This window comes from Actinoplanes derwentensis (assembly GCF_900104725.1).
Classification (GTDB): domain Bacteria; phylum Actinomycetota; class Actinomycetes; order Mycobacteriales; family Micromonosporaceae; genus Actinoplanes; species Actinoplanes derwentensis.
Window position 1 is genome coordinate 4577189 of the sequence record NZ_LT629758.1, and the last position, 230686, is coordinate 4807874.

210 protein-coding genes, 12 tRNA genes and 2 pseudogenes (1 of these 224 only partly in view) are annotated in these 230686 nt (G+C 69.6%); 118 read left to right on the forward strand and 106 right to left on the reverse strand.

Annotated elements, in window-relative coordinates:
• Window positions 1-67 precede the first annotated feature (67 nt).
• Window positions 68-424, forward strand: coding sequence for a nuclear transport factor 2 family protein (locus BLU81_RS20280; protein ID WP_157751696.1), 357 nt, complete (start codon window positions 68-70; stop codon window positions 422-424).
• On the opposite strand, the gene BLU81_RS20285 is transcribed toward BLU81_RS20280, so the two are convergent.
• Genes BLU81_RS20285 through BLU81_RS20295 form a run of 3 tightly spaced genes read right to left on the reverse strand, consistent with a single transcriptional unit; the run spans window position 417 to window position 4457 of the window.
• Window positions 417-2114: a glycerol-3-phosphate dehydrogenase/oxidase gene (locus BLU81_RS20285; RefSeq protein ID WP_092546124.1), complete on the reverse strand. Its 1698-nt coding sequence runs from the start codon at window positions 2112-2114 to the stop codon at window positions 417-419. The two genes, BLU81_RS20280 and BLU81_RS20285, sit on opposite strands and share 8 nt — an antisense overlap.
• Window positions 2115-2116: 2 nt before the next feature.
• Window positions 2117-3622 (reverse strand): glycerol kinase GlpK, encoded by a 1506-nt coding sequence (gene glpK, locus BLU81_RS20290; protein WP_092546125.1) that lies wholly within the window; start codon window positions 3620-3622, stop codon window positions 2117-2119.
• Complete coding sequence (locus tag BLU81_RS20295; protein WP_092546126.1) at window positions 3615-4457, reverse strand: MIP/aquaporin family protein; 843 nt, start codon at window positions 4455-4457, stop codon at window positions 3615-3617. Before BLU81_RS20295 ends, glpK (BLU81_RS20290) begins: the two co-directional genes overlap by 8 nt.
• A gap of 124 nt (window positions 4458-4581) precedes the next feature.
• On the opposite strand from BLU81_RS20295, the gene BLU81_RS20300 reads away from it, so the two are divergent.
• The 3 genes from BLU81_RS20300 to BLU81_RS20310 all read left to right on the forward strand — a co-directional run bounded on the left by BLU81_RS20300 (window position 4582) and on the right by BLU81_RS20310 (window position 9038).
• On the forward strand, window positions 4582-5334 hold the full coding sequence (locus BLU81_RS20300; RefSeq protein ID WP_092546127.1) for an IclR family transcriptional regulator: 753 nt from the start codon (window positions 4582-4584) through the stop codon (window positions 5332-5334).
• The gene (gene glpK / locus BLU81_RS20305) at window positions 5331-6827 is read left to right on the forward strand and encodes a glycerol kinase GlpK (protein ID WP_092546128.1); all 1497 of its coding nucleotides are present in this window, start codon (window positions 5331-5333) and stop codon (window positions 6825-6827) included. Before BLU81_RS20300 ends, glpK (BLU81_RS20305) begins: the two co-directional genes overlap by 4 nt.
• Window positions 6828-7058: 231 nt before the next feature.
• Entirely contained in the window at window positions 7059-9038 is a 1980-nt protein-coding gene (locus BLU81_RS20310; protein ID WP_172890584.1) for an NACHT domain-containing protein, read from the forward strand.
• Between the two features lie 4 nt (window positions 9039-9042).
• On the opposite strand, the gene BLU81_RS20315 is transcribed toward BLU81_RS20310, so the two are convergent.
• From BLU81_RS20315 to BLU81_RS20325, 3 genes are all read right to left on the reverse strand, one after another.
• Window positions 9043-9270 carry a zinc-ribbon domain-containing protein gene (locus tag BLU81_RS20315; RefSeq protein ID WP_092546130.1) on the reverse strand — a complete coding sequence of 76 codons (228 nt, stop codon included), beginning with the start codon at window positions 9268-9270 and terminating at the stop codon, window positions 9043-9045.
• 78 nt (window positions 9271-9348) lie between these two features.
• Window positions 9349-9684 (reverse strand): helix-turn-helix domain-containing protein, encoded by a 336-nt coding sequence (locus BLU81_RS20320; protein ID WP_092546131.1) that lies wholly within the window; start codon window positions 9682-9684, stop codon window positions 9349-9351.
• 1 nt (window position 9685) lies between these two features.
• Window positions 9686-10048: a type II toxin-antitoxin system RelE/ParE family toxin gene (locus tag BLU81_RS20325; RefSeq protein ID WP_231954667.1), complete on the reverse strand. Its 363-nt coding sequence runs from the start codon at window positions 10046-10048 to the stop codon at window positions 9686-9688.
• Window positions 10049-10229: 181 nt separating this feature from the next.
• On the opposite strand from BLU81_RS20325, the gene BLU81_RS20330 reads away from it, so the two are divergent.
• Window positions 10230-10637, forward strand: coding sequence for an NADPH-dependent F420 reductase (locus tag BLU81_RS20330; protein ID WP_197686313.1), 408 nt, complete (start codon window positions 10230-10232; stop codon window positions 10635-10637).
• On the opposite strand, the gene BLU81_RS20335 is transcribed toward BLU81_RS20330, so the two are convergent.
• Window positions 10634-11572 (reverse strand): hypothetical protein, encoded by a 939-nt coding sequence (locus BLU81_RS20335; RefSeq protein ID WP_157751697.1) that lies wholly within the window; start codon window positions 11570-11572, stop codon window positions 10634-10636. The genes BLU81_RS20330 and BLU81_RS20335 overlap by 4 nt on opposite strands.
• A gap of 111 nt (window positions 11573-11683) precedes the next feature.
• Here BLU81_RS20335 and BLU81_RS20340 point away from each other — a divergent pair, with 111 nt between their 5' ends.
• Complete coding sequence (locus BLU81_RS20340; protein ID WP_157751698.1) at window positions 11684-12031, forward strand: STAS domain-containing protein; 348 nt, start codon at window positions 11684-11686, stop codon at window positions 12029-12031.
• A 12-nt stretch (window positions 12032-12043) separates the two neighbouring features.
• Here the strand turns inward: BLU81_RS20340 and BLU81_RS20345 are convergent, their stop codons facing one another.
• Window positions 12044-12793: an ATP-binding protein gene (locus BLU81_RS20345; protein ID WP_092546134.1), complete on the reverse strand. Its 750-nt coding sequence runs from the start codon at window positions 12791-12793 to the stop codon at window positions 12044-12046.
• Between the two features lie 338 nt (window positions 12794-13131).
• On the opposite strand from BLU81_RS20345, the gene BLU81_RS20350 reads away from it, so the two are divergent.
• From BLU81_RS20350 to BLU81_RS20395, 10 genes are read left to right on the forward strand one after another with little or no spacing between them, the layout of a single operon-like run.
• Window positions 13132-13896 carry a polysaccharide deacetylase family protein gene (locus BLU81_RS20350; RefSeq protein ID WP_092557364.1) on the forward strand — a complete coding sequence of 255 codons (765 nt, stop codon included), beginning with the start codon at window positions 13132-13134 and terminating at the stop codon, window positions 13894-13896.
• Window positions 13889-15004, forward strand: a complete 1116-nt coding sequence (locus tag BLU81_RS20355) for an aminotransferase class I/II-fold pyridoxal phosphate-dependent enzyme (RefSeq protein ID WP_092546135.1) — start codon at window positions 13889-13891, stop codon at window positions 15002-15004. The genes BLU81_RS20350 and BLU81_RS20355 overlap by 8 nt, the downstream gene beginning before the upstream one ends.
• A 1-nt stretch (window position 15005) precedes the next feature.
• A complete protein-coding gene (locus BLU81_RS20360; protein WP_092546136.1) occupies window positions 15006-16235 on the forward strand; it encodes a glycosyltransferase family 4 protein in 1230 nt (409 codons plus the stop codon).
• A 13-nt stretch (window positions 16236-16248) separates the two neighbouring features.
• The gene (locus tag BLU81_RS20365; RefSeq protein WP_092546137.1) at window positions 16249-17808 is read left to right on the forward strand and encodes a polysaccharide biosynthesis tyrosine autokinase; all 1560 of its coding nucleotides are present in this window, start codon (window positions 16249-16251) and stop codon (window positions 17806-17808) included.
• Entirely contained in the window at window positions 17801-19090 is a 1290-nt protein-coding gene (locus tag BLU81_RS20370) for a lipopolysaccharide biosynthesis protein (protein WP_231954668.1), read from the forward strand. Before BLU81_RS20365 ends, BLU81_RS20370 begins: the two co-directional genes overlap by 8 nt.
• Complete coding sequence (locus tag BLU81_RS20375) at window positions 19087-20274, forward strand: O-antigen ligase family protein (protein ID WP_092546138.1); 1188 nt, start codon at window positions 19087-19089, stop codon at window positions 20272-20274. The genes BLU81_RS20370 and BLU81_RS20375 overlap by 4 nt, the downstream gene beginning before the upstream one ends.
• Entirely contained in the window at window positions 20271-21398 is a 1128-nt protein-coding gene (locus BLU81_RS20380) for a hypothetical protein (RefSeq protein WP_092546139.1), read from the forward strand. Before BLU81_RS20375 ends, BLU81_RS20380 begins: the two co-directional genes overlap by 4 nt.
• A gap of 26 nt (window positions 21399-21424) precedes the next feature.
• Entirely contained in the window at window positions 21425-22435 is a 1011-nt protein-coding gene (locus tag BLU81_RS20385; protein WP_092546140.1) for a GNAT family N-acetyltransferase, read from the forward strand.
• A gap of 9 nt (window positions 22436-22444) precedes the next feature.
• A complete protein-coding gene (locus BLU81_RS20390; RefSeq protein ID WP_092546141.1) occupies window positions 22445-23674 on the forward strand; it encodes an FAD-dependent monooxygenase in 1230 nt (409 codons plus the stop codon).
• Window positions 23675-23689: 15 nt separating this feature from the next.
• Window positions 23690-24703, forward strand: a complete 1014-nt coding sequence (locus BLU81_RS20395) for a GNAT family protein (RefSeq protein ID WP_092546142.1) — start codon at window positions 23690-23692, stop codon at window positions 24701-24703.
• On the opposite strand, the gene BLU81_RS20400 is transcribed toward BLU81_RS20395, so the two are convergent.
• Complete coding sequence (locus tag BLU81_RS20400) at window positions 24694-25044, reverse strand: MerR family transcriptional regulator (protein WP_092546143.1); 351 nt, start codon at window positions 25042-25044, stop codon at window positions 24694-24696. The two genes, BLU81_RS20395 and BLU81_RS20400, sit on opposite strands and share 10 nt — an antisense overlap.
• Window positions 25045-25105: 61 nt before the next feature.
• Here BLU81_RS20400 and BLU81_RS20405 point away from each other — a divergent pair, with 61 nt between their 5' ends.
• The 16 genes from BLU81_RS20405 (at window position 25106) to BLU81_RS20480 (ending at window position 47430) form a co-directional block, all read left to right on the forward strand.
• Complete coding sequence (locus BLU81_RS20405; RefSeq protein ID WP_092546144.1) at window positions 25106-26125, forward strand: oxidoreductase; 1020 nt, start codon at window positions 25106-25108, stop codon at window positions 26123-26125.
• Between the two features lie 18 nt (window positions 26126-26143).
• Window positions 26144-27757 carry a serine/threonine-protein kinase gene (locus BLU81_RS20410; RefSeq protein WP_092546145.1) on the forward strand — a complete coding sequence of 538 codons (1614 nt, stop codon included), beginning with the start codon at window positions 26144-26146 and terminating at the stop codon, window positions 27755-27757.
• A gap of 39 nt (window positions 27758-27796) precedes the next feature.
• A complete protein-coding gene (locus BLU81_RS49910) occupies window positions 27797-29419 on the forward strand; it encodes a serine/threonine-protein kinase (protein WP_092546146.1) in 1623 nt (540 codons plus the stop codon).
• A gap of 308 nt (window positions 29420-29727) precedes the next feature.
• Window positions 29728-30504 carry a nucleotidyl cyclase domain-containing protein gene (locus BLU81_RS20420; protein WP_092546147.1) on the forward strand — a complete coding sequence of 259 codons (777 nt, stop codon included), beginning with the start codon at window positions 29728-29730 and terminating at the stop codon, window positions 30502-30504.
• A complete protein-coding gene (locus BLU81_RS20425) occupies window positions 30501-32816 on the forward strand; it encodes a hypothetical protein (RefSeq protein ID WP_092546148.1) in 2316 nt (771 codons plus the stop codon). The genes BLU81_RS20420 and BLU81_RS20425 overlap by 4 nt, the downstream gene beginning before the upstream one ends.
• Window positions 32813-34810, forward strand: a complete 1998-nt coding sequence (locus tag BLU81_RS20430) for a vWA domain-containing protein (protein WP_092546149.1) — start codon at window positions 32813-32815, stop codon at window positions 34808-34810. Before BLU81_RS20425 ends, BLU81_RS20430 begins: the two co-directional genes overlap by 4 nt.
• Before the next feature lie 40 nt (window positions 34811-34850).
• Window positions 34851-36662: a hypothetical protein gene (locus BLU81_RS20435; protein ID WP_157751699.1), complete on the forward strand. Its 1812-nt coding sequence runs from the start codon at window positions 34851-34853 to the stop codon at window positions 36660-36662.
• Window positions 36659-37789, forward strand: a complete 1131-nt coding sequence (locus tag BLU81_RS20440; protein WP_157751700.1) for a hypothetical protein — start codon at window positions 36659-36661, stop codon at window positions 37787-37789. Before BLU81_RS20435 ends, BLU81_RS20440 begins: the two co-directional genes overlap by 4 nt.
• Window positions 37786-40242 (forward strand): hypothetical protein, encoded by a 2457-nt coding sequence (locus BLU81_RS20445; protein WP_092546152.1) that lies wholly within the window; start codon window positions 37786-37788, stop codon window positions 40240-40242. Before BLU81_RS20440 ends, BLU81_RS20445 begins: the two co-directional genes overlap by 4 nt.
• Window positions 40239-41966, forward strand: coding sequence for a vWA domain-containing protein (locus BLU81_RS20450; protein WP_092546153.1), 1728 nt, complete (start codon window positions 40239-40241; stop codon window positions 41964-41966). Before BLU81_RS20445 ends, BLU81_RS20450 begins: the two co-directional genes overlap by 4 nt.
• Before the next feature lie 50 nt (window positions 41967-42016).
• A complete protein-coding gene (locus BLU81_RS20455; RefSeq protein WP_092546154.1) occupies window positions 42017-42691 on the forward strand; it encodes a vWA domain-containing protein in 675 nt (224 codons plus the stop codon).
• Window positions 42692-42729: 38 nt separating this feature from the next.
• Window positions 42730-43644 carry a protein phosphatase 2C domain-containing protein gene (locus BLU81_RS20460; RefSeq protein WP_092546155.1) on the forward strand — a complete coding sequence of 305 codons (915 nt, stop codon included), beginning with the start codon at window positions 42730-42732 and terminating at the stop codon, window positions 43642-43644.
• A 1-nt stretch (window position 43645) separates the two neighbouring features.
• Window positions 43646-44623: a hypothetical protein gene (locus BLU81_RS20465; protein ID WP_092546156.1), complete on the forward strand. Its 978-nt coding sequence runs from the start codon at window positions 43646-43648 to the stop codon at window positions 44621-44623.
• On the forward strand, window positions 44623-45699 hold the full coding sequence (locus BLU81_RS20470; protein WP_092546157.1) for a trypsin-like peptidase domain-containing protein: 1077 nt from the start codon (window positions 44623-44625) through the stop codon (window positions 45697-45699). The genes BLU81_RS20465 and BLU81_RS20470 overlap by 1 nt, the downstream gene beginning before the upstream one ends.
• Entirely contained in the window at window positions 45692-46708 is a 1017-nt protein-coding gene (locus BLU81_RS20475; protein WP_157751701.1) for an effector-associated domain EAD1-containing protein, read from the forward strand. The genes BLU81_RS20470 and BLU81_RS20475 overlap by 8 nt, the downstream gene beginning before the upstream one ends.
• Window positions 46705-47430: a hypothetical protein gene (locus BLU81_RS20480; protein ID WP_157751702.1), complete on the forward strand. Its 726-nt coding sequence runs from the start codon at window positions 46705-46707 to the stop codon at window positions 47428-47430. Before BLU81_RS20475 ends, BLU81_RS20480 begins: the two co-directional genes overlap by 4 nt.
• A gap of 16 nt (window positions 47431-47446) precedes the next feature.
• On the opposite strand, the gene BLU81_RS51585 is transcribed toward BLU81_RS20480, so the two are convergent.
• Window positions 47447-52312, reverse strand: a complete 4866-nt coding sequence (locus BLU81_RS51585) for a S1 family peptidase (protein ID WP_092546160.1) — start codon at window positions 52310-52312, stop codon at window positions 47447-47449.
• Entirely contained in the window at window positions 52309-53481 is a 1173-nt protein-coding gene (locus BLU81_RS20490; RefSeq protein ID WP_092546161.1) for a trypsin-like serine peptidase, read from the reverse strand. The genes BLU81_RS51585 and BLU81_RS20490 overlap by 4 nt, the downstream gene beginning before the upstream one ends.
• Before the next feature lie 159 nt (window positions 53482-53640).
• On the opposite strand from BLU81_RS20490, the gene BLU81_RS20495 reads away from it, so the two are divergent.
• Together BLU81_RS20495 and BLU81_RS20500 are read left to right on the forward strand one after the other, a co-directional pair.
• On the forward strand, window positions 53641-54324 hold the full coding sequence (locus BLU81_RS20495) for a Crp/Fnr family transcriptional regulator (RefSeq protein ID WP_092546162.1): 684 nt from the start codon (window positions 53641-53643) through the stop codon (window positions 54322-54324).
• 250 nt (window positions 54325-54574) lie between these two features.
• Window positions 54575-55372, forward strand: coding sequence for a dioxygenase family protein (locus BLU81_RS20500; protein ID WP_092546163.1), 798 nt, complete (start codon window positions 54575-54577; stop codon window positions 55370-55372).
• A 46-nt stretch (window positions 55373-55418) separates the two neighbouring features.
• Here the strand turns inward: BLU81_RS20500 and BLU81_RS20505 are convergent, their stop codons facing one another.
• The gene (locus BLU81_RS20505) at window positions 55419-55571 is read right to left on the reverse strand and encodes a hypothetical protein (protein WP_197686315.1); all 153 of its coding nucleotides are present in this window, start codon (window positions 55569-55571) and stop codon (window positions 55419-55421) included.
• Between the two features lie 791 nt (window positions 55572-56362).
• On the opposite strand from BLU81_RS20505, the gene BLU81_RS48430 reads away from it, so the two are divergent.
• Complete coding sequence (locus BLU81_RS48430) at window positions 56363-56533, forward strand: hypothetical protein (RefSeq protein ID WP_157751703.1); 171 nt, start codon at window positions 56363-56365, stop codon at window positions 56531-56533.
• A 255-nt stretch (window positions 56534-56788) separates the two neighbouring features.
• On the opposite strand, the gene BLU81_RS20515 is transcribed toward BLU81_RS48430, so the two are convergent.
• The 7 genes from BLU81_RS20515 to BLU81_RS20545 form a co-directional block, all read right to left on the reverse strand.
• Window positions 56789-56974 (reverse strand): hypothetical protein, encoded by a 186-nt coding sequence (locus BLU81_RS20515; RefSeq protein ID WP_092546165.1) that lies wholly within the window; start codon window positions 56972-56974, stop codon window positions 56789-56791.
• A gap of 14 nt (window positions 56975-56988) precedes the next feature.
• Window positions 56989-59040 (reverse strand): RHS repeat-associated core domain-containing protein, encoded by a 2052-nt coding sequence (locus BLU81_RS50805; RefSeq protein ID WP_092546166.1) that lies wholly within the window; start codon window positions 59038-59040, stop codon window positions 56989-56991.
• Window positions 59041-59831: 791 nt separating this feature from the next.
• The gene (locus tag BLU81_RS20525) at window positions 59832-61070 is read right to left on the reverse strand and encodes a hypothetical protein (protein WP_092546167.1); all 1239 of its coding nucleotides are present in this window, start codon (window positions 61068-61070) and stop codon (window positions 59832-59834) included.
• A 63-nt stretch (window positions 61071-61133) separates the two neighbouring features.
• Entirely contained in the window at window positions 61134-62183 is a 1050-nt protein-coding gene (locus BLU81_RS20530; RefSeq protein WP_092546168.1) for a hypothetical protein, read from the reverse strand.
• Window positions 62173-62817, reverse strand: a complete 645-nt coding sequence (locus BLU81_RS20535) for a sugar transferase (protein WP_231954669.1) — start codon at window positions 62815-62817, stop codon at window positions 62173-62175. Before BLU81_RS20535 ends, BLU81_RS20530 begins: the two co-directional genes overlap by 11 nt.
• A 12-nt stretch (window positions 62818-62829) precedes the next feature.
• On the reverse strand, window positions 62830-64086 hold the full coding sequence (locus BLU81_RS20540; RefSeq protein ID WP_092546169.1) for a nucleotide sugar dehydrogenase: 1257 nt from the start codon (window positions 64084-64086) through the stop codon (window positions 62830-62832).
• Window positions 64087-64136: 50 nt separating this feature from the next.
• Window positions 64137-66089 (reverse strand): nucleoside-diphosphate sugar epimerase/dehydratase, encoded by a 1953-nt coding sequence (locus BLU81_RS20545; protein ID WP_092546170.1) that lies wholly within the window; start codon window positions 66087-66089, stop codon window positions 64137-64139.
• Window positions 66090-66482: 393 nt separating this feature from the next.
• Here BLU81_RS20545 and BLU81_RS20550 point away from each other — a divergent pair, with 393 nt between their 5' ends.
• Window positions 66483-67631 carry a glycosyltransferase gene (locus tag BLU81_RS20550; protein WP_092546171.1) on the forward strand — a complete coding sequence of 383 codons (1149 nt, stop codon included), beginning with the start codon at window positions 66483-66485 and terminating at the stop codon, window positions 67629-67631.
• Here the strand turns inward: BLU81_RS20550 and BLU81_RS20555 are convergent.
• Window positions 67546-68127 carry a VanZ family protein gene (locus BLU81_RS20555; protein ID WP_092546172.1) on the reverse strand — a complete coding sequence of 194 codons (582 nt, stop codon included), beginning with the start codon at window positions 68125-68127 and terminating at the stop codon, window positions 67546-67548. The genes BLU81_RS20550 and BLU81_RS20555 overlap by 86 nt on opposite strands.
• A 39-nt stretch (window positions 68128-68166) precedes the next feature.
• On the reverse strand, window positions 68167-68772 hold the full coding sequence (locus BLU81_RS20560; protein ID WP_092546173.1) for a response regulator transcription factor: 606 nt from the start codon (window positions 68770-68772) through the stop codon (window positions 68167-68169).
• A gap of 654 nt (window positions 68773-69426) precedes the next feature.
• On the opposite strand from BLU81_RS20560, the gene BLU81_RS20565 reads away from it, so the two are divergent.
• From BLU81_RS20565 to BLU81_RS20575, 3 genes are all read left to right on the forward strand, one after another.
• A complete protein-coding gene (locus BLU81_RS20565) occupies window positions 69427-70938 on the forward strand; it encodes a hypothetical protein (RefSeq protein ID WP_092557370.1) in 1512 nt (503 codons plus the stop codon).
• A 93-nt stretch (window positions 70939-71031) separates the two neighbouring features.
• Entirely contained in the window at window positions 71032-72222 is a 1191-nt protein-coding gene (locus BLU81_RS20570) for an AAA family ATPase (RefSeq protein ID WP_092557372.1), read from the forward strand.
• A complete protein-coding gene (locus BLU81_RS20575) occupies window positions 72219-73517 on the forward strand; it encodes a vWA domain-containing protein (RefSeq protein WP_092546174.1) in 1299 nt (432 codons plus the stop codon). Before BLU81_RS20570 ends, BLU81_RS20575 begins: the two co-directional genes overlap by 4 nt.
• A 629-nt stretch (window positions 73518-74146) precedes the next feature.
• On the opposite strand, the gene BLU81_RS20580 is transcribed toward BLU81_RS20575, so the two are convergent.
• The 4 genes from BLU81_RS20580 to BLU81_RS20605 all read right to left on the reverse strand — a co-directional run bounded on the left by BLU81_RS20580 (window position 74147) and on the right by BLU81_RS20605 (window position 79063).
• Window positions 74147-74644: a hypothetical protein gene (locus tag BLU81_RS20580; RefSeq protein ID WP_092546175.1), complete on the reverse strand. Its 498-nt coding sequence runs from the start codon at window positions 74642-74644 to the stop codon at window positions 74147-74149.
• Window positions 74645-75865: 1221 nt separating this feature from the next.
• Window positions 75866-76678 (reverse strand): phosphotransferase, encoded by an 813-nt coding sequence (locus BLU81_RS20595; protein ID WP_092546177.1) that lies wholly within the window; start codon window positions 76676-76678, stop codon window positions 75866-75868.
• A gap of 152 nt (window positions 76679-76830) precedes the next feature.
• A complete protein-coding gene (locus BLU81_RS20600; protein ID WP_092546178.1) occupies window positions 76831-78402 on the reverse strand; it encodes a DHA2 family efflux MFS transporter permease subunit in 1572 nt (523 codons plus the stop codon).
• Between the two features lie 64 nt (window positions 78403-78466).
• Window positions 78467-79063 (reverse strand): CPBP family intramembrane glutamic endopeptidase, encoded by a 597-nt coding sequence (locus BLU81_RS20605; RefSeq protein WP_157751704.1) that lies wholly within the window; start codon window positions 79061-79063, stop codon window positions 78467-78469.
• A 238-nt stretch (window positions 79064-79301) separates the two neighbouring features.
• On the opposite strand from BLU81_RS20605, the gene BLU81_RS20615 reads away from it, so the two are divergent.
• A complete protein-coding gene (locus BLU81_RS20615; RefSeq protein ID WP_092546181.1) occupies window positions 79302-81143 on the forward strand; it encodes an elongation factor G in 1842 nt (613 codons plus the stop codon).
• Window positions 81144-81164: 21 nt separating this feature from the next.
• Here BLU81_RS20615 and BLU81_RS20620 read toward each other — a convergent pair whose 3' ends face one another.
• Complete coding sequence (locus BLU81_RS20620; protein WP_092557374.1) at window positions 81165-81992, reverse strand: GNAT family N-acetyltransferase; 828 nt, start codon at window positions 81990-81992, stop codon at window positions 81165-81167.
• Window positions 81993-82041: 49 nt separating this feature from the next.
• Here BLU81_RS20620 and BLU81_RS20625 point away from each other — a divergent pair, with 49 nt between their 5' ends.
• On the forward strand, window positions 82042-82605 hold the full coding sequence (locus BLU81_RS20625) for an NUDIX hydrolase (RefSeq protein ID WP_092546182.1): 564 nt from the start codon (window positions 82042-82044) through the stop codon (window positions 82603-82605).
• Here the strand turns inward: BLU81_RS20625 and BLU81_RS20630 are convergent.
• The 16 genes from BLU81_RS20630 to BLU81_RS20700 all read right to left on the reverse strand — a co-directional run bounded on the left by BLU81_RS20630 (window position 82587) and on the right by BLU81_RS20700 (window position 85834).
• A complete protein-coding gene (locus BLU81_RS20630; RefSeq protein WP_092546183.1) occupies window positions 82587-83174 on the reverse strand; it encodes a dihydrofolate reductase family protein in 588 nt (195 codons plus the stop codon). The genes BLU81_RS20625 and BLU81_RS20630 overlap by 19 nt on opposite strands.
• 132 nt (window positions 83175-83306) lie before the next feature.
• Complete coding sequence (locus BLU81_RS20635) at window positions 83307-83825, reverse strand: hypothetical protein (RefSeq protein ID WP_157751705.1); 519 nt, start codon at window positions 83823-83825, stop codon at window positions 83307-83309.
• Between the two features lie 185 nt (window positions 83826-84010).
• Window positions 84011-84487 carry a GNAT family N-acetyltransferase gene (locus tag BLU81_RS20640; protein WP_092546185.1) on the reverse strand — a complete coding sequence of 159 codons (477 nt, stop codon included), beginning with the start codon at window positions 84485-84487 and terminating at the stop codon, window positions 84011-84013.
• Between the two features lie 34 nt (window positions 84488-84521).
• Window positions 84522-84609: transfer RNA gene (locus BLU81_RS48445), tRNA-OTHER, on the reverse strand.
• Window positions 84610-84612: 3 nt separating this feature from the next.
• Window positions 84613-84691: transfer RNA gene (locus BLU81_RS20645), tRNA-Met, on the reverse strand.
• A 2-nt stretch (window positions 84692-84693) separates the two neighbouring features.
• Window positions 84694-84766, reverse strand: a tRNA-Lys gene (locus BLU81_RS20650).
• Window positions 84767-84777: 11 nt separating this feature from the next.
• Window positions 84778-84852 (reverse strand) — tRNA-Pro (locus BLU81_RS20655).
• An 11-nt stretch (window positions 84853-84863) separates the two neighbouring features.
• Window positions 84864-84936: transfer RNA gene (locus BLU81_RS20660), tRNA-Met, on the reverse strand.
• Window positions 84937-84941: 5 nt separating this feature from the next.
• A tRNA-Ser gene (locus BLU81_RS20665) sits at window positions 84942-85030 on the reverse strand.
• Between the two features lie 11 nt (window positions 85031-85041).
• Window positions 85042-85114: transfer RNA gene (locus BLU81_RS20670), tRNA-Ala, on the reverse strand.
• 5 nt (window positions 85115-85119) lie between these two features.
• A tRNA-Leu gene (locus tag BLU81_RS20675) sits at window positions 85120-85193 on the reverse strand.
• 16 nt (window positions 85194-85209) lie between these two features.
• Window positions 85210-85282, reverse strand: a tRNA-Leu gene (locus BLU81_RS20680).
• 9 nt (window positions 85283-85291) lie between these two features.
• A tRNA-Arg gene (locus BLU81_RS20685) sits at window positions 85292-85364 on the reverse strand.
• A gap of 4 nt (window positions 85365-85368) precedes the next feature.
• Window positions 85369-85441 (reverse strand) — tRNA-Ala (locus BLU81_RS20690).
• 68 nt (window positions 85442-85509) lie between these two features.
• A tRNA-Trp gene (locus BLU81_RS20695) sits at window positions 85510-85582 on the reverse strand.
• Window positions 85583-85639: 57 nt separating this feature from the next.
• Window positions 85640-85834, reverse strand: coding sequence for a hypothetical protein (locus BLU81_RS20700; RefSeq protein ID WP_092546186.1), 195 nt, complete (start codon window positions 85832-85834; stop codon window positions 85640-85642).
• 69 nt (window positions 85835-85903) lie between these two features.
• On the opposite strand from BLU81_RS20700, the gene BLU81_RS20705 reads away from it, so the two are divergent.
• Window positions 85904-86290 (forward strand): DUF2784 domain-containing protein, encoded by a 387-nt coding sequence (locus BLU81_RS20705; RefSeq protein WP_092546187.1) that lies wholly within the window; start codon window positions 85904-85906, stop codon window positions 86288-86290.
• 18 nt (window positions 86291-86308) lie between these two features.
• Here BLU81_RS20705 and BLU81_RS20710 read toward each other — a convergent pair whose 3' ends face one another.
• Complete coding sequence (locus BLU81_RS20710) at window positions 86309-86875, reverse strand: TetR/AcrR family transcriptional regulator (protein WP_092546188.1); 567 nt, start codon at window positions 86873-86875, stop codon at window positions 86309-86311.
• Between the two features lie 46 nt (window positions 86876-86921).
• Here BLU81_RS20710 and BLU81_RS20715 point away from each other — a divergent pair, with 46 nt between their 5' ends.
• Window positions 86922-87761 (forward strand): class I SAM-dependent methyltransferase, encoded by an 840-nt coding sequence (locus BLU81_RS20715; RefSeq protein ID WP_092546189.1) that lies wholly within the window; start codon window positions 86922-86924, stop codon window positions 87759-87761.
• A 19-nt stretch (window positions 87762-87780) separates the two neighbouring features.
• Here the strand turns inward: BLU81_RS20715 and BLU81_RS20720 are convergent, their stop codons facing one another.
• The 3 genes from BLU81_RS20720 to BLU81_RS20730 are packed head-to-tail and all read right to left on the reverse strand — an operon-like array spanning window position 87781 to window position 91438.
• Window positions 87781-89187 (reverse strand): glucose-6-phosphate dehydrogenase, encoded by a 1407-nt coding sequence (locus tag BLU81_RS20720; RefSeq protein ID WP_092546190.1) that lies wholly within the window; start codon window positions 89185-89187, stop codon window positions 87781-87783.
• Window positions 89184-89885 (reverse strand): response regulator, encoded by a 702-nt coding sequence (locus tag BLU81_RS20725; protein WP_092546191.1) that lies wholly within the window; start codon window positions 89883-89885, stop codon window positions 89184-89186. The genes BLU81_RS20720 and BLU81_RS20725 overlap by 4 nt, the downstream gene beginning before the upstream one ends.
• Window positions 89882-91438 carry a sensor histidine kinase gene (locus BLU81_RS20730; protein ID WP_231954671.1) on the reverse strand — a complete coding sequence of 519 codons (1557 nt, stop codon included), beginning with the start codon at window positions 91436-91438 and terminating at the stop codon, window positions 89882-89884. Before BLU81_RS20730 ends, BLU81_RS20725 begins: the two co-directional genes overlap by 4 nt.
• A 76-nt stretch (window positions 91439-91514) precedes the next feature.
• On the opposite strand from BLU81_RS20730, the gene BLU81_RS20735 reads away from it, so the two are divergent.
• From BLU81_RS20735 to BLU81_RS20745, 3 genes are all read left to right on the forward strand, one after another.
• A complete protein-coding gene (locus tag BLU81_RS20735) occupies window positions 91515-92882 on the forward strand; it encodes a cation:dicarboxylate symporter family transporter (RefSeq protein ID WP_092546192.1) in 1368 nt (455 codons plus the stop codon).
• Window positions 92883-93085: 203 nt separating this feature from the next.
• Window positions 93086-94060 carry an ATP-binding cassette domain-containing protein gene (locus BLU81_RS20740; protein ID WP_092546193.1) on the forward strand — a complete coding sequence of 325 codons (975 nt, stop codon included), beginning with the start codon at window positions 93086-93088 and terminating at the stop codon, window positions 94058-94060.
• On the forward strand, window positions 94057-94824 hold the full coding sequence (locus BLU81_RS20745; RefSeq protein ID WP_092546194.1) for an ABC transporter permease: 768 nt from the start codon (window positions 94057-94059) through the stop codon (window positions 94822-94824). The genes BLU81_RS20740 and BLU81_RS20745 overlap by 4 nt, the downstream gene beginning before the upstream one ends.
• Window positions 94825-94867: 43 nt before the next feature.
• Here the strand turns inward: BLU81_RS20745 and BLU81_RS20750 are convergent, their stop codons facing one another.
• The 5 genes from BLU81_RS20750 to BLU81_RS20770 all read right to left on the reverse strand — a co-directional run bounded on the left by BLU81_RS20750 (window position 94868) and on the right by BLU81_RS20770 (window position 102532).
• Complete coding sequence (locus BLU81_RS20750) at window positions 94868-98212, reverse strand: AfsR/SARP family transcriptional regulator (RefSeq protein ID WP_231954672.1); 3345 nt, start codon at window positions 98210-98212, stop codon at window positions 94868-94870.
• 86 nt (window positions 98213-98298) lie between these two features.
• Window positions 98299-98979 carry a potassium channel family protein gene (locus tag BLU81_RS20755; protein ID WP_092546196.1) on the reverse strand — a complete coding sequence of 227 codons (681 nt, stop codon included), beginning with the start codon at window positions 98977-98979 and terminating at the stop codon, window positions 98299-98301.
• A complete protein-coding gene (locus BLU81_RS20760) occupies window positions 98972-100306 on the reverse strand; it encodes a TrkH family potassium uptake protein (protein ID WP_092546197.1) in 1335 nt (444 codons plus the stop codon). The genes BLU81_RS20755 and BLU81_RS20760 overlap by 8 nt, the downstream gene beginning before the upstream one ends.
• Before the next feature lie 109 nt (window positions 100307-100415).
• Window positions 100416-101453 carry an LLM class F420-dependent oxidoreductase gene (locus BLU81_RS20765; protein ID WP_092546198.1) on the reverse strand — a complete coding sequence of 346 codons (1038 nt, stop codon included), beginning with the start codon at window positions 101451-101453 and terminating at the stop codon, window positions 100416-100418.
• Complete coding sequence (locus tag BLU81_RS20770; protein WP_092546199.1) at window positions 101453-102532, reverse strand: Zn-dependent alcohol dehydrogenase; 1080 nt, start codon at window positions 102530-102532, stop codon at window positions 101453-101455. The genes BLU81_RS20765 and BLU81_RS20770 overlap by 1 nt, the downstream gene beginning before the upstream one ends.
• A gap of 90 nt (window positions 102533-102622) precedes the next feature.
• On the opposite strand from BLU81_RS20770, the gene BLU81_RS20775 reads away from it, so the two are divergent.
• The 5 genes from BLU81_RS20775 to BLU81_RS20795 all read left to right on the forward strand — a co-directional run bounded on the left by BLU81_RS20775 (window position 102623) and on the right by BLU81_RS20795 (window position 106178).
• Window positions 102623-103231: a TetR/AcrR family transcriptional regulator gene (locus tag BLU81_RS20775; protein WP_092546200.1), complete on the forward strand. Its 609-nt coding sequence runs from the start codon at window positions 102623-102625 to the stop codon at window positions 103229-103231.
• A gap of 46 nt (window positions 103232-103277) precedes the next feature.
• Window positions 103278-104039, forward strand: coding sequence for a glucose 1-dehydrogenase (locus BLU81_RS20780; RefSeq protein ID WP_092546201.1), 762 nt, complete (start codon window positions 103278-103280; stop codon window positions 104037-104039).
• A gap of 1 nt (window position 104040) precedes the next feature.
• Window positions 104041-104967 (forward strand): SDR family NAD(P)-dependent oxidoreductase, encoded by a 927-nt coding sequence (locus BLU81_RS20785; protein WP_092546202.1) that lies wholly within the window; start codon window positions 104041-104043, stop codon window positions 104965-104967.
• Between the two features lie 23 nt (window positions 104968-104990).
• Entirely contained in the window at window positions 104991-105443 is a 453-nt protein-coding gene (locus BLU81_RS20790) for a pyridoxamine 5'-phosphate oxidase family protein (protein WP_373873335.1), read from the forward strand.
• Window positions 105444-105551: 108 nt separating this feature from the next.
• Window positions 105552-106178 carry a TetR/AcrR family transcriptional regulator gene (locus tag BLU81_RS20795; protein WP_231954673.1) on the forward strand — a complete coding sequence of 209 codons (627 nt, stop codon included), beginning with the start codon at window positions 105552-105554 and terminating at the stop codon, window positions 106176-106178.
• Here the strand turns inward: BLU81_RS20795 and BLU81_RS20800 are convergent.
• From BLU81_RS20800 to BLU81_RS20810, 3 genes are read right to left on the reverse strand one after another with little or no spacing between them, the layout of a single operon-like run.
• A complete protein-coding gene (locus tag BLU81_RS20800) occupies window positions 106167-107192 on the reverse strand; it encodes an MBL fold metallo-hydrolase (protein WP_172890585.1) in 1026 nt (341 codons plus the stop codon). The genes BLU81_RS20795 and BLU81_RS20800 overlap by 12 nt on opposite strands.
• Window positions 107193-107242: 50 nt before the next feature.
• Entirely contained in the window at window positions 107243-108751 is a 1509-nt protein-coding gene (locus BLU81_RS20805; protein ID WP_092546204.1) for an aldehyde dehydrogenase family protein, read from the reverse strand.
• A 36-nt stretch (window positions 108752-108787) separates the two neighbouring features.
• Window positions 108788-109552: an SDR family oxidoreductase gene (locus BLU81_RS20810; RefSeq protein ID WP_092546205.1), complete on the reverse strand. Its 765-nt coding sequence runs from the start codon at window positions 109550-109552 to the stop codon at window positions 108788-108790.
• A gap of 49 nt (window positions 109553-109601) precedes the next feature.
• Here BLU81_RS20810 and BLU81_RS20815 point away from each other — a divergent pair, with 49 nt between their 5' ends.
• Genes BLU81_RS20815 through BLU81_RS20830 form a run of 4 tightly spaced genes read left to right on the forward strand, consistent with a single transcriptional unit; the run spans window position 109602 to window position 112898 of the window.
• Window positions 109602-110339: an enoyl-CoA hydratase family protein gene (locus BLU81_RS20815; RefSeq protein ID WP_092546206.1), complete on the forward strand. Its 738-nt coding sequence runs from the start codon at window positions 109602-109604 to the stop codon at window positions 110337-110339.
• The gene (locus tag BLU81_RS20820) at window positions 110321-111163 is read left to right on the forward strand and encodes a CoA transferase subunit A (protein WP_373873336.1); all 843 of its coding nucleotides are present in this window, start codon (window positions 110321-110323) and stop codon (window positions 111161-111163) included. Before BLU81_RS20815 ends, BLU81_RS20820 begins: the two co-directional genes overlap by 19 nt.
• On the forward strand, window positions 111160-111852 hold the full coding sequence (locus BLU81_RS20825; RefSeq protein ID WP_092546207.1) for a CoA-transferase subunit beta: 693 nt from the start codon (window positions 111160-111162) through the stop codon (window positions 111850-111852). Before BLU81_RS20820 ends, BLU81_RS20825 begins: the two co-directional genes overlap by 4 nt.
• 53 nt (window positions 111853-111905) lie before the next feature.
• Window positions 111906-112898, forward strand: a complete 993-nt coding sequence (locus BLU81_RS20830; RefSeq protein WP_231954799.1) for an NAD(P)H-dependent flavin oxidoreductase — start codon at window positions 111906-111908, stop codon at window positions 112896-112898.
• Here BLU81_RS20830 and BLU81_RS20835 read toward each other — a convergent pair.
• Complete coding sequence (locus BLU81_RS20835) at window positions 112882-114003, reverse strand: acetyl-CoA C-acetyltransferase (protein ID WP_092546209.1); 1122 nt, start codon at window positions 114001-114003, stop codon at window positions 112882-112884. The genes BLU81_RS20830 and BLU81_RS20835 overlap by 17 nt on opposite strands.
• 64 nt (window positions 114004-114067) lie before the next feature.
• On the opposite strand from BLU81_RS20835, the gene BLU81_RS20840 reads away from it, so the two are divergent.
• The 6 genes from BLU81_RS20840 to BLU81_RS20865 all read left to right on the forward strand — a co-directional run bounded on the left by BLU81_RS20840 (window position 114068) and on the right by BLU81_RS20865 (window position 119912).
• Window positions 114068-115165: an acyl-CoA dehydrogenase family protein gene (locus tag BLU81_RS20840; RefSeq protein ID WP_092546210.1), complete on the forward strand. Its 1098-nt coding sequence runs from the start codon at window positions 114068-114070 to the stop codon at window positions 115163-115165.
• Window positions 115165-116019: an acyl-CoA dehydrogenase family protein gene (locus tag BLU81_RS20845; RefSeq protein ID WP_092546211.1), complete on the forward strand. Its 855-nt coding sequence runs from the start codon at window positions 115165-115167 to the stop codon at window positions 116017-116019. The genes BLU81_RS20840 and BLU81_RS20845 overlap by 1 nt, the downstream gene beginning before the upstream one ends.
• Complete coding sequence (locus BLU81_RS20850) at window positions 116016-116885, forward strand: TIGR03619 family F420-dependent LLM class oxidoreductase (protein ID WP_092546212.1); 870 nt, start codon at window positions 116016-116018, stop codon at window positions 116883-116885. Before BLU81_RS20845 ends, BLU81_RS20850 begins: the two co-directional genes overlap by 4 nt.
• Window positions 116886-117103: 218 nt before the next feature.
• Window positions 117104-117565, forward strand: coding sequence for a hypothetical protein (locus BLU81_RS20855; protein ID WP_092546213.1), 462 nt, complete (start codon window positions 117104-117106; stop codon window positions 117563-117565).
• Between the two features lie 123 nt (window positions 117566-117688).
• Entirely contained in the window at window positions 117689-118633 is a 945-nt protein-coding gene (locus BLU81_RS20860) for a 2-phosphosulfolactate phosphatase (protein WP_231954674.1), read from the forward strand.
• 247 nt (window positions 118634-118880) lie between these two features.
• A complete protein-coding gene (locus tag BLU81_RS20865) occupies window positions 118881-119912 on the forward strand; it encodes a hypothetical protein (protein WP_092546214.1) in 1032 nt (343 codons plus the stop codon).
• A gap of 2 nt (window positions 119913-119914) precedes the next feature.
• Here the strand turns inward: BLU81_RS20865 and BLU81_RS20870 are convergent, their stop codons facing one another.
• Window positions 119915-120892 (reverse strand): alcohol dehydrogenase catalytic domain-containing protein, encoded by a 978-nt coding sequence (locus BLU81_RS20870; protein ID WP_231954675.1) that lies wholly within the window; start codon window positions 120890-120892, stop codon window positions 119915-119917.
• Window positions 120893-120973: 81 nt separating this feature from the next.
• Between BLU81_RS20870 and BLU81_RS20875 the strand changes: the two genes are divergently transcribed.
• The 5 genes from BLU81_RS20875 (at window position 120974) to BLU81_RS20895 (ending at window position 127394) form a co-directional block, all read left to right on the forward strand.
• Entirely contained in the window at window positions 120974-122104 is a 1131-nt protein-coding gene (locus BLU81_RS20875) for a hypothetical protein (protein WP_092546215.1), read from the forward strand.
• 3 nt (window positions 122105-122107) lie between these two features.
• Window positions 122108-122875, forward strand: coding sequence for an SDR family oxidoreductase (locus BLU81_RS20880; RefSeq protein ID WP_092557388.1), 768 nt, complete (start codon window positions 122108-122110; stop codon window positions 122873-122875).
• Window positions 122872-123996 carry a sulfotransferase family protein gene (locus tag BLU81_RS20885; RefSeq protein ID WP_092546216.1) on the forward strand — a complete coding sequence of 375 codons (1125 nt, stop codon included), beginning with the start codon at window positions 122872-122874 and terminating at the stop codon, window positions 123994-123996. Before BLU81_RS20880 ends, BLU81_RS20885 begins: the two co-directional genes overlap by 4 nt.
• 385 nt (window positions 123997-124381) lie before the next feature.
• Window positions 124382-125365, forward strand: coding sequence for a polysaccharide deacetylase family protein (locus BLU81_RS20890; RefSeq protein ID WP_092546217.1), 984 nt, complete (start codon window positions 124382-124384; stop codon window positions 125363-125365).
• A 151-nt stretch (window positions 125366-125516) separates the two neighbouring features.
• Complete coding sequence (locus BLU81_RS20895; protein WP_092546218.1) at window positions 125517-127394, forward strand: ABC transporter ATP-binding protein; 1878 nt, start codon at window positions 125517-125519, stop codon at window positions 127392-127394.
• A gap of 140 nt (window positions 127395-127534) precedes the next feature.
• Here BLU81_RS20895 and BLU81_RS20900 read toward each other — a convergent pair whose 3' ends face one another.
• Together BLU81_RS20900 and BLU81_RS48450 are read right to left on the reverse strand one after the other, a co-directional pair.
• A complete protein-coding gene (locus BLU81_RS20900; protein ID WP_157751706.1) occupies window positions 127535-128065 on the reverse strand; it encodes a hypothetical protein in 531 nt (176 codons plus the stop codon).
• Between the two features lie 92 nt (window positions 128066-128157).
• A complete protein-coding gene (locus tag BLU81_RS48450; RefSeq protein ID WP_157751707.1) occupies window positions 128158-128298 on the reverse strand; it encodes a hypothetical protein in 141 nt (46 codons plus the stop codon).
• Window positions 128299-128362: 64 nt separating this feature from the next.
• Between BLU81_RS48450 and BLU81_RS48455 the strand changes: the two genes are divergently transcribed.
• The 7 genes from BLU81_RS48455 to BLU81_RS20935 all read left to right on the forward strand — a co-directional run bounded on the left by BLU81_RS48455 (window position 128363) and on the right by BLU81_RS20935 (window position 133481).
• Entirely contained in the window at window positions 128363-128632 is a 270-nt protein-coding gene (locus BLU81_RS48455) for a hypothetical protein (protein ID WP_157751708.1), read from the forward strand.
• A gap of 405 nt (window positions 128633-129037) precedes the next feature.
• Entirely contained in the window at window positions 129038-129241 is a 204-nt protein-coding gene (locus BLU81_RS20910; RefSeq protein ID WP_092557390.1) for a cold-shock protein, read from the forward strand.
• Window positions 129242-129981: 740 nt separating this feature from the next.
• Window positions 129982-130572: a TIGR03086 family metal-binding protein gene (locus tag BLU81_RS20915; protein WP_092546221.1), complete on the forward strand. Its 591-nt coding sequence runs from the start codon at window positions 129982-129984 to the stop codon at window positions 130570-130572.
• Between the two features lie 51 nt (window positions 130573-130623).
• Window positions 130624-131217, forward strand: coding sequence for a cadmium resistance transporter (locus tag BLU81_RS20920; protein WP_231954676.1), 594 nt, complete (start codon window positions 130624-130626; stop codon window positions 131215-131217).
• Between the two features lie 26 nt (window positions 131218-131243).
• Window positions 131244-131702 (forward strand): hypothetical protein, encoded by a 459-nt coding sequence (locus BLU81_RS20925; RefSeq protein ID WP_092546222.1) that lies wholly within the window; start codon window positions 131244-131246, stop codon window positions 131700-131702.
• A 32-nt stretch (window positions 131703-131734) separates the two neighbouring features.
• Window positions 131735-132700 carry a DUF4034 domain-containing protein gene (locus BLU81_RS20930; RefSeq protein WP_092546223.1) on the forward strand — a complete coding sequence of 322 codons (966 nt, stop codon included), beginning with the start codon at window positions 131735-131737 and terminating at the stop codon, window positions 132698-132700.
• Window positions 132701-132794: 94 nt separating this feature from the next.
• Entirely contained in the window at window positions 132795-133481 is a 687-nt protein-coding gene (locus tag BLU81_RS20935; protein WP_092546224.1) for a M23 family metallopeptidase, read from the forward strand.
• 139 nt (window positions 133482-133620) lie between these two features.
• Here BLU81_RS20935 and BLU81_RS20940 read toward each other — a convergent pair whose 3' ends face one another.
• Window positions 133621-134400: a crotonase/enoyl-CoA hydratase family protein gene (locus BLU81_RS20940; RefSeq protein ID WP_092557394.1), complete on the reverse strand. Its 780-nt coding sequence runs from the start codon at window positions 134398-134400 to the stop codon at window positions 133621-133623.
• Between the two features lie 72 nt (window positions 134401-134472).
• Here BLU81_RS20940 and BLU81_RS20945 point away from each other — a divergent pair, with 72 nt between their 5' ends.
• Together BLU81_RS20945 and BLU81_RS20950 are read left to right on the forward strand one after the other, a co-directional pair.
• Window positions 134473-136041 (forward strand): acyl-CoA synthetase, encoded by a 1569-nt coding sequence (locus BLU81_RS20945; RefSeq protein WP_092546225.1) that lies wholly within the window; start codon window positions 134473-134475, stop codon window positions 136039-136041.
• On the forward strand, window positions 136031-137116 hold the full coding sequence (locus BLU81_RS20950) for an NAD(P)H-dependent flavin oxidoreductase (RefSeq protein WP_092546226.1): 1086 nt from the start codon (window positions 136031-136033) through the stop codon (window positions 137114-137116). The genes BLU81_RS20945 and BLU81_RS20950 overlap by 11 nt, the downstream gene beginning before the upstream one ends.
• Before the next feature lie 144 nt (window positions 137117-137260).
• Here the strand turns inward: BLU81_RS20950 and BLU81_RS20955 are convergent, their stop codons facing one another.
• The 3 genes from BLU81_RS20955 to BLU81_RS20965 form a co-directional block, all read right to left on the reverse strand.
• Window positions 137261-138991, reverse strand: a complete 1731-nt coding sequence (locus BLU81_RS20955) for a DUF1996 domain-containing protein (protein WP_092546227.1) — start codon at window positions 138989-138991, stop codon at window positions 137261-137263.
• A gap of 252 nt (window positions 138992-139243) precedes the next feature.
• Window positions 139244-140425: an acyltransferase family protein gene (locus BLU81_RS20960; protein ID WP_092546228.1), complete on the reverse strand. Its 1182-nt coding sequence runs from the start codon at window positions 140423-140425 to the stop codon at window positions 139244-139246.
• Between the two features lie 47 nt (window positions 140426-140472).
• Window positions 140473-142002, reverse strand: a complete 1530-nt coding sequence (locus BLU81_RS20965; RefSeq protein ID WP_092546229.1) for an acyl-CoA synthetase — start codon at window positions 142000-142002, stop codon at window positions 140473-140475.
• 90 nt (window positions 142003-142092) lie between these two features.
• On the opposite strand from BLU81_RS20965, the gene BLU81_RS20970 reads away from it, so the two are divergent.
• The 6 genes from BLU81_RS20970 to BLU81_RS20995 all read left to right on the forward strand — a co-directional run bounded on the left by BLU81_RS20970 (window position 142093) and on the right by BLU81_RS20995 (window position 149240).
• Window positions 142093-143031 carry a Zn-ribbon domain-containing OB-fold protein gene (locus BLU81_RS20970; RefSeq protein WP_092546230.1) on the forward strand — a complete coding sequence of 313 codons (939 nt, stop codon included), beginning with the start codon at window positions 142093-142095 and terminating at the stop codon, window positions 143029-143031.
• On the forward strand, window positions 143028-143981 hold the full coding sequence (locus BLU81_RS20975; protein ID WP_092546231.1) for a lipid-transfer protein: 954 nt from the start codon (window positions 143028-143030) through the stop codon (window positions 143979-143981). The genes BLU81_RS20970 and BLU81_RS20975 overlap by 4 nt, the downstream gene beginning before the upstream one ends.
• Window positions 143978-145123 carry a thiolase domain-containing protein gene (locus BLU81_RS20980; RefSeq protein ID WP_092546232.1) on the forward strand — a complete coding sequence of 382 codons (1146 nt, stop codon included), beginning with the start codon at window positions 143978-143980 and terminating at the stop codon, window positions 145121-145123. The genes BLU81_RS20975 and BLU81_RS20980 overlap by 4 nt, the downstream gene beginning before the upstream one ends.
• Entirely contained in the window at window positions 145120-146700 is a 1581-nt protein-coding gene (locus BLU81_RS20985) for an FAD-dependent oxidoreductase (protein ID WP_092546233.1), read from the forward strand. The genes BLU81_RS20980 and BLU81_RS20985 overlap by 4 nt, the downstream gene beginning before the upstream one ends.
• A 177-nt stretch (window positions 146701-146877) precedes the next feature.
• On the forward strand, window positions 146878-148656 hold the full coding sequence (locus BLU81_RS20990; RefSeq protein WP_172890586.1) for a cellulose-binding protein: 1779 nt from the start codon (window positions 146878-146880) through the stop codon (window positions 148654-148656).
• A 95-nt stretch (window positions 148657-148751) separates the two neighbouring features.
• Window positions 148752-149240 (forward strand): phosphoribosyltransferase, encoded by a 489-nt coding sequence (locus BLU81_RS20995; protein WP_092546234.1) that lies wholly within the window; start codon window positions 148752-148754, stop codon window positions 149238-149240.
• A gap of 89 nt (window positions 149241-149329) precedes the next feature.
• Here BLU81_RS20995 and BLU81_RS21000 read toward each other — a convergent pair whose 3' ends face one another.
• Window positions 149330-150202, reverse strand: coding sequence for an endonuclease/exonuclease/phosphatase family protein (locus BLU81_RS21000; RefSeq protein WP_092546235.1), 873 nt, complete (start codon window positions 150200-150202; stop codon window positions 149330-149332).
• 133 nt (window positions 150203-150335) lie between these two features.
• Here BLU81_RS21000 and BLU81_RS21005 point away from each other — a divergent pair, with 133 nt between their 5' ends.
• The 5 genes from BLU81_RS21005 to BLU81_RS21025 all read left to right on the forward strand — a co-directional run bounded on the left by BLU81_RS21005 (window position 150336) and on the right by BLU81_RS21025 (window position 155436).
• Window positions 150336-150851 carry a MarR family winged helix-turn-helix transcriptional regulator gene (locus BLU81_RS21005; RefSeq protein ID WP_231954677.1) on the forward strand — a complete coding sequence of 172 codons (516 nt, stop codon included), beginning with the start codon at window positions 150336-150338 and terminating at the stop codon, window positions 150849-150851.
• A complete protein-coding gene (locus BLU81_RS21010) occupies window positions 150827-152059 on the forward strand; it encodes an MFS transporter (protein ID WP_197686317.1) in 1233 nt (410 codons plus the stop codon). The genes BLU81_RS21005 and BLU81_RS21010 overlap by 25 nt, the downstream gene beginning before the upstream one ends.
• A 63-nt stretch (window positions 152060-152122) precedes the next feature.
• The gene (locus BLU81_RS21015; protein ID WP_092546237.1) at window positions 152123-152707 is read left to right on the forward strand and encodes an HD domain-containing protein; all 585 of its coding nucleotides are present in this window, start codon (window positions 152123-152125) and stop codon (window positions 152705-152707) included.
• A gap of 244 nt (window positions 152708-152951) precedes the next feature.
• Window positions 152952-154424: a vWA domain-containing protein gene (locus tag BLU81_RS21020; RefSeq protein ID WP_092546238.1), complete on the forward strand. Its 1473-nt coding sequence runs from the start codon at window positions 152952-152954 to the stop codon at window positions 154422-154424.
• 100 nt (window positions 154425-154524) lie between these two features.
• Window positions 154525-155436 (forward strand): alpha/beta hydrolase family protein, encoded by a 912-nt coding sequence (locus BLU81_RS21025; protein WP_092546239.1) that lies wholly within the window; start codon window positions 154525-154527, stop codon window positions 155434-155436.
• Window positions 155437-155571: 135 nt separating this feature from the next.
• On the opposite strand, the gene BLU81_RS49245 is transcribed toward BLU81_RS21025, so the two are convergent.
• Both BLU81_RS49245 and BLU81_RS21030 read right to left on the reverse strand, forming a co-directional pair.
• Window positions 155572-155739 carry a hypothetical protein gene (locus tag BLU81_RS49245; RefSeq protein ID WP_172890587.1) on the reverse strand — a complete coding sequence of 56 codons (168 nt, stop codon included), beginning with the start codon at window positions 155737-155739 and terminating at the stop codon, window positions 155572-155574.
• Between the two features lie 11 nt (window positions 155740-155750).
• Window positions 155751-156854 (reverse strand): steroid 3-ketoacyl-CoA thiolase, encoded by a 1104-nt coding sequence (locus BLU81_RS21030; protein WP_092557400.1) that lies wholly within the window; start codon window positions 156852-156854, stop codon window positions 155751-155753.
• Window positions 156855-156949: 95 nt separating this feature from the next.
• On the opposite strand from BLU81_RS21030, the gene BLU81_RS21035 reads away from it, so the two are divergent.
• Window positions 156950-158170: a cytochrome P450 gene (locus BLU81_RS21035; protein ID WP_231954678.1), complete on the forward strand. Its 1221-nt coding sequence runs from the start codon at window positions 156950-156952 to the stop codon at window positions 158168-158170.
• Between the two features lie 284 nt (window positions 158171-158454).
• Here BLU81_RS21035 and BLU81_RS21040 read toward each other — a convergent pair whose 3' ends face one another.
• From BLU81_RS21040 to BLU81_RS21050, 3 genes are all read right to left on the reverse strand, one after another.
• Entirely contained in the window at window positions 158455-159474 is a 1020-nt protein-coding gene (locus BLU81_RS21040) for a DUF3068 domain-containing protein (protein WP_092546241.1), read from the reverse strand.
• Window positions 159475-159540: 66 nt separating this feature from the next.
• Window positions 159541-160311: an SDR family oxidoreductase gene (locus BLU81_RS21045; protein ID WP_092546242.1), complete on the reverse strand. Its 771-nt coding sequence runs from the start codon at window positions 160309-160311 to the stop codon at window positions 159541-159543.
• On the reverse strand, window positions 160308-161438 hold the full coding sequence (locus BLU81_RS21050) for an acyl-CoA dehydrogenase family protein (RefSeq protein ID WP_092557402.1): 1131 nt from the start codon (window positions 161436-161438) through the stop codon (window positions 160308-160310). The genes BLU81_RS21045 and BLU81_RS21050 overlap by 4 nt, the downstream gene beginning before the upstream one ends.
• An 84-nt stretch (window positions 161439-161522) precedes the next feature.
• Here BLU81_RS21050 and BLU81_RS21055 point away from each other — a divergent pair, with 84 nt between their 5' ends.
• Genes BLU81_RS21055 through BLU81_RS49915 form a run of 6 tightly spaced genes read left to right on the forward strand, consistent with a single transcriptional unit; the run spans window position 161523 to window position 168726 of the window.
• On the forward strand, window positions 161523-162992 hold the full coding sequence (locus tag BLU81_RS21055) for a FadD3 family acyl-CoA ligase (RefSeq protein WP_172890588.1): 1470 nt from the start codon (window positions 161523-161525) through the stop codon (window positions 162990-162992).
• The gene (locus BLU81_RS21060) at window positions 162989-163825 is read left to right on the forward strand and encodes an enoyl-CoA hydratase (RefSeq protein WP_092546244.1); all 837 of its coding nucleotides are present in this window, start codon (window positions 162989-162991) and stop codon (window positions 163823-163825) included. The genes BLU81_RS21055 and BLU81_RS21060 overlap by 4 nt, the downstream gene beginning before the upstream one ends.
• Window positions 163822-164898 (forward strand): acyl-CoA dehydrogenase family protein, encoded by a 1077-nt coding sequence (locus BLU81_RS21065; protein ID WP_092546245.1) that lies wholly within the window; start codon window positions 163822-163824, stop codon window positions 164896-164898. Before BLU81_RS21060 ends, BLU81_RS21065 begins: the two co-directional genes overlap by 4 nt.
• Window positions 164895-165821 (forward strand): acyl-CoA dehydrogenase family protein, encoded by a 927-nt coding sequence (locus tag BLU81_RS21070; RefSeq protein WP_092546246.1) that lies wholly within the window; start codon window positions 164895-164897, stop codon window positions 165819-165821. Before BLU81_RS21065 ends, BLU81_RS21070 begins: the two co-directional genes overlap by 4 nt.
• Window positions 165818-166753 carry an acyl-CoA dehydrogenase family protein gene (locus BLU81_RS21075; protein ID WP_092546247.1) on the forward strand — a complete coding sequence of 312 codons (936 nt, stop codon included), beginning with the start codon at window positions 165818-165820 and terminating at the stop codon, window positions 166751-166753. The genes BLU81_RS21070 and BLU81_RS21075 overlap by 4 nt, the downstream gene beginning before the upstream one ends.
• Before the next feature lie 38 nt (window positions 166754-166791).
• The gene (locus BLU81_RS49915) at window positions 166792-168726 is read left to right on the forward strand and encodes a serine/threonine-protein kinase (RefSeq protein ID WP_197686319.1); all 1935 of its coding nucleotides are present in this window, start codon (window positions 166792-166794) and stop codon (window positions 168724-168726) included.
• Between the two features lie 16 nt (window positions 168727-168742).
• Here the strand turns inward: BLU81_RS49915 and BLU81_RS21085 are convergent, their stop codons facing one another.
• The 5 genes from BLU81_RS21085 to hsaA all read right to left on the reverse strand — a co-directional run bounded on the left by BLU81_RS21085 (window position 168743) and on the right by hsaA (window position 173004).
• Window positions 168743-169324 carry a Uma2 family endonuclease gene (locus tag BLU81_RS21085; protein ID WP_092557404.1) on the reverse strand — a complete coding sequence of 194 codons (582 nt, stop codon included), beginning with the start codon at window positions 169322-169324 and terminating at the stop codon, window positions 168743-168745.
• A gap of 169 nt (window positions 169325-169493) precedes the next feature.
• Window positions 169494-170075, reverse strand: a complete 582-nt coding sequence (hsaB, locus tag BLU81_RS21090) for a 3-hydroxy-9,10-secoandrosta-1,3,5(10)-triene-9,17-dione monooxygenase reductase subunit (RefSeq protein ID WP_407923903.1) — start codon at window positions 170073-170075, stop codon at window positions 169494-169496.
• A complete protein-coding gene (gene hsaC / locus BLU81_RS21095) occupies window positions 170075-170980 on the reverse strand; it encodes an iron-dependent extradiol dioxygenase HsaC (protein ID WP_092546249.1) in 906 nt (301 codons plus the stop codon). The genes hsaB and hsaC overlap by 1 nt, the downstream gene beginning before the upstream one ends.
• 52 nt (window positions 170981-171032) lie before the next feature.
• Window positions 171033-171836: a 4,5:9,10-diseco-3-hydroxy-5,9,17-trioxoandrosta-1(10),2-diene-4-oate hydrolase gene (hsaD, locus tag BLU81_RS21100; RefSeq protein ID WP_172890589.1), complete on the reverse strand. Its 804-nt coding sequence runs from the start codon at window positions 171834-171836 to the stop codon at window positions 171033-171035.
• Window position 171837: 1 nt separating this feature from the next.
• On the reverse strand, window positions 171838-173004 hold the full coding sequence (gene hsaA / locus BLU81_RS21105) for a 3-hydroxy-9,10-secoandrosta-1,3,5(10)-triene-9,17-dione monooxygenase oxygenase subunit (protein WP_092546251.1): 1167 nt from the start codon (window positions 173002-173004) through the stop codon (window positions 171838-171840).
• Between the two features lie 81 nt (window positions 173005-173085).
• Between hsaA and BLU81_RS21110 the strand changes: the two genes are divergently transcribed.
• Genes BLU81_RS21110 through BLU81_RS21120 form a run of 3 tightly spaced genes read left to right on the forward strand, consistent with a single transcriptional unit; the run spans window position 173086 to window position 175375 of the window.
• Window positions 173086-174213, forward strand: a complete 1128-nt coding sequence (locus BLU81_RS21110) for a Rieske 2Fe-2S domain-containing protein (protein ID WP_092546252.1) — start codon at window positions 173086-173088, stop codon at window positions 174211-174213.
• Window positions 174210-174452, forward strand: coding sequence for a hypothetical protein (locus BLU81_RS21115; RefSeq protein WP_092546253.1), 243 nt, complete (start codon window positions 174210-174212; stop codon window positions 174450-174452). Before BLU81_RS21110 ends, BLU81_RS21115 begins: the two co-directional genes overlap by 4 nt.
• Complete coding sequence (locus BLU81_RS21120; RefSeq protein WP_092546254.1) at window positions 174452-175375, forward strand: ferredoxin--NADP reductase; 924 nt, start codon at window positions 174452-174454, stop codon at window positions 175373-175375. The genes BLU81_RS21115 and BLU81_RS21120 overlap by 1 nt, the downstream gene beginning before the upstream one ends.
• 101 nt (window positions 175376-175476) lie before the next feature.
• On the opposite strand, the gene dmpG is transcribed toward BLU81_RS21120, so the two are convergent.
• Genes dmpG through BLU81_RS21140 form a run of 4 tightly spaced genes read right to left on the reverse strand, consistent with a single transcriptional unit; the run spans window position 175477 to window position 180016 of the window.
• Window positions 175477-176475 carry a 4-hydroxy-2-oxovalerate aldolase gene (gene dmpG / locus BLU81_RS21125; RefSeq protein ID WP_197686321.1) on the reverse strand — a complete coding sequence of 333 codons (999 nt, stop codon included), beginning with the start codon at window positions 176473-176475 and terminating at the stop codon, window positions 175477-175479.
• Window positions 176453-177280: an acetaldehyde dehydrogenase (acetylating) gene (locus tag BLU81_RS21130; protein WP_444978670.1), complete on the reverse strand. Its 828-nt coding sequence runs from the start codon at window positions 177278-177280 to the stop codon at window positions 176453-176455. The genes dmpG and BLU81_RS21130 overlap by 23 nt, the downstream gene beginning before the upstream one ends.
• A gap of 47 nt (window positions 177281-177327) precedes the next feature.
• On the reverse strand, window positions 177328-178281 hold the full coding sequence (locus BLU81_RS21135; RefSeq protein WP_231954679.1) for a 2-keto-4-pentenoate hydratase: 954 nt from the start codon (window positions 178279-178281) through the stop codon (window positions 177328-177330).
• Window positions 178274-180016: an FAD-binding protein gene (locus tag BLU81_RS21140; RefSeq protein ID WP_092546258.1), complete on the reverse strand. Its 1743-nt coding sequence runs from the start codon at window positions 180014-180016 to the stop codon at window positions 178274-178276. The genes BLU81_RS21135 and BLU81_RS21140 overlap by 8 nt, the downstream gene beginning before the upstream one ends.
• 46 nt (window positions 180017-180062) lie before the next feature.
• On the opposite strand from BLU81_RS21140, the gene BLU81_RS21145 reads away from it, so the two are divergent.
• The 5 genes from BLU81_RS21145 (at window position 180063) to BLU81_RS21165 (ending at window position 186235) form a co-directional block, all read left to right on the forward strand.
• On the forward strand, window positions 180063-181733 hold the full coding sequence (locus BLU81_RS21145; RefSeq protein WP_269461074.1) for an FAD-dependent oxidoreductase: 1671 nt from the start codon (window positions 180063-180065) through the stop codon (window positions 181731-181733).
• A 114-nt stretch (window positions 181734-181847) separates the two neighbouring features.
• Window positions 181848-183098: a hypothetical protein gene (locus BLU81_RS21150; RefSeq protein WP_157751710.1), complete on the forward strand. Its 1251-nt coding sequence runs from the start codon at window positions 181848-181850 to the stop codon at window positions 183096-183098.
• The gene (locus tag BLU81_RS21155) at window positions 183095-184069 is read left to right on the forward strand and encodes a glutamate ABC transporter substrate-binding protein (protein WP_092546260.1); all 975 of its coding nucleotides are present in this window, start codon (window positions 183095-183097) and stop codon (window positions 184067-184069) included. The genes BLU81_RS21150 and BLU81_RS21155 overlap by 4 nt, the downstream gene beginning before the upstream one ends.
• 76 nt (window positions 184070-184145) lie before the next feature.
• The gene (locus BLU81_RS21160; RefSeq protein WP_092546261.1) at window positions 184146-184664 is read left to right on the forward strand and encodes a hypothetical protein; all 519 of its coding nucleotides are present in this window, start codon (window positions 184146-184148) and stop codon (window positions 184662-184664) included.
• A gap of 59 nt (window positions 184665-184723) precedes the next feature.
• Window positions 184724-186235, forward strand: coding sequence for a flotillin family protein (locus BLU81_RS21165; RefSeq protein WP_092546262.1), 1512 nt, complete (start codon window positions 184724-184726; stop codon window positions 186233-186235).
• Here the strand turns inward: BLU81_RS21165 and BLU81_RS21170 are convergent.
• The 7 genes and pseudogenes from BLU81_RS21170 to BLU81_RS21195 form a co-directional block, all read right to left on the reverse strand.
• Window positions 186232-187014, reverse strand: coding sequence for an SMI1/KNR4 family protein (locus BLU81_RS21170; RefSeq protein ID WP_092546263.1), 783 nt, complete (start codon window positions 187012-187014; stop codon window positions 186232-186234). The genes BLU81_RS21165 and BLU81_RS21170 overlap by 4 nt on opposite strands.
• On the reverse strand, window positions 187011-187625 hold the full coding sequence (locus BLU81_RS21175; RefSeq protein WP_157751711.1) for a hypothetical protein: 615 nt from the start codon (window positions 187623-187625) through the stop codon (window positions 187011-187013). Before BLU81_RS21175 ends, BLU81_RS21170 begins: the two co-directional genes overlap by 4 nt.
• Before the next feature lie 29 nt (window positions 187626-187654).
• Window positions 187655-188812 (reverse strand): lipid-transfer protein, encoded by a 1158-nt coding sequence (locus BLU81_RS21180; protein WP_092546265.1) that lies wholly within the window; start codon window positions 188810-188812, stop codon window positions 187655-187657.
• Window positions 188809-189162 carry a hotdog family protein gene (locus BLU81_RS50810; RefSeq protein ID WP_231954803.1) on the reverse strand — a complete coding sequence of 118 codons (354 nt, stop codon included), beginning with the start codon at window positions 189160-189162 and terminating at the stop codon, window positions 188809-188811. The genes BLU81_RS21180 and BLU81_RS50810 overlap by 4 nt, the downstream gene beginning before the upstream one ends.
• Before the next feature lie 6 nt (window positions 189163-189168).
• Window positions 189169-190080 (reverse strand): annotated as a pseudogene (locus tag BLU81_RS21185) (bifunctional MaoC family dehydratase N-terminal/OB-fold nucleic acid binding domain-containing protein); the annotation flags it as partial.
• Between the two features lie 5 nt (window positions 190081-190085).
• Complete coding sequence (locus tag BLU81_RS21190; RefSeq protein WP_373873348.1) at window positions 190086-191288, reverse strand: acyl-CoA dehydrogenase family protein; 1203 nt, start codon at window positions 191286-191288, stop codon at window positions 190086-190088.
• The gene (locus tag BLU81_RS21195) at window positions 191285-192262 is read right to left on the reverse strand and encodes an acyl-CoA dehydrogenase family protein (RefSeq protein WP_092546267.1); all 978 of its coding nucleotides are present in this window, start codon (window positions 192260-192262) and stop codon (window positions 191285-191287) included. Before BLU81_RS21195 ends, BLU81_RS21190 begins: the two co-directional genes overlap by 4 nt.
• A 102-nt stretch (window positions 192263-192364) precedes the next feature.
• On the opposite strand from BLU81_RS21195, the gene kstR reads away from it, so the two are divergent.
• Window positions 192365-193009 (forward strand): cholesterol catabolism transcriptional regulator KstR, encoded by a 645-nt coding sequence (gene kstR, locus BLU81_RS21200; RefSeq protein ID WP_092546268.1) that lies wholly within the window; start codon window positions 192365-192367, stop codon window positions 193007-193009.
• Window positions 193010-193126: 117 nt separating this feature from the next.
• On the opposite strand, the gene BLU81_RS21205 is transcribed toward kstR, so the two are convergent.
• Window positions 193127-193558, reverse strand: a complete 432-nt coding sequence (locus BLU81_RS21205; protein ID WP_092546269.1) for a type II toxin-antitoxin system Rv0910 family toxin — start codon at window positions 193556-193558, stop codon at window positions 193127-193129.
• Between the two features lie 78 nt (window positions 193559-193636).
• Window positions 193637-195280, reverse strand: a complete 1644-nt coding sequence (kstD, locus tag BLU81_RS21210; RefSeq protein ID WP_092546270.1) for a 3-oxosteroid 1-dehydrogenase — start codon at window positions 195278-195280, stop codon at window positions 193637-193639.
• A gap of 110 nt (window positions 195281-195390) precedes the next feature.
• On the opposite strand from kstD, the gene BLU81_RS21215 reads away from it, so the two are divergent.
• The gene (locus BLU81_RS21215) at window positions 195391-196041 is read left to right on the forward strand and encodes a hotdog domain-containing protein (RefSeq protein ID WP_172890590.1); all 651 of its coding nucleotides are present in this window, start codon (window positions 195391-195393) and stop codon (window positions 196039-196041) included.
• Between the two features lie 59 nt (window positions 196042-196100).
• Here BLU81_RS21215 and BLU81_RS21220 read toward each other — a convergent pair whose 3' ends face one another.
• On the reverse strand, window positions 196101-197261 hold the full coding sequence (locus tag BLU81_RS21220) for a hypothetical protein (RefSeq protein ID WP_157751712.1): 1161 nt from the start codon (window positions 197259-197261) through the stop codon (window positions 196101-196103).
• A gap of 80 nt (window positions 197262-197341) precedes the next feature.
• Window positions 197342-198394: a pectinesterase family protein gene (locus BLU81_RS21225; protein WP_231954680.1), complete on the reverse strand. Its 1053-nt coding sequence runs from the start codon at window positions 198392-198394 to the stop codon at window positions 197342-197344.
• Window positions 198395-198597: 203 nt separating this feature from the next.
• Here BLU81_RS21225 and BLU81_RS21230 point away from each other — a divergent pair, with 203 nt between their 5' ends.
• The gene (locus BLU81_RS21230) at window positions 198598-200040 is read left to right on the forward strand and encodes a serine hydrolase domain-containing protein (RefSeq protein WP_092557412.1); all 1443 of its coding nucleotides are present in this window, start codon (window positions 198598-198600) and stop codon (window positions 200038-200040) included.
• Window positions 200041-200058: 18 nt separating this feature from the next.
• Here the strand turns inward: BLU81_RS21230 and BLU81_RS21235 are convergent, their stop codons facing one another.
• Window positions 200059-200355: a hypothetical protein gene (locus BLU81_RS21235; protein WP_092557414.1), complete on the reverse strand. Its 297-nt coding sequence runs from the start codon at window positions 200353-200355 to the stop codon at window positions 200059-200061.
• A gap of 1001 nt (window positions 200356-201356) precedes the next feature.
• Between BLU81_RS21235 and BLU81_RS49250 the strand changes: the two genes are divergently transcribed.
• Entirely contained in the window at window positions 201357-201974 is a 618-nt protein-coding gene (locus BLU81_RS49250; RefSeq protein WP_172890470.1) for a hypothetical protein, read from the forward strand.
• On the opposite strand, the gene BLU81_RS21245 is transcribed toward BLU81_RS49250, so the two are convergent.
• Entirely contained in the window at window positions 201964-203160 is a 1197-nt protein-coding gene (locus tag BLU81_RS21245; RefSeq protein WP_092541649.1) for an ISAs1 family transposase, read from the reverse strand. The two genes, BLU81_RS49250 and BLU81_RS21245, sit on opposite strands and share 11 nt — an antisense overlap.
• 1182 nt (window positions 203161-204342) lie before the next feature.
• Between BLU81_RS21245 and BLU81_RS21250 the strand changes: the two genes are divergently transcribed.
• The gene (locus tag BLU81_RS21250) at window positions 204343-205704 is read left to right on the forward strand and encodes a cellulase family glycosylhydrolase (RefSeq protein ID WP_092546272.1); all 1362 of its coding nucleotides are present in this window, start codon (window positions 204343-204345) and stop codon (window positions 205702-205704) included.
• On the opposite strand, the gene BLU81_RS21255 is transcribed toward BLU81_RS21250, so the two are convergent.
• The gene (locus BLU81_RS21255) at window positions 205705-207138 is read right to left on the reverse strand and encodes a family 43 glycosylhydrolase (protein WP_092557416.1); all 1434 of its coding nucleotides are present in this window, start codon (window positions 207136-207138) and stop codon (window positions 205705-205707) included. It lies immediately after the preceding gene.
• A 156-nt stretch (window positions 207139-207294) separates the two neighbouring features.
• Between BLU81_RS21255 and BLU81_RS21260 the strand changes: the two genes are divergently transcribed.
• Window positions 207295-208782 carry a GGDEF domain-containing protein gene (locus tag BLU81_RS21260; protein WP_231954681.1) on the forward strand — a complete coding sequence of 496 codons (1488 nt, stop codon included), beginning with the start codon at window positions 207295-207297 and terminating at the stop codon, window positions 208780-208782.
• A 200-nt stretch (window positions 208783-208982) separates the two neighbouring features.
• Here the strand turns inward: BLU81_RS21260 and BLU81_RS21265 are convergent, their stop codons facing one another.
• Window positions 208983-210416, reverse strand: a complete 1434-nt coding sequence (locus tag BLU81_RS21265) for an MFS transporter (RefSeq protein ID WP_092546274.1) — start codon at window positions 210414-210416, stop codon at window positions 208983-208985.
• Window positions 210417-210483: 67 nt separating this feature from the next.
• On the opposite strand from BLU81_RS21265, the gene BLU81_RS21270 reads away from it, so the two are divergent.
• Window positions 210484-211062, forward strand: coding sequence for a helix-turn-helix domain-containing protein (locus tag BLU81_RS21270; protein WP_092546275.1), 579 nt, complete (start codon window positions 210484-210486; stop codon window positions 211060-211062).
• A 66-nt stretch (window positions 211063-211128) separates the two neighbouring features.
• Here BLU81_RS21270 and BLU81_RS21275 read toward each other — a convergent pair whose 3' ends face one another.
• Window positions 211129-211635 (reverse strand): hypothetical protein, encoded by a 507-nt coding sequence (locus BLU81_RS21275; RefSeq protein ID WP_092546276.1) that lies wholly within the window; start codon window positions 211633-211635, stop codon window positions 211129-211131.
• Window positions 211636-211760: 125 nt separating this feature from the next.
• Here BLU81_RS21275 and lexA point away from each other — a divergent pair, with 125 nt between their 5' ends.
• On the forward strand, window positions 211761-212537 hold the full coding sequence (gene lexA / locus BLU81_RS21280) for a transcriptional repressor LexA (RefSeq protein ID WP_092546277.1): 777 nt from the start codon (window positions 211761-211763) through the stop codon (window positions 212535-212537).
• 49 nt (window positions 212538-212586) lie between these two features.
• Here the strand turns inward: lexA and BLU81_RS21285 are convergent, their stop codons facing one another.
• From BLU81_RS21285 to BLU81_RS21305, 6 genes are all read right to left on the reverse strand, one after another.
• Window positions 212587-213804, reverse strand: a complete 1218-nt coding sequence (locus BLU81_RS21285) for an MFS transporter (protein WP_092546278.1) — start codon at window positions 213802-213804, stop codon at window positions 212587-212589.
• Entirely contained in the window at window positions 213801-214343 is a 543-nt protein-coding gene (locus BLU81_RS21290) for an ArsR/SmtB family transcription factor (RefSeq protein WP_092546279.1), read from the reverse strand. Before BLU81_RS21290 ends, BLU81_RS21285 begins: the two co-directional genes overlap by 4 nt.
• A gap of 55 nt (window positions 214344-214398) precedes the next feature.
• On the reverse strand, window positions 214399-214569 hold the full coding sequence (locus tag BLU81_RS50815; protein WP_231954682.1) for a hypothetical protein: 171 nt from the start codon (window positions 214567-214569) through the stop codon (window positions 214399-214401).
• Between the two features lie 62 nt (window positions 214570-214631).
• The gene (locus BLU81_RS21295; protein ID WP_231954683.1) at window positions 214632-215525 is read right to left on the reverse strand and encodes a hypothetical protein; all 894 of its coding nucleotides are present in this window, start codon (window positions 215523-215525) and stop codon (window positions 214632-214634) included.
• Between the two features lie 147 nt (window positions 215526-215672).
• Window positions 215673-216560 (reverse strand): hypothetical protein, encoded by an 888-nt coding sequence (locus BLU81_RS21300; RefSeq protein ID WP_231954684.1) that lies wholly within the window; start codon window positions 216558-216560, stop codon window positions 215673-215675.
• 95 nt (window positions 216561-216655) lie between these two features.
• The gene (locus BLU81_RS21305) at window positions 216656-217696 is read right to left on the reverse strand and encodes a hypothetical protein (protein WP_231954685.1); all 1041 of its coding nucleotides are present in this window, start codon (window positions 217694-217696) and stop codon (window positions 216656-216658) included.
• Between the two features lie 153 nt (window positions 217697-217849).
• On the opposite strand from BLU81_RS21305, the gene BLU81_RS21310 reads away from it, so the two are divergent.
• The 9 genes and pseudogenes from BLU81_RS21310 to BLU81_RS51800 form a co-directional block, all read left to right on the forward strand.
• The gene (locus BLU81_RS21310; protein ID WP_092546281.1) at window positions 217850-218674 is read left to right on the forward strand and encodes a rhamnogalacturonan acetylesterase; all 825 of its coding nucleotides are present in this window, start codon (window positions 217850-217852) and stop codon (window positions 218672-218674) included.
• Complete coding sequence (locus BLU81_RS21315) at window positions 218671-219552, forward strand: alpha/beta fold hydrolase (RefSeq protein ID WP_092546282.1); 882 nt, start codon at window positions 218671-218673, stop codon at window positions 219550-219552. The genes BLU81_RS21310 and BLU81_RS21315 overlap by 4 nt, the downstream gene beginning before the upstream one ends.
• A 116-nt stretch (window positions 219553-219668) precedes the next feature.
• A complete protein-coding gene (locus BLU81_RS21320; protein ID WP_092546283.1) occupies window positions 219669-220436 on the forward strand; it encodes a class I SAM-dependent methyltransferase in 768 nt (255 codons plus the stop codon).
• Between the two features lie 92 nt (window positions 220437-220528).
• The gene (locus BLU81_RS21325; protein ID WP_092546284.1) at window positions 220529-220963 is read left to right on the forward strand and encodes a PPOX class F420-dependent oxidoreductase; all 435 of its coding nucleotides are present in this window, start codon (window positions 220529-220531) and stop codon (window positions 220961-220963) included.
• 192 nt (window positions 220964-221155) lie between these two features.
• Entirely contained in the window at window positions 221156-221953 is a 798-nt protein-coding gene (locus BLU81_RS21330; protein ID WP_092546285.1) for a slipin family protein, read from the forward strand.
• 79 nt (window positions 221954-222032) lie between these two features.
• Window positions 222033-222158, forward strand: a complete 126-nt coding sequence (locus BLU81_RS51590; RefSeq protein WP_269461127.1) for a hypothetical protein — start codon at window positions 222033-222035, stop codon at window positions 222156-222158.
• An 11-nt stretch (window positions 222159-222169) separates the two neighbouring features.
• Window positions 222170-222607, forward strand: coding sequence for a UDP-N-acetylglucosamine 2-epimerase (locus tag BLU81_RS21335; protein ID WP_231954804.1), 438 nt, complete (start codon window positions 222170-222172; stop codon window positions 222605-222607).
• A gap of 38 nt (window positions 222608-222645) precedes the next feature.
• The gene (locus BLU81_RS21340) at window positions 222646-223344 is read left to right on the forward strand and encodes an HAD family hydrolase (RefSeq protein ID WP_092546287.1); all 699 of its coding nucleotides are present in this window, start codon (window positions 222646-222648) and stop codon (window positions 223342-223344) included.
• 256 nt (window positions 223345-223600) lie between these two features.
• Window positions 223601-223648, forward strand: a pseudogene (locus BLU81_RS51800) (hypothetical protein); the annotation flags it as partial.
• Window positions 223649-223772: 124 nt separating this feature from the next.
• Here the strand turns inward: BLU81_RS51800 and BLU81_RS21350 are convergent.
• The 7 genes from BLU81_RS21350 to BLU81_RS21380 form a co-directional block, all read right to left on the reverse strand.
• Window positions 223773-224156, reverse strand: a complete 384-nt coding sequence (locus BLU81_RS21350; RefSeq protein ID WP_092546288.1) for a VOC family protein — start codon at window positions 224154-224156, stop codon at window positions 223773-223775.
• Between the two features lie 77 nt (window positions 224157-224233).
• The gene (locus tag BLU81_RS21355) at window positions 224234-224959 is read right to left on the reverse strand and encodes a pectate lyase (RefSeq protein WP_231954686.1); all 726 of its coding nucleotides are present in this window, start codon (window positions 224957-224959) and stop codon (window positions 224234-224236) included.
• A 215-nt stretch (window positions 224960-225174) separates the two neighbouring features.
• Complete coding sequence (locus BLU81_RS21360) at window positions 225175-225747, reverse strand: hypothetical protein (RefSeq protein WP_092546290.1); 573 nt, start codon at window positions 225745-225747, stop codon at window positions 225175-225177.
• A 52-nt stretch (window positions 225748-225799) separates the two neighbouring features.
• Entirely contained in the window at window positions 225800-228484 is a 2685-nt protein-coding gene (locus tag BLU81_RS21365; RefSeq protein ID WP_231954687.1) for a transglutaminase domain-containing protein, read from the reverse strand.
• 67 nt (window positions 228485-228551) lie between these two features.
• Window positions 228552-229661, reverse strand: coding sequence for a DUF58 domain-containing protein (locus BLU81_RS21370; RefSeq protein ID WP_231954688.1), 1110 nt, complete (start codon window positions 229659-229661; stop codon window positions 228552-228554).
• Between the two features lie 34 nt (window positions 229662-229695).
• A complete protein-coding gene (locus tag BLU81_RS21375) occupies window positions 229696-230667 on the reverse strand; it encodes an AAA family ATPase (RefSeq protein ID WP_092546291.1) in 972 nt (323 codons plus the stop codon).
• Window positions 230661-230686, reverse strand: the 3' portion of a protein-coding gene (locus tag BLU81_RS21380) for a fibronectin type III domain-containing protein (RefSeq protein WP_092546292.1). 2509 nt of this gene lie beyond the right edge of the window; 26 of the gene's 2535 nt are visible here — the last part of the coding sequence; its start codon lies off the right edge, out of view — the gene reads right to left on this strand; its stop codon occupies window positions 230661-230663. The genes BLU81_RS21375 and BLU81_RS21380 overlap by 7 nt, the downstream gene beginning before the upstream one ends.

A 230686-nucleotide genomic window follows, 5' to 3' on the forward strand; every position in this document is an offset into this window, starting at 1 on the left:
GCACGAGACGATTCGATCAATGCTACGAACCCTCGACACGGCAGCCCGCCGATGGAACGGTGGGAACATGACTGACATCGATACCGCGGAAGAGAACAAGAGACGTTTTCTGGACGCGTTCAGCCGCTTCGCCGCCGGTGACGTCGAGGTGCTGCGCGAGATCCTCCGGGCGGACTTCCTCTCGCACACCCCGGGCGCGCCGGCCGGGCGGGACGCCTGGATCGAGTTCATCGTGAACTCCCCGATCGCCGGCGCCCAGCTCGACCTGCAGCACGTCATCGCGGACGCCGAATTCGTGGTCGCCCACTACGGCCTGATCCCGATCGACACCCCACCCGAGGACGTCGTCGACATCTGGCGCTTCGAAGACGGCCTGATCGTCGAGCACTGGGACGTGAGCCGCCCGTCCGTGCCGGTCAGCTGACCCTTATCGGGACGACGCCGGGGGCGCCGAGGCGGGCGGCGTCGGCCGTCTCGTCGTCCTGCTGCTCCTGGGAGGCCCGCTCGGCCTCCACCCGCAGCCGGTAATGCTCCACCTCACGATCGCGTTGTTCGGCGGACCAGCCGAGGACCCGGCCCATCAGGTCGGCGGCGTGCGGGGCGGCGACGACCCCGCGGTCGAAGGTCTCGATCGAGATCCGGGTCCGCCGGGTCAGCACGTCCACCAGGTGCCGGGCCCCCTCGGCCGCGGCCGCGTAGACGAACTCGGCCCGCAGGTAGTCGTCGGCGCCCTCGATCGGCCGGCCCAGGCCGGGGTCCTCGCGGATCAGCGCGAGCAGGTCGTGGACCAGCGAACCGTACCGGCCGAGCAGGTGTTCGATCCGGGCCACGTGCAGGCCCGACTCGGCGGCGAGCAGGCCACGCCGGTTCCACAGCGCCGGATAGCCGTCGGCGCCCAGCAGCGGGATCCGGTCGGTGACCGAACGGGGCACCCGCCGGCCGAGGCTGTGCACGCAGGCGTCGACGGCGTCCTTGGCCATCACCCGGTACGTCGTGTACTTGCCACCGGCCACCACCACCAGCCCCGGAACCGGGCTGCTCACCGAATGCTCCCTCGACAGCTGGGAGGTGGACTCGGACTCCCCGGTCAGCAGCGGGCGCAGACCGGCGTAGACGCCCTGCACGTCGGCGCGTTCCAGCGGGGTGGCGAGCACCTTGTTGACCTCGGTCAGCAGATAGTCGATGTCCTTCGCTGAGGCGGCCGGATGCTCCTTGTCCAGAGCCCAGTCGGTGTCGGTGGTGCCGATGATCCAGTGCCGGCCCCAGGGGATGACGAACAGCACGCTGCGCGCGGTCCGCAGGATCACCCCGGTCGACGACCGGATCCGGTCCCGGGGCACGACCAGGTGGATACCCTTGGAGGCGCGGACGTGGAACTGGCCCCGCTCCCCCACCAGCGACTGGGTGTCGTCGGTCCACACCCCGGTCGCGTTGATCACCTGCCGGGCCCGGATCTCGAACGTGCGGTCGTGTTCCAGATCGGTCACCCGGACCCCGGTGACTCTCTCGCCCTCCCGCAGGAAACCGGTGACCGCGACCCGCGAGGCCACGTGGGCCCCGTGGGACGCCGCGGTCCGGGCCAGGAACATCGTGTGCCGGGCGTCGTCGACCTGCGCGTCGTAGTACTGCAACGCCCCGACCAGCGAGTCCTTGCGCAGAGCCGGGGCGGCCCGCAGAGCGCCACGGCGGGTCAGGTGGCGATGACGCGGCAGCGCTCCGGAGAACGCCATCGTGTCGTAGAGGGTGACACCCGCACCGGCGTAGAGGCGCTCCCAGGCGCGGTGCTTGAGCGGGTAGAGGAACCGGACCGGCCGGGCCAGGTGCGGGGCGAGCCGGCGCAGGATCAGGTCCCGCTCCCGCAGCGCCTCGCGGACCAGCCCGAAGTCCAGCATCTCCAGGTATCGCAGGCCGCCGTGCAGGAGTTTGCTGGACCGGCTGGAAGTGCCGGAGGCGAGGTCACGCGCCTCGACGAGGCCCACGGTCAGTCCCCGTGTGACCGCGTCGAGCGCGCAACCCGCCCCGACCACTCCCCCACCGATCACCAGGACGTCGAGTTCCCGGGCCGCGAGTGCCGTCAGAGCCGAGTCCCGGTACGAAGGAGAAAGGTCCGTCATGGTCAGTCCACATCCACCCAGTCGAGGGTCCGCTGCACCGCCTTCTTCCACTTCCCGAAGCCGGTGTCCCGCTGTTCGGCCGACCACTGTGGCTGCCAGCGCTGCGACTCGTTCCAGTTCTCCCGCAGCTCGTCGGTGTTCTTCCAGAACCCCACGGCCAGACCGGCGGCGTACGCGGCACCCAGCGCTGTGGTCTCCGCGACCACCGGACGGCTGACCGGCACGCCGAGCACGTCCGCCTGGATCTGCATGCACAGGTTGTTGACGGTGATGCCGCCGTCGACCTTCAGCACGTCCAGGGTCACCCCGGAGTCCTGCGCCATCGCGTCGACCACGTCCCGGGTCTGGTAGCAGATCGCCTCCAGGGTGGCCCGGGCGATGTGCGCGTCGGTGTTGAACCGTGACAGGCCGACGATCGCGCCCCGGGCGTCGGAGCGCCAGTAGGGGGCGAACAGGCCGGAGAACGCCGGGACGAAGTAGACGCCGCCGTTGTCCTCGACCCGTGCGGCCAGGGTTTCGCTCTCCGCCGCCGAGTTGATGATGTGGAGCTGGTCGCGCAACCACTGCACGGCCGAGCCGGTCACCGCGATCGCCCCCTCCAGGGCGTAGACCGGCGCGGCGTCACCGAATTTGTAGCAGACGGTGGTGAGCAGGCCGTGCTCCGACCGTACGAGATCGGTCCCGGTGTTGAGCAGCATGAAGTTGCCCGTGCCGTAGGTGTTCTTCGCTTCGCCGGGGCTGAAGCAGACCTGCCCGACGGTGGCGGCCTGCTGGTCGCCGAGGTCGCCGGTCAGTGGGACGTCGCCGCCGAGCGGGCCTTCGATGTGCGCCTGACCGTAGCCGTTCGGGTCCGACGACGGCCGGATCTCCGGGAGCATCGCACGCGGAATGTTGAAGAACGACAGCAGTTCGTCGTCCCAGTCGAGCGTTTCCAGGTTCATCAACATGGTGCGGCTGGCGTTCGTCACGTCGGTGACGTGGTTGCCGCGGGTGATGTTCCACAGCAGCCAGCTGTCGGTGTTGCCGAACAAGGCGTCACCACGCTCGGCGGCCTCCCGCACGCCGTCGACGTTCTCCAGGATCCACTGGATCTTGCCGCCGGAGAAGTACGTGGCCGGCGGCAGCCCGGCCTTGCGCCGGATCACGTCGCCACGGCCATCACGATCAAGAGCGGAGGCGATCCGGTCGGTACGGGTGTCCTGCCACACGATCGCGTTGTAGTAGGGCCGCCCGGTCCGCCGGTCCCACACCACCGTGGTCTCGCGCTGGTTGGTGATCCCGACCGCGGCCAGGTCCCGCGCCGCCAGGTTCGCCTTCTGCATCGCGGTCCGGACCACGGTGACGGTGCGGTCCCAGATCTCCAGCGGGTTGTGCTCCACCCAGCCGGCCTGCGGCAGGATCTGCTCGTGCTCCAGCTGGTGCCGGGCCACCTCGTTACCGCCATGATCGAAAATCATGAAACGGGTGCTGGTGGTGCCCTGATCCACTGCCCCCACGAAGTCAGCCACGGTTAGCCTCCACGCTCGTCTCTTCTCTCGGTGCCGGGACGCGACCCGGCTCCGGCGGCTCCGCCGACGGCAGGAACCGCCCGATCAGAGTCTGATACAAACCGGCGCCCACGATGCCACCGATGATCGGCCCGACTATCGGGATCCAGAAGTAGAGGTACCCGTTCTGATCCCGGAACGCCCCCTCGTAGCCGGTCAGGAAGCTGGCGAGTCGCGGGCCGAAGTCACGGGCCGGGTTGATCGCGTACCCCGCGTTGGTGCCCCAGGCCATCCCGATCGCGACCACCAGCAGGCCGATCACCACCGGGCCGAGGTTGGCGGCGGGCGCCGTGTTGTCCAGGTCGGTCAGGGCGAGGATGACGAAGAGCAGGATGGCCGTACCGATGATCTGGTCCCGGAAAGCGCCCCACTCGCCGACCGGGAGCGTCCCGTTGCCCGGCAGCGTCGAGAAGACGCCCTGGGTCTTGATCGTCAGTTCAGGATCCGCGGCCCGCAGCACCTCGGCGTAGTTCCAGCGCACCAGCAGCGCGGCGACGAACGCGCCGAGCGTCTGGGCGAGTGCGTAGGGGGCCACCTTGCGCCAGGAGAAGCCCTTGAAGACGGCGAGCGCGATCGTCACCGCCGGGTTGAGGTGCGCGCCGCTGACCCGGGCCGCGACGTAGACGCCCAGCGTGACACCCAGGCCCCAGGCCCAGGCGATGCTGTCGTGGTCACCGATGCCGGCGGCGGCCACCTGCGCCACCACGCCCACACCGAAGAGAATCAGGATCATCGTGCCGGCGAACTCGGCGGCCAGTTCACCGGCGAGTCCTGGAACTTTGAGTCGTGGAGCCATGCTCCCTCCCTCTGTCGATGCCTGGGACGTTAGGGAGGTGGCCGGTACGGGGCAATGAACACCGGTCGGCATTGTCGAACATCAATCACTGCGCGCTGTCACACCGTGGCATAGAGTCCGAAACATGCCCGGAACGGTGCAGTCGATCGAACGAGCGGCCGCGATCCTGCGGACGCTCGCCGGTGGGCCGGGCCGGCTCGGCCTCAGTGAGATCGCCCGCACCCTGGACCTGGCCAAGGGCACCACCCACGGCATCCTGCGGACGCTGCAACTGGTCGGGTTCGTGGAACAGGACCGGGTGTCCGGGCAGTACCAGCTCGGCGGTGCCCTGCTCCACCTCGGCACCAGTTTCCTGGACATCAACGAACTCCGGTCCCGATCGATCGTCTGGGCCGACCCGCTCGCCGCCCGCAGCGGCCAGGCCGTCCGGATCGGCACCGTACTGGAAGGCCGGGTCCTCGTCGTCCACCACGTCTTCCGGCCCGATGACACGTTCCAGACCCTGGACGTCGGGGCGCTACTGCCGTTGCACGCGACCGCCCTCGGCAAAGTGCTGCTCGCGTATCGGGCCGGGAGCCCCGTACCGGACCTGGAAGGCTTCACCCGGTCCACCCTCACCGACCCGCGGGCGCTCGCCGCCGCGCTGGAGGGGGTCCGCGAGGCCGGATGGGCGTACGAGATCGAGGAGTTCCTGCTCGGTCAGGCCGCCGTGGCCGCGCCGATCCGGGGCTACGGCGGCCTGGTCGTCGGGGCGATCGGGGTGTCCGGGCCGGTCGACCGGCTCTGCGACAGCCACTATCAACCCCTTTCCGGCCTCGTCGGGTACGTCCGGGACGCGGCTCGCGCGATATCCCGGGATCTGGGGGCGACCCGATGACCGAGTCTTACGTCGTGGCGATCGACCAGGGCACCACCTCGACCCGGTGCATCGTCTTCGACCGGCGGGGGCAGGTGGTGTCGCTCGCCCAGCAGGAGCACAAGCAGCACTTCCCCAAGCCCGGGTGGGTCGAACACGACGCGATGGAGATCTGGCGCAATGTGGAACGCCTCGCGCCTCGGGTGTTGCAGCGGGCCGGGATCTCGCTGTCGCAGGTGGCGGCGCTGGGTATCGCCAATCAACGGGAGACCACAGTCATCTGGGATCGTCTGACCGGGGTTCCGATCGGGCGGGCGATCGTCTGGCAGGACACCAGGACCGATGCCCTGGTGCACTCGCTCACCGACTCCTATCGCTCTTCGGACATTTCTGATATTTCGGGCCTGCCGTTCGCGACGTATTTCTCCGGGCCACGGCTGCGGTGGATGCTCGACCACACACCCGGACTGCTCGCCCGCGCCCGACGAGGCGAAGTGCTGTGCGGAACCATGGAGACCTGGCTGATCTGGAACCTCACCGGCCGGGCCCAGCACGTCACCGACGTCACCAACGCCAGCCGCACCATGCTGCTCGACGTCCACACCCTCGACTGGTCCCCGCAGTGCCTGGACTTCTTCGGGATCCCGCGCGCGATGCTGCCCGAGGTCCGGCCGTCGATCGGCGCCTTCGGCACCGCCACCGAGGCGTTTCCGGGCGTACGGATCGGCGCGGCCCTGGGCGACCAGCAGGCGGCACTGTTCGGGCAGACGTGCTTCAACCCGGGCGAGGCCAAGTGCACGTACGGCACCGGCAGTTTTCTGCTGCTGAACACCGGCACCGAACTGGTCCGCTCCGAACACGGCCTGCTCACCACGGTCGCCTACCAGATCAAAGGCGAACCGGCGGCGTACGCCCTGGAAGGCTCGATCGCGATCACCGGCTCGCTGGTCCAATGGTTCCGCGACCAACTGGAACTGATCTCCAGCGCCCCCGAGATCGAAACCCTGGCCCGCACGGTCGCCGACAACGGCGGCTGCTACATCGTGCCGGCGTTCTCCGGCTTGTACGCCCCTCACTGGCGCAGCGAGGCCCGGGGTGTGATCGTGGGCCTGACCTCGTACATCACCAAAGGTCATCTGGCTCGTGCCGTCCTGGAGGCGACCGCCTGGCAGACCCGCGAGGTGGTCGACGCGATGAACACCGACTCCGGCCTGACCCTGACCACGCTGCGCACCGACGGCGGCATGACCGCCGACAACCTGCTGATGCAGATGATCGCCGACGTCCTGGACGTGCCGGTGGTCCGCCCCCTGGCGGTGGAGACGGTGTCCTTGGGCGCCGCGTACGCCGCCGGCTTGGCCGTCGGCTACTGGCCCGACCTGGACGACCTCCGCCGCAACTGGCACATAGCCGGCCAGTGGCTCCCCGCCATGAACCCGTCGACCCGAGACGCGGAATACACCAACTGGCGCCGAGCCGTAGAACGAACCTTCGACTGGATCCAGCCCGATTGACATGCCATTCATGAGATATTTTTCAAGATTCGGACCCCGACGACGGAGATCGATTGACGGCTGCATCATGAGCGAATGCAGAAATCCGCCGGGCAGTGGCGATCTCTACCGGTCATAGCTGGTGGAGCCACACTTGTCGTCTTCGGAATCTTCACCTATCTGTATTTCACCGACCACTCTACGAATTCACTGGAAAGAGCCGATCAACGAGCGAGCATTGGCGCCCTGGTGATGACCACCGTCGGATTACTGGTCACGGCGGTGACCATTCGGCAGAGCAGTCACCCACCGGCGTCCCAACACCGCCGGCTCCTCGGCGAGGCCACCAAGAAACTCGCCGAACTCATCTCCGAGCAGTGGAATCATGAAGCCCGGATCCGGGGCCTCGCCGAGCCGTCCCCGCTACGAGTGCGCTGGACCTCGACCGGGCGGGAAGTGGCCGCGTCTGCCGCCGACGTTCTCGGCCCCACCTGGACGACAGGCCGCGCCACCAGGCTCAAGCTGCACGGTGACGTCAATCAGGTGGCTGCCACCCTGAGCGAACTGCCGGCCAGCCGACTGGTGGTGATCGGCGCACCCGGCTCCGGCAAGACCTCCCTCGCGGTCCTTCTGGTCCGGGAGCTGCTCAGCACGCACAAGCGGGCCGACCCCATACCCGTACTGCTCAGCCTGTCCATGTGGCATCCCGAGGAACACAGTCTGCAGGAATGGCTGGTAAAGCAGATCACCAGCGCATATCCGGCGCTACTCGCGGAGGATCAATTCGGCCCGGACGTGGTGGCGGGACTACTCGACGCCAACCTCATAATTCCGGTGCTGGACGGCCTGGACGAGGTCGCCCAAGATCAGATCCGACTGGCCGTGACCAGACTCAACAACTACCTCACCGGCAACCGCCCTGTGGTGGTCACCTGCCGTGCCATGGAATATCAGGAGATCATCGGACAGGTCGGCGCGGTACTGTCCCGCGCCGCCGTCGTCGAACTGGAACCCGTCACCCACACCGAAGCAGCCTGCTATCTACCGGCCGGGCAGGGCGAACAGGGCTACCGGCGATGGGAACCCGTCACCCGTCACCTGACCGGGCACCCGGCCGGACCACTGGCCCAGGTCTTCTCCACACCGCTGATGGTCCACCTGGCCCGGGTCGTCTACCGGGAACCGGACACCGCACCGTCGGACCTGCTGCGTTTCACCGATCCGGACGAATTGGAGCACCACCTGCTCCGCAGTTACGTGCCCGCCCTTTACGCCCCTGGCGACGAACCTCGCGGGCGTCGGCCCTGCTCGCCGGAGAACGCCCAACGATGGCTCGCCTTCCTCGCCGGTCACCTGAGCCGCAGCCGAACCCGCGAGTTCACCTGGTGGCAGCTGACCGACGCGGTCCCGGGCGGCATGGGACGACGGGTCCTCACCGGTATCACGCTGGTGGCCGCCCTCGGCCACCTCGCCTTCGGGGTCCTCTCGGAACTGCCGATCGTGACTCTCCTGCTCGCCCTGGCACTGGGACCGATCGTCGGCGTCGTCATGGGCCTGTCCGACGGCCAGCCATCCCGGGTCCGGCTCCGGCCTTCATCGTTCCTCCGAGGTTTCGCCGTCGGAAGCGCATTCGCACTCCTGGCCGCCCCCCTGATCCTGATCATCAACCTGGTCAGCGCTCCGCCCGCCGGGACCGGTCTCCTCGACACCCTTCTCGGACTCGTCGCCGATACCATCGGCGCCCAGACCGGCCTCTGCCTGATCGGCGGGATTCTGGCCGGGACCGTGGCCTTCCTCATCGAAGGCATCGGCACGGCTGCCGGACCCGGCCATCCGGCCGGATCACGGGCATCCCTGCGGGCGGACCGCACGGCTTTCCTGACAACCACGGCGATCGCCACCCTCACCGTCGGATCGACCTGGTTCGGGGTGCTGACAATGCTGAATCAGGCCACCGAGCCCCTACCCATGAGCCCACTCAGGGTCAGCGTGCAGTGCGCCCTCCTGTTGGGCCCGATCATCGGGCTGACCAGCGGTGCCGGGTCGGCCTGGCTGCGGTTCACCTGGGCCAGGCTGTGGCTGACCGCCCGGGGCCGGGCGCCCTGGCGCGTCCTGGACTTCCTCGACGACGCCCACGACCGTGGTGTCCTGCGCCGGATCGGCCCCGCCTACCAGTTCCGGCACGCCCGCCTGCAGAGCACGATGGCACTCCACGACGCGACCTCGCCGTAGCTGGTCAGACGGCGCTGAGCAGCTGCGGGTCGGCGCGGCGGAAGCCCTGGCAGTGACCGCAGACCATGTAGTAGGAACTCGGCTTCATCGGGAACAGCGGGATGAAGAAGAGCGTGAACTTCGTGGTGCGCTTGAGGATCTGCTGCGGGGCCTGCCAGCCACAGACCTCACAGTTCATCAGCCGCGTACCGGCCAGGTGGTCCTTGCTCCGAACCCCGAACAACAGAAACATCGCTGTGCCTCCCTCTTCCCTGTCCAGGGTCCCATCCCCACACCAGCCTCCGGCGAATCAGCTGATCTCAGCGAGCTTCTACGTAAGCCGGTATTCCTGGTCGCCGAAGTCAGCCACGACCCGTAGCTTGCCGCCGAGCGCTTGAACGTAGGCGCGCAAGGTCGAAAGCGTGACGGTGTCCAGCTCGCCGCGTTCGATCGCCGACACCCTCGGTTGAGTGACGCCCATAGCCTGCGCGACATCGTCCTGCGTGCGGTCCTGTTCAGTGCGGACCATCGCAAGATGCCAGGCACGAACATGGTCGTCGGTGGCCCCCTGCGCACGGATCATGTCTTCACCGGTGAGTTCGAGTTCGGTGAGCAACTCACCCACGACGGAGTACGCGTGCCATCCGGGAGCGGTCTTCTTGGTCATCTCAATCACTCTCATCACTCAACGCAGCCAGATGCTCGGCATAGCGGGCTTCAGCGAGCGGGATCGCCGTGTCGTACCAGCGCTGCCAGTTGCCGGACTTGTCACCGGCGACCAACAACACCATCTGACGCACGGGGTCGAAGAGGAACAGGATCCGCACTTCGGTTCCACCCGTGCTGGCCGGCCGAAGTTCTTTGAGGTTGTGTAAGCGACTGCCCTTGATCCGATCGACGAGCGGGCGGCCCTCGTCGGGGCCCCGGCCATTGACAACGTGCTGGATCGCTTGACCTATGAGTGCGGCAGTCTCCCGGTCAGCCTTACGGATCGTGGGTAACCACTCACGCACCTCGGGGTGAACGATCAACAGCCAGTCCGCCGCTGCCCGAACATAACAAATACGTTATGTTCGGGCAAGTTTCAGGCTCCGGACCCGGAGGGATGCGGGAGGTGCCGACGCCGAACGGGATTCCCGGCGGCCGGTGATCGTGCGGAGGTTCACCGTTGGCGGGGCTGCGGAATCCGGGTGGAGAGCTCGGGGTTCGCCGTTGTATGACGACTATCGGGTTCATCGGCAGGATCGGGACGGGACGATCGCTGAGCTGGAGGACGGCTCCGTGACCACCGGGGAACTGGTGCAGCGGCACTTCGCGGGGGCTTCGGTGGTGAAGGCGTTCAACAACATCTGGTTCGGGCATCTCGGGTCGCTGGGCCGGCCGTCGGGTGCCGCGGACCGGTCGGCGCTGCCGATCGCGGGTGATGACGCCACGGCCCGCAAGACGGTGACCGACTTCCTGGACACGATCGGGTACGACACCGTGGATCTCGGGCCGCTGGTGGAGAACCGGCGCACCCAGCGGGACACCCCGGTCTACGTGACGCCGTACGGCGTGTACGGCGAAACCGGAACCCCGGTGGACGCCGCATCGATCCGGAAGTTCACGGCTGCCGTCTAAGCCCGCACCGCCCAGGCCTGCCAGGCGGTACGCCAGGCCGGGAGCTGCCACGCCTGCTGAGCGAAGGCGCTGGGGACATCGGGAGCCAGCCCGGTACCGAACAGAAGGATCTCGCTGACGGCGCGCCGGCGGAGGTCGTCGTCGGTGCGGAACCAGGCGAATTCGTGGAACAGGTCGGCCAGCTGGGAGGTCATGTCGCGGACCGCTTCGGCTGCCCGGGGCTCCGGCTGGTCGCTCAGGTCCATCTGACGCCGGACCGCGGCCTGCCAGAGCGCGGACCAGTGGGCGGGCAGTTCGGGTACCGGGCCGCCGTCGGCCTGCCACGCGGCCTGCGCGGCGGTGTTGCGTAACACGGCGTCGGCCAGGGCCCGGTGCGGTTCCCCGTCCGAGTCGGCCGAGAGCGCGGTGACGGGGCGGGACGAACGCGGCGGAGGATCAGGCCGGGTACGGCCGAGAGCCGCCGTCGGATCGGGCAGTACCTCGACGGCGAGGGTGTCCGGATGCCAGTCCCGGCCCACGACGGTGATCTCGATGCCGTCCCGTTCGCCCCACACCGCCCACCATCGGTCGCCGGCCCGCAGCCGCCGGGCGTCCACGGAGTAGCCGTCGATCAGCAGCGTCGCCGGGCTCTCGGTCCAGGTCAGCTCGGAGAACCGGTCGCCGCCGAGACGGACCTGATGTTCCAGGGCGGTACGCAGTGATGCGGGCCCGATCCGGAGCCCGGTCCAGCGGGCGGTCTCCACATCCGCCCAGGGGCCGTCCGATGTGGGCGCCTCGTACACCAGATGCACGACGGTGACCGTTGCGTCGAAGGTCTCCATTCCACCGAAGCGTCCCTCCGCGGGCGGGGACGCGGTGGCGAGGGTGTAGACGGGCATGTCGCGTAGTTCGGCACGCAGGCCTTCGACACGTCGATCAGCTCCACTGGATTCCACGTCGAACCTCCTCGTAGCCGGCGTCTCACCGTACGACCGCCACGGCACCGCACGACGGGTGCCGCCGGACGACAGCCGGTACCGTCACAGAAAGCGACGAGAGGGTTGACCGTGGGCGAATGTCAGGAAGACCTCATCGTCACCACGATCCGGAACGCGCCCGGTGTGATCACCGTGCGGGTGATCGGCGAGCTGGACATCCGTACCGCGCCGGTGTTGGTGAAGGCCGTGACGGACGCCGCCGGTGAGCGACGGGACCACCTGGTGCGACTGGATCTCGCCGGGGTGTCGTTCTGTGACCACGCGGCGTTGCGCGCGCTGCACGCGGCAGGGGTCGCGGCCGGCCCGGAACGGGTGCGGATCGTCGCCACCCACCACGCCGTCGACATGTTGCTGCGGCTGTGCGGGATCAGCACGTTCCTGGGTCACCCGGCAGGCGCGACGTTCTGCCCCAATTAGCAGATCAGCCGATCAAAAGATCAAGGCCCAGACCATTTTTCCGGTACGGGTGGGCAGCGCGCCCCACGTCTGCACCGCCGCGTCGACGATGCGCAGGCCGTAGCCGCGTTCGCCGAACACCGTGGTCGCCTCGGGTCGCATCTCGGGGAGTCCGGCCGAGCCGTCGAGGACCGCCAGGTGCAGCCGGTCGCCTCGGCTGCGGCGGGAGATGAGCACGTCGATCGGGGTGCCGGCGTGTTCGGCGGCGTTGAGGACCAGTTCCGAGATGACGAGTCGGGCGCGGGCCACCAGCGGGTCCAGTCCCCATTGTTCGCAGGCCACGGTGACGACGTGCCGGGCTCCGGCGGCGGCTGTGCTCTCCGGGGGCAGGCGCAGGCGTACCTGGTCCGGGAAATGCCGTTGACCGGCGAGGTGGGTGCGGGCCGCCGGCAGGGTGCGGAAGATGGGCAGGACCCGCCGGGCGGCGACTCCGTCGAGCCGGTCGGCCAGTCCGGTGCCGGGTGGCAGGCAGGCGGCGACCCGGACGGGTGGTTCCATCCGGTCGCCGGTGGTGGCGGCGGTGAGCCAGAGCTGCGCGCTGATCACGCCGGGATCGTCGAGGCCGCGCAGGTCGAGCAACAGGCCCGCCGGGTGCTGGGCGAGGCATTGGTTGAGCAGGTGGTAGGCGGTCTGCCAGAGCGTGCGCTCCCAGGTGCCGTGCACGGTGAACTCGACGACCCAGGTCTCGTCGTCCGCTACCGCTGTGACCGATGAGCCGGGCATGGTGGGCGCCTCGCGACTTTTCCGGATCGTTTCCAGAAAACTATCCGGGTGCGCCGCTCTTGCCAACCGAGGGCCGACCGAGGGCCGACCGGCGGGCCCGAGGTGACGGATCAACGACCGAACTGTTCCACCGAATAGGTGACTACCGGATTCTGTTCGGCCAATACGTCCCATAATTGGTGGCGCGAATTCACTATTTTAATTGAAGTGAATATTACTCGCATTCCTTATGACAATTGCTACTGACGCACCCGGCACGCATTTGCGAGGGTTGGTGAAGGCGCGGGGCGACTGACCGTGCCACCCCAGTGTTTCTCGAGCGGGAGGGTGCCGGTCGCATGCAAACGGCGATCAAACGACGCCTGAACGAGCTCGGCCTGCGCAGCCGCCTGCGGGCCCGGCCCCGATTGCAAGGCCGCATCCTGGCGCCGGCAGGGCTGCGCAAGCGGCTGCCCAGCGCGCCGGGTCTCTATTTTCCCTTCTACCACGACGTTCCCGCCGAGTACGCCGACGATCTGCGCCGGCATCTGCGGGCACTACTGCGGATCGGCCCGATGGTCACCTGGGACGAGTCGCTGCGCTTCCTGTCCGGGGAGAAGACGCTCACCGGGCCGGTCTTCTGTCTCTCCTTCGACGACGCCCACGTGACCTGGCGGGACGTCGCCGCGCCGGTGCTGCTGGAGATGCGGGTTCCGGCGATGTTCTTCCTGACCTCGGGCCTGGTCGGGCAGCCGGGGAATCTGAGCTGGCAGGACTGCCGGGAATTGGTGTCGGCCGGGTTCGACTTCGGTTCGCACACCATCTCCCACCATCGGCTCGCCGATCAGGACGACGACGCCGCGGCCCGGGAGATCACCGGCTCGAAACACGAGATCGAGGATGAGCTGGGAGTGGAGATCAAGGACTTCGCCGCACCGTACGGGCATCCCGCCGTCGATTTCCGGGAGCGTGACGTGCGGGTCGCCACCGAGGCGGGCTACCGCAGTTTCTCCACCACCCTGCGGGCCGCGATGCACGCGGGTGACTCCCCGATGTGGATCCGCCGGCAGGGACTGCACCCGGCCTGGCCGATCATGGCCGTGAGGACGCGGGTACATGACTGACACACGCATCTGGCTCTCCCCACCCGACGTCAGCGACCTGGAACGCAAACTGCTGCTGAAGGCGTTCGACTCGAACTGGGTGGCCCCGGTCGGCCCGGATCTGGACGCTTTCGAGTCGCAGGTGGCCGAGCTGGTCGGGGTCCGGCACGCGGTGGCGCTGAGCAGTGGGACCGCCGCCCTGCACCTGGCTCTGATCGCGGCCGGGGTGCGGCGCGGCGACACCGTGCTGGTGCCGTCGTTCACCTTCGCCGCGACCGCGAACGCCGTGGTCTACCTGGGTGCCCGGCCGGTCTTCGTGGACAGCGCCCCGGAATCCTGGAACATCGACCCGGAGTTGGTGGCCGAGGAACTGCGGCTGCGGGCCGAACAGGGCCGGCTGCCCCGGGCGGTGATCGCCGTCGACATGTACGGGCAGTGCGCCGACTACGACCGGCTGCTGGACGCCTGCGACCGGTACGGGGTGCCGCTGATCGAGGACGCCGCGGAGGCTCTCGGCGCGACGTACCGCGATCGGCCGGCTGGATCGTTCGGCCTGGCCGGGGTGCTGTCCTTCAACGGCAACAAGATCATCACCACCGGAGGCGGCGGGATGCTCGTCACCGACGACAGCCGGGTCGCCAAACACGCCCGGCACCTGGCCACCCAGGCCCGCGAGCCGGTGCCCCACTACGAGCACCGGATGGTCGGCTACAACTACCGGCTGAGCAACCTGCTCGCCGCGGTCGGCCGGGGCCAGGTGCAGCGCCTGCCGCAGATGATCGAGGCCCGGACCGCGACGTTCGAGTACTACCGGGCCGCCCTGGCGGGTATGGAGTTCATGCCGGTCGCCGGGTACGGCACCCCCAACCACTGGCTGACCTGTGTGCTGGCCACCGACGAGCGGCAGCGCGACCGGATCCTCGGAGTGCTGAACGGCCGCGACATCGAGGCCCGGCCGGCGTGGAAACCGATGCACCTGCAGCCGGTCTTCCAGGACTGTGTGATGCGCGGTGGCCCGGTCGCCGCCGACATCTTCCGCCGGGGTGTCTGCCTGCCGAGCGGGTCCGCCCTCAGTGCACACGACCGGTCCCGGGTCGTGGCCGCGGTCCGTGCCGCGCTGGAGGCCTGAGATGCGGATCGTCTACATCCACCAGTACTACTGCAACCCCGGGATGGCCGGCGGGATCCGCTCGTACGAGCAGGCCCGGCGCCTGGTGGCACGCGGTCACACGGTCGACGTGATCACCACCGACATCACCGGAGGCACCCGGGAGCTGGGCTGGCGCACGACCGTCGACGACGGGATCACCGTGCACTGGTTCCGGGTTCCGTACAACAACAACATGTCCTTCGCCCGCCGGATCCGGGCCTTCGCCGAGTTCATGGTCCTCGCCGCGGTGAAGGCGGCCCGGCTCAAGGCCGACCTGGTGTTCGCCACCAGCACCCCGCTGACCGTGGCGGTGCCCGGAGTGATCGCCGCGAAGCTGCGCCGGGTGCCGTTCGTCTTCGAGGTCCGCGACCTGTGGCCCGAGGTGCCGATCGAGATGGGCGCGCTGCGCAACCCGGTGCTGCGCAAGGTCGCCGGCGGGCTGGCGGACTTCGCCTACCGCAACGCGACCGAGGTGATCGCCCTGTCCCAGGGCATGGCCGACGGTGTCGTCGCCCGTCGGCCGGGCACCCCGACCACGGTCATCCCGAACGCCGCCGACCTGGACCTGTTCGCCGTCGACCCGGAACGGGTGCGCGCCTTCCGGGCGCAGCACGACTGGCTCGGCGACCGCCCGCTGCTCGTCTACACCGGCGCGCTGGGGGTGGTCAACGGGGTGGAATACCTGGTCCGGGCGATGCACACGGCCAGCCGGGTGGATCCGGACCTGCGATTCCTGATCGTCGGTCACGGCAAACAGTGGGAGCCCACCAAGGCGCTCGCCGCCGAGCTGGGTCTTCTCCACAAGGTGGTGCACATGTGGGAGAAGGTGCCCAAGTCGGAGCTGCCGGTGATCCTCGGCGCGGCCACCATGTCCAGCAGCACGGTCCGGCCGATCCCCGGACTCTGGAACAACTCGGCGAACAAGTTCTTCGACGCACTGGCCGCGTCCCGGCCGATCGCCATCAACCACGGCGGCTGGCAGGCCGACCTGCTCCGCGAGACCGGCGCCGGTCTGGTGCTGGACCCGGCGGACACCGAGAAGGCCGGCGCCGAGCTGGCCGTTCACCTGCGCGACGAGGTGTGGCTGAGACAGGCCCGCGACGCCGCGCACCGGCTGGCCGTGGAGCAGTTCTCCCGCGACCTGCTCTTCGAGAAGTTCGAGGCCGTCCTGACCAGGGCGAAGCCCGAAGTCCAGCACGCTCATCGCTAAGGGGACAGTCACCGTGGAACTCCGTGCCTACGTGCGGGCCTGCCGGCGTCGATGGCTCTGGCTCGTGGCGCCCGTCCTGGTGGCGGTCGCTGTCGCGGCCGGCTTCACCATGGCCGGTGCGCCGGGGCACAAGTCGTCGATGGTGCTGTTCGTCAGCTCCGGAAACAGTGATCCGGATGCCGGAGCGCGACGGCTCAACTCGTACATCGCCCTGCTCACCGGTCCGCGGGTGGCGCAGGCGGTGGTCGACCGGATGGGCCCGGAGATCACCCCGGACCAGGTGCAGCAGAGTCTGTCCGCGCAGATCCGGGAGGGCACCGACCTGCTGGAGATCGCCGCCACCGACCCGTCCGCCGAGCGCAGCAGACAGATCGTCACCACCGCCGCGTCGGTGCTGGTCGGCCTGGCCCGGCAGATCGGTGCCCCGGTCGGCCCGAACGACGGCCCGGCGCCGCAGATCTCGATCGTGCAGGACGCCGTGACCACCCGGGAGCCGGACAATCTGGCCCGCAACGCCGGTTTCGCGGCGGTGCTGGGCCTGCTCCTCGGGGCGGTCGCGGTCGCGGGCCGGGAGGTCGGCGCGCGCACCGTCGCCGAGGAGGACGACCTGCGCCGGCTGGGCCTGGAGACGGTCGGCACCATCTCGATCGGTGGCCGGTCCCGCTCCGGCAACCCGGATCAGGCGCTCGCCGAGGCGTTCCGGCGCCTGCGCAGCCTGCTGCCGGTCCTCGCCGATCCGGTCGAGGTGCAGAGCACCCCGGCCCGTCGCGGCCGGTCGCTGCTACTCACCGGGGCCAGCCGCAAGGAGGGCACCACCGCTGTCACCTGTGGTCTGGCGATAGCGATGGCCGAGACCGGAGCCCGGGTGGCGCTGATCGACGCGAACATGCGCACCCCGGGGATCGGCCGGTACCTGTCGCTGGACAGCGCGCCCGGTCTGGCCGAGGTGCTGGCCGGGACGGCCCGGGTGCCGGACGTGCTGCAGGACTCGCTCGGTGGCCGGGTGACCGTGCTGCCGGCCGGGGAGAACGCGCCCGATCCCGGTGAGCTGCTGGCGTCGCCCCGGCTGTCGGCGACCGTGCGGACCCTGACCGAACGCTACGACATCGTGCTGGTGGACGCGCCCGCCCTGCACGGGGCGGCCGACGCGGCCGTGCTCAGCCAGGTGACCGACGGAGCGCTGCTCGTGGTGCGGGCCGGGCGTACCCGTACCGCCGATGTGGAGAAATCTCTCGACCTGCTGAAACGGGTCGGCGCCAAGCTGGCCGGGGCGGTGCTGAACGCGCTGCCGCGCAAACTGCCGGCCGACGGCTCCTGGCAGGGGCAGGCCGAGGTCACCGGGGCGGACAGCCCGGACCTGGTGTTCGGACTGGACCCGGCCCAGTCGCCGCGGCTGGACGACACGTTCGTCTCGCTGCCGCCGGTCGGGATCGCCCGTGGCCGGGCCCGGGTGGCCGATCCGGAGATCGAGGCCTCGGAGCCGGACCCCGGCGAGGGCAAACCGGAGGAGAAGGTTCCCGCACAGCGCAGCGGCGACGACAACGCGGACGAGGAGCGGCAGCGCAGTGAGTGAACTGCGGGTCGAGAGCCCCACGACTTCGGAGGACGGCCCACGACGGGGCGATCCGGTCGCCCTGTTCGGCAAAGTGATCCGGGAGCCGTCGGTCCAGCTGCTGGCCTCGCAGATCCTCACCGGTGGCGTGGCGATGGCCGCGAACATCCTGATGGTCCGGTCGCTCACCCCGAGTGACCGTGGTGAGGTCGCGCTGATGCTGCAGGTGGTGTACCTGGCCACCCAGTTGCTGCTGTTGGGGACCGAGCGCAGTTTCGTGGCGAGCTATCACAACGTGTCGCCGGCTCCGGCGGTCCGTGCCTACGTGCGGCTGCTGGCCGTACCCACGCTGGTCTTCCTGGGGGGTGCGGTGATCTGGCAGGTCGTGGCGCCGCACCGCCTCACGCCGGGTCCGCTGATCGTCGCGATGCTCGCCTGGTTCGCGCTGATCGAGGCGGCCAGCCTGGCCACCCGGTCGATCGCGATCGCGGTGGGCCGGGTCCGGGACTTCCTGGCGGCCCGGGTGATCGAGGCGTTGTTGCTGCTCGCCATGTTGGTCGGGCTGTACGTCACCGAGGCGCACCACCCGGAGATGTGGTTCCTCGGCTACGTGATCGCGGGTGCCACCCCGACGGTGATCTACCTGTGGATCTGGTTGCGGCTGCCGGTCCTGGAGGGGTCCACGCCGGTCACCGCGGACGAGAACCGGCGGGTCCGTAAGGAGGGGCTGTCGCTGTTCCCGGCGGCGTTGTCGAACATGGCGATGCTGCGGGTGGACCGGCTCGTCATCCCGGCGCTGGCGTCGACGGCGGCGCTCGGCCACTACACGGCGGTGGCGACGATGACCGAGCTGCTGGCCTGGCCGATCCGGGCGTACGCCGACTCCCGGCTCGGCAAGTGGCGGGCCGCGCATCAGGACGGCGGTCTGCGGGCCGGCCCGATCGTGCTGATGGCCGCCCTGTACGTGCTGGTCGTGGTCCCGATGGTGGCGGGCGGCCTGTACCTGATGATCGAGCCGCTGTTCGGGCACGAGTACGCGGACGCCAAAGTCGTGGTGCTGCCGCTGGTGGTGGCGGCCGGGTTGTACGCGGTGTCGAGGGTCAGCCTGGGCCTGCTGATCGCGAAGGGCCACGGCGGCCTGGTGTCGGCCGCTGAGATCGCCGGTTTCGTGGTCAGTTTCGCCGCCTACCTGCTGCTCATCCCGAAACACGGGATCCTCGGGGCGGCCTGGGGCTCGCTCGCCGGTTACGGCGCCTGCCTGGTGTTCGCCATCGCGGCCAGCCGGATCGTGGGCCGGCGGTGAAGACTCCGGGACTGCTGCTGATCCTGGTCGCGATCGGTGGCCGGTACACCCTGGACCGGGCCGGGCTGCTCGAACTGGCCTGGGTGGACCTGCGGGTGATCGGCCTGATCGTCGCCCTGGTATTCCTCTCCCTGTCGATGACCGGCCGCCGGGTCGCGGGATTCCATAAACGCGAGGGCTGGCTCCTGGCCGCCCTGCTCTTCTTCGTGTACCAGATCTCGTCGGCGCTGTGGGCCCCGCCGGCCGCCCGGGTCGGCCCGCAGGTCCTCGACCTGGTGCTGCTGATCGTGCTGCTGCTGGCGTTCTACGTGTACGCGATGAACGACCCGGAGAACGTCGTCCGGTTCACCTTCCAGTTGCTGTTCGTCACCGCGATCGTCTACGCACTGGCCGCGATCTTCATCAGCGGGCCGGGCGAGCAGGGCCGGTACTCGGCGTTCGGTGGCGGCCCCAACGTGTTCGCCCGGATCGAGGTGCTCGGGGTGATCTCCGCGGTCGGCCTGTTCATGCTGACCGGGCGGAAACTGCCGCTGCTGGTGATTCCGCTGTTCCTGCTGGCCACGGTGCTGTCCGGGTCTCGGGGCACGCTGGTCGCCGGTGGCGCGGTGGCCGGAGTCGCCCTGTTGAAGCTGCGCCGGAAGGTGAGCGCCACCGCGGTCGCGGCGACCGGGGCGGTGGCGGTGCTCACGGTCGGGGTGATCTGGGCGCTGGCCCCGCCCGAGTTCACCAGTCTCTTCCAGGAACGATTCGTTGAGCAGACCGTGCAGGAACAATATCTCTCCGGGCGCACCGACATCTGGCTCGCCGCCCTTCGCATGTTCGCCGACTACCCGATCGAAGGTTCCGGCCTGGACGGGTTCTACGGGCTGATCGGGGTCAACCAGGCCGTCGAGTACCCGCACAACTATCTGCTCGCCGTCGCCGCCGAGGGCGGGCTGGCCGGGCTGGGCCTGATGACCGCGTCGATCCTGCTGTGGACCCGGGTCGTCCGGGGTGGCGGGTTCCGGCCGCAGCTCACCGGCCTGGCCGTGGCGGCGACGGTGTTCGTGGCGCTGAGCAGCCTGTTCTCCGGTGACTACTACGATTCGCGGCTGGCCTGGATGTTCGCGGCGATGGCGGCGGCGGCCGCGCTGGTCCCGGTTTCCGCTGCCGGGACGCCGAAACCGCTGGAGATGGCCCGATGAAGCGCCGGGTGATCCTGGCCGCCGGGCTCGGCGGGGTGACGGTCGCCGGGGCGTACGGGCTGCACGCGGTCCGGGCCCGCGACGACGAACCCGAGTGGCTCGAACCGATCCCGGCCGCTCCGCCCGCCGAGCAGGACACCCGGAAGGTCAAGCCGGTGACGTACTGGACCGGGGTCTTCATGAAGAGCTGGGACTACGCCTACGGCAACGCGACACCGCTGAGCCGGTCCAAGGACAGCCGCGACCACTACGACCTGGCCTACGACGTGGACGCGTGCACGGCGATGTTCCGGGCCACCGGCCAGAACCGTTTCCTGGACCGGGCGCTGCTCTGGATGGAGAACACGGTCGCCGCGGCGCAGCCGTGCACCGCGCTGAAGAACAGTTCGTTCAAGGACCGCTATCAGGGCTGGGCGTCCAGCCAGGCCGGTGGCGGTGGTGACGAGGTGCCGCTCTACGAGAGCTACCTCTGGCGGTACGGCACCAGCCTGCTCGTGGCCATGAAGGACCTGACCGACCCCGGTTACCAGGCCCGCTACCGGCGGCTGCTCGCGTTCGCCGAGACGAACCTCTTCGACAAGTGGTACGCCCGCAACCCGGAGAGCAGCATGTACCGCGAGCGCACCCACATGTCGTCGCACTGGGCGCTGATCGCGATGAACCTGGCTCTGCTCACCGCCGACCAAGGCCGCCGGTCCCGCTGCAACGAGGTCGTCGACAAGATCAGCAGCCAGTTGCGGCGGCAGTTGCGGCGCAATCCGGTCGAGCCGACGGCCTGGTTCTGGAGTGACGTCTGGGGTTCGGCGAAACGCCCCGGGCAGGACGTCGGCCACGGCAACGCGGTCATCACGTACGTCGCCGAGGCCCGTGATCGTGATCAGGGCTGGTCGGCGGCGGACGTGGCGGCCTTCGGCACCCTGCTCACCAAGGTCATCTGGCCCGGCGGGAACACCTATCACGCCTATGTGGACGGGACCGGCACCGACAACGGCTGGTGGTCCGACGGTTTCGTGAAACTGGGCCGCTACGACCCGGCCGTGCAACTTCGGCTGGAGAGACACCAGGTGGTGAACGATCAGTTCGCCGCGAACATGGCGCTCAACGCTCGGCTGCTACTCACCTGAGCACGACGCCGGAGGGAGACATCGACATGACGGCAACGCTGCTGGAACCGGCGGCACGCGAGTGGAAGGAGACGCTCCAGCACGTCGGGCACGACATGTACCACGTGCCGGATTACGTCGTCCTCGACGCCCGGCTCTACGGCGGCACACCTGCCGCGTTCCATTACGAGCGGGAGGGGCGGCGGTTGCTGGTCCCGCTCATCCTGCGGGACATCCCGGATTCGGACTTCAAGGACGCGATCTCGCCGTACGGCTACCCGGGTCCCGTCTGTTCCACGTCCTCTCTCCCGTTCTGGGAGGAAGCCTGCAGCGCCTTCGTGGACTCCCTTCGCGATTTGCGAATTGTGTCCGCTTTCATCCGCCTACATCCGCTTCTTGCTACCCCGGCTCTCTCGTCGCACGGGAAACTGGTCCACCACGGTGAGACCGTCTCGATGGACCTGACCGTCTCCGAGGACGAGATGTGGAAACAGACCCGCGCCGACCACCGCAACCACATCAACCGGGCCAAACGTGCCGGCACCGAGATCGTCTTCGATGACTGGAGCCGGCTCGGCGAGTGGGTGGAGGTATACCACGACAACATGCGGCGGGTCGGCGCCACCTCGTACTACTTCTTCACCCGCGAGCACCTGGAAGCCCTGCACGACGCGGTCGGCGACCGGATGCACCTGGTCGTGGCGTGTGAGGACGGGGAGGTGGTCGGTGGCAACACCTTCTTCTCGTACGACGGGATCGCCACCGGCTACGTGTCCTCGACCCGCCGGGCCCCGAAACGGTACGCCGACGAACTGCTCTACGACTCGGTCCGGCGCTGGTGCAAGCAGCGCGGTGACCGGGTGTTCCACCTGGGCGGCGGCAAGGGCGGGGCGAACGACTCGCTCTTCTCGTACAAGGCCGGGTTCTCGCCCAGCCGCAACCCGTTCCACACCTGGCGGGTGATCACCGACCCGGCCGTCTATGACCGGCTGGTGCGCGAGCGCCGCCCGGAGGCCGATCCGGCCGACCTGACCACCACCTTCCCGGCCTACCGTTAGGAGCCCGCCATGCGGATCACCTGCGTCGGCGGCGGTCCCGCCGGCCTCTACTTCGCGACCCTGGCCAAACTCGCCAACCCCGAGCACGAGGTCACCGTGCTGGAACGCAACCCGTCCGGGGTCACCTGGGGCTGGGGTGTGGTGTTCTGGGACGACCTGCTCGACGACCTGTTCACCTACGACCCGGTCAGCGCGCAGCGGATCTGGGACGCCGCGTACAAGTGGGACGAGTACGAGGTCCGCGCCACCGGCAAACCCGACACCCACCTGGCCGGGTACGGCTTCAGCATGGGCCGGCACCGGCTGCTGGAGATCCTCGGCGAACGGGCCGCCGAAGTGGGCGTGCGCGTCAGCTACTCCGACGAGCTGACCGACCCCGCCGACCTGCCGCCGGCCGACCTGATCGTGGCCTGCGACGGGGCGCGCAGCCGGATCCGCGAACAGCACGCCGAACACTTCGGCGCCGAGGTGGAGATCGCCAGGAACAAGTACATCTGGCTGGGCACCCCGAAGGTGTTCGACACGTTCACCTTCGGGTTCGAGAAGACCGAGGCCGGCTGGGTGTGGTTCCACGCCTACCCGTTCAACGGCACCACCAGCACGTTCATCGTCGAATGCACGCCCGCCACCTGGGCGGCCCTGGAGTTCGGTTCGCTCAGCGCCGAAGCCGGCTGCGCCCGCCTGCAGAGCATCTTCGCCGCCCACCTCGACGGCTCCCCGCTCGTCGACCACCGGGCCGAGGTCGGCGGCACCGGCTGGCTCAACTTCCGGCGGGTCACCGCCCAGCGCTGGGACCACGGCAACGTCGTGCTGATGGGGGACTCGGCGCACACCACCCACTTCGCGATCGGGTCCGGCACCAAACTGGCCCTGCAGGACGCGATGGCCCTGGCCGACGCGATCGCCGCCGGGGACGATCTGCCGGTGGCCCTGGAACGGTACGAGCACCGCCGCAAGGCCGCGCTCGCCCCGCTGCAGCGCGCGGCCCGGGCCAGCAGCGCCTGGTTCGAACGGATGCCCGAGTACGCCGAACTGCCGGCCCGGCGGTTCTCCTACGCGCTGTCGAACCGGCGCGGCGAATACCCGACGTGGCGCTACCTGCTGCACCTGTCGACGCAGAGCACCATTCCCCGCGCGCTGCTGCGGTGGACACTGAGCGCGCGCCGGTCCAGCCGGGCCCGGCGCCGAGAGACGACCGATTCCGTGGCGGCGGCGCGGGCGATACCCCATACGGCATGAACGAAGGGATGACCGATGGCCGAAGGCGCCCTGTTGGAACCCGGCGACCCGGCGTGGGCGGACGCGTTACGGCGCGTCCACCACGATGTCTACCACCTGCCGTCGTACGTGACACTCGACGCGCGCCTCTCCGGAGGCACGCCGGTGGCGTTCCGTTACGACGAGATGGGCCAGGTGTTCCTGCTGCCACTGGTGTTACGGCCGGTGCCGGGAACCGGGCTGCGGGACGCCGTCTCCCCGTACGGCTATCCCGGTCCGGTCAGTGACGTGCCCCCGTCCGACGTGGGGTTCTGGAGCCGGGCCGTCCGGCACATGGCCGCCCTGCTGCGCACCCACGACGTGATCACCGTCTTCACCAGGCTGCATCCGTTGCTGCCGGTCCCGCTCCCGGCCCTCGCCGAGACCGGGACCGTGGTCCAGCACGGGCAGACGGTGTCGGTGGACCTCACCCTCACCCCCGACCAGATCTGGCTGGACACCCATCGCACCCACCGCAACCAGATCAACAAGTCGAAACGCGCCGGGGTGCGGATCGTCTTCGACGACTGGGACCTGCTCGAACCGTGGGTCGAGACCTACCACTCCACCATGCGCCGGGTGAACGCCACCGGCTTCTACTTCTTCGACCTGGACCACTTCCAGCGGCTGCGGACGGCACTCGGCGACCACGTCCACCTGGCGGCGGCCGTGCACGAGGGTGAGGTGCTGGGCGGGAACCTGTTCTTCGCCTACCGCCGGATCATGCAGACCCACCTGCAGTCCACCCGCGACGGTCAGATCTGGTGGGCGGACAAACTGCTCTACCACGAGGTCCGGCAGTGGGGACAGGCCGCGGGCAACCTGGTCCACCACATCGGCGGTGGGCTCGGCGGGGCCGACGACTCGCTGTTCCGGTACAAGGCGGCGTTCGCGGCGGGCCGGCAGGACTTCCACACCTGGCGGGCGGTCACCGATCCGATCGCGGTCGAGAAGCTGTCCGGAACACCGACGCCGGAGATGATGAGCGGCCGGTTCCCGCCTTACCGCTGATCCACCCGGTAGTCACGGACCAGGCCGGCCAGGATGTCCCGGGTGCGGCGCAGATCCTCCATCTGCGTCTCCACCCGGGACAGTTCCTCGGCGAGCCGGCCGGCCAGCCACGGAGTGCGGGCGCTCTCGTCGGCCACACACGGCAGCACGTCCTTGATCGTGGCACTGGACAGGCCGGCCGCGAGCAGCGACTTGATCAGTGCGACCCGTTCGATCGCCGCGTCGGGGTAGTGCCGTTGCCCACCCGTACCCCGCTCGCTGGTCAGAAGCCCTTGATCCTCGTAGTAACGCAGTGACCGCGCGCTGGCTCCGGTGGCCGCGCTGAGGTCCCCGATCCGCATCGATGTCTCCCCGCTCACAACGCTTGACCCTCACATCGGTGTCAAGTTTTAGCGTAACGCCATGCCCACTCTTCTGGACTCCCCCGCCGTGGTCGCCGGACTCGAACTGCCCAACCGTCTCGTGATGGCGCCGATGACCCGGTTCCGATCACCCGGCGGGGTGCCGACCGGTGAGGTCGCCGACTACTACCGTCGGCGCGCCGAGAACGGGATCGGTCTGATCATCACCGAAGGCACCCTGGTCGGGCACCCCACCGCGAGTCACGAGACCACCGTCCCGCGGATGACCGCGGGCGCCGCCGAGACCGGCTGGCGGCAGGTCACCGACGCGGTGCACGCGGCCGGCGGGCACATCGCCGCCCAGCTCTGGCACCTGGGCAGCGAGCGCCGCCCGGTGGACGGTGTCGAGGCGTGGACTCCGTCCGGTGCCGGCGGGCACGCCATGACCACCGCCGAGATCGACGTGATCGTCGAGGCGTTCGCCGAAGCCGCCCGGGTCGCGGCCCGCGCCGGTTTCGACGCCGTGGAGATCCACGCGGCCCACGGTTACCTGCTGGACGAGTTCCTGTGGCCGGAGACGAACCACCGCACCGACGCCTTCGGCGGTTCCCCGGCCCGCCGGGCGGCGTTCCCGGCCGAGGTGATCCGGGCGGTCCGCGGCGAACTCCCGGTGATCGTCCGGTTCTCCCAGTTCAAGGAACGCGACCACGGTGCGCGGATCGCGTCCTCCGCCGGCGAGCTGGAGCAGATCCTCACGGTGCTGGCCGACGCCGGAGCCGACGTCTTCCACGCCTCCCAGCGCCGATTCTGGGAGCCGGCCTTCCCCGGTTCCCCGCGCAACCTGGCCGGCTGGGCCCACGAACTGACCGGCCGTCCCACGATCACCGTCGGCTCGGTGGCTCTGACCCGCGACGTGACTCAGATGTCCCGGCTGCTCGCCGGCCTGGCCCACGGCGAGTTCGACCTGGTGGCGCTGGGGCGCATCCTGCTCGGCAACCCGGACTGGGCCCGCCTGCTGACCGAGAACCGGCTCGCCGAGGTCCGCGACTTCGAGAAGTCTCACGAGGACACTTACCACTGAGGGCACTAGAGTTCGCGCGTGACTTCTCGCCTGCGCCCCGAGGACCCTCGACACCTGGGCCGGTACGAGCTGATCAGCCGCCTCGGCGAAGGCGGCATGGGAGCGGTCTTCCTGGGGCGTGATCCGCAGGGGACGCTGGTCGCCGTCAAGGTGATCAAAGCCGAGTACGCCCGTGACGAGAGTTTCCGGGCCCGGTTCCGCAGCGAGGTCAACCGGGCCCGCGAGGTGCCCGCGTTCTGCACCGCCGAAGTCCTGGACGCCGACCCCGACCACGAGACGCCCTACCTGGTCGTCGAATACGTGGACGGGCCCAGCCTGGCCGAGGTGATCCGCGATCAGGGGCCGCTGCGGGGTGGCAGCCTGCACAGTGTCGCGGTCGGGGTGGCGTCCGCGCTGGTGGCGATCCACAGCGCGGGCATCGTGCACCGCGACCTGAAACCCGCGAACGTGCTGTTCGCCCTCGGCGCGCCGAAGGTGATCGACTTCGGGATCGCCAAGGCCGTCGAGGCGACCAGCCATCACACCCGCGCGCAGGAGATGGTCGGCACCCTGTCGTACATGTCGCCGGAGAGGTTCGACGCGGGCGCCGATCAGAATCTGACACCGGCCGCCGACATCTTCGCCTGGGGGGCCGTCGTCGCCTACGCCGCCACCGGCCACAACCCGTTCGCCGCGGACAGCCCGATGGCCACCGCTGGCCGCATCCTCACCCAGCCGCCGAACCTGACCGGTCTGCCGCCGGCCCTGGCAACCATCGTGGCCCGGGCCCTGGCCAAGGACCCCGCCCACCGGCCGACCGCCCGCGAACTGCTCCTGGAACTGACCGCCGGACCGGACAACGGCCCGACGGTCCCGATCGAGATGCGCGCGGACACCCACACCGAACGGGCCGGTCACCCGCGGCCTCGTGTCATCGCCGCCGCCGCGGTCGCGGTGCTGCTCACGCTCGGTGGCGCCTGGGCGGGCACCCGGCTCGGCCAGAGCGGCCACCCCAGCGGGTCGGCGCCGCCCTCCTCGGCCGCGCTCAGTCCCGCGCCCACACCCGCCGCCACGGCCGTGCTGTCCGCGAAGGGACTGTTCGACCCGCTGACCACGGCGGGACTGTGGAACACATTCGCGGGCGGTGACGGCAGCACCTGCCGGTTCGACGGTGGCCTGGTCGTGCGGACCGATTCCGAGGTGACCTGCGACTCCGGACCGGACCGGGCCTTCAAAGGCGACATACACGTCGAGGTTCAGGCGGAGCTCAGCTCCGAGGCCTGCGCGGTCATCGAGTTCCGTTACAGCGCCGCCGGCTATGACGGCTACTCGGCACTGGTCTGCGCCACCCACGTCTCCATCCAGTTCCAGAACGACGGCAAGGTCGATCACGCGGACATCCGCAACTCCGACGACGGCAACCTCCCCGAACTCGACATCGAGGACAATGGCCCGCACTCGATCAAACTCGACGTGGCCGGGGACAACGCCAAGATCTCAGTGGACGGCAAACGGGTGCTGACCAGCGACCTGTCGCTCGCCGGTTCCTCCGGGGCGCGGCACACCAGCGGCAGAGTCACCTTCGGCGCCATCGTCTTCGGCGGCCCCGAGATCAAGGTCACCTTCCGTGATGCCCGCATCGCGGTCGGCTGACGTGTGTCCAGGAGAGAGCGTGGGCTTTACAGTGCCCGGGTGACTTCACCGCTGCGCCCCGAGGATCCTCGATACCTGGGCCGGTACGAGCTGATCAGCCGCCTCGGCGAAGGCGGCATGGGAGCGGTCTTCCTCGGTCGCGGCCCGGCCGGGACGCTGGTCGCCGTCAAGGTGATCAAAGCCGAGCACGCCCGTGACGAGAACTTCCGGGCCCGGTTCCGCAGCGAGGTCAACCGGGCCCGCGAGGTGCCCGCGTTCTGCACCGCCGAAGTCCTGGACGCCGACCCCGACCACGAAACGCCCTACCTGGTCGTCGAATACGTGGACGGGCCCAGCCTCGCCGACGTGCTGCGCGACCACGGGCCCCTGCGCGGCGGCCGGCTGCACAGTTTCGCCGTCGGAGTGGCGTCCGCATTGGTGGCCATTCACAGCGCCGGCATCATCCACCGCGACCTGAAACCCGCGAACGTGCTGTTCGCCCTCGGTTCCCCGAAGGTGATCGACTTCGGGATCGCCAAGGCCGTCGAGGCGACCAGCCATCACACCCGCGCGCAGGAGGTGGTCGGCACTCTCTCGTACATGGCCCCGGAGAGACTCGCCCCGGCCACCGGCCAGGAGCTGACTCCGGCTGCCGACATCTTCGCCTGGGGGGCCGTCGTCGCCTACGCCGCCACCGGCCACAACCCGTTCGCCGCGGACAATCCGATGGCCACCGCCGCCCGCATCCTCACCCGGTCACCTGACCTGAGCGGCCTGCCGCCCGCCCTGGCCGCGATCGTGGCCCGCGCCCTGGCCAAGGATCCCGCCCACCGGCCGACCGCCCGCGAACTGCTCCTGGAACTGACCGGCGGCTCCGCCGACAGCCCGACCGACCCGATCGAGATGTGGACAGACACCCCTACCGTCCGGGGCGGCCGACCCGGGCCGAAGAGCCGTGACCGGCGGCGCGTCGCCGCCGCGGCAGCCGCGGTCGTGCTGCTCGTCGCCGGCGGATCCTGGGCCGGCACGCGACTGGGCGACAGCCACCGCAGTTCGGCGGCCACCGGTGCCGCTCCCGGCGGCTCCTCGGCCCCGGCGCCCGCGGTGCGGCTGTCCGCGAAGGAGCTCTTCGACCCGCTGACCGCGCCGGCGCTGTGGCGGCCGTTCACCGACGAGAACGGCGCCACCTGCGATTTCGACTCCGGGCTGGTCATCAAGACCACGTTCATGGCCCAGTGTGACAGCGGTCCCGGTCAGGTCTTCGAGGGCGACACCCACATCGAGGTCCGTACGGAGATGACGGTCGACAGCGAGACGATCATCTGGTTCCGTCTGAGCCCCACGGGCAGCGACGGTTACCTGGCGGGCGTCAGCGCCGAGAACGTCTCCCTGTCCCATGTGAACGACGGCGTGCTGGACTACTCGGAGCAGCTCAACTCGAACCTGGGAACACTGACCAGACTCGACATCGAGGACAACGGCGAGCACCTGATCAGCGTGGACGTGGTCGGGCGCACCGCTGAGGTCGCGGTGGACGGCAAGACGATCCTGACCAACGACCTCTCCCTCGGCCGCGCCGCCGGCCCGCGCCACACCAGCGGCCGGGTCACCTTCGGCGCTTCCGGAGGCACCGGCGACGCCGTCACGGTCACCCTCAGAGACGCCCACGTCACGGTCCCCTGACGCCGAGCCCGTATTCCGCCGGCGACAGAAGAACCGGCGACAGTAACGCCACTGCAGTGGGAATCTCTCATCCTTTTGGGCGACTTAACCCATTGTCGACCGAACGTACCATCATTGCTTGCGAACGTACTGCGGCTCAGCGTCCGCACAGGGCATCGGAAGCCACCATCGGTCACTGTCTTCCGTGGACCTCGCTCGACAGAATTCCAGGCAGGGCGCAAGCCGTGCGGCAATACGCCAGATGTCCTTCTCGATGTCGGCCGCGGACGGTAAACCCTTCCTCCTGAGGCCAAACATGTGAGGACCCGATGGCGCAACGCCCGTTCAGTTCGTTGATCGTCTTTTTGGATATCGCGGAGTTCGGAAAGCGCCCGGATTCCGTGGCGGCGGAACTCCGCGAGTCGTTGTACAAGATGGTCGGTACCGCGATCAGCGAGTCCGGCTTGACCGCCGACGAACCGGCGATCGAGGACCGCGGCGACGGCATGCTGATCCTGCTGCCCCGTACCGGCCCGATCGAGGTCCTCGGCCGTTTCCTTCACGAATTGGAGACCGAGGTGGGACATCGGGCGAAGTCCCGCACGCCCGAGTACCGGATGCGTCTGCGGATCGCCGTCAACTCCGGCTTCGTCTGGCACGACGGCAACGGCTGGATCGGCGCCGCGATCAACCACGCGGCGAGGCTGGTGGACTCCACCGCGGTCCGTGCCGTCCTCGGCGACCACCCGGCCGCGCACATCGCGGTGATCGTCTCGGACGATCTCCATCACGGGGTGATCGCCCAGGGACACGCCGCGCTCGACGCCGGCGCCTATCGCGAGTGCCGCGTGATCGACAAGGAGGTCGACGCGCGGGCCTGGATCCGGATCCCCACCGCGCCGGCGGGCAGCCCACCACCGGCGCCGGACACCGGGGGCCCTGACGACCGGGCCGGCCACCGCGAGCCCGAGGCCCCGGCGAGCGGCATCGGGTCGGTGCGGGCCCAGAACATCGGCAACGTCTTCGGCGGGCCGGTCCGGGCCCGGGACATCATCGGCACCCAGAACCGGACAGCCGCACCCCGGCCCGAGCGGACCGACCGATGACGGCGCCGGCAGACCCCGAGACCACAGCCCGCCCCGCCCCGCCCGACGGGGCCCCACCACTGCGCCCCACGGGATCGGCCACGCCCAACGGGGCGACCGCACCCACCGCTCCGCCGTCACCGGCCGGAGACGGTGGCGCCGCCGGCCCGGCCGATCCGTCGCTCGCCGCCAACCGCGGGACCGTCCGCAAAGCCGTCGGAGACGCGGGGAACATCTCCGACCGGCACAAGCTCACCGAATCGGCGATCGAGGCGCTGTCCATCGGAAACGCGTTCGCCGGTGAGGCGAGCGCGGCCCGGGACATCGTGGGCTACCAACTCAAGGCGTACTTCGGAACCGGCACCGACATTCGGCCCGGTGAACTGCCACGCCACCTGGTCGAGGCCGCGGAGAAGGCCTACGCCGGCCGGAAAGAGCTGCTGGCAGTGATCGAGCGGTACACCGACCGCCGCGCCGTGATCATCTGTGCCGACCCGGGACACGGGAAGGTCGCCGCCGCGATCCGGCTGTTGCGACACCGCGGCGTCCAGAAAATCCTGCTGCTCAACTCGGACGAGAACCTGGAGCGGCTGGAACAGCTCGAGGACGACGCGGGATACATCCTGAGCGACCCGAGCGAGGCGACCGCATTGAGCGCGTACGCCCTCAGCGCTGTGACGTCCCGGCTGGAGGCCCACCGGGCCCATCTGGTCGTCACCGTGTCCGGCGAGGCGCTACTAGGCGAGGAGGATCTACTCGACCTGACGGTGCGCCTGCCACCCCCGCCCGCCCGGGTGGAGGCCCTGTTCAGACACCTCGAATGGCGGCTGCCGGGACACGGCGAACAGTTGCGTGGCGCCGCCGAACTGGCGTCGTTCGTGGCGACGGTCGTGCGCGACGACACTCCGCTGCGCGAGGTCGGCGAACTCGCCCGGGTGATCTCGGACGTGCAGCGGACCCGCGGGGTGATCGACCTCGACGAGGTCCGCAGGCAGATCGACCGGCGCTCCGAGCTGGCCTTCTCGATCTGGTTCGACCAACTCGACGCCGAGACCCGGCTGCATTCGGTCGCGCTGGCCGTGCTCAACGGCCTGCCCAGCGAGTTCGTCATGGACGCGGTGCGCCTGCTGCGCCGCAAGATGGAACCGTCCGTTCCCGGCCTGGTGACCGGCACCGGCAGCGGAGCCGGCACGCCGCTGACCCTGCGGTCCACGATGGACCATTTCAAGACCTCGCGCAGCGAACGACTGCACGCGTTGCGGGCCACCATCGAGCGGAGCTCGGTCCGCGGCAAGCACGGCGCCACCCGCGCCGACATCATGCGGTACCACGACAAGACGTACGCGGCGCAGGTCCTCCGCCGGGCCTGGGCGGAGTTCACCGCACAACGGGTCGTGCTGGACTGGCTCGGGGATCTGGTCATCAGCAAGACCGAGCCGGTCCGGGTCTGGGCCGCCACCGCGCTGGGCGTGCTGGCCACCGAGTCCTTCGAGTACGTGAGCAGCGTGGTGCTGGAACGCTGGGCGCGCAGCGACTCGCCGTGGCGGCGGTCCGCGGCGGCGCACGCCCTGCACGTGCCGGCGGCCGATCCCGAACTCCGGCCGGTGATCCGGCGGATGGTGCGCAGCTGGCTGAACATGCCCGGCGACGGAGACGACGGCGACTTCGGCATCGACGATCAGGACCCCGATCCGCGGGCCCAGGCGACAGCGGCTCTGGCGTACGGGTTCAGCCTCGGCCGGAGCGAACCGGACGAGTCCCTGGCCGCGCTGCACCGGCTGGCGCTGGTCGACGACATCCGCGTCGGCGTGGCCGTCGGCGAGAGCCTCTCCGAGCTGATCCTGCACGACAGCGACCTGCTCGCCGAGCCGATCCTCGCGCTCATCCTGAGTTGGCTGGGCGACTCCGATCGCGAGGCGACCGCGCACCTGACGTTTCTGATCATGGCGACGAACCTGCTGGTCGACGTGCCGCCGGAGACGCCCGGCGGCCCGGTCACCGGATGGCCGCTGTTGCTGCGGCTCGCCGCGGTCCACCCCGAGCTGCGCTACGGACTGGCGAGGATCTGGCAGCACCTGCTGGCGGAGAGCGTCTACCTGCCGCAGCAGGGTGACGAGGTGCTGTTCGAGTGGGCCCGATACGTCGACGCCGACCCCGCCGGCTGCCGGATTCTCGCCGAGATCCTGCGCATGGCCTGTGAGGACGACCCGTTGCTCCGTAACCACCTCCTGGTGGAGACCGCCAACTGGGCCGAGAGCGAGACCGGGAGACCGACACCGAACGCGGCTCAGGCCGCGCAGACCGAGATCAGCCGTGGAGGGCAGGGTCTATGAACAATCAGCCGACGGCGTTGATCGGCAACCCGCAGCCCGTGCCGCGAACGGCACTGGCGAAGCAGGTTCTTCAGCCCAACATCGTGGTCGTCTACGTGACCGCCGACGGTCACCTGGAGCGCGTCGACGGCGGGCGGACACTCAACCTCGCCGAGGGGTTGTGGTCCCGGTACCGCCACCGGATCGACGTCGACACCAGTGACCACGAGATCGAACTGACCATCAACCGGCGGCAGCTCCCGTCGGCCGACCCGGCGTTCCACTTCGAGGCGACGCTGGAGCTCGGCTACCGGGTACACGACCCGGTCGAGGTGGTGAAACGCCGGGTCGGCGGGGACGGGCTGGCCGTCGTGCGAACCCGGCTGCTCGAGATCATCCGCCCGATCTGCCGCTCGTTCGAGATCGGCGGGGTCGGGCAGGCGGAGGCGACGGTCAACTCGCGTTTCCTGCAACCGGTGGTGCTCAGCGAGGGCATCGAGGTGTACCGCTGCCATGCTCAGCTCGAACTCGACGCCGACGCGGCCCGGCACGCGGCTCAGATGCGGACCGCGTCGCAACAGGGTGTGCTGCAGCACATCGAGCGGCGGGAGCAGATCGCCGGCGTCCAACTCGAGGGCGACCTCTCCGCCATGCGCGCGCGGTTCGAAACCGATCAGCTCCGTCACCGGGTCGAAGCGATCGAGGCGCTCAACATCGACGAGCACCGGCTGCTGGAGCTGTTCATCGCGCAGAACCCGAACAACGCCGCCGAGGCCATCAATCTGCTCAACCAGAAGGATCAGGCCCGTCTCCAGCGCGAGGACCTGCAGAACGAGGCGATGCTCAAGAGGTTCGAGTTCCTGATCGCCAACAACCTGCTCAACGGAGCGCAACGGACCTGGATCATCGGCATACTCACGAACCAGGTCGCACCGGGCGGGACCCCGGCGATCACCGTTGGCGGGCCTCATTCGGGCGCCGGCCGGGCGGCTCTGCCCGCGGGCAACGGCGGCGCACCGTCGGCGTCTCCGGTCGTGACCGGCCCGGCGATCCGGCAACAGCCCGCCGCCTCCGCTCCGGCCTCCGATCGCGAACGCGGCGTCATCCGGCTCGGCCCGCCCGCCGTGCCCACCCAAGCCGCTCCGCCGCCGCAGTCCGCCCCGCCCGCCCCGCAGCCCGCGCCCACCCCACAGCCGGCCCACTCGCCGCAACCGGCTCGGCGGCCGGCGACCCGGCCCGCGGCGCGACCGTCCACGGAGACCCCGTCCACGCGGATGCGGCTGCCCCGGTCACCGGAACCGCTGAGCCCAGAGCCGGCTCCGGCTCCGGCAATGCCCGAGGCCGGCACCGGCGGTTCGGTTCACCCGATCTACCTGGTCCTCGACCGGTCGGCCGCGGCCGCGCCCTGGGCTGCCCAGTCGGACGCGGGCCTCGCCGGGCTCGTCCAGCAGCTCGGCGCACAGCACCGGGGCTCCGCCGGGGTCCACCTGTCGGTCATCGGTTTCGGCGACACCGCCCGAATTCTCTCCCCGCTCGGTCCGGTCACACCCGGAACCACCCTGCCGGACCCGGGCTACGGCGGCACAGCGGACTTCGCAGCGGTCTTCGACAGCCTCCTACAGCGCGTCCCCCTCGACGTGAGCGGGCTCAAGCAGGCGGGATACCGGGTGAACCGGCCGATCGTGTTCTTCCTCAGCGCCTCCCCGCCGGGCAGCGACCCGGCCTGGACGTCGGTTCGCGACCGGCTCGCCGACCGGAATGTGCTGCCGGCCGCGCCGACGATGGTGGCCTGCGGGGTGGCGGGGGTCAGCCCCGACGCGATCCGCACCGTGGCCACGCGCCCCGAGTTCGGTTTCGTCGCCGACGCGCAGATCGACCCCGCCACCGCGGTCACCGCGTTCTGGCAGTCGGTCACGACCAGCCTGGTGTCGTTCGCCACGGCCCTCGCCCGCGGGGAGTCGGCGCTGGCCGTCGCTCCACCGGAGGGTTTCCGGATCGTGGGCGACGAGGTCTGAGGAGCGAGAACGTGTCTTCCTTCGTCGAGGTGAGCCCCCCGTGACGCGCTGTCCGGTCTGCTGCTGGGCGGTGGACCCACCGGGCCGGCCGTGTCAGGTCTGTGACTGGTCCGGTCCCGAGGACGCGGCCCGGCTGGCCGAGGCGCGCTGCCGGTGGGACCTGCGCGCGGCGCATCTGGCCGCGGCCGGTGACGAGTCGGTAGTGGACAAACTCTGCGATGTGGTCCGCGGCGGCCGACCGGATTTCCGCGTGGTGGTGACGGCCGGTGAGAAGCTGCGCGCCGAACCCGCTCCGGATCCGGACCGGGCGGCGTCGGTGGTGGCCGACCTGCTGGCCGCGCTCGTCATCGACGACCTGCACGCCGTGGCGTTCCTGTGCGTCCGCCCGGACGGGCTGGAGGTGCACACCGCGGACGTCAACGGTTTCCGGATCACCCGGCTGAAGATCCTCGACTGGCACTGGTCCTGGCAGGACCTCGACCAGGATCTCCCGGTCGACCCGGCGCTGCGGCACTTCGCCCTGGCGGGCGGCATCGGCCGGGGTGACGTGCTCGCCGACGGCGACGTCAAGGACGCGGGCTTCGTCCCGGCCCGGATCGTCGACGCGATCTCCCGGGCGCTGCCCGAGATCGCGCTGCCCCGGCGCACCGCGCTGGTGCTGATCAACGGCGCACCGGGATGGACGGTCCTGGACCGGGTCGTCGAACTGCTGGCCCGGCACTACTGGCCGGCGACGACGCTGGCGCATGCGATGGCCGAGAACGCGCACACCCTCCTGCAGGGTCTGGTCCGGCAGGCGCCGGTCGGGCTCAGCCACGACGTGGTGCTGCTCGATCCGCACCCGGACGGTGTCGTCCGCCTGAGCCCGTGGCCGGTGTTCCGGATGGGCGAACGGACCTCGACACCCGGTGAGGTGGAGCTGTACGCCCCGGTCGGTGCGGACGGGCCGGTCTCGTTCGCCCTGGTGGTCCGCGACGACAGCCGGCCCTCCCGGTGGAGGCCGGTGAACATCGTCGCGGTGAACCTGCCGCGCGGGCGCCCGACCCGCATCGGCATCACCTTCGACGACCAGGCCGATCCGGTCTTCACCGGCGCCGAGATCAGCCCGGCGCCGTGGTCCTGGCCGGATCTGTTGCAGGCTGTGCCCCGGCGGCTGGCCGATCACCGGATCGACGTCGTCTTCGCTGTCGAGGCCGTCACCGGTGCGCACCACGACGAACGGCTCGCCCTGGTCCGGGACACCATCACCGCCCTGGACTGCGAGGTCCGCGACGGCGGTTGGGTCCGGGCCGGGCTGATCGTTTACGGGCAGCACTCCTCGTCCGGTCCCGCCGACGGGCTCCTGAGCACCGTCGACCTGACCGACCCGCACACGGTCCGGCAGGCGGCCGCCGTGGTCCACCCGCGGCCGAACACCTACGACCTGGCCGCGGCGCTCGAGGACGCCCTGGCCCGCGTGGTCGCCCAGTCGTGGCGCCCGGACGCGGTCCGGGTCCTGGTGACGGTCGGTAGCCGGCCGCCCTACCAGGACGAACAGCGGATGGACCACGCGCTGCCCTGCCCGGCCCACCATGACTGGCGGGTGCTGACGGATCGGCTCACCGCCGAGGGTGTGCACCGGATAGCGGTGTGGTCCGATCCCGGGTTCGGCACGCTCCCGCACGTTTACCACCCCACCCTGAACCACGCCGCCGCGGCCTGGCGGACGCTCGGCGGCACGGCACGGCTGAACGCCGGGACGGCCTCCGTACCGGAGTTGCTGAACCTGATCGGTGCCACGTTCGTGACGCCCGAGACCCCGCTTCCCTATGCCGCGGCCACCTCGGCCGTGGCTCTTCGGAGGACCACGTGACCATGCCGTACGACACGACGAGCGGCACCGGAGTTCCGCAGCAGAGTTCGTTCCCCGCCGTGGTACGCCCGGGAAGCTCGGCGGTGCCGCCGACAACCGTCCCGGGTGCCACGCCGCCCTCGGTCACTCCGCCCCCGGTCACACCTGCCACGCCGGCCGGCAATCCGCCGTCGGCGCACGGACCGGCGCCGATCCGGTTCGGGCTGTGCGGGGCGCCGTCCGGCGGCAAGACGACGTTCCTCGCGGCGCTGAGCATCGCGGTCGACATGGCCGACCAGCCGCTCGGGCGCTGGCGCATCACCGCGACCGACGACGCCTCGCTGACGTTCCTCACCGAGCGCAAGCAGGATCTCGTGGTCGGCCACCGATTTCCGGCGATCACCAACTCGGTCACGCAGTACCACTGGCAGATCAACGGCGAGCTGCCCAGTACACCCCGCCGTCTGCGCCGCCCGGCACCGGGCGCCAAGGTGAGATTCGACATCGACGTCGAGGACCGGCCCGGCGGTGACTTCCTGCTCAACGGAGCGGCGATCAGCGAGGAGGGACTCAAACGGCTGGCCGTCGCCGACGCGCTGGTCCTGTTGTTCGACCCCACCCGCGACATCGGCCGCACCGAGGGCGCCGAATCCAACTGGATGTTCTTCCACAAACTGTTCGAGACCCTCAAGCTGCGCCTGCGGCAGACCGGCCGGCTCGACGACGGCATCCTTCCGCATCACGTGGCCGTCTGCATCACGAAGTTCGACGATCCGGCGGTGTTCAAGCCCGCGCTGCACCATCGGCTCGTCGACATCGGAGAGGACGGCGTGCCCCGGGTGCCCGACGACCGCGCCGAGGACTACTTCGGTTGGATCTGCCGGGAGATCGACCGCTACTCGATCGACTCGAGCACTCTGCAGTTCCCGAGCATGCTCCGGAGCACGTTCCACGACGACCGGGTGCGCTACTACGCGACCTCGTCGGTGGGTTTCTGGATCGGCCCGAGCGGACGGTTCGAGGCCGGCGATTTCCAGAACACCCAGCTCGTCAACGGCGAGCCCCGGCTGCGGGGCGCGGTACGGCCGGTCAACATCCTGGAACCGCTGATCGCTCTGGAACGCACGATCCGCCGGGAATCACGATGACCGTCACCGACCGGCAGGCCGCCGCCGTCCGCTGGGCCCTGATCGGCAAACGGCCCGGACAACTCGGCGAGTACACCGTGCTGGCCGCCGACGACACCGGGCCCGGCCGTCAGGACTACTACGCTCTCGCCCGGGAACTGGTCCGCAGCAACCCCGGTACGGCGACCGCCGGGCAGACCGACGCGCTGCCGTGGGTCTACTTCGCGCCGGTCACCTCCGGCACCGGCCGGCGCACCGCGGTGGCGTCGATGGAGTGGCCGACCGACGAGGTGCGCGACTCGTCCGGCCGGGCGGCGACCCTGACCAGATACTTCGATCTCGATCCCGAAGTCGTGGCAACCACCGGTGCCGGATACGAGGCGCAGTACCGGGCACTGACGCGCGAGAGCCCGGCGGACGGCACCGGGTTCACGTTCCGCGCCTCGGGACCGGTCCTGGACGAGCTCGCCGGTTTCGTTCACGGCTTCGGCGCCGAACTGCTGATCCAGGCTGCCGCACTGCTGCTCGAAGGTCCGGTGGTGATCGCGCCGGAAGGCCCGATGACCGGGCTGCCCGATCGGATGCGCTGCCTGGACGCGGTCCTCGGCCTGCTCCCGTACGGGATCCGCGACTCCCTGGCGGTCGGCACCTGGACACCCAACGACTCACAGCACGGGTTGCGCCTGGCGTTCAGCAACCGGGTGATGACCGGCCAGCAGATGATCCGCCGCGGCGAGCCGATCACGTTCCGCACCCGGGTCGCCCAGGACTACGCGCACCGCCTCCTGCGGCTGATCGGCGACGGCAGCCGCCGCCGGATCGCCGAGCTGCTCGCCAAACTGTGGGCGAACCGCCGCCCGTACTCGGTGGACCGTCCCGGCGAGGTGCTGGACAGTCTCGCCGATCTGGACCGCGTCTACGCGGTCTACCAGGACCTGATCCGGCGGGCGGCCACCGCCGGCACGGTCGCCGATCTGATGCGGCAACCGGACACCGAGCTGAATCTCGTCGAGCCGGAGATCACCGAGCGCCTGGTGCGCGAGGTACTCGACCACGGTACCGACTACGACCTGCAGGTCCTGGCCCGCTACTGGCCCGTGCCCATGGTCCCGGGCATGGTGGTGGGCGCGGCGCTCACCTCGGCCGAGAGCCGGATGCGGGCGATCTGGCGGCTGGCGAGCGCCAGCGGTCAGCAGACGTGGTTCCTGACCACGCTCATCGCCGGGGCCGATCAGGGGCCGGAGCTGGAACGGGTCGTCACGTTCCTCACCACGGCCACCGACCTGCCGTTCACCGTACTGCTGCAACAGGAACTGCTCGCCCGGCCGGCCGCGGCGGCACGGGTGCTGACGGCTGCCTACCTGTCGCGGGGCGAATCGCTGTCGCGCTGGGCCGAACTGCTCTTCAGCCGGCGGACACCGCTGCCGGTGTGGGCGGAGCCGTTCGCCGCCATGCGAGCCGGCCGGCCGGAGCTGACCAAGGAACAGGCGACGGACAAGATGTTCACCGGCAGCCGTGTCGCCCTCGCGCTGTTCGCGGTCACCGCCGAGGCGGCGGGCGCCGACGTCTTCCTGGAATGCGCCAACGCATGGAGCGTCCTACACAACCAGTTACGGCAGCGTGACCCGGCTCTGGTCCAGCTGTTCCTCCGGATCACCGAGACCACCGGCAGCACGTCCGTGGAGAATCATGCCGCACTCGACCTGCTGCGGCTGGCCGCCGATGTCCCGCTGCGGCACAACCCCGGCCTTCTGAACCCGGATCAGACAGCGAGATACCTGGCCGGGCTCGACGCCAGACTCACTCTCCTGGACGCGTCGCTGGCCGTGGAGTACGCGTCCGGACTGGCCACCGAGGTCACCCGTACGATCCTGGACCGCAATGGCGTCGCGTTCCTGCTCACGTTCGCGGACCGTGTCTCCCCGGCGGCCGCGGCCGCCGTGTTCCAGCGGCTCGCGGAACGGGCGGTGAGCTATCCCGCCGCCATCGCCGAGGTTTCACCCACCGTCCTGGACCGCCTCGTCGAGCTGGTGCCCGGGCTCGGCATCCGGGTGGCGCGCATCAGACTCGGCGAGGCCGTGAGCCGGCAGGTACCCCCCACCGCCATGATCCAGAACTGTGTCCAGGCGCAGGCCGAAGGACTCAGCGTGGTGGAGATCCTGACCGAGATCCGGAACTGGGAGCGGCTCGACTCACCAGCGGAAGTGTTTGCTCTGATCGACGCCCTGTCGGCCGAGGCGCTGAAGATCGGGCTGAAGCCGATCGCCGGCAGCGGGATGGCCTACATCCTCGACGGCCACTGCGGCGAGAACCGTGCCCGGGACTTCTCCCATTGGCTGGCGAACCACGCCGACCTCCTCCGCAGACGGTCCGACTTCCTCGTACAGATCCTCAAGAAGCACAAACCGCCGAAGCCGGAATCGCGCGGCTTCTTCCGGTCCCGATCACCGTCCGACGAAGGAGCGCCATCATGAGAACGACCCGCGCCCTCGCCGGCGCCACCACCCTGGCCTGCCTGCTGATCGTCGCCGGCCCGGGAGCGGCGCCGGCCCAGGCCGATCCGGAGACGCTGCGCGACATCGAACGGTCCGTGGGTATCGACGACATCCCGGCCGACTACGTCATCCTCGCCGACACGTCGCAGTCGATGCGGGAGGACGACCGGTACACGAACCTGAAGAAGAGCCTGCGCGACTTCTTCGCCGCGCTGGCCCCGAACGACACGCTGACGCTCATCACCTTCGACCGGAAGGCCACGGTGGCCTACCAGGGGCCGGTCGGCGACTCGCCGGACGGCCTGGTGGACAAGCTGCCGCCCAGCGCGGACGGTAACGGGACGGACATCGGCGCGGCCCTGGAGAAGGCCGTCGGAGCGCTCGGCCGCACCGGCGCACCCGGTATCGCCAGCGTCGTCCTGGTCACCGACGGCCGGCACGAGCCGCCGAAGGGCAGCCCGTACCCGACCACCTCCGGCTACCGGTGGGGACAGCTCCGCGACCGGGTGCAGGACCTGGACAAGACGGCGCTCCGGTCGTACGCCCTGCCCATCGCCGAGGCGACGGGGGCCGGCTTGATGGCGACCGTGTTCGACCGGCCGCGGAGGCTGGACGCCGCCACGGCCGGGCAGGTCACCGAACTGTTGGAGATCCCCAAGCGGGAGGCACGTGCCGCGAAGGTGCGCGAGGCGGTCGTCCCGGACGACGGCAGAGGGTTGGAGCTGAGCTGGTCGGCCGGAACCCGGGAGCTGGAGCCGGGCGCCAACGACGTCGAACTTGTGGTCCACTCCACCGCCACGGCCGTCCCGCTCGAGCTCAGCGGGCTGTCGGTGTCCAGCGACGACCCCCGGATCCGGGCCCGGCTGACCACCGGCCCGATCACGGTGGATCCACAGGCGACCGTCCGCGTGCCCGCTGTCATCGAGTGGGAGGCCGGAGACCGCGGCTACTCCTACCACGACCCGGCCGACGCCACGACGACCTTGCACGTCACCGGCACGGTCGGCAGCCCGTGGGCCGCGACGCTCGCGGACGACGTGAAACTGCTCCTCAAGCATCCGCTCACCGGAACCGACACGACGGCGACGGGGTCCGCTAACCTCGGCCGGCCGTGGATCTACTACCTCGCCGGCGCGCTGTTTCTCGTACTGATCGGCGCCCTGCTGCTGGCGGCGCACCGGCGGCCGCGGCTGTACGGCGAACTGCTGGTCACGTCGCCCGGAGTCGGTGCGCCCCGGCCGGTACGGCTCAGCGGCAACGGCCGCTCGGCGGAGTTCGGCCGGGCCGAGACCGGCGAGGACCAGCAGATCCGGGTGCGGATGGTGCGTGACGACGGCGAAAAGCAGCTACGGCTGGTGATCGGCGGCGCCGTCCTGCGGTTCAAACCCGAGGCCGAACGGATGCACAAGGGTGTCCTGTACGAGTGGAGCACCAGCGGGCGCCGGCCGACGCCGGTCACGACCCATCCGTACCCCAGCCCGCCGCCTCCGGCGCCTGTTCCGTCACCCGCACCTGTTCCGTCACCCGCGCCCGCACCCGCGGTGGTACCGGCACCGCCGCCTCCGGTAGCCCCGTCTCCCGGGCCGGCCGCCCCCGCCCCGGCACCGCCGCCGCGGACACCGCCCGCACGCCCCACCGGCGGACGTGCCGACGCCGAGGACGAACTACCGGTCAGCGATCCCCGGGGCGCCCGCATCGAATAGCCACCCGCACACGCCGGCAACGGCGTGAGCACCCATCCGAGGAGATTCCCATGAGCCAGCAAATCCTCCCGTTCTACCTGGTCTGTGACGAGTCCGGGTCGATGTCCGGTGAGCCCATCGACGCCATCAACAAGGCGCTTCCCGAGCTGCATTACGAGATCGGCGGCAACCCGGTCGTCTCCGACAAGACCCGGTTCTGCCTGATCGGTTTCTCCAACAAGGCGGAGATCCTGCTGCCGCTGTCGGACATGAGCACGGTGACGTCGATGCCGGCGCTCAAGGCGTCCGGTGGCACCGACTACCGGAAGGCGTTCGAGTTGCTCCGGCAGACCATCAACGACGACGTCAACGCCCTGAAGGCGCAGGGCCACCAGGTCTACCGGCCGGCGGTGTTCTTCCTCTCCGACGGCCATCCCAACAGCAACCAGTGGCAGGAGACCTACCAGGCGCTGAACGATCAGGCTTGGCGCCCGCACCCGAACATCCTGGCCTTCGGTTTCGGCCAGGCCGACCAGCAGACGATTCAGCAGGTCGCGAACACCAAGGCGTTCATGGCCGACGGCACTCTCGGCCCGGCCGCGGCCTTGCAGGAGTTCGCGAAGTCACTGATCCGTTCGATCGTCAACTCCGGGACCCAGTCCGCGTCGAACCAGTCCGAGGGCGCCTCGCTGGTGATGCCCGATCATGTGCCCGGTTTCACGACCATCACCGCGGACCCGGTGTGATCCGCGCCTTCCTGCGTCTATTCAGAAGAAGGAACCCGATGACCGAGGCGCCACCCACCGCCCAGCAGGACGACACCTCCCTGACCACCGACGACTGGCCGGGTGAACCGCTCGTCCTGGTCGGCAATCCCCGCCTCGGCTCCACACCCCGGAGCTTCCCCACCGCTCCGGAGTCGCCGCCAGACTCCATGATCGACGGTCACGAGGTCGCGGATCTGGTGGTCCGGGCGGCGTCGCTGCGCGGCGACGACCACAGGTGGTACGGCGAACCCCGCCAGGACAGCTTCGCCGTGCACAAGCTGTCCACGCCCGGCGGGGAGGCCCTGCTGTGCTGTGTCGCGGACGGTGTGGGCAGCAAACCGCTGTCGCACATCGGCTCAGCGGCGCTGTGCCGTCTCCTCGGGCCGGTGATCGCACCGTACGCCGCCGACCTCCTCGATCCGGAACAGGAGGGGATGCTCCGGACCCGTCTGGCGAGTCTCATCACCGAGGTTTCGAAGTTGCTCGGCAAGAAGGCGGACGAATACCGCGAACAGCCGTCGGCGCTGTCCACCACTCTGGTGGCGGCGCTGTTCGGGCCGGTGACCGGTGGGCGGCGCCAGGCCGTGCTGTTCGCCGTCGGGGACAGCCCGGCCTTCGTGCTGCGGGACGGGATGATCGAGGAGCCGTTCGGTGCGGAGGATCCGGTGGAACTCGCCGGGGGCGCCACCGCCGCTCTGCCCGCGAGTGTGGGCGAGGTGACCGCGAGCGTCGCCGAACTCGCCGCCGGCGACGTCGTCGTGCTCTGCACCGATGGCCTCGGCAACCCGATGAAGAACACCGGCGTCAGCGACAAGATCCTCGCCTGGTGGCAGGGCAGCCCGCCGAACATGGCGGAGTTCTACTGGCAGCTCAGTTTCCGCGCCCAGTCGTTCGGCGACGACCGTACCGCCGTCTGTGTCTGGGTGAGATGACATGTCCCAGCAACGGGTCGTCGTGCCCGGCGGCACCACCCGCATCGATCTCGCCGCGCTGCGTCTCGGCCCGGCGATCGACAAGGGCGGCCAGGGCGAGGTCTGGTCCCTGACCGATCGGCCGGAGGAGGTGTTCAAGCGCTACTTCGTGGCCAGCGTGAACGGTTCCGCCCTGGCGGGGCTGGTGGCGTTCCCCGCCTCGCTCACCCCGGCCGGGCAGCGCGTGCTCGGGGAGAGTGCCGCCTGGCCCTCCGCGGTCGTCACCGATCACGGCAATGTCATTGGATTCCTGATGCGGCGGGTGCCCGCCCCGTTCATCGCCACCACCGCGAACGCGAAGAGCCAGTTGCGGGAACTGCAGTACCTGCTGTTCGACCCGAAGCCGCTGTGGGGCGACATCGAACCGCTGGACGCCGGCGACCGGCTGGAACTGTGCCGGCGGTTCGTCACCCTGCTGAGCATCCTGCACAGCCACCGGATCGTGCTCGGTGACATCTCGATGCGCAACATCCTGTGGAGTCCCGGCGACCCGCCGGAGTTGTTCATCATCGACTGCGACTCGGCCCGTTTCGAGACGTCGGCGTCGGTGCTTCCGCAGGCGAGCACCCCGGACTGGAACGATCCGCACGGGCCGGGCGGTACGTCCGATCTCGACTCGGACCGGTACAAGCTGGCGCTGTTCGTGGGCCGGGTGCTGTCGAAGAACGCGTATGTGCGCCCCGGAGAGATCCCGGCGCTGCTGCCCGGTCTCGACGACGCGGTGAGCGACCTGGTCCACAAGACGTTCGAGCGGGCGGCCGGGGCCCGGGGCAGTCGCCCAGGCACCGACGAGTGGGCGCGGGCGCTGAGCGGCCGGGGCAGCATCCCGCTGACCCCGCCTGTGCCACGTGCCCCCGTCCCGGTCCTGCCGATGGCGGACCTGGACACGCGCGGTGAACGGGAGACGATCCAGCTGCGTCCCATCCCCGGGCGGCCCTGATGCCCCTTGCCGGACGCCAGCTCAAGGCCGTCGACGAGGCGCTGCTCGACGCGTTCGGGCTCAAGGCACTCGACCGGCTGCTCCTGCACGGTCTCGACATGCACCGCGAACACCTGTCGATCGGTGACGATCTCACCGAGGTGGTATTCGCGGTGACCCGGGAACTCAACCGGCGCGACCGGATCCCGGAACTGGTGGCGGTGGCGGGCGCGTACCGGCCGGCACACCGAGGGCTGAGCGAGCTCGCGGACCGGTTGCTCGCGGCCCCGGTGCGCCCGGCCGCCAGGCCCGCCCTGGAGCTGCTGCTCAGCGGAGACCGCAGGCGACTGCTCGACGCCCGGGACTGGCACCTGAGGCTGGGGGCGCTGCAACGACGGGTCGCCCGGGTGGAACTGACCGACGGCGCCCGGCTCGGCACCGCGTTCCTCGCCGGGCCGGACGTCGCGGTGACCTGCCACCACGTGCTCGAACGTTTCGTCAGCGGGGCGGCGCCGGCCACCATGGTGCGACTGCGTTTCGACGTACGGACGTCGGCCACCGACTCGCCGATCTCCCCCGGTGTCACCTACCCGTTGGCCACCGACTGGCTCGTGGACGCCTCCCCGCCCAGCGCCGGGGAGCGCCGAGGCGCCGTGGACACCCCGGAACCCACCGGCGACGAGCTCGACTTCGTCGCGATCCGGCTCGACGGGCGGCCCGGCGAGGAGCCGGTCGACGGCATCCGTGAGCTGCCCGACGCCCCGGACCGGGGATGGCTGCCGCTGCCCGCTGCAGGGAGTCCGCCCGAGGCCGGCGATCCGCTGTTCGTCCTGCAGCATCCTCACGGAGGGCCACTCAAGCTCGCGTTCGACCGGGTGCTCGGTGTGAACGGCGGCGGGACCAGGATCCGGCACACCGTGGACACCGAGCCGGGTTCCTCCGGGTCGCCGTGCTTCGACCGGGATCTCAACCTGGTCGCGGTCCATCACAGCGGTGATCCGGCGGCCTTCGGCGGGGCGGCACCCGGCTTCAACCAGGCTGTTCCGATCGGGCCGATCGCCCTCCGGCTGGCCCGTGCCGGTGTGTGCGTTGACTGAGACGGACACCGTCCGGCGGCTGCGCGACGAGATCGTCGCCAATTACAGCCGGGCGCGGCTCGAGGTTGAACTCGGCCACCTGGATCGGAACCTGGAGGCGATCTCGACCGACCACGACCTGCCGACCATCGTCGGCAAGGTCATCGCCGACGCGCGGCGGCGCGGATGGTTCGCCCAGCTGCTCGACTGGGCGAGTCACGAGCCGTACCCGGGTCTGGCCGGGCTGGCCCAGCGAATGCTCACCGTTCACACCACGGCGGGGCCGCCGGCGGCCGCCGATCCGTGGGCCGCGACGTCGCTCAACGGGGTGCCGTACCTGGGCCAGCGGGATCTGCGGTCGGCGTTGCGGACGCTGCTGTCCCCGGCGCCGGAGCGGGTGATGTCGGTCGACGGCGAACGGGGATCGGGCCGCAGCCATTTCTGGTACTTCGTCAGTCACGTCGCGGCGGCCGACGGTGGCATCCGGCCGTTGCTGGTCGATCTCGCCGGCGACGGCCGGAACCGGCTCGGCGCGGCTGGCCTGACCGAGCGCATCCGGCTCGGCCTCGGTCTGCCCGCGCCGGACCTCACCCCGCAGACATCGAGCGATCCGGTACGCCTCCTGAGCGGCTGGCTGGGCGGGCGGCTCGGCGTCCAGACGACGGCGACGATGCTCGTGCTGGATGGATCCGCGGACGCCGAACTGGACGACGACGCTGTCGCGTTGATCCGCTGTCTCGGTGACCTCGCCGACCGGCGGCAGGTGCGGAACCTGACGGTCGTCCTGCTCGGCATCGCGGGGATCGCGAGGGACGGCTGGGCGGTGGCCCGGGCCCGTACCGCGGCCATCGGCCCGGACGACGTCGCCGCGCATCTGCGGGAAGTGGCCGAGGACCTGGGCGTCGACCTGGAGGCCGGCGCGGTGGCAGAGTTCATCACGTGGGCCGGGCCCGGTCGGCACACCGCACGTGAGGTGAACCACCGGGTGACCCGCCTCGGCGCCGCGTTGCGGGACCGGGCGGCGTCATGAGACCCGTGCCCCACGACCGGGTGGTGCTGTCGCTGGAGATCGCCGGGCTCGGCGAGCGCGCCGGAACCGTCCGTCCCGAACTACTCGCGCGGCTCCACGACATGCTCGCAGAATCGCTGAACGAGGCTGCCGTCGCGCCGGATCGCTGCGAATGGTTCCCCACCTCGGAGGGTGTGCTCCTGTCGATCGCGGACTCGCCGGTGCCGATCGCGTCGACGGTGCTGCGCTGCCTGCACGAGCAACTCGACGAACACGCCGCCCGGTACGCCGGGAGCCACGTGATGACGCTGACCGCCGCGCTCGACCACGGATTCGTCACGGTCACGGCTGGACGACCGGACGGTACCGCGGTCCGGGCGTGCACCGCGATGCTGGGGCGAGCCGACGTGTCTGCGGCCGCCGCGGCGGTTCCGTCCGCCGGACTGGTCGTCGTGACCTCGGAGGGGTTCATGCGCGACGTGCTCCGGCAGAGGCATCGAGGCACCGGTACGGCGTTCTACGCACCGTCCGGGGAGGCGAGCGGCGCCGATCGGGTCTGGGTCCGGGTCTTCGGCGCCCCGATGCCGCCAGTTGCTCCCCAGGTGGCTCTGCCTCCCGCTGCTCCACCGGTGGTTCCGCCTCCCACCGTCGCCTCGGCAGCCGCGGCGAACGGCGACCGGCGGCGGGTGCCGTTCACCGCGGCGCAGGCCCGGGAGCTGATCCGGCGTCTGGACCGGCAGTGATCCGGCCGGGTCCCGGTCAGCTCTTCCAGGCCAGGCCGTCGAGCATCCGGCGGTGGACGTCGTCCCAGATCACGAACGCCCGGTGGACCGTCTCGATCAGCGGCGACCCGTTGTCGTGCCGGAAGACCGCCGCCAGGAATCTGCCGGTCCGGCCCGAGCAGTCGACGTAGTCCACGAGCCTGGCCAGAACGGCGTCCGTCTCCGGAGCACCCACCACCGGCATGCGACCGGGTTCGAGATCGGCGGGCGTCCACGGCAGCACCGAGCCGGCGATCGTCGCCAGGTTCGCCAGGTCCGGGCCACCGGGACGAGAGGACAGCGCGAGGCGTACGGCCGGCAACAGCTCGGGATTGTCACCGCGCAGCAGGCGCAGCACGTGCGGACGGTACACCGTGGCAGCGATCAGAGGCACGGCGTCTCCCAGTCCCGTGGCGAATCGCCGCGCCTGATCACCCAGGATCTCGTCACTGCGCAGAACCTCCGGGCCGGTCCCGCGGTCCCGCCGCACGCCCGCCAGCGCGGACATGTCGTCGAGCCACTGAGGTTCCGGGCGGTACAGGCCGGTCACCTGACGCAGCGTCCGCCCGGCGCCGGGAGCACCGGCCGCCGCCCACGTCAGCGCGCGGCGTAGCTGGTCCACCGGAAACTGGTCGGCCGTCGCCGGTGCAGCGTCCGGCCGCGAGACCAGCAGGCGTTCCGCGAGGGAGCGATGCGGCCACGGTTGCCCGGCACGCTCGGCCAGCAACCGGCTGTAGAAGAGCCGCTCGACGATCTCGTCCTGCGATCCCGCGATGACGTCCAGGGTCGCGATGTGCCGCGACAGCCACCGCAGGCACGCCACGGCCGCGTCGCCGCCGGTGATGACGGCGTTGACCACCGCGTACCGGCCCGCCCATCGCCGTTTTCCGGGCGACGACTCGTAACCGCGCAGCACGGCGGAGTGGTCCTGCCACCGCGCGCTCTCACAGAACGCCTGCGCCAGCCATTCCGGCTCGGTGCGCAGGGCCCGCTCTTCGAACAGCCGCAACGCCGGCCGCGCCCGCCCGGAGTCGACGAGTTCCCGGCCGTGTCGCTGCGCCCAGGTCTCCCAGGCACGCTGCGGCAGCGCCGTGATCTCGGCGGCCGTGAGGTCGGGGTCACCGCGCAGCGCCCGGATCTGGCCGGCGATCCGTGGGGTGAAGTCGCCGGCCCAGTCGCCCAGCGCGTCCAGTTCACCGCGCTGGGCCGGGGTCGAGCCGAGTTCGGTGACGACGAAGTCGGGTGGGTCGAGCAGCAGCCGGTGGTAGAGGACTTCCCGGGCCGCCGCTTGCGGGGTCAGGTCGTGACGATCCGATCCGTACCATTCGATGGCGGCCTGATTGATTCGGGCCACGGCGTCGCGCTCGGCCGGATCGTCGATCATCAGGCGCAACACCGCGCGACGTACCTCGGTGTGGTGGCGCAGGCCGTCGTGGGCTCGCCGGACGAGCCAGACCTCGTCCTCCAGCCGCCGCATCAGGTCGAGAGCCGAGGCGTCGTCCAGCTCGCCCAACCGGCACGCCGGCGCGACGACCTGCTGAACGACCGCGGCCGACAACCGCCGCAGGATGAGCCCCGGGTGGGTGACGGCTCGGGCGCGAGGATCGGCGACGTGCCCGAGATGCCGCTGGTACAGGACGGCCCAGCGGATCGCCTCGTCGAGCGACGGTACCGAGATGTCCTCGCTGAACAGGGCGGCTTCCTCGGTGGGTCCGAGTGACGGCAGGATCCGGGCGGCGATCCGGAGCGTGAGCGGGTTGCCGAATCGGGCCGCGATCCGGGTCGCCTGACCGGAGTCCATGCCGTGGGCCGTCAGCAGTTCCCGCCGGGCCGCGACATCCAGGTCACCGAGGTGAACCACCTCCGCGCGGGTCCCGCCAGGCGCCGCACGGCCCGCAACGACCACTTTGAGGCCGGCCAGGCCCATGTCCTGCCGGAGCCGGGTGAGCCAGGCCAGGAGGTCACGCTCGGAGTCGTTGCCGGGTCCGCGGTCCTCGTCGCGACGCGGTCTTTCCCGCTGCCATTCCTCGAACGTGTCGAGCAGCACCAGCACCGGCCGGGTGCCGAGCCGGTGCAGACGGACGATCACCGCCGCGTCGTGGTCGAACCGGAAAGCCGCCCGCCGGTCCTGGTCTACGGCGTGAGCGGCGCCGTATCGGTCGCTGTCGGTCCGGTGCTGGCCCTCCAGAGCCTGGTGCCGCAGCGCGGCGAAGTCCGCGCCGGCCTCCGGGTGAGCCGTTCCGAGTTGGCGGGTGACCTCGAAGGACATCTCGAGTTCCCGGCCCGGGCGGAATCGCAGCCGGTCGAAGTCGATCACCACCGGCAGCGGTCCGCCGGGCGGCGGCGTCATCAGGCCCTCCAGATATGGCCGGGCGAACTCGGCCAGCACCGTGGACTTGCCGGAACCCCCGATCCCCGTGACGGCCAACACCGGGACAGGGCGTGCCGAGTCGACCGGTTCACCAGCGAAGTCCCGGAGCCGGTCCAGCACCGCCGTCCGGCCGAACACCCCCTCGTGGACCAGCAGTCGATGGTCGTCGAGCAGACGTCGGACGGCGGCGAGCCGGTGCGCCTCGGCCAGGTCGCTGAGCCGCCCGCGCAGCGGCGCCGCCCAGGTGAGGGCCTGCACGTCCGGTTCGGGTCCGCCAGTACCGGCGCAGAGCTCCCGCAGACGTTCACCGGGTGTGTCGGTCGGGATCTCCGCGACGTCTTTGAGCCGGAGGCGCAGCGTGTCCCCACTCATCGTGCGGAGAACGTCGTGGCGGCTGCCGGACCGCAGTGTCCAAGCCCAGCGCTCGGCGGCGCGGACCCGGTCGAAGTCGGTCTGCAGCACGTCCAGCGCCCGCTCGCCCTCGTCGGCCGGCATGTCCCGGATCAGGTCCTCGGGGCTGACCGCGCCGGACAACGCGGCCCGCTGCAGGACCTTCCGCGCGGCGGCGTCGGGCACGGTGACTCGGGTGGTGAACCACGGCCTGGCCTGGAACAGCTCACGCTCGGCTTCGGAGCGCCGCGCCCAGATCTTCCGGAGAGTCCGCGCGGTGGCGGGCGCCGCCCGCAGGATCTCCACCGCTGTCGCGGCGAGGCCGTAGCCGGTCCAGCCGTCGGCCGCGGCCTGCGCCATCGCGGCGGCCGCGGCCCGGCGCAGTCTCGGGCCGGGCTCCTCACCCGGTGGCAGCAGGTACCCGCTGATCTCGTCGGCCGTAGGCTCGGTCAGTTCGTCGATCGAGGCGCCGAAGCCGGGCGGCACGGGTTCCTCCCAGCCGAGCAGGACCAGCCGCAGCGCCGGCAGATCCCCGAGTGCGCCGATGATCCCCGAGACGACGTCGCGGATCGGCGGTGTGATGCGGAAGGCTTCCGACTCGGCGCCGCCGAGGAGGAGCCAAACCGGGTGGTCGGCCGCGTCGGAGTGCCAGAGGCCGCTGAGCGCCGGGAGGATCCCGTTCCGGATCTCCCGGGCACCGGTGGTCATGCCATCACCCCGGATCACTGTGGGATCGGCGGGTATCGCACGGGTGATCCGGTCCGCCAGCTGCTCGGCCGAGCAGTCGAGGGCGCCGGACAGGTCGAATGTGATCACCGGGTCCCCGGCCCGTTCGACATACTCCCGGACGAGCCGGCTGCTGAATCTCCGGCCGGTGCCCGGGGCGCCCCGGATCACCAGGAGCCGGTCCGGGGCCGGGGCGTGCCGGGCCAGGCCACGCCACAGACGCTGCTGGGTTCGCACCCGCCCGATCACCGGGTACGGCCCGGGCCCACCGCCCGGGGCCTGCCTCAACTCCGTGATCAGGGGTGTGTCCGCCTCGGTCAGTCCCAGGCGGGCGGCGGGCCCGGCGAAGAACCGCACCGGCACGGCCCGGTTACGAACCGGGGTGGCCGCGGAGGCCACGCCGCCGGGGACCGGCCCGCCCTGATGGATGCCGACCATCCGCCAGTCCTGGTCGAACAACGGCGCGCCCGACGAACCCCGCTGGGTGTTCGCGCTGTGCAGGAAGCGGACGGCCGGTTCGCCCAGGTGCCGTTCGAGCCGGCCGTGGGCGACGAACAGGGACTGTCCACCGGCGGACGCGCCGTGCGGATGCTGGAACACGAAGACGGCGGCAGGCACACGTGGCGGATCCGGGCGCAGTTCCGGCGCCGACGGGAGCAGGAGCGGTGCGGCGAGCCTGATCAGTGCGAGATCCCAGGGACCGTCCTGCGGCGAGACCCCGGTGACGTCGTTCTCGTCGACCGGGTCGGGTTCGGTCCGGCTGCCCCAGTACAGCCAGTCGCGGTGCAGCGGGGCGACGGTGCCCCGGCGGAGGATCCGGCGGCCGCCTCCGGCCGGCTTCATCGCGTACCCGAAGGTCAGGCTGAGCCTCGCCAGACTCCCGGTCCCGGCGGCGAGGCCCCCGGTGGTGTCGGTGACCAGGTCCCCCAGGACGTGGGCCGCCGTCGCGACCAGGCCGTCGCCCAGGTACACACCGGTACCCGCGTGTTCGCCGTCCACGTCCACCCGGCAGATGTATCGACAGGCGTCCAGCCCGCCCTGGAACAGGACCAGCCCGTCGCCCATGAACTGGGTGCTGTCGATGAACGCCTGGAACTCGAACGCCAGGTCGCCGTTTCCGCCCATGGCTGTGACGAGATCCCGAAGACGAGTCGCGGGACGGATCAGCCCGTACCGGAGAAGCTCGTCGACGAAGGTCTCCAGGAAGTCGCGCAGCGCCGCCACGGCGAACGCCTCCTCCAGGAACGACCGACGCGGGCTGCCGGTCTGGCGTTGCAGGTGGGCGCCGTTGGCGCGGGCCACCTCGCCCCAGATCCGGTCGATCAGTGGCCAGTCGGGGACGACCGCTGCGGCCAGCGCCCTGACGTCGGCCGTCACCGGGAACCCACCGGTATCGCCCCGTGCAGTTCCCGGGTGATCCGTTCCAGGGCGTGTGCCCAGTTGCGCCGGGCGTGCTGACCGGCGAAGTGCAGGCCGAGTCCGGTACGCCCGAAGACCGTCAGGTCGGCCACCAGCGAGCCGGAGCTTCCGCCCAGCGTGCTCGCGTCGTGTGTCATGACCCAGCCGCGGGGGTCGTCACTCAGTTCGCCCGGGGCGTCGGTGATGACTCCCGGCGACAGCCGCTTGCAGCTCAGAACCCCGTTGAACAGCGTCGCCATCAGGTTCGGCGTGGTGGACGTCGGATCGCCCGGGTAGCCGGTCACGTAGACGGTGCGGCCCTTGGTCGCCAGCCCGCCCATGGTCATCGGGTCGTCGCCGCGGGCGACCGTCACCGGATCGGGGAAGGGCCGCCCCGCCACCGGTTCCAGCTCCAGCACCGCCAGGTCCAGAGCATGGAAGTCGAGTCCAGGCCCAGTCGGCGCAGATGCCGCCGGGGAGCCGACGCGGAGCACCCGCCGAATCGGGAACCGCCGGTCCGGGCGCTGGCCGCCGGCCTCGTGCCCGAAGTTGACGGCGACGCCGGGCTTGAGCCGGCCCTCGAACCGGCCGCCGATCCGCGTTGCCTGCGGCGCGATCGCCTGGAGCACGTGATAGTTCGTGACGACGACGCCTTCGTCGATCGCCCATGCCGTGCCGTGGTACCCGACTTCGACGGCCGGGTCGGGATCGTCGACCCGGCCGACTGACCGGCACACCACCCGGACGTCCTCCTGCATCCGGGACAGCATCTCGCGGTAGCCACCGATGGCCGGATGGTCCAGGACGGGAAGGTCTTCCTTGACGAACAGCACCGGACGGGATCCGTCGGTGGCCACCACCGCTTCCAGCCCGCTGATGTCCGCTGGAGTCAGCCGGGCGGCCTCTCCCTCACCGAGCAGTTTCGCCAGAGCGCTGTCCGCCAGTCGCAGGATCTCCAGCCGCCGGCCGGGGTCCGCGGTCATACCGGTCACCCGTGCGATGTAGCCGATCTCCGCGTCGAGTCGTTCCGTCAGTCCGGTCCGGATCGCCGGATCGGTGCTCCCGCCGCCGGACGCAGCGGTCTCCAGCGAGTTCGACCGTTCTCCACCGACGGCGATCGCCTTCAGATACTCCCGAGCCTCCGGCATGTGCCCACCCCATCTGCGATCGAATCTGATGGAGCGTCCCGGTAGCCTGAGAACACTGTCAATGACAAATGTCCATCAGGCGGCGACGTCATCCTTTCGGTGCTCCCCTGGACGGTCGCGGCAGTCGCCTCTGTTCGACACCCGGTGAGGACAGAAAACATGACCAGGGCAGATGATGTGGGGCGTCCTTTCTGGCAGGCCCTGGACCCGTCGCACCGCGCTGCCCTGTCCGCGATGGGCTCGCCTCGCGATTACCCTCCGCAGGCCGTTCTGGTCCGCGAGGGCGACGAGACCGATTTCGCCGTGGTGATCCTCAAGGGTTGTGTCAAGGTCTCCCTGGAGTCCGCCGGCGGCTATCAGACCGTGCTGGGCTTGCGTGACGCCGGGGACGTGGTGGGTGAGCAGGCCTGCATGGACGGACGGCCACGATCGGCGACCCTCTCGGCGATCACGCGAGTCGAAGCGCTGATCCTGCACGGCCCTCCGCTGCGCCTCTTCCTGTCCCGTAACGCTGACGTGGCCGCGCTGCTGCACCGGACGGTCTCCGCCCGGCTTCGCGAGGCCGACCGGCACCGAGCCGCCGCGGGATCCGAGTCCGCGCCTCAACGCTTGGCCTCTCTCTTGCTGGACCTGGGCCGGAAGTACGGAGTCGCCACCGCCGCCGACGGCATCCGTCTCGAACTGCCCCTCTCGCAGAGCGACCTGGCCGGACTGATCTCGACGTCGCCACGAACCATCGGACGTGCCCTCGAACAGTGGCGGGACGACAAACTCATCAGCACCGGACGGCAGAGCCTCGTCCTGCTCTCCCCCGAGGATCTGCGGCTCATCGCCGGCATCTGACCAGCCCGCCGATGGTGCTGTCCGCGGGAACGTCGCAATGCCGCGGCACCGAACCCACGACGATCGGCCGTGTCTCCGCGAGCGCCTTCGAAGCCCCGTCGGCCTCCATGCCGAGCCCTTCCCCCGCTTACCCATGGGCAGCAGGGGAAGGGATGACCCAGCCGGTATGACCGGCAGATGATCAACCACAGGTCATTCATAGAGTTCGATGTTTCGATGCGGTTTCCCCCAACGGCAGAAGGAGGAATCCATGGAGGACAACGAAGCCTTCGTGCGCGAGGTGCACGACAAAGGTCTCGCGTACGACCTGCCCGTCATGACCCGGCGGCGGATGCTGTCCGCGGTCGGCGGCGCCGGAGCCCTGGCGGTGGCAGGTGGCACCCTGCTCAACGGCACCGCGGAACCGGCACTGGCGGCCTGCGCGGCCGAGGTCGACTCGGAGACGGCCGGACCGTACCCGGCCGACGGCTCGAACGGCCCCAACGTCCGGGTGCTCTCCGGCATCGTCCGCAGTGACATCCGGTCGTCGTTCGGCACGTCGACGACCACCGCCGCGGGCGTACCGCTGCAATTCTCCCTGACCATCAACAACGCCGCCTGCACCCCGACGGTGGGCGCGGCCGTCTACGCCTGGCACTGCGACCGGGCCGGGCTGTACTCGCTGTACTCGTCGGGCGTGACGAACCAGAACTACCTGCGCGGCATCCAGGTCACCAACTCGTCCGGCACGGTCACGTTCACCAGCATCTTCCCCGGCTGTTACGCGGGCAGGTGGCCGCACATCCACTTCGAGGTCTACTCGTCGCTGGCCGCGGCCACCAGCTCGTCCGGCCTGATCAAGAAGACGTCGCAGATCGCGCTGCCGGAAGCGGTGTCCCGCACGGTCTACGCCAGCGCCACCGGCTATTCGCAGAGCGTCACGAACCTGAGCCGGATCACACTGGCCGGTGACATGGTGTTCGGCGACGACCTGGCGGCCACCCAGATGGCGACCGTGACCGGGTCGGTCTCGGCGGGTTACGTGGCGAACCTGACCATCACCGTCTAGTGATGAGAGGGGCCGCCGCCCGAGCCGTGGGCGACGGCCCCGACCGTCAGTTCCGGACCGACCCGTGCGGGTCCAGGAGGTACTTGCGGGCCGCGCCCTGATCGAACTCCTGATATCCCCGCGCGGCCTCGTCGAGGGAGATCGGCGTGGCGTTGACGTTGCGGGCGATCTGCACCCGGTCGTACAAAATCGCCATCATCAGTTGATGGTTGTATCTCATGGCGGGGCACTGCCCGGCGACGAAGGAATGTGACTTCGCCCAGGCTTAGGGCCGGTACGACCCGGCGCTGACCGCCTTCGACCAGGTCATCGAGGGCAATGACGCGTCCACACGGCCCGAAGCCGCGTTCCTGTCCGCAGCCTGCCTGCAGAAACTCGGCCGACCCGGACCCGCCCTGCAACGGTCCCGGCTGGCCGAACGGCTGTGGGCCGAGGACGACCCCACTCCGGCGGTACGGATCCGGATGGCGGCGAACCTGGTCGTGCAGGCGCTGGTGCTGGGCATTCTCAGGGCCCCTGAGTCCGCGTACCGGAAAAGCTGGAAAGCAGTGGAGACGGCCGCGAGACCGACGCCGGGGCGGGGGCTGCTGGGCGCGCTGCGGGTGCAGGGGCCGTGCTTGATCGTTCTCGGCCGTTTCCGGAGGCGGCGGAGGTGTACGAGGAGGCCCTTGCCGGCGCCGACGGGCTGCCGGAGGTTCCGCCGGTCGAATACGGGCTGATCCATCTCGGTCTCGGCAACTGCCGAGCCTCGTCCGGTCAGGTCGCTGGGGCACGGGATGCGTTCCTGGCCGCGGCCGGGTGCCTGCGCGAGCTTCCCGAGCAGGTCACGCTGATTGCCGGGGCGCCGATCCCGGCCGCGCGCTGCCACCGGGAACTGGGCGACAACCGGTCCGGGCCGCCCTTGGCCGACGAAGCCGCCGCCCGGTGCGAGGCACTGATCGTGGACGCCGCGAGCGCGGCCGCACTCGCCGACGTGTACACCGAGGCAATGTGGAGCTGGTCGTCGGCCACGACACCGAGGGTGACGGCCGGGCCGCTGCCGTTGAGGCCACGCGGATTCTGCAGGCGCTGGCGGACATGGCCCGGGACGCGTTCCGAATGGTGTGCCTCAACGTCCTCGCGGTTCAGGTGCGGGAGATGGGAATCCGATGCGCGGCATGACCGGGCTGACCTTCTCGTCACGCAGCATCCGCTACGGCGCCGAGTAACCACCGAGGGCGAACAGATGCTCCTGCTCACTCGGGTTGCAGCCCGCCGGTCCGTCATCGCGAGCCGCGGGGAAGCCCCACGTCCTCCGGCTGCAACGCCACCGGCAGGCCGCGGTGAACGAGAGCAGCACATAGCCCGACCGCCGAGGCGATCGGGCTATGTGTCATCCGAGTGTCCGGAAGACAAGGGAGGTACGCAGGAGACCGGCTACCGGATCCTGCGCGCCTCCTCCTCATTCCAGATCGAGATCTCGCCGTCTCCGTGCTGCTCGATGACGAGTGCTCTGGCCTCCTTCAGAGAAGACGCCATGACAGTGAACTGGGGACCGAAGTCACCATCGGCGAAGATCACTACTTGGTATTCCAGCAACGGCGGTTCCGGATTCTGGCTCATATTGACTCCCACCCTCAGTTCAAGCCCGCCAGGCACCTGGAGCTAAAGCAGATGCCACCGACGATGGTCCCCGGGGATCTCAGCACCTTCGTGATCTCGGCATCACTCATGGTCGCCACATCGTAGACGTGGACGTTCTGGAAGTATCCGAACGCCTCCACGTCCTTCTCGTAGAAGTCGCGTTCATAGACGAGCTTCCCTTCCGGTGTGCCGTGAGATCCGGAGAGGATGTGGACTTCATCGCCGTCCCGGCGAGCGTCGTGAACGAGCTTCCGGAAGTCACTCTGGTCGACTAGCTGGTCAGTCAGATAGACCTCGCCGCCCGCAGCGTTCGTGTGCGCGGTGAACTTGGGTGCTGCGGCAGCTCGTGAGGCTCTTTTCGCTTCTGCCGCCGCTTCGACGGTTCGAGCCGCGTCCGCCGCCGCGTCGGCGACACGGGCGGCTTTCAAAGCCTTCAACGCCTTGCCGAATCCGAAGGGGATGAAGTTGCTCGCGGCCCAGGCGCAAGGCTCCGCGCCGCCGCCTGTGGCGCAGTCCTCGAAATCGCTGTAGCCGCTGGTTTCCTTGATCATCTCAAGGGCTTCGGCGCCACGCTTGTTCTGGAGGCCGGCACAGGCAGCCGGGTTTTTGGTGCACCAGGTGATGTGATATACGGTGCTGAGGTTCGTCTGGTTTACCGACTTGAGATCGACGCCGTACGTCTTCTGGGCGACCTCCTCAGTCGTCGTGCCTCCGCCGTCCTCGCCGCCGACGTACTCGCCCTCGTCGGTCTCCTCGCCGTTGTGACCGTTGCCGCCGGGGTCAGTGCCGTCGTAGTGGCAACCGCCCCCGCCGCCGATGCACGGGTCGAGACCACTCGGGTCGGACAGGGTGATCGGGCTGTTGTTGGCGTAGGAGTAGCCGTTCCACTGCTGTGGGCTGGCCAGGTCCTGGACCGAGTCGACGGAGATGAAGCGTCCGTTGACCAGGTCGTACTCGCGGGCTCCCAGGTGGATCAGGCCGGTGTCGTCGATGACGCCGCCGACGTAACCGCGGTTGTTGGGCCACGCCCCGGCCGTACCGCCGCGGGGTGTGCCGTAAGGCGTCTGGCGCCGGGTGGTGGCCTGTTGGGTCGTCGCGTTGACGGCGACACTCGCGGTGCCTTGATGGTCGGGTGACAACCAGGTCAGGGCGGCGGCGGTACGGGATCCGATGGTGGCCCCGGCGTGGCTGTAGTAGCGGGTGCCCTCGGTCTTGGCGGTGCTCTTGGTGTAGCGGATCTCCTGGCCCGGCAGGTACAGCGTGGTCCCGGTGGGGTCACGCTGGACGAGCCGGTTGCCGCTGGGGTCGTAGAGGTAGGTCGTGGTACCGGTGGTGTCGGTGACCGTGTCGACGTGGCCTTCCGCATCCCACGTGAGGATCTGGGTGCCGGCGGTCGCGGTGGGCCGGGTCAGGGTGTTGCCGGTGGCGTCGTAGGTGTAGGAGCCGGTCCGCGCGCCGGTGGTGCCGGTGACCGCGTGCGGGCGGACGCTGGTGCTGCCCGATGCCGGGTACTGGTAGTCGGTGGTGGTTTCACCGTCGGTGGTGTGGACGGTCTCGCTGGTGCGGTTGCCGATGGGGTCGACGATCCAGCTGTGCCAGTACGGTGCCGGCCCGCCGAGTACCGAGGCCGACGGGGCCGCCGCGCAGTCCCCACTGGCCGGGGTGCAGGCCCGGGCCAGCCGGGCGAGGTTGTCGTACCCGAAACACTGGACGTCGTCGGCCGGATCGGGTGCGGCGTCGGCGATCCTGGTGATGTTGCCAGCGTCGTCGTACCGGTAGGTGGTGTCGGTCAGGATGTACGGGGCCACCGAGTCCCGGTCGGTGCGGATGCCGGTGAGCCGCCCGGTCTCCAGTTCCCGGGTGTACTTGGTGTAGACCCGGCCACCCGCTCCGGTACCGGTGTAGAGCTTGACCTGGTCGAGCTGGCCGAGGGCGTTGTAATCGGTGCCGGTGACGTAGGCCTGGTTGGTGGACCCGTACAGGCTGTCGACGGTGATCGGCTGCCCGAGGCTGTTGTAGTCGTAGGTCAGCCGCTCCGCCGGCAACCCGGCGTTGGCCGCCGGCAGGCTCGTCGACCTGATCGAGCCGTCGACGTTGTAGGTGGTGTTGTACTGGTAGTTGCCGGACAGACCGGTCTCGGTGGTGGGGATGGCGACTTCGGTGTTACCGGGCTGATAGGCGTCGTTGTAGTCATTGATCTTGAACTGGTAGGCGGCGCTGCCGACGAACCGCGTCGATGACTTTAAGGTTTCATGATCACCAATACAAGAGACTTCCCTACGGATAGTAGGCGCAAGGAATACTCAACGAATCCGGTCCGGATGCCACCAGACGGCGGGGCTCTCGCGAAGGTGACCGGCGTGCGGGCAAACGCCCGGAACCGCCCGCCGACCAGAACAGAACCGTCAGTAGTAGCTGATAGCGCATATCACCCGCTCACCCGGCCGATGTCCTCGAAGCCGGGCGGGGAGAAGGGAAGCCAAGCGAGGAAAGGAAGGCCGGGCGGAAGGGACGCCGAGCGGGAAAGGGACGTCCCCGGCCGCGGCAGGCCGGGGACGCAGGGCGGGCGAAGGGTGCTCGCGGGCAGCTGGACGTGAACGCCGCCGCTGGTCGGCGCCGGTTCAGCGTCGGCCGGGGTGAGCCGGGCTCTGGCGGGACGGGCTCACATCGACGACCATCCCGGTTCTCGGGTGCCCCCGAGGCTACTACCGCGAGGTGATCGACTGGGCGCTTTCGAGATATCCATCGAGAAATTGGCATCGCCTCGAGGCAATGGACCGATAGTGATCGGCCGAGCGCAGGGCGGCTAGGCCCGGTCGCAGGGCGCGCACGAGCCTCAGGCCGCGGTGACGTCGGAGCGGCTGGCCGGCAGGGCCGCATGTAGGCGGGCCTGGGGCAGCGGCCGGGCGCGGTGCAGTCCGGGCCCGCCGGCGGGGACCGGACGGCCGGACGGCAGCTGAGGGCCAGCCCAGGAGGGGAGGGCTCCGGGGGCGCTGACCGTACGGTCCGGGGGGATCCACAGCGGCTGCGGGGTGACCACTGAACCCCACCACGTGACGGTCCCGTAACCGCGGATCAGTGGTGGCTGGAGGGCCGGCCAATACGCCTCGGCGGGGATGGCCAGCCGCCACGCCTCGGCGGTGGCGAAGGGCACGAGGGCCCCGGCGCGCGGTGGCGGCACGGTGATCGCGGTGCCGGCCTTGGCCGTGGAACCGGCCTTGGCGGGGACCGGGTCCGCACCGGCGGGGGCGACGGCCGCGGGCGCGGAGGCCAGGACGACGGCGGAGCTGACGATCGCCACCCCGGCGAGCAGGGCGGCCAGCTCCCAGCCGGGACGGATGGTGTCGCCGACCAGGGTGAGGGCGATGATCGACGGGAGGACGACCTCGCCGGTCCAGTGGACGGCGGTGACCCGGCCGACCTCGCCGCCCTGCAGCGCACTGGCGTAGAGCAGCATGCCGGTCAGCGCGAAACCGATCATGGTCCAGGTGACCGGCTCGGTGACGACGGCGACGACAGCCGTGGACGCCTGCCGCATCTCGTCGGCGGGGAACTGCAGGGCCCGCCCGGAGATCGCGGCCCCACCGAGGGAGAAGCCGCCGATCAGGGCGATCAGCCCGGGCCGCCCGGTGCGGGTGGCGCCGTAACCGAGGGCCCACAGGCAGAGCAACGCGGTGACCAGGCCGAGGCGGACCTGGGTGGACGGCAGCATCTCGTGCTGCTCACCGGCGGAGAGGGCGAGCACACCGAGGGCGCCGGTGGTGCAGACGATGGCGGCGACGTCCCGGCGGCGCAGGGTGGAGCCGAGGAACAGCCAGGCGGCGACCGCGGTGACCGCGAGCGAGCTGGCCAGGACCGACTCGACGACGTAGACGGCCAGGTGCTGGAGGGCGGCGATGGCCCCGACCCAGGCGACGATGTCGAAGGCGATGCCGGCGAGGTAGAGCGGATGGCCGAGGGTGCTGGCGGTGCTGTGGCTGCGTTTGGCGCCGACGGCCTGCAGGATCGAGCCGGTCGCGTAGCTGAACGCGCCGAACACGGCCATCCCCAGCGCGAACCAGTTCGCAGAGGTCATCGCCCACCTCCTACAGAATCACGCCGACCACAAGATCACGCTGAGTAGATCCGAGCCTCACGCTCAGATCATAGAACTCATCGATGATCCTTTCGACCCGGACTTCACCGCCTCCGCGATCCGCCGTAGATCACCGGGTCCACATCGGTGGTCGACCGGCAGGGTCAGCATCCGGTCGGCGAGGTCGGCCGCGGCCGGATCCGCACTCCAGAACCCGTCCCGGTCCTGCCGCCAGTGCACCGGCGCGTAGATGCCCTGCCCAGCGAGAAAGCGCAGCAGCTCATCACGCTCGACAGACGATCGGCACATCAGCTGTACGCGGAACCCGCCCGCTTTCACCCCGAGCGCCGCCGCCACTTCAGCTGAGTTCAGCGCGCTCACCGACCGTACGCCCGCGATGTCCAGAAGCGGCAACAACGCCGCGGTGACCGCACTCGCCGGCCCGGCACTGCCCAGCAATTGCCTCTCCCCCGCGGTCTGCAGCCGCCGGAAATGGTCCTTGGGCACCGGCCGCCCGTCCAGCCACGCACCTTTGAGCAGCATCGCGGCGAGTTTCAGATCGGCGCCCGGAGCCGGCGGCCCCGAAGGCTCCGGCAGGTCCAGCCCGCGCGGCGACCAGAGCAGTGCGCCGTCGGGAAGCGGCAGGGTCTTGCGCAGCGAGGCGACCACGTAGGACGCGGTGCTGGCGCAGGCCCACGAGCTGAACGGATCGTGCGAGTGGTCCTCGACCACCGGGACGCCGGGGTGGGCGCGCATCCAGTCGTCCCAGGGCCCGCCGTCCTCGCAGCCGAAGAGGTTCTGGGCGAGGACCACGTCGCCGTCGCGGACCCGCAGCGTGCCGAAGTCGGGTCCGGTGCCGCCGGGCAGATGCCGGTAGAAGACGATCGGCATCTGATGGGAGAGGAATTCGGCGACCCCCATGCAGAAGTACGAGGGAACGTGCAACCGCCCTGGAAAGGAACCGAGCAGAGCGCTGAGCGCGCCCGCCGCGGTGGCGAACAACGACCGCCGTTCCGGTAGCCAGCCGGGCAGGCCGCCCCGCTCATCGCTGAGCAGGACGGCCGGATCCCAGTGGAACTCGGAGCCGATCTCCCGAGGTGGATCAAGCGGCACGGGAGACCTCTTCAGGAGACGAGGCCCGGGTGATGTTGTGCGAGTCGACGTGCACCGGCGGCTCCCCGCGGTTGACGGTGATCGCGGTCCGCCACAGGATCTTCAGGTCGAGCCGCGGCGACCAGTTGTCGACGTACCAGCGGTCGAGTTCGAACCGCTGCGGCCAGTCGATGTCGTCGCGCCCGTTGACCTGCGCCCACCCGGTGATGCCCGGCTTGACCTCCAGCCGCCGGGCGTCCTCGGGCGAATAGCAGGCGACCTGTGGGAGTACGTCGGGGCGCGGCCCGACCAGGTTCATCTGCCCGCGGAGCACGTTGAGCAGCTGGGGCAGTTCGTCGAGGCTGGTGCGCCGCAGGATCCGGCCGCACCGGGTGATCCGCGGGTCGTTCTCGACCAGGCCGAACGGGTCGTCGATGCCGAGTTTCGCGCTGAGGGCCACCGAGTCGTGGACCATCGAGCGGAACTTGAGCATCCGGAACGGGACGCCGTCCTTGCCGGCCCGGTCCTGGACGAAGAGGACACCCTTGCCGTCGGCGATCCGGATCCAGGCGGCGACGGCCAGGATCAGCGGGGCCAGTGGTAGAAGCATGAGCAGAGCGGTCAGCCGGTTGAGTCCGTTCCAGACAGAGCGCACGGTTACCCCCGTTTACAGTGATTCGACGTTCGCGCCGGTCAGGCGGCGCCGGGTGTCCAGCACGTACGGCGCGTGCTGCAGGACCAGGTCCAGATCGAAGTCGTCGTGGTCGGCGAGGAGCACGACGGCGTCGGCGGCGGCGGCCTGCTCGGCGGTGAGCGCGACCATCTCGACCCGGCTGTCGACGTGGGCGTCCTCGACCACGTGCGGATCGGCGGCCCGGACCTCCGCGCCCATCTCCAGCAGCAGGGACGCGACCCGGCGGGCGGGTGATTCGCGGGCGTCGCCGGTGTTCTTCTTGTACGCCAGCCCGAGCAGCAGGATCGTCGACCCGTTGACGGCTTTGCGGCGTTTGTTGAGGGCGGTCACGAGGCGCCGTACGACATAGTCGGGCATGTGGTTGTTGATGTCGTTGGCCAGTTCGACGAAGCGGAAGCTCTGCCCGAGGGTCCGCTGCACCCGCCACGACAGGTAGGACGGATCGATCGGCAGGCAGTGGCCGCCGACGCCGGGGCCGGGCACGAACCGCATGTAGCCGAACGGTTTGGACGACGCCGCGTCAATGGCCTCCCAGACGTCGATGCCTAGGTCGTGGGCGTACACCGCGAGTTCGTTGACCAGCGCGATGTTGACGTGCCGGAAGGTGTTCTCCAGCAGTTTGGCCAGCTCGGCGACCTTGGTGTCGGCGACCGGGACGGTCCGGTCGACGACCGACGCGTAGAACGCCTGCACCATGGCCAGCGACGACGGGTTGATGCCGGACACCACCTTGGGTGTGGTGACCAGGTTGAACTCGCGGTTGCCGGGGTCGATGCGCTCGGGGCTGTACCCGAGGTGGAAGTCGACCCCGGCGATCAGCCCGGAGCCCTCCTCCAGCAACGGCCCGACCAGCTCGGTCGTGGTCCCCGGGTAGGTGGTCGACTCCAGTGCGACGGTCGCGCCGGGCCGCAGGTAGCGGGCCAGCAGCCGGGCCGACTCCTCGATGTAGCTGAGGTCCGGGGTGCCCTCGCGCAGCGGTGTCGGGACGGCGATCACCGCGACGTCGAAACCGGCGCAGGACCGCGGGTCGGACGACGGATGGAAGGAGCCGCTCGCGAGGACCGTCCGCAGGTCCTCGGCGGAGACGTCGTCGACGTACGACTCCCCGGCGGCGAGCCGTTTGATCCGTTCGTCGTCGACGTCGAAGCCGACGACGGTGTGCCCGACCTCGGCGGCGCGGACCGCGAGCGGCAGCCCCACGTAGCCTTGACCGGCGATGACGACCCGCATGGGAACTCTCTCCTTGCTGATTCTCGGGATTCGGGGCTTGCGCCTGCTCTTCACGAGCGCGGGCCGGGTACGACGTTCTCCGGCGAGCGGCGCTGTTTGCCGGTGATGACCGGGTGCGGCTTCTTCGGCAGGGCGGGGCTCTCCGACAGCCAGTGCAGGACGGCGATCAGTTCGTCGCGCTGCGCGGACGCGTCGAGCAGGGACAGCACGGCACCGTCCAGCGGCGGTACCGGGGCCTGCGAGATCAGCGGGTGGTTCGGCCGGTGGTCCGGCTCGTCCGGCCCGAGCAGCACCTCGGCGAGTTTCTCGGCCGGGCGCAGTCCGGTGTAGACGATCTGGATGTGCTGGTCGGCGGCGTCGGCGATGCGCTTGGCCACGTCGGCGATCCGGACCGGCTCGCCCATGTCGAGGATCAGCACCTCACCCTTGCTCTCCAGCGCGCCGGCCTGGATGACCAGCCGCACCGCCTCCTGGACGGTCATGAAGTAGCGGGTCACGTCCGGGTGTGTGACGGTGATCGGGCCACCGGCCGCGACCTGCGCGGTGAAGGCGGTGAGCACCGAACCGCGGGAGCCGAGCACGTTGCCGAAGCGGACGCTGCAGTAGGTGCCGGTCGCGGTGGCGTCGGCGGCGGCGGTCAGCCGTTCGGTGATCCGCTTGGAGTAGCCGAGGACGCTGCACGGGTCGGCGGCCTTGTCGGTGGAGATGTTCACCAGGCGATCGACGTTGTGTTTCATCGCGGCCTGCAGGATCTGGTACGTACCGATGATGTTGGTCTTCAGCGCCTCGGACGGGTGCATCTCCAGCAGCGGCAGGTGCTTGAGGGCGGCGGCGTGGAACACCACGTGCGGTTTGTGCTCGGCGAAGACCTCGTCCAGGCGCTGCAGGTCACGGATGTCGGCGACGACCAGATTGCGGTCGTCCAACTGCCCACGACCATCGAGCGACAGCTGTACGGCGTGCAGCCCCGACTCGTCCCGGTCCAGCATCACCAGCTGGGCCGGGTTGAACCGGGCCAGCTGACGGCACAGTTCCGAGCCGATCGAGCCGCCCGCGCCGGTGACCAGCACCCGGCGTCCCTCCAGGTATCCGGCGACCGCTTCCAGGTCGATGCCGACCTCACGGCGGCCGAGCAGGTCGGCGTGGCTGACCGGCCGGATGTCCTCGACCCGCACGGTGCGGCCGAACAGTTCGACCACCGGCGGGACGACCTTGAGGTCCACGTTGAGCGGCTGGGCCATCTCGGTGAGTGCCCGGATCAGCTCGGCGCTGGCGCTGGGGATCGCGATGACCACGGCTTCGGCGCGGTACCGGCGGACCACGTCGGCCATGTCGTCGCGGGTGCCGGACACCGGCACGCCCATCACCCGGAAGGTGCGCTTGGCCGGGTCGTCGTCGAGCAGGGCGACCGGCACGTACGGGCTCTGCGGGCTGCGGAGCATCGCCCGCAGCACCTGGGTGGCGCCTTCGCCGGCGCCCATCACGACGACCCGGGTGCCGTGCTCGGGTGACGGCCGCAGCCGGTTGTCGTGCAGCAGCCGCACGGTGTAGCGGACGCCGGCGGTGAACACCAGCGCGATCAGCCCGGCGGCGATGATCGCCGACCGGGGCACGAGCCGGCCCATCAGGGTGTCCAGCAGGAACAGCGCCGGTGTGGTGACGGCGGCGGTCCGGGCCAGGGCGGCGATCTCCTCGAAGCAGCCGTACGACCAGCGGCCCGTGTAGAGCCCGAAATGGATGCCGGCCGCGGTCTGCACGACCGCGGCGGCCGCGGAGAGCACGACCAGGCCGGTGAAGTCGACCTCACCGATGTGGCCGTCGTGTCGCAGCAGTGTCGCGATCAGCAGCGCGCTGGCCAGTGCCACCGCGTCGGTGACCGCTCGTGCCGCCCGGCCCGGCAGGGCCTTGCGGTACCACGCGACCGGATGTGGTCCCGGGCCACGCCACTCACCGGGAGTCGCGTCGGCGCTGGAATCGCCGGACGCTCGTCGCCGTACCTGCATGGATTCCCCCTCGTACGATGCCGGCGCGACCGGCCGCGGATTCCTCAAAGCTCGAATCAAGGAAAAGCGAGCGTGCGCAAATGCATTTCCGGACAGTGAAATGCGGCCGCTCCGATTTGGCTTTCGCAAATTTAGACTCGCAGCACCGGAGGACGGTTTACAGTAGCAATTGTCATACGCTACATGAATGAATTTCACATTCACTGATCGGCACTTTCGGCAGATACTTTCGGGCCTGCCCACCTGGCCATTCGGCGGAGGATGTCACATCGACGGCGAGAATTACTCACTTTAGGCGTGACATCTGCGACTTCCGTTGTAGCACTATTTCCGGCAGCGTCATCGGTGCGGGTTGGGCAAGCGTTCTGTCGAGAATGCGACCGGGGGAAAAGAATGAGGGTGCTGCACGTCATCAGCACGCTGGAGCCGCAGGCCGGACACCAGTTGCGGTCACTGGTGCGCCGCCTGCCGTACGACAACGAGATCGTCGCGTTGTCACCCGGTGGCCTCGCCCCGGAACAGGTCCCGGTGCACCGGATCATCGGAGTGCGCGACCACGACACCGCGGTCGTCCGGCACCTGCGGCAACTGATGCGCGCCGGCCGCTACGACCTGGTGCACACCCACCTCTACCAGGCGAACGTGCAGGGCCGGGTCGCCGCCCGGCTGGCCGGGGTGCCGCACGTGGTCGCCACCGAACACCACCTCGGCGCCGTCACCCGCCCGCTCTACCTGGCCACCGAACGCCTCGGCCAGATCACCATCGCCGGGTCCGCCGCGATCGCCGACCGGCTGCGCGGCTGGGGCGTGCCGCAGCGGCGGATCACCACGATCCCGAAAGCGATCGACCCCGCCGAGTACCGCTTCGATGCGGCGTTGCGCGGCACCACCCGGGCCCGGCTCGGCGTCGCCCCGGGTGTCCCGCTGGTCGGCGGTGTCGGCCGGTTCGAGCCGGACAAGCGGTTCGACCTGCTGATCCGGGCGATCGCCGAAGTTCCCGACGCGGTCCTGCTGCTGGTCGGCGACGGGCCGTCGCGCGCCGCCCTGGAACGGCTCGCGGTCATCGAGGGTGTCGCCGGGCGGGTGCTGTTCGCCGGGGCGGTCGCCCATCCGCACGCGATGTACTGCGCCATGGACGTGTTCGCCTCACCCGGCCAGACGTCGTTCGGGCTGGCCGCCCTGGAAGCGGTCACCGCCGGGCTGCCCGCGGTCTACGGGTCGTGCGTCCCGCTGGCGGAACGGGCCGCCGCGCGGGCCCCGGTCCCGGGCACCCACCGGCTGTCCCAGGACCGGGAATCGCTGCCCCGGGCCCTGCGCGCGGAGCTGCTGTGCCTGGCCGAGCGGGGCGGCACGCGGTTACCGGGCCGATCGGCGGGGGCACGGTACGACGCCGACCACCTGGCCTCGGCGGTCGGCAGCCTCTACGAGCGGATCTCGGCCCGGCCCGGACGGCGGTTCATCGCACCGCTGCTGGCGTACCGTGGCCGGTTCGGGCGAAAGAACAGCTTTCCACTGCCCGGCTCAAGCGTTCGGAACGCATGAACCGCCGCAGCAGCAGATAGCCCAGCCAGGCCCCGAGAGTGTTCGACATCAGATCGTTCACGTCCGCCCAGCGGTTGCCGTCCAGGGTGAGCAGCAGGGTCAGCTGGGTCGACTCGATGGCCAGACTCAGCAGGAACCCGGTCCACACCACCCGGCGCTCGGACCGCACCCCGAACACCACGTGCAGCACCGTGGCCAGCGGCATCGTCATGACCGTGTTGAGCAGGAAGTCGAGCGGCCGCATCTCCAGCACCGGAATCAGGATCAGCCGGTAGAGGTCCGGGCCGCCGGCGCCGTCACCCCAGCCCAGATGCATCGGGAGCAGGGTCGCGCCGAGGACGGCGACCCCGTACCACCCGGCACACCAGCCGGCCAGCAGCCGCGGCGTGCTCAACCGGCCCCTCCGGTGCAGCAGCACCCCGACGACGATCATCAGGATGACGCCCAGCGGCAACAGCACGGGCAGCGCGGGGACATCGATCTGGTGACTCGGCATCCGTTCCCAAGCTACCCGTCTTCACCGGTCGCCGAGGTGTCAACGCAGCCAACCCTGCTTTCGGGCGATACGAATGGCATCGAGCCGGTTACGCGCACCGGTCTTCGAAATGATCGCGGAGAGGTAGTTGCGGACCGTTCCGCCGGAGAGGTAAAGCCGACCGGCGATCTCCTTCACCGACTCGCCCTCGGCGGCCAGGCCCAGCACCTCCAGCTCGCGGGTGCTCAGCCCTCGGTCGGTGTTGAGTGAGGCGGCCTGCAGCATCGGCGACACCACCCGCTCGCCCCGCGCCAGGCGCCGCACCGCATCCGCCAGCGAAGCCGGGGACGTGTCCTTGATCAGGAAGTTCAGCCCGCCGTTCCACCGCCGGGGCGGGAGCATGCCGCGTTTGGACGGGTCGCAGAGCAGCAGCATCGAACACGACGGGATCGCCGAGTGTAATTCGTCGGCTATCGGCAGGACCTGGCTGACCATGTACTGCGTGTCGATCACCACGACCGACGGCCACAACTGCGCGGCACGCTGCGCCAGGTCGCCGCCGATCGGCAGAGTGTCGACGTAATGCATGTCCGGTGCGGTCTCGAGGAACGCTCGCACCGGGACACCGAAGTACCCCTCGTCTCTGACCACGACGACCCGGATCATCACACCACCCTCGTTGATGGACGCCGGCGGTGGCCGGGCCGTCGACCTGTCAGGAACGCAGGACGCACAATCCTTTTTATCGCCCCGTGTCCATTCAGAGGACCAGGGGTAGACAGATCTTCCGATGATCCGGGAAAACTGTCGTCCGCCCAGGTAGAAACCACTCCGCGCCAATAGCGATCTTCACCGTCCACATACTTAACGTAACGGGCCGGAACACTCTGCGCACCTAGCCATAGCCGATCGAACGAGTCAGGTATGCCGGATCAACGAATCGGGGGGCCGAAATGACCAGGACATCGATCATTCACCCGACGGAAACCCAGGCTATGTCCCACTATTTCTGGACTAAAGGTACAGTTGGCTGATCGAATTTCGCCATTCCGATCACCTGATAGTGACAACTATTCCCTCTTCGCAACCAGACCGTTATCCCTGCCATTCAAGATCCATTCATGTGCCGATGCGGCTTGAAAGTCCGAAAGTGATTACACAAGCCCCCGGCCGGGTGAACATTCCCCGCCATGACTTCCGCCCCTCAGGAACGGGGCCGCACCCGGGGCTGGTCGCCGGGCTCGGGGAGGATGTACGCTCCCCGGCAATGAATACCTTCGTGAACGAAACGGGGGTCCTGTCCACGCAAGTTGAGTGCTGATGCGCTCACCTGACGTGGACGGCCCAGCCCGTCTCCACAGCTGGCGGCACGTGCGGGAGTTCGCCGTGCCGGCCTCGATGATCATCACTGCCACCGCCCGCCGGCTCGCCGGTGACTGGGCCGGAGCGTGCGCCGCCGCACACGTCGACGTGGATCTCGATCTGCGTGCCGTGACCGCCATTCGTGGCCGTGCGTTCGCGGCACAGCTAAGAACGGATCTCCGGCGGCTCGCGCCGGATCTGCTGCGCTGGCACCTGCCCCGGACCATCGCCGACGGCCTGCTGCGCCCCGGCCTCACCATGTCCCTGACCCGCTACCCCGGACCCGACGGCGACGTCCACCTGGTCGCCCGAACCGCTCCGAGCTGGGCGGACTTCGGCCAGCGGATCAGCCTCGCCCTCTGGGATCCCGGCACCGGCGACACCGGGCCACACCCCCGCCCTCGCCCGGACCGCCGCTTCCGCCTCGACCTGCACCCCCACCTGTGGGCCGCCGACCACCTGCGCGAACGCTCCGGCCTCCCACCCGGCTCGTCTCCCGGTCACGGCCCGCACCCCCATCTGCGTGGTGAGTTCGGGTTCGATTCACACCCCAACTCACCACACGATGCGGGCCGCGCGCCGTCCGTCACGGGGGCTGATCGGGATCCGGCCTGGATGGCCGAGATTCCGGCGGACTGCGGATATGCGGCCCACCGGTGGGTGGCGGAAGCGGCGATCCTGCGGGCGGCCGACGGACACGACGGACCGGTAGCGGTCCGGCTCAAGAACGGGCGCCGGCTTCTCATCGGCGACGACGGTCCCGGTCCGCGGTTCGTTTCAACCCGCGGCGGTACGAAGGAGCCGGTCCTGCCCTACGCCGCCACCTGGCTGCCGCCCGACCTGGAACTCCTGCACGCCGGCCTGATCCACCCGGACCGGTTGCACCCGCTCGTGGCGCGGGCACTCGCCCCGGACTCCACCGGCGGCCGGCCATCCGGCCGCTCCACCGTGGGCCAGCCATCCGGCCATTCCACCGGCGGCCCGGCACGCGCAATCGACATCGGCACGGGGACGGCGGCCGGGGACGGCGGTGGGATTCGGCTCGTCGAGTGCCGGGGGGAGACGCATCGGCTGGGGATCGTCGACGGGAAGCTCGTTCCGCTCGATCATCAGCCTGATCAGCTGCGGCGGGAAGAACTGCTCGTGATCTTCGGCGGGACGCCACTGCCCTGCCTGCAGGTCATCAGTGCGGACGCCCGGAACCCCTACTGGCTGGACGACGTCCGCTCCCGCCTGGACCACGGCGACCGGGACGGGGCCACGGCTCTGGTCACCGAACTGCTCGGGCCGGACGCGGAGATCGAGGGCGCCCTACGGGAAGCCTTCGACGACGCGGCGGACGGGGTCGTGGAACACGGGCTCTACCGGGCGGGGCTGACCGCCCGGATCCTGCCCCGCCTGGCCGGACCGTTCGTGGCCCACGAGCGCCAACGCGGCCGCCCGTCGAAACGTGGCTCCGTCCGGCGCTGAGCCGGTGATCCGACTCCGTGGCACTTCGCTCTTTGCCGGGCGTACCCCATCAATCGTTTTGCGGCCTTTTGCCGCCTGAAATATCACAAGGTGATGACTTTGACTACTTTTGACACCTTGCCTGTTGCCGCCGAACTGCTGGCCCTGCTCACCGCCACCGGCACCGAACCGCGGCCGGACAGCCAGCTCGAAGCCCTCACCCTGGCCGTCGCCGCCGACCTGCCGGTGCTGCTCTGGGGCGAACCCGGCATCGGCAAGACGGCCACCCTCCACCAGCTCGCCGACGGGCTCGGACTGCCCCTGACCACGGTGATCGCCAGCGTGCACGAGCCCTCCGACTTCTCCGGCCTGCCGGTGATCGGCGACGACCCGGCCGTCCAGGGTGTGCCGATGGCGCCGCCGGACTGGGCGGTGCGACTGGTCCGGGCCGGGCACGGGCTGTTGTTCCTGGACGAACTGTCGACCGCCCCGCCCGCGGTTCAGGCCGCCCTGCTGCGGGTGGTCCTGGAACGGCGGGTCGGCGCCCTGACCCTGCCGCCCGGAGTCCGGATCGTGGCCGCCGCCAACCCGCGTTCGTCGGCCGCCGACGGATGGGAACTGAGTGCGCCGCTGGCCAACCGGTTCGTGCATCTCCAGTGGACGTTCCAGCACGAAGTGGTGGTCCGCGGGCTGGGCGGCACCTGGCCGCGCGCCCTGCTGCCCCGGCTCGACGACGAACGACTCCCCGAAGCGGTCGCTCTGGCCCGGCGCGCGGTGTGCGGATTCCTGGACGCCAGGCCGACACTGGTGCACCGGCTTCCGGACGGCGAATCCCGCCGGGGCGGTCCGTGGCCGTCGCCGCGCAGCTGGGACATGACGTTGCGGCTGGTCGCCTTCGCCACCGCGGCCGGCGTCTCCCGCGAAGTCCTGTCGATGCTGGTCCGCGGCACCGTCGGCGACGGACCCGGCCTGGAACTACTGGCGTTCCTCGACCGGCTGGACCTGCCCGACCCGGAGACCCTGCTCGCCGACCCGGCCTCGGCGGTCCTGCCGGAACGCGGTGACCTGCGGCAGGCCACCCTCGACGGCGTGGTCGAAGCGGTCCGGAAACGGCCCGGACTCGCCCGTTGGGAAGCGGCCTGGGCGGTACTGGTCCGGGCTCTGGAGACGGGCGCGCCGGACCTGGTCGTGGTGCCGGCCTCGACTCTCGCCGCACTGCGCCGCGACGGCTGGGAGGTCCCCGGCGCCATCGAACGCCTGGCCCCGGCCGCGACGATCCGCCGCCGGGTGGGCGCAACCCGATGACCCTTTCCGGTACGCCGTCAGCCTCGGCCTCCCCGCCGCTTTCGCCTGCCGTCCGCGCCTCTGTTTCGCCGCAGCGGGCTGTCTTCACCTCGGACGAGTGGGAGAAGCTCTACGCGGCCCGGCTTTTCGCGGCCGAAGCCCGGCCATACCTGGCGACCGCGCTGTTCGCGTTGAAGCCGATTCTGTCGTGGACGGTTCCGACGATGGCCGTGGACCGCTACTGGCGGTGTTACGTCTCCCCCGGTTTCGTGGCGGCGACCCCTGTCGAGGAACTCGCCGGGGTCTGGGTGCACGAGGTGTCGCACCTGCTGCGCGACCACCACGGCCGCGGCGACCGGCTGGCCACCGCGAAGGACCTCACCGGCCCCGGCGACCGGTTACGGATGAACATCGCCGGAGATTTCGAGATCAACGACGATGTGTACGGGGATGGACTGCCCCGCCCCGCTGCGGCGATCGGCCCGGAACTGCTGAATCTGCCGTCCGGCAAACTGATGGAGGAGTACCTGCCCATGATCGCCATGGGCCCGTACCTGGACCGCCTCGTCTGGCTGGACTGCGGTGGCGGTGCCGACGGTTCGGCCCGCCCGTGGGAACTCGGCCCCGACGGAGCGAACGCTCTCGACCCGGAGGAGCAGGCCCTGGTCCGGTACCGGGTGGCGCAAGGCATCAACAATGCTCGCGGCGACGTCCCCGGCGGCTGGAAACGCTGGGCGGAGAAGGTGACCCACCCGCCCCAGCCGTGGCGCCAGCTCCTCGGCAGCGCGGTCCGCTCCGCGGTCTCGGCTCCCGGAGCAGGCGAGGACTACGTCTGGAGCCGCCCGTCCCGCCGCTCGTCCAGCCTCCCCGGGGTGATCCTGCCGAGCCTGCGACGCCGCCCGCCCCGGGTGACCGTGGTGATCGACACGTCGGGTTCGGTCAGCGACTCCGAACTGGGCAGTGCCCTGCTGGAAGTGGCGGCCATCTCCCGTTCCGTCGGTGGCGGCCGCGACCTGCTCCGGGTGGTCTCCTGCGACGCCGCAGCCCACGTCTCCGGCCCGATCTGCGAGACCGAGGGGATCACGTTGACCGGCGGCGGCGGAACCGACCTGCGCGAAGGTTTCGCCAAGGCCCTGACCACCCGACCCGACGTGACGGTGGTCCTGACCGACGGCCAGACCCCGTGGCCGTCCCACCGGCCACCGTGCCGAACGGTGATCGGCTTGTTCTCCCGCCGCTCCCGCATCGACGAGGACAACCCCGGCTACGGCCGGAATCTCCCACCGACGTGGGCCCGCGTGATCACCATCGGCTGACGCCTCCGGAACTCGTCGTCAGGCGGCTCACCCGTGGTTCCCCCGAACCACGGGAAACGGGGGGCCGCCTGGCGACGCCCCCACCCTGGTCCCATGCGTCCCGTCCCGCGCACCTCGTGCGTCCCCCACATACCGCGCGCTCCCACACCTCGTGCGTCCTCACACAGGTGGCACCGGCCAGGACCGCGCAGACCGCGACGGTCAGCAACGCCACGAGGGGATACCGGGTCCCGTACGGGTTTCGCTGGGCCGGGATCCGACTCAGGGTTGCGACGAGCCCGCCCCGTTCACCATCGGTGAACGGCGGTGCGGGCATGTCGGCGCCGGGGATTGTCACGGTCAGTGCGCAGATCAGAGATGATGCCATCGGCGGGTGGACTTCCTCGGTGGTCGTGCAGCGTCGAGAACTCCATGAGCACCTTGAGGGCTTCACCCGCTTCTACTGCCTCCACAGAGGCCAATCACCCCCACGAAATACCTGCTCAGCGGATGATGCGCCTAGAACGCAACAGTCCTGCTAGCCCTATCGGGCGTCGATCATGACAACAAAGTAAGCCCCACCCTGACCAGGTGGGGCTTACTTTAGGTTCCTCTGCCCATACCCCACCAGGGGGTGCAGAGTCGGGCGCTCAGCCGCAGATCTTTTCCACCTCGTTGAGACTGGAGGAGACCGGGGTGATCGCCCGGCCGGCGTCCTCCAGGGTCTTGACACCGGCCAGGTTCTCCTGGCTACCCAGCGTGGTGAGGGAGGTGACCAAAGTGCCCAGCGCCGCCCTCAGGGCCGGGTCGTCGGCACGCTGCTGAAACTCGCTGAGCTGCGCCGCCAGGGTCCCGCTGACGGTCCGGATCCCGGTCGTCTGCACCTGCACGGCGTCGGCGTTGGCCATCAAGTGGGCAGTGGTGAGATCTCCGAGTTGCCGGCCGAGACCGTCGAGGGTGGCCTGGCTCATCATGGTGGTGACTGCTGTGCACATCGACACCGTGTTCCCGATCGGCGCGGCGGCCGACGGGCTCGGTGCGACGGCCGTGGTCGTGGCAGGCGCCGCAGTGTCGGCAGTCGGCTCGGAGCAGGCACTGGTGGTGCCGGCAACCATGATGAGCAGTGCCGCAGTCAGAAACAGTCGCATGGTGAAATCGCTCCTCGATGTCAGGTCTCCGCGATGACCGTGCACCTAGACCCGGCCCGCCTCCGCAGGACGGCGATGCTACCGAGCAAAAGCAACATCCCCATGACAGATTCCATCGATCAGCTAACACGTTTCCGCCGTCAGGAACAGTTTCGCCGGGCAACGAGTCGAGCAGGAGGCCCTTCAGTCCGGTGATGGACTTGATGCCATAGGTGGCCAGCGTGAATTCATGTTACTTGGTGAATTCGTTGTGGACGATCGGGCAATCGATGCCTGCCACCACGGCCTAGTGTCCTGAGTCTTTAAATCGATTGGACAGCCTGGCCGGGGTCCTCTTCGTCGCCGGCGCGATGCATACCCAGACCGGTCACACCGAGCAGATCACCGGCCGTGGAGCACACCTTCTCCTGCAGGCGAAGAGGAACCAGCCTACTCTTCATACCCAGCTCAAGACCCTGCCTCGGGCGCAGATTCCGGTCGGTCACCGTACCCGCGACCGCGGGCACGGCCGCAAGGAGACCCACACCGTTCAAGGCCATCACCCTGCACACCCCGGGCGGGATCGCCTTTCCGCACACTCAGCGGGCCGCCACATCATCCACACCCGCATCGTCGACGGCAAGACCAGCCGCGAAACCGCCTACCTGGTCACGTCCCTAACCGCCGCCGACATTCAGCCCGCTGACCTACAAAAATGGGCGAGGGCAGAGTGGTTGATCGAGAACCAGGTCCATACGTCAGAGATGCCACGTTCCGTGAGGGCCTGCATCAAGCCCGGACCGGCACCGGACCCGCCGCCATGGCCGTCCTGCGTAACACCGCGATCGGCTGGCACCGCATCAACGGCGCCACCGACATCGCCCGCGCCAACCGCCGATCCCACGACCTCATAACCGCGGTGACCAGGAGTTACACCAGAACGTTCGAAAGTCCCATGTCGATCTTTAACATCCGCTGGCCAAACGCAGAATCAAGTCGCGCAATCCGCAACCACTTCGGTTTCCTTACCGAGTACCGCAGGCGATGCCACCGCAACGGCAGCCGATCCCGACTTCTGCTTACGGCATCCGTTTCCGGCCTCCGGTAAACACGCTTCGCGGCATCGAGCAGTAGGCAGATTCTTGACACACTTCAACTGCCCGATGATTCGACAGCCGACAATTAAAGCGGATGACCAGACACAGCACCCAGACCACCGACCCACTCACCCAGAAGGTCAGCTCACCGACCACCAGACAGAGCGGCTCGAATCAGCGGCCCGACGGTAGCGACGAGGCCAGCCGCCTCCTCCGCAGTCAGCGCCGGATCTGCCCTGCGAATCGCAACCGCCTCATCGAAAGCCGCGACCGGATCACCACCCTCCGGCCGGAGAGCGATGCCATCCTCCGACATGAGAGCGGCACCAACTTCCGGTAGGAAGGCCACGCCGCCCTCGGACAGGAGAGCCACGCCGGCCTCCGGCAGGAAAGCCGCGCCACCCTCAGAAAAGAGGGTCACGCCGCTCTCAGACAGGAAGGCCCGGAGAAAAGCGGCGGCCGCGACGGCGTGCTGATGACCGGGCTCGGCGGCGACCTGCGCCAGGATGATCGCGGTGAGCCAGACGTCCACCGCGGGCGGCCCTTCGGCGGCGTTGTGCCAGTCGATCACGACAGGCCCACGCGACGTGATCATGACGTTGTCGGGATGCAGATCGCGGTGCAGAATACGATCACCGGCCCGCTGACCGACACGAGCGGGAAGTGCATGAAGACGCCGATGAAGATCCGCCAGAATCGCGGCTCCCGCACCCACGCCGTCGCCCCCAGCACCCCCAGCACCGAAGGCCTCCGTCATGGTCACCCCGTCGAGCCGTTCCAGCACAAGATCGGCCCCACTCACCTCGTGAACCCGGGGCACCGGATACCCGATTCCATACAGGTGGACCATGAGTTCCGCTTCACCGCTGGCGTCATCCCCACGCCGGTACCGCCGCAACACCCGATTCGAGTCCAGCGCATAGACATCAGCCTCACGCCCGAAGCCGATCAGATCCATACCCGTCACCGTAGCCAGCGTGTCGATCCGAGCGCGAACCGAACCCCGGGCAAGACGCAGCAAGGGTTTGGCTTGGGCATGAGTGAAGGCGGAGGAGACGGTGAAGCCCGCCCGGTGTCACCGGGCGGGCTTCACTCGGGCGTGCGGGCCGGTCAGTGCAGGATGACCGGGGTCGCGGTCTTCTGGTCGTCGGCCAGGTGGGACTGCTCGCGCTTTCGGGGCAGGAACAGGGCCGGCACCAGGGTCAGCGCGGTCAGCACGAAAGCCACCATGAACGTCGTCGCGAACGAGTCGGCCGCGAAGGCCAAGCCCCGTTCCAGGATCGTGGGGTCGGGGACGGTGGCGGCCAGTTCGGGCTTCATCTGGGCGCCGATGGCCAGGCCGGCCTCGGTGATCGGTGCGCCGGTCACCGGGTCGGTCAGGCCGGGGATGGGGGTGGACTTGTTGAGTTCGGCGGTCAGGATCACCGACATGACGGCGCCGCCGACGGAGCCGGCGATCTGCTGCAGGATGTTGAGCAGCGTGGAGCCGCGGGCGACCTCGTGGCTGGTGAGGGTTCGCAGTGCCGACGTCATGATCGGCATCATGGTGCCGCCCATGCCCAGACCCATGACGAAGAGCGAACCGCACAGCAGCCAGTACGACGTGTCGGTCCCGACCTGGGTGAACGCGAAGAACCCGGCGGTGATCAGCAGCAACGCGAACGGCACGGTCCGCCCGATCGGCACCTTGTCGGCGAGCATGCCGGCGATCGGCATGGTCAGCATGGCGCCGATGCCCTGTGGGGCCATCAGCAGACCGGCGTGCAGTGTCGACTCGCCGTGGATCTGCAGGAAGTAGCTGGGGAAGAGCAGCCCGGCACCCATGAAAGCGATGGTGAACACGGACAGCGTGATCGACGCGACGGTCAGGTTGCGGTTGCGCAGCAGGCGCAGGTCGAGCAGCGGGTGCTTCGGCTTGAACGAGTAGACCACGAACCCGATCACCAGCAGCGCGCCGATGAGCATCGGGATCCACACCTTGTCGGCGGTGATGCTCTGCTCCTCGGGCAGCGTGGAGACGCCGAAGAGGAGCAGCGCGAGACCGGGCGAGAGCATCAGCATGCCGATGAAGTCGAACGACTCGGACGGCTCGGGGTTGTCCTTCGGCAGCACGATCTGGGCGTAGATCAGCGCGCCGATGCCGATCGGCAGGTTGATCAGGAAGATCCAGTGCCAGCTGTACGAGTCGATCAGCCAGCCGCCCAGGATCGGCCCACTGATCGGGCCGAGCAGCATCGGAATGCCGAGGACGGCCATCAACCGGCCGATCCGTTCGGGCCCGGCCGCCCTGGTCATGATCGTCATGCCGAGGGGCATGAGCATGCCGCCGCCGAGGCCCTGAAGCACCCGGTAGGCCACCAGTTGCCCGATGTTGTCGGCGGTGGCGCAGAGCACCGACCCGAGCGTGAACAGCAGCAACGCCGTCATGTAGAGCCGTTTGGTGCCGAACCGGTCGGCGGCCCATCCGGTGAGCGGGATGACGGTGGCCAGGGCCAGCGTGTAGCCGGTCATCGTCCACGCGACTTCGGCATAGGTCGCGCCGAACTGGTCCTGGAAGGTCGGGATCGCGACGCTGACCACTGTCACGTCGAGGATCGACATGATGGCGCCGAGAACGACGACCCCAGCGATCTTGAGGACGGCGCCGTCCAGTTTTGCCGGCGCCGAGGTCTGACTACTCACAACATCTCCACAGGTGAGGCGGCTGTTGGGAGCCTAGCGACGGGGTCCGACGGCATTCTCAGGATTAACCAGGGCGGCCGGAATCGGGTTGCGCGGATCGGCGCACCCATGCCGAAGCGAGTATTCCCAGGCCGTTGGCGGTCCAGTGGAGCACGAACGGGGCCAGAACCCCGCCGCCGGCGTGCCGGAGAAAGCTGAGAGCGACCCCCGCGAGGGTGGTGAACACCACTTCCCGGGTGACCGGCAGATGCCAGAGACCGAAGAGCAGGGCGGTGATCAGGTACGCCCCGACCACCCCGTGGTCGCGGTACAGCAACTCCCACAGCACTCCCCGGAACGCCACCTCCTCGAAGATCACCGTGGACAGCGGCACCCCGATCAGGGCGGTGCGCACCGGATGTTCGAACGAGGGGACGGCCAGGGCCCGGCGCGCGGCTGGGATCATCAGCGCCACCCCGTAGCCGACGGTGACCAGCAGAGCCGCTGCCCCCGCGTACCACCAGCCGGAAAGGGTGAGACCCGCCGGGCCGGGAGTGAGGCTGGAGACCGCGACCAGCGTAAACGCCGCAATCGGTCCGGTGAACGGCTGAGCGCGCGCCGGGCCGCGACGGTTCCAGACGCGAACCGCCGCCATGATCAACAGAACGAGAAGGATCGTCACCACCCGCCACATTAATCGCTCGACATCACTACCGGATCTCTCGTAGCGTCGATCCCATCACCGCGACCGGAGAGGAGAAACGGCCATGCGATATCGCACCGCCGTCATCATCCCCGTGTCGCGTTTCGAGCTGATCCTCGTGTCTGGTGTGCCCAGCTCCGGCTGCGCCACCGGGGCTGGCCGCTGCCTGTAACAGGCGCCGTCCACCACCAGCTTCAGACTCGAGAGACCGACAATCATGAACGTCCGGAACATCGGCATCCTCGCGCACGTCGACGCCGGCAAGACCACCCTGACCGAACGGATCCTGTTCACCACCGGCATGACCCACCGGTCCGGCCGGGTCGACGACGGCAACACCGTGACCGATTTCGATCCCCAGGAACGGGACCGCGGCATCACCATCTTCGCCGCCGCGGTGAGCTGCGACTGGGCCGGTCACCGGCTCAACCTGATCGATACGCCCGGCCATGTGGACTTCTCCGACGAAGTGGAACGTTCACTGCGGGTGCTCGACGGTGCGGTCGCGGTCTTCGACGGGGTCGCCGGTGTGGAGCCGCAGAGCGAGACCGTCTGGCGGACCGCGGACCGGTACGGCGTACCCCGCATCGCCTTCATCAACAAGCTGGACCGGGCCGGCGCCGATCTGGACGCGGCGGTGGCCTCGATCCGGGACCGTCTGGAAGTGATCCCGCTGCTGGTGCAGGTCCCGAAGGCCGATCTCAGTGGCGTGATCGACCTGGTCGACAACCCGCCGCCGGAGTTCAAAGAGGAACGCCGTCGACTGGAGGAGGCGGTGGCCGAACTCCATCCCGCAGTACTGGAGGAGTTGGGCGACATATCCGATATGACGCTCAAACGGGCACTGCGCGACCTCACCCACGAGAACAAGGCCGTCGTCGTCCTCTGCGGCTCGGCCTTCCGGAACATCGGCGTCGAAGAACTGCTGAACGGCATCGTCGACTACCTGCCCCCGCCCCAAGGCGACCAGCGGAACCCACCGCTGGCGCTGATCTTCAAGAAGCGCGAACGACTCGCCTACCTGCGCATCTACGACGGAACGATCACGAAGGGAGACGTCCTGTGGAACGCCGCCGACAACCGCACCGAACGGATCTCCAGAATCCTCCGCGTCCAAGCGGACAGGCACACCGACATCGACCAGGCGACGGCAGGCGACATCGTGGCGGTCACCGGAATCAAGGCGGCCCGAACCGGGGCAACCCTCTCCACACGGGCGGATCCGGTTCAATTGGAGGCGCCCCGGACCACCGAGCCCCTGGTATCGGTGGCGGTCGAGGCCCGCACCCGGACCGAGGCCCAGCGCCTGCCGTCCGCTCTCGCCGCCCTGACCGAAGAGGATCCGTCACTGAGCGTACGCACCGACCGGGAGACCGGCCAGGTCCTGCTGTCCGGCGTGGGTGAACTGCACCTGGAGGTGGCCGTGGAGAAACTGCGGCAGACCACCGGCATGGAACTGACCACCGGCCGGCCCCGGGTCGCCTACCGCGAGGCGGTGACCACGGGGGTGACCGGCGTCGTCTACCGGCACGTCAAACAGGACGGTGGCTCCGGCCAGTTCGCGCACGTCGTCCTGGACGTCGCACCGGCCGACGGCACCGGCTTCACGTTCACCTCGACGGTGACCGGCGGGCGGGTGCCGGCCGAGTTCGTGCGGGCGGTCGAAGCCGGCTGCCGGGAGGCTCTGACCGATGGTGAACATCCGGTGGTCGGGCTGCGGGTCACCCTCACCGACGGGCAGACCCACGTCAAGGACTCGTCGGAGACGGCGTTCCGCGCGGCCGGCCAGTTCGGGCTCCGCACGGCGCTGCGTTCCTGCACGCTGACGGTGCTGGAACCGGTCGCCGAGGTCACCGTGAGCGCGCCGTCCGAAACGATCGGCGCGGTCCTCGGCGACCTCGCGGCCCGCCGCGGCCAGGTGACCGATTCGACGGTCCGAACGGTGACCGCCACCGTGCCGCTGGCCGAACTGTTCGGTTACGCGACCCGGTTGCGCAGCCGCACCCACGGCCGCGGCACGTTCACCAGCCGCCCGGCCGGTTACCGCCCGGCGGCGTAGTCAGCAGGGGCCGGGCACGCTTCACGAGAGGCGTGCCCGGTCGAGCTGGTGGATCCGGCTGCGATGGGTGGGCCGGTAGCCGAGCGCCTCGTTGACCCGCCGCATCGCCACGTTGCTGTCGGCGGTGTCCGCCAGCAACCCGGTGACCGCGGGGAAACGTTGCCGCACCACCGCGATCTGCGCGACCTTCAGCCACCGGGCCAGCCCACGGCCGCGATGCGGCACCAGCACCCCGGTCCCGTAGTTCTGCCCCTGGTCACCGGAGAGGACCACCTCGGTGAACCCGGCGATCTCCCCGTCCGCGCCGATCGCCGCCGTCGTCAGCAGCACGTCACCGCGTTCGGCGACCACGGCGGCCACCCGGTGCAGCCGGGCCACGTCCCACGGCTCCGGCCGGTAGTCGACGTCGTCCATCGGCATGTCGTCCATGGCACTGCGCGACCGGGCGAACGTCTCCGCGATCTCGTCCGCCACGGTCCCCTCCCAATGCACCAGCCGATAGCCCGGCACCGCTTCCCCGACCAGGTCGAAATCAACTACTTCCAGCCTGGTGTACGTCAACGCAAGCACCTGTCGCATCCCCGCCGACACACAGAACGCGTCTCCCGCCGAGCCCTCCGCAACCACCTCACCCAGCAGCGCCGGCACTCCCTCGTACCGCGCGGCCTCTTGTAACAACCGGGTGCCCACACCCGAACGCCGCTCCGCCGGATGCACCCGGATCCGCACCTCAGCCGGGCCACCGGCCGGCGGAATCCACAGCGACGCGGTGCCCAGCGGCCGCCCGTCGTCGCCTTCGGCGATCCAGGTGGGCGACGGTTCGGTCAAGGCCACGACACGGGCGATCATGCGCGGCATTGTCACCCGCCCGCCACATCCGGATGAAATCATTTTCCTCATGCGTTCAACGGTCGCGACAGTGCACGACGTGGTGAGCAGTCTGGAGCCCGGTGACAATCTGGAGGCCGAACACCGGTCCCACACGCTGGGCTGGCTCCGGCGTACCGACGACGTCTTCCGGCGGGTGAAACCCGCAGAACCGGCACAGCACCTGGTGTCGTATGTGGTCCCGATCGACCCGGCCGACGGCAGCGTGCTGCTTGTCGAACACCTCAACGCCGGCCTGTGGCTACCGCCCGGCGGCCACGTCGAAACCGGCGAACACCCCTTCGACGCCGCGGCCCGCGAAATCGAGGAGGAGTTGGGCATCACCACCGAGCCCGGCCCCGAACCGGTCTTCCTCACCGTCACCGGAACCGTCGGCATCGACTCCGGGCACATCGACGTCAGCCTCTGGTACGTCGTCGAGATCCCCCGCGACCACCAGCTGAAACCGGACACCGGCGAGTTCCACGGCGTCCGCTGGTGGGCCCGCGACGAGATCCTGCGGTCCGATCCGGCGCTGTTCGACCCGCACCTGACCCGGTTCCTGGAGAAGGTCGCCTACCGCAGCACACGGTAAACGAGATGGGTGACGCCGAACCCTTCGACCACCTCGGGATCACCGAGCCGGATCGGCATCACCACCGGCATCCGGAACAGCCGGGTCCCCGCCCCGAGCAGCACCGGCACCAGCGACACCGAGATCTCGTCGAGCAGGCCCGCGTCCAGGTACTGCTGAGTGAGCATGGGAGTGGACACCGACACGGTCCGCTCCCCCGCCACCTTCTGCGCCGCCTCCAGCGCCCCGATCGGATCGGGATAGAACGAGGTCTCCGAATCGTCCCGCGGCCACCCACCGGGCACCGAGTGACTCACCACGAAGACCGGACATCCGGCCGGATGCCGTCCACCCCACCCGTCGGTACGGTCGAACAGCCGCCGCCCGCAGATCAGCGCACCAGAACTGCCGAACCCCCCGCGCAGGAACCGTTCACTGGCCGCGGTCACCCGGAAGACCCGGCGTGGATCAGCGCTCGGCAACTCGACATCGCCGTTCAGGTACCACCCGAACAGCTCACCCACACCGTCATGCTCGTCCGCGACGAACCCGTCCAGTGACATGGACAGGGCAGCGACGACCTTGCCCATGGCAGGCCCTCCTCAAGCGCATCCCTACCCGCAGGTTTCCCTCAACCGGCCGTTCACGCAACCCACTCATGTCGGTTTTAGCCCAGCTGAGGCCCCGGTGCGCAGGCCCTCGAGTGGTGGCCTCGGGCCGGATCACTCGTCCTTCAGGAGCCCGGTCTCGGTGAGGTACCGGCGGAACAGTGCGGTCTTGCCCTTCTTCTCGCTGTCGCGGAAGTAGGAGAGGTGAGTGTGGAACAGGTGCGAGGAATCGCCGGTCGTCCGCCGGCCGAGCCGGTCCCAGCGCCGCACGTTCTTACCGTCGGTGCTGTAGATGACCTCGCGGATGTCCTTGGTGTCGGCGGTACCCGCCTTGCAGGCGGCGACCAGCCAGGCCGAGAACGTCCGCAGGGTGTGCGTCTTCCCGCGGACCTTGAACGAGAAGTCGCCGATGTCGAGCCCGGCGGCCGCGTCGGTCAGGCCGTTGCGGTCCCGGGGCGACTCGATGATCGAGTACGCGTTCGCCGCCAGCTGCTTCTTACCGAGATGGTACGAGGTGCCGGTGTTCGCGTGACCGGTGTCGCCGACGATGCCCACCTCGGCCGGTGTCAAGCCGGGAACGCCGTCGAGCAGGAACGTCCGGGCAGCGAGGATCGTCGGCGGTGCATACGTCACGGTGAAGGGGCCCTTTCCGGCTGACGGCGGCGACACGACGGCGACCGGCTGAAAACCGGCTGGAGCCACCGACGCTGAACGCGTCGGACCCGGCGGTACCACCCAGAGTGATCATTGACGGACAACTCTACCCGAATTGGACACACACCGACACGCTGTTCACCCGGACGGGCGGGTGGTCCGATCTAGAAACGTTTGACGTACCGGCGGCACGCGACCGTGATCGTCGAGTCGCCGGCCTCCGCGGCGAAGTCCAGCGGCCCGCCGTCACGCCAGCCCTGCCGCTCGTAGAACCGCCGGGCCCGGCCGTTGCCGTCGGCGACCACCAGCCACGCCTCGGCATGCCCGGCCGCGAAGACCTGCCGCTCCGCCTCGGCGAGCAGGCTCGCGGCCACTCCGCCGCCCCGATGTCCCGCGGCGACGAACACCTGCTCCACCTCGTCCCCGGCGACCGTGACGAACCCGGCGACCTCCCCGTCCCCGGTGGCCACCGTGGTCCGCGACAGACGCGCGACGACCCGCGGTTCGAACGCTTCCAGGGTGCGCACCGCGGTCAGCTCCACAGGCGCGTACGCGGCGTGCCCGTCGTGCCAGCCGGAATGCCAGACAGCCGCGACAGCCGCGACGTCGTCGACGGTCGCGGCCCTGATCGTGTACGCCATACGGCGAGACGTTACACAGCGGACGACACCGACGCGGAGGAGGTGGGATTCGAACCCACGGGGCCCTTCTACCAGGCCCACGCCGTTTCCAGCGGCGTTCCCGAAACCAGACCGGCTCCTCCCGTTGGAGGCAGGGGCGGGATTCGAACCCGCGATCTTCGGCTTATGAGACCGATGAGGACGACCGGACTCCTCCACCCTGCGAGTGCGCCGCCGGGGGCTCGAACCCCGGACCCATCGCTTAAGAGGCGATTGCTCTACCTGCTGAGCTAGCGGCACATCGAACTACGTCGGGTCGGCGGGATTCGAACCCGCGACATCTCGCTCCCAAAGCGAGCGCGCTGACCAAGCTGCGCCACGACCCGTTGGTACTGCGTATCGCCGGGTGGTTTCGAACCACCGACATCTCCGTTATGGGCGGAGCGCTCTGACCCCTGAGCTACGGCGACCTGCGCGGAGAGTGAAGGATTCGAACCTTCGACAGAGGTGACCCCCTGCTACGGATTAGCAATCCGCCGCCTTAGACCACTCGGCCAACCCTCCCACTTGATGCGTGGACCCGGCCGGACTCGAACCGGCCACCTTCCGCGTGCAAAACGGACGCTCTACCTGATGAGCTACGAGCCCTTGCGTACCCGGAGAGGGATTCGAACCCTCAACCTCTGCGACCTGAACGCAGCGCCTCTGCCAATTGGGCTACCCGGGTTTGATCTGCTGATACGTGCCCTCGGCGCGATTCGAACGCGCACCGTCCAGAGCCTCGGTCTGGTGCCTCTGCCGTTGGGCCACGAGGGCGTTGACGCGTGTCCCCGGAGAGATTTGAACTCCCGGCCGCCGGAGTCGTATTCCGGTGCTCTATCCGCTGAGCTACGGGGACGAGGTGGACCCGGGCGGGTTTGAACCGCCGGCCTCCGGTATGCCGAACCGGCGCGCTACCTGCTGCGCTACGAGCCCACGATCCGGCCTGGTCACGGCCGGAAGAAAATGGTGTCATCCGCTGTGTAATTGTCAAAAAGAATGCGCACGGGCAGCAGGAGTCGAACCCGCATCTGCCGGATTTGGAAGCCGGTGCTCTTCCGGTTGAGCTACACCCGTATACGAAAAAACCGCCCGTTTCCGATGAGGAAGGGCGGCGCTTGCGCTAGCTGGATGCTAGCCGCGCCACCGGCCCGGGAGTCGGCTCAGACTGCGGGCGGGGGAACTCGGTAGGGCCATCGTGGCCTGGGACATCGCGGTCCGGGCCGGCGCGGCTGGGGAGAGGGCGGACGAAGCCGTCGCGGCCTGCCACATCTGCTTGGCGGACATCATCTCCCCTTCCTGTTCCCTTGTTTCGTCCGGCTGTGTCATGCCGGTGAGAACAAAGTTAGGCGACTCTCCGGCTCCCGTCCAACCGATTAATGGGAGAAACTTGAGGGCATGATTTTCCGGGTGCTGGCCGAGGCCACCATGGTGGCGCATTTTCTGTTCATCGCGTTCGTGGTGCTGGGTGGTTTCGTGGCCTGGCGCTGGCCGAAAGCGATCTGGTGGCATCTGGCCGCGGCGGCGTGGGGGCTGTGCATCGTGGTGTTCGAGCTGAACTGTCCGCTGACCTATGTGGAGGATTGGGCGCGGGACCGGGCCGGGCAGTCGGGGCTGAGCCGGGGGTTCATCGACACGTACCTGACCGGGGTGATGTATCCGGAGCGCTACCTGAACGAGGTGCGGCTGCTGATCGCGGCGGTGGTGGTGTTCTCCTACGCGGGCCTGGCACACCGCTGGCGGCGCCGGGCGCCACGACAGGAGGCACCGCGGCAGGAGGGGTGACCGCGGGAGGGTGACGGGTCAAGCGGGGATGATCGCCTCGACGGTGCGGCGCAGTTCGTCCGGGGTGGGTGGTGAGCCGGTTCGGTCGGCGTAGAGCAGGTGGCCGGTTCCGATCAGAACAGCGCCGAGGACCGTGGCGTCGGCGACGGCGGCGACCCGGCCGTGGGCGCGTTCGTCCTCCAGGTAGTCGGCGAGTGCCACCGCGCCCTGGGTGAGCACCGGCACTCCGGCGGGCCAGGTGTCGCGGAGGCGGGCGCGCAGCCCGTCGCGGAAGGTGACGAGGGCGACGATGGCGACGGCGACGGAGCCGAACAGCTCGGCGAGGAAGGCGGCGACGTTTCCGGTGACGGTGCCCGCGCCGGCCTGGAGCGGGGCGGTGTCCATGCGGTGGACGCGATCCAGGACGTAGTCGGCGAGGAAGGCGTCGAAGTCGGTGAAGTGGCGGTGCAGGACGCCTTTGGCGCAGCCCGCGGTGTCGGTGACGGCACGGCTGGTGAGCGCCTCGGGTCCGGATCCGAGCAGGATGCGGTCGGCGGCGTCGAAGAGTTGTTCCCGCACGTCGCGCAGGGCCACACCGGTAGGCACACGTCAAATCTAGCCGAGTGGGCAAGCGCCCATTTAGAGTGGGCACATGCCCGCTAACAATGCGGCCGCCGACGAAGGCGGACAGAACACCAAGAAAGAGATCGCCCAGTCCTTCGGGCTCGACCCGGAACGTTACGACCGCGCCCGGCCCCGCTACCCGGCGGCGATGATCGAACGGATCGCGGCCGGAAACACGACCGTGCTCGACGTCGGGATCGGCACCGGCATCGCGGCCCGCCAGTTCCGGGACGCCGGCTGTCAGGTGCTCGGCGTCGAGCCCGATCCGCGGATGGCCGCGGTGGCCCGGCGCCACGGTTTCGAGGTCGAGGAGTCCCGGTTCGAGGACTGGGATCCGAAAGGCCGCACCTTCGACGCGGTCGTCGCCGGTCAGACCTGGCACTGGGTGGACCCGGTCGCAGGAACGGCGAAGGCGGCGGCATGCCTGCGCCCGGGCGGCCTGATGACCCCGGACGGGCGTATGACCCCGGACAGGCGTATGACCCCGGGCGGGCGAATGACCCCTGGCGGGAGGCTCGCCCTGTTCTGGAACACCGTCAAGCCCGCCCCCGAGCTGGCCGGGGCGTTCGCGGATGTCTACCGGCGGGCGGCGCCGAGTCTGCCGTTCGATCCGTGGGCGGACGCCGACCCGTACGGCGCGATCGTCGAGAAGGTGTCGGGCCCGCTGACCGATCCCGAGGTGTGGCGGTTCGGATGGGAGCACGAATACGAGCGGGCGGACTGGCTGGACCAGGTGCCGACCGCCGGCGGCCATCAACTGCTGCCGGCGGTCGAACTGGAGGCGTTGCTGAAGGGGCTGGGTCAGGTGATCGGCGAGAGGTTCACCATGTCGTACGAGACGGTCGTGGTGACCACTACGAAGTGGTGACACTACAAAATGGTGACCACTACGCAGGCAGGAAGAGGCTAGGTCCGGCGGTTCCGGCCGGGTATTCGCGCAGCGGCACCTCGCCGGCCTGCCAGGCGGACGTGACCGGTTCGACGATGCGCCAGCACTGTTCGGCGGTGTCCGCACGTACCGAAAGGGTGGGGTCGTCCTCGAAGACGCCGCGCAGCACCTCGCCGTAAGGCGGCAGGCCACCAGCGCCGAAGGTGGCCTCCAAACTGATCGGGTCCAGTTCGAAGGGGTCGCCCGGCCCGTTGATGTTGAAGTCGAGGGCCAGGTGGTCGGGGCCGAACCCGATGCGCAGCCGGTCCGGCTCGTCGCAGCCGTGCAGCCCGTCCGGCACCCGCGGCGGCCGTTTGAAGGTGATCACGGCTTCCTTGCGGCTGTCGCCGATCGCCTTGCCGGAGCGCAGCCGGAACGGCACGCCCGCCCAGCGCCAGGTGTCGACGGTGAGGACGATCTCGGCGAGGGTCTCGGTGCCGCGGGACGGGTCGACGCCCGGTTCGTCGGCATAGGACGGCAGGTCGCCGCCGGCGGTGTAGCGGGCCCGCAGGCTGCTGTCGGCCGGGGTGCCCCACAGCCGGGTGGCCCGGAGCACGTCGGCCTTGCGGTCGCGGAACTCCGCGGCGGCCAGACTGAACGGGGCTTCCATGGTGAGCAGCGCGAGGATCTGCAGGAGGTGGCTCTGGATCATGTCGGCGAGCGCGCCGGCCCGGTCGTAGTAGCCGGCCCGGCCTTCCAGGGCGAGGTTCTCGTCGAAGACGATGTCGACAGATTCGACGTGGGTGGAGTCGAGGATCGGTTCGAAGATGCGGTTGGCGAACCGCAGGCCGAGGATGTTGAGCACTGTCGACTTGCCGAGGAAGTGGTCGATCCGGTGCACCTGCTCCTCGGGGACGGCAGGGGCGAGGCGGGCGAGCAGGGTGTTGAGTTCGGCGGCGGACTCGCTGCTGGTGCCGAACGGTTTCTCCAGCACGAGCCGGGTGCCGGGCGGCAGGTCCACGTCGAGCAGTGCCGCGCAGGCCTTCGCGGTGACGGCCGGCGGCAGGGCGAAGAAGATCGCCACGGAGCCGTTTGTCGCAGCCAGCAAAGACCGAAGATCGGAAGAGCTGGTCACGTCGGTACGAATCCAGCGGGCTCGGTCGGCCACAGCCGAGGCAGCCGGCGTGTCGTCGGAGACCGGTGTCTTCTGGCCGGTGGACTCGGCGGCCGCTGCCGCGCCGTGTGCGCCGAACGAGTCGTGGACGCGGGCCTGCCACCGGGCGTCGTCCCAGTCCTCGACGGAGGCGCCGATCAGGGTGAGGCCGGGGACGTGCCCGGCGGTGAGCAGGGCGCCGAGGCCGGGCAGGAGCAGCCGGGCGGTGAGGTCGCCGCTCGCGCCCAGGATGATCAGGGTCTGGTCCGTCATGGCCCCTGGTTACCCGTGGGGGCGGGCCGGTACTCGACCTCGGGACGGCCGGGGCCGCCGTAGCGGGGGTTGCGGACGACTCGGGCGGCGTCGGCGAGGTGTTCCAGGTAGCGGCGGGCGGTGACCCGGGAGGTGCCGGTCCGGGTGGCGACCTCGGTGGCGGACAGGCCGCCCGGTGCGGCGGCGCGCAGTGCTCCCAGGATCAGGTCGAAGGTGTGCGGGTCGAGTCCTTTGGGGAGGGTGTCGGCGGGGGCGCCGCGCAGGGTGGCGAAGACCCGGTCGACCTCGTGCTGGGCGGCCACCTCGGCGGAGCCGGCGAGCTGGCGGCGGTACTGGGCGTACCGGTCCAGTTTGTCGCGGAACGCCGCGAAGGTGAACGGTTTCAGCAGGTAATGGGTGACGCCGAGGGCGACCGCCTGGCGGATCATGGCGATGTCCCGGTTGGAGGTGACGGCGAGGACGTCGGTGCCGCTGCCGGCCGATCGCAAGGCGCGGGCGATCTCCAGGCCGTGTTTGTCGGGCAGGTTCAGGTCGAGCAGCACCAGGTCGACGTGGTCGGCGCGGAGCCGGGTCATCGCCTCCCGCGCGGTGTGCGCGACACCGGCGACGACAAAACCTTCGACCTTCTGGGTGTACGCCCGGTGAGCCTCGGCGATCAGTGGGTCGTCGTCGACCACCAGCACCCGGATCGGTGTCATGACGGCACCGGCAGTCGTACGGTGATGACGGCTCCGCCTTCGGGTCCGGTGCGGATGTGGTAGCCCCCGCCGTACCGTTCGGCGACCTGCCGGACCAGGGACAGTCCGATGCCGTGCCCGGCTCCCTTGGTGGTCCAGCCGCGCTGGAAGGCGACCGCCGCCTGGTCCGGGGTGAGGCCGGGCCCGTTGTCGGTGACCTGGACCAGCACTTCGCCGTCCTGTTCGCGGACCAGCACGTCGACCTTGCGGGGCAGGGGTGTCTCGGCGACCGCTTCCAGGGCGTTGTCGATCAGGTTGCCGACGACGGTGATCAGGTCGCGGCCGCTCAGCAGGCTGGTGGTGAGCCGGGAGTCGCCGTCGACGGTGAGTTCCACGCCGCGTTCGCCGGCCTGTGCGGATTTGCCGAGCAGCAGGGCGGCCAGGGCGGGTTCGCCGACGGCGCCGACGACCTGGTCGGTGAGTTCCTGGGCGAGGGCGAGTTCGGCGGTGGCGAGTTGGATGGCTTCGTCGGTGCGGCCGAGTTCGACCATGGTGAGGACGGTGTGCAGGCGGTTGGCGGCTTCGTGGGCCTGGGCGTGCAGGGCTTCGGTGAGGCCGCGGACCGAGTCGAGCTCGCCGGTGAGCGCGCGGAGTTCGGTGTGGTCGCGCAAGGTGAGGACGGTGCCGAGGACGCGGCCGTCGAAGCGGGTCTCGCGGCGGCTGGCGACCAGCACCCGGTCGCCGATGAGGACGGGTTCGTCGACGGTGGGCCGGACTTCGGCGATCAGTCCGGCGACTTCGGCGGGCAGGCCGGTGGGTTCGTCGTCGGTGACGCCGAGCAGCCGGCGGCCCTCGTCGTTGATCAGGGTGACGCGGCCGTCGCGGTCGACGACGACCAGGCCCTCACGGACAGCGTGCAGGACGGCGTCGTAGTACTCGAACATCCGGGTCATCTCGGCCGGGCCGATGCCGTGGGTCTGGCGGCGGAGCCGTCTGCTGAGCAGCCACGATCCGAAGGCGGCGAGCAGCAGGGCGAGACCGGTGGCGGCGGCGAACGCGGGGATCTGGGCGATCAGCTCGCGGTCGATGGCCTCGCTGCGGATGCCGACCGAGACCAGGCCGATGATCCGGTCACCGGTGTCGCGGACCGGGACGACGGTGCGGACCGAGTCGCCGAGGCTGCCGCGGTACTCCTCGATGACGGTGCCGCCGCGCAGGGCGTCCTCGACGGTGCCGACGAACGGCTGCCCGATCAACTCCACGGTCGGGTGCGTGTAGCGGGTCCGGTCGGGGGCCATCACCACGATGAAGTCGGTGCCGGTGGCCTTACGGGTCGATTCGGCGTACGGCTGGAGCCTGGTTGTCGGGTTCGCCGTCTGCAGTGCCTCGACCACCGACGGTGAGTGGGCGATCGACTCGGCCACCGCGACCACTTCGGCGATGGCGGCGGTGCGGGCGTCCCGTCGGGCGAGAAGCACCGCGCCGACCGTGCCGATCGCCACCAGCAACGTCACCACCAGCACCTGGAGGGCGAAAAGTTGCCGGGCGATGCTCCATCGACGTGCCAAACCCATGCCCCGATCGTTTCGTTCGGATGAACAGAATGAACGTAACGGTGAAAGTGGCTGAGACCCAGGCCACATTCTCGGCATGACTTCCACCACCGCCCCGGTCAAACGGGACCGAACCCACTTCCTGTACCTGGCGGTCATCGTGGCCGTCCTGCTCGGCATCGCCGTCGGCCTGATCGTGCCGGACGTCGCGGTCGAGCTCAAACCGATCGGCACCGGATTCGTCGATCTGATCAAGATGATGATCGCCCCGGTCATCTTCTGCACCATCGTGCTGGGTGTCGGATCGATCCGGCAGGCCGCCCAGGTCGGCAAGGTCGGCGGTCTGGCCCTCGCCTACTTCCTCAGCATGTCGACGGTGGCGCTCGCGATCGGCCTGGTCGTCGGTAACATCATCCACCCCGGTTCCGGGATGCACCTGGACGAGAAGGTCGCCGCGGCCGGGCAGAAGGCCGTCGGCACCGACGCCGCCCCCAGCACCGCCGACTTCCTGCTCGGCATCATCCCGGACAGCCTGCTCTCCCCGTTCGCCTCCGGCAACGTACTCCAGACCCTGCTCGTGGCCCTGCTCGTCGGTTTCGCGCTGCAGTCGCTGGGTTCGATCTCCGAGCCGATCCTGCGGGCCATCGGGATGTTCCAGCGGGTGGTCTTCCGGGTCCTGGCGATGCTGATGTGGCTGGCCCCGATCGGCGCGTTCGGCGCGATCGCCGCGGTCGTCGGTGCGACCGGTGTGGACGCGCTGATCAGCCTGGCGCAGATCATGCTCGGCTTCTACATCACCTGTGCGCTGTTCGTCTTCGTGGTGCTCGGTTCGATCCTGTGGCTGGTGGCCCGGATCAACATCCTCAGCCTGTTCAAATATCTGGGCCGGGAGTTCCTGCTGATCGTGTCGACGTCGTCGTCGGAGTCGGCGCTGCCCCGCCTGATCGCGAAGATGGAGCACGTCGGGGTCAGCAAGCCGGTCGTCGGGATCACGGTGCCGACCGGGTACTCGTTCAACCTGGACGGCACCGCCATCTACCTGACCATGGCGTCGCTGTTCGTGGCGCAGGCAATGGGTGACCCGCTGTCGGTCGCCGAGCAGGTGTCGCTGCTCCTCTTCATGATCATCGCGTCGAAGGGTGCCGCCGGGGTCACCGGTGCCGGCCTGGCCACCCTGGCCGGCGGCCTGCAGAGCCACCGCCCCGACCTGGTCGACGGGGTCGGCCTGATCGTCGGCATCGACCGGTTCATGTCCGAGGCCCGCGCCCTGACCAACTTCGCCGGCAACGCCGTCGCCACGGTCCTGATCGGCACCTGGACCAAGGAGTTCGACCGGGAGCGCGCCGAACTGGTCCTCGCCGGCGGCGACCCGTTCGACGAGACCACCATGGTCGACGACCACCACGCGGCCCCGCCGGCCCCGACTGCGGAACCGGAGCGCAAGTCCGAGCCCGCCGCCTCGTAACCCGCGCTTCCTCAGCCCCGCCGCTCACCATCGAGCGGCGGGGCTTCTTTGCGTGGTGGATCGGGGTGCGGAACGAACCGCAACCCACCACGCAAGAACGCGAGCCGCATCGCGTGGTGACGTCGGGTGCGGAACGAAGCGTGGCAGGGGCGTGACAGCGGCGTGTGCGGGGCGTGGCAGCGGCGGGCGGCAGGCTCCGGGGCATGACAGACGATCTGGTGGTGCGCGCCGAAGGGCTGCGCAAACGGTTCGGCAAGACACAGGCGCTGGACGGGGTGGACCTGTCGATGCGCCGCGGGACGGTGCTCGGCGTGCTCGGGCCCAACGGCGCGGGCAAGACGACCGCGGTACGGGTGCTGGCCACCCTGCTGAAACCCGACGAGGGCAGTGCCGTGGTGGCCGGCATCGACGTGTTGAAGGAGCCCGCGAAGGTCCGCCGCAAGATCGGCCTGACCGGGCAGTACGCGTCGGTCGACGAGGACTTGACCGGCGTACAGAATCTGGTGTTGATCGGTCGTCTCCTGGATCTGACCAGGAGGGACGCGCGAGCCCGGGCCGATGAACTGCTGGCGTGGTTCGACCTGCAGGAGGCGGCGCAGCGGCCGGCGAAGACGTATTCCGGTGGCATGCGCCGTCGTCTCGACCTGGCCGCGAGTCTCGTCGGGCACCCCGAGGTGATCTTCCTGGACGAGCCGACGACCGGCCTGGACCCGGCCAAACGCGAGGACATGTGGGGTGTGGTCCGCACCCAGGTCGCCAGCGGCGCGAGTGTGCTGCTGACCACGCAGTACCTGGAGGAGGCGGACGCGCTCGCCGACGAGATCGTGGTCGTCGACCACGGCCGGGTGATCGCGCACGACACCCCGGACGGGCTCAAGCGCAAGGTCGGCGGGCAGACCCTGAACGTGCGCCCGGCCGACCCCGGCCGCCTGCCCGACGTGCTGCGGCTGCTCGACCTGGTGGCCGCCCCGGGCACCACGGCGAGCCGGGACGAGGCCGCCGGAGCACGGGCCGGAGCGGCCTCGGTGCCGGTCTCCGGCGACCACGTCCTGGACAAGCTGATCCCGGCGCTGCGCGCGGACCACATCGAAGTCACCGAACTGGCCCTGCACCTGCCCAGCCTGGACGAGGTGTTCCACGTGCTGACCGGCCGTACGAAGAAAGAGGAACTGGTATGAGCACCCTGGCCATCGCCCGGCACAGCACGTCCCTGGCCCAGCGCAGCCTGATCAAGACGATCCGCACCCCGGAGGCGCTGATCGACGTCACCATCCAGCCGGTGATCTTCCTGCTGCTGTTCACCTACCTGTTCGGTGGCGCGATCGGCGACGGTGATCGACACGCCTACCTGCAGTTCCTGTTACCCGGCATGCTGGCGCAGTCACTCGCGATGGGCGGGGTGGCGCTCGGGCAGAACCTCAACGCCGACATCGAGAAAGGTGTCTTCGACCGATTCAGATCACTACCGATCTCGCGGGCCGCGCCACTGATCGGTGCGGTGCTCGCCGACGTGGTCCGCTACCTGTCGGTGTGTGTGGTGATGCTCGGCTTCGGCACGATCATGGGCTTCCGGGTGGAGACCGGGTTCCTTCCGGCGGTGGCCGCGGTGGCCCTGTCGATCGGGTTCGGGCTCTGCTTCTGCTGGATCTCGGTGTGGGTGGGGATGCTGGCCCGGACCTCGGGCGCGGTGCAGGGCATCATGTTCCTGCTGGTGCTGCCGCTGACGTTCGGTTCCAACGTGTTCGTGTCCACCGACACGCTGCCCGGCTGGCTGCAGGCGTTCGTGTCGGTCAACCCGATCACGCCGCTGGTCAAGACGATCCGCGGGCTGCTGGTCAGCGGGCCGGTGGCCGGGCCGCTGGTCACCACCCTGTGCTGGATGGCCGGTCTGCTGGTGGTCTTCGTGCCGCTGGCACTGCGGGCCTACGCCCGGCGGGCCTGAGATGCCGCCGGCTCCGCGGGCCTTCCCCCGGCGGGCCTGAAGATCAAGAACCCGGCAATGCGAGCCGCGCGGGGTCGATGAGACTCTGCGCGGCTGCGATCTCCAAGGACCAACCGGCGGCGTACGCCTCCCCGAAGCCCTCCTCCCCCAGCGCCGCCCGCGACCGGCTCGCGATCCGGGTCACATGCAGGTCGGTGTGGTCGTGCGAGCCACGCAGCCGGGCCGCCGCCCCGATCAGCAACGCCGCCTCCCGGTGCTGCCCGCGCAGGTCGGCCAGCCCGCCCGCGGTCACCGCCACCATCGCGACGATCGGCATGTCGCGGGTCTCCACCGCCGCCGCATACGCCAGAGCGAGAGCTTTCTCGGCGGTCTCCGGGTCGTCGCGGTGGATCGCCAGCGCCGCCCGGACGTTACCGACGATCGCGGTGCCGTGGTCGCCGCCCATCATCGGCATGCCCGTGCCCTCCGCCCCGAGCCCGGCCGCCGCCCGGTCCACCAACTCCTGTGCCCGGTCGTACTCGCCCAGCCAGATCAGGAACCCCGCTTCCAGGGCGTCCAGCAGCAACGTCATCTCCACCGACCCGGACCGTTCGGCGCGTTCCCGGGCCATCGCGACCGCGTCCCGGGCTCCGTCCGGATCGCCGCGGCGCATCTGCAGGTCCGCCCAGCGCAGGTCGATGAAGATCTCGTCAGCGATGTCGAGGGACCCGAACTCGCGAGCGTGTGCACGAGCCGACCGAAGATCGTCGAGGGCCCCGTCCAGGTCGCCGTCGAACTGCCGGATCAGCGCCCGCAACGGCAGCGCGGTGGCCTGGCCCCAGCGGTCGCCGATCAGCCGGAAACCGTCCAGGGCCGCGCTCACGTGCCGGCTCAACTGCTCCAGGTCGCCGTTGTTCTCGGCGATCTGCGCCTTGAACAGGTTGGCGAGCGCGGCCAGCCACCGGTCCGGCCCGTTGATCAGCCGGTCGACGCGCCGGCCCGCGTCCTCGTCCTGGCCGGCGAAGTAGAGGGCGGCGGACGCGATCGCCCCGGCCGGGCCGGGCAGTTCGTCGTGCCGGGACAGCCGGGCGGCGAGATCCGCGAGACGGTCGATGCGCTGCTGGGCGGTTTCGGTCATCAGGGCCGGTTCGGTGGAGGTCCGGTTCAGCATCAGCACCGCCTCGGCGCAGTCGGCCGACACCACATCGATGTCGCCGGGCGTGTCCAGGGCCGCCCGCAGCCAGTACCAGGCGTCGGCGTGCCGCCCGAACATCTGCCAGTACCAGGTCAGATCCAGGGCCAGCGCGACCGCGGCCCGGGCGTTGCCGGCGTCGCAGTAGTGGCGCAGCGCGGCGAGCACGTTGTCGTACTCGGCCCGGAACGCCCGCAACGCGGCCACCTGATCGGCGGTGCGCAGCCGGGCGTCGTACCCGGCGACCAGCGCCGCCAGGTAACCGGCCGCCACGTCCCGGACCTCGTCGAGGATCCCCTGTTCGGCGAGGCGTTCGATGCCGTACTCCCGCAGCGTCTCCAGCATCCGGTAGCGGCCCGCCTCCGGGCCCAGCTGCAGGATCGACCGGTCGACGAGAGCGGCCAGCAGTTCCGGGACGTCCCCGGACCCGATCGCGGCCGCCGATCCGGCGGCCACCCCGCCCGGCAGCACCGCCACCCGTTCGGCCAGCGCCCGTTCCTGGTCGGTGAGCAGATCCCAGCTCCAGGCGATCACCGCGCGCAGCGTGCGATGCCGGGGCTGCGCGGTGCGGCTGCCGCTGGTCAGCAGCCGGAACCGGTCCGACAGCCCCGCCGCCAACTCGGGCAGGCCGAGCGTGCGCAGGCGGGCGGCGGCCAGTTCCAGCGCCAGCGGCAGGCCGTCCAGAGCACGAACGATCCGCACCACGTCCCGCACCGTGCCGTCGTCGACGGTGAACCCCGGCCGGACCGCGGCGGCCCGCTCGGCGAACAGTCGCACCGCCGCCGACGCCGACGCCCGGTCCGATGCGTCGTCCGGCTCCGGCAGCCCCAACGGCCCGAGCGGCACCAGCGCCTCCCCGTCGACGGCGAGAGGCTCCCGGCTGGTGGCCAGCACCCGCAACTGCGGGCAGCGCACCAGCAGCGCCGAGACCAGAAACGCGACCGCGTCGATCAGATGCTCACAGTTGTCGACCACGAGCAGGATCCGCCGCCCGGACAACCGGTCGGCGAGCACGTCCAGATCGTCGCGACCTTCCGGGCGTACCCGGCCGCCGGTCTCGAAAAGCGCCGACCCGCGCAGACCCGCAGCCGCCACGACCGCCGCGCCCACCTTCGCCGGCTCAGTCACCGACGCCAGATCGATCAGCCACGTGCCGTCCGGATGGTCCGCGGCATGCCGCCACGCGGCCTCGGTGGCCAGCCGCGTCTTACCGGCACCCCCCGGCCCGGTCACGGTGACCAGCCGCCCACCAGCCAACAGCCGGTCCACCCGGGCGAGGTCGTCCTCCCGCCCGACAAACCTGGTCAACGACGCCGGCAGATTCGTCGGCGCCACCCCCGCCGATCCCCCATCCCCCTTCACCGGTACGGCCACCCCGCCCGCTTCCGGCCAGTCTCCGCGGGGCAGCACGGGCGGTCTCCCGGTCCTTGGCGCGGGCCGGTTTCCCCCGGCGCTCCCGGTCGTTGCGGGCGCGTCACCGCGGAGCAGCCGCACGTGGCGTTCCCGCAACGCAACCCCCGGATCCGCGCCCAGCTGGTCGGCCAGCCCCGCACGGATCCGCTCGTACACGGCGAGCGCGTCACCCTGGCGCCCCTGTGCGGCCAGCGCGTCGATCAGCAGCCCCGCGAACCGTTCGTCGATCGGATACTCAGCCACCAGACCCGTCAGCCGGGCCGCGGCTCGGTCACCCCGGCCGAGACCGATCTCGGCCTCCGCCAGATCCGCACCCACCTCGACGACATCACGGGCCAGGCGCACCGCGTGCGCGGGCGCGACATCAGCCAGTTCCGCGGCGACCGGTCCACGGGCCAGCCCTGCGGCCTCGCCCAGCGTCTGGACGGCCACCGCGAGATCTCCGCCGCGCAGCCGTTCCCGCCCAGCGGCGGCCAGTCTCTCGAACCGGATGACGTCGACATCCCCCGCCACCAGCCGATATCCGCCTTCGGACTGGGCCACCGCGTCCGCCCCGGCAATCCGCCGAAACCGCGACACCAGCGACTGCAACGCGTTGACCGGGTCAGCAGGCCGGTCCTCGGGCCACAGCGCTTCCACCAGCACCGCGGGAGCCACCGCCCGCCCACCGGCGACGGCGAGCCGGGTGACGAGCCCGCGAAGCCGGGTGCCCGGAATCGGAATCCCGCTCCCACCCCGGTCCACCCGCACCCCACCGAAGAGGGCGACGGCCAGCGCGTCCCCCCGGTCCCCGCGAACACTCACCCGCCGATCCTCCCTCACCCCGGCCATCGCGACGATCCCGCCTGGGGCGTGCCGAGTCACGGTTCGCGTCACAAAGCGGCGCCGGGTCAGTTCTCGGCGGCGTAGGCCTCCACCTTCTCGGTGTCGCCGGCCACGATCAGGACGGCGTTCTCGGGGATCGTGGTCTCTGGTCTGGCGTACACGAAATCCTCGCCCGGCCGTTTGGTGCCCACCACCGTCACGCCCCATCGGGTGCGCAGCGCCAGGTCGGCCAAGGTGCGCCCGGCGGCACCGCGGGGAGCGCGGACCTTGGCGATGGCGAAACCGTCGTCGAATTCGATGTAGTCCAGCATCCGGCCGCTGATCAGGTGGGCCACCCGTTCGCCCATCTCCGACTCGGGGAAGATCACGTGGTCGGCGCCGACCGACGACAGGATCTTGCCGTGTTTGACGCTGGTGGCCTTGGCCCAGATCTCCGGTACGCCCATCTCGGTGAGGGTGAGCACAGTGAGAACGCTGGTCTCCAGGTTGGTGCCGATGCCGACGACGGCCCGGCCGAACTCGTGCACGCCGAGCTGGCGCAGCGCCTCCTCGTCGGTGGAGTCGGCTTCGGCGACCTGGGTGAGCCGGTCCGACCAGTCCTGGACGATCCGCGGGTCGGAGTCGATGCCGAGGACCTCGTAGCCGAGTTCCAGCAGGGCCTCGGCGACGGCGCCACCGAACCGGCCGAGGCCGATCACCGCGACGTGGGCGCCCTGGGCGAGCTTTTCGTCCTTTTCGTCAGCCAACGAGGGGTCTCTCCTCCGGGTAGCGGTAGTGGCGGCGGCGGGTGTTGAGGGCGATCGCGGTGCCGACCGCGATGGTGCCGACCCGGCCGACGTACATCAGGATGACCAGGACGACCTGGGCGGACGGCGGCAGGGTCGGGGTGACGCCGGTACTGAGGCCGACGGTGGCAAACGCCGAGGTGACCTCGAACAGGGCCCGGTCGAACGGGATGTCCTCGGTGAGCGCGTCCAGGACGACGGTGCCGGTGGCGACCAGGGCGACACCCAGCAGCGCCACGGTGACGGCCTGCCGCTGGGTCTCCTCGGCGATCCGGCGTTTGCGGATGACCACGTCGGGTTCACCGCGGATCTCCGCCCAGATCACGAACCCGAGCAGCATGAACGTGGTCAGTTTGATACCACCGGCGGTGCTGGCGCTGCCGCCGCCGATGAACATCAGCCCGTTGGTGACGGCGATCGTCTCGCTGTTCATCCGCCCCAGGTCGACGCTGTTGAACCCGCCGGACCGGGTCATCACGTCCTGGGTGAACGACGCGAGGATCTTGCCACCGGTGCTCAGCGGGCCGAGCGTGCCCGGGTTGCGCCATTCGAAGGTCAGGAAGACCAGAAAACCGGCGACCGAGAACAACAGGCTGCCGGTCACCGTCAGGAAGGTGTGGGTGGACCAACGGCCTGGCGTACGCCATTCGCGCGCGAGTTCGAACAGGACCGGAAACCCGATCGAACCGGCCATCACCCCGAACGCCAGGGGCAGGCAGATCCACGGGTCGGTGACGAACCGCACGATACTGTCAGAGTAGAGGGCGAATCCGGCATTGTTGAACGCCTGCACCGCGTGGAACACGGCTTCCCAGACGGCGCGGCCGAGCGGGTAGTCGTACCCGAACCGGAATCTCAACGTCAGGACCAGGGCGATGGCGCTCTCGCACACCAGCATGACCATCGCCACCCGGAACAGGATGCCGCGCAGATTGTCACCGAACAGCCCGGCACTCTCGGTCTGGGCCAGCAGCCGGCTGCGCAGCCCGAGCCGGCGCGACACCAGCAGACTGATCAGGGTCGCCATCGTCACGATGCCGAACCCGCCGATCTGCGACAACACCGTCAGCAGTACGTGGCCGAAAGTGGACCAGTACGTCGGCGTGTCGACCACGGCCAGCCCGGTGACACAGACCGCGGACGCCGCCGTGAACAGGGCGGTGACGAAGGGCGCGTGACCGGGTTCGGCGCGGGCCGCGGGCAGCATCATCAGCCCGGTCCCGATCACGATCAGGGCCAGAAACGCCAGCGGCACGACGCGGGCCGGATGCCGCCAGGGAGATCGCACCGCTGAGTCATATCACCCGTTGTGGGCGGCGCGCTCGCTGAGGTACCCACCCAGGACCGCTCACTCCCGGCTCCCGGCGTTGTCTGGTGGCGTACGTCGGCCCGAAGCTCTAGACCGCTCGGAGCAGGTCTCGGAGCGTGGCGACGTCCTTGACTCGCTCCGTGCGGGTGGGGGCCAGCGGGGACGCCAGCAGGGTGGTGACGCCGGCCTTGGCGAAGTCGGCGAGGCGACGGCGGATCGTGTCGGGGGTGCCCACCAGGGAAGTCGCTGCCACCAAGGGGGCGGGAACGGCGGCTGCGGCTTCGGAGCGGTGGCCGGACAGGAACAGGTCCTGGACTCGGGTGGCCTGTTCGGCGTAGCCGTAGCGGCGTACCAGATCGTTGGAGAAGTTGCGGTTCCTGGATCCCATGCCGCCGAGGTAGAGCGCCAACTGGGCACGATGCCCGCCCAGCAGTTCGGGGGTCGGGTCGCCGACGGCGAAGGGCACGGGAACGCTCACGTCCAATGGGGGCAGTGCCGGGTCGCGGCGGGACCTGCCGTCGGCCAGGGCGTCGCCGAAGACCCGGTCGGCGGAGCCCGGGTCGAGCCACAGGGCCTGCCAGCCGTCGGCCGTCTCGGCGGCCAGGGCCACGTTGCGGGGGCCCATGGCGGCCAGCAGGATCGGGATCCGTGGCCGTACCGGACGGTTGATGATCTTGAGGGGTTTGGGGTGGTCGCCCGGCAGCGGGATCGTGTAGTGGGCACCGTCGAAGGTCAAGGGCTCGCGGCGCCAGACCCGGCGGCAGATCTCGACGGTCTCGCGGGTGCGGGCGAGCGGCGCGTCGTAACGGACCCCGTGGAAGCCTTCGATGACCTGTGGTCCGGAGGCGCCCAGGCCCAGGTTGAAGCGGCCACCGGAGACGTAGTCGAGCCCGGCCGCGGTCATCGCGAGCAGCGTCGGCGTGCGGGTGTAGAGCTGCATCACCCCGGACGCGAGTTGCATGTCGCGGGTGCGGGCGGCCAGGAAACCGAGTTGGCTGACCGCGTCGAAGCTGTAGGCCTCGGGGACCACGACCAGCTCCGCGCCGGCTTCCTCGAACTCGACCACCTCGTCGACCGCGGCGGCGAAGCCCTCGCCGCTGTAGCCGAGCTGGATTCCGAGACGCATCAGGGCGTGATGATCACTTGGCGGATCACGTCGCCGCTGCCCAGTGCGGCCAGGGCCTCGCCGACCTGGTCGAGGCGCAACCGGCGGCTGATCATGCCCTCGATGTCGAGGCGCCCGGCCCGCCAGAGCGCCAGCAGGCGGGGGAAGTCGCGGTGTGGCTCGGCCGAGCCGTAGAGCGACGGGAGGATCCGTTTGCCTTCGAAGAGCAGTTCGAACGGGCTGAACTCGACCTGATGCTCGACGCGACCGGCGCCCACCACGATGACGCTGCCACCCCGGCGGCAGACGGCCCACGCGGTGCGGAGCGTCTGCGGCACGGCCACCACGTCGAAAGCGTGGTCGAAGCCCTCCGGCACCACTTCCATCTGCAGGTCGCTCAGTTCGTCGGGGCCGGCCGTGTGGGTGGCGCCGAACCGGCGGGCCGCGTCGTGCCGGGCCGGAACCGTGTCCACGGCGACGATCACGGCCGCTCCGGCGAGACGGGCGCCCTGGATCGCGGCGATGCCGACACCGCCGCAGCCGATGACGACGACCGTGTCGCCGGGGCGTACCCCCGCGGTGTTGATCACGGCCCCGACGCCGGTGGTGACCCCGCAGCCGACCAGGGCCGCCACCTCGTAGGGCACGTCGTCGTCGATCCGGACCGCGCCGGCTCGCGGGACCACCATCTCCTCGGCGAACGACCCGCACCCGGCCATCCCGAAGATCTCCTGGCCACCGGCGGTGAAACGGGGGATCACGTAACCGGCCATCACGTGCGTCATGCACAGGTACGGCTCGTTGCGGCGGCAGTGGGTGCAGCTGCCGCACGCGGGCAGCCAGTTGACCGCCACCCGGTCACCGGCGCTCAGGTCGTCGACGCCGTCCCCGACGGAGATGACGTCACCGGCCGCCTCGTGGCCGAGGACCGCGGGCACCGGCTGCGGCAGGCCGCCCTGGATCGCGGAGAGGTCGGAGTGGCAGACGCCGGAGGCGCGCACCTTGATCCGAACCTCGCCGGGGCCGGGGCCGAGCACTTCGACGTCGTCGCGAAGTTCGAGTTTCTCATCGCCGATCGTGTGCAGAATCGCCGCGCGCATCCCGGCACCCCCTCAGAAATTAGAACGCGTTCTACGCTAACGAGCAGGACGGAACCAAGCAAGCGTTCGCTCAAGAGACATAATCGGCCGGTGACACCATCCCGAAGCCCGTCCGAGCGGCGCACCCGTCTCGTCCAGCTCGCCGGGGACCTCTTCGCCGCGAAGGGGTTCCGGGCCACCACCGTGCGCGAGATCGCGGACGCGGCCGGAATCCTCTCCGGCAGCCTCTACCACCACTTCGACTCCAAGGAGTCGATCGGGGACGAGATCCTCAGCGCCTTCCTGGAGGACGTCCTCGCCGGTTACCGCGAGGCGGTCCGCGCGGCGCCCGGCCCGCGAGAGGCGATCGAGCTGATCGTACGATCCAGCAGCGCCACCCTGGGCCGGCACCGGGCCGCACTGACCATGCTGCAGAACGACTGGAACTACTTCAGCGGCCAGCCCCGGTTCGCCTATCTGCGCACGGCCATGAAGGAGATCGAGCAGACCTGGATCGACCAGCTGGAACGCGGCAAACAGACCGGGGTGTTCCGAGCCGATCTGGACGCCCGGCTGGCGTACCGGCTGCTCCGCGACATCCTGTGGATCCCGTCGTCCCGGCCGTCGGCGACCTGGACCACCGAGGAGATCGTCGACGGTCTGCTGCGGTTGCTGTTCGACGGGATCACGGCCTTCAGTAATCGACGGTCTTCGGTCTAAGCTGCAACCAAGCAAGCGTTTGGTTCGGCTCCGATCAGGAGGCGCGATGGGGCGGCTGGACGGCAAGGTTGCACTGATCACCGGCGGGGCCCGTGGCATGGGCAAAGCTCATGCCCGGCACTTCGCCGCCGAGGGCGCGCTGGTGGTGATCGGTGACGTGCTCGACGAGAAGGGCCGATCGGTCGCCGACGGGATCGGCACGCAACGCTGCAGGTTCGTGCATCACGATGTGACCAGTGCCGACGACTGGGCGGCCGCCGTCGACACCACGCTGTCGTCCTTCGGGCGCCTCGACGTGCTCGTCAACAACGCCGGCATCCTGCGGCACGCTCCCGTCGCGGAGATGGATCCGGCCGAGTTCCGGCAGGTCATCGAGGTCAACCTGATCGGCACATGGCTCGGCATCCGGCAGGCCGTCGCGCCGATGACGGCCGGTGGAGGCGGTTCGATCGTCAACATCTCGTCCATCGAAGGGTTCGCCGGGGCGTCGGGTCTGTCCGCCTACAGCGCCAGCAAGTTCGGTGTCCGTGGCCTGACCAGGTCGGCGGCTCAGGAACTCGGGCCGCACGGCATCCGGGTCAACTCGGTGCACCCCGGCGGGGTGATGACGTCGATGGCCCTGACCGCGGCACAGGCGATGACCGGGGTGGACCCGGGCGGATTTCTCAAGGCGCTGCCGATCGCCCGGTTCGCCGAGCCGGTCGAGATCTCCCGGCTGGTGGCGTTCCTGGCGTCCGACGAGTCGTCCTACACGACGGGGGCCGAATTCCTCGCCGACGGCGGGCTCCTGAGCGGACCGGGGTACTGAGATGCCGGGCGAGCAGTCCTTCGACGGGCGGGTCGCGATCGTCACCGGCGCCGGGCAGGGCCTCGGCGAAGTGGAGGCGCTGGCACTGGCCGAGGCCGGTGCCCGCCTGGTCCTCAACGATCTTGCCGGGCCGTCGCTCGACGCGGTCGTCGAGCGGGTCCGCTCGGCCGGTGGCGAAGCTGTCGCCCGCCCGGGCGACGTGGCCGACTGGTCGACCGGGCAGGCCCTGGTCAAGACCGCGGTGGAGACCTTCGGCGGGCTGGACGTGCTGGTCAACAACGCCGGGGTGCTCCGCGATCGGATGATCTTCTCGATGTCGGAGCAGGAGTGGGACACGGTCGTCCGGGTCCACCTGCGCGGGCATTTCGTGACCACCCGGTTCGCAACCGCCTGGTGGCGGGACCGCAGCAAAGAGGCCGGTGGACCGGTGTACGCGCGGATCGTCAACACCGCTTCGGAGGCCTTTCTCCTCGGCTCCGCCGGGCAACCCAACTACGCCGCGGCCAAAGGGGGGATCGTTTCGCTCACCCTGGCGACGGCCCGGGGTTGTCTCAGACATGGGGTACGGGTGAACGCCATCTGCCCGCGGGCCCGTACCGCGATGACCGGCGAGCTGATGGGGCCCGCGCCCAGCGGACCGGATCCGCTGTCTCCGTCGCACGTGGCTCCTCTGGTCGTGCACCTGGCCGGTCCGGCGGGCGCTCTGATCACCGGTGAGGTCTTCGTGGTGCACGGCGACATGGTGGCCGTCATGGGGCCGCCGACCGTGCGGGCGGTCTTCCACGCGACGGCCGGCCATTGGACGGCCACCGAACTGGACGATGCCCTGAGCACTGTCTTCACCGCCGATCCACCGAGTCCGGGCTTCGTCTGCGAGGAGACGATTCCGCTGGCCGAATCCACTTTCGGCGAGCCCTCCCGACCGTGACGGCGCCGCGATCGGAGGTCACGGTGAAACAACGCGCGACGGTCACCATGGCCGACGATGAGATCGGGGCGTTTCTCGCGCGGGCGAGGAAGGTGCAGATAGCGACGATCAACCCGGACGGGACGCCGCATCTGGTGACGATGTTCTTCGGGCTGGACGCGGGGCGGATCGCGTTCTGGACCTATCGAGCCTCGCGGAAGGCGCGCAACCTGGCCCGCGATCCCCGGCTGACCTGCCTGGTCGAGGACGGTGAGGACTATTTCGAGCTGCGGGGCGTGCAGGTGAGCGGCGTGGTGACACCGATCGACGATCTGCCCGGGGTCACCGGGGTCGGGCGGCTGATCGCAGAGCGGATACCGGACGTCCCACCGGATGCCCTGGACGCCTACGTCGCCCACGCGGCCCGGAAACGCACCGCGTATGTGGTCGATCCGGTCCGGGTGGCCAGCTGGGATCACCGCAAGCTGCCGACCTGACCGGCGATGGCGCGTGTCCGTCGAGACCATTGGTGAAAGTCGGCGGTGGCCGGGTGATCACATCGCCCTAGACTGAGCGCCGGCCGGTCGATCAACGGGAGGAGCGTCGTGGCTGCTTCGCCCATGGGCCGGCCTCGAGATCCCGAGGTCGACGAGCGGATCACCCGGGCGGCGGCCGAGGTGTTCGGCGCCGAGGGGTGGGCGCGGTTCTCGGTGGACGCGGTGGCCCGCAAGGCCGGGGTGGGGAAAGCCTCGATCTACCTGCGGTGGCCCAACAAGGAAGCGCTGCTGGCGGCGGTGTTCGCGTCCCGGCTGTCCGGGGTGCGCGACATCGACACGGGTTCGCTGCGCGACGATCTGGTGGCGCTGGCCCGGCAGGTGCTGCGCGCGTTCCTGGACGAGGCCGGCGGGTCGGTGCTGCGGCTGATGCTGGAGGCGGAGAGCATCCCGTCCGGGCCCGAGCACCTGGATCGGTTCCTGCAGTCGCAGGCGACCGCGGCCCGGGCGATAGTGCACCGGGGCATCGACCGGGGCCAGCTGCGCAAGGACACCAGCGTGACCCTGCTGCTGGACACGATCAGCGGCGGCGCCCTGAACCACGCGCTGGTGGCCCCGGCCCGGTTGCGGGCGAAGGTGGCCCGTGGCGCCGACCGGTACGCCGAGGAACTGGTCGATTTCGTGCTGGCGTCGGTGGCGACAGCCGAGGCACCGCCCGCGGCCGGGTCAGCCGGGTAGTAGACGCTGGGTGCCGTCGGCGGCCTGCTTGCGGGTCAGGGTGCCGGCTTTGATCAGGAGTTCGACGTGGGCGGCGGTCTCGGCCACCGCGGCGACCTTCATCGGGCCGATCTCGGACCACGGGCGAGACCAGCTCAGGGCCGCCGCGAGCGGCCAGATGCCGGGGGCGCCGAGTCGTTCGACGGTGGCGACGATCTCGGCGCAGCGGTCCCGGTGGTGGGTGGTCAGTTCGGCGGCTCGGGCGGCGATCCCGTGGAAGCGGTACTCGTGGCCGGGCAGGGCTTCGCAGTCGTCGTAGGCGGTCACCTTCGCCAGCGACTCCAGGTAGTCACCGAGGGGGTCGCCGCCACTCAACTGCAGGCCGATGTTGGGGCTGATCCGGGGCAGCACGTGGTCTCCGGTCAGCAGCACCTGCGCATCGGTGTCCAGGAGGCAGAGGTGGCCGGGGGTGTGGCCGGGAGTCCAGATCGCCCGGATGTGCCGGCCGGTCAACGGGACCAGGTCGCCGTCGCCGAGCATCACGTCGGGGTCGGCCAGTGGAGCGAAGTGCTCGTCGACGGCTGACCCGAACGTACCCAGAAGGTCGTTGATCTCGGTTTGTGGCACGTGGAGGTCGCGCAGCCAGCCGGTGAGGGCGACGCTCGGCGCGGTGTCGCGGTCGCGCAGCATCGAGTCGCGCTCGGCGGGGTGCATGGCGACCCAGGCACCGGAGGCGTCGCGGAGACGGGCGGTCAGGCCGTGGTGGTCCGGGTGCACGTGGGTGAGCACCACCCCGGTGACGTCGGCGGCCGTGGCACCGGCTTCGGCCAGGCCGGCGAGCAGCGCGGCCCAGCCGGGGTCGCTGTCCCAGCCGGGGTCGACCACGACCAGGCCGTCGTCGCCGGGGATCAGGTAACTGAGGGTGTAACGCAGCGGGTTGTTCGGGATCGGCACCGGGACGGACACCAGGCCACCGGCGAGCTTCTCCACCGGCGGCAGTGTCCTGGCCCGCCAGGCGGCCTGCTGAGCGTTCATCCCCGAGCCCCTTTCCTAGACGGCAACCGTCTAGGAACGAGACCCTAGCATCACATCATTTCGTCCGAGGTCGGGATCAGAACCGTCTTCAACTCGGTGTAGGCCTCGATCGACGAGCGGCCGCCCTCGCGGTTCAGGCCGGACTGGCCGTGACCGCCGAACGCCACATGCGGCTCCAGCTGGTAGCCGTTGACACCCACCGTCCCGGCACGCAGGGCCTTCGTCATCCGGAACGCGCGGCGCACGTCGGCGGTCCACACGGTGGCGGCCAGGCCGTACGACGTGTCGTTGGCCAGTCGGATCGCCTCGTCCTCATCGGTGAACGGGATCACCGCCAGGACCGGCCCGAAGATCTCCTCCCGCGCGATGGTGGCGTCGTTGGAGACGTCGGCGAAGACCGTGGGCTGCACGAAGTTGCCGGCCGCCAGCTCGCCGTCGAGACGGTCACCACCGACGATCAGGCGGGCGCCCTCGGCCCGGCCGGACTCGATGTAGCCGAGCACCCGGTCCAGCTGGCGCTCGTTGATCAGTGGCGACGCGGTGGTCTCCGGGTGGAACGGGTCGCCGTAGTTGACCAAGGCGGCCATCGCTTCGACGATGGCCAGGAACTCGTCGTAGACGTCCCGGTGGACCAGCGCCCGGGTGTGCGCGACGCACGCCTGCCCGGAGAGCCCGAGAGTCACCGTGCCCATGGTGGTGGTGGCCGCCGCGTACACGTCAGCGTCGGGGAAGACCACCGACGGGCTCTTGCCGCCGAGTTCGAGGCTGACACGTTTGATGCCGTTCGCGGCGGCGGCGAGCACCTTGCGGCCGACACCGCGGCTCCCGGTGAAGGTGATCTTGTCGATCAGGGGGTGGTTGATCAGGGCGTCGCCGGTGGTCTCGCCGGGGCCGGTCACCACGTTGAGCACGCCCGCCGGCAGCCCGGCCTCCTCGATGATGCGGACCAGCCGCAGCACCGAGAACGTGGCGAACTCGGAGGGTTTGAGTACGACGGTGCAGCCGGCCGCGAGCGCGGGGGCTAGTTTCTGCGCGGCGAGCAGCAGCGGCCCGTTCCACGGGATGACCGCGGCCACCGCCCCGACCGGTTCGCGCAGGGTGAACACCATGTGGTCGCCGCCCTGATAGCCGGGCAGCGTCTCGCCGCCGATCTTGTCGACCCAGCCGGCGTGGTGTTCGAAGATGTCGGCCACGCATTCGACGGACATCGCGTAGGTCTCGCCGAAGCTGACCGGCACCCCGTTGTCCAGTGCGACCAGGGTCTGCAACTCCTCGGCGTGTCCACGGATGCCGTCGGCGATCCGCCGCAGGACCCGGATCCGGTCCTTGGCGCGGGCCCGCGGCCAGGGGCCGTCGTCGAAGGCCGCGCGCGCACTGCGGACCGCCGCGTCCACATCGGCCACCCCGGCGATCGCGAACGTGCCGACCTCTTCGGCGGTGGCCGGGTGATGATGGGTCCAGAGATTGCCGTCACCGGCCGGGCGCCACCGGCCGTCGATCAGAAGTTCCCCGGCACTCAGGCCGGCCTCGTCGCGTCTGGCCTTGATCGAGAGCACCATGCCGAGCCTCCGAACGCCGCAATTCTGCAACAGGTTCTATTTCTCGGCACGGTACGCCGTGTCCCGGAGGTCCGCCAGATACGCCGGCCACTCGCCGCCTCCGTGCACGGCGAGAGAGGCGCCGGTGATGTAGCCGGCGAGCGGCGAGGCCAGCAACAGGCAGGCACTGGCGACCTCACCGGGAGAGGCGGCCCGGCCCATCGGAACGGTGCGGTCGATCGTCGCGGCGGCACCCGGCACGGGAGTCTCCGGGGAGGCGCCGACCGGGCCGACCACCAGGTTGTTGACCCTCACCAGCGGGGCCCACTCGGCGGCCAGGCTGGTGGTCAGGTGATGCAGGCCGGCCTTGGCGGCTCCGTAGGCGGCGGTTCCCGGCGACGGGCGGGTGCCGCTGACACTGCCGATCATCAGGATGACCCCGCCGGTGGACTGGGCGCGCATCACCGTGTTGGCGGCCTGTGAAACGTGCAGCGGCGCGATCAGGTTCAGCTCGATGATCTTCGCGTGCAGGCGGGGTGAGGCGGTTCCGGCCGGCACCGACGGGCTGCCGCCGGCGTTGTTGATCAGGACGTCGAGCCGCCCGAACCGAGTCACCGCCGCGGCGACCAAGGCCGAGGCTTGCGCCGGATCACGTACGTCAGCGGGAAAGAAGTCACCCGGTGGGACGGCAGACGGTGACGTGCGGGCGCACACCAGGACGTCGGCGCCCGCCGAGCGGAACGCGGACGCGATGACGGCACCGATGCCGCGGGTGCCGCCGGTGACGACCACGGCCCGGCCCGCGAAGTCCAGAGGGTCCATGTCGATCGATGCTAGCCACCCAAGCAAGCGCTAGGTTAGCCTGACGCTCGTGGGCATTGAGCTGCAACGCGGCGAAATCGCCGAAGTGATCGTGGACTTCCCGCCGGTCAACGCGGTGCCGGCGGCCGGCTGGCACGCCATCGCCGAGGCGCTCGCCGCCGCCGGTGCCGATCCGACGACGCGGGCCGTCGTGCTCGCCGCCGAGGGCCGTGGCTTCTGCGCGGGCGTCGACATCAAGGAGATGCAACGCGCGGACGGTCACGAGGCACTTCTTGCCGCGAACCGTGGTTGCGCTGCGGCGTTCGCGGCGGTCTACGACTGCCCGGTGCCGGTGATCGCTGCGGTGCAGGGGTTCTGCCTCGGTGGCGGGGTCGGGCTGGCCGGCAACGCCGATCTGGTGGTGGCCGCCGACGACGCGACGTTCGGGCTGCCCGAGGTCGATCGCGGGGCCCTCGGCGCGGCCACCCACCTGGCGCGGCTGGTTCCGCATCAGTTGATGCGGACGATGGTCTACACGTGCCGGCCGGTGACGGCGTGGGAGCTGCACCGGTTCGGGACGGTTCTCGAAGTGGTACCACCGGCCGGGCTGCGACCGGCCGCACGCCGGGTCGCCGCCGAGATCGCGGCCAAGGATCCCCTGGTCATCCGGCGGGCGAAGGAATCACTGAACGGCATCGACCCGGTCGACGTGAAGCGGTCCTACCGGTTCGAGCAGGGCTTCACCTTCGAACTCAACCTCAACGGGGCCGGCGATCGGGGCCGCCGGAGATTCCTGGAGGAACGGTGAACAAGGTCGGCAGTGTCGAGGACGCGGTCTCCGAGATCCGGGACGGCATGACGATCGGCATCGGGGGCTGGGGGTCGCGGCGCAAACCGATGGCCGTGGTCCGGGCGATTCTGCGATCCGGGCGAAAAGATCTGACCCTCGTGTCGTACGGCGGCCCCGACGTCGGGCTGCTGGTGGCGGCCGGAATCGCACGCCGGGTGGTCACCGGTTTCGTCTCCCTGGACAGCATTCCCCTCGAACCGCATTTCCGCCGGGCCCGCAGCGAGGGCACGATCGCTTTGACCGAGTACGACGAGGGAATGCTCTACTGGGGACTGCTCGCCGCCGCCAACCGGCTCCCGTTTCTGCCGATTCGCGCGGGCCTCGGGTCCGACGTGATGCGGGTCAACCCGGCGCTGCGGACGGTCCGCTCCCCCTATCCGGACGACACCGAACTCGTGGCTATGCCCGCGATTGCCCTGGACGTCGCGTTCATCCACCTGAATCGTGCGGACCCCGGCGGCAACGGCCGCTATCTCGGCCCCGATCCGTATTTCGACGACCTGTTCTGCCTGGCCGCGAAGCGCCGATTCCTGTCCTGTGAACAGATCGAGACCACCGATGATCTGATGTCCGGCGGCCCACCACAGACCCTGCTGGTCAACAGATCGATGGTCGACGGTGTCCTGCACACCCCGAACGGCGCCCACTTCACCAGTTGTGTGCCCGACTACGAACGGGACGAGGCGTTTCAGCGGGAGTACGCCGGCACCGACTGGGACACGTTCCGGGCCCGCTATCTCGACGGCGGCGAAGCCGACTATCAGCTGGCGGTCAAGCGATGACCCGGGCCGAGACCTGCGTCGTGGCGTGTGCCGAGGCGTGGCGTGGGGACGGCGCGATCCTGGCGAGTTCGGCCGGGCTGATCCCACAGCTGGGGGCCCGGCTGGCGCAGTCGACGTTCGCACCGGAACTGCTCGTCACCGACGGTGAGGCGACCCTGTTACGGGACGGCCGGGCCGAGGGCTGGCTGCCGTACCGGACGGTGTTCGCGATCGTCGCGGCCGGCACCCGGCACGTGATGATGGGCGCGAGCCAGCTGGACCGGTTCGGCAATCAGAACATCTCCTGCGTCGGGCCCTGGGAGAAACCGAGATCGCAGTTGTTGTGTGTGCGCGGCGCCCCGGGGAACACGGTGAATCATCCGGTCAGCTACTGGATCCCACGCCATTCGCCGCGGGTCTTCGTCGAGAACGTCGACATGGTCTCCGGCGTCGGCCACGACCGGAACGCGCACGAGATCCGCCTCGTCGTCACCGATCTCGCGGTGCTGGACTTCGCCACCCCGGACCGGTCGATGCGGCTGCGATCCACCCATTCCGGCGTGACGGTCGGCGACGTGGTGGCCGCCACCGGATTCACGCTGACCATTCCGGAGCGGGTGTCGCAGACCCGTGAACCCACCGGGGCGGAACTGACGCTGATCCGCGACCATCTGGACCCGTCGAACGCCCGGGAACGGGAGATCCGGTGAGGACCGCGCTCACCGATCTGCTCGGTTGCCGGCACCCGATCGTGCAGACCGGAATGGGTTACGTCGCGGGCGCACGGCTGGTCTCCGCGGTCGCCGAGGCGGGCGGATTCGGCATCGTCGCGTCCGCGACCATGACCCTGGACGAGCTGCGCGACACCATTCACCGGATCAAGGACCGGACCGGAGAACCGTTCGGCGTCAACATCCGGTCGGACGCGCCGGACGCCTCGGAACGCGTCGAACTGCTGATCCGGGAACGCGTCAGACTCGCCTCGTTCGCTCTCGCGCCGTCCCGCGAACTGATCCACAGATGCGCCGGCGGTGGAGTGCTGACGATGCCGTCGGTCGGGGCGAGGCGGCACGCCGAGAAGGTCGCGCAATGGGGAGTCGACGCGGTTCTCGTGCAAGGCGGTGAAGGCGGCGGGCACACCGGGGCGGTTCCGACGACACTTCTGCTGCCGCAGGTGGTCGACTCGGTGGGGATTCCGGTGGTGGCGGCCGGTGGATTCTTCGACGGGCGGGGGCTGGTCGCCGCCCTCGCCTACGGGGCCGCCGGAATCGCGATGGGAACCCGGTTCCTGCTGACCGCCGAAAGCCCGGTGGGGGTACGGGTCAAACAGCTCTACCTCGACGCGAACGTGACCGGGACCGTGGTCACCACAGCGGTGGACGGGGTACCGCATCGGGTGCTGCGAACGGCGTACGTCAATGGTCTGGAGAAGTCGGGAACCGTCGGCGCGCTGCTCAGATCGGCCCGGCACGCGGTCGCGTTCCGGCGTCTCGCCGGGCTCACCTGGCCGCAACTGCTGCGCGCCGGGCGCACCGCACGGCACGGCCGGGAATTGACGTGGGCACAGACGCTGATGGCCGCCGGCACACCGGTTCTGTTGCGCACCGCGATGGTCGACGGGCGGCCGGAATTCGGGGTGATGTCCGCCGGTCAGGTCGCCGGGCTGATCGACGACCTGCCGACCTGCGCCGCGCTGATCGAACGGATCATGAAAGAGGCGGCGGAGGGCCTGGACCGGCTCACAGACGCTCGATGACCGTCACGTTCGCCTGGCCACCGCCCTCACACATGGTCTGCAGGCCGTAGCGGCCACCGCACCGTTCCAGCTCGTGCAACATGGTGACCATCAGCCGGGCGCCGGTCGCGCCGAGCGGGTGCCCCAGGGCGATCGCGCCGCCGTTGACGTTCACCCGGGCCGGGTCCGCACCGGTCTCCCGCAGCCACGCCAGAACGACGCTCGCGAATGCCTCGTTGACTTCGAAACGGTCGATGTCACCGATGGAGAGCCCGGTTCTCCTGAGCGCGTGTGCCGTGGCGGGAATGGGCGCCGTCAACATCAGGATCGGGTCGTCACCCCGCGCCGAAAGGTGGCGGATTCTGGCTCGCGGGGTCAGATCGTGGGTGCGGAGGGCCTTGCCGTTCGCTATCAGTAGAGCGGCGGCCCCGTCGGCTGTCTGGCTGGACATCGCGGCGGTGGTGGTGCCGCCGTCACGCAGCGGCCGCAGAGCCATCATTCTCTCGATGGTGGTGTCCCGGCGGGGGCATTCGTCGTCCTCCGCCCCCTGGATCTCGGTTTTGAAACGGTTGCTGTCGATGGCCGCGATCGCCTTGTGGTGACTCTCCAGAGCGAATCGCCGCATCTCCTCGGGGGTGATGGACCACTGAGCCGCAATGGCGTCGGCACTATGGAACTGGTCCACCAGGTCGGATCCGTAACGCTTCGCCCAGCCACGGCTACCTTGGTAAGGACCTTGCGGGGCCATCGCGCTACTGATCGGGACCTGGGTCATGTTCTGCACTCCACCGGCCACGATCAGGTCGGCGGTACCGCTCATCACCGCCTGAGCGGCGAAGTGCACGGCCTGTTGTGACGAGCCGCACTGCCGGTCCACGGTCACACCGGGAACGTGTTCTGGAAGACCGGCCGCCAGCCAGGCCGTCCGGGCGATGTCACCGGACTGTGGACCGACCGTGTCGACACAGCCCAGGATGACGTCGTCCACGGCGGCCGGATCAACACGTACGCCATTGATCAAGCTCTTGATGATGCCGGCGGCCAGATCGGCCGGGTGCGTGGCGGCGTGCATGCCGTTGCGGCGGCCCACCGGAGTACGCACGGCGCCGACCAGATAAGCCTCCACTGTTGACGCCCTCCCGCTCGCTCATGGTAGAACGTGTTCTAACTTACCGGGATCGGGGTGCGCCATGCACGTCGGATACACGCCCGAACAGGAGAAGCTGCGGGCGTCGTTACGGGACTACTTCGCCGCGCTGATGACACCGGCCCTGCGAGCGGGCCTCGACAGCGGCGGCGGTGAATACGGGGACGGGATCGCGTACAAGCAGATCGTCCGTCAACTGGGCCGAGACGGATGGCTGGCGATCGACGGGCGCTCCCGTCTCGACCAGCTGATCTTCGCCGACGAGGCGGCGCTCGCCGGGGTGCCCGTGCCGTTCCTCACCCTCTACACGGTCGGGCCGACGATCGCCCGGCACGGATCGGCCGCACTCCGCGCCGATTTGATCCCCCGCATCGAGGCCGGGGACGCGCACTTCTCGATCGGCTACTCCGAACCGGAAGCCGGCACCGACCTGGCAGCGCTGCGGACCCGGGCGGTACGCGACGGCGACTCGTACGTGATCAACGGCCAGAAGATGTGGACCAGCCTGATCCAGTACGCCGACTACATCTGGCTCGCCTGCCGCACCGACCCGTCCCAGCCACGGCACAAGGGCCTCTCCATCCTGGTCGTGCCCACCGACGCACCCGGATTCTCCTGGACACCGGTGCACACCGTCGCCGGGCCGTCGACCAGCGCCACCTACTACTCCGACGTGCGGGTGCCGGCTGCCGCGCTGGTCGGCGAGGAGAATCAAGGCTGGCGGCTGATCACCGACCAGCTCAACCACGAACGGGTCGCCCTCACCTCGGCCGCGCCCCTGCAACGGGCCCTGCGCGAGGTCCGGGACTGGGCTGCGGAGACCGGCGCGCTCGATCAGGAGTGGGTACGCCTGCACCTGGCCCGGGTGCACGCCAAGACCGAGGCGCTGAAACTCTTCAACTGGCGCGCGTGCGTCACCGACGGCACTCCCGCCGCACCACGGGCCTCGGCCGGCAAGGTGTACGGCACCGAGCTGGCGATCGAGGCGTACCGCCTGCTCATGGAGGTTGTCGGCCCAGAGAACAGCCGCATCGAGCGCCTGTATCGCTCCTCCCTGATCCTCACGTTCGGTGGCGGCGCCAACGAGGCGCAGCGCGACATCATCGCCGCCGGCGCCCTCGGCCTCCCGGTCCGGCGCTGATGAACTTCTCCTACTCGCCGGCCGCCCAGGAACTCGCCGACATGACCCGTGACCTGGCCTGTTCCGGCCGCCCGCTCTGGCCGGCCCTGGCCGAGGCCGGTGTGCTGGCGGCCGCCCTGCCGGAACGAGCCGGCGGCGACGGGCACGGCCTGCCCGAACAGTGCGCGATCCTGGTCGAACTGGGCCGCGCCGCCGCCGCCGTCCCCTACCTGACGTCGATCCTCACCGCTTCGGCCGTCGCCCATTTCGGCACCGACGAGCAGGTGGAGACGCTGGCGATCCCCGCTTCCCGGGGTTCCCTGATCCTCACACCGGACCTCCGGCCTTCTCCCGCCGGCGCCGCGTGGCTGTCTCCCGCCGGTCCCGCCTCGCTACCTCCCGCCGGTGCCGCCTGGCTTTCTCCCGCCGGTGCCGCCTCGCTACCTCCCGCCGGTGCCGCCTGGCTGCGTGAACGCCTCACCATCGGCGCCGCCGCGATGCAACTCGGCATCACCGAACGCGCCCTGGAGATGACCGCCGACTACGCACGCGAACGTGTCCAGTTCGGCCGCCCGATCGGCTCCTTCCAGGCCGTCGCCCAGCGGCTCGCCGACGCGTGGATCGACGTCGAGGCCCTACGGCTGACCCTGTGGCAGGCCGTCTGCCGGCCGGAAACCGCCGAGATCGCGACCGCCGGATTCTGGGCCGCCGAGGTCGGCCACCGGGTCCTGCACACCGCGGTCCACGTACACGGCGGTGTCGGCATCGACCTCGAATACCCGCTGCACCGCTATTTCCTGGCCGCCGAAAAAATCGAGTTTCAGCTCGGCGGCGCCACCCGTCAACTGCTCGACCTGGCCGAGGTGCTGCCATGAGATTCACCCTGGGAATCGCCCTGAGCCCGCTCGATCAGCTGACCGAACTGGCCCGCACCGCCGAGGAATGCGGCTTCGCGTCGATCGCCCTCCCGGACTCACTGTTCTATTCTGAACACGTCTCCGCCTCCTATCCCTACACCCCCGACGGCAGCCGTTTCTGGAACGCCGACACCCCCTGGCCTGATCCGATGGTCGCCGCCGCCGCAATGGGCGCGGTCACCTCCCGGATCCGCTTCTACACCCAGGTCCTCAAACTCGACCCGCGGAATCCACTGCTGCTGGCCCGCCAGATCGGATCGGTCGCGGTGATGACCGGCAACCGTTTCGGCCTCGGTGTCGGCCTGGGCTGGTCGCCGGAGGAATCCCACTGGTGCGGCACCGGTTTCCGGGACCGCGGCGCCCGCGCCGACGAGGCCATCGACATCATCCGCCGGGTCCTGGCCGGCGGCATGGTCTCCTTTCACGGCAAACACTTCTCCTTCGAAAAGCTCCAGATGAGTCCCGCCCCGACCGCCCCGGTCCCGTTCTACATCGGCGGCCACACCGAACCCGCTTTGAAACGGGCCGCCCGCATCGGTGACGGCTGGTCCTCCGCGATGATGCGATTCGACGACCTGCGCGAAACCATCACCCACCTCACCGAACTCCGCGCCGCCCACGGCCGCTCCGAAACACCCTTCGAGATCCAGGCGGTCTGCATCGACCGCCCCGGCCTCGACGGTTTCCGCCAGCAGGCCGAAATCGGCGTGACCGACGCGATCGTCGTCCCGTGGCGCCGATTCGACGCCTCACTCCAGGAGAAGCGCGACGCCCTGCACCGCTTCGCGGACAAATTCATCACCCCCCTTTCCGGTACGCCATAGGGGCCCACAAACGCAGCCACCCGCTCGGTCTCGACCACGCGAGGCGGCCGCTACTCCGGGCCGACCCGCGACCGCCGGGCTGTCGCGGTGGTTCCAGTGTGGTCCCCGCCGAGCAGCGCCGGCCTCGTCGTCCACAGTCGGCGGACCTTCGCAACACTTATCCACAGGCCGGCAAATTCCGAGGCGGACCGGCGTCGCGGCCGATTACCGTCGGCCGCATGACGGATCTCCCCTTCTTCGCGGACGGCCCGGCACCGGGCGTCGACCTGAGCCTGTTCGGCCGGTTCACCGGCTCGTGGGAGCTGGACTGCACCGAGTTCGAGCCGGACGGCACCTCCACCGTGCACCATGGCGAGTGGCACTTCGGCTATGCGCTGGGCGGCCACGCCACCACCGACGTGTGGATCCTGCCCGGCGTCGAGCACGGTGTCAGCGTCCGGTTCCCCGACCCGTCCGCTGGCGACGGCGTGTGGCGCTCGACATGGATCGGCCCCGGCCGGCGACGCGTGCACAGCTTCCTGGCCGCGCCGTCACCCGGCGGCATAACCCTGGACGGCGGCGATCTCCGCTGGACGTTCCACCGCCTCCGGCCGTCCAGCTTCCTCTGGCGCAACGAGGCCCGGAACGACGACGGCTCCTGGCGTCTGCAGCAGTCCTTCGAGGTCTGGCGGATCCACTGACCTGCCGACCCTCCCATCACCTTCGGACCGTGCCCACTCACCACCTTCGGACCGTGACCACTCATCGGTCGGCACCGGCACACCCGGCACCAGCGCGGGCCCGGATTCGGGCATCATGCTGACGTGAATATCAATCCCTACGCGCAGACGCCGTCCACGATCCGGTTCGAGTGGGGCCCGGCCGGCGCGCGCACGATCGGGCCCGGTGCCGCGATCGTGGCCGTCGTGGACGTGCTGTCGTTCACTACCTCCCTGACGGTGGCGGCGGACCGGGGCATCGAGGTGTTCCCGTTCCGATGGCGGGACGAGCGGGCCACAGTCTTCGCCGCCGAGCACCGGGCCACCCTGGCCGTGGGCCGCTCTCAGGTCGGGCCGGCGAACCCGGTCAGCCTCTCCCCCGTCACGATCCGCGCCGCCTCCGGTGTCGAGCGCCTGGTCCTGCCGTCGCCGAACGGATCAACGATCGCCCGGATCCTCGCCGAGCAGGGCGCCACCGTCATCGGCGTCTCGCTCCGCAACTCGCGGGCGGCCGCCGCCTGGACGGCTCGCCGGCTGGGGACGCTTCTCCCTCCTGCCGAGGCGCAAAAGTCAAGGGAGCCGACGGCCAGCTCACCCGGGCCGGGCGAGCTGCCGGTCGGCTCACCCGGACCGGGCGGACTGCCGGTCGGCTCACCCGGACCGGGCGGACTGCCGGTCGGCTCACCCGGACCGGGCGGACTGCCGGTCGGCTCACTCGGACCGGGCGCCGTGGCAGTGATCGCCGCGGGGGAACACTGGGCGGAGGACGGTGCGCTGCGGCCCGCTGTCGAGGATCTATGGGGTGCGGGCGCGTTCATCGCCGGCCTGGTCGCGGAGGGTGTGCTCGGGTTGTCGCCCGAAGCGCTGGCCGCGGTCGCCGCCTATCACCAGGCGAATGCCGACATCCGGGCCGCGTTGCGGGACTGCGCGAGCGGCCGGGAGCTGATCGGCGGCGGCTATCCCGAGGACGTCGAGACTGCCGCCGAACTCAATGCCAGCAGTGTCGTTCCGCTACTCGACGGCGAACGATTCCGGCCAGCCGTCTCCTGACAACCCGTCGCCCGACAACCGTTCCCGACAACCGTTCCCGACAACCGTCTCCTGACGACCGTCTCCTGACAACGGCGAGCGACTTCCGGCCAGCCGTCGCCCGACGGCCCACTCCTGACGACGGGGAGCGCCTCCGGTCGGCTGGCGCCCGAGATCAAAATCGTGGGCGCGGCTGGAGACTCGGCAGTGAAATCAGCAATCGGTGAACGGGGCTGTCGCCCGAGTATCCGCGCCTTACGATCTTGCGATGTTCTTCTATGCCCGCCTGCTGATCCGCAGTCTCTTCGGTGGTCCGCTGCCACCGGTGCCCGAGTTCGACGCCGATGAGGATCTGCTGATCAAGGACCCGGTGCTGCGGGACGCGCGGCGGCAACTGCTGCGGGACGGTGACTGGCGGGTCGCGAAGCAGGCCATCGAGGCGGCCGGCGACGACTGGGCGCTGCGCAACTACCGGCTGGAGGTCGTCGCCGGGCTGGCCGAGGAGCGCGACGAATGGCTCGATGACTGGACCGAGGCTGAGCCGTCGGATCCGGCGGTGGTGCTGATCGGGGCGAAGGTGCTGGCCGGGCGGGCCTCGCGGGCCCGGGGTGCCGCGTCGGCGGCGAACACGTCGCCGGAGCAGTTCCGGGTCTTTCACTCGCTGTCGGAACAGGCTCTGGAGACCAGTCTTCGGGCGCGGGAACTGTCCGATCCGCGCGATCCGGGGCCGCTGATCCGGCTGATGTCCTCGTGTTTCGCCGCCGGGGCCGATGAGCTGGGCGAGTGGTACGGCGAGGCGCAGCGCCGTGACCCGCACAACTTCGACGCTCACGAACTGGCGATGATGCTGTCCTGCGCGAAGTGGTACGGGTCGCACGAGCTGATGTTCGAGGTCGCCCACACGGCTGCCGAAGCCGCGCCGCCGGGGCACCGGACGGTGCTGATGCCGCTGGCCGCCCATTTCGAGTACGCGATGCGCGAGTTCGCGTGGGACGACCGCAGTGACGAGGCGCAGAAGGCGGTCCGCGAATATTTCCGGCGGCCCGACGTGCAGCAGGACGCTGACGGGTGGATCGCCAAGTTCCGGGCGGCGCCGCCACGGTCGGCGCAGTTGTCGCAGGTGCGGCACTGGATGGCGGTGTACTTCAGCCTGGCAGGTCGCAAACCGGAGGCGAAGGCTGTCTTCGACGAGCTGGGCCGGTACGTCAGTCCTCCCCACGAGTGGGGCTGGTTCTACGGCGATACGGAGTACGGGTATTCGAAGAACTGGTGGTGGGCCAACGGCGTGGGTGGTGTCTGAGTTCAAAGGACGATCACGGCCCGGCCGGTGAGGGTTCCGGCGGCGAGTTCGGCGTACGCCCGGTCGATCTCGCCGAAGGCGAACTCCTGCACCTGGTTGTCGATCAGACCGGCACGAGCCAGGGCGATGACATCCTGAGCGTCGGCGATCGACGAACCCTGGAAGGTGAAGACCTCGCCGTCGCGGGGCAGGCCGGTGAACCAGGGACCGCCGAACCGGCCGCCGGCCGAACCGATCAGCCCGAACGCCCCGCCGGTGCGCACCGCGCCGATGCCGGCGGTGATGGTCTGATCGGTGCCGACGAAGTCGAGCACCACGTCGGCCCGCAGGCGTTTCGGCAGTTCGGGGACCGTCTGGTGGGCTCCGATCCGGTCGGCGTGGGCGCGGCGGGCGGGCAGCGGGTCCACGGCGATCACGGTGGCGGGAGCCAGCGCACGGAGGAACTGGATCGCGAAGGCGCCCAGTCCGCCGGCCCCGATCACCACGGCGGTGCCGCCTGCGCTGAGCCGGGGCAGCACCCGCCGGACCGCGTGGTGAGCGGTGGCTCCGGCGTCGGTGAGCGGGCCGGCGTGCCGCGGGTCGAGGTCCCCGAGGGGGAGCAGTGCCCGCCGGTCGCTGACCAGCACGAATTCGGCCAGCCCACCGTCGCGGCCGTAGCCTCGCCCGGCCCGCCCGTGGGGGCAGCCGCTGTCCTGACCACGCAGGCAGTACCGGCAGGTGCCGCAGGAGGTGGGGGACACCAGGGCGACGGGTTCGCCGGTGCCGGCGATCCAGCCGGCGGTCTCGTGGCCGAGAGTGAACGGCATCCGCCAGCCCAGGGCCTCGCCGGCCGCGGCCGGGATGTGCCGCATGGTCAGGTCGGAGCGGCACAGGCCGCAGCTGGCGACCCGCACCAGCACCTCGCCCGGCCCAGGTTCGGGGTCCGGCACGGTGACCGTCTCCGGCGGTGTGCCCCACTGCGTCATCCGGTATGCCAACACGCCTTCCAGAGTGGAACCTGTTATCCCAGGCAGTCAATGGGACATTGACCCGAAACTAGAACGAGTTCTATCGTCGGAGGCGTGCTCACCAGACTGTTCGCGGACGCCATCCAAGAGGCCGAGCGGGTCATCACCACGGCCCCGCACGTGCGCAACGAGCAGGACCTGATCGAGGGTTACGACTACCTGGCCGGCAGCATCCGCGCGTCGGTCCAGATGGCCTGGGCCTACGAGCGGGACTTCCCCTATTTCGTACGATCGACGGGCCCCTACACGAAGATGGGTCTCGACAATCCGGACACGCTGTACTTCCACGCGTGGCTGCGTGACGACGCCGAATATGTGATCACCGGCGAGCGCGGCAGCACGGTGGACCTGAGTTTCCAGATCCTCGACGGCGACTACTCGCCGATCCAGGTGCCGGGCAGTCTGGCCGCCTTCGACGACCGGGAGATCGAGATCGCGGCGGACGGGTCGTACCGGATGATCCTCGGTCCCGGCCTGAAGGGCGCCGGCATGCTGGTGGTCCGGGAGGTCTTCAGCGACTGGGCCACCGAGCGGCCCGGGATGATCCGGATCCAGCGCGCGGACCGGATCGGCGCGGCCCCGCCGCCGCCCACCCTGGACGCGTTGACCAAACGTTACGGAGTGGCCGGCAAGATCCTGATCAGCCGGCTGCGCACCTTCCTCGCTTTCGCCGAGCGGTTCTATCTGAACCTGCCGGTCAACACGCTCACCACCCCGCGGTCCACACCGGGCGGGCTGACCACCCAGTTCTCCTCGGCCGGTCACTACGACCTGGACGACGACCAGGCCATGATCGTCACCGTCCCGGCCGGCGACGCCCCCTACCAGGGCGTTCAGCTGGGCAGCATGTGGTACGTCTCCCTCGATTACGTCAACCACCAGACCAGCCTCACGCGCGACCAGGCGAGGATCGACCCGGACGGCATGATCCGGTACGTGATCAGCGAACGGAACCCGGGCGTCGCCAACTGGCTGGAGCGGACCGGGCACCGCCGTGGTTACGTCCAGTTGCGCTGGCAGCGGCTGGCCCGGGAGCTGACCGCCGAGGACGGGCCGAAGGTGGACGTGGTGGCCGTCGACGAGCTGCCGAAACTGCTGCCGCACTGGACACCGATCGGGCCGCAGGCGTGGCGGGAACGGATCGCCGCGCGGCAGGCCGCCGCCGCCACCCGGATGCTGGGCTGAGTGATGCTGCTCGACGGGAAGGTCGTGGTGGTCGCCGGAGTCGGGCCGGGGCTCGGTCAGGCGGTCGCGATCCGGGCCGCTCAGCAGGGCGCAGCGGTGGTGCTCGCTTCCCGCACCGCGTCGACGGTGGAGGACCTGGCCGTGAAGATCGGTGACCGGGCCCTCGCGGTGCCGACCGACCTGGCTGACGAGACAGCGGTGCGGGCACTGATCGAGCGTGCTCTCGACATGTTCGGGCGGATCGACGCGCTGGTGCACAACGCCTTCACCATGCCGCCGATGCGCAGTCTCGGAAAGGCCGATCTGGACGAGGTACGGGCCGGACTGGACGGCAACGTGATCACCGCGCTGCGGACCATCCGCCTGGCCACGCCGGCTCTGATCGAGTCGCGTGGGTCGGTCGTCGTGGTGAACTCGGCGGTGCTGCGGCATTCTCGGCGTCCTTTCGGTCCCTACAAGCTGGCGAAAGCGGCTCTGCTGGCGGCGGCCCAGAACCTGGCGAGCGAACTGGGCCCGCACGGGGTCCGGGTCAACTCGGTCGCGCCCGGCTGGATCTGGGCCGACCAGTTGCGTGGCTGGTTCGAGTTCCAGGCCGCACAGCGGGGTGTGCCGGCCCGGCAGATCTACGACGAGGTGGCCGCCGACATCGACCTGCGGCGACTGCCCGAACCGGACGAGGTCGCCGACGCGGTCCTCTTCCTGGCCTCCGATCTGTCCCGGGCCGTCACCGGCGCCTGTCTGGACGTCAACTGCGGGGAGTTCCACCATTGACCAGCGACGGGCGCACCGATGTCGGCACCGTGGACGACCTGCACGCCTCGGCGAGCCGGCTGACCGGGCTGGACGACTTCGGCGACGGTGACGACGGTCATGCCGACGGGCTCCGGGTGCTGCTCGACTCGTACGCCCGCGAAGCCGGTCTGACCCCCGCCGGCAGCAAGTGGACCCGCGGCCTGTTGCGCGGCGCCCTGGTCTCCCGCCTGCTCGCGGAAGCCGCCTGGTGGCGCCTGCCGCAGCACACCGAAGTCGCCCTGCCCCGCCCGGTCTTCGTCACCGGCCTGCCCCGCACCGGGACCACCGCCCTGCACCGGCTGCTCACCGCCGATCCCGCCCATCAGGGCCCGGAACTGTGGCTCACCGAGGCCCCGCAGCCGCGCCCACCTCGCGAGACATGGCCGGCGAACCCGGTCTTCGCCATGCTCCAGCAGGCTTACGGCGGCGTCGGCCTCGACGGTGTGCACCATATGCGGCCGGGTCAGGTCGAAGAGTGCTGGCGTCTGCTCTGCCAGTCGATGACCTCGGTCTCGTTCGAATGCACCGCATACATCCCCTCCTACTCCTCGTGGCTGGCCGGGCGCGACTGGACGCCCGCCTATCGCCGGCATCGCCGCAACCTGCAGTTGATCGGCCTGAACGATCCGGACCGGCGCTGGGTCCTGAAGAACCCGAGCCACCTCTTCGCCTTGGACGCGCTGCTCGACGTCTACCCGGACGCCACGGTGATCCAGACCCATCGGGATCCGCGGGCCGTGATCGCTTCGGTGTGCAGCCTCAACGCGCGCGCCTCCGACGGCTGGTCGACGGTCTTCGCCGGACCGGTCACCGGACGTGCGCAGCTCGAGCTGTGGTCGCGCGGGCTGCGCCGGTTCCGCACCGACCGGGCCCGCCACGACCCGTCCCGGTTCATCGACGTGCGTTTCGAGGACCTGGCCGCTGATCCGATGCGGACCGTCGAGATGATTTACGACCGGCTGGGGTCCGGGTTGTCCGGCCCGGCGCGGTCGGTGGTCACCGAGACGATCCAGCGGGGTACGCCGAAACCCGAGCACACTTACGACCTGGCCACTTTCGGCCTCACCCCGGACGACGTGGACCGCGCTTTCGACGCCTGACCCGCAGTCCGGACCGGGAGTTCACGGCGCCTCCCCATCCGCACTCCCCCGGGGTTTTGATCGGGTTGGCCGGCAGGCTGATCGCACTCCACTTCGCATCCATGGACGAATGATTCCACGCCCGCGTGCGGTGTCGTAAGTTTCGGAGCCCAAGTCGAAAATAGATCAGCGTCACACCGAATCGGACTTACACGATCGTCTTGAGCTGCCGATAGCGTCACTTGTACTTCCGGAATGTTTCCGAAAGTTGTTGACAGCGTGTTGCGCGTCGTCGAATACTCGCAGCGAGATGAATCGTCGATCGTCGATTCGAATCACTCCCCCACCGGCGTGAGCTCCTACCGCTCTGCCTGGATTCCCCGCCAGGCGTCACCAGGAGGAAGACATGTGGAAACGTCTCGTGATCACCGGGCTGGCCGCCGTCACGGCAGCCGCCGGAGCAGTGCTCGCCGCAAGCCCCGCCCCATCGCAGGCCGCGGCCTGTAACGGATATGTCGGCCTGACCTACGACGACGGGCCGGTCGCCGGCAACACCCCGAACCTGCTGGCGGCGCTGCGCAACAACGGCCTGCGGGCCACCATGTTCAACCAGGGGCAGTATGCCGCCGCCAACCCCGCCCTGGTCAAAGCACAGGTGGACGCCGGCATGTGGGTGGCCAACCACAGCTACACCCATCCACACATGACCCAGCTCAGCCAGTCAGCCATGGAGTCGGAGATCTCCCGGACCCAGACGGCCATCGCCAGCGGCGGCGGGGGGACACCCAGACTCTTCCGGCCGCCGTACGGGGAGACCAACGCGACGTTGCGTGCCGCCGAGCAGAAGTTCGGTCTCACCGAGATCATCTGGGACGTCGACTCGCAGGACTGGAACAGTGCGAGCACCGACGCCATCGTTGCGGCCGCCGCCCGGCTCACCAACGGGCAGATCATCCTGATGCACGACTGGCCGGCCAACACCGTCGCCGCGATCCCCCGCATCGCCCAGGGCCTGACCGCCCGAGGGCTCTGCGCGGGCATGATCTCCCCGTCGACCGGCCGGGCCGTCGCGCCCGACGGTTCCACCACACCGCCGCCCACGACCACACCGCCGCCCACCGGCGGAAACTGCACGGCGACACTGTCAGCCGGCCAGTCCTGGAGCGACCGTTACAACCTGAACGTCGCGGTCTCCGGATCGAGCAACTGGACCGTGACACTCAACCTGCCCAGCCCCGCCAAGGTCATCAACACCTGGAACACGACGGCCACCTGGCCCAGCGCCCAGCAGATGGTCGCCAAGCCGAACGGCAACGGCAACACCTTCGGCCTCACTGTCCAGGCCAACGGCAACTGGACCTGGCCGAGCGTGTCCTGCACCGCCACCTGACCCCCGTTCCCCATCCCCGCGGCGCGGCGGCCCCTCCCGGCCGCCGCGCCGCACCCTTCCCGAACCACGCGAACCGAAAGTGTCAGACCCCCGGAGCATCATCGACGGCAGAGCTTGACCTCAACCGCGATTCAAGTGGGAGGTTCATGCCATGAGCATGGAATCCGCCGCCTGGAACTCGATGTGGCACGTCATGAACCGCCAGGACGACAAACGGCCGTTCTCCCGCGCCACGTTACGGCGCATCCTCACCCTGGCCCGCCCATACCGGCGGGCCCTGACCGGCTTCCTGCTGCTCAGCGTCATCACCGCCGTCCTCGCGGTGGCGACTCCGGTGCTGGCCGGGCGGGTCGTCGACGCAATCGTCGAGAACCGCGGCACCTCACTCGTGATCGGCCTCGCGGTGGGGATCGCGGTGATCGCTCTGGCCGAGGCGGCACTCGGGATGGTCCAGCGGTGGCTGTCGGCGCGGATCGGCGAGAGCCTGATCTTCGACCTGCGGACCAGAGTCTTCGACCACGTGCAGCGGATGCCGGTCGCGTTCTTCACCCGCACTCGGACAGGCGCGCTGGTCAGCCGGCTCAACAATGACGTCATCGGGGCGCAGCGGGCGTTCAGCGACACCCTGTCCGGTGTGGTCGGCAACGTGGTCGCCCTGGTGCTCACCCTGATCGTGATGATCGGGATCTCCTGGCAGATCACCGTGCTCGCACTGCTTCTGCTGCCGGTGTTCGTGCTGCCGGCCCGGCGGATGGGCGGCCGACTCGCCAGCATGGAACGGGAGGCAGCCGAGCACAACGCGGCGATGAACACCCAGATGACCGAGCGGTTCTCAGCGCCCGGCGCGACCCTGGTCAAGCTCTACGGCAACCCGGCGTCCGAGTCTGCCGAGTTCGCCGCCCGCGCCGGGCGGGTCCGCGACATCGGAATCCGCGCGGCGATAGCCCAGCATCTGTTCATGACCGCCCTGATCTCGGTGTCGGCGGTCGCGATCGCCCTCGTCTACGGCCTCGGCGGCTTCTACGCGCTGCGCGGACAACTCGACCCGGGTGCGGTGGTCGCCCTGGCCATCCTGCTGACCCGGCTCTACGCGCCGCTGACCGCACTCGCCAGCGCCCGCGTCGAGGTGATGACCGCCCTGGTCAGCTTCGAGCGGGTCTTCGAGGTGCTCGACCTGAAACCGCTGATCGAGGAGAAACCGGAGGCTCAGGCGGTTCCGGACGGGCCGGTGTCGGTCGAGTTCGACGACGTGCGGTTCGCCTACCCATCCGCCGACAAGGTCTCGCTGGCCTCGCTCGAAGAGGTCGCCACCCTCGACACCCGAGGCGGTGAGGAGGTGCTGCACGGCATCTCATTCCGGGCCGAGCCCGGGCAGATGGTGGCGCTCGTCGGCTCCTCCGGTGCCGGAAAGTCGACGATGGCCGGGCTGCTCCCCCGGCTCTACGACGCCGAGGCCGGCGCGGTCCGGCTAGCAGGGGTCGACGTGCGCGACCTGAGTGCCGCTTCGCTCCGGCAGAGCCTGGGCATGGTCACCCAGGACGGGCACCTCTTCCACGAGTCGGTGCGCGCCAACCTGCTCCTGGCCCGTCCCGAGGCGAGTGCGGAGGACATGTGGGAGGTGCTGCGCCGGGCCCACGTCGCCGACCTCGTCGAGTCACTGCCCGACGGGCTCGACACCGTCGTCGGCGAGCGCGGCTACCGGCTGTCCGGCGGCGAACGGCAGCGGCTCACCATCGCCCGGCTGCTGCTGGCCCGGCCGCGGGTCGTCGTGCTGGACGAGGCCACCGCCCACCTGGACTCAACCTCCGAGCAGGCCGTGCAGGCAGCCCTCGGCGAAGCGCTGAACGGCCGGACCGCGGTGGTGATCGCGCACCGGCTCTCCACGATCCGCGCCGCCGACCAGATCCTGGTCATCGAGGACGGCCGGGTGGTGGAACGAGGCACCCACCCGGACCTGCTGGCGGCGGGCGGACGCTACTCCGAGCTGTACCGAACCCAGTTCAGCGAAACCCAACTCACCAAGGCGTAACCGCATGACATCTCAGCATCCCCAGGCCAGCATCACACAGGCCAGCCCAGCCCAGCGCGGCGCGCCCCCCGGAGACGCGGTAAGGACAGGTCATCCATGACCGGCGCGGCGCGAGTCGGCTGGACACGGGCGGGTGAATCTCAGGGGGCAGGGGCTGGCCGGTGGAGGGAGGATGCCCGCTTCAGGGCTCGGGTCATCAGCTTCTCGGCTCGGGCGCGGTCACCGTCGGAGGTCTCCCAGCCGACGTCGGCGACGACGACGATCGCTGGGCCGGTTCGGGCTACCACCACGAACGTGTGATGGGTGATCTGTTGGTCAACGTGTTCCCAGCTCTGGCTCCAGCGCAGGACCAGACGGTCACGGCCGGTCGCGATCAGTGTCCAGGTGTCGTCGTCGCAGCTGCTCAGCGACGTTCGCAGGCCTCGTAGGTACTCGCGGGCGGCCCGGTCGGAGCGGTGCAGGGCGAGGTATTCCAGGACCACGACCGGGGCCTGGTCGACGTCGATCACTGCGGAGACCCCGCGTTCGGCGGACGGCTGGGGCGCTTTCAGGCCACAGGGGCGGGGCGGGCGGATCTTGGGCCAGCTCTCACCGTCGACCGGGTACGGCTTCGACCCACCGAGGTCCGCCGGCCGCCACATGGCACGGTCGGGGATCTCCGGTACTGGCACGGCGTCCCCGACAGAGGCCGTCGGAGCTGCGGGAACCACCGGCGTACTCACGTCAGACGGGCTACGGGGGTCAGCCGCCCCGGCACGGTCACCTAGATCAACCACACCAGCCACGCTGCCCAGAACAGCCGCCCCGGCACGGTCACCCGAATCAGCCGCACCGCCCAGATCAACCGCCCCGACACCGTCTTCCAGGTCTGCTGCCCCGGCACTGGCACCCAGATCAGTTGCACCGGTCGGATTGGTCAGGTCGGCGCGGACAACGGACTCCGAACGGCCAGACGAAGCTGGACCATCGTGAGCAGCGAAGACACCTCGGTCAGCGTGCACTGGCAGGCGGCCGGGAATCGGGGCGGCCGGGTCGATGCGGACGCGCGGGCGGGCGGGTGCGGCTGGAATCGCGGGGACGGGCAGGTCTGCGCGAAAGAGCCGGACAGGCGGGTTTGTCGGGAGCGGGCGGCTGGCGGCGGTACGCGGGAGCATCGGGACAGCTGGATCAGTGCGGTCCGGCGGACCGGAGTGTGCGGCCGGGAAGGAGTGGGTGGCTGGGGTGGTGGCGTTGGCTGAGGTGGAGCGGGCGGCCGGGGTGGTCACGGGCGACGGGGCTCCGGGGATGGCGGGTGTCGAGATGGGTGGCGAGGAGGCTAAGGCTGCGGGAACGTTCGGGGAAGAGCTGATGATCAGTGCCAACGCTGCGATCAGGGGTGCGTGGATGACAAGCATTTCACCTCCGACGAGTGGCACCGATTTCGCTCGACCCTACGCTCCTAGTGGTGGCTTTCTCGGGTCCTTCCCCGATTCGTGTGTTACGTTGGGCGTGTTGCAGTTTTGATTTCCACCGACGATTTCGACGCCTGACGGGCATCCCGGCCGACAGGCGTTTTTTGTCGATCCCGACTTCCGGGTGGTCATCAATGCAGTGACGTGGAGTTCCGCACGGTGCGGTGCTCCCAACCCCGCAAGGAGATAAACATGGCCACCGGTACCGTGAAGTGGTTCAACGGCGACAAGGGCTTCGGCTTCATCACCCAGGACGGCGGCGGCCCCGACGTGTTCGCCCACTTCTCGGCGATCGCGTCGTCGGGTTACCGCACGCTCGAGGAGAACCAGCGGGTGGAATTCGAGATCTCGCAGGGCCAGAAGGGCCCGCAGGCCGAGAACATCCGCACGATCTGACGTTCGACGGACCTGATAAACGGTCCCTTATTTGATCTCGCCATCGACCGGAAATAACTGTCGGTGACGGTGAAACGGAGAGCGTGCGGAAGTCTCGATCCGGTTCGGATCAGGGCCTCCGCACGCTCTTCTGCGTTTCCGGGCCAAGCCCACCCACAGTTGTAAGGTCAGGCCGCGCACATCGTTGCCAAGTCGGCCCGCACGCCGTTGCCAAGTCGGCCCGCAATCTGCTGGCAAGTCGGCACGCATGCCGTTGAACAAGCCGGCACGCAATCTGCGCACGAACCGGGCCGCGAGCCGTTACCGAACCGGCCATGCCGGGCCGGGAGCAGTTACCGGATCACGCCGGTGCACGGTTGACCCGATCACGCTGTCGCCAGGTCCAGCCTGCGCGCTGCTACTGCAAAGCAAAGCCTGCAAGCATTGCTGATGCCAATCGCGAGCGCTGTTTCCGAGCATCGCTGATAGGCCCGATCGGATAGGCCGATGCGCCCGAGTTGATGCGCCCGAGCCTGTGCGGCCGAGTCGATGCGGCCGAGTCGATGCGCCCGAGCTTGTGCGGCCGTAGCCGATGCGCCTATAACCACTCGACCTGGCCGACCGGCTCCACCGTCACCGCCGCTTCACCGGGGCCGCGCGGGCGAGGTCGGTGACTCCACAGCCGGATCGCCCCGCGTACTCCATGAAGTGCTTTAAACTGAAGAGTTCAAAGCACCGAGAGTAACGAAGGGACACCACCTATGTCGCTGTCCGCACTACCTCCCGCTGAACGGCATCGCCGGATCGCCGCCGACTTCACCGCGCGCGTCGAAGGCGCGAAGGACTGGGACGCCCCGGCTCCGGTCGCCGGATGGGTGGCGCGGGACGTGCCCCGTCACCTGATCGAGTGGCTTCTGGGTCTGCTGCAGTCGGGTGCCGATCTGACTCTGCCGCGGAGACCGGACGCCGGCACCGATCCGGTGGGTGCCTGGCAGGTGCACGTGACGGCCGTACAAGAGCTGCTCGATGATCCGGAGACCCCGGGACGGACGCTGTCCAATCCGCATCTCGGCGAGATTCCGCTAGATCAGGCGATCGACCGCTTCTATACGACTGACGTCTTCATGCACACGTGGGATCTGGCCCGCGCCACCGGACAGGACGATCGGCTCGACCCGGAGCACTGTGCCGAACTGTTCGCCGGGATGGAACCGATGGACGCGGTGCTGCGTGGTTCCGGCCAGTACGGCCCGGCCGTCCCGGTTCCGGCGGACGCCGACCCGCAGACCCGGTTGATCGGGTTCATCGGCCGCGACCCACACTGGTCACCGGCGTCACGAGCGGAGTCCTGACACAACGGAGCGGCTAGTGGAAAGACGGGCCCGGCCGTTGGAACGGCTCCGGTGAGCATCGACGTCACAGTCATCGGCTCAGCGGTGGGGCTGTTCGCCGTCACCAACGTCGACGACATCCTGATCCTCGCGCTGTTCTTCGCGCAGGGAGCCGGGCATCGCAGCAGCACCCGGAACATCATGGCCGGTCAGTACCTGGGGTTCGCCGGAATCCTCGGGGTGGCGGTGGCGGCCGCGTTCGGTGCCACGTTCCTGCCCGCCGAGGCGATCCCCTTCCTCGGGCTGTTGCCGCTGGCCCTGGGCATCAAAGCCGGCATCCAGGCGTGGCGGCACCGGAGAGACGACGAGGACGAGAAGTCCGGGGATGCCGCCAGAGCGCCCGGCGTCGCCGAGGTCGCCGCCGTGACGTTCGGCAACGGAGGGGACAACATCGGCGTGTACGTGCCGGTCTTCGCGTCGGCGGGCGCCGGCGGCATGACCGTCTATGTAGTCGTCTTTCTGCTGCTGGTGGCCGTGTGGGTGGCGGCCGGACGATTCTTCGCGACCCGTCCGGTGATCGCGCGGGCACTGGGCCGCTGGGGCCACGTACTGCTGCCGGTGGTCTTGATCGGGATCGGCTTGTTGATCTTGAGCGACGGACGGTAAAGAAACACAGCTATAGTCTCCGGTCCATGAGCCGGGGACCGCTGGTCGGCACGATGCTCGTGATCGCACTGACGGTCGCGGGCACTCCCCCGGCTGCGACCGCCCCGGCGCCACCCGGACACCACGCGGAACTGGTCGTGGAGATGCTGCGGCGCAGGACGGTGGCCTTCACGTCCGGTGACGAGGCGGGCTGGCTGACCGACGTCGACCCACGACACCCCGAGACGATTTCGTACGAACGGAGCCGCTTCCGCCAACTCCGCCAGACCGGACCGTCGTTCTTCCGGCTCTTTCCCGCCGGCGAGCACACGGACCGGGCGCACGCGGACCGGGCGCACGCGGACCGGGAGGTGTACGTCCGGCAGGTCGTCGGCTGGCCGGGCAGGGCGAAGACCGCGCTCAATACGCACACGTGGTGCCTGACGTTCCGGGACGGCCGCGTGATGATCACGGCCGTTCGCGCGTACCTGGGGCCCGGCGTTTAGGATCCTCGATCAACAACGGGGAGGAACATCTCATGTGGCCGTTCAGCCGTAAGAACCGGGAAGCGACGCCGTCGCTCGTCATCGATCCGTCGTACGGGGATCCGACGTCCCGGCGACTGATCGACGCGTTGACGAACCGGGACTGGCGCACCGCCCGGGACGTGTTCGCCGCAGCGACCGATCCGGACGAGCGGGCTTTCCTGATGGAGGCGGCCACCGGGGTCGACGACGTGCAGGAGTGGATCCAGGAATGGGTGGCGGCCGAGCCGGAGTCGACACTGCCGGTGCTGGTGCGCGGCTGTCACGCGGTGCAGTGGGCGTGGGAGGCGCGCGGCGCGAAGCGGGCCCAGTACACCAGTGGTGAGCAGTTCCGGGAGTTCGCCCGGCGACTCAAACTGGCCGAGAACCTGCTGAACGAGGTGGTCGAACGGGACCCCGACGACGTGACCGCCTGGACGTGGCTGGTCGCTTCGGCGCGTGGCCGTCAGGTGGGCCGGGCCGAGGCGCAGGCCCGGTTCGACGAGGTGATCAAACGGCATCCGCTGCACATCGTGGCGCACGAGGAGTACCTGCAGTTCCTCTGTGCCAAGTGGTCGGGCAGTCACGAGCTGATGTTCGAGTTCGCCCGGAAGGCGACGGCCGCCGCACCGGAGGGGAGCTGGCTGCCGGAGCTGATCGCGGTCGCCCATCTGGAGAAGTGGGTGTCGCTGCCGAGCGGTGAGGACGCGGAGTGGATCAGGCAGCCGGACGTGCGGGAGGAGATCGTGGCGGCGGCCGCCAAGTCCTACCTGCACCCGAACTTCCGGACCGGCCCCGGCTGGGTGCCGCGGGTCGCCACGTTCGCGCTGATGTGCGAGTTCGTCGAGGCGTTCGAAGCCGCCGGGCACGCCCACGACCTGCTCGGCGACCAGGCCAGCAGGTGGCCGTGGCTGTACTGCGGCGACCCGGTGGAGGCGTTCATCCGCGGCCGTGAGTACGTCCACGAGAACCGCCCCTGAACGCCGATCCGGCCGGCGCGAACACTGAACAATCATTCGAGGTGAATGCCACAGGGGCGAGCGCGGGATCTCCGCCTGCGCTTATGGTGACGCGATGAAAATCCATCCCTATCTGGCCGGGTTCACCGCTCTGGCCGTTCTGGCCGGTCTCGGTGCCGGTGAGGCGGTTACGGCACCCGCGGACCAGCGGCAGGCTGCCGTGGTGACCTCACCGGCGCAGCAGGCGGTCGCGGAGGCGCCTGCTGACCTGGAGCTCGTCGCGGCGGCCGCCACCCGCAAGTACATCTTTCCGGTGAAGGCGGCGAACGTCGCGTTCCACAAGACCCACTCCGGTTACCCGGCTACCGACATCTTCGCCGCCTGCGGCAAGCCGTTCCGGGCCACCACCGACGGTGTGGTGCTGGAGGTCAGCCGGGTCGACAAGTACAAGAAGGGCAAGCCGGACGGCCCCTACAACGGTGGCAAGTTCGTGTCGATCCTCGGTGACGACGGCGTGCGCTACTACGGCTCGCACCTGAGCGTGGTGACCGCGGGCATCAAGAAGGGTGTGCGGGTCAAGGCCGGCAAGCACCTCGGCAAGGTCGGCAAGACCGGTAACGCCAACAACGTCTGCCACGTGCACTACGGCATCTCGCCGGCCTGCAAGAAGACCGGTGACTGGAAGGTCCGCCGGGGTGTGGTGTGGCCGGCGAGCTACCTGACGTCGTGGCGCAAGGGCGGGGAGAAGAGCCCGGCCAAGGCGGTCGCCGCCTGGAAGAAGAAGAACAACTGCAAGGCCTGATGTGAGTACGGGGACCCGCGCGCCGTGGCGGCGCGCGGGTTTTCGGTGAGCACCGCATTCGGCCCGGCGGCCGCGTCGACGGCCCGGTGTGCCGCCCGCGTCGCGCGGGGGCTACGGGACCGTTGTGTGGTCCGTACCGTCAACGGCCGTTGAAGTTCGCTTTTCGTTTTTCGATGAACGCTCTCGGTCCTTCTTTTGCGTCGTCGGAGGTGAAGACTTCCATGCCGATGCGGGATTCGATCGTGAAGGCGTCGTTTTCGGGCAGGCCCTCGGTTTCCCGGATGGTGCGCAGGATGGCCTGCACGGCCAGTGGGCCGTTGGCGGCGATGACCTCGGCGATCTCCAGGGCCTTGTCGAGCGCCCGGCCGTCGGGGACCACGTGGCCGATCAAGCCGATTTCTTTCGCTTCCGCTGCTCGAATGTGCCGGCCGGTCAGCAACAACTCGACAGCGACCGTGTAAGGAAGCTGGCGCGGTAGACGAACTGCGGAACCCCCGAGTGGAAAAAGACCCCAGCGTGCTTCGGAGACGCCGAAGCGGGCGCTCTCGCCGGCTACTCGCACGTCGGTGGCCTGCAGGATCTCGGTGCCACCGGCGACGGCCGGGCCCTCGACTGCGGCGATCAGCGGTTTGGTCAGGCGTCGGCCCTTGAGTAACGCGTCGATCCGGGACAGGTCGGTGCCGCCGTTGCGGAAGCCGTCGCCGGGGTGGTCGGCGGTCATGGCGCGCAGGTCGGCGCCGGCGCAGAACGCCCCGCCGGCTCCGGTGAGGATCGCGGCGCGGATGTCCGGGTCGGTGTCGACGCGGTCCCAGGCGTCGCGCATCACGGCCATCATCTCGGCGGAGAGCGCGTTGCGGACCTGCGGCCGGTTCATCGTGACGATCAGGATCGGTCCGCGCTGCTCGACGAGAGCGTCCACCCGGTTCTCCTCACTGTGCAACGACCTGCTCCGAGCCTTGCCCGGAACGATAACAGGTTCTACTTTGCGTTGATGGCGGCCAATATTGCGGACCTGTTCGAGCACGCGGTCGACGCCTTCGGAGATCGCGTCGCGGTGGCCTGCGGCGAGCGTGAGATCACCTACGCGGAGCTGGAGGACAGCGCCAACCGTCTGGCCCATTTCCTGCAGAGTCGAGGAGTGGGCAAGGGCGCCCACGTCGGGTTGTACGCGGGTAATTCGATCGAGGCCGTGGTGGCCATGATCGCCGTCTACAAACTCCGCGCGGTGGTCGTCAACGTCAACTATCGGTATGTCGAGAACGAGTTGCAGTATCTCTTCGAGGACGCCGGCCTGGTCGCGCTGATTCACGACCGGGGGTTCTCGGCTCGGGTCGCGGCCGTCGGGCATGATTTCCGCGCGACAGTCGCACTGCCGGACGGCAGCACGGCCGCTTTGTCAGACATCTCCTATGCGGATGCGCTGAAGGGCTCGGGGACGAGGGACTTCGAGGAACGCTCCGGCGACGACGTCTACCTGCTCTACACCGGCGGCACCACCGGCTATCCGAAAGGTGTCGTCTGGCGGCACGAGGACGTCTGGCGGGTCCTCGGCGGCGGCATCGACTTCATGTCCGGCATCCCCTTGGACGACGAGTGGGCGCAGAGCCGCCGGGAGATGCCGCCGATGACCCGGTTCTGCCTGGCCCCGCTGATCCACGGCAACGCCCAGTGGGCCGCCCTGGCCGCCCTGTTCGCCGGGGACACCGTGGTCTTCCTGCCGCATTTCGACGCCGACGAGGTGTGGCGCACCGTCGAACGCCGACAGGTCAACGTGATCGTGCTGATCGGTGACGCGATGGCCCGGCCGATCATCGAGGCCTACCTGGCCGGGAAGTACGACGGGTCGTCGCTGATGGCGATCTCGTCGAGTGCCGCGCTCTTCTCGCCGTCGGTGAAACGGCAGTACCTGCAAACACTGCCGGACGTGCTGGTCACCGACGCGGTCGGGTCGTCGGAGACCGGGTTCGCCGGGATCGGCATCGTCGCCGAGGTGGACGGCGGCGCGGTCGACGGGCCACGGATCACGCCGGGCCCGGACACCATCGTCATCGACGAGAACGGCAAGAAGGCCGGGCCCGGGGTGATCGGCCGGCTGGCCCGGGGTGGGCACGTGCCGCTCGGATATTTCCAGGACCCGGTCAAGACCGCCGCGCTGCTGACCGAGATCGACGGAGTCCGGTACGCGATTCCCGGCGACCTGGCGCGGATCGAGGACGACGGGACGATCACGCTGCTCGGGCGGGGGAACACCTGCGTCAACACCGGCGGGGAGAAAGTCTTTCCGGAAGAGGTCGAGGGGGCCCTGAAGTCGCATCCGGCGGTTTTCGACGCGCTGGTGATCGGGCTTCCCGACGAGCTGCTGGGTCAGAAGGTGGTGGCGCTGGTGCAGCCGCGCGGCTCAGTTGATTTATCGGACTTGACCGGACATGTGCGTAAACAGGTCGCCGGCTACAAGGTTCCGCGCTCGATCTGGCTCGTCGATGCGATCGCCCGCACCATCAGCGGCAAAGCCGACTACCGCTGGGCCCACACCTACACGAAGGAACACGATGCGGACTGACTTCTGCGACCTGCTCGGCATCGACGTCCCGATCGTCGGCTTCAGCCCGTCCGAACACGTCGTCGCGGCGATCAGCCGGGCCGGTGGGCTCGGGGTGCTGGGCGCCGTCCGCTTCAACGACGCGAGCGAACTGGACGACGTCCTGACCTGGCTGGACACCGCAACCGGCGGCCGCCCGTACGGCGTCGACGTGGTGATGCCCAGCCGGGTGCCCACCGAAGGACTGCCGGACGACCTCAGCGCCATGGTCCCTTCCGGACACCGCGACTTCGTCGAACGTACGCTGCTGCGCCTCGGTGTTCCGCCGTTGCTCGCCGCCCAGGACCGTCCCGGCGTGCTCGGCTGGCTGCACTCGGTCGCCCGCGCCCACATCGAAGTGGCCCTCAACCATCCGGTACGACTGATCGCCAACGCCCTCGGCCCGCCACCGCCCGACGTGATCGAACAGGCCCACGCCCGCGGTCTGCTGGTGGCGGCGCTGGCCGGGCGGGCCGAACACGCCCGCAGTCACGTCACGAGCGGCGTCGACATCGTGGTGGCCCAAGGCTACGAGGCGGGCGGTCACACCGGGGAGATCGCCGGAATGGTGCTGGTCCCGGAAGTGGTGGACGCCGTCAGCGTGCCGGTGCTGGCCGCCGGAGGCATCGGCAGTGGCCGGCAGATCGCGGCAGCTCTGGCCCTCGGTGCGAGCGGCGTGTGGATGGGGTCGGTGTGGCTGGGCACCGCCGAGTACGAGAGCAGCCCCGCACTGCGCGAGGCGCTGCTGCGGGCCACCTCCAGCGACACGGTGCGCAGCCGGATCTACTCCGGCAAACCGGCACGCCTGCTGCGCAACCGGTGGACCGAGGCGTGGTCGGCGCAGGACGCACCGGCGACGCTGCCGATGCCGTTGCAGAACCTGCTGGTGTCCGGGGCCCACGACCGGCTGATGGCTTCCGGTGACCCGACGGTGGTGCCGATGCCGGTGGGCCAGATCGTGGGCCGGATGAACGCGGTCCGCCCGGTCGCCGAGGTGATGTCCGACCTGGTCAGCGAGGCGGACGAGACGTTGGGGAGGCTGCACAAGCTGCTGTGAACGGCTCGGCGCGTCACCGCCGGTCCATCGACTTCACCCTGACCGGCATCTGAGCTGGTTGACCACCCGCCATGCCGGACTGCGCCGCCGAGGTTCGGTGAACCTCGGCGGCGCAGTCGAGGGGTGCCGGTACGGCGATCTCGCTCAGCGGCAGGTCTTGCCCTTGTTGATGCAGGTGGCGATCTTCTGCATGGTCTGGGCGGAGTTGACGTTGATGAAGTCGTTGTGGTCGGAGAACGGGTTGTGGTCCTCCTCAGGGAAGGAGTCGAGTGCGAACTGCCCCTTGACCTGCACGTCGCGTGGGATGTCGTACGAGATGGTGATGCGCAGTTGCGGGATGGCTGCGAAGCCCTGCTTGCAGGCGCCGGTGGCGGCGTCGGCGAAGGCCAGGTGGTCGCGGTGGTTGGTGCTGTCGATGTTCTTGCCGTCCCAGCAGCCGGGGAAATCCTGTACGCGCTGGACCTGGCTGCCCTTCGGGCAGATCGGGTACTTGTCGGCGAGGCGGTCGGTGAAGCCGGAGCAGGTCCAGGTCGCGCGGGCGTTGGCCGGGCCGCGGCTGGTCGGTTTGGCGTCACCGGTGAGCGCCCGCAGGAACTTCGGCATGGGCACGACCTTGCTGGTGGCGTTACCGCGGTATTCGATCAGCACCGATGCGGGCCGGACGACGCCGCCGGTGTTGTTGGGCAGTTCGAGGTTCGGGCCCTGCGGGTCGGGCAGCGCGGCGGGGGCACTGGGGGTCGCCGCCCCACCGTTCTGGTCGCCCTCGGTCTGGCCGGTCACGGTGCAGCCGGCCAGGGTCTCGAGTCCCTGGGGACGGGCGGCGTTGCGGGAGATCGCGATGCCGATACGGTCGAGCACAGCGGTTCGCTTGGCCTTCAGGGGGCCGAGGATCGCGTTGTCGACGAAGTTGTTCCCGCCCTGTCCGCGGGTGGTGATCAGGCGTTCGTTGGCCTCGGAGAGCTGCCGGTCGAGTTCGGCGAGACTACGGTTGACCTCACCGACGGCCTGGGCGGGTACACCGGGCAGCTTGTCACGCACGGTCGGGCACTGGATCTGCGCGGAGGCGGCCAGAGCGGCCTTCACACCGGCGACGGAGTGGCGCATGCCAGCGTGCATGCCGTCGTAACTGGCGTCGCATTCCACCAGCGACACCAGGCCCGAGGTCCGGCCGCCACCGGCCGCGGCGATGTCGTCGCTGATGCCCTTGATCAGTCGAGCGCGCTGGGTGCGCAGGTCGGCCAGCACGGACGCGTTGAGGCGGGCGTCGATGCGGCCCTTGCTCGCGGCCATCCGCTTGTCGGCGGCGGCGGCGACTCGATCGAGTGAGGCCAGGCGGGTGTCGACCGCGGCCCTGGCCCGAGCCGGCACGGCGGGCAGCCGGTTGCGAACGCTGGGGCAGGTGACCATCGGGGTCGTCGCCGAAAGAGCACGGGCGACTTCGGCCCCGGAGCGGACGGTCCTGTCGATCCGCACGACCGGCCAGAAGTACGAGGACTTGTCCCCGTTGCGGCACGTCGTCCCCGAGGCGTCCAGGTCGGCGTCGGAGGAGTTCGTGGTGATGGCCAGGTTGCCGATGAAGTCGTGGAGGTGCTCGGCACCGTTCTTGATGCCCGGCTGCGCGACGGGGTTGTCCGGGCTGAACTTGCCGTTGCCGTTGGTGCCACAGTCCACGGTGAAGACGCCCGATGACGCCTGGGCGCCAGGCGCGGGATTCCGCACGTTCGGCTGCACCTGCTGGATGGGGACGAACTGGTTCAGTTCGGTGGCCGCGTCCGCGGTCCCCTTACCGCCGCTGGAGACGAATGTCGCGGTCAATACCCCGGTCGCGGCGACGACTGCCGCGGCCATCGCGATCCGCGCGGTACGTGTGTGCATTCGTCCGACTCCGTGTGGTGTGGTTCGCACGCTCTACTCCTCGTAGCCTCTTGGTACCGAGGCGACTCCGGTGGAGGCCGCCACTCGCAGGTACGGGTGGCACGAAGTGGCAGACGGGTTCGGGACGGCCCCGTAAGTAGTCGGTAAGAACTCTGGCCACCGGCCCTTCGACCCTCAGGGGCGGCCACCGATCCGGTGGCCGCCCCTGAGCGTCTGGCCCGGGGATGCCGATCCCTTCGTCCTCGCCGTCAGTCATCGCCGGCGGTCGTGATGGGGAGCGGCGTGGCGGGGTGGGCGGAAGATGGTGGTCTCGGCGTGGGCGGTGTTCGCGGACAGGACCATCCGGGGCATCGTCGGCGGTTCGTGGTCGGGGACCTTTGCGGTGCTGCGGACCCGGGGAGCGGCCGGCGTGGGGCCGGAGTGCGGCCACGGCAGGAAGCGGGGGCGGCGGCGGGCCGCCAGGTCTTCGACCCAGCCGAACAGCAGGACCGCGTCGGCCAGCAGCGCCAGCGCTGTCGCCACGTACCCGATCTCGAAGAATCTGCCCAACCGCCAGACCTCCAGGGCGTCGCCGACCGGGTAGCAGAGGGCGATCGCGACGTTGTTCCAGAGGTAGATGGTGACCGCCCGGGCGTTGATCAGTGCCACCCAGGAGGACAGGCCGCGGCGGCGGGCCAGCCAGGCCATGTCCGGTTTCCAGCGGAGCAGCGCCAGGACGAAACCGGCGTTGTAGACGGCGTAGGCGAGCGGGATCTCCTTGACGCCGCTGTGGCCCCAGGCCAGCGCCAGCGCCACGCAGCCGACCGCGAGGACGCCGATCAGCCAGGCCGGAATCCGGCGCAGTGTGCCGTCGCGGTGGGCGAATCCGAGGATCCAGCAGGTCGCGAAGGTCAGCAGGTCGACGCCGACCTCTTCGATCGCGGGGGCGGGCCAGATCGGGAAGACGGTCACCACAGCGAGCACCGCGAGCGGCAGCGCGACGGTGAGCAGGCGGGCGCGGCGGTACAGCCAGTACAGCAGCGGCGAGGCCAGGACCAGCCAGAAGTAGGTGACCAGGTACCACAGGACTTCGGCGGCCTCGAAGCCGAAACCGCTGGCCGGTGGGTTCGCGATCGGCACGATCCAGGCGATCAGGTGCCAGAGCGGGGCTTTGCGTTCCCAGCCGACCAGGAACATCACCGGTACCAGGATCGCGGCCAGCACCCAGAGCGCGGGCAGCAGCCGGCGCATCCGGCCCCGGACGACACTGGTGACGGAGCCGCGGTTCAGGGAGTTGGCCATCAGCGATCCGGCGAGGGCGAACATCACGCCCATCGAGGGGAAGGCCAGTTCCAGTACGGCGTACGGGAAGAAGTGGAAGACCGACACCCGGATGATCGCCAGCACACGCAGCAGGTCGAAGTACCGGTCCCGGACGGGTTGAGGTTCGAGCACGCCGTGACGCTAGGGTCCGTTTTCAGGATCCCGCTGTGCCGGGCCTGTCAGATGGCCTTCTCCCGGCCCGCCCAGTACGGGTCCCGCAAGTGACGTTTGTAGAGCTTGCCGTTGGGGTCGCGGGGCATCGCATCGACGTAGTCGACGGTTCGCGGCAGTTTGAAACGGGCCAGCCGACCGGTCAGGAAGGCGAGTAGCTCGGTGGTGAGGGCCGGGCCGGGATCGACGCCGGGAACGGGCTGCACGACGGCTTTGATCTCCTCGCCCCATTCGTCGTGCGGGATCCCGAAGACCGCGGCGTCGGCGACCGCGGGGTGCACGGCCAGTTCGTTCTCGATCTCGGCGGGGTAGACGTTCACCCCACCGGTGATGATCACGTCGCTGGCCCGGTCGCAGAGGAACAGGTAGCCGTCGTCGTCGAGATAGCCGATGTCGCCGACGGTGAACATCCGGTCGCGCCAGGACCGGCGGGTCTTCTCGGCGTCCCGGTGATATTCGAACGTCGCGTCCCCCATCTGCAGGTAGACGGTGCCGGCTTCACCGGCCGGGCGGTCCTTGCCGTCGTCGTCGAGCACCCGAACCCGGGATCCGGGCCACGCCCGGCCCACCGACCCCGGCCGCGCCAGCCACTCGGCCGCGGTGATCAGGGTGCCGCCGCCTTCGGAAGCCGCGTAGTACTCGACCACCACCGGCCCGAACCACTCCAGCATCGCCCGTTTGACCGGCTGCGGGCAGGGCGCGGCCCCGTGGATCATCGCGCGCATCGAGGAGACGTCGGTACGCGCCGAACGAGGAATGGAAAGCAGCCGCCGGAACTGGGTGGGAACCATGTGGCTGTGGGTCACCCGATAGTCCTGAACCAGGCGAAGAAACTGAAGAGCGTCCCAGTGGTCCATCACGACGACCGGGTGCCCGAACTGGAGGGAGATGACAGCGAAGTTCATCACCGCCGTGTGGTAGAGCGGTGAGCAGCACAGATGCACGTGATCGTCGAACGGGCGCAGGCCGAACAGGCCGAAGAACCACAGCGACACCGGCGGCACCTGGTCGGGGTCGAGGCCCAGCAGGGGGCGGCGCACGCCTTTGGGCCGTCCGGACGTGCCCGAGGTGTAGACCATGAGCGCCCCCGTCGTCCGGCCGCCGGGTCTTCCGGAGCCGCCCGCGCCGAGCCCGGACAACGACCGGAAGCCGGGGATGTCGCCGGTGGTGTAGCGCAGCTCGACGTCACCGCCGGCGGCCCGGGCGGCGTCGCCGAATCGCGGGTCGGCGACGAACGCGCGGGCGCCGCTGTCACGCAGGATGTGGCCCAGTTCGGCGGGGGTCAGATGCCAGTTCAGCGGCACGACGTGCAGCCCGATCTGGGCGGCGGCGAAGTAGACGGTGAGGATGTCGGCGCCGTTGGGCAGCAGCAGCGCGATGGTGTCGCCGGTCGCCAGGCCCGCCTCGCGCAGCCCGCGGGCGATCCGGTCGGCCTCGGCGGCCAGCTCGCCGTAGGTGAGAGTGCGGCCGCCCGGTTCCACGATGGCCACGAGCTGCGGGGACTGCGCCGCGATGGTCCACATCCCGATCCCGGTCATACCATGACCCTATAACTCGTTACAGTTATGTAAAAGCGGTGGCGGCCACGTTCTTGCCGGGCAAAGTTGTAACGTGTTTCACTCTTTGACGTGGATACCCTGGCGGCACCGTTCACCATCGCGTTCGACTACACGCGGTCGCTCGGGCCGGTGCTGGGCCGGTTCATGGCGGGGTTGCGGGACGGCCGGGTGCTGGGTTCGCGGACCGCCGACGGGCGGGTGCACGTGCCGCCGCTGGAATACGACCCGGCCACCCACGCACCGGTCACCGATCTCGTCGAGGTCTCCCCCACCGGCACCGTGCTCACCTGGACCTGGACCGCCCGGCCCCTGGAAGGCCAGCCGCTCGACCGGCCGTTCGCCTGGGCGCTGATCCTGCTCGACGGCGCCGACACGCCGCTGCTGCACGCGGTCGACGTGGGTTCGCCCGGCAAGATCAAGACCGGGTTGCGGGTACGGGTCCGCTGGGCCCCGTCGCCGACCGGTCACATCCGCGACATCGCCTGTTTCGAACCCGGCACCGCCGCCAGCACGCCCACGCCGGACGGCGACCCTGTGGTGATCATGACGACGCCGATCCGGTTGCACTACACGCACACCACCTCCGTCGAGGAGGACCGCTACCTGCGGGCACTCGCCGAGGGCCGGATCATCGGTCAGCGCTGCCCCGCCTGCCGCAAGGTGTACGTCCCGCCGCGCGTCTGTCCCGCCGACGGGGTGGCTCCCGGCGAGGTGGTCGACATCGCGGACCGGGGCACGGTGACCACGTTCTGCGTGGTGAACGTGCCGTTCGCCGGCCAGCGGCTGACCCCGCCGTACGTGGTGGCGCAGGTCCTGCTCGACGGCGCGGACATCCCGATCCCGCACCTGATCCTCGGAGTCCCGGCCGCCGAGGTGCGGATGGGCCAACGGGTGGCGGCGGTGTGGCGGGACCGATCCGAGTGGTCGACGACCCCGGAGAACATCGACCACTTCGAGCCGTCCGGCGAACCGGACGCCCCCTTCGAGTCCTTCGCGGAGCATCTGTGAACGACATCGCCGTCATCGGATTCGCGCAGTCGTCCCACTCCGAGGCCCTGGTGCCGGTCTTCGAACAGGCTCTGCAGGACGCCGGGCTGGGCCGCCGGGAGGTCGACTTCTGGTGCTCGGGCTCGTCGGACTACCTGGCCGGGCGGGCGTTCTCCTTCGTCAGTGCGGTCGACGCGATCGGCGCGGTCCCGCCGATCAGCGAATCGCACGTGGAGATGGACGCCGCATGGGCGCTGTACGAGGCCTACCTCAAGATCCTCGCCGGAGAAGCCGAGACGGCAGTGGTGTACGGGTTCGGCAGAGGCACCGCCGGTGACCTGAACCGGGTGCTGGCCCTGCAGACCGACCCGTACACGGTGGCCCCGCTCTGGCCGGACGCGATCAGTCTCGCCGCGCTGCAGGCCCGGCTGGCCCTGGAGGCGGGACTGTTCACCGAGCAGGACATGGCGGACGTGGCCGGTGGGGACCTCGCCCACCCGTACACGGCGACGCCTTTGCGGGAGCACGACGTCGCGCCGGTCGCGGACGGCGCCTCAGCCGTCGTCCTGGCCGCGCGGGATCGTGCGACCCGAAGCCGGGAGCGACCCGCCTGGATCACCGGCATCGCGCATCGCGTCGACCGGCAGGGATTCGGCGAGCGTGATCTGACCACGGTCCCGTCCGCGACCGCCGCCGCCGTCGACGCCGGTCTCGGCCCGGACGTGGACGTGGCCGCACTGCACGCCCCGTTCACCCATCAGGAGTTGCTGCTGCGGCGCGCGCTCGGGCTCGGCGGCGGGGTCCGCTACCTGCCGAACACCGGGAACGCGATGTTCTCCGGTGGCCTGTCCCGGATCGGGGCCGCCGCCGCGGAGATCAGGTCCGGCCGGGCGCGGACCGCGGTGGCCCATGCCACGAGCGGCCCGCTGCTGCAACAGAACCTGGTGTGCACGCTGGGAGGGTTGTCATGAGACGAGCCGCCGTGCTCGGGACCGGGCAGACCGACCACCGGACCCGGCGGACCGACGTGTCGATGGCCGGGCTCTGCCGGGAGGCGATCGACCGGGCCCTGCTCGACGCGGGCACCGACTGGTCGCAGATCGACGCCGTGGTGCTGGGCAAGGCGCCGGACCTGTTCGAGGGCGTGATGATGCCCGAACTGTTCCTGGCCGACGCGATCGGCGCCGCCGGGAAACCGCTGCTCCGGGTGCACACGGCCGGTTCGGTGGGTGGCGCCACCGCGATCGTGGCGACCAGCCTGATCCGGGCCGGTGTGCACCGGCGGGTGCTCGCGGTCGCCTTCGAGAAGCAGTCCGAGTCGAACGCCATGTGGGCGCTGTCGATCCAGCCGCCGTTCACCGCACCGATCACCGCGGGCGCCGGTGGCTATTTCGCCCCGCACATCCGTTCCTACATCCGCCGGTCCGGGGCGCCGCCGCACATCGGGGCCCTGGTCGCCGTCAAGGATCGCCGCAACGGGGCGTTGAATCCGCACGCCCACCTGCGGCAACCCGACATCACCGTGGAGTCGGTGCAGGCGTCGCGGATGTTGTGGGACCCGATCCGGTACGACGAGACGTGTCCCTCGTCCGACGGCGCGTGTGCGGTGGTGATCGGGGATGCTGCTTCCGCTGCTGACCGCCAGGTCGCCTGGATCAAAGCGACGGCCATGCGAACCGAGCCGACGTTCTATTCCGGCAAGGATCACGTGAATCCGCGGGCGGGCGCTGAGGCCGCGGCCGCGTTGTGGACCGCGGCGGGGATCAAGAACCCGCTGGACGAGATCGACGTCGCGGAACTCTACGTTCCGTTTTCCTGGTTCGAGCCCATGTGGCTGGAAAACATTGGATTTGTCGGACAGGGGCAGGGCTGGAAGCTCGTCGAAGCCGGTGAGACCCGCATCGGCGGAGTCCTGCCGGTCAACCCTTCCGGCGGGGTGCTCTGTTCCAACCCGATCGGCGCGTCCGGCCTGCTGCGGTTCGCCGAATCCGCCATGCAGGTGATGGGCCGTGCCGGCGAACACCAGGTGCCGGACGCCGCGACGGCCCTCGGTCACGCCTACGGCGGCGGATCACAGTTCTTCTCCATGTGGGTCGTCGGGAGGACGCCATGAAACGTCGCACGCTGCTCCAGGCCGGTGCCACCGTGGCACTGGCCCCGGCTCTGCGGGATGTCCAGGCGGTGCAGGGCAAGACCGCCCTGATCATCGGCAGTGGTTTCGCCGGTGCGGTCACCGCGTACCGGCTGGCGCAGGCCGGGGTGAAGGTGACCGTGCTGGAACGAGGCCGGCGCTGGGACGTCGACGGCTCCGGGACCACGTTCTGCACGATCAGCAACCCGGACTGGCGATGTGCCTGGTTCGGTGACAACCCGCCGCTCGGCCTGGACATCAGCAAGACCATCACCCGCGGGGCCGGACTCATCCAGAAGCATGCCGGCGACGGCATCCAGGTGATGTGCGGTTCGGGGGTGGGCGGCGGTTCGCTGGTCATCGGCATGTTCATGCCCCAGCCGCGGCGTGCCGACTGGGAGTCGGTCTACCCGGCCCAGTTGTCGTACTCCGAGTTCGAGAACACCTACTGGCCGCGCGCCCGGCAGAATCTGGGTGCCGCGACGATCCCCGCGGACATTCAGAACCACGCGTCGTACGTGGGAGCCCGCTCGTGGCTGTCGTACATCACCGAATTCGGCAAGACCGCCGTGCCGGTGCCGTTCGGGGTGAACTGGAACGTCATCCGGGACGAGTTGGCCGGCCGGGTGCCCGCGTGCCACACCATCGGCGAGGGCCCGTTCGGCAGCAACTCGGGTGCCAAGAACAGCGTGGACCGCAACTATCTGAAGTGGGCGGCGGCCACCGGCAACGTGACAGTGCTGCCGTTGCACGAGGTGACCGAACTGCGGGAGGTGTCCGGCACCACGGTCCTCGAAGTCGCGTGCCGGCAGATCGACGAACGCGGTTCGGTGCTGGCGACCAAGGTGCTGTCCGCGGACTGGGTGTTCCTGGCGGCCGGTTCCCTCAACAGCACGTCGCTGCTGGTCACGTCACGCGCACGCGGGCGGCTGCCGCGTCTGACGAGCACCGAGGTCGGCAAGGGCTGGGGCAACAACGGGGACTTCCTGGTGGCCCGGCTCGGTCTGCGCAAGACCGTCGGCACCGCACAGGGCGGGCCGGGGAACGTGAAGTTCTACGACGACTCCAACCCGTACGCGAAAGCCACCATGGCCTGGGAGTCGGCACCGATCCCGTCGTGGCTGACCGGGGCGACCGCGCACCTGATCACCAGTCTGGCGCCGGAGCGGGGCGAGATCCGTTACGACGCCGCCACCGGGGCCGGGAAGGTGTACTGGCCGTACGGCGAGATGGACACGGTGGCCGACAAGGCCGGGCGTGACCTGGCGACCCGGCTGTGGTGGGCCACCGAGGGCTCGAAGGGTTCGCTGCTGACAGGGCTGCCGTCGTACGACCGGGGCACCGGGATGGGACTGGGCTCGCGGAACACGTACCATCCACTCGGTGGCCTGGTGATGGGCAAGGCCACCGATTTCAGCGGCAAGGTCAGCGGCTACGACAACCTGTACTGCGTCGACGGCGCGCTGCTGCCCGGGTCCGCGGCTCTCGCGAACCCGGCCCTGACGATCACCGCGAACGCCGAACGCTGCATGGACCTGTTCCTGGCGTCGCACGCCTGACCGGCGGTCCTGCAACAAACCTGCAAATGGATTCCGTTGACTCGCCCATTGTTCCGGTGGCAGATTCCACTACGGAATAGTTCCCCGTGGCGATCCGCCGGACCATCCCCAACGCTGCATTGTGTATTCGATGCGGCGTGTCCGGCGGATTCATTTGCGACAAGGAGTAATCCCCCGATGTTGCGCAGATCTGTGGGCGCGGCCGGCCTGTCCGTCCTGGTCGCAGCCGGTCTCTTCGTTTCGATGGGTTCGGCCGAGGCGGCCACCCTGTTCAGTGCCGACTTCGAATCCGGCAGCACCACCGGATGGTCGAAATCAGGCGGCACGTGGTCGGTCGTCAGCGACGGATCGCAGGTTTTCCAACAGTCCGACTCGGCCAGTGAACGGGCCCGGCAGTTCGCCGGTGACACCGCGTGGGCGAACTACTCGGTGCAGGCCCGGGTCAAGGCGACCGCGTTCGGATCGAGCGCCGGAGTGGTGGCCCTGACCGCCCGGGCCAGCGCGTCCACCAAGATGTACCGGCTGTCGCTGACCGGTGCCAACCGGGTCCAGTTGGAGACCATGAACGGCAGCGCGGTGACCGTGCTGGGCAGCCTCAGTCAGACCATCTCGACCAGCACGTTCTACACGCTGAAACTGTCGTTCAGCGGGTCCACGATCAGCGGGACGGTCAACGGCACGAGCGTCGGTTCGGCCACCGACAGCACCATCACGGCCGGCCGGATCGGGCTGCTCACCGAGTACGCGTCCGGCCGTTTCGACGACGTCCAGGTCGACGACGGCGGTGTGGTCACGCCGAGTTCGTCCCCCACGTCGTCCCCGACGTCCTCCCCCACCCCGTCGGCCAGTGTCACCACACCGCCGCCGGCTTCCAACGCGCTTTACGTCGCACCCGGCGGCACCGACTCCGCCGCCGGGACGATCACCGCGCCGACCACGCTGACCTCGGCGATCTCCCGGGTCACCGCGGGCGGCACGATCTACCTGCGCGGCGGCACCTACTCGTACGCGGCGACGGTCACCATTCCGGCCGGGAACAACGGTTCGGCCGGTGCGCTCAAGACTCTCACCGCGTACAACGGGGAGAAGCCGGTCTTGAACTTCGCCGCCCAGGCCGAGGACCCGGCGAACCGCGGGCTCGCCGTCAACGGCAACTACTGGAAGGTCTACGGGGTCACCGTCGAGCGCGCCGGTGACAACGGCATCTTCGTCGGCGGCAGCAACAACATCTTCGAGCGGACGATCACCCGCTACAACCGGGACACCGGCCTGCAGCTGTCCCGGATCCTGTCGACCACCCCGAACTCGCAGTGGCCGGCCAACAACCTGATCCTCAGCGCCGAATCGCACGACAACGCCGACTCCGACGGTGAGGACGCCGACGGGTTCGCCGCGAAACTGACGGTCGGCGCCGGAAACGTGTTCCGGTACGCGGTGTCACACAACAACATCGACGACGGCTGGGACCTCTACACCAAGACCGACACCGGCGCGATCGGTGTCGTCACGATCGAGGACTCCCTCGCCTACAACAACGGCACTCTCAGCGACGGCTCGCAGGCCGGCAACGGCGACCGCAACGGCTTCAAGCTGGGCGGTGAGGACATCGCCGTCAACCACATCGTGCGCCGGACGATCGCCTTCAAGAACGGCAAACACGGGTTCACCTACAACAGCAACCCCGGCACTCTCGCCGTCTCCAACAACCTGAGCATCGACAACACCGAGCGCAACTTCAACTTCGACGCCGGTACGTCGGTGTTCCGCAACAACACGTCCTGCCGCTTCACCAGTGGCACCAACGACCGGATCATCGGTGACTCGGACGCCACCAACCAGTTCTGGTCCGGCACCAACGGTTCCCGCTGCGCGAACTTCAGCGGTGCCCTGGCCTGGTCGTTCGCCGCCGACGGCAAGCTCGCCGTCACCCTCGGCGGCCGGGCGGTCAGCCTCTAGAACGGTCCTGTGGGGGGCCTCGGTCGCCCGCTCGCCTTCGGTGGCGGGCGGGCGACCGCTATGTTTCCTTGAAGATCGTTTTCAAGGGGGCGGGTATGACCGAGCGCGAGATTCTGACCTGGGACACCTACGGCCGGGCGGGCCGCGAACTGGCCCAGACCGTGGCCGACGACGGTTACCGCCCCGACCTGATCCTGGCGATCGCCCGCGGCGGCCTGTTCCTGGCCGGTTCCCTCGGCTACGCCCTGGCCGTCAAGAACATCCACCTGATCAACGTCGAGTTCTACACCGGTGTCGACGCCCGCCTGGCTTCACCGGTGATGCTGCCGCCGGTCCCCGTGGTCGCCGATCTGTCCGGCGCCACCGTCCTGATCGTCGACGACGTGGCCGACACCGGCGGCACCTTGCAGCTGGTCCAGGACTTCTGCACACCCCACGTGCTGTCGTCCCGCACGGCGGTCATCTACGAGAAGCCCCAGTCCGCCATCAAATGCGACTACGTCTGGTCCCACACCGACCGATGGATCGACTTCCCCTGGTCCAACCAGCCCTCGGTCACCCTCGCACGGCCTGACACCCGGTAACCTCCGGATGCGCCAGGCAGGTGGTCCAGCGCCGGGAACTCCGCTTCCGGCAGGTCCGTCACCGCGGCGGCGAACCTGCCGGGCTGGGATCAGCCGACCGTGACGGTCGCCGTGCCGTAGTAGACGCGGTGGTCGGAGCAGGCTCCGCCACAGGCCTGGGAGATCGCGAGCGAATCGCCGAACCGGCTGTTGTTGGCGAAGCGGCTCTCCGGGATGAAGATCATGTCGATCTTCGAGCCGAGACCGCACTTGCCGTTGTCGGTCTTGTTCGTGGTGCCCTCGCCGTAACCGAGACAGACCGGGTCGGTGTCGTCGAGTTCGCGGAAACGGCCCCAGTTGCCGGGGTTGATCGTGGTGTTCGCGGACGCCGCGTACCAGGAGTTGAGCCGGTCGTAGTGCGGCTCGGTGTTGAAGTCACCGGCGATGATCACCGTGTCACCGGCGTCGTCCCAGGCCTCCAACTGGGCGCGGACCTCGTTGAGCTGGGTGTTGACCATGCTGTACGGGGTGAGGTGCGTCGCGCAGAACCGCAGCCGGGTGCTGTCGACCGGGGCACAGAGCAGGCTGCGGACCTCACCGTTGTCCTGTGGGTCGACGGTGAGCGAGATCCGGTCGGCGGTGCCCAGCGGACGGCGGCTGAAAATCGCGTTGCCGAACCCGCCGCACACGTTCAGGGCGGATTCGAAACGGGAGTAGTTGGAGGTCAGCGGCCAGCCGGCGGCAGCCAGGCGAGCCTGGACCTCCTTGTACTGATCCCAGCAGATCTCGTTGAGGGCCACCAGGTCGGCGTCCCGGTTGAGGATCGAGGCGACCAACCCGTCAACCATGCCGTTGGTGGTCGAGCCGTCGTTCATGACGTAGCCGGAGACGTTCCACTGCCAGACGGTGACTGTCTGGTTGGTGGCCGCTGACGCCGGTATCGCCATGGCCATCGGTGTGATGACGATGGCGATCGCCGCCACAAGAAGACTCCTGATACGTAACCGCACTGCTACCTCCCGTTAAGTTTGATCGAGCGGCAGTGTACTCAATGGATGGGAATTCGTGGATACCCGACTGTAACAGTGCTTACATAAGCACTGTTACAGTCGGCTCGTGACTGACGAGTGGCTGGCTGATCCGACTGAGGAGAGCGTGTGGCGGCCGTGGCGGCTGCTGCAGGCTCGGATGGACGCCGAGATCGCGCGGGTCTACGCCGACGTGCGGATCGAAGGGCTCAAGCCGACCTGGGTGATGGAGCTGATCCGGCTGCACGTGCACGGGCCGATGACTATCACCGAGCTGGCCGAGTCGGTGCAGATCACGCACTCGGGCATGAGTCAGAAGGTGGCGGCGCTCAAAGCGGCCGGCTGGGTTCGTACCGTCGCCGGTCCTGATGCCCGTAGCAAACGTGTCGAGATCACCGATCAGGCACGGGCGGTCGTGGGGCGGCTCGCCGCCGAGTGGCGGGCCACTGAGGCGTCGATCGCCGAGATCGAGGCGGAGATCCCCTACCCGCTGAGCCGGGTCGTCGTCGACATCGAGGCGGCGCTGCACCGTAAGAGCCTGCACGCCCGGATCACCGAACGACTCGCCGAGGACCCCGCATGGCTCACCGACGGCCCCGCGTAGCAATGAACCGGGCGCTGATCGACATCGGACCGTTGCGGGCGTCGCCGGACTTCCGGCGGCTCTGGTTCGGGCAGTTGCTGTCGGGGCTGGGCGGGCAGATGGCCGTCGTGGCGGTGCTCTACCAGGTGTGGGACAGCACCCGCAGCACGATCTGGACCGGGGCCGCCGGGCTCGCGCAGGCGCTGCCGATCATCGTTTTCGGACTGTTCGCCGGGGCGCTCGTGGATCGGGTGGACCGGCGGCGGTTCTATCTCGTCGCCAAGGCCGGGCAGGCGGTCTGTGCGGTACTGCTGACCGTGCAGGCGTTCGCCGGTGGGCCGCCGCTGCTGGTACTGGCCCTGGTCGCGATCCAGTCCTGCTTTGTCGCCGGGGGCGGTCCGGCGGCGCGCACATTCCTGTCCCGGCTGCTGCCTGCCGACCGACTGGCGGCCGGGCTGGCGCTGAACCGGATCTCGTTCCAGGGTTCGATGCTGCTCGGCCCGGCCCTCGGCGGCCTGATCATCGCCGAGTTCGGGACCGGCGGCGGTTTCCTGATCCACGCGGTCACGTTCGCGGTGGCGTTGTGGGTGGCCGTACGGCTGCCACCGATGCCGGCGTCACCACAGCCGGGTCTGCGCGGCGTCACCGCCGGGCTGCGGTTCATCAAGACCAATGCGCCGGTACGCGGGGCACTCCTCACCGACCTGGCGGCCACCGTACTGGCCATGCCGATCAGCCTGTTCCCGCTCGTGAACGCCGAACGTTTCGGCGACGACCCGCGCACCCTGGGCCTGTTCCTCACCGCGATCGCGGTCGGCGGGGTGATCGCGTCGGCGCTGTCCGGCACTTTCACCCGGCTCAGCCCCGGCCCGGTGATGTTCGCCGGTTCGCTGACCTGGGGTGTGTCGCTGGCCCTGTTCGGCCTGACCCCGAACGCGTGGGCCGCCCTGGCCCTGCTCGCGGTAGCCGGGGCCGCCGACACGGTAGCGGTGGTGTCCCGGTCGACGGTGATCCAGACGCACACGCCCGACTCGTTCCTGGGCCGGGCGGCCGCCGCCGAACAGATCGTCGGCCAGGCCGGCCCCGACGTCGGCAACATGCGCGGCGGCCTGGTCGCGGCCGGTTCCTCAACCACACTCGCCCTGGTCAGCGGGGGCCTGCTGTGCGTAGCAGCGGTCGCGGCGATAGCCGCCCGCACCCCGGAACTACGCCACCGGGCCGCCGCCTGATTGCGGGGCGCCGGGCCGGGAGTGCCGGGCCGACGCCGGGGAACGACCGATAGGCTCGGGCCGGTGCGGATACCCACCGATGCCGAGATTCGGGCGCTTCACGAGCGCTACGCCCCTTCGCCGGAAGCGTTCGAGCTGGTGTGGACGCACTGCGTGATCGTCGCCCGGATCGCTGACTCGTTCGGGCGGAACAGGCTCGGGCCGGGCGATCTCGACATGGCGCTGGTCCGGGCCGGGTGCCTGCTGCACGACATCGGGGTCTATCGGCTCGAACCGGCGGAACATTACGTGCGGCACGGGCTGCTCGGTGACGAACTCCTCGGTGCGGCGGGGCTACCCGAGACGCTGCGGCGGTTCTGCTCGCATCACACCGGCGTCGGCATCACCCGCGACGACGTGCGGGAGCAGCAGCTTCCGTTGCCGGACTGCGACTTCGTGCCGGAGACGGCCGAAGAGGAACTGGTCATGTACGCCGACAAGTTCCACAGCAAGAGCACCCCGCCCCGGTTCCTGACCGCCGCCACCTTCTCCGAACGGATCGCCCGCTTCGGGCCGGGCAAGGCGAAACGCTTCGCCGCCCTGGTCGACCGTTTCGGCGAGCCGGACCTGACCACACTCGCCGCCGAATTCGGTCACCGCATCACCTGAGCGATCGCGGGCCATCGCATTCGGCCCGGCGGTCGCGGGGCGGCCTCAACCCCGTCGTGACCTCGCGCGGTGGATACAGGACGGGCCGCTGCGGTTTGCCCGGCCCCTGGGGCGTACCGGCAAAAGGTTCTGAATGGTGTTGAACCGCCGGGACGGCTGACCTCGATGGTCACGCTTCAGCGGACAATCGGTCACGTAAGGATTACCGAGGGCACCGGCGCGGGGTGGGCGTGGTCTCACCGGTATGCGTAACTCACGGGAGATGAAGCGCCTGACCGTGGCGCTCGCGATAGTGCTCACGATCGGCGGGTGCAGCGAACCCGGTCAGTCGTCCCAGGAATCGGCGGCTGTCGCGCCTGCCGGTGCCCTGACCGGGACGGCGGCTCCGGCACCGGAGACGGATCCGGCCGAGAGCCCACAGTCGACGTTCGCGATGGACGTGGACACGGCCTCCTACGACTACGCCCGGAACCTCATCGGGCAGGGCAGCCTTCCGGCGCCGGAGACGGTCCGGCCGGAAGAGTTCATCAACGCGTTCCGGCATCCTTATCCGCAGCCGGTCGCCGACGGGTTCAGCATCACCATGGACGGCGCACGCCTGCCGGACAGCCACCGCGCCACCCCCGACGGCGACGTTCGACTGCTGCGGGTCGGTCTGCAGACCCGCGCGGACGACGTGTCGGTCAGGCCGGACGCCCAGCTCACGTTTGTCCTCGACATCTCCGGGTCGATGGCTGATCCCGGCAAACTGGACGTGGTCAAGGACGCGCTGCGTGCCTACGCCGAGCAGGCCCGGCCCACCGACGAAGTCGCCATCGTGACGTTCAGCGACGAGGCTGAGGTGCTTCGTGAGATGTCGCCGGTTCGGGACCGGGGCGGGCTGATCGAGGCGGTCGACCGGCTGAAGACCGAAGGCGGCACCGACCTCGGACAAGGGCTCACCCGTGGGTACGAGGTGGCCCGCGCCAGTTTCCGCGAAGGCGCCACGAACCGGGTGGTGCTGGTCTCCGACGCCCTCGCCAACATCGGGAACACCGGCTCGTCGGCGATCCTCGCTCAGGTCCGGGAAGCCGCCGCCAAACAGATCACGCTGCTCGGCGTGGGTGTCGGCAACGACTACGGCGACCGGCTGATGGAGGAACTGGCCGACAACGGCGACGGTTTCACGGTCTACATCTCCGGAACGACCGACGCGCGTGAGGTGTTCGTGCACCAACTGCCGGCGGCGCTGCCGGTTCGCGCGCTGGACGCGAAGACACAGGTCACGTTCGATCCGGCCACGGTCGCCGGGTACCGGCTGGTGGGCTACGACAACCGGCGGCTGGACGCGAGCGACTTCCGCGACGACAGTGTGGACGGCGGCGAGGTGATGGCGGGGCACAGTGTCACCGCGCTCTACCTGGTGCGGCTGCGGCCCGGCGCGAACGGCCCGGTCGCACACACCCAGTTGCGCTGGCAGGATCCGGGTGACCGGACGCCGCAGGAAGCCGGCGCGGACGTCACCACCGCGAGCCTGAGCGGCACTTTCGAGGATGCGGTGGCTGGTCTTCAGGTCACCTATGTGGCGGCCTGGTTCGCCGAACAGCTCCGGCACGGCGACCAGGCCGGCGCGATCAGCCGCCCGGCACTGCTCACCCTCGCCGACACGACTGCCGCCCGCGCCGACGACCCGGCCGTGACCGAACTGGCCGCACTCATCCGCCGCAGCGGGGAGTAGACCCGATGCCGGGCGGACGGGCCGATTCCCCGGCCCGTCCGCCCGGCCCGGCGGTAAATGGTCATCGAACTCTCCGGTCGTCGTGGCAGCATTCTCGGGCATGACTCACCAGCAGACTTCGATTCCGGCAGGACGAGGCCGACTGTCACTTCACGAGTTTCTCGGCCCGGTTCCGGCGAAGGTCGACCTTGCCGTCGAGTGTCTGGAGCGGGTTGATTGTGGTCGGTATGTACGCGAGAAGGTCCAGTACTCCGTCGGCCCGGACGAGCGTGTCTCGGCGTACGTCTGTGTTCCCCACGATCTCACCGGTGCAGCCCCGGCGGTGTTCTGTCATCACCAGCACGCCAGCCGCTTCGATCTCGGGAAGAGTGAGGTCGTCGGATTAGCCGGCGATCCGGACCAGGCGTACGCGCAGGAGTTGGCAGAGCGCGGTTTCGTCACCATCGCGCCGGACGCGATCGGGTTCGAGGAACGCAACTGGAGTCCGGACGGGGCTTCCAACATCAGCTGGTTCGAGTTGTCCACCCGCCTGGTCCGAGGACGGACACTGCTCGCGTCCTGCCTGCACGAGATCTCGACGGCCCTGGACTACCTGACGTCGCGCCCGGACGTCGACGGGAGTCGCATCGGGTTCCTCGGCCATTCCTACGGCGGCCGGATGGCCCTGTGGGCACCGGCCTACGACCGCCGCATCGCCGCCTCGGTCTCGCACTGCGGCTGCATCCCGTTTCGGCGCTCGTACTCGCACGACACCGGCATCCAAGCCGAGTTCGTACTCCCCGGATTCGCCGCACGGTACGACCTCGAGGACGTCATCGCCTGTTTCGATCAGACGGCTCTGCTCATCTCCGCCGGAACGACCGACAAATGGAGCCGCGGCGCTGAGGACCTCTTCGCCGCCGTGGGGCGAACGCTCGGCAACCGCGTCGAACTGGCCCGATACGACGCCGGGCATGTCTTCACCGAAGCAATGCGAGAGCGGGCGTACCAGTTCCTGAAGGATCGCCTCTGAGCCGCAGGGCCGCAGGGAGCAAGACCATCGCATTCGGCCCGGCGCTCGCGGGGTGGCCTCAGCCCTGTCGCCACCTCGCGGGGTGGCGACAGGGCGGGCTGTTGCGGTTGACCGGCCCCTGGGGCGTACCAGAAATCATCTCTGCCCGTAGAAGTCGGGGGGTGTGAGCGGGTCGTTGTCGGCGATGTTCTGGGCTATCTCGGTCGCACTCGGGTTGAGGGCGGCCATGACCGCGGTGACGCCGATCGCGGCCAGTACCGCGGCTATCACCGCGCTGAGCAGCATGAATCTGAACGGAACCATCGGGTGCTCCTTTACAGGCGTTCGATGATCGTGGCGGTCGACATCGCGCCGCCGGCGCACATGGTGATCAGTGCCGTGGTCGAGTCGGACCGTTCCAGTTCGTGCAAGGCGGTCGTGAGCAGGCGTGCGCCGGTGCTGCCGACCGGGTGGCCGAGAGCGATGGCGCCGCCGTTGACGTTGACCCGGTCCGGGTCGGCGCGGTGCACCGCCAGCCAGGACAGGACGACGCTCGCGAACGCCTCGTTGATCTCGCACCGGTCCAGGTCGTCGATCTTCATGCCGGCTCGGGCCAGCACCCGGTCGGTGGCGGCGATCGGGCCGTCCAAGTGGTAGTACGGTTCCGCCCCGACCAGGCACTGCGCCACGATCCGGGCTCGCGGCCGGAGCCCCAGATCACGAGCCCGGTCGGCGTCCATCAGCAGCAGCGCCGCCGCGCCGTCGGAGATCTGTGACGAGGTGCCGGCGGTGTGCCGCCCGTCGGGGAGAACCGGTTTCAGTCCGGACAGGCCCTCGATGGTCGTCTCGCGCAATCCCTGGTCCCGGCGGACGTCGAGGACCGGGACGATCTCGCGGTCGAATCGGCCCTCCGCCCAGGCGCGGGCCGCGTTCGTCTGCGACCGCACGCCGAACGAGTCCAGGTCCTCCCGGCTCAGGCCGCGGCGGGTGGCGATCCGTTCGGCGGCGACGTACTGGTTCGGCAGGTCGATGTCCCACGACTCGGGCCGGGGCAGGCCCGCGGTGCCGAGGTTGGCCCGCAGCGGCACCCGGCTCATCGCCTCGACCCCGCAGGCCACGCCCGCGCTGATGGCACCGGCGCTGATCAGGCTGGCGATCAGGTGGGCGGCCTGCTGCGCGGAACCGCACTGGGCGTCGATCGTCGCGCATCCGGTGGTCCAGGGCAGCCCGGTGTGCAGCCAGGCGGTCCGGGTGATGTTGCTGGACTGCTCGCCGCCCTGCGTGACGCAGCCGCCGATCGCCTGCTCGGCCAGGTCCACCGGATCACCGAGCCCCCGGAGCGCCACACCCAGCAGCTCGGCCGGGTGCAGCCCCGCGAGCCACCCGCCGCGTTTGCCGATCGGGGTCCGCACCGCATCGACGATCACCGGTGTACCCACCGCGACCTCCAACTAGAACCTGTTCTCGATTGAACCTATCAAATCTCACAACGCTCATGTTTGAATCGGTGGAACTTGTTGCTGTAGGAGGAGCTGTGGCTGAGCCGCGCACCCGCATCGACCCCACCGATCCGGACATCTATCTGCACGGCATTCCGCACGCCGAGTTCGCCGAGATGCGGGCCGGTGATCCGGTCCGCTGGATCCCACAGGTTCGCGGGAGCGCCGGTTTCGACGACGAGGGCTACTGGGCAGTGACCCGGCACGCCGACGTGATGGCGGTGTCCCGCAACAGCGACGTCTTCTCCAGCCGGGAGAACACCGCGATCGCCCGCTTCCAGCCGGACATGACCCGCGAGGGCATCGAGATGCAGCAGGCGATCATGCTCAACATGGATCCGCCGCAGCACACCGCGCAGCGCGCGATCGTCTCCCGCGGTTTCACACCGCGCGCGATCAACAGTCTGCGGGCGGCTCTCGCCGAGCGCGCTGAACAGATCGTCGGGGCGTTGAAAGCCGACAACGGCGATTTCGTGACGGACATCGCCTGCGAGTTGCCGCTTCAGGCCATCGCCGAACTACTCGGCGTCCCCCAGGCGGACCGCGGCAACGTCTTCGAATGGTCCAACTCGATGATCGGTTACGACGATCCCGAGTTCAACGGCGCCGACCCGATGGAATCGGCGATGGGCCTGCTCGGCTACGCCATGCAGATGGCCGACGAACGCCAGACCTGCCCCCGCGACGACATCGTCACCACCCTGGTCAAAGCCGAGATCGACGGCGAGAACCTGTCCGTCGACGAGTTCGGCTTCTTCGTCCTGATGCTCGCGGTGGCCGGCAACGAGACCACCCGCAACGCCATCTCGCACGGCATGCACGCCCTCCTCACCCACCCCGAGCAGTGGGAGCTCTACAAACAGACCCGCCCGCGCACCGCCGTCGACGAGTTCGTCCGCTGGGGCAGCCCGATCAACGTCTTCCAGCGCACCGCCACCCAGGACACGGTCCTTTCCGGTCAACAGATCGACAAAGGTCAGCGGGTGGCGATGTTCTACGGCTCCGCCAACTACGACGACGCCGTCTTCACCACCCCGCACGTCTTCGACATCACCCGCAGCCCCAACCCGCACCTGGGTTTCGGCGGCAGCGGCGCCCACTTCTGCCTCGGCGCCAACCTGGCCCGCCTCGAGATCGACCTGATCTTCAACGCCCTGGCCGACCACACCCCGGACATCACCCTGACCGGCCCGGCCCAGCGCCTGCGCTCCGGCTGGATCAACGGCATCAAACACCTCCCGGTCCGGTACCGCTGAACTTCCATCCCCGATCCTTTCCGGTACGCCTCCGGCGCCGGACAACCGCAACGGCCCGCCCCGTCCCCACCGCGCGAGGTGGCGACGGGGCTGAGGCCGCCCCGCGCCCGCCGGGCCGAATGCGGTGGCCAGGCCCCGTCCGCCCCACACCGCACACGACCACGTCCAGCGCGCCGAGTCGGGGTGCGAATCGAACCGCAACTCGGCACGCGAAGCGGCAACGCCAACAGCGTGCCGAACTGAGGTGCGGAACGAACCGCAACTCGGCACGCCGGGCGGGTCGGCTAGGACGGGACCGGGGTGGGCAGGGGACGGGTGGTCTCGTCGGCCCGGTGGCCGCCACGAGGGCCGGCGGCACGGGAGAGCAGGACGCCGGCCGATACCAGGACCAGACCCAGGATCGCGAGCCCGAGGGGCACCCAGAAGCCGAGCAGGTTCAGCAGGGCCAGGCCGCTCTCGGCCTCCTTGCGGACCGCGTCGAGGGTGGCCTGGTCGTACTGGAGGTCGGCGTCGAAGATGACGACCGGCTGGCCGACGTCGGGCACCAGCTCGCGGTGCTGCTGTTCGCGGTAGCCGACGATGGCGCCGGTCTCCGGTTCGACCCAGAGGGTGCGGGTGGCCCGGTAGGAGATGGTTCCGCTGGTGGCTCCGGGTGCCAGGAAGCCGAGCAGTCCGGCCAGGGTCTCCGCGTTCATGTCGGCCGGCTGGTCCGGGATCTGCTGCTGGAATCGGTAGGTGGACAGGCCGTTGTACTCCTCGGTCGCCTGGTACGCGATCGGCAGCGGCTTGCCCAGGGTGGAGTCCCAGTACTGGTAGGCGCGTTTCTCGGTACCGAACGGGAAGAGGTAGAGCTGGCCGGCGAAGGCGACGTCTCCGGGGGTGCAGGGCGCCTGGGTCTCGGTGTGGCACTGACCGGCCCACGGCACGGCGGCGCCGGATGCGCGGTCCAGGGCGACCCGGCTCTCCGCGCTGTTGATCATCTCACCGGTGTCGATCCGGTTGGTGGAGTGATACACGTTCCAGATGATGGTGTCGCCGCCGAGTTCGGCGGCGGCTTTGAAGTCGGGCTTGATGCCGGTGGTGGATCGCAGTCCGGCGTTCTCGACGACCACCTGCGGCGTCCCGTTCGGCAGCATCTTCGCCTGCACGAACGACGCGTTCGCGGTCTCGACGACCACGTCCGGGGGCACCAGGTCGAGTGGCACCTTCCGCTGGGACGGCACGATGACCCAGGCGAGCGCCATCGCGAGGAGCAGACTGAGGATGCCGAGTCCGAACAGTGTCGCGCCGATGATCCGCTTCATCGAGTCCCCCTGCCAGGAAAGTAGAACGCGTTACAATCTACTGCTCCGTAACATCGATGAGAACCCCTACGGATGCTGACTGCTGACGGAAATGACCTCACCGGTCAGATAGGACGCGTAGTCACTGGCGAGGAACGCCACCACGGTCGCCACCTCCCACGGTTCGGCGGCCCGGCCGAACGCCTCCCGCATGGCGAGCAGGTCCAGGTCCACCTGACTCATCACCTTGCTGAGGAACGGGTGCGCGGCCAGGCTGGGCGCCACCGCGTTGACCCGGATGCCGTGCGCGGCCACGTCCAGGGCGGCGCACCGGGTGAACGCCATCACCCCGGCCTTGGCCGCCGCGTAATGGGCCTGACCGGCCTGGGCCCGCCAGCCGAGCACCGAGGCGTTGTTGACGATCGCGCCGCCGGTCCCCTGCGTGATCATCTGCCGCAGGGCGGCGCGGGTGCAGCGGAAGGTGCCGGTGAGCGTGACGTCGAGAACCAGGTCCCATTCGGCGTCGGACATCTCGGTGACCGGCCGGTTGCCGCCCAGCCCGGCATTGTTGACCAGGACGTCGAGGCGGCCGTACCGGGAGACCGCCCCGCTGATCAGGCGCTGGACCGCGGCTTCGTCGGTGACGTCGGAGGGGATCGCCCAGACCCGGCCGGGGTGCACGCCGGAGAGCTGATCGCGGGTCTCGCCGAGCCGGCGCTCATGACTGTCGCCGAGCACCACCCGGGCACCCTCGTCGAGGCAGCGCCGGGCCACAGCCGAGCCGATCCCGGTGCCGGCGGCGGCGGTGACGACGACGACCTTGCCGGTCAGAAGTCCACGGCCAGGGGGGCCGTTCATCGGCGCGGCAATCCCAGCACCCGGTCGGCGATGATGCCCCGCTGGATCTCGTCGGACCCGCCATAGATCGTGTCGGCCCTGCTGAACAGGAAGTAGCGCTGCCATCGCTCGACGTCCGCCGGAGAACACGCGCCGGAAGCGAGCACGTCCATGGCCAGGTCGCCGAGGCCCTGCCGCCACCGGGTCCAGAGCAGTTTGATCACCGACGGGCTGGCCGGCAGGTCCTCCGACAGGCTCCGCAGCGTGTGTGCCCGCAGCACGGTCAGATCGATCCGGGCCCGGGTGAGCCGGCCCCGTAGCGCCGGATCGCGGGTCGCCCCGGTCCGGCGCGCGACCGTGACCAGGTCGTCGAGGTCGCGCTGGAACCCGACCTGCTGCCCGACGGTGGCCGCGCCGCGTTCGTAGGCGAGGGTGCCCATGGCGACCTTCCAGCCCTCCCCCGGCGCGCCGACGACCAGATCCGACGACGTGACCGCGTCGTCGAAGAAGACCTCGTTGAATTCGCTGTCGCCGGTGAGCTGCCGGATCGGCCGGACCGTGATCCCTGGCTGGCGCATCGGCACGAGCAGGTAGGACAGTCCGGCCGAGCGGTGCCCGCCGGCCGGCGCGGGCGCGGTGCGGGCCAGCACGAAACACCAGTCGGCGACGTGGGCGAGCGAGGTCCACACCTTCTGCCCGGTGATCACCCAGCGGTCGCCGTCGAGCCGGGCCCGGGTGGTGAGCCCGGCCAGGTCGGAACCGGCGCCGGGCTCGGAGTAGCCCTGGCACCACAGCTCGTCGACGGCGGCGAGCGCGGGCAGGAAGCGCTGTTGCTGCGAAGGGGTGCCGTGGTCGATCAGGGTGGGGCCGACCATGGTGGTGCCGATGTGGTCGGGGCGGCTGGGGGCACCGGCTCGGGCGTACTCCTCGTGGAAGATCACCTGCCGGGCCAGGGACGCGCCGCGCCCACCGTGCGCCACCGGCCAGGAGAGCGTGGTCCATCCGGCGGCGGCGAGCCGGCGGGCGAAGGCGAGCCGGGGCGCGAAGGCCTCGCTCTCCCGCCCGACACCGCCGGTGCCGCGCAGCTCGTCGGTGAGATTGGCTTCCAGCCATTCGCGAACCTCGATGCGGAACGCCTCGTCCGGCACTGGCGCCTCCTCCCGGATCACGCGTAGGCTCACGATACCGACCAAGCACTTGCTTGGTAAGCCCTTCCATAGGGGGAGGACTTGATGGAGACCATCCCGGCGGCCGTGGCGCACGCTGCGCGCGAATTCGGCAGGGAACCCGCACTTGTCGACCCGGGTGTGCGCCGCTACGACTTCACCCAGCTGCACGACGAGGTCCGCACGGTGGCCGGCGCCCTGATCGCGAACGGCATTCAGCCCGGCGACCGGGTCGCGCTGTGGGCACCGAACAGCGCGAAATGGGTGCTCGCCGCGCTCGGCGTCTGGAGCGCGGGAGCGGTTCTGGTGCCGATCAACATGCGGTTCACCGGCCCGGAGGCGGACGAGATCCTGCGCCGCAGCGGCGCCCGGGGGCTGATCGTGACCGGCCCGTTCCTGGGCACCGACCGGTTGGCGTCGCTGACCGGGACACCACCGTTCGTGCTGACGCTGCCCAAGTGGGACTCGTTTCTCAACCTGAGATCAACAGACCCATTGCCGGCGGTACGACCGGACGACCTCAGTGACATCCTCTACACCTCCGGCACCACCGGCCGCAGCAAGGGCGCGATGAGCGCACACCGGCAGTCCCTGGGCGTGGCCCGGGCCTGGGCCGAGATCGGCGGCCTGAGTGTCCGCGACCGCTACCTGGTGGTGAACCCGTTCTTCCACAGCTTCGGACTCAAAGCCGGCCTGCTGGCGTGCCTGGTCAGCGGCGTGACGATCGTGCCGCAGGCGGTGTTCGACGTGCCGCGCAGCCTCGACCTGATCGAGCATGAGCTGATCTCGGTGCTGCCGGGCCCGCCGACGCTCTACATCGGGCTGCTGGATCATCCGGCCCGGACCACACGGCGGCTGGGTTCGTTGCGGCTGGCGGTCACCGGTGCGGCGACGGTGCCGCCGGTGCTCGTCGACCGGATCCGCAACGAGCTGGGGTTCGCGACCGTGCTCACCGCGTACGGGCTGACCGAAGCAGTAGTGGCCACCATGTGCCGGCCGGGCGACGACACCCGGACCGTGGCGACCACCTGCGGGCGGGCCGCCGCCGGATTCGACGTGCGGATCGGGGAGAAGGACGGTGAGGTGCTGCTGCGCGGGCCGAACCTGATGCTCGGTTACCTGGACGACCCGGAGGCCACCGCCGAGGCGATCGACGCCGACGGCTGGCTGCACACCGGTGACGTCGGCGAACTCGACTCCGACGGCAATCTGCGGATCACCGACCGGCTCAAGGACATGTACATCTGCGGCGGCTTCAACGTCTACCCGGCCGAGGTCGAACGGGCGCTCGCCGCACTGCCGGCCGTCGCCGAGGTGGCGGTGGTGGGTGTGCCGGACGAACGGCTCGGCGAGGTCGGCCGGGCGTTCGTGGTCCCCCGGCCCGGGACGGATCTGGACACCGCGGCAGTGATCGGTTTCTGCCGGGAACGGCTCGCCGGATACAAGGTGCCCCGGTCGGTGGTCGTGACCGGCGAACTGCCGCACAACGCGAGCGGGAAGGTCCTCAAATATCTGCTGAGGGAGGAGAGCCGGTGACCGATGTGGTGCTCTACGAGCGCCGGGGCCCGGTCGCGCTCGTCACGATGAACCGCCCGCGTTACCGCAACGCGCAGAACTCGGCGATGACCTATGCACTCGACGACGCGTTCACCCGGGCCGTCGACGACGACGCGGTGAAGGTGATCGTGCTGGCCGGAGCCGGGGAGCATTTCTCCGCCGGGCACGACATCGGCACTCCGGAACGGGACGCCGACACGTCCTTTCCGCGGCGGGCGGTCACCTGGTGGGATCACACCGGAAAAGAAGGGGCGGATCGGCGGTACGCCCGGGAGATCGAGGTCTATCTGGGCATGTGCCGGCGGTGGCGGGAGTCACCGAAACCGTCGATCGCCATGGTGCAGGGCGCGTGTGTGGCCGGTGGGCTGATGCTGGCCTGGGTGTGCGATCTGATCGTGGCGGCCGAGGACGCGTTCTTCGCCGATCCGGTGCTGCGGATGGGCATTCCCGGCGTGGAGTATTTCGCGCACCCCTGGATGCTGGGTCCGCGATTCGCGCGGGAGGTGCTTTTCACCGGCGACCGATTCGCCGCCTCCCGGGCGTACGAGATAGGCATGGTCAATCGGGTCGTGCCCCGCGCGGACCTGGAGGCCACCGCTCTCGCTCTCGCGGCGCGGATCGCGGAGATGCCGCCGTTCGGGCTGGCGCTCGCGAAACGGGCGGTGAACGTGTGCGAGGACCAGATGGGAATGCGCGCCGGAATGGACTCGGTGTTCGGGCTGCATCACGTCGCGCACTCACACAACGCCGAGGTCACCGCCGATCCGCTCGCCGGGCTGGACGCGAAGTCGATGAAGAGGGCCGCCCGGTGAACCTGGATCTGGATCCGGCGGCCGTCGCTTTCCGGGACGATACGCGCAGATGGCTGGCGGCCAATGTCCCGGCCACTGCCCTGCCACCGGTGGAGACGTTCGCCGGTGACGCGGCCCACCGGGATTGGGAGCGCCGGCTCGCGGAGGCCGGTCTGGCGGCGATCTCCTGGCCCCTCGAATACGGCGGACGAGCCGCGCCGGCCCTGCACGCGCTGCTTTTCGACGAGGAGTATCACGCGGCCGGCGCACCCGTACGCATCGGGCAGAACGGTCTGTTCCTGCTCGCGCCGACGTTGCTCGCGCACGGGACCCCGCAACAGTGCGCGCGCGTTCTGCCGCCGATGGCCCGCGGCGATCAGGTGTGGGCGCAGGCCTGGTCGGAACCGTCGGCCGGAAGTGATCTGGCGGCCGTTCGCTCGACGGCCCGCAAGGTCGACGGCGGGTGGCTGCTGTCCGGGCAGAAGACGTGGAGTTCGCGGGCGGTCGTCGCAGACCGGGCTTTCGGGCTGTTCCGTTCCGGCGCCGGGGAACGGCACCGCGGGCTCACCTATCTGATGTTCCCGCTGCGCGAACCCGGAGTGATTGTCCGGCCCATTCGGCAACTCGACGGCGCCGCCGGTTTCGCGGAGATCTTCCTCGATGACGTGTTCGTTCCGGACGCCGACGTGATCGGGGCGCCCGGGGACGGCTGGCGGGTCGCGATGAGCACCGCCGGACATGAGCGGGGATTGTCGCTGCGTGGTCCGGGACGATTCACCGCGTCGGCTGCCCGGCTGATCGAACTCGGTCGCACCCGGCGGGTGGCGGACTCCTGGATCCGGGCCCGGGCCTACCGGATGCAGGCTTACGCGTCGCTGGACGAGCCGGTCGCGCCGAGCGCCACCAAACTGTTCTGGTCCGAACTCGACGTCGCGCTGCACGAGACCGCCCTGGACCTGCTCGGGCCGCTCGCCGAAATCGAAGCCGACTGGTCCGCCGGTTATCTGTTCGCGCTGGCCGGGCCGATCTATGCCGGGACCAACGAGATCCAGCGGAACATTCTCGCGCAGCGGGAGCTGGGGCTGCCGCGATGAGACTCGTGCCGTCGGCGGAGCAGCGCGGGTTCGCGGACGCCTTGCACGACCTGCTCTCCGACGCGGACGTGGCCGGGATCTCGGCGGCCTGGGCGGACGGTGACACCCAACCGGGGCGGCGGTTGTGGGCGGCGTTCGGTGAGATCGGCGTGACCGGCCTGCTGACCGGTCCCGAGCCCGGCGGACCGGACGATCTCGTGGTCGCCGCGGAGGAACTGGGACATCACGCCGTACCCGGGCCGGTCGCCGAATCGATCGCGGCAGCGCCCCTGCTGGCCGGCGACCGGTGGCTGCCGGAACTCGCCGCCGGACGGATCATCGTGACGCTGGCCGCGCCGCCCTGGCTGCCGCTGGCCGTCGACGGGGACACCGCCGACCTGGTCCTGTTCGTCACCGGCGACGGGATCCGGTCCGGGCGGCCCGGGGCGGTGCACGCGTCCCCGCATCCGGCACGACGGCTGGCCGAGGTCCGGCCCGGTGACATCCTGGCCACCGGCCGCCCGGTGCGGCACGCCCTGGAACTCGGGGTGCTCGCCTGCTCGGCGCAACTACTCGGGGCCGGGCGGGCGCTGCTGGAGATGTCCATCGCGTACGCGACGACCCGCAGCCAGTTCGGCCGGCCGGTCGGCGCTTTCCAGGCGGTGCAGCATCGGCTCGCGGACGTGTCGGTGGCGCTGACGTTCGCCCGGCCGCTGCTGCACGCGGCGGCGGTCACCGTGTGCCCGGAGGACGTCTCGGCGGCCAAGGTGGCCTGCGGGGAGGCGGCCGTACTCGCGGCCCGGGCGGCGCTGCAGGTGCACGGTGCGATCGGGTTCACCGCCGAGTTCGAGCTGAGCCGCTGGCTGACCCTGGTGCAGGTGCTGCACCGGTCGTGGGGCACCGCCGACCAGCACCGGGACCGGATCCTTCAGGAGTTGCCATGAGTGCGGAACAGGCCGCGTTGCGGGACTCGGTGCGGAGGCTGCTCGCGGGCCACGGCGACGATCCAGGGCTGTGGGGGCGGCTCTGCGAACAGATCGGCGTCGGCGGGCTGACGGTTCCCGAGGAGTACGGCGGATCCGGGGCCACCCTGGCCGAGGCGTCGGTCGTGCTGGAGGAGTGCGGGCGCGTACTCAGTCCCGTACCCGCTCTGGGGTCTCTGCTGGCGAGTCACGCCCTGCAAGGCGCCGGACCGGAGACCCGGGCCAGGCTGCTGCCTCCGCTGTGTGCCGGTGATCGGATCGTGGCGCTCGCATGGCACGGTTCCGCCGTCGTCACCGGCGACCGGATCACCGGGACGTTCCGCGATGTCCTCGACACCGCCGCCGCGGACACTCTGCTGATCGCGACGGCCGGTGAGATCGCCGAGGTGACCGGTGCCGTCCTGGAGCCGCAGAACACGCTCGACCTGAGCCGGCCGCTCACCATGGTGCGCCTGGACGAGGCCCCGATCGTGTGGCGAGACGCATCTCACACCGTCCCCGGACTGCGGGATCTGGCGTGTTCTGCACTGGCCGCCGAACAGGTCGGTACAGCCGAGCGCGCTCTCGAACTGACAGTCGAGTATGTGAAGGTCAGGCACCAGTTCGGGCGCCCGATCGGCTCGTTCCAGGTGCTGCAGCATCGACTCGCCGACCTGTACGTGCGCGTCCAGGCAGCTCGCTCCGTAATCACCGACCCCACAGTCGGCAAGGTCTGGTGCTCGGAGACACTCCGGGCGGTCGCCGCCGAGATGACCCAGATGCACGGCGGCATCGCCATCACCTGGGAACATGACGCCCACCGCTACCTGCGCCGGGCCTGGGCGTCGGCGGAGCTCTTCGGCTCACCGGCCGAACACGTCGCCCGATTGGCCCCGGAATTTCTGGACACCTGACCGGCGGGCCACGGCCCCCGGCCAACTAGCATGATCCGGTGCTTTCACCGGGAGTCGTGCTCAATGGCCGCTATCAGCTCACGCAGCGCATCGCTGCGGGCGGCATGGGCGAGGTGTGGCGTGGCAACGACCTGATGCTCCAGCGGGAGATCGGCGTCAAGGTCATCCTGCCGGCCCTGATGTCGGACCGGGACTTCATCACCCGGTTCCGCTCCGAGGCCCGGATGATGGCGGCGCTGCGCAACCCCGGCATCGTGCAGGTCTACGACTACGGCGAGAACGCCGAAGTCGACGGCCGCCACCTCGACTTCATGGTGATGGAGTTCGTCGAGGGCACCCCGCTGACCAAGCGCATCCAGCAGGCCGGCCGGATCAGCCCGGTCGACACCATGCAGATCGTGGCGCAGGTCGGCGACGCGCTGCACACCGCGCACGAGGCCGGCATCGTGCACCGCGACGTCAAACCGAGCAACCTGCTGGTCCGGGCGAACGGCGCGATCGTCCTGATCGACTTCGGGGTCGCCAGGGAGACCGCGGTCGAAGGCATCACCGGCACCAACGTGGTCCTGGGCAGCGCCCACTACATGGCTCCGGAGCAGGCCGAAGGCCACAAGGTCACGCCGCTCACCGACGTCTACGCGCTCGGCGCGGTGGCGTACAGCTGCCTGACCGGCCGGCCGCCCTACGTCGGCGACAACCCCCTCGCCGTGCTCGCGCAACTCGTCCACGGCAAGCCCCCGGTCCTGCCGCCGGACGTGCCCGCCGGGGTCGCGGCGGTGGTGCTGCGCGCCCTGGACCGTGAGCCGCAGCGCCGTTTCCCGACCGCCGCCGCCTTCGCAGCCGCGGCCCGGCAGGCGGCAAGTCAACCCCATGCGACCCCCGCGCCCGGGTACGGAGGACAAACGCGCCCGATGCCCGCGGGTGGATTCCCGCCCGGCGGCCCCGGCACGGGCGGCTTCCCCGGTCGTGGTGCCCCGTCGGGTTCCTTCCCCGGCCAGCCCCCGTCGGGTTCCTTCCCCGGCCAGCCGGGTCCCGGCACCGGCTCCTATCCCGGTCAGGCGCCCGGCACCGGCTCCTATCCCGGCCGGGCCGCCCCGTCGGGGTCCTATCCCGCCCAGGGCCAGGCATCGGGCCGGTTCCCCAATCAGCGTCCCGGCGCCCCCGGTCCGCAGGGCCGTCCGGGTGGTTTCGCCGCCGGCGCGGCCTCCGTCGGTGCGGCTTCCGGGACGGGTTCGTTCCCCGGCGGCTACGGGGATTCGACGTCGGGCGGCTACAACGCCGGTGGCTTCAACACCGGCGGCGGCTCCGGCGGTGGCAATTCGGGTGGCTACAACTCGGGCGGCTACCAGTCCGGGGGCTTCACCGGCGACCAGTCGCCCCAGCGGAACAAGAGCCTGATCGTCCTGGCCGGCGTGGCGGTGCTCGCCGTGGTGGTCGGCATCGGCGTCGTGCTGAGCAACCTCACCGACGACCCGGACCTGCAAGCCCAGAGCGGCGGCGTCCCCGCGAGCGCCACGGCCGACAACTCGCCCACCGCTCGCGCGTCGAAGAGCCCGAAGGCGCAGAAGACCACCAAACCGGCCAAGGAGGAGGAACCGGAAGAGGAGGAGTCCCCCGAACCGGAGGTCCCGGCGACGAACCCGGACACCCCTCAGAGCCTCTGCGGCGACGACTTCCAGCTTCTCAACTCCGAGGACCTGATCGACGACTCCGGTCTCGTTCGCGGAACGGTCTACCTGCTCGGCGACGCCGGCACCACGAGGTGCGTGGTTACCATCAAGTCCGACAATCTGGACGTGCGGACCTCGGTCTCCGCCACCCTCGAGGTCCAGGACGGCGACACACAGACCGACAAGGACAACGCCCAGTACTCCGTCGGTCCGGTGATCGTGGACTCCGCCGGGGCCTGCGTCCGCTGGAGCGGATCCATCGGCAAGGCCTCGTTCCGGAGCGAGTTCGAGAACTGCCGCTGACCGGCCATCGCGCCGGTCAGCGGCGGTGAACCTCGGTGAGGTCGATCTCGACGTCGAACGGCACCGTCAACGCCACTCGATCGTGGAAGATGCCGACCGGGAAATACCGTCTCGTCGTCGGGTCCAGCTCGTAGGCGTACAGCACCGCTTTGTCCCCGGCATCCTCCACGCGCCAGAAGTGCGGGATGCCGGCTTCGGCATAGAGCTGAGGCTTACGATCCCGGTCGCGGATCTCGGACTCCGGCGACACCACTTCCACCGCGAGCACCACGGCCTCGGCCGGGTACCAGGTGGCCTGTGAATCGACTTCCGCCTCGGCATGGACGACGATCAGATCGGGCTCCGGACGCTGCCGGGGCCCGAGCACGATAGACATTTCCCGGCTGACCCGGAACCGATCCCACGGAGCGGACCTATCAAGGGCGTTCTCCAGAACCCGCAAACACTTCATATGGAAATGTTTCTGCGGACTCACGACGGCAAGAAGCCCATCGATGAGTTCGGTGTGGGCCGGAAGGCCGGGAATCCGATCAAGATCATCTGCGGTGTACCTATCCGTCGGCGGCCACTGCCACTCACCTACCGGTTCAGCGCTCACGGACCCTACTCCCTTCACGGACAGGCTCACCTCCCGCAGCCTACCCACTCGGGTAACCGCATAGACGTCATGCGGTACCCCCGAGCAGGGCCGATACCTGTCCTGGCTGCATTCCACTCCGATTCGGCGGCCTGTTCCCGACCGTGATTCACCCGAAGGTGGACGACCGTCAGATCCAGTCGGTGTGGCGGGGCCAGGACAGCAACGTGTCGACGACCTCTGGGGGTTCGTACGGGGAAACCGGGGTTGTCGTGGTGTAGCGGCTTCGGTGGAACAGCAGCGGTGTGGTGTCACGGCATGGGCCCAAGGTGGTCACCCGGCCGGTCACTATCGCGTGGTCGCCGCCCGGGTGGATCGCCTCCACCCGGCAGTCGGCCCAGGTCAGGGCCTCGGACAGGACCGGGGAACCGGACGGGGCCGGGAACCAGCCGGCCGCGGCGAAACGGTTCGCGCCGCGGGTGCCGAACAGACGGGAGGTCTCGCGCTGGTCGGCGGCGAGGATGTTGACGCAGAAGACGCCGGTGTCGCGGATGCGCTGCCAGGTCTCGGAGCCGTTCCGGGGGCAGAACAGGACCAGCGGCGGGTCCAGGGAGAGCGGGGCGAAGGCCTGGCAGGCGAACCCGGCGGGACCGTCGGCGTCAGCTGTCGTGATCACGGTGATACCGGTCGCGAAGTGGCCGAACACCCGCCGAAAACGGGCCGCGTCCAGGCCCGCACCGGCACCGGGGACGGTGGGCTGAGAGCCGGGGATCAATGGCCGCCGCCGGAGAAGCGGTGGCCCCAGACGCTGTGGGCGGTGGTGTGGCGGGCGATCCAGGTGTCGTCGTCGACGGTCCGGCCGCCGTAGCCGTATTCGATGTCGAAACCGCTCGGGGTTCGTACGTAGAAGGAGACCATGTCGTCGTTGGCGTGCCGGCCCAGCGTGGAGATCATCGGGGCTTTCTGGCGGGCGCAACGGTCGATGGCCCGGCCAACGTCGTCCAGGGTCTCGGTCTCGATCATCAGGTGAATCAGGCCGCTGGGTGCCGGGATCGGGGCCAGGGCCACGCTGTGGTGTCGGGGGCCGCAGCCGAGGAACCGCATCCACAGCGGTTCGCTACCGGGCGGCAGGCCGATGTGTTCGGGGATCAGGCGCATCGTGTCGCGTAACCGGAATCCGAGGATGTCGCCGTAGAAGTGCAGGGCCGCGGCGTCGTCGGAGGCGGGTAGCACGATGTGGCCCATGCCCTGGTCGCCGGTGACGAACCGGGTTCCGGTGGTGCTGAGGGCGGGCCGGGTGTCGAGGGCGGCGCCGCAGAAGAATTCCAGGCGGTTGCCGGCCGGGTCGTCGACGCTGATCAGGTGGGAGACCCGGCGGTCGGCGAGTTCGTCGGCGCCGGCCGGTTTGACGGCGATCCCGGCTTCCTCGAACACTCCGGTCAGCTCTGCCAGGGCGGTCGGGTCGGCGAGTTCCCAGCCGGAGGCGGCCAGCCGGTCCTTCGCGCCGGGAGTCACCACGATGCGGGCGGGCAGTTCGTCCATCCGCAGGTAGACGGCCTGCGGGTCGGGTCCGCGGCCTTCGGTCAGACCGAGCACCTTGACGCCGAAGTCGCGCCAGGCGGGCAGGTCGGTGGCTTCGACTCGCAGGTAGCCGAGGGATCGGATGAGGTTGCTCACGGGCGGTCCCCTCTCAGGATCATGAACCGTTCGGTGCGGCGGCCGCGATAGCTCAAGTGGAAGGGGTGAGGAAATCCATGGCCAAGCGGTTGAACTCGTCGAACTTCTCCAGGTGGGCCCAGTGGCCGCAGCCGCCGAAGACGTGCAGGCGGGCGTTGCGCAGGACCTTCAAGGCGACCAGTGCGCCGTCGAGGGGGTTGACCCGGTCCTCGCGGCCCCAGACGAGCAGGGTCTCGTGGTGGAGCCGGTGGGCGTCCCGCCAGAGGAGCCCTTCCTCGTACGTCGCGGGGTTGCTGAAGGAGGCGCCCATCTCGCGCATCGCCCGCATCGCGGCGGGGTCGCTGGCCGCCTGGAATCGTTCGTCGATCATTTCCGAGGTGATCAGGGACGGGTCGAAGACGAGGGTGCGCAGGAAGGCCGCCAGCCGGGCCCGGCTGGGGTCCCGACCGAAGGCGACGAGCCGTTTGACGCCTTCGGTGGGGTCGGCGGCGTAGACGTTGAGCGACAGCCCGCCGGGCCCCATCAGCAGCAGTCGCCTGACCCGGGACGGGTAGTTCAGCGCGAACCGCACGGCCGTGCCGCCGCCGAGCGAGTTGCCGACGAGGTCGACCTGTTCGAGGCCGAGTTTGTCGAGCAGGGCGGCCAGTTCGGTGGCGGCGTGGGTGAAGTACTGCCCGGTGATCGGGTCGCCGAGCGAGCCGCCGTAACCGGGCTGGTCCACGGCGAGGACGTCGAAATGCGGGGCGAGCACGGGAATCGTTCGGCCGAAGTTGCTCAGCGCCGACGCACCGGGACCGCCACCGTGCAGCAGCACCACCGGAGATCCCGAGCCGGCACGATGAAAGGCAAGCGTCATGTCACACCATAGCGTCGTTGAGCGGCATGCCGAATTCACCGCGGCCGAACATGGACAGTGCCCGTTCCGGGTCGTTGATGGCGTGGACCCGGCCGGCGTGCGCGTCGCGCCAGAACCGCTGGATCGGGGTGCCGGTGCGCAGCGCCCGCCCGCCGGAGTTCTCGAAGAGCCGGTCGACGGCGCGGATCGCGAGTGCGGTGCCACGGACCTGATCGCGGCGGACCCGCAGCCGCAACGGCATCGGCAGTCTGGTGCCCGCGGTGGTGAGGTCCATCAGGTCGCGCATGTCGGCCTGCAGGGCGAACCATGCGGAGTCGATGTCACCGGCCGCCTCGGCCACCCGCACCTGCGAGTGCGGGTCCTCGGCGGCTTTCACCCCGACGTAGGAGGCCCGGACGCGTTCGCGGGTGTATTCGACGTGCGCCCGGTAGGCCCCGGTGGCCATGCCGATGATCGGGGTGGTGATCGCATAGGAGAAGATCGAGGCGTAGGGGATCCGGTAGAGCGGCCCGGGATTCTGCTCCTGCCCGGGGCACAGGCAACGGGCGGTGTCGTTGAAGCTGAGCGACCGGTACTCCGGGACGAAGGCCCCGTCGACGACGATGTCGTTGCTGCCGGTCCCGCGCAGCCCGACGGTGTGCCAGACGTCTTCGATCGTGTAGTCGGCGGCCGGCAGCAGGAAGGTCTTGAAGTCGGCGGGTGTGCCGTCGTCGCCGGGCGGGACGATGCCGCCGAGCAGCACCCAGGTGGCGTGGTCGCAGCCGGACGAGAAGCTCCAGCGCCCGGTGACCCGATAGCCGCCGTCGACTCGCTCGATCTTTCCGGTCGGGGCGTAGGACGACGACATCCTGGTTCCGGTGTCATCACCCCAGACGTCCTGCTGGGCACGGTCCGGGAAGAGCGCGAGCTGCCAGGCGTGCACGCCGATGACGGAGGCGACCCATCCGGTGGAGCCGCAGGCGGAGGCGATCTCGCGGACTCCGGTGAGGAATGTCAGCGGGTGTGCCTCGTGACCGCCGAATCGGGTGGGTTGCAGCAGGCGGAAGAAGCCGGTCTCGGCGAGGGCTTTGACGGTTTCCGGGTCCAGCGCACGGCGATCCTCGGTCTCCTGTGCGTGTTCCCGCAGAACAGGTAACAGTTCTCGAACTCCGGCGAGGACTGCTTCCATGAGATCCCTCCAGGCTGGTTGGCCGCGTGTCGAGCGACCTCTATACTAGAACACGTTCTACCTAGGAACCAGGAGCGGCACATGAGCATCAGCCAGCAACCGCGCACCATCGACGTCGGCCGGCCGCCCGTGAGGTTCGCCCGGGGGTGGCACTGCCTGGGCCTGGCCGAGGGGTTCCGGGACGGGCAGCCGCACGCGATCGACGCGTTCGGCACGAGACTGGTGGTCTTCGCGGATTCGCACGGCGAGTTGCACGTCCTCGACGGCTACTGCCGGCACATGGGCGGCGACCTCACCCAGGGCACGATCAAAGGCGACACGATCGCCTGCCCGTTCCACGACTGGCGCTGGCGCGGCGACGGCCGGTGCGCCGAGGTGCCGTACGCACATCGCATCCCGGCCCGCGCCCGAACCCGCTCCTGGACGACCTGTGAGCAGAACAGGCAGCTGTTCGTCTGGCACGACCCACAGGGCCGGCCGCCACCGCCGGAGGTGGCGATCCCCCGCATCGAGGGCGCGTTCTCCGACGAGTGGAGCGACTGGACCTGGGATTCGGTGCGGATCGACGGCGCGAACTGTCGCGAGATCATCGACAACGTGGTGGACATGGCCCACTTCTTCTACATCCACTTCGCGTTCCCGACGTTCTTCAAGAACGTGATCGAGGGCCATGTGGCGGCACAGTTCCTGCAGACCCGGCCCCGCCCGGACGTGCCGATCGCGGCGAAACAGTCGGGCGACGCGACGTTGCGGTCCGAGGCGGCGTACTACGGGCCGTCCTACATGATCGACTACCTGCACAACGACTGGAACGGCATCGAGATCGAGTCGGTGCTGATCAACTGCCATTACCCGGTGGCGCCCGACTCGTTCGTACTCCAATGGGGTGTGATCATGAAACGCCTCCCCGGCCTGACCCGGGAGCAGGCGGCGAAAGCGGCCGGGAAGTTCACCAAGGGCATCGGCGTCGGTTTCCTGCAGGACGTGGAGATCTGGAAGAACAAGACCCGGATCGACAATCCGCTGCTCTGCGCCGAGGACGGGCCGGTCTATCAGCTGCGCCGGTGGTACGAGCAGTTCTATGTCGACGTCGACGACGTCACCGACGACATGGTGGCCCGCTACGAGTTCGAGGTGGACACCACGCGCGCGGTCGAGACGTGGGAAGCCGAGGTCGCCGCCAACCAGGCTCGGGCCGCGACTTCATGACCGAACGGCAGGAGTACCTCACCGGTGGGCTCACGGCGATCGCCTGCGAGACGTGCGGGCAGCCGGTGCGGGCCGGGCGACGCAGCGCGGCGCAGACCAGCGTGCAGTGGGCCGGACCGGCCTGTGAACAGCTCTCCGCACTCGCCGGGGGACGGCCGACGGCACTCGTCCCGACCTGCCCGGCACTGCGCGCGAGCCTCGACCGAGCCATTCGTGAGGGCCGTCTGGAGGTGCGCTGATGCCCGTCTTCCGCCCGGTCCGCGTCGCCGCGGTGATCACCGAGACCACGGACGCGTGCTCGCTGGTCCTTGACGCCGATCTCGACTACCTGCCCGGCCAGTATCTGACGGTCCGCACCCCGGCCGGCGCGCGCTGCTACTCGCTGGCCAGCGCCCCCGGCACCGGCGAGGCGCCGCGGATCACGGTGAAACGGGTGGCCGGCGGGCAGGTCTCGAACTGGATCTGCGACCGGGTGCGAGCCGGCGACACACTCGACATGGCCGGGCCGGCCGGCACGTTCACCCCACGATCGTTCGACGACGAGCTGTTGCTGCTGGCCGGAGGTTCGGGCATCACCCCGATCATGGGGATCATCAAGTCGATGCGGTGCGTGCCGGTGCTGTTCTACGCCAACCGGGACACCGACTCGATCATCTTCCGGGACGAGCTGGCCGGACTGCTGCCGGTGATCCACTGGCTGGACCGCGAACAGGGCGTGCCGACCGCGGACGCCCTGAAGGAGCTGCTCAGCCCGTACCGAAGCCGGGAAGCCTTTGTCTGTGGCCCGGAACCTTTCGTCGCGGTCGCCGAGAAGGCCCTGCAACTCGCCGGCGTTCCCGCGGAACGGATCCGGGTCGAACGCTTCGCACTGGAACCGGCCGGCGGGCGGGCGGCGGTCGCCGAGGTGGAGATCGACGGACGGTCACACATGCTGCCCTGGGCGGCTGGCCGCCGGTTACTCGACGTCATCGTCGACGCGGGACTCAACCCGCCCTGGTCGTGCCGCCAGGGCCAGTGCGGGGCATGTGCGGTGCGCCTGGTCAGCGGCGAGGTGACGCTGGTCCACAACGAGATCCTCGAGGAGGAGGACTTCGCCGACGGTTACATCCTGGCCTGCCAGGCGGTTGCGGTGAGCGATCACGTCAAGGTTACTTACCACTGATTTTCTCGTACGTTCCACAGCAGCCCCGCCTCGTCCCCGCGAGGTGGTATCGCCCGCCCGGCCGACGGCGCGGCCGCCGGGCCGGAGCGGCCCCTCCCGGTTCAGGCGAGTTCGCGCGCGATCGTGATCAACTGATCCTCCTGGCCGCCGACCAGACGACGCTCGCCCGCTTTCACCAGGATCTCCGCGCCGGAGACGCCATACCGCTCGGCCAGCGTGTAGGCATGCGTCAGGAAGCTGGAGTAGACCCCCGCGTAACCCATGATCAGCGACATCCGGTCCAGTTTGCACTCGTCGGCCATGGCCGGGCGGACCACGTCCTCGGCCGCGTCCACGATCGCGAAGAAGTCGACACCGGTGCGAATGCCCAGCTTGTCGCAGACCCCGACAAACGCTTCGACCGGCGTGTTCCCGGCCCCGGCACCGAACCGGCGGGTGCTGCCGTCGATCTGCTTCGCACCGGCCCGGTAGGCGAGGATCGAATTGGCCACGCCCAGACCCAGGTTCTCGTGCCCGTGGAATCCCACCTGCGCGTCGGCGCCCAAATTCGCCACCAGGGCGGCGACCCGATCACTGACCTGATCGAGAACGAGCGCCCCGGCCGAATCGACCACGTAGACGCACTGGCATCCGGCGTCGGCCATGATCCGGGCCTGCCCGGCGAGCCGTTCCGGTGGCGTCGAGTGGGCCATCATCAGGAACCCGACGGTCTCCAGCCCCAGGTCGCGGGCGATGCCGAAGTGCTGGACCGAGATGTCCGCCTCGGTGCAGTGGGTGGCGATCCGGCAGACACTCGCGCCGTTGGCGGCGGCCTCCCGGATGTCGTCGAGCACTCCCACGCCGGGCAGCATCAGGAAGGCGATCCGGGCCCGGACGGCAGTGGCGACCGCTGCTTTGATCAGCTCTTGTTCGGGCGTACGGCTGAATCCGTAGGTGAACGACGACCCGCCGAGCCCGTCGCCGTGGGTAACCTCGATCACCGGGACTCCGGCGTCGTCGAGTGCCCGGACGATCGCGGTGACCTCGTCGACGGTGAACTGGTGACGTTTCGCGTGCGAGCCGTCCCGTAGCGACGAGTCAGTGATCCGAAGATCGAGCAAGTTCCTCACCCACTCTGGTAGCGGCGGCGGTCATGATGTCCAAGTTCCCCGCATATTTCGGCAGATAGTCGCCAGCGCCTTCGACTTCAATGAAGATCCCCACCCGCAACAGGTCTCCGACCATGTCGAATTGCGGCTCGTCGAGCAGTCGATAGCCTGGCACGTATACCGAAATCTCGGATATACGGTCCTCGATCGATTTGACGATCACGCCCTGATCCGCGTCCGGCGACACCGCGCAGAAGATCGTGTCCCGCATGACCAGCGGAGGTTCGGCCGGATTGAGCACGATGATCGCCTTCCCGCGGGCCGCTCCCCCGATCGTCTCCAGCCCGCGACTCGTGGTCCGGGTGAACTCGTCGATGTTCGCCCTGGTCCCCGGCCCCGCCGACCGGGACGCCACGGTCGCCACGATCTCGGCATAACTGACCGGCGTCACTCGCGAGACGGCGTGCACCATCGGAATGGTGGCCTGCCCGCCACAAGTGATCAGGTTCAGGTTGCCGGCGTCACGGTGCGCCCCGAGGTTGACATCGGGCACCACCGCCGGCCCGACCGCCGCCGGTGTCAGATCCACAGCCCGGATGCCCGCCGCAGCGTAGCGGGGCGCGTTCGCCCGGTGCACCGCCGCCGAGGTCGCTTCGAAGACGATGTCCGGCAGCACCTCCTGCCCGAGCAACCAGTCCACTCCCGAACTGCCGACCGCGAGCCCGTGCGCAGCGGCCCGCTCCAGTCCCGGACTGTCCGGATCGATCCCGGCCATCCACCGCGGCTCGATCACCGGCGACCGAAGCAGCTTGTACATCAGATCCGTCCCGATGTTCCCGGACCCGACAATCGCCGCACTCAACATCAGCCGTCTCCTTCCCCCTCGTTCCCCACCCGCTCGGACCGATCCGCCCGCCCGGCCTGCTCGGCATGGCCGGACCGCTCCGTTTGCTCGGACCGCTCCGCCTGTTTCGCCTGCTCGACCTGTTTCACCTGCTCGACCTGCTTTGCCCGAGGGCCACGGTGAACGCTGTCCGCCGGTGCGGCGAAGGTCAGACGCACCTCGCCCAGCCCACTGAACTCCGCGCGGAACTCGTCACCCGGATGCACGTCGACGGCTCGTGCGCACGCCCCCGGCATGATCAGATGCCCGGCCCGCAGCCGGACCCCGAACCGGGCGACCTTCCGGGCCAGCCAGGCGACCGCGGTCACCGGATTCCCGAGCACGGCATCCGACCGCCCGGCGGCAACGACTTCACCGCCCCGGCGCAGGACCGCGGCGATGCCGCGAGGATCAATATCCTTCGGCGGTACGCGCCCCGGCCCCACGACGAATCCGGCCGACGACGCGTTGTCGGCGATGGTGTCCGGCAGGCTGATCTTCCAGTCGATGATCCGGCTGTCGATCAACTCGATCGAGGGCGCAAGGGCCTCGGTAGCGGCGAGCACATCGTCCTCGGTGCACCCTTCACCGGGCAGATCGTCCCCGAGCAGGAACGCCACCTCGATCTCCACCCGCGGAAAGCAGTAACGGGAGGCGTCGACGACCAGGTCCTCGAAGAGCCGCATGTCAGCGAGCAGATGCCCGTAGTCGGGTTCGCCGACCCCCATCATCTCCTGCATGGCTTTGGACGAGAGCCCGACCTTGTGCCCGACGACTCCCGCGCTGCGCCGCCGGATGTTGTGCAGCTGAATCGCGTAGGCGTCCGCCACGGAAAGCCCCGGATAGTCCCTGACCAGCGGCCCGATCGGCACCCGTTCCCGCTCCGCCGCCCACAGCCGCCCGGCGAGTTCCCCCAGTTCAGTAGCGTTAAGCACAGCCCTCCCCTTCTCGATCCCGGATCGCGCCGTCCGGCCCCGCGACGTGCGCCGGGGCCGGGGTGGCCGCATGACGTCCGGCCCGGCGCCCGGAGAAGACGCAGTCGGCGAGGGACAGCCCACTGACATAGGAACCGGAACAGACACCGACCGCTGTCCGCCCGGCCGCATAGAGCCCTTCGATCACGGTGCCGTCCGGCCGCAGCACCCCGCCGGTGTCCTCGTCCACGGTCAGCCCGCCAAGGGTGAGCATCGGCGCGGGCAACGCCCGCAACGACACGTCAAGCAGCGAGAACGGCGCCCGGCCGAGCACTTTCAATCCCCGCCCGGGCACGCCGTTCGCCCCGGCAGAGGAAGCAGGAGTGGAGGTCCCATCCGGCCCCACAGAGGAAGCGGCCGAATCGGTCGCCGCATCCGGCCCCGCAGAGGAGACAGCCGAATCGATTGCCGCCTCCGACCCCGCTAAGAAGGCGGCCGAATCGGTCGCCGCCTCCGGCCGGGTATGAGCGGCGACTGTCTCGGCCAAGCCGGCCGGGTCGATGCCGGCTCGGCGGGCTGCTTCGGCGACGGTCGGTGCCGAGATCCGGTGGGCCAGTAACCACCGGACCTGGAGACGCTGGAACCACAGGGTCTGGGCGCGCAGTCGGCGACGGGCCTCGGCCAGCACCGCGGCGTCGACCAGCAGCCAGGCCCGGCCACCGGGACGGTCCAGGATCCTTTCGCCGATCGCGGCACCGTACAGCGACTCGTCGCAGATCCGGCGCCCGTCCCGATCGACCAGCAGGCCGCCGAGCAGCGCGGACGGCGGAGTCAGGAACCGCCACAGGGTGACCCGGTCCAGATGACGCACACCCGCACCGGCCGCCGTCCCCAGCCGGATGCCGGAGCCGTCGTCACCGGGCGTGCCCAGCCGCAGGCCACGATAGCGGGGCGCGTGCTCCCGCATCATCTCCCGATCGAAGACGAACCCACCCGCGGCCAGCACCACAGCATCCGCGGGAATCACCAGGTCCCGGCCGTAACGGTTCTCGATCCAGCCGACCATCCGGTGCAGCGCCCGCCCGAGCCGGGGCACGTAGACCCCCGGTTTCACCGACCAGCGATGCAGCCGGTCAAAGGCGAACCGGGCCCAGAACGGCGCAGCCCGCAGGGTGCGGCAGCGGACCCCACCGACCCGGCCGCTCGCATCGACGACAAGCGACACCGCCCTGGTCCGCAACAGCACTTGGGCCCCAGCGGCCGGGGTAGAGGCGGCACGGACTGAGGCGGCCAGACGCGCGTGCAAGGTGCCGCCGGAGGTGCCTCGGGCGAAGACACGATGTCCGCGCGGGGCCGGGCCGGGGTGCAGGTGTTCGTTGCCGGACTGGTAGAGGTAGTGCCGGTTGGACGGGTAGGACGTCTTGTCGGGGCAGAGGCTCGCGTCGAACGGCACGCCCTGTTCTTCCAGCCAGGCGAGCATCGCCGGGGATTCGTCGCAGAACCGGCGCAGGGTGCGGTCCGAGACGGCGCCTTGTACTTCCCGGTGCAGGTATTCGTACATGGCGATCGGGGTGTCGGTGATCGCCGCCGACCGCTGCTGGCGCGTCCCACCGCCCGCATAGACGACGCCGCCCGAGATCGCCGTGGCGCCGCCGCCTCCGAAACGGTCGACGACCAGCACCGATGCTCCGGAAGCGGCGGCCTCGATCGCCGCGCAGGCCCCGGCCGCGCCGAAGCCGACCACCACGACGTCCACGCGCACCTCCTAGGCGTTGCGGGCCGGTTAACTATAACCTGTTCTAGTGAGGACCGAGGAAGAGTACGACGTCGTCGTGGTCGGCAGCGGCGCGGCCGGCATGACCGCCGCGCTCGCTGCGGCACACCTCAATCTGAGGGCATTAGTCGTCGAGGCGGCGACAAAATACGGCGGCTCGACCGCCCGCTCCGGTGGCGGCCTGTGGATGCCGGGCCCGGAAGCGGCCACTTACCTGAAACACGTTTCAGGCGACGAGGTGCCGTCGGCCCGGCGGGACGCGCTGCTGGAGCACGGTCCGGCGGTGCTGAACTTCGTCCGCGATCACACGCCGCTGCGATTCATGCGGGTTCCGGGCTATCCCGACTACCACCCGGAGGCGCCCGGCGGCCTGGCCGAGGGGCGCACCGTCGAGCCCCGTCCACTGCCCGCCCGCGCGATCGGCGCCGATCTGGACGATCTGGCCGGGCCCTACCGCGCGGCACCGAACGGGATGGCGGTGACCGCCGTCGACTACCGCTGGCTGTCGCTGGGGTTCCGGCATCCCCGGTCGGCGCTGACCGTGATGCGGCTGATGGCCGGCCGGCTTCGAGGGCGACGGCTGACGATGGGCCAGGCGCTCGCCGCGGGTCTCCGGGCCGGACTGCGAGCGGCAGGTGTTCCGGTGCTGCTCAGCACCCCGATGACCGAGCTGGTCACGGACGGCGGGCGGGTCACCGGTGTCCGCTGCGGCGAGCGGACCCTGCGGGCGCGGCGCGGGGTGATCCTGACCGCCGGCGGGTTCGAGCACAACGAGCGGCTTCGCCGTCGACACCAGGGCTTGGGTACGGGGTGGACGGTCGGCGCCGTCACCAACATCGGTACGGCCATCGAGGCCGGTCAGGCACTCGGGGCAGCCGTCGACCTGATGGACGAGGCGTGGTGGGGCCCGGCCCTGCCGTTGACCGGCGGCCCGTACTTCTGCCTGGCCGAACGCAACCTCCCCGGCAGCCTGATCGTCGACGGCACCGGCCGTCGCTTCGTCAACGAGGCCGCCCCGTACGTCGACTTCGTCCACACCGTCCTGGGCCGCACCGCAGACCGCACCGCAAGCCAACCCGCTGACCGCACCGCAAGCCAACCCGCTGACCGCACCGCTTCCGGACGGGTCGGGAAGCCCGCCGGAACGCACCAGCCCACCTGGCTGATCTTCGACCGCACCTACCGGGACCGCTACCTGTTCGCCGGTCGCGCTCCGCGCACCCCACTCCCCCGCCGCTGGTTCGACGCCGGCGTAGCCCATCGAGCCGACACCCTGGTCGAACTAGCCGGGAAGACGGGCCTACCACCCGAGGAGTTGAAACAGACGGTGCAGCGGTTCAACGGTTTCGCGGCGACCGGCCGGGACGAGGACTTCGGCCGGGGTGAATCCGCGTACGACCGCTACTACGGCGACCCCCGCCAGCACCCGAACCCGTGCCTGGGACCGTTGCTGCGCCCACCGTTCCACGCGTTCACCCTGGTCCCCGGCGACCTGGGCACCAAGGGCGGCCTGCGCACCGACGAACACGCCCGTGTCCTGCGCGCCGACGGCACCCCGATCCCCGGCTTGTACGCGGCCGGCAACACCTCGGCCTCGGTGATGGGCCGCGGCTACGCCGGAGCCGGCGCCACCCTGGGCCCGGCCCTGACCTTCGGCTATCTGGCCGCTCTGGACCTGGCCACCCCGGGACCCGCGTGACGGAGTCGGGAGTGGACTCCACTGCTTAGGGTGTCGATGTCGCTGCAAGGCGTGTGCATCACTCTGGGGGTGAGCGTGTCGACCCAACTGACGCCGGCCGGGATCATTCGGCGGATGACCACTCCGCAACTGTATTGGCTGGTCGCGATCGGGCTGGTGGTTCTCGGGGTGCTCACCGGGGCGACCGCGGTGGGGGAGGTGCGGGGGCGGGTCGCGACGATCGGCGAGATCGGCGGAGTGAGCGGGCCGATCAGTGTGGACGCGCAGACGCTGTACCGGGCGCTGGCCGACGCGGACGCGACCGCGGCTACCGCGTTCCTGACGACCGACGGCGAGTCCGCCGAGCTGCGGACCCGCTATCTGGACGACATCGCGAAAGCCACCTCCGCGCTGACCGTGGCGTTGCGGGGCGCCGACGACGAGGACGCCGGGCAGTTGCGGGTGGTGGCCGATCAGCTGCCGGTCTACACCGGACTGGTGGAGACGGCCCGGGCGAATCAGCGGCTGGGGGTGCCGCTCGGTGGCGCCTATCTGCGGGAGGCGTCGGGGCTGATGCAGCAGACGATTCTGCCGGCCGCCGCGACGGTGTTCGACCGGACGAACCGGCTGCTCTCGGTCGAGCACCGGGCGGCCGGCGGTTTCCCCTGGCCGGCGGCGCTGTCGGTGCTGCTGGCCGGGGTGGCACTGGTAATGGCGCAGGTGCTGGTGTCGCGTCGCAGCCGGCGGACCTTCAACCGGGGACTGGTCGCGGCGAGCCTGGTCACCGTGCTGGCCCTGCTCTGGTCGGGGGTCGCGCTGGGTGTCTCGGGACGGCACCTGGGCACCGGCGAGCGGGACGGTGTGAATCTGGTGCGGCTGCTGGCGAACGCCGGCCGGGCCTCGTTGCAGGCTCGGGCGAACGAGTCGCTGACGCTGGTGGCCCGGGGTGGTGGTGCCGAGTTCGAGAAGAAGTTCGCCGGGCAGCTCGACGAGCTGATCGGCAAGGACGGGCGCGGCGGGCTGTTCGCGCGGGCGATCGAGCTGGCGCCGTTCACCGACCGCCGGGTGATCGACGACGCCCGGGACGAGGCGGTCGCCTGGCGTGGCCTGCATGAACAGGTGCGGGCCGCGGATGACGGCGGGGACTGGAACAAGGCGGTCGAGCTGGCCACCCAGACCGGTTTCAGCGGTCTGCCCGCGATCTTCGGCCGGCTCGACAAGGCGCTGTCCGACGCGCTCGCTCTCGGCAACAGCCGGGTGGAGCGGCAGGCGGAACTGGCCGGTGCGACGCTCACCGGTTTGACCGCGGGTCTGGTTCTGCTCACCGCCGGCCTGGTGGCGGGTGTCGTGCTGGGGTTCCGTCCGAGGATCGGAGAGTACCGATGAGGGTCCGGGTGGTGGCGGGTGTGCTGGCGGTCGCGCTGACGGCCGCCGGGTGCGGGGCGCCGGAGCAGGCGCGGCCGGTGTCCGCCGATGCCACGGCGTCCGCGCCCCGGCCGGGGAATGTGCAGGATCCGGCCGAGATTCCGAGCCGGGCCCCCGTACCCACGTGTGATCCTCGGGCCAGTCTGCGCCCGGAAGGCGCGCTGCCGCGGCCGGGCGCCATGCCGGCCGGGAGCACGATGGCCGACATCGTGGCGAACGGGCGGCTGGTCGTCGGCATCGACCAGAACGCCTACCTGTTCGGTTTCCGGGATCCGGCGACCGGCGAGCTGGCCGGTTTCGAGGTCGACATGGCGCGGGAGATCGCGCGGGCGCTCTTCGGTGATCCGCGGAAGGTGCAGTTCCGGGCGATCACCACGGCCGACCGGATCCCGGTGCTGCGCAACAACGAGGTCGACCTGGTGATCCGGACCATGACGATGACGTGTGAGCGGTGGCAGCAGGTGTCGTTCTCGACCGAGTACATCGCGTCCCGGCAGCGGCTGCTGGTCCGCAAGGCCGACAAGATCCGCGACTTCGCCGATCTGCACGGCCGGAAGGTGTGCGCGACCCGCGGCAGCACCAGCATCGTCACGATCCACGAGCAGCCGGGCGATCTGATCCCGGTCAGCACCGACAGCACCCTGGACTGTCTGGTGATGCTCCAGCAGCACCAGGTGGATGCGGTGTCGACGATCGACATCCTGCTCGCGGGGCTGGCCGCGCAGGATCCGACGACCATGGTGACCGGGAAGCCGGTGTCGAACGAGCCGTCCGGGATCGGCATTCCGAAGAACAAACCGGACATGGTTCGGTACGTCAACGGGGTGCTGGCGACGATGCGCGCCGACGGCACCTGGACGCGTGTCTATGACCGTTGGTTGCGGGCCCGGCTGGGTCCGGCCACCCCGCCGAAGGCCGTCTACCAGGATTGATGGTCGGACGGCCGACACCACGGGGTAGCTCTGCTGGTCTACCCTGACCGGACCGGATGAACGGGGGAGATGACCGGTGCTGACGGCGACCGTGGTGTTCCTGGTGATCGGTGGCGTGGCCGTCGCGGCCCTGGCGCTGGCCCTGCTCGGTGGCGAACTACTGCATTTCGGTCATCCGGATTCCAGTGGGCCGGTGTCGCTCGAAGTGGTGGCCGGTTTCCTCGGAGCGTTCGGTTTTGTCGGTGCCGCCGCGTCCGAGCTGCTCGGTGCCCGTACCGCCGCGGTGATCTCGATCGCAGTCGCGATCGGTGCGCTGGCCGCCTTTCCGGCCGCCTGGCTCGCGTGGCGCCTCTCCCGGGCCGCGCGCGACATGCGCACCGACGCCACCCCGCAGCGGGCGCACCTGGTCGGCTCCCTCGGCACGGTCGTCACCTCGGTTCCGGCCGGGTCCGGCTACGGCGAGGTGACGTTGCGCCTCGGCGGCCAGCCGGTCAAGGTCTACGCACGGTCGGACCGCGCGATCCCCACGGGTGCCCAGGTCTTCGTGATCGAGGCGCCCAGCGACACCAGTGTCGTGGTCGAGCGAACCCCTTAGAACGTCAGAACGAACCTCCTCAAAGGTCGAAACAAACCCCTCAAGGCGGGAAGGCCTAAATGTCTGGATTGTTGTACGCGATCGCCGGTGTCGTCCTGCTGATCGTGCTGGTTGTGGTGTTCGTGCTCTCCCGGATCAAGGTGGCCGGGCCGAACGAGGCCTTCATCATCACCGGCCGCAAGGGCAAGACCACCCAGGGCCTGGACGGTACGAGCAGCACCGACATGTCCGGCCAGAAGGTCGTCATGGGCGCGTCGGTGTTCGTGCTGCCGATCGTGCAGAAGCTGCAGTCGCTGGACCTGTCCAGCCGCCGTATCGACGTCGGCATCAAGGGTGCGGTGTCCAAGCAGGGCATCCGCGCCGAGCTGCACGGTGTCGCCATCGTCAAGGTGGGTGGCACCGAGGGTGCGATCCGGGCCGCCGCCCAGCGGTTCCTGCACCAGCAGTCGGAGATCGAGGACTTCACCCGTGAGGTGCTCGCCGGCGCGCTGCGGTCGATCGTCGGCCGCCTCACCATCGAGGAGATCATCCGGGACCGGGCGGCGTTCGCCAGCGCGGTCGCCGAGGAGGCCGAGCACTCGATGACCAACCAGGGTCTGGTGCTCGACACGTTCCAGCTGCAGGACATCCTGGCCGAGGGCTCGTACCTGCAGGACCTGGGCCGTCCGGAGGCCGCTCGTGTGCTCAAGGACGCGGCGATCGCCGAGGCCCGGGCCCGGCAGGCCGCCGAGCAGGAGCGGCTGCTGGCCGAGGAGGCCATCGCCGAGGCGAACCGGAACCTGTCGCTGAAGCAGGCCGGTATCCAGGCCGAGATCGACGCGGCGAAGGCCCAGTCGGCCGCCGCCGGCCCCCTGGCCCAGGCCGAGCGGGACCAGAAGATCCTGGCCGAGCAGCAGAAGGTGGCCGAGCAGAACGCCGAGCTCAAGCAGCGTCAGCTCGACACCGAGGTCCGCAAGCCGGCCGACGCCGCCCGGTACCGGGTGGAGCAGGAGGCCGAGGCGAACCGTAGCGCCGCCGTCCTCCAGGCCGACGCGCAACGACAGGCCACCATCGCCGCCGCGCAGGCCCAGGCCGAGACCGCCCGCCTGACCGGTGAGGGCGAGCGGGCCCGTCGTGCCGCGCTGGCCGAGGCCAACGCGATCGAAGGTCTCAAGGAGGGTGAGGCCGAGAAGGGCCGCCGTTCCGCGATCGCCGAGGCGATCGAGCGTGAGGGTGCGGCCGAGGCCGCGGCGATCCTGGCCAAGGGTCAGGCCGAGGCCGAGGCGATGGCCCGCAAGGCCGAGGCGTTCGCGACGTACGGTGAGGCAGCCGTCATCGACCTGCTCGTGAAGGTGCTGCCGCAGGTCGTCGAGGCGGCCAGCGCCCCGCTCGGCAACGTCGACAAGCTGACCGTCATCTCCACCGACGGCGCCACCTCGCTGACCAAGTCGGTGGCCGGCAACGTCGCGCAGGGCCTGCAGATCGGCAGCGACCTGACCGGCATCGACCTGACCGGGCTGCTGTCCAAGCTCGGCGCGGGTGCCAAGCTGAACGGCGACCAGCCGGCCGTCGAGGCCAAGACGCAGGGCTAACGAAGCGACTGACCTACCAGATGCCGGCCTGCCAGCGTCACCACCAGGTGATGCAGCAGGCCGGTTTCGTATCTCCGGCCGCCGATCCGCAGACCGGAGATCTCCCAGTCCAGGATGTAGGCGATCTCGTCACCGTCGGGGGTGGCGCCGACCGGCAGCAACTGGTGGTAGTCGCCGAGCGGGAACATCGGCCCGGCGATCGGCCGGCGCAGGGTCACCGGTTCGAAGAGGATGAACGCGGCGCTGATCGGAACGGTGCCGTACTGGTTCATCAGCCAGCGGTAGTCCTCAGGCAGTTCGACGCCGATCCGGGCGGTCAGCGCGTCCCAGTCGACCGGCGCGTGCCCGAGCGGCGGCCCGGCCAGTTCGGCGAGACGTTTCGTCAGGTCAGCGCCGTAGGCGAAGGACACCTCGACGATCACCGGCACGTCGTCGCCGTCGGACACCACGGCCAGGACCACCGCCCAGTACCCGGCCCGCAGCCGCGCCCGCGCCGGGGAGAGGTCCCGCTCGTCCCGGTCGAACCCGCCGCCCTCGGGCAGGCCGAGCTGCCGGGCCATCTGGTGCACCACCGTTTCGGCGGCGGCGAAGGCCGCCGGATCCGCGGGCAGGCCGAAGCCCGGCAGGTCGACGATGATCCGGCCGTCGTCGGCCCGCACGGACAGACCAGCCGGTTTCGGAAGCGAAGCCAGCACCGACTTCAGAGCGGCGTCGTCCACCGGATCGGTCAGCGGGGTCAACCGGCGGGCGATCTCCCGGAGGAACTCGACGGCGGTCATGCGATCGCCAGACAGTCGGCGGACGTGGTCGCCGCCCGGTCGACCTGCTCGAAGGCACCGCCGTCGAGCAGGTAACGGTAGGTCAGCTTGAGTTTGGGGCAGGCGTTGCTGTCGGTGCCGCCGGTACCGTACGCGGTCACCGTCACCACCTGCTCCTTGACCGCCATCCCGATCACCCACGGCTGGTCGGTGGGCCCGGCGTCGGTCAGGATCGGCGCACCGACCCGGACCGGTTCCGCAGCCGGTGATGCCCCGTCGAAGACCTCGATGGTCGACGGGAAGTAGGAGGTGGACGCGTCGCAGGTGCGGGCCACGAGCGCGTCGGCCGTACCGTCGCCGGTGAGGTCTCCGGTCGTCACGAGTTGCACGAGCGCCTCCTGTTCCGGGTTCTTGCACGCCTCGATGAAGGCGTCCCAGTCGCCCTCTTCGCCAACGCTCGCCAGAGTGCCGCTCGGGTCCTCGGCCTCGACCGAAGGGTCACCGACCGGCGGGTCACCGACCGGCTCGGCCTCAGCCGTCTCGGAAGCGACGGGCGAGGGCTCCGTCTCGTCGCCGTCCGAACAGCCGGTGAGTAACACCAGCGCCACCAGCAGAGCGGCCTTCTTCAGCACCACGATCTCCCCCTAGATGTCACCACAGCCTAGGGGTGCCGATCCACCGGTTCCAGAAGAAGAGCGCTGGTGGGAACCCCCGTTCCGGCGGTCACCAGGACCGGTCCAGCACCGGGGACCTGGTTCGCCGCGGTGCCCCGAACCTGCCGGACGGCTTCGGCAATGCCGTTCATGCCATGGATGTACGCCTCCCCGAGCTGCCCGCCGTGCGGGTTCACCGGCAGCCGCCCGCCGAGTTCGATGCCACCGTCCGCGACGAGATGCCGGGCTTCGCCACGGCCACAAAACCCGAGTTCCTCCAACTGCATCAGCACGTACGGGGTGAAATGGTCGTAGAGCACCGCCGTCCGCACATCAGCCGCGACATGACCGGACTGTGCCCACACCTGTCGCGCCACCACCCCCATCTCCGGCAGCTCGGACACCGGCGACCGGTAGTAGCTGGTCATCACGTACTGCCCGGTCCCGCTGCCCTGGGCCGCCGCGGCGATCACCGCGGGCTGGTTCCTCAAGTGGCGCGCCCGGGCCAGCGAGGTCACCACCACCGCGACCGCCCCGTCGCTCTCCTGGCAGCAGTCCAGCAGCCGCAGCGGTTCGGCGATCCACCGGGACGCCCGATGCTCGTCGAGCGTGATCGGCCGCCCGTGGAACCAGGCCCGCGGGTTGGTGGCCGCATGCCGCCGGGCGGCCACGGTGACCCGCCCGAAGTCGTCCGGGCTCGCCCCGAAGTCGTGCAGGTAGCGGCGCGCCACCATGGCGACCTGCGCGGCCGGGGTCGCGAGCCCCATCGGCAGATGCCAGCCGGCGTCGGCGTCCGGAGACGCGAAAGCCTGCCCGAAGCGGCGGCCGGACCGTTCGTTCAGCGCCCGGTAGCAGACCACCACGTCGGCGATCCCGGCGCTGACCGCGAGCACCGCCTGCTGCACGATCGCGCAGGCGGCGCCGCCGCCGTACCCGATCCGGCTCAGGAACGTCAGCTCACCGGCACCGATCTCCCGGGCCACCGCGATCTCGCTGTTGGCGTCCATGGTGAAGGTGACCAGGCCGCCGACGTCCGCAGGTGCCAGCCCGGCATCGTCCAGGGCGGCGCGGATCGCCTCGACCGCCAGCCGCAGTTCGGACCGGCCGGAGTCCTTGGAGAACTCGGTGGCGCCGATCCCGGCGATCGCGGTGCTCCGGGCGATCACGACGTCACCTCAACGACACCGGAGACGTGCAACCCGGTTGCGGTACGACCGGTGACCTCCACCCCGTGCGGAAAGACCTGACCGGTGAACGTCAGCGTGTCGTAGGCGTGGCAAGGCGCGCCCAGCCGGATCCGGATGCTCCTGACCACGGTCGCCGGGCCGAGCCGGTCGGTGACGAACCGTTGCACCAGCCCTGTCGTGGTCAGGATGTTGAGGAAGATGTCCCGGCTGCCGAGGCGGACGGCGGCGTCCCGGTCGTGGTGCACGTTCTGGTGGTCGCGGGTCGCCAGGGCGGTGGTGACGATCAGAGTCGGCGTGACCTCCAGGGTCCACGGGTCCAGGGTCGGCACGTCCGGGCGCCAGACCGGCAGACGGTCGTCGAAGAACACCCGCACCGGGTCGCCGATCGCCGGACGGGGGCCGCGGTACTCGCCCACGATCCGCACACCGTCGACGTCGACCAGGGCGACCGTGAACGGGCCGCGCCGGCCGGGGACCGGTGGATGATGGTGGACCACATAGCTGTGGATCGTTCCCACGCCGCCGGACACGTCGTACTCCATCTTGAACGAACCGCACACCGGGCAGGCCGGGCCGGGCGGGTGACGCCGCTCGCCGCACTCGCCGCAGCGCTGCAGGCGCAGTTCGCCGGCCTCGACGCCGGCCCAGAAGAAGGCATTGTCGGCGGTGATCACCGGCTGTAGCCGTTCGGCCGGGATGGTCGCCGGTTTCGGACCCGGCTTGTAGCGCAGGATCCGGAACGTCATCTCGGCGACCGGTTCGTCCCCCACCAGCCAGGTGCTGACCGTGGTGACGAACCAGCCGTCGCCCAGCGAGGTCTTCTTCGGTCCGGCAACCGATTCGAGGCGACTACGAACCGTGACCTCCTCACCGATCCGGAGCGCCCGATGGTAGGTCTGCGCACTGTCAGTCGCAATGACAGCCCCAAATCCCGCGTCGTCCAGCAGCGCCGACATCACTTGCAGCGGGTCCTCGTCCCCGCCCGTCGCATCCCCGCCCACCGGGCCATCGGGCGCGGGGCCATCGCCCACCGGGCCATCGTGCGCGGGTCTCAGGCCGCGCATCGTCCAGACCTGGATCATCGCCGGCGGTGCGATCCGCTTCCGCTCGTAGGCCGGATTGTCGTCACCCATCGCCTCCAGCCAGGTCCGGATCATCGGCAGGTTGACCGGGTCCCGCGCGAACCGGGCAGCGGTCTCACCCGCGTCCCGCAGCCGCTCCGCCGCCGCGATCAGACCGTCGACCATGGCCATCACCTCGGCACTCTCGGCAGGCCCAAGCCCGCGGCGGCGATGATCTCGCGCTGGATCTCATTGACACCACCACCGAACGTCAACACGAGATCACGACGTTCATGTACGTCAAGCCAGTCAAGTAGTTCAGCCGTCAACGGATCACCTGGATCACCGTGCCGGGCGACCACCTCGGACAGCTCCCGCAGAACCCGCAGCAGACGCTCGGACGAGAAGACCTTGGTCGCGGAAGCGTCAGCCGGCCCCGGTGCATCCCCGATGACCTGCCAGTTGAGCAGTTCGTTCACGCGATGCGCGGCGTGGGTCCGGGCCAGCGCGCGGCGCACGTCCGCCTGATTCTCAACCCCGCTGTGGTACGCCCACTCCCGCACCCGATCGAACAGCACTCCAAAACGCCCGGCCGGCCCGAGCATGACCCGTTCGTGGTTGAGCTGGGTGGTGATGAGCCGCCACCCGTCCCCCTCGGCCCCGACCCGACGGGACACCGGAACCCGCACCCCACTCAGATACGTCGAGTTGACATGATGCGTCCCGTCACACGTGATGATCGGCGTCCACGTGTATCCAGGATCGCTCGTATTGACAATCAATATGGACAGTCCACGATGCCGATCAACCGATGTACGACAGGCAAGCCACAGGTAGTCAGCGTCATGGGCACCAGTGGTAAACGTCTTCTGCCCATCCACCACGTATTCGCCACCACCACCGGCATCACCGCTGGCGGCGGTGCTCGTGTCGGTACTTGTGGCGCCGCCGTTCTCGCCGCTCGTGTCGGTGCTGTGGAACACCGCTCGGGTTCGCAGGGCCGCCAGATCGGTGCCGGCTTCCGGCTCGGTGTAGCCGATCGCGAAGTGCAACTCCCCCGCCAGAATCCTCGGCAGGAAGAACCGTTTCTGCTCCTCGGTCCCGTGCGCGAGCAGGGTCGGCGCGACCGTCTGCAGGGTGACGGCCGGTAGCGGCACGTCCGCGCGCGCCGTCTCGTTCACGAATATCTGCTGTTCGGCGTGTCCGAGTCCACGCCCGCCGTACTCGACCGGAAACCCCAGCCCGAGCCACCCGTCCCGACCGAGGCGGGACACCAGCTCCCGAAACGCGGGTCCATGCCGCTCCCGCAACAGCACACTCCGCTCCGCGGGCGTCACCACCTTCCGCAGATACGCCCGCAGCTCGTCGCGGAGTTCCCGCTGTTCGTCGCTCAGTTCGATGTACACAGTCGCTCCCCCAGAACGGTGAGCCGGTGTTCGCCGCCGCCGAGAAACCGCACCAGATCCAGGATCAGCGCGGTATGCCGGTGCAACGGGTACTCGATCGACAACCCGAGCCCGCCGTGCAGGTGGTGACAGGTGCGCACAGCGGCCGGCGCCTCGGCGGTGAACCATTGCGCTGCCACATCCAGATCGTCGCCGGCGTCCCGCCCGGTACCGAGCCGCCAGGCCGCACTGAGCGCCGCGAGATGCAGAGTCCGGCCGGCCACGTAGACGTCAGCGATCTGCTGGGCAACGGCCTGAAAAGTGGCGATCGGCCGCCCGAACTGCTCCCGCGTCCGCACATGCTCCGCAGTGAGCGCAAGCGCCCCATCCAGCGCCCCGTCGCCAAGGGCACAAGCCCCGGCAACGGCATTCCGATGCAGGTCAACATGGACCTCTGCGCCGCCGAGAGGTTCAGCCGCCACCCGGTCCAACCTCAGGACCCCGCCGTCGATGTCCGTGCCGTCGATCATCACGACTCCGGGGCCGGCGACCGTCACCAGGATGCGGTCGCCCGCGACCACTCCGGTCTTCACGCCGGTGACCGTGCCGTCAGCGGCGAGGGTGGTGCGAGGCGCGACCGGGAGTGGATCGCCCGGTTCCGCGACGGCGATACCGAGAGTGCGCCCGTCGAGCAATTGGTCCTGCTGACGTTCACTGCCCCAGCGCGCCACCACAGGAACGCCGATGGCCAGGTGCGACAGGGCCGGGATGTCGAGGGCGTGCCGGCCGATCTCGGTGAGCACGAGCACGGTCTCCAGCGCTCCCAGTCCGGCACCACCGAGCCGCTCCGGAACCGCGAGGGTGAGCAGACCCGCCTGACCGAGCGCGGCCCACGCCGTCCCGGAATCGGAACCCGCGTTCTTGAGCACGACGGCGGCCAGATCGATGATCGCCTGCTGGGTCTCGTCCGGACGAAAGTCCATACGGCAGATTAGAACACGTTTCAGTTTGAGGCCGCCACCACCGGGTGACACAGAGCCGCAATCCGCCGTTGCTACCCTGGATGGACCATCTAGGGGGCGACCATGGCAACTGCGAGAACGGGTACCAGCACGCGCGCCGCTCTGGCCGGCGCGGAGGCCGAGCAGGGTTCGGCGGCGCAGCGTGACCGGCGCCGGCGCATCCTGGAGGCGACGCTGGCGCTGGCGTCCAAGGGTGGCTACGACGCGGTGCAGATGCGCACGGTCGCGGAGAAGGCGGGCGTCGCCCTCGGCACGCTCTACCGCTACTTCCCGTCGAAGATCCACCTGCTGGTGTCAGCGCTCGCGGTCGAGTTCGAGACGATCCAGGAGAAGATCGGGCGCAAACCCATTCCGGGCGACACGCCGTACGATCGCACCCTCTTCGTCCTGGGCCGGATGACCCGGACCATGCAGCGGGAGCCGCTGCTCGCCGAGGCCATGACCCGGGCCTTCATGTTCGCCGACCCGTCGGCGTCGGCCGAGGTCAACGCGGTGGCCCGGCTGATGGAGGAGATGTTCACCCGCGCCATGCACGACGGCAGTGGCGCGGAACCGACAGCCGACGACCGGGCCAAGGCCCGCGTGATCGGCGACGTGTGGCTCTCCAACCTGGTGGCCTGGGTGACCCGCCGAGCCTCCGCCAACGACGTGGTGAACCACCTGGAACTAGCCACCCGCCTACTACTGTCACCCCCTTCCCCCAACTAGCCCACACCTCCCCCGCACGGCAGCCCTGCACGAACCCCAACCCACCACAAAAGGCCACCGCGGTTCCGGCGTGGTGAACTGGGGTTCGGGGTGGGCCGGGCTTCGGTGTGCTGGGAGTCAGCCGACCAGGGTTATCAGCTTTTCGAGGGCCTGTTTGGCCGCCGGGCCGGCCTGTTTCTCCAGCATGGCGGCCATCGGGCCGTTCAGCGCGGGGCCGGCGAACTCCATCTCGTAAGTGATCTGCGAGCCGGACCCCTCGGGCACGATGATGAACCGATTCTTGGCCTTGACCCCCATCGGCCCGTCGCCGGCCATCTCCAGCCTGCCGGGGGCGTCGGCGGTGACCACTTTCCAGGCCATCTCGGCGGGCATGCCCATCAACTTCACCTTCTGCTTGTACGTCGTCCCTTCGGCGACCGTGGCCGGCACCTCACCGGTGAAGCCTTGATGCATGGTGTTCCATTCCGGGGTACGCGGCAGATCGGTGACGATCTGCCACACCTTGTCGGGTTCGGCCGTCGACGTGGCCGTGACGCTCACCTTGGGCATGTACTCCTCCTCATCAAGCCGTACTCATCAAGCGGCTTTCATCAACAGATCGCGCTCATCAAAGCCGCGACCGGCCACTCACGAAGCGGCCGCTATGTCGAGGCCGGCCACGTGGCCGAAGGTCATCGCCGGACCGAGGGTGGATCCGGCGCCCGCATAGCTGTGGCCCATCACGGCCGAACTGGCGTTGCCGGCCGCCCACAGCCCGGGGACCACCGAGCCGTCCGGCTTCACCACCCGGGCGCGGGCGTCGGTGAGCAGGCCGCCCTTGGTGCCGAGATCCCCGGGGACGATCTTGAAGGCGTAGTACGGGGGTAGCCAGATCGGTGCCAGGCAGGGGCTCGGCAGGTTGGTGGGGTCGGCGAAGTAGGCGTCGTAGACGCTGTCCCCACGGTGCTGGTCGGGGTCCCGGCCGGCGCGGGCCTGCCCGTTGAACCGGCTGATCGTCGCGTTCAGAGCGGCCGCCGGCACGCCGATCTTGGCGGCCAGCCCGGCGATCGTCCAGTCCTTGACCAGGGCGCCGCTGCTGTACCAGTCGTCCGGATAGGGCAGCATCGGCGCCAGATCCTTGAACAGGTACCGGTTGCGGTAGTCCTGGTCGGTGATCATCCAGCAGGGGACGTGGCCTTTGGCGTACATGGTGTGCACGACGTCGCTGTACGGGGCGGCCTCGTTGACGAACCGCTGACCGGCCTGGTTGACGAAGATCGTGCCGGGCAGGGTGCGCTCGGACAGGCAGAACCACGGCTCACCCGGCAGCGGGATCATCGGCCCCCACCAGGCGTCGTCCATCAGCCCGAGTGCCGCTCCGGCCCGTTGCCCGGCCTCGATGCCGTCGCCGGTGTTGGAGTCGGCGCCGATCGTCCAGTCCACACCGATCGGCGCGGCCTGGTACTGCTTACGCATCCGCTCGTTGTGCTCGAATCCGCCGCTGGCCATCACCACCCCACGCCGGGCCCGGATCAGTGTCTCGACTCCGTCCTTGCGGGCCAGCACTCCGGCGACTCGACCGTTCGCCACGTACAGATCAAGCAGTGGGGTGTTCAGCCAGACCGGGACCCCGGCCGCGATCAGCCCGGCCCGCAACCCACCGGCCAGCGCCTGGCCCATGGTGACCGGCTTCTGCCCCTGTGCGGAGAGCTGCAGGTAGCGCCAGACGAGCTCGGTGGCGGTGGCGAGGCCTTTCGGGTGGCGGGCGATCAGGGACAGCCACTTGTAATCGACGGTGTAGACCACGGTTCCGGCCGGGCTGGCCTGGTAAGCGGGGTTGAGACGGGCCTGTTCGTCGCCGAGGATGTTGGCGTCGAAGGCTTGCGGCTCGACCGAGCGACCGTTCGGCATCCCGCCGGAGAGTTCCGGATAGTAGTCCGGGTAACCCTCCATCCACGCGAACCGCAGCGGGGTCCAGCGCAGCAGGTAGGAGATGGTGCGCGGGCCGTACGTGAGGTAGGCCCGGCGTCGTGCGACCGGGACGTCCGCCCCGACCACGGCGGCCAGGTAGGTGTCCGCTTTGTCGAAGGTGTCCGGCACTCCGGCGGCGAGCAGCACCTCGTTGTTCGGCACCCAGATCCCGGCCCCGGATCGGGCTGTCGAACCACCGAAGACGGCCGCCTTCTCGACGAGAACCGTGTTCAGTCCGCTGCGAGCCGTTGTCAGCGCGGCGGTCATGCCGGCCGCACCGGCACCCACCACGACCACGTCGTATTCCACGGTGACCGCCATGGCATCCCCATCCGCCGACCCGTTTACGCCGCCGCAATAACTAGAACAGGTTATAGCAGTGTGATGAGATTCACTAGGTCTGATACTCCTGTGTGGAGGAGCCTGTTGCTGTGAGTGAGAACGGAAACGGGCTGCCCCGACGGCGCGCGGCGATCAGTGACCTGGGCGAGGCCCTACGGCTCCTGGTCGAGCACGCGACGGCCACCGAGGCGCCGACCGAGGAGATCCTGCGGGCCGCCGAGCGGATCCGGCAGGCGGCGGCACCGCTCGGCGACCGGGTGCGCGGCCGGTTCGACACCGCGAGCGCCGACGACCTGCTCGGCGGGGTGCGCCTCTACAACCCGGTGACGGGTACGGGCAGCGCCTTCGCGCCCCCGCTGAAGATCCACCGCGAGGGCGACGTCGCGATCGGCGTCTGCACTCTCGGCCGCGCTTTCGAGGGCCCGCCCAGCTTCGCCCACGGTGGGGTCAGCGCGATGCTGCTCGACCAGATACTCGGTTATGCGGTGACCGTTTCCGGGCACCCGGGCATGACCGTGCAGCTGGACACCGGCTATCGCGCCCCGGTGCCGCTCTACACGCCACTGCGCCTGACCGCCTCGGTCACCGCCGTGGACGGCCGCCGGATCACCGCGACCGGCACCATCACCACCGCCGACGAGCCGACCATGCTCCTGGTCGAGGCCACCGGCGTCTTCGTGGCCCTACGGGCCGAACAGGCCCAGCGCCTGTTCGGCCCGGTCATCGGCCGCTCCGGCTGACCCTGGCCGGTCGTCGGCCGGTCGTCGGTAAGACCAGCGTCGCCACCGCTTAGGGACAGTCAGTCCAGTTCGGCCAGGCTGCGGTCGCGGAGTTCGGCGGGCAGGCCGGTGCGGTCGGCCAGCCAGGTCACCCAGGCGGGCAGCAGTTCGAGCAGGTCGTCCGCGCCGTCGTGGAACTCGTCGCGGATCTGTGTGGTCACCGCCCGTACCCGGTGCGGGGAGCAGGTGTCGAACAGTTCGGGCACCTCCGACGGCCACGATTCGAACAGTTCCTCGATCAGGAAGATCTCCGGGTCCGGGCGGTCCGGCCGGGTGCGCAGCCACGCGCTGAACGCCTTCGGCCCGGCGTCCAAGGCGGTCCCCACCGGGTCGAGCACCAGCACCCGCGGCAACTCCAGAACCAGTTCGGCGAGGCGGCGGCAGCGGTGGTACTCGGCGTGCTGGGCGGCGGTCTCCCCGCCGAGCGGACCGTACTCCTCCGGCTTCGGCAGCAGCCCGGCGAGCAGGCGGGAGTCGTCGACACGCCGCCAGGACGTGCCACCGGCCGCGAACGCCCCGGCGGCCACCTGCCAGGCGGCGAGCGCCTCCTCCGGTGAGGCGTAGAAGCCGGCGTGTGCGGGCCGTGGGGTGATGTCACAGGCATCGACGTCCCACAGGTACCAGCGGACCGGCCCCTCCGGCGTGGTGAACGGTGCGACGATCGCGAACCTGCTGCCGTACCGATCCCGGGTCCATCGCACCTCACCGGCCGCCTCCGGGGCGGCGACCTCGACGCCGGCCCGGCCCCGCAAGGGCATCGGCATGATCGCGGCAACCGCCCGCAACACCTCGGCCGCCCGCACGGCCGCCGCATCGGACGCCGGTCCGGCCTGCTCAGCCTGCTCCCGTAGTTCGTCGATCAGGGCGATGGCCAGGTGGTCCGGGCCGACGTAGGTCTCGGCCGGCAGGTCACCGAGTTCGGTCAGCAACGGTCCGAGCAGGGCGCAGATCTCGTCCTCCAGAGCCGTCCCGGACCGCGGCGACTCCAGTAGACGGTCGGCGAGCGCCGCGGCGTGCGGGTGTGCCAGCCCGATCCGGCGGGCCTGACCCGCCTCCCGGGCACCAGCGAGGTCCCGTAACGAGTTCATCAGCCGCACCTGCCTGGTGTGCAGGCGACGGCGCTCGGCACGGGCCGCGGCGGTGGACCTGTGAGACTTCTTGCGCTTACGAGAGACCGGCACGGGCCGAGAATATGTGGCGTTCCCGGCTCCGGCCGCCCGTCGTCACCCGCACGGGCGGGTCAGCCTGGCCGAGGGTTTGGTCAGCACCGTTGCGGGCGCCACCCGTCCGCGCCGGTCAGATACGCCTCGATCGTGGCGACCGCGGCCTGTTCGGCGGTCAGCTGGGGTCGGTTCTCCGACACCAGCGCGCCCGGCCCGAAGTTGTGGAACTCACGGAACCGGGCGTCCTCCCACGGCCAGGTGCCGAAGTCGCTCCACGCGAGATCCGGGATGTGGGTGCCGATCCAGGACTCCCGGATGACCGTCTGGCCGATCGCGTTCGGGTCCTGGCTGGGATGCCACGGGCGGCCCAGGAAGACGGTGCCGGCCGGGGCGTCGGCGGTGAAGCGGCAGCGGTCGAAGAGCAGCCCGTACGGGTTGGTGATGTCGGTGCTCGGGGCGGTGACGTACCCGTTCGGGGTGCTCCCCCGGTCGAGCGAGTGGATCCGGCACCGCTGGAAGACCGCGGTGGCACGGCCGAAGATGAAATCGACATCGCCTTCTACGTACGAATCACGCAGGTAGACGCGGGCCACCACGCCGGCCGCGCTGCTGTTCACATACAGCGTGTCCTGGTTGCCGAGGAACCGCACCCGGTCGAAGACCAGCCGGTCGGCGCGGGTCAGCACAGCCACCGCCTGCCGGTTCGTGATCTCCGGGTGGGCCGCTTCGTCGAACAGGTTCGCGAACGTCAGGTTGACCGCCCGGAACCCGGCGCCGTCGATGGTGACCGAGGCGCTGCCCGACGTACCCCAGGGGGTGCCGTCCGGTTTGAGGGTGCCGTTGGCGCGGTCGTCGGCGATCACCACGTCCTCCGGTCGGCGGCCGAGGCCCCGGAATTCGAGCAGCGGCTTGGTCTTCGGGACGATCACCTGGCCCAGGTGGGTACCGGGCCGGACACCGATCACGAACGGTTCGGTGCGGGCGGCGGGTGCGGCGTCGACGGCCGCCTGAACTGTGCCGTGGTCGCCGCTGCCGTCGGCGGCGACGATCAGATCCGGTCGGGGGCCACCGGCACGCACGGGATCGGGCACCATGCCGGTCGCCACGATGCCGAGCCCGGAGGACATGCCGAGGAAGGTACGCCTGCGCACACCAGTCTCCTTGATGTGGGGATTGCGCTGGGGGAAAGCGCTTTCCTCTGCACCGTAGGGCAGCTATCGATTAACGTCAACGAAATCTTCGGGGATGTGCAAGTTGCACGGACAGGGCATTGTGGACTCGGGAGGTCTTGCCGATGCTGTCTCGACGCATGGTTCTTCGCACCGCGGCCGCCTTGCCCGCCGCCGGAGTTCCCATGGACACCCGAGTGCCACATGCGGTCCGGGAACTCGAGGACAAGATCCAAGCCGGGATGGCGGCCCACCGGATCCCCGGCGTCGCCTACGGGCTGCGCCACCAGGGCCGCGACTACGTCGGCGGATTCGGCGTCACCAGCGCCGACACACCGCAGGCGGTCGGCGCCGACACGCTGTTCCGGATCGCCTCGACCACCAAGACCTTCACCGGTACGGCGGTCATGCGCCTGGTCGAGAACGGCCACCTCGACCTGGACCGGACCGTGCGCAGCTACCTGCCGCGGTTCCGCACCGCCGACGAGACCGCGTCCCGGCGGGTCACCCTGCGGCAGGTGCTCAACCACAGCGCGGGCTGGCTCGGCGATGTCTACACCGACACCGGCAGCGGCGACGACACCCTCGCCCGCTACGTGGCGGAGCTGGCCACGGTGCCGCAACTGACCCCGCCGGGCGAGGTGTTCGCCTACAACAACGCGGCGATCGGGGTGGCCGGGCGGCTGATCGAGGTGGCCACCGGCAGCGGCTACGAGTCGGCCCTGCGCACCCTGGTGCTCGACCCGCTCCGGCTGCGGCACACCGCGTTCTACCTCGACGAACTGCCCGAGGCCTCGGTAGCCGTACCCCACGGCTTCGATCGTGACGGGAATCCGGTGGCCGTGCCGGAGGCGCTGGCCATCCCCCGCAGCCTGCACGCCGCCGGCGGGCTGTTCTCCAGCGCGCGCGACCAGCTCGCGTGGGCCCGCTATCACCTCGGCGACGGCAGCCCCCTGCTCAGCCGGCGCTCGCTACGGGCCATGCGGTGGCGTCCCGGGCCGGGCGGCACCCTGTTCGTGGAACTCGACGGGGCCGGAGTCACCTGGATGCTGCGGCCCACCGCCGACGGGCCACGGGTCGTGCAGCATGGCGGTGACCTGCCCGGACAGCACTCCGGGTTCCTGATCGTGCCGGAACGCGACTTCGCCCTCACCGTCCTGACCAACGCGGAGACCGGGCCGCTGCTCACCGCCGAACTGTTCGCCGACGACTGGGCGCTCAGCCGGCTCGCCGGACTGCACAACCTGCCGGCCACACCACGGACCCTGCCGGACGCGGAACTGGCCGGTTACGAGGGCCGGTACGTCGCCTCGCAGATCGGTCTCGACGGCGAACCCGCACAGATCGTGCTCGACCTGGTCGCTGCCGGGGGCCGGTTGAGCGGCCGGGTCGACGGGAGCGAACAGATGGTGCTGCCGTTCTACCGCAAGGACTACGTGCTGGTGTGGGCCCCCGACGGCACCGACTCACACAGCCGCGCCAACTTCGTCCGCGACCCCGACGGCACGATCGGCTGGTTCCGGTACGGCGGGCGCCTGTTCCGCCGCAACCCCACCCCTGCTGGTACGCCGCGCACCACCGGCACCACCACAGCACTCCTCCCGATCACCCTGCCGCACCCCGCGTGAACGGTCCCGCCTCGACGGTCAGGCAGGGGGATCGGCGGGACGGTTGCGCCGTTCGAGGCGGCGCTCTTCGAGCTTGCGCCAGCGGTTGTAGACCAGCACCGCGGCCTCGATCGGTTCCGGCGCCCGCCCGGCCCGCCACTGCCGAGGCAGGTAGGACTCGGCGCCCAGCCACAGGAGTTCGCTCATCGGAACGGTGCCACCGTGCATACGCATCAACTCGTCGGCCACCTGAAAAGCGTGATCACTGCGACGCCACAACTCCAAGGTCGATTTCCCATGCAGCAACTCTTCGTGGTCGTCAGGGTGCAGGTCCATGCGCGGCCAGTCCTTCACGTGTGACAGAAAATACCAGGCCAAAGACCTGAAGCTCGTCACTCTCGCCCTACCATCCCGCTCACGTCAAGCCCTCTCGGACCGCACGAGTTCCACGGAGCGTAGTTACGACCGTTTCGGTGACTGTAATCATCAGGGCGAGCTGTTCCCAAGGGTGATCGGGTGGGCCACGACTGATTGCCGCTCCGACTGCTGTCCGCGTCGCGTGCTACCCACTCCCGGACGCCGCCCGCATCGCAATTCATCCGCATCACGAGTCATCCGCATCGCATGCCGCCCGCATCGTGTGCCGCCCGCATCACATGCCACCCGCATCGTGTGCCGCCCGTATCACATGCCGTCGCTGGCGAAACCCAAGGCCGCCGAGCGTCAGCCTGCGACCAGCCGCAACGGCGAGATCCCGCGCAGTGCCGTGGCACTCGCCTCATCGGCCGGGAGCTACGCCACCAGCCGTATAACCCCTCGCCGCCCGGCAACGTCATACGTCTCGTAGGCCAGCCTCAGCGACCCCGCCGCGGATCCTCCAGCCGCAACAGCCCGTGCGCCCACGGCACCCGGCACCGCACGCTCGGTGAACTCAGTCCCATCGAGCGCCGTCAGCTCCCCGCAAATCCGGCCGGCGCGGACCGCCCTTCCGCCGGGCTACTAAAACCGCGTTCTTCGTGCGGGCCTGAGGGGCGCGGCCGTCAACGGTTCACGGTTCATACGAGTTGGCACACAAGTCCCCAGACACGCCGACCATGGCGGAATGCTCGATCGCATTGACACCTCCCGCAAACCCGCCTCCTTCACAATATCCGGGACACCGGCGGCTCCGCGCGCCCATCCCGTCAGCATCCGAAACTCAGGAATGTTGCCATCTGAATCCGCCTTTTAATAGAGTTGTTTCGACAAAGATCGGTCGCTTCCAAGATCAACGGATTCGACAGTTTGGCACGATCGACTTCTTACACTTTTCCGCAGGGATGCGGGAGGATTTTTGTATGAGTCAGCCAGCGTTGTTCAGCGTTGCCGGAATGCGTGACCGGACCAAGGCGAAGAACTACTCTCCAAGCCGCGACGAGTTTCGGCGCGACCATGCGATACGTCGCGCATGGGGACTTCAACGCCGCCACGCCGAGAAACTCCGCCGCATCCGGGAACGCGACTCCAGGCCCCTCTCCCGCGAGGATCGAGACTGGCTGGCTTCCCTCGCGCCCAAGACTCCGCCCACCCCAACGCCGACGCAGCCTTCACCCACGCCGACGCCGGGGCAGGCACTGAAACCAGAGCTGGGACCGAAACTGGGGCTGAAGCCCGAGCCGGAGCCGGAGGTGGAGCCGGAGGTGGAGCCGGAGGTGGAGCCGGAGGTGGAGCCGGAGGTGGAGCCGGAGGTGGAGCCGGAGGTGGAGCCGGAGGTGGAGCCGGAGGTGGAGCCGGAGCCTCCGGCCCGCGATGCGGGGGCTGCTCAGCCCGCGCCAGCGACCGCCACACCGGTCTCAACTTCTCGGCCCAAGGCTTTCGCCCGGCGGCTGGCGGGCGTGGGGCAACCGGCGCGACTCGTTCTCACGCCGGTGGGTTCTCAGTTGGGAACGCACGGTCGTTTCAACATCATCTGGTGAGACCGAGGATGGTGAATGGCCTGGTCATGTCGCGGTTGGCCCAGCGGGTGGCTTCGGTGATGTCGGTGCGGCCTGCCAGGCGTAGGGCGTTGATGGCGAGGTTGCGTAGCGATGCGAGGACGCGGGGTCCGGAGCGGGTGCGGACGTGGGAGTGGTCCTCGCGGTAGCAGGTGTCCCTGATGAAGTGCAGGGTTTCGATGGCCCAGTGGCCGCGGTTGAACGCGGCCAGTTCGGCGGGTCCGGCTTGGTCGGCGGGGTGGCTGGTGACGCCGAGTTGTGCGGCTGCGGACTGTTTGCCGTTGCTGTGGGTGACGTAGCGTTCGATCAGCCAGACCTGTTTGACGTGCGGGAACGGCAGGCCGGGTGGAGTGGGTAGGACCCGGATGGTGCGGCGGGTGGTGCGGCCGTGCCCGGTGTCAGTGCTCTCGTGGCCGATCGGAGTGTCGGTCCAGGGCAGGGCGTCGAGGGCGTCGAACAGGGCGTGCCGGTTCTCTTTGACCGGTAGGACGAAGTGGCCACCCTGCTGGTGGATGAGTTCGGCGGTGGCTTTGACGGTGTGCAGGGCGTCGGCGGTGACCGTGACGTCGCGTAGGTCGAGAGACTCGAGCAGGGCACGGGCGGTGGCCGGTTCGCGGGTCTTGGCGCCGTCGGTCGGCGCTTGGGCGATGACGACGGCCGCTGATCCCTGGTGCGGTGGGCCGGCCAGAGCGGACAGCAGGTGCAGTTGTTCACCGTCGATGTCGACGGCGCCGCGGACGGTCTTGCCGTCCAGGCGCACCTGGATCGGGGTGTCGGTGCTGGTGGCGGTCTGCTGGGTGGTGGTCCACTCGGCGATCACCGCGTCCAGGACATCGGTGTCGGTGTCGGTGCAGACCCGCCAGAGTGTCGAGCGTGATGGCCGCCCTGCCGGGCGGGCTTCGGCCCGCGTGTACAGGCCGTCGAGGATGTGGCAGGGCACGTCGGCGACCCAGCCGCTCATCGCGCTGTAGCCCTTCAAACCGGCTACCGTGGCCGCCGCGACCAGCGCGAGCACGACCGCGACCGGATGATCACGGCCCTGGTCCGAACGGCCGTCAGAAACGGCGAGGAACAACTCCAGCAGACCGTGACACGAAGGCGTGAACGAGGCCTCGCCGACGGTCGCCGACGATGCTGGATCGGTGGTGGGGATGACAGACTGCGGCACGACGAAGCTCCGTTTGAACCAGTTCCGTGGAAAGACCTGGTCTCAACGGAGCTTCGTCCATATCCGACACGCTGAAGCCGCCACCATCACTCACCGCAACTATCGATCTTGAAACGGCCGTGGTTGGGAACGTCGGTGATTCGATTGGGCCGGGGTGGGCTTTTATTGAATGATTATGGTTCCGGACAGGTGCTACTCACGGTGACACTCGACGTCGTTCCGAGCAACCGCGTCCGTGGTGGTCACCGTGCGATGGTCAGGGAACAACCATGCAGGTCACTATCGAATTTTCAGGGCTCTTCGCGGGGACTTCCGAGAACGGCCTGGCCGAAAAGGTCCAGACATCACGTTAGACGAACTGAGGTTAGTTGCGCCTGGGAAGCCGACGTCATCGACGCTTCGGAACGAACCTCTGGAATTTACCTCCCCGCGTCGGCTAGTCGAACGAATCATTGGTGTAGCGGCTGGCCTGGGAAATGCCTACGGCAAACCATCATCGAGCAGCCGACAAACGTCGCCATTACCGGCTTCCCGAAAGCTCGGATATCGACGCCCGCCCCGGATCCGCTGACATCACGTCGCGACATCGCTGGCCCCGGTCGAATCCGTGACAGCGTGAAACACGCCATCACCCACTCGCCAACAACCCGCACTACAACACTCAACCAACCCTGCGGACCATCGACCACACCCACCGTCCCACCAGACACCAGACACCAGACACCAGACACCAGGCACCAGCGGCCAGCGGCCAGCGGCCAGCAGCCAGCGGCCAGCGGCCAGCGGCCAGCAGCCACACCGTCTCAACACCCGACGCTGGGCTGAGGAGAGATCGATCGTTCAAGCCGAAAGCAGCGGCGGACAGAAACCCCATAACCGCGCGGCATCGACGGCCAGGACCTGAAACCGTCCTCAACCGCTGGGCGATGGCCGGTGGCGGGTGGGGTAGCCGGTGAGGGACGCATTCGGCCCGGCGGGCGCGGGGGGACCTGGAGGGAACGGGGTATCGCGCGGTCGATACGGGAGGTGTCGACTTTCTGGGAGGTGCTTCTCGTACCGGAGCAAAGGGGTGATGGGGTTGATCTGCCGGGGTGGGGTGGGGGTAACCGGGCGTTGACAAGCGTGAATTGCTGCGGGCACATTGGGAGCGCTCCCAATCATCCGTCCCCCAGGAGAAGAGCTATGACCATCCCCAGAAAGCGGAAGTGGTGGGCCGCCCTCGTGGCGGCTGCCTGTGCCGGGGTTGCGGCGCTGGCCGTGGCGCAGCCGGCTCAGGCCGCTGCCGGGTTCACCGTGTCGGGTACGCAGATTCTTGAAGGTAACGGGGCGCCGTTCGTGATGCGTGGGGTCAACCACGCGCACACCTGGTATGCCAGTCAGCTCAGTTCGCTCGCCAACAGCAAGGCGCTCGGGGCGAACACCGTGCGGGTGGTGCTGAGCAGCGGAAACAGGTGGACTCGTAACGACGCCGCGGACGTGTCGAATGTGATCAGTCAGTGCAAGGCCAACAGGTTGATCTGTGTGCTGGAGGTGCACGACACGACGGGGTACGGGGAGGAGGCCGCTGCCGCCACGCTCGCGCAGGCCGTCGACTACTGGATCTCGATCAAGAGTGCGCTCGACGGGCAGGAGAACTACGTCATCCTGAACATCGGGAACGAACCCTACGGCAACACCAACGCCGCGGGCTGGGTCGCCGACACCAAGAGTGCGATCACCCGGCTGCGGGCGGCGGGATTCGCGCACCAGATCATGGTGGACGCGCCGAACTGGGGTCAGGACTGGTCGTTCACGATGCGGGACAACGCGGCGTCGGTGTTCGCGACTGATCCGAATCGGAACGTCGTCTTCTCGGTGCACATGTACGGGGTGTTCGACACGGCTGCGGAGATCACCGACTATCTGGGGCGGTTCCGGAGTGCGGGGCTGCCGCTGGTGATCGGCGAGTTCGGGCATCTGCACTCGGACGGCGACCCGGACGAGGACACGATTCTGGCTACCGCGCAGCAGTACGGCGTCGGCTATCTGGGCTGGTCGTGGAGCGGGAACGGGGGCGGCGTCGAATATCTGGACCTGGTCACCGCCTTCAACCCGGCGCAGCTGACGACGTGGGGGCAGCGGCTGTTCAACGGGGCGAACGGGATCAAGGCGACCTCGAAGGAGGCGACGGTCTTCGGAGGAGTCCAGCCGTCCTCACCTTCGTCGTCGCCCTCGCCGTCGACCAGCACGCCGCCGGCCACCGCCGGATGCACCGCGACCTATGCGGCGACCGGCTCGTGGCAGGGTGGTTTCCAGGGAGCCGTCACGGTGAAGGCGGGCAGTTCGGCCATCACCGCGTGGACCGTGAACTGGACCTGGCCCAACGGGCAGCGGTTCACCAACTCCTGGAACGCGACGGTGACCACCTCCGGAGAAGTGGTCACCGCCAAGAACGCCGCCTACAACGGCAGCCTGGCCGCCGGTGCGTCGACCAGCTGGGGCTTCACCGCCTCGTGGACCGGCACCAACAACGCCCCGGCGACGGTGAGCTGTACCGCGGCGTGATCATTCGAGGGTGAACGTGGCGTCGGCGTTCGCGGTCGTTCCGCTCAGCGCCTGCACATACAGCAGGTTGCTGGAGTGGCGGATGTATCGGCCGGGGTAGTTCTGCGACTCGAACGACACCCCGGCCGAGGACGCGAGCCCGGTACGCCGGAAGAAGCTCGCGTCACCGGCGAACGTCGACGTCCCGTCGTTCTTCTCCACCCACACCTCGAAGTTCTTGTGGCGCAGGTAGTAGCCGGGGAAGTTGGTCGACTCCAGGGACACCGTGCCGGAACCGGTGAGCCCGGTGACGATCCGGAACTGCGAGTCGGCCAGCGGCGCCACGTTCGCTTCGATCCGGGCCCGGTACTCCCAGTGGCGCACGTACGAGGCCGGGTTGTTGTAGCTGGCCAACCGCACCGGGGTGACACCGTCGGGCACCGGGATCCCGAAGTCGGGGGTGCCGTCGGCCTTCCAGTACAGCTTCTGAATCCGGGTCCGCCGGTTCGGATCGTTCAACGGATCGCCCGAGATGTCGCGATAGCTCCGGTCGTGGTAGACCAGGATGTCGCTCAGCCCGTCCTCGGAGACCGTGAACGAGTTGTGTCCCGGACCGTATTGACCAGTCGAGGAGTTCGATACGAAGACCGGGCTGGCGTTCTTCACCCACGACGACGCCGACAGCAGGTTCGCCGATGAAGAAGCCGTCAACAACCCCAACGCATAATTGGCATCAGTAGCACTGGCCGAGTACGACATGAACACCTTGCCGTTGCGCTGAATGACCGATGGCCCTTCATTGACGGCGTAACCGACCTTCTCCCAGGCGAGCGTGGGCACCGCGATCCGGGTGGGCGCGCTGCTGAGCGTCCACGGGTTCGACATCGAGGCGAGGTAAAGATTGGAGTTGGTGGCGATGCCCGATTCGGACTGCGCCCACGCCAGGTAACGGGTGCTACCGACCGTGAACGTGGTGGCGTCCAGCGCGAAGCTGCTCCACGGGGTGGTGATCTGGCCCTTCTCGGTCCAGGTCGCGGTCAGCGCGTTGGTTCCGGTGCCTTCGAGCACGTACATCCGGATGACCCAGACGTCGTTGGTGGCTCCGGCGGCGAAGTACACGTACCACTTGCCGTTGATGTAGTGGATCTCCGGGGCCCAGATGTGCGCGCCCATGACACCACTGGCGTGCTTGGTCCAGATGGTGGTCTCGGCGGCGGTGGCGAGGCCCTGCAACGTGGTGGCACGCCGCATGACGATCTTGTCGTACGCCGGGACGGTCGCGGTGAAGTAGTAGTACCCGTCGGTGTGCCGGTAGATGTGCGGGTCGGCGCGCTGGGCGGCGATCGGGTTGGTGTAGTTGACGGCCGGTGCGGCCTGGGCGGGGCTCGCGGGTGCGACGAACAGACCGGTGAGCAACAGGAGTACGGCGGTGGCTCGCCACCACAGGCGCTGCATCGGCATCCCCTTCCTGGGACTGATTGTCGCCGATGTTAACGCTCACTTTTGGAGTGTCAAGGTTTCCGGAGTGTTGCTCATCGATTTCCTCAGCCCGGGTCGGTGGAAGCCGATGAAGGCTGAGTGATCCGGAGTGGTTCGTTACGTCATGACCCGGTGCTCGCCGTGGCCATCGCCTGGACCCTGGTCGGCTCGGCGCTCTTCGTCGTGTTCAACGGCAACCCGGACTTTCAGGTCAGCACCTTCTGGATCTTCCAGCCGCCGCTCGACGCGTTGTTCGCCTTCGCATCGTGGCGGGTGTCCCGGATGGCGACCGGCGCGGGCCGGCGGTTCTGGCGGATCCTCACCGTCGCCGGAGTCCTGTTCACGACCGGCGACATCACCCAGTCCCTGATCTCGCTGGGGCAGCACGACAACTGGTCCACCGCCGGCGGCCCCGTCCAGTCGGCGTGCTTCGCGGTCGGGCTCGGGCTGGTCGTCATCGCCATGCTGATCCACCCGCACGCCGGCCGCAGCGGACGGGATCGGGTCGCGTTCTGGCTGGACTCGGCAACCGTACTCGTCGGCGGCGCCGTGGTGACCTGGTGTTTCGCCATCAGCCCGGCGGACATGCGGACCAATCCGGTCGGCGCGCTGGCCGGTGCCGCAGTGGTGCTGACCTCGGCGTTCGCGGCGGTCAAGATGATGCTCAGCGGTAACGCGCCGATGCACCGCAACGCCGCCCTGCCGATGATCTTCGCGGCGATCGTGAACGCCACCGGAGTCTTCGTGGCACCCACCGCCGACACGTCCCTGCCGGCCTACGTCTACGTCATCCGCTTCCTGCCGTCGCTGCTCATCGCGGTCGGCCCGCGCGTGCAGGAGGTCACCGCCCGCTTCGACGAGACGGCGTTCGGGGCGCGGCGCCGGAAACCGTACAGTCTGCTGCCGTACGGCTCGATCTTCGTGGTCTTCGTCGCGATGATCGTGGTCCTGCCGGAGGAGCGCGACGACGCCCGGCTGTGGGGCGCGGTCGGCGGCCTCGGCATCATCGTCGCCATGGTGGTGGCCCGGCAACTGCTCGCCTTCCACGACAACAAACGCCTCATCGAAAAACTCGACAGCACCCTCACCGAGCTGCGCGAACACCAGGACCGGCTACGCCGTCAGGCCCTGTTCGACGACCTGACCGGCCTCGCGAACCGCAACCATTTCCGCGAGGAGGTCAGCACCGCCCTCGAACACGCCGAACCCGGCACGGTGTCCCTGCTGCTCGTCGACCTGGACGGCTTCAAATCCGTCAACGACACCCTCGGCCACGCCGCCGGCGACACCCTGCTGGCCGGGGTCGCCGAGAAGCTGCGGTCCGCGGTCCGCTCCGGCGACCTGCCGGCCCGCCTCGGCGGCGACGAGTTCGGCGTGCTCCTGCGCGACTGCGACCACCGCGACGCCGAACACACCGCCCAGCGGATCCTGCAGGCCCTGACCGTCCCGATCCCCATCGACGGCACGCCGGTCCGCGCCAACGCCAGCATCGGCGTCGCCTGTTCGGAGGCCGGCGACGACATCCGGACGTTGCTGCACGCCGCCGACACCGCGATGTACGCGGCGAAACACAACGGCAAAGGCACCTGGATGCGCTACGACCACAGCATGGCTTCTTGAAAACCCCCTTTTCTGGTACGCCTACCGAACGCCGGCCGCATCCACCGCGCGAGGAGATCCCGGCACCGGGCCGCCCCGCGACCGCCGGGCCGAATGCGATGGTCACCGACGGTCCCGTCCCCTTTCAGCGTGGACAGTTGAGGTTCGATGCGCACCCGAACTCACCACGCTTCCGGGACCGCGAGCGTCTCGATCTGCCGCTATTTCGCGGTGTGCAGCGTCGGGGACACCTGGGCGGCCAGCAGGACCGCCGCCCCGCAGAGCGCGACCAGGGCCCAGCCCGGCCGGGTCGCCGCCGCCAGCCCACCGGGTGCGACCTCCGCGAGCAGCCCACCCGCGAGTGCCACCCCGAGCGCCGCTCCCACCTGGCGCGACGTCGAGGCGATCCCGGCGGCCACCCCCGCACGAGCCGGCGGCAGGCCGCTCACCGCGGTATTGGTGATCGGCGCGTTCGCAAAACCGATCCCGACTCCGAGGAACAGGTAAGCCACCAGCAGCATCACCATCGGGGTCCGGTCACCGAGCCCGATCAGCAACGCTCCGCCGATCATCGTGGCCGTCCCGGCGATCCGCAGCGGCAACCGTGGCCCGACCCGGCCGACCAGCATCCCGGACAGCGGCGCGAACACCATCGCGGCCAGCGCCATCGGCAACGTGACCACACCGGCGGCGAGCGGGCTCATCCCGCGTACCTGCTGGAGATAGAGGGTGCCGAGCAGCAGGGTCACGTTGAGCGCGACGAACATCGCCACCGCGCCCCCGACCGCCGCCGCGAACGCCGGCCGCCGGAACAGTCCGAGGTCCATCAACGGTTCGGCACGCCGGGTCTCGACCCGGGCGAAGGCGCCCAGCACGGCGGCGATCACCGCGTACCCGGCAAGCAGGCTTGGTGCTGTCCAGCCCCACCGCGGACCCTCGATCAGAACGGCGACCGTCGCACCGACCAGCATCGTCAGCAGCACCTGTCCGGGCAGGTCCAGACGGCGGGCCCGCGGCGACCGGGACTCCGGCACGAACCGGAAGGTCAGCACCAGCACGACCGCGACGATCGGCAGGTTCGCCCAGAACACGGCCCGCCAGCCCAGCCCCCCGATCAGCGCTCCGCCGAGCAACGGCCCGGCCGCCATGCTCAGCCCGAACACCGCCGCCCACACCCCGATCACCCGGGCCCGTTCCCGCGCATCGGTGACCGTACCGACGACGATGGCCAGGGCCACCGGAGTCAACATCGACGCACCGACCCCTTGCAGCGCACGGGCCGCGACCAGCGCACCGATCGACGGCGCCAGCGCGCACGCCACCGACCCGGCCGCGAACAGCACCAGCCCGATCCGGAACACCCGGCGCCGGCCGATCCGGTCCCCCAGCGCCCCCGAGGTGATCAGCAGGCTGGCCAGGACGAGGGTGTAGGCGTCGATCGCCCATTGCAGGTCGGTGATCGCCAGCCGCAGCTCCCCACCGACCGACGGCAGCGCCACGTTGACAACGGTCGTATCCAGCCCGACCAGGAAGATGCTGGTGACACAGATGGCCAGTACCGTCCGTCGCCGCACGCCACCGGTCGTCAGGTCCGGCCGTCGCCGCACGTTGTCAGTCGTCAGGACCGGCCTCTGCCGGGCGCTATCAGTCGTCATGCCGCAGATCGTCGTCGCCACCGCCCCCACCGGCCGAGACTTCTTGCGAAGACCGCAAACTGCTCGAGTGGAACCCACACTGCGCCGACTGCTCGACGACATCGGCCCCCGTCTGCACCGGATCCGCCAGGACCGCGGCCTGACCCTGGAGGAGCTGGCCACCTCGACCGGCATCTCGGTGAGCACGCTGTCCCGCTTGGAAGCCGGCAAACGCCGCCCGACCCTGGACCTGTTGTTGCCGCTGGCCGGCACCTACCGGATGGCCCTGGAACAGATGATCGGCGCCCCCCTCACCGGAGATCCGCGGATCCACCTGACTCCACATCACCGGCAGACCCGCACCCGCCTGGACAGTGTGGTGATCCCGCTGACCACGTACCCCGGCCGCCTGCAGGTGTTCAAGCAGATCCTCAGCCCGACCACCGAACAGCCGACCCTGGTCACCCACCCCGGTCACGCGTTCTTCTACGTGCTGGCCGGAACCGTCCGCCTGCTGGTAGCCGACGAACAACGACTGCTCAAGCCCGGCGAAACCGCCGACTTCGACGCGGGCCTGCCACACTGGTTCGGCCCCGCGGACAGCTCACCCGCCGAGGTCCTGCATTTGTTCGGCCCCCACGGAGACCGTTTCAATCCCCGTCCCTAACGGCCCCGCCTTCAGCCATCCCGCCGATCCCGCCCGGCTCATCGCGTCTCTTTGTCTCCTGCCGCTTCACACGATCGCGGGGCCGAAGGTGTCCGACATGGCGGCTACCCCCAGGCACATCAGCGGGCCGGGGAACGCCTCGTCGACGTCGGCCAGGTCGTGCCACTGCTGGACCACCGGATCCGGGGAGTGCCGGCGCAGCGAGCGCAGGCCCGGCTCCGGAATCCGATGACCGGCTGCCCGCAGCATCGACGCGACCCCGTCGAGCAGGTGACGGACCGCGGCGGCGAGATTGCCCGGGGCACTGTCCGGTCCGGGCAGCGCGTGTTCGGTGACCCAGGCGGCCAGTTCCGGCCCGGAGACCACATGGCCCGGAACCCCGGACCCGTGCGTCCGCCCGTAGACCACCAGCGACGTGGTCTGCACCAGCACCTGATGAACCGGAAACCGACTGGGCAGAACGATCACCGGATGAGTCGGCGCGAGCAGGATCGCGGCGCGCAGGGTGGCGACCCTCCAGGAGCCGGTGTCCCCCGCCGCGACCTGGTCCGCGTACTCCCAGATACTTGGCACCGAACGATCTTGACGACCCGAAACGCCCTGGTCATCGGCCATCGGGCCCGGCCCCGCGTCCCCCGAACGTGCGGTTTCCGGTCACGATTCGTACATCTGATCTAATCATGGGGTAAGGTGCGGCGATGAGCATCGACAGCGGTGCAGACCCCCGCCCACCCCTGACCGATCGCCAACTGCGCGTCCTCACGGTGATCAGGGATTCGGTCCGCGACCGTGGCTACCCACCCACCGTCCGCGAGATCGGCGCGGCTGTCGGCCTGATCTCCCCGTCGTCAGTCTCCTACCAGCTCGGCGTCCTGGAGAAACACACCCTGATCCGCCGAAGCCCCAACAATTCCCGAGCCGTCGAGCTACTCCCCGCCGCCGACGCGTTCCTGACCCGCCCCACTCCGGCGCCGGACTCTCACACCACCGGACTGCACACCTCGGAAAACCCTGGCGCTGACTTCCGCAGCCCGGCCAATCGCACCGCTGACTTCCTGCACCCGGGCCACCGCACCGTGCGGCTCCCTGTCCCGGACAGCCGTCTCGTCACCGTGCCGGTGCTGGGCGCCATCGCGGCCGGCGCGCCGATCCTGGCCGAGGAGCACGTCGAGGACTACCTGACCGTCTCCGCGTCGATGGTCGGCGGCGGCACCCTGTTCGCCCTCAACGTCAAGGGCGACTCGATGATCGACGCCGCGATCTGCGACGGCGACGTGGTGGTGGTCCGCCGCCAGCCGGTCGCCGAAAGCGGCGAGATCGTCGCCGCCATGCTGGACAACGAGGCGACGGTGAAGGTCCTCCGCCACCGAGACGGCCACACCGAGCTACTCCCCCGAAACCCGGCCTACCAGCCGATCCCCGCCGACAACGCCACCATCCTCGGCAAGGTCGTCTGCGTCCTGCGCCGCCTCTGACCCAGCCCGAGACACAGGCCACATCACCCTGAAGCGGCAGGGAAGCCGGTCAGCCGACGGGGGTCGGAGCGGGGCGGTCGGGGGCCGTACGAACGCTGGGGTTGACCGTGGCGGCGACGGCGGCCGCGAGCATCACGCCGGACAGTGCCCACAGTGAACCTCGCGGGCCGACCGCGGTCAGCAGGACGCCTGCGGCCAGCGAGGCCAGGGGCATCACGCCCCAGGTAACCGTGGCTCCGGCGCTCATCACCCGGCCCAGCAACTCGTTGGGGACCACCACACCGGCGTAGGCGAAGATCACCACGTTCCAGAGAGGGCCGACGAACGCGCACAGAGCACCGATCACGCCGACCTGAAACGGGTGTGTGGTCAAGAGCATCAGCGGTAGCAGCGCGGCCCAGATCCAGTTGATGCCGACCAGCACCGCACGGAACGAGAAACGCTGGTGGAGACGCCCGGCCGCGATCGCGCCGAGTAGACCGCCCGCGCTGTAGACGCCCATCATCAAGCCGACTGCCGAGGGGGTCGCGCCCTGTTCTCCGGCCAGGACCACCAGTACCAGGACCAACGCTTGGAAGACCGCGTTGCTGACGGCGATCAGCAGGAGCGACACCCGGATCAGGGGGTTCCGCCAGACGTACCGAATGCCGGTGGTCGCCGAGCGCCACAGGGGTTCTGCCGGTCCTTCGGGTGGCTTCTGCAGGTCACGGCGAAGAAAGAGGAGGGCTCCGGCGGCAACTATCGAGGAGAGCCCGTCGAGCAGGAACGGGAGAGCACGGTCCAGGCCGAACAGGGCGCCACCGATCGGCGGGCCAGCCAGAGCCGCAGCCCGGCCCCGGGCCTCGTTGTGGGCTATCGCGGCCGGCAGTTCCCCGGGGGACACCACCATCGGCAGGGCGGCATCCTCGGCCAGGCCGAAGAAGACGAAACACAGGCCCTGCACGAACGCGACCACGCAGAGCTGGGCGGTCGTGAGAGCCTCGAACCAGATCGCCACCGGAATCGTGAGAAGGGTCATCGCGCCGACGATCTCGCTGATCAACAGGATGCGGCGGCGATTCCAGCGGTCCACGAGCGGGCCCGCCGGAAGGTTGGCGATCAGGTGCGGAAGGGTACCGGCGGCGCCGACCAGGCCGGCGTCGAGCGGGGACCCGGTGGTGGCGAGGACCAGCAGTGGTGTCGCCGTACCGGTGATAGTCGCGCCCAGTGTGGAGACGATCTGGCTGCCCCAGAGCAGGGTGAAGTCGCGGTTGCGCCAAAGACTCATGACGGTGTCGGGAACGCGTTGAACAGGACCGTCACCGGGCGTGCTCCCTCGGCGGCGGTGGCGGGATCACGATGCCATCGGGTCAGGAAGGCGACGTACTCCTCGCTGAACTGCTTCAACTCCGCGGCGGTGAGGGTGGTGTTGCCGAACGAGTGCATGGCCGCCTCGCCGAATTCACCGTGCGATTCCCGCTCCGACAGGTAGGCGGCCAGGTCCCGCCGGCCCTGATCCATCCATTGTTGCCCGATGGCGTCGGCGGCTGCGGAGACGTCCGGATCTTCGGAGGCGTACGGCAGGCGCAGGTCCAGCGGTTTCGCCCGCCAGTACTTGCGCCGTCCCACGGAACGGTCCTCCTCGATGAAGTTGTAGCGGGCGAGTTGCCGCAGGTGGTAGCTGGTGCCTCCACGGTCGGCACCGAAGTGGGCGGCCAGGTCGGCGGAGGTGGCGGGGCCGTGCCGGTTCAGGTGAGTGAACATCTGCTGCCGAAGCGGGTGAGCCAGGGCTTTCAGAGCATCGATGTCGGTCAGGTTGCGGCGCATGGGTGAGAAGTTATCTATGCAAAGACTTCTTCTCAATGCGACTGTCAGTGAGATGTCAGCGGACGAAGAGGAGGAACAGGCCTGTCCAGGTACAGGTGATCATGAAAAGGGCCAAGGGGAGTTCGTCGGCCAGCACTGCCAAGGGTGGGCGGGACGGGCTTTCCGCCAAGGCTCGGTCATGGGCGACGATCACGCCGATCGCGTGGCCGATCAGGATCAGGGCCAACTGAGTGGCGGCGATCGCCTCGGGGGGCGGCTGGGGGTTCCACGTGCTGGGGGACGCGCCGATCAGTAGCAGGACGCCCCGGGGGCCTCGACTATCAGCAGCGACAGGTAGTGAGCGAGGGTATAGGCGGCGGCGATCGGGATCAGGGACATCGTCACGTCCAAGCGGCCCGCGGTCCACCGCACCGCCGTGTAGACCGCCGCGCAGAAGAGGATCAGGCCGGGCGTGCCCCAGGGAGCGTCCGCGCTGTCGAAGACCGTCGAGGCCCACCAGACGGCTACGAACGGGGCCGCACCGGGCGGCGTGGGGGTGGCCAAGCCCGAGAAGAGACCGGGGCGGTGCAGAGGGCTGAGTCGTCCGGCCAGGTCGGAGTAGACCTCGAAACAGTCGCCGCGGGCGAACCACTCCTCGCCTCGAAGGGCGGCCAGCAGAACCTGGCTCAGGCCGTACGACAGAAGGAACAGACCGACCACGACCGGATCGCCGTGATGGGGCACCACCAGTTCGAAAGCTACGAACACCAGCAGGAACGCCGCCGCCGGCCAGGCGGAACCGGCCGGGCCGGGGCGTAAGCCGCCAGGTGGCAGGCGTAGCAGGGTGAAGATCGTTCGCAGCGGGTTCACGGTGTGCCAGACCGGGCCCAGTACGACACCGGCCAGCACCAGGCCCACCCAGAGCCAGACGAAGAGGGCGTGGGCCGCCGGATTCTCCGGGCCGCGTGGGCCGGCCAGCGCATATCCGGTGATGTAGAGCGCGAGTACCAGTACCGGGTAGCGCAGCCAACGGCTCACCCCGAACGTGCGCGGCTCGGCCGGCCGGAGACGGGGCGTCCGCCACCAGAACGCGGCGATCAGAAACGACAGGGCGACGGTCGCGGCCCCGGCCTGCAACACCAGGTCAAGCGGCAATGGCAGCCCCTCGGACCCACCGACCCCGTGCGCGAGAGGGGTCGTCATGGGCGCGAAGAGTTCAGAACCGCCGACACCACGACCGCGCGTGAACGATTCCGGTTCACCCACGCCATGCGCGGAAGAGGTCGCCGTTCGCTTGAGCGTGGGTTCGAGTTCGAGTCGCCATCGGGGTCTACGTGCACGGAGGTGTTGTCAGGCATCGGATGTCTTCTCGGCCAGGGCTCGGAGGACGCCCGCTCCGGCGATCGCCACTCCGGCGCCCAGGCCCAGGGCCAGCACCACCAGGGCGCGTTCGAGGGGTGCGGGGCCGGCGAACGGTAATACCGGGCGGTGGAACGACGTGACGTCGGGCAGCACGAAGATCGCGGTCAGGGCGGCTCCGGCGCACACCGCCAGGACTCCGGCGGCCCGGCCACGGACGACCGACACCGCGCCGCCGATGGTCAACGGCCAGGCCAGGAGGTTGATGCCGGCCGCGCTCAGGAACGTCATCGCCGGTGGGGCCGACTCGACGGCGAGGGTGGAGCCGATCACGTGGGCGGCCGAGGCTACGGCTGCGGCGGAACCCGCGATGGCTAGCAGCAGGTCAGCGCGCGGTAGCCGTCTTGCGAGCAGCAGGAGTGCCGCGCCGGTGACAGCGACGAGAATCCACCAGGCGGGGGCGACTGGGCGCGGCTCCCCCACGAGTTCGCCGGTGACGGTCACCGTAGTGCCGGCGGCGTCCAGAGTGAACGTCCACGGGACGGTCTGGCCGGCTGCCACGGTTCGGCCGTCGGGGGTGGTGCGGTCGTCGATCCAGGTCAGCTCGGCGCCGGGGATGACGACGGCGGGGGTAGCGACGGCGGGAGTGGCGACGCCGGGAGTGGTCGTACCGCTGCCGGGATTGATCGTGATCGGACCGGAGGTGTTGTTGCGCAGACGCAACCGCGCGCCTGCCTCGATCGTCTCGATCGTCAGACCGGGGACGACGGGGGTCGCCGAAAGCACCCGGCCGCGGGAATCGGTGGCGGTCAGGCCACCGGCATGGGCAGCCGCCGGACCACCCGTGGCGACCAGCACCCCGACGACGACAACCGGCACCAGAACCAACCAAGCCACCAGGCAGCGGGCCGCCGGGCGAAGCAGGGCCGTGGGGAAGCGGTGGGACACCGGGCGGGGAACCGGGGAACCGTGGGTCACTTGGGGAGGTGCTGGACGCTGCGGGCCACCAGGACGGTGGCGGCGCCGGTCAGGGCCGTCAAGGTGAGCAGGCCGGTGATGATGTGGATGTTGAAGCCGGTGCTGCCTTCCTGGAACTTGCCGACGATCAGGACGGTGCCCCAGGCGACGGGCGGTGTGAGCAGGCCGAAGAGGATCCAGCGGCCGTTGGTGGGGAATTTGAGCAGCGGGGTGACCAAGCGCCAGGCCAGTTCGATGGCGAAGGCGACGGCGGCCAGGGTCAGGGCCGGCCACCAGGCGTCTTCGGAGTCGAACATCAGGTGCATCAGCACGGCGATGATCGCGACCAGGGTGGACGGCAGGCCGATCGGCAGGGGCCAGCGACGGCCGATGACGATGAACGGCAGTAGCAGCAGGACGGTGCTGAAGAGGTAACCGTGGACGAGCTGCGCGTCGGGGGAGAAGATCTTGATCGGCTCGGTGCCGCTGCCCAGGTGCCGGAAGCCGATCGACGAGGCGTGCAGGGTGTAGATGTGCACGGGCAGCACGGTGAACAGGGTGGAGACGCCGACGAGCAGGGCGCCGCTGAGGCCGAGGGTGCGCTCGGGGCCGGTGGCCAGCATCAGCGTCGGGCCCATGGCGACCAGCACCATGCCGAGGATGATGAACTCGTGGCTGGGGCTGACGAAGATCTCCATGTTCCGCTCGATGCCCCAGATGTTGTGCCAGAGCGTGTCGACGCCGCCGCCGACGAGCAGGAACGCCATGCCGGCCAGGGGCAGTCGCAACGCGTTGGGCAGGGCGAGGACCGATCGGTACGTCGGAATGCCCGGCAGCCGGGACCGCATGATCCAGAACAGGGTGAAGCCGGAGGCGGCGATGCCGGAGTAGAGCACGCCGTGCCAGGGCGTCCAGAAGGTCTCCAGCTCGGGGGTGGTGGCATGCGCATACGCGTCGAGCTGCAAGCCGATGACCAGCCAGGCGCTCGCGACCAGCAGCACCCACCGCTCCCGGGCGCTGAACGCCTCCGTGCGGGTCTCGGTCGATGCGATCGTCACGTCGTGCCACCTCACTGTTCGGTCCGGCGATCCGTAACTTACATCGCCGCTGTTGCATTCTTCGATACGCCTGTGGACAACTAATTGACGCGCGATCACCACCAGCAGGAAAGCGCTTGCCTGAATCGATGAGTATTGATTAGATGTGGTCTCATGGAGATTCGACGGAGAACACTGCTCCGCGCCGGCGCTTTCGCCGCCGTCCCCGGACTCGGCCACCACCAGCGCCGCCGCAAACCGACCGTCTTCGTGGCCGGCGACTCGACGGCCGCCACCTACGCCACCGCCGACCACCCCCGGGCCGGCTGGGGGCAGGCGCTGCCGGTCTTCCTCCACGACGACGTGCGCGTGGTCAACGAGGCGCTGTCCGGGGCGAGCTCCAAGAGCTTCTACGACCTGGGGCGCCTCGACCGGATCCTGACGGCGATCAAACCCGGTGACACGCTGCTGGTGTCGTTCGGGCACAACGACGAGAAGATCACCGATCCGGCCCGCGGCACCGACCCGTGGACCACCTTCCAGGATCACCTGAGGCTCTACCTCGACGGGGCACGGGCGGCGCGGGCCACGCCGATCCTGGTCACGCCGGTCGAGCGCAGGAGATTCACCAGCGCCGGTACGCCGTACCTGTCGCACGGTGAGTACCCGGCCGCGATGATCGCCCTCGCCGCCGAGACCGGCACCCCGCTGATCGACCTCACCCGGCTCTCCTTCGAGCTGTGGAGCGCGCTCGGCCCCGAGACGACCAAGGACTACCTGCTCTGGCTGGAAGCGGGCGAGTCGGTCAACTATCCGGACGGCGTGCAGGACAACACACACTTCCAGGCGCACGGCGCGATCGAGGTGGCCCGTCTGGTGGTCGCCACCGGCCGGGAGATCCCCGGACGGAACCGGCGGGCACTGCACCGGACCGACATCCCCGACACGGTGCTGACCTGGCCACCGACCCGGCCGGCGGAGAGTATAGAAGGGGTATGACCCATACTCTCGACGCTCCCGGCGCCACCATCGCCTACGACGTCCGCGAGCCGGCCGAGTCCTCCTCGGCGGCGCCGCTGATGCTGATCGGCTCGCCGATGGACGCGAGCGGCTTCGGCACCCTGGCCGGTCACTTCACCGACCGGCGGGTGATCACTTACGACCCGCGGGGTACGGGCCGCAGCACCCGCACCGACCCCGCGCCCGAGTCGACACCCGAACAGCACGCCGATGACGTACGACGGGTGCTCGAAGCCGTCGGTGGCGGCCCGGTCGACCTGTTCGCCAGCAGCGGTGGCGCGGTCAACGCGCTCGCCCTGGTCGCCGCCCACCCCGGCCTGCTGCGCACCCTGGTCGCGCACGAGCCGCCGGCGGCCCGCCTGATTCCCGACAGCACCGACGCCGAAGCCGCGGTCCTGGGCATCCGTGCTCTGTACGAGCGTTTCGGCCTCGGCCCGGCCATGGTCAAGTTCATCGGGATCGTCTCGTTGCAAGGCCCGGTCCCGCCCGGTTTCGCCGACGAGCCCGGCCCCGACCCGGCCACGTTCGGCCTGCCCGGCACGGACGACGGCACCCGCGACGACGTGCTGCTGGGCCAGAACCTGGTCACCTGCTGCCTGTTCGAACCGGACTTCCCGGCGCTGAAAGCCACCGCGACCCGGATCGTGGTCGGGGTGGGCGCCGAGTCCGAGGGCGAGCTGGCACATCGGGCCGGGCGTGCGGTGGCGGCGAACCTGGGCGTCGAGCCGGTCGTCTTCCCCAGCAACCACGCCGGCTTTCTGGGCGGCGAGTTCGGCCAGCACGGCGACCCGGTCCCGTTCGCCGCGAAGCTCCGCGAGGTCCTGACCGCCGATCACGGCGACGGCGCCGTTCGGTGACCATCGCATTCGGCCCGGCGGTCGCGGGGTGACCTCGCGCCGGGCCGGCCTCGCGGGGTGGCCACGGTCGGCGTTTCCTGGTTACCCGTACCGAAAGAATCGGTAGTTTGCCTTTCATGCCATCGACGAATCTTGACGCGGCCTATTTCGACGCGTGGTACGCGGACATGGCCGGATCGCCGGCTCGGGACGCCGTCATCACCGGGGCTCTCGGGCTGCCGCCGGAGCTGCGGGACGCCGGGACGCTGACCTGGCAGGGCATCGCCGAGGTGGCCGCGGAGCTGCAGCTGCCCGAAGGTGGGCTGCTGCTCGACATGGCTTGCGGGCGTGGTGGGTACGGGATCGAGATCGCCCGGCGGGCCGGGGCCCGGCTGGTCGGGGTGGACATCTCCGCCGTGGCGCTGAGTGTGGCCGAGGCGACCGGCGGGGAGCGGCTGCCGGGGCGGGCCGTGTTCCAGACCGGCACCCTGACCGCGTCGGGGCTGGCCGGCGGCAGTGTGGACGGGCTGATGTGCCTGGACGCCGTGCAGTTCGCTGAGCCGCCGCTCGCTGCGATGGCCGAGTTCCGGCGGCTGTTGGTGCCGGGTGGGCGGCTGGCTCTGACGTGCTGGGAGGCCACCGAGCCGGATGACGCGCAGGTCCCGGCGCGGATCCGGGCGGTGGATCTGCGCCGGGACCTGGTGGCGGCCGGTTTCGCCGAGGTCGAGGTGTGGGAGAAGCCGCAGTGGCGGGCGGCCGAGCGGGCCTTGTGGGAGGCGGCGATGGTGGCGGACGGCTCCGATCCGGCGGTGCGGGCCATGCAGGTGGAGGGGCGGCGGTCGCTGGACACGTTCGGCTCGCTGCGCCGGGTGTTCGCGACCGCCACCGCACCCGCTCCTGAGTGATCCCCGCCGAGAGCCCTTTCGGGAAGGTGTGCGGGGACCCGGTTGCCGTTCGGGTGTGGAATAGCCGGGCGCGGGCCTGGATTGGCAGGAATATGACCGAGACTGAGTTCGATCCGCGTGAACTGCTGGCCGGGAGCAAGATCGGAATTCTGGCCACCATCAAGGCCAACGGGCTGCCGCAGTTGTCGCCGGTGACGCCCTACTACGACCGGGACGCCGGGGTGATCCTGGTGTCGATGACCGAGGGCCGGGCCAAAACCGTGAACCTGCGCCGCGACCCGCGGGCCGCCATCGAGGTGACCAGCGCCGACGGCTGGTCGTGGGCCACCGCCGAGGGGGACGTGACACTCACCGGGCCGTCCGCCGATCCGGCCGGGCCCGAGGTGGAGGCGCTTGTCGACTACTACCGGCGGGCTGCGGGCGAGCATCCGGACTGGGCCGAGTACCGGGACGTGATGGTCAGCGACCGGCGGGTGCTGATGACGCTGAAGGTCACCCACGTCTACGGGGCGAGTCTGCGGCGATAAATACGTTGAGAGCCGCCAGGGGAATCCCGCATGATCGATGCGGCCCCGGCGGCATCAGAAGCCGGCACTTAACCAGCGGGTGCACAGGCGATCAAACCACGCTCGTCCGCTGGAATCATCGGTGACCGGTCCTTCACATCGGGACCGCTACGGGGCCACCCCAACGTTGTCATTGACCAAAAAAGGTGTGCCATGTCCAAAGAGGTGATCATCCGCAGCGGTTTCCAGGGTCTGCGTTATGTCGACGGTCGTTTCGACCGGGTGCTGGAGCCGGGGCGTCATCCCCTGGCGCCGAGCCGCCCGTTCCGGCGGATGGCGAAAGTCGAGATCGTGCCGATCGACCTGCGTGAGCGTGAGCTGAACATCAAGGGCCAGGAGATCCTCACCGCTGACAAGGTCGCGGTCCGGGTCAACATCATCACGCATTTCCGGGTGACCGACCCGGTGGCGGCCATGGAGCGGGTCACCGACTACGGCGATCGTGTCTACAGCGACGTGCAGCTCGCCGCCCGCCGTTCGCTGGCCTCGATGACCCTGGACGCCATCCTCACCAACCGCAACCAGCTCTCCGAGGACATCCTGCGTGACGTCGAGGGGGTGTCCGCGAGCTACGGCGTGCGGATCATCCGGGCCGACGTGAAGGACCTGGTGTTCCCGGGCAATCTGCAGGACGTGATGAACCGGGTGCTGACCGCGCAGCGGATGGCCGAGGCACAGATGGTCGAGGCGCGGACGAAAGCCGACCGGGAGACCCTGGAGGCGACCTCCCGGGCCGCGGCCGCACGAGTCGCCGCGGAAGCGGACGCCGAGGCCAAGCGGATCCGGGCCGACGCCGAGGTGGACGCGCTGCGGCGGCTCGCCGAGGCGGCCCAGGCGTACGCCGAGCATCCGGCCCTGCTCCGGCTGCGTGAGCTGGAGACGATCAGCGCGCTCGGGGCCAACGCCGAGGCCCGGCTGTACATCGGCTTCGACAAGCACGTCGAGGCCTAGGGATACCTCAAGCGGGCGGGGGCGCGACCGATCTTGCCGGTCGCGCCATATCCAGTCCGACCGCGGAGGTATCCCCCACATGCGTCTCCTACCGCTGCTGCGCAGGCATCGCACCGCCTTCGCCACCGGTGTCGCGGCCCTGGTCGCCGGGCCGCGATCGGCCCCGTTCGCTTCCCCGTCCACCCCCGCGCCCGGGCCCGCCTGATCGAATTCGGCCTGGCCGAACGTCTCGCGGCACTGCCCCGGGTGACCTGCGAGGACCCGCTGCCGTACGACGAACTGCTGGGCCTGCCGGCCCGGTCCCGGGTGGTGGTCACCGACTCCGGCGGCCTTCAGGAGGAGGCCTCCTACCTGGGCGTTCCGGTGGTGGTGCTGCGCCGTTCGACACCCCGCTGGGAAGGCGTCGAAGCCGGAACCGCCGTCCTCACCGGCATCACCGGCAACGCCGAGGCGGCCCTGGCGGTCGCCGCGGCCCACCGTCCGAGCACCCCCGCCGAGCTGGCCCGGGTGACCGCGCTGCCCTGCCCTTATGGCGACGGCCACACCGGCCCGCGCGTGGCGGCCCTGCTGGCGGACCCGTCGCTCACCCCGCTCCTGGCACTGGACGAACCCGACCACACTGACGGCAGTCTGCCCTTCTCACCAGCCGCCTGATCCTTCTCACCCGCCGCCTGATCTGAATGCTGGGACACATGGACCTGATCCAAAAGCCACCGCTGGCCGTCGTCATCGACCTCGACGACACACTGTTTCCCCAGTCCAGCTATCTCTACGGGGCGTCCCGGGCAGTAGGCCGGGCCGGAGCCGCCGCCGGCCTGGACCAGATCCGCCTGACCCGGGCCGTCCGCCGTTCCCTGCTGGCCGGCTCCGACTCCGGCGGAACCATCGACCGGGCCCTGGCGGCCTACGGCATCTCCCCCGACCTGGCCGCCGACCTGATCCCCACGTTGGTAGCGGCGTTCACCGCCTACCGGCCGCGTCGTCTGCCGCCCTACCCCGGCGCGCTTGCCGCGCTGGCTGCGGTCAGCGCCCGCTACCCGGTGGCGTGCCTCACCGACGGCACCCCGGCGATCCAACGAGCCAAACTGGCCGCCACCGGTTTGGCCGACTCCTTCACCACGATCGTCATCACCGACGAACTGGGCGGCCGCACGCTGCGCAAACCCCACCCTGAAGGCCTGCGCCAGGCAGCCGAGACACTGGGGGTCGCCCCCGCCGACCTGGTGGTGATCGGCGACCGCCCCGGCAAGGACATGGCGGTGGCGGTCGCCCTGGGAGCCCGCTCCATCCGAGTCCGAACCGGTGAATACGCCGACGCCCCCGACTCCCCACCGGCCACCGCCAGCGTCTCCGACCTATCGGCCGCCGCCGCCCTGCTGGGCGCCGGGTGACTCCCCGACGACAACGGTGACATTGCTGGCGGAGAGCCCGCTGATGCCCTACCGGGCCAGAGCCCATTTGTTGTACGGCGAATGGCTCCGTCGTCGTTCCCGCCGCCGCGACAGCCGGGAACAGCTGCGGACCGCTTTTGATCTGTTCTCCGGTGCGGGTCTGGACGGGTTCGCTCAGCGGGCCGCCACCGAACTGCGGGCCACCGGTGAGCCCTCGCCCGGTTCCCGCTCGGGAGACGCCCGGGACCGGTTGAGCATGCAGGAGCTGACGATCGCCCGGCTCGTCGCGACCGGGGCGACGTCCAACGAGGTGGCCGGGCGGCTGTTCCTGAGCCCGCGGACGGTCGACGCCCAGCTTGCGGAACATGTGCCGCAAGCTGGGCATCAGCTCCCGCCGGGAACTGCGCGACCTGCCCGGCCTCAGCTGATCAGTCCAGGCAGAACTCGTTGCCTTCGACATCCGCCATGGTCAGGCAGGATTCGTTCTCCTCGTCGGCGATCTGCAGCCACAGTCGCTTCGCGCCGAGCGCCTCGAGGCGTGCGCCTTCGGCCTCCAGGACGGCCAGGCGCTCGGCGCCGACAAGACCGAGGCCCACGCGTACGTCGAGGTGAACTCGGTTTTTGACGGTCTTGCCCTCGGGAACCGTCTGGAAGAACAGCCGCGGGCCGACGCCGGTGGGATCGGTGCAGGCGAACCAGCCGTCCGTTTCGCCGTCCGGTGGCTGATAGCCGAGCACTTCGCACCAGAACCGGCCGACCCGCTCCGGGTTCTCGCAGTCGAAGGTGATCTGGAGCTGCCTGATCGTCGTCATCGGACCAACGATAGAGGGACGTGCGCTCGCCAGGATGGCCGGGAAGCGACTGGGGGGCCGGCCACCCTGGCGAGGTCTTACGGACCGGTCACGTTGCTGGCTACGCAGCTCGTGCCGTCCGGGCCTTCGCCGATCTTGGTGGGCTCGTCACCGGTGTCGTTGCCCTCGAAACGGTCGCAGAGGCTGATGTCGTCGCCGACGATCGTGATGCCGTCCAGGGTGACCTTGTCGCCGAGGTTCGTGTTGACACCGGCGAGAGTGCCACCGGGGGCGGTCGCGATGATGTTCGAGATGGTCACCGTACGGGCGGCCTGGGTCGAGCAGTTGCCGCACGAGCGGTAGAGCTTGCCGAAGTCGGAGACCTCGAAGTCGCGGATCGTCACCGAACCGCCGGCACCCCGGTTGTCCTGGAACACCTTGTCGGTGCCGCTCGCCGCGCTGCCGCCCTCGATCAGGACGGTGGCGTTGGTGCCACGGAAGGTGGCGGCGTCCTCGCCGACGTCCTCCCAGTGCACGTTGCTGATCGTGCAGCTCCCGGAACAGTGCACGCCGTCGGCGGCCGGGCTGCCCAGGATCACGTTCTGCAGGGTGGCCCCGTCGGCGAGTTCGAACAGCGCGTCCTGGCCCTCGTCCTGGCCGCCGTCCCCGAGTGCACCGCCGCCGATGAAACGCTTGTTCGCACCGTCGAAGACGCCGCTGACCTCGATCGACTCGGTCACCACCTGCTCACCAGTGGCCTCGGGCACCGCCGCCGACGCGAAGTTCGTGAAGACGACAGCAGCGCCGAGGCCGAGAGCGACCACCGCCGCCCCGATTACACGGCCTCTGTTCCGCCGGGAGTTAGTCATCACGTGCCTTTCGGTAGCAGGGACGAGTCTCTGCCCAGAAGCACGGATCTTGCGGGAAAGGGGTTTCCTCGATCACCGAGTCTTAAGGACTTCTTAAGGTTCGGGATGTAAGTCAACAGCTACAAATCCGGCTTTCAGTACCGCTGAATCCGGCCCTGACCAGGTGCGGATCAGCCTTCGGCCGCGGCTGTGCCCCGCTCCAGCAGGTCGGTGAACCAGCGCGCCTGATCGATCGGCACCATCTCGGTCCGCGCCCAGAACTCGGCGGCCTCGTCGGTCTCCGCGTCACCGATCTCCGGGGCGGTGTTCACATTGCCGGTGAGATAGACCGTGACATGGGTGAACCCGGTCGTGTTAGCGGCGATCCCGCCGTCCCGCACGCACAGCGTCTCATCGTTCAGCTGACCGTCTTTGATCGCTTCGCAGGTATCGGTGGCCTGCGGCGACAACTCGACCTGCGCGTGCAGCCACTGCTCACCGAACTGGTAGCTCACCACGAACGAGCCGTTGTCGCCCTTACTGCCGAGCGGCGACATCCTCCGCAGGCCGGGCGGGCGGGTCGCGGGCACCAGAGCGTAGTTCTCCACCAGCCCGCCGCGCCGTTCGAAGTCGATCCGGAGGGCGTCGTTGAGCAGAGTGTGCCCGGCGACCGATTCGTCGAGGACCCGGGGCGCGGACACCTCGTCAGGCTGCGAACATCCCGCAACGGCCAGCATCGCGAGCACGATGAAAAGCTTTCTCATAGGAGCCGCCACGATAGCCGAGTTGATCTCCAGATGGGCTGGTGGGCCCGCCTTATTGCGGGCGCTCATCCCCGGATTCGCGGTTCCAGCGCAACGGACCCGGTCGTACGCTCCACCACAGCCGCCGCCACCAGGATCTCCGCTCCCGCAACGCGTCGGCGTAAGCGATCACCTGGCTCCCGGCTCGCTCCGCCTGCCCCGTGTCGGCGGCACCCGGCGCGAACCCGGCCGTGTTGATCGCCTCGACCAGCGCATCCAGCGGCGGCAAAGGCGCTGCCTGCGCATCGGCAGTCGAGGCTTCGTTCGAGGCGCTGTTTGCCGCGCCGTTCGTCGCGCTGCTTGTCGCGCCGTTCGTGGCCGCGTTTGTGGCGCCGTTCATCGCGCCGTTCGCCGGCGGCGAACCGGTGCCGGTCTTCGTCACCGGGATCAGCGGGCCGGCTTCGTCCTGCGCCGCCCGCGCGTCGGCGATCTCCTCGGCAGTGGGTGGAACGGCTCGGCGGAGCAGTCCGGTGCGCTGGACCGGGCGGGGCAGCACGGCCGCGTGCCGGGCCGCTTCGGTCGCTGACAGGTGATCCGGGACCGGGCGTCCGGCGAGCCGTAACGCGTCGGTGAGTTCCAGCCACGCACCCGCGATCCGCTGGCCGGGGTCACCGATCGTCAAGCGTCGCCGGCGTTGCGCGCCACGCAGCGCGACAATCGTCCCCGCCGCTGCCGTGAGCAGCAGCAGCACTCCCCCGGACGTGCCCGAGGCGACCAGCACGGTCGACGTGCCGGCGGTCGCCGCGGGGGCCGCGACCTCCGGCGGCGGCGCGGACGATCCGGCCTCGGTGGGTTCCGGGTTCTCCGACTGGGACGGCGGCGGTGACGGGGTGGGCGGGGTGAAGTCCTCCTCGACCGGGCGCGTCTCGTCGCTCTTCGGCAGCGGGTCGAAGGCCACCCAGCCGACCTGATCGAAGTACACCTCCGGCCAGGCCAGAGCATCGCCCGCGGTGACGGCTCCACCGGCGGCGGGCGCGACGAAACCGACCACCACCCGGCTGGGCAGGCCGGTCATCCGGGCGAGCACCGCGTACGCGGCGGCGAACTGCTCCGACGTGCCTTTCTGACCGCCCGCATCGCGCCGCCCGAACAGGAAGTGCCCGAGGTTTGGGTAGGCGTGCCCGCTGGGTGCGTCGGCGACGTGCCGGTAGTGCTCGGCCAGGAAGTCCTCGATCGCCACCGCCCGGTCGTACGGCGCGCCGTTGCCTTCGGCGAGATGCTCGGCCAGCTTCTGCACCTGCTCCGGCGCCCCGGCACCGGGCGCGAGGTAACGGGCGAACGCGTCACCGGACGGCACGTTCGCCGCCGGCAGCAGGTTGAGGTCGGGCTTCTGCACTTCCGAGACGGCCGTGTAGCGGAGGCCTTCGGTGAGCCCTTCCGGACGGATCAGGGTGCCGGTGGCGGCGTCGTAGGCGACCCGCGCCCCGGTGATCCGGGTGGGCGTGGGCACGGCCGGAAGCAGCCGCCCGGTCAGCCCGGTGATGGTGATCTGGTGCTCGTTCTCGGTGACCTCGGTACCGGCCGGCACGTCGAGCACCGGCAGGACCCGGCCCGCGTTCCGGTAGACCCCGCCGACCCGCCAGGTCACCCCGTCGTAGTCGGACAGCACCGCGAGCCGGAGCCGCACGTTCCCCCGCGCGGACGCCGCCGGTTCCGCGGGTGCGGACGAGGTGGCCGGAGCCTTGATCGGGACGATCCCCGCGCCGCCGCCCTGACCCGCGACCGCGCCGCTGTCGGCAGAGGCAGTTCCCGCCCCGCCGCCCTGGCCCGAGGCGGGGGCGCTGCTCCGGCTCGTGGTGGTTCTGGCTTTCCGGGACTTCGCCGGAGTAGCCGTGCTCTCCGTCACCGAAGGCACCGACGGCACCGGCAGTGGGGCCGGGTTCTCCGGGTCGCCGGGGCGGAACTCCAGCAGAGGCTGGTTCGGGTAGAGCGCCCAGCCGGAGATCCGGTTCAGAGGACTCTCGTCGAGGCTGTCGACGCGTGGTGGCTGCACGTACTGCCGGGGGTCGACCGGGGTGGCGCTGACCCGGTCACCGACCCACGGGCCGGCGGCGGCGATCAGGCCCACGACCACCACCAGGCCGGCGGCGGCACCACCGAGCGCGCGGACCCGTACCGCCGCGATCGTGGAACCCGGAGCCCCGGAAGCCGCGGCCAGCGCGGCGACGATGAGCCCCGCGAAGATCAGGGTGTACGCGGTCGCCGCCTCGGCGTTCGGCCCGACCACGTAGAGCGCGCCCGCGTAGGCCGCCACCGGTGGCACGCAGCCCAGCAGCACCCGGCCGCTGCGCACGGCGACCTCGGTCGCGGCCAGACCGGCGATCCAGATCGCCGCGACCGCGATGACCACCGTGTCGGGCGTGGCCTCGACCGGGATCATGGCGGTGAGCAGGCGTGGGATGCCGTTGGTCAGGGCGTCGCGGGCGACCGCGACGGTGAGCCCGGTCGCGCCGGCGGCCAGATGCAACGCGAGCGCCAGATACCCGGTGAGTAGCACTGTCGACAGCGGCGCCGCCGCCCACGACGGCAGCCGCCGGGCCGCGACTCCCACGCCGACCGAACCGACCGCCGCACCCGCCGCCAGGTAGAACAGCAGGTCATCGGCGTAGATCCGGCCCAGTGCGGCCCCGGCCAGCGTCAGCATCCCGGCCAGCGCCACCGGCACCACGGCCCGGCGCAGTATCCCGGTCAGACGCACCGCGCACCCCTGCTTCCACCCGGCACGCCGGTCCACATTCCGGGCCGCAAGCCGGTTCGCATTCCGGTCACCATCCGCGCGTTCCGTCCCAGGCCGCGGCGAATTCGGCGCCGTCGACCGCTTCGATCACCAGCAGGCGGTCGGTGGGTGCGGAGGGCGACGAGTCGCGGTCGCCGAGGATTCCGGCGAGCGCGACCGGGTACGCCGACCGAAGCCCACTGACCGCGCCCAGATCCGCCCGCCCACCCGGTCCGGTCAGGAAGATCAAAGTGTCCCCGAGTCGTTGGGCCCGCAGTTGCCGCAGGGTGGCGTCGAGATCCCCGTCGCCGAGGGCGGCTTCGGTGAGCACGTCCAGGTGCGGGCCGCTGATCCTGGTGGTGACCAGGTGCAGGCTGACCGGCAAGTCCTCGCGCACGGCCGCGACGACGATCGAGGCGGCCGCCTCGCAGGCGTCCTCGAAACTGTCGCCGTGGTGTGCCGAGGCGCGGTCGTCGAGGAGTACCACGATCGTCGGTTCGGCGGTGTCGAGCTGTTCCCGGACCATCAGCTCGCCGACTTTGGCACTGCTGCGCCAGTGGATGCGCCGGATCTCGTCGCCGGGCACGTACTCCCGCAGGGTGTCGAACGTGATCGTGCCCTGCGGGACCTTGTCGACGCTGCCGTCCAGGCTGCGGGTGAGCCCGGCGGGAAGCGCGCGAAGCGGGTGAACCCGGGGGTAGACCCGGACGACAGTGGTCTCGCCGTAACCTCGGGCCAGCGTGATCAGCCCGAGCGGGTCACGGCGGGTGACGTGCAGCGGCCCGATCGGCACCAGGCCTCGGCGGTGGGTCGGCACCGGATAGCTCTCCACGGTGTCGTTACCGGCCCGCAGGCGCAGCAACGGCACGTCGACGGTCGCCGTGCCGCACCGGTCGGTGGCGATGAGCGTGGCCGCCCGGACCCGGCTGGTGTTACTGATCGTCAGGGTGACGTGGGCGGGTTCGCCGCGGGCCACCCGGTCCGGGTCGGCGATCCGGGTGACACCGAGACGGGGCCGCCAGAACGCGAACACCAGCGCCGCCAGCACCGCGATCCCGGCGGCGGCCCCGAGTAGTGCCAGGTCCGGATACCCGTACCGGAATCCGGCTCCGACCAGCACGATCGTGGCCAGGATCAGGCCGAACCCACGGGCTGTCACGCCGCTGCGGTGACTCTCGGTGCGGGACAACGGATCAGACCGGGACTTGCTGGCCGGCCAGCGGAACCGGAACCGAGCGCAGCGCGTCGGCGAGGACGTCGGCGGCGGTCACCCCGCGCAGCTGCGCGTCGGCGGACAGCAGGACCCGGTGGGCGAACACCGGCTCGACCAGGTCCTTGAAGTCCTCCGGCAGCACGTAGCCACGGCCGTTGATCAGCGCGTACGCCGCGGCGGCCCGGGTCAGCGCGATCACCCCGCGAGGGCTGACACCGACGCGGACCTGCGGGTGGTTGCGGGTCGAGGCGGCGAGCCGGACGGCGTACGTGTAGAGCGGGTCGGCGATGTGCACCGCCGCGACCATCCGGGTCATCTCGCCGATCATGTTGGTGTCGGTGACCGGGTCCAGGGTGTCCGGCGACCGGCCCGCCGCCCCGCGCAACACCTCGATCTCGACGTCCTCGGACGGGTAGCCGACGGACAGTTTCACCAGGAAACGGTCGAGTTGTGCCTCCGGCAGACGGTAGGTGCCGTCCATCTCGACCGGGTTCTGGGTGGCCACGACCAGGAACGGCTGCGGCACCGGATGCGGCACGCCGTCGATCGTGATCCGGCGCTCCTCCATCACCTCCAGCAGCGACGACTGGGTCTTCGGTGACGCCCGGTTGATCTCGTCGGCGATCACCAGGTTCGCGAAAACCGGGCCGGGGTGGAACTCGAAACCGCCGTTGGACTGGTTGAAGACGGTCACGCCGGAGACGTCGGAGGGCAGCAGGTCAGGCGTGAACTGGATCCGCCGCCACTGCCCGTGGATCGACGCGGCCAGCGCCCGGGCGAGCGTGGTCTTGCCGACGCCGGGCACGTCCTCCAGCAGGACGTGCCCCTGGGCGAACATCGCGGTCAGGGTCAACCGGATCACCTCGGGCTTGCCGAGGACGACGGTGCCGATCCGGTTGGCGAGTTGCGCGGCGACGTCGGCGAACCCCTGGACGTGAGCGGGGGTCAGCATGTCGGCAGGTTCCCCAGAT

Bases quoted from the DNA above. Each gene is read 5' to 3' on its own strand.
- BLU81_RS21360 (WP_092546290.1), bottom strand. From the start codon at position 225,747: ATGAGAAAGCTTTTCATCGTGCTCGCGATGCTGGCCGTTGCGGGATGT.
- BLU81_RS20765 (WP_092546198.1), bottom strand. From the start codon at position 101,453: ATGCGTCTCGGAATCCAGCTCGGCTACAGCGGCGAGGGCTTCGCCGCC.
- BLU81_RS20595 (WP_092546177.1), bottom strand. From the start codon at position 76,678: ATGGATCTGATCGGCTTCGGGCGTGAGGCTGATGTCTATGCGCTGGAC.
- BLU81_RS20745 (WP_092546194.1), top strand. From the start codon at position 94,057: ATGAGCACCCTGGCCATCGCCCGGCACAGCACGTCCCTGGCCCAGCGC.
- BLU81_RS20780 (WP_092546201.1), top strand. From the start codon at position 103,278: ATGGGGCGGCTGGACGGCAAGGTTGCACTGATCACCGGCGGGGCCCGT.
- BLU81_RS21020 (WP_092546238.1), top strand. From the start codon at position 152,952: ATGCGTAACTCACGGGAGATGAAGCGCCTGACCGTGGCGCTCGCGATA.
- BLU81_RS21330 (WP_092546285.1), top strand. From the start codon at position 221,156: ATGTCCAAAGAGGTGATCATCCGCAGCGGTTTCCAGGGTCTGCGTTAT.
- BLU81_RS20400 (WP_092546143.1), bottom strand. From the start codon at position 25,044: ATGCGGATCGGGGACCTCAGCGCGGCCACCGGAGCCAGCGCGCGGTCA.
- BLU81_RS20985 (WP_092546233.1), top strand. From the start codon at position 145,120: ATGAAACGTCGCACGCTGCTCCAGGCCGGTGCCACCGTGGCACTGGCC.
- BLU81_RS20380 (WP_092546139.1), top strand. From the start codon at position 20,271: ATGAAGCGCCGGGTGATCCTGGCCGCCGGGCTCGGCGGGGTGACGGTC.
- BLU81_RS20500 (WP_092546163.1), top strand. From the start codon at position 54,575: ATGGAGGACAACGAAGCCTTCGTGCGCGAGGTGCACGACAAAGGTCTC.
- hsaD (WP_172890589.1), bottom strand. From the start codon at position 171,836: ATGACGCTTGCCTTTCATCGTGCCGGCTCGGGATCTCCGGTGGTGCTG.
- BLU81_RS20445 (WP_092546152.1), top strand. From the start codon at position 37,786: ATGACCGTCACCGACCGGCAGGCCGCCGCCGTCCGCTGGGCCCTGATC.
- BLU81_RS20465 (WP_092546156.1), top strand. From the start codon at position 43,646: ATGTCCCAGCAACGGGTCGTCGTGCCCGGCGGCACCACCCGCATCGAT.
- BLU81_RS20300 (WP_092546127.1), top strand. From the start codon at position 4,582: ATGCCCGGAACGGTGCAGTCGATCGAACGAGCGGCCGCGATCCTGCGG.
- BLU81_RS20580 (WP_092546175.1), bottom strand. From the start codon at position 74,644: ATGCGACTGTTTCTGACTGCGGCACTGCTCATCATGGTTGCCGGCACC.
- BLU81_RS21375 (WP_092546291.1), bottom strand. From the start codon at position 230,667: ATGCTGACCCCCGCTCACGTCCAGGGGTTCGCCGACGTCGCCGCGCAA.
- BLU81_RS20280 (WP_157751696.1), top strand. From the start codon at position 68: ATGACTGACATCGATACCGCGGAAGAGAACAAGAGACGTTTTCTGGAC.
- BLU81_RS20545 (WP_092546170.1), bottom strand. From the start codon at position 66,089: ATGCAGGTACGGCGACGAGCGTCCGGCGATTCCAGCGCCGACGCGACT.
- BLU81_RS20560 (WP_092546173.1), bottom strand. From the start codon at position 68,772: ATGATCCGGGTCGTCGTGGTCAGAGACGAGGGGTACTTCGGTGTCCCG.
- BLU81_RS20810 (WP_092546205.1), bottom strand. From the start codon at position 109,552: ATGGACCCTCTGGACTTCGCGGGCCGGGCCGTGGTCGTCACCGGCGGC.
- BLU81_RS21235 (WP_092557414.1), bottom strand. From the start codon at position 200,355: ATGGACCTGCACCCTGACGACCACGAAGAGTTGCTGCATGGGAAATCG.
- BLU81_RS20455 (WP_092546154.1), top strand. From the start codon at position 42,017: ATGAGCCAGCAAATCCTCCCGTTCTACCTGGTCTGTGACGAGTCCGGG.
- BLU81_RS20285 (WP_092546124.1), bottom strand. From the start codon at position 2,114: ATGACGGACCTTTCTCCTTCGTACCGGGACTCGGCTCTGACGGCACTC.
- BLU81_RS20515 (WP_092546165.1), bottom strand. From the start codon at position 56,974: ATGAGCCAGAATCCGGAACCGCCGTTGCTGGAATACCAAGTAGTGATC.
- BLU81_RS20385 (WP_092546140.1), top strand. From the start codon at position 21,425: ATGACGGCAACGCTGCTGGAACCGGCGGCACGCGAGTGGAAGGAGACG.
- BLU81_RS20540 (WP_092546169.1), bottom strand. From the start codon at position 64,086: ATGCGGGTCGTCATCGCCGGTCAAGGCTACGTGGGGCTGCCGCTCGCG.
- BLU81_RS20720 (WP_092546190.1), bottom strand. From the start codon at position 89,187: ATGACGGACCAGACCCTGATCATCCTGGGCGCGAGCGGCGACCTCACC.
- BLU81_RS21170 (WP_092546263.1), bottom strand. From the start codon at position 187,014: ATGACCGCCGTCGAGTTCCTCCGGGAGATCGCCCGCCGGTTGACCCCG.
- BLU81_RS20360 (WP_092546136.1), top strand. From the start codon at position 15,006: ATGCGGATCGTCTACATCCACCAGTACTACTGCAACCCCGGGATGGCC.
- BLU81_RS20725 (WP_092546191.1), bottom strand. From the start codon at position 89,885: ATGACACCGATCCGGGTGCTGGTGGTCGACGACGACCCACTGATCGCC.
- lexA (WP_092546277.1), top strand. From the start codon at position 211,761: ATGAGCATCGACAGCGGTGCAGACCCCCGCCCACCCCTGACCGATCGC.
- BLU81_RS20770 (WP_092546199.1), bottom strand. From the start codon at position 102,532: ATGCGCGCGGCGATTCTGCACACGATCGGCGATGAGAAACTCGAACTT.
- BLU81_RS20350 (WP_092557364.1), top strand. From the start codon at position 13,132: ATGCAAACGGCGATCAAACGACGCCTGAACGAGCTCGGCCTGCGCAGC.
- BLU81_RS20405 (WP_092546144.1), top strand. From the start codon at position 25,106: ATGCCCACTCTTCTGGACTCCCCCGCCGTGGTCGCCGGACTCGAACTG.
- BLU81_RS21250 (WP_092546272.1), top strand. From the start codon at position 204,343: ATGACCATCCCCAGAAAGCGGAAGTGGTGGGCCGCCCTCGTGGCGGCT.
- BLU81_RS21075 (WP_092546247.1), top strand. From the start codon at position 165,818: ATGAGTGCGGAACAGGCCGCGTTGCGGGACTCGGTGCGGAGGCTGCTC.
- BLU81_RS20895 (WP_092546218.1), top strand. From the start codon at position 125,517: ATGAGCATGGAATCCGCCGCCTGGAACTCGATGTGGCACGTCATGAAC.
- BLU81_RS20470 (WP_092546157.1), top strand. From the start codon at position 44,623: ATGCCCCTTGCCGGACGCCAGCTCAAGGCCGTCGACGAGGCGCTGCTC.
- BLU81_RS20705 (WP_092546187.1), top strand. From the start codon at position 85,904: ATGATTTTCCGGGTGCTGGCCGAGGCCACCATGGTGGCGCATTTTCTG.
- kstD (WP_092546270.1), bottom strand. From the start codon at position 195,280: ATGGCGGTCACCGTGGAATACGACGTGGTCGTGGTGGGTGCCGGTGCG.
- BLU81_RS20505 (WP_197686315.1), bottom strand. From the start codon at position 55,571: ATGATGGCGATTTTGTACGACCGGGTGCAGATCGCCCGCAACGTCAAC.
- BLU81_RS20840 (WP_092546210.1), top strand. From the start codon at position 114,068: ATGCACGTCGGATACACGCCCGAACAGGAGAAGCTGCGGGCGTCGTTA.
- BLU81_RS20395 (WP_092546142.1), top strand. From the start codon at position 23,690: ATGGCCGAAGGCGCCCTGTTGGAACCCGGCGACCCGGCGTGGGCGGAC.
- BLU81_RS20715 (WP_092546189.1), top strand. From the start codon at position 86,922: ATGCCCGCTAACAATGCGGCCGCCGACGAAGGCGGACAGAACACCAAG.
- BLU81_RS21315 (WP_092546282.1), top strand. From the start codon at position 218,671: ATGACCCATACTCTCGACGCTCCCGGCGCCACCATCGCCTACGACGTC.
- BLU81_RS21155 (WP_092546260.1), top strand. From the start codon at position 183,095: ATGAGGGTCCGGGTGGTGGCGGGTGTGCTGGCGGTCGCGCTGACGGCC.
- BLU81_RS21040 (WP_092546241.1), bottom strand. From the start codon at position 159,474: ATGAAGCGGATCATCGGCGCGACACTGTTCGGACTCGGCATCCTCAGT.
- BLU81_RS20945 (WP_092546225.1), top strand. From the start codon at position 134,473: ATGGCGGCCAATATTGCGGACCTGTTCGAGCACGCGGTCGACGCCTTC.
- kstR (WP_092546268.1), top strand. From the start codon at position 192,365: ATGGCAACTGCGAGAACGGGTACCAGCACGCGCGCCGCTCTGGCCGGC.
- BLU81_RS20630 (WP_092546183.1), bottom strand. From the start codon at position 83,174: ATGGGCAAGGTCGTCGCTGCCCTGTCCATGTCACTGGACGGGTTCGTC.
- BLU81_RS20730 (WP_231954671.1), bottom strand. From the start codon at position 91,438: ATGGGTTTGGCACGTCGATGGAGCATCGCCCGGCAACTTTTCGCCCTC.
- BLU81_RS21230 (WP_092557412.1), top strand. From the start codon at position 198,598: ATGGACACCCGAGTGCCACATGCGGTCCGGGAACTCGAGGACAAGATC.
- BLU81_RS20550 (WP_092546171.1), top strand. From the start codon at position 66,483: ATGAGGGTGCTGCACGTCATCAGCACGCTGGAGCCGCAGGCCGGACAC.
- BLU81_RS21195 (WP_092546267.1), bottom strand. From the start codon at position 192,262: ATGGACTTTCGTCCGGACGAGACCCAGCAGGCGATCATCGATCTGGCC.
- BLU81_RS21310 (WP_092546281.1), top strand. From the start codon at position 217,850: ATGGAGATTCGACGGAGAACACTGCTCCGCGCCGGCGCTTTCGCCGCC.
- BLU81_RS21055 (WP_172890588.1), top strand. From the start codon at position 161,523: ATGGAGACCATCCCGGCGGCCGTGGCGCACGCTGCGCGCGAATTCGGC.
- BLU81_RS21285 (WP_092546278.1), bottom strand. From the start codon at position 213,804: ATGAGTCTTTGGCGCAACCGCGACTTCACCCTGCTCTGGGGCAGCCAG.
- BLU81_RS20865 (WP_092546214.1), top strand. From the start codon at position 118,881: ATGTTCTTCTATGCCCGCCTGCTGATCCGCAGTCTCTTCGGTGGTCCG.
- BLU81_RS20930 (WP_092546223.1), top strand. From the start codon at position 131,735: ATGTGGCCGTTCAGCCGTAAGAACCGGGAAGCGACGCCGTCGCTCGTC.
- BLU81_RS49245 (WP_172890587.1), bottom strand. From the start codon at position 155,739: ATGGTTCCGTTCAGATTCATGCTGCTCAGCGCGGTGATAGCCGCGGTA.
- BLU81_RS21115 (WP_092546253.1), top strand. From the start codon at position 174,210: ATGACCGAACGGCAGGAGTACCTCACCGGTGGGCTCACGGCGATCGCC.
- BLU81_RS49250 (WP_172890470.1), top strand. From the start codon at position 201,357: ATGAGTCAGCCAGCGTTGTTCAGCGTTGCCGGAATGCGTGACCGGACC.
- BLU81_RS20315 (WP_092546130.1), bottom strand. From the start codon at position 9,270: ATGTTTCTGTTGTTCGGGGTTCGGAGCAAGGACCACCTGGCCGGTACG.
- BLU81_RS20805 (WP_092546204.1), bottom strand. From the start codon at position 108,751: ATGGTGCTCTCGATCAAGGCCAGACGCGACGAGGCCGGCCTGAGTGCC.
- BLU81_RS20460 (WP_092546155.1), top strand. From the start codon at position 42,730: ATGACCGAGGCGCCACCCACCGCCCAGCAGGACGACACCTCCCTGACC.
- BLU81_RS20310 (WP_172890584.1), top strand. From the start codon at position 7,059: ATGACCACCGTCGGATTACTGGTCACGGCGGTGACCATTCGGCAGAGC.
- BLU81_RS21295 (WP_231954683.1), bottom strand. From the start codon at position 215,525: ATGACGACCCCTCTCGCGCACGGGGTCGGTGGGTCCGAGGGGCTGCCA.
- BLU81_RS20525 (WP_092546167.1), bottom strand. From the start codon at position 61,070: ATGACCTCTGCGAACTGGTTCGCGCTGGGGATGGCCGTGTTCGGCGCG.
- BLU81_RS20620 (WP_092557374.1), bottom strand. From the start codon at position 81,992: ATGATCGCCCGTGTCGTGGCCTTGACCGAACCGTCGCCCACCTGGATC.
- BLU81_RS20575 (WP_092546174.1), top strand. From the start codon at position 72,219: ATGACCCTTTCCGGTACGCCGTCAGCCTCGGCCTCCCCGCCGCTTTCG.
- BLU81_RS20430 (WP_092546149.1), top strand. From the start codon at position 32,813: ATGAACAATCAGCCGACGGCGTTGATCGGCAACCCGCAGCCCGTGCCG.
- BLU81_RS20950 (WP_092546226.1), top strand. From the start codon at position 136,031: ATGCGGACTGACTTCTGCGACCTGCTCGGCATCGACGTCCCGATCGTC.
- BLU81_RS21025 (WP_092546239.1), top strand. From the start codon at position 154,525: ATGACTCACCAGCAGACTTCGATTCCGGCAGGACGAGGCCGACTGTCA.
- BLU81_RS21205 (WP_092546269.1), bottom strand. From the start codon at position 193,558: ATGCCCAAGGTGAGCGTCACGGCCACGTCGACGGCCGAACCCGACAAG.
- BLU81_RS20390 (WP_092546141.1), top strand. From the start codon at position 22,445: ATGCGGATCACCTGCGTCGGCGGCGGTCCCGCCGGCCTCTACTTCGCG.
- BLU81_RS20910 (WP_092557390.1), top strand. From the start codon at position 129,038: ATGGCCACCGGTACCGTGAAGTGGTTCAACGGCGACAAGGGCTTCGGC.
- BLU81_RS20880 (WP_092557388.1), top strand. From the start codon at position 122,108: ATGCTGCTCGACGGGAAGGTCGTGGTGGTCGCCGGAGTCGGGCCGGGG.
- BLU81_RS21340 (WP_092546287.1), top strand. From the start codon at position 222,646: ATGGACCTGATCCAAAAGCCACCGCTGGCCGTCGTCATCGACCTCGAC.
- BLU81_RS20345 (WP_092546134.1), bottom strand. From the start codon at position 12,793: ATGCCCGGCTCATCGGTCACAGCGGTAGCGGACGACGAGACCTGGGTC.
- BLU81_RS20915 (WP_092546221.1), top strand. From the start codon at position 129,982: ATGTCGCTGTCCGCACTACCTCCCGCTGAACGGCATCGCCGGATCGCC.
- BLU81_RS21150 (WP_157751710.1), top strand. From the start codon at position 181,848: ATGACCACTCCGCAACTGTATTGGCTGGTCGCGATCGGGCTGGTGGTT.
- BLU81_RS20785 (WP_092546202.1), top strand. From the start codon at position 104,041: ATGCCGGGCGAGCAGTCCTTCGACGGGCGGGTCGCGATCGTCACCGGC.
- BLU81_RS20995 (WP_092546234.1), top strand. From the start codon at position 148,752: ATGACCGAGCGCGAGATTCTGACCTGGGACACCTACGGCCGGGCGGGC.
- BLU81_RS20480 (WP_157751702.1), top strand. From the start codon at position 46,705: ATGAGACCCGTGCCCCACGACCGGGTGGTGCTGTCGCTGGAGATCGCC.
- BLU81_RS21320 (WP_092546283.1), top strand. From the start codon at position 219,669: ATGCCATCGACGAATCTTGACGCGGCCTATTTCGACGCGTGGTACGCG.
- BLU81_RS20320 (WP_092546131.1), bottom strand. From the start codon at position 9,684: ATGACCAAGAAGACCGCTCCCGGATGGCACGCGTACTCCGTCGTGGGT.
- hsaA (WP_092546251.1), bottom strand. From the start codon at position 173,004: ATGGAAGCAGTCCTCGCCGGAGTTCGAGAACTGTTACCTGTTCTGCGG.
- BLU81_RS21130 (WP_444978670.1), bottom strand. From the start codon at position 177,280: ATGTACAAGCTGCTTCGGTCGCCGGTGATCGAGCCGCGGTGGATGGCC.
- BLU81_RS20735 (WP_092546192.1), top strand. From the start codon at position 91,515: ATGACTTCCACCACCGCCCCGGTCAAACGGGACCGAACCCACTTCCTG.
- BLU81_RS20450 (WP_092546153.1), top strand. From the start codon at position 40,239: ATGAGAACGACCCGCGCCCTCGCCGGCGCCACCACCCTGGCCTGCCTG.
- BLU81_RS21165 (WP_092546262.1), top strand. From the start codon at position 184,724: ATGTCTGGATTGTTGTACGCGATCGCCGGTGTCGTCCTGCTGATCGTG.
- BLU81_RS20990 (WP_172890586.1), top strand. From the start codon at position 146,878: ATGTTGCGCAGATCTGTGGGCGCGGCCGGCCTGTCCGTCCTGGTCGCA.
- BLU81_RS20420 (WP_092546147.1), top strand. From the start codon at position 29,728: ATGGCGCAACGCCCGTTCAGTTCGTTGATCGTCTTTTTGGATATCGCG.
- BLU81_RS20570 (WP_092557372.1), top strand. From the start codon at position 71,032: ATGACTTTGACTACTTTTGACACCTTGCCTGTTGCCGCCGAACTGCTG.
- BLU81_RS20830 (WP_231954799.1), top strand. From the start codon at position 111,906: ATGGGTTACGTCGCGGGCGCACGGCTGGTCTCCGCGGTCGCCGAGGCG.
- BLU81_RS20800 (WP_172890585.1), bottom strand. From the start codon at position 107,192: ATGAACGCTCAGCAGGCCGCCTGGCGGGCCAGGACACTGCCGCCGGTG.
- BLU81_RS20565 (WP_092557370.1), top strand. From the start codon at position 69,427: ATGCGCTCACCTGACGTGGACGGCCCAGCCCGTCTCCACAGCTGGCGG.
- BLU81_RS20490 (WP_092546161.1), bottom strand. From the start codon at position 53,481: ATGCCGGAGGCTCGGGAGTATCTGAAGGCGATCGCCGTCGGTGGAGAA.
- BLU81_RS20295 (WP_092546126.1), bottom strand. From the start codon at position 4,457: ATGGCTCCACGACTCAAAGTTCCAGGACTCGCCGGTGAACTGGCCGCC.
- BLU81_RS21010 (WP_197686317.1), top strand. From the start codon at position 150,827: ATGGCTCACCGACGGCCCCGCGTAGCAATGAACCGGGCGCTGATCGAC.
- BLU81_RS20495 (WP_092546162.1), top strand. From the start codon at position 53,641: ATGACCAGGGCAGATGATGTGGGGCGTCCTTTCTGGCAGGCCCTGGAC.
- BLU81_RS21045 (WP_092546242.1), bottom strand. From the start codon at position 160,311: ATGAACGGCCCCCCTGGCCGTGGACTTCTGACCGGCAAGGTCGTCGTC.
- BLU81_RS20615 (WP_092546181.1), top strand. From the start codon at position 79,302: ATGAACGTCCGGAACATCGGCATCCTCGCGCACGTCGACGCCGGCAAG.
- BLU81_RS21255 (WP_092557416.1), bottom strand. From the start codon at position 207,138: ATGCAGCGCCTGTGGTGGCGAGCCACCGCCGTACTCCTGTTGCTCACC.
- BLU81_RS20855 (WP_092546213.1), top strand. From the start codon at position 117,104: ATGACGGATCTCCCCTTCTTCGCGGACGGCCCGGCACCGGGCGTCGAC.
- glpK (WP_092546128.1), top strand. From the start codon at position 5,331: ATGACCGAGTCTTACGTCGTGGCGATCGACCAGGGCACCACCTCGACC.
- BLU81_RS20740 (WP_092546193.1), top strand. From the start codon at position 93,086: ATGACAGACGATCTGGTGGTGCGCGCCGAAGGGCTGCGCAAACGGTTC.
- BLU81_RS20825 (WP_092546207.1), top strand. From the start codon at position 111,160: ATGACCCGGGCCGAGACCTGCGTCGTGGCGTGTGCCGAGGCGTGGCGT.
- BLU81_RS20850 (WP_092546212.1), top strand. From the start codon at position 116,016: ATGAGATTCACCCTGGGAATCGCCCTGAGCCCGCTCGATCAGCTGACC.
- BLU81_RS51590 (WP_269461127.1), top strand. From the start codon at position 222,033: ATGCGTCTCCTACCGCTGCTGCGCAGGCATCGCACCGCCTTCGCCACC.
- BLU81_RS20935 (WP_092546224.1), top strand. From the start codon at position 132,795: ATGAAAATCCATCCCTATCTGGCCGGGTTCACCGCTCTGGCCGTTCTG.
- BLU81_RS20965 (WP_092546229.1), bottom strand. From the start codon at position 142,002: ATGACCGGGATCGGGATGTGGACCATCGCGGCGCAGTCCCCGCAGCTC.
- BLU81_RS20980 (WP_092546232.1), top strand. From the start codon at position 143,978: ATGAGACGAGCCGCCGTGCTCGGGACCGGGCAGACCGACCACCGGACC.
- BLU81_RS21350 (WP_092546288.1), bottom strand. From the start codon at position 224,156: ATGACGACGATCAGGCAGCTCCAGATCACCTTCGACTGCGAGAACCCG.
- BLU81_RS20640 (WP_092546185.1), bottom strand. From the start codon at position 84,487: ATGGCGTACACGATCAGGGCCGCGACCGTCGACGACGTCGCGGCTGTC.
- BLU81_RS20625 (WP_092546182.1), top strand. From the start codon at position 82,042: ATGCGTTCAACGGTCGCGACAGTGCACGACGTGGTGAGCAGTCTGGAG.
- BLU81_RS20425 (WP_092546148.1), top strand. From the start codon at position 30,501: ATGACGGCGCCGGCAGACCCCGAGACCACAGCCCGCCCCGCCCCGCCC.
- BLU81_RS21120 (WP_092546254.1), top strand. From the start codon at position 174,452: ATGCCCGTCTTCCGCCCGGTCCGCGTCGCCGCGGTGATCACCGAGACC.
- BLU81_RS20845 (WP_092546211.1), top strand. From the start codon at position 115,165: ATGAACTTCTCCTACTCGCCGGCCGCCCAGGAACTCGCCGACATGACC.
- BLU81_RS20925 (WP_092546222.1), top strand. From the start codon at position 131,244: ATGAGCCGGGGACCGCTGGTCGGCACGATGCTCGTGATCGCACTGACG.
- BLU81_RS21290 (WP_092546279.1), bottom strand. From the start codon at position 214,343: ATGCGCCGCAACCTGACCGACATCGATGCTCTGAAAGCCCTGGCTCAC.
- BLU81_RS20890 (WP_092546217.1), top strand. From the start codon at position 124,382: ATGTGGAAACGTCTCGTGATCACCGGGCTGGCCGCCGTCACGGCAGCC.
- BLU81_RS21265 (WP_092546274.1), bottom strand. From the start codon at position 210,416: ATGACGACTGATAGCGCCCGGCAGAGGCCGGTCCTGACGACTGACAAC.
- BLU81_RS20555 (WP_092546172.1), bottom strand. From the start codon at position 68,127: ATGCCGAGTCACCAGATCGATGTCCCCGCGCTGCCCGTGCTGTTGCCG.
- BLU81_RS20355 (WP_092546135.1), top strand. From the start codon at position 13,889: ATGACTGACACACGCATCTGGCTCTCCCCACCCGACGTCAGCGACCTG.
- BLU81_RS20955 (WP_092546227.1), bottom strand. From the start codon at position 138,991: ATGCACACACGTACCGCGCGGATCGCGATGGCCGCGGCAGTCGTCGCC.
- BLU81_RS21325 (WP_092546284.1), top strand. From the start codon at position 220,529: ATGACCGAGACTGAGTTCGATCCGCGTGAACTGCTGGCCGGGAGCAAG.
- BLU81_RS20700 (WP_092546186.1), bottom strand. From the start codon at position 85,834: ATGACACAGCCGGACGAAACAAGGGAACAGGAAGGGGAGATGATGTCC.
- BLU81_RS21110 (WP_092546252.1), top strand. From the start codon at position 173,086: ATGAGCATCAGCCAGCAACCGCGCACCATCGACGTCGGCCGGCCGCCC.
- BLU81_RS21070 (WP_092546246.1), top strand. From the start codon at position 164,895: ATGAGACTCGTGCCGTCGGCGGAGCAGCGCGGGTTCGCGGACGCCTTG.